This is a genomic window from Luteimonas sp. FCS-9 (assembly GCF_001014645.1).
Lineage (GTDB): Bacteria > Pseudomonadota > Gammaproteobacteria > Xanthomonadales > Xanthomonadaceae > Luteimonas.
In genome coordinates this window covers 1-226674 of the sequence record NZ_LASZ01000005.1, presented here as the reverse complement: position 1 = coordinate 226674, position 226674 = coordinate 1, and the positions used below count along the sequence as shown (strand labels likewise).

General features: G+C 70.8%; 203 protein-coding genes, 12 tRNA genes, 1 other RNA gene and 1 pseudogene (1 of these 217 only partly in view). 139 read left to right on the top strand and 78 right to left on the bottom strand.

The window, feature by feature from the left end; all coding sequences use genetic code 11:
* From rnr to WQ56_RS06835, 5 genes are all read left to right on the top strand, one after another.
* Window positions 1-2073, top strand: partial view of a ribonuclease R gene (rnr, locus tag WQ56_RS06855; RefSeq protein WP_343123203.1) — the 3' portion only. It extends 282 nt beyond the left edge of the window; 2073 of the gene's 2355 nt are visible here — the last part of the coding sequence; its start codon lies beyond the left edge, outside the window; its stop codon occupies window positions 2071-2073.
* An 84-nt stretch (window positions 2074-2157) separates the two neighbouring features.
* The gene (rlmB, locus tag WQ56_RS06850) at window positions 2158-2922 is read left to right on the top strand and encodes a 23S rRNA (guanosine(2251)-2'-O)-methyltransferase RlmB (RefSeq protein ID WP_047136328.1); all 765 of its coding nucleotides are present in this window, start codon (window positions 2158-2160) and stop codon (window positions 2920-2922) included.
* A 66-nt stretch (window positions 2923-2988) separates the two neighbouring features.
* Window positions 2989-3255, top strand: coding sequence for a hypothetical protein (locus WQ56_RS06845; protein ID WP_047136327.1), 267 nt, complete (start codon window positions 2989-2991; stop codon window positions 3253-3255).
* A gap of 154 nt (window positions 3256-3409) precedes the next feature.
* Window positions 3410-3724, top strand: coding sequence for a quaternary ammonium compound efflux SMR transporter SugE (gene sugE, locus WQ56_RS06840; protein ID WP_047136326.1), 315 nt, complete (start codon window positions 3410-3412; stop codon window positions 3722-3724).
* Window positions 3725-4568: 844 nt separating this feature from the next.
* Window positions 4569-5699 carry a metallophosphoesterase gene (locus tag WQ56_RS06835; protein ID WP_047136325.1) on the top strand — a complete coding sequence of 377 codons (1131 nt, stop codon included), beginning with the start codon at window positions 4569-4571 and terminating at the stop codon, window positions 5697-5699.
* Here the strand turns inward: WQ56_RS06835 and rnt are convergent.
* The 7 genes from rnt to pstS (WQ56_RS06800) all read right to left on the bottom strand — a co-directional run bounded on the left by rnt (window position 5674) and on the right by pstS (WQ56_RS06800) (window position 12611).
* On the bottom strand, window positions 5674-6369 hold the full coding sequence (gene rnt, locus WQ56_RS06830) for a ribonuclease T (protein ID WP_047136324.1): 696 nt from the start codon (window positions 6367-6369) through the stop codon (window positions 5674-5676). The genes WQ56_RS06835 and rnt overlap by 26 nt on opposite strands.
* A 71-nt stretch (window positions 6370-6440) precedes the next feature.
* Complete coding sequence (gene phoU / locus WQ56_RS06825) at window positions 6441-7145, bottom strand: phosphate signaling complex protein PhoU (protein ID WP_047136323.1); 705 nt, start codon at window positions 7143-7145, stop codon at window positions 6441-6443.
* Between the two features lie 125 nt (window positions 7146-7270).
* Window positions 7271-8098 carry a phosphate ABC transporter ATP-binding protein PstB gene (gene pstB / locus WQ56_RS06820; protein WP_047136322.1) on the bottom strand — a complete coding sequence of 276 codons (828 nt, stop codon included), beginning with the start codon at window positions 8096-8098 and terminating at the stop codon, window positions 7271-7273.
* A 51-nt stretch (window positions 8099-8149) separates the two neighbouring features.
* Entirely contained in the window at window positions 8150-9043 is an 894-nt protein-coding gene (pstA, locus tag WQ56_RS06815) for a phosphate ABC transporter permease PstA (protein ID WP_047136321.1), read from the bottom strand.
* Complete coding sequence (pstC, locus tag WQ56_RS06810; protein WP_047136320.1) at window positions 9043-10017, bottom strand: phosphate ABC transporter permease subunit PstC; 975 nt, start codon at window positions 10015-10017, stop codon at window positions 9043-9045. Before pstC ends, pstA begins: the two co-directional genes overlap by 1 nt.
* 69 nt (window positions 10018-10086) lie before the next feature.
* Window positions 10087-11178, bottom strand: a complete 1092-nt coding sequence (gene pstS / locus WQ56_RS06805; RefSeq protein ID WP_047136319.1) for a phosphate ABC transporter substrate-binding protein PstS — start codon at window positions 11176-11178, stop codon at window positions 10087-10089.
* Window positions 11179-11576: 398 nt separating this feature from the next.
* The gene (gene pstS, locus WQ56_RS06800; RefSeq protein WP_047136318.1) at window positions 11577-12611 is read right to left on the bottom strand and encodes a phosphate ABC transporter substrate-binding protein PstS; all 1035 of its coding nucleotides are present in this window, start codon (window positions 12609-12611) and stop codon (window positions 11577-11579) included.
* Between the two features lie 293 nt (window positions 12612-12904).
* Here pstS (WQ56_RS06800) and WQ56_RS06795 point away from each other — a divergent pair, with 293 nt between their 5' ends.
* Window positions 12905-14206, top strand: a complete 1302-nt coding sequence (locus tag WQ56_RS06795) for a porin (protein WP_052772888.1) — start codon at window positions 12905-12907, stop codon at window positions 14204-14206.
* Window positions 14207-14475: 269 nt separating this feature from the next.
* Entirely contained in the window at window positions 14476-16074 is a 1599-nt protein-coding gene (locus WQ56_RS06790; protein WP_047136317.1) for a M20/M25/M40 family metallo-hydrolase, read from the top strand.
* A gap of 64 nt (window positions 16075-16138) precedes the next feature.
* On the opposite strand, the gene nth is transcribed toward WQ56_RS06790, so the two are convergent.
* Genes nth through WQ56_RS06775 form a run of 3 tightly spaced genes read right to left on the bottom strand, consistent with a single transcriptional unit; the run spans window position 16139 to window position 17993 of the window.
* Window positions 16139-16831, bottom strand: a complete 693-nt coding sequence (gene nth / locus WQ56_RS06785) for an endonuclease III (RefSeq protein ID WP_047136316.1) — start codon at window positions 16829-16831, stop codon at window positions 16139-16141.
* Window positions 16828-17211: a hypothetical protein gene (locus WQ56_RS06780; protein ID WP_047136315.1), complete on the bottom strand. Its 384-nt coding sequence runs from the start codon at window positions 17209-17211 to the stop codon at window positions 16828-16830. The genes nth and WQ56_RS06780 overlap by 4 nt, the downstream gene beginning before the upstream one ends.
* A complete protein-coding gene (locus tag WQ56_RS06775; protein ID WP_047136314.1) occupies window positions 17211-17993 on the bottom strand; it encodes an enoyl-CoA hydratase-related protein in 783 nt (260 codons plus the stop codon). The genes WQ56_RS06780 and WQ56_RS06775 overlap by 1 nt, the downstream gene beginning before the upstream one ends.
* Window positions 17994-18171: 178 nt before the next feature.
* Between WQ56_RS06775 and WQ56_RS06770 the strand changes: the two genes are divergently transcribed.
* The 3 genes and pseudogenes from WQ56_RS06770 (at window position 18172) to WQ56_RS06760 (ending at window position 20652) form a co-directional block, all read left to right on the top strand.
* Window positions 18172-18867, top strand: coding sequence for an FKBP-type peptidyl-prolyl cis-trans isomerase N-terminal domain-containing protein (locus WQ56_RS06770; protein WP_047136313.1), 696 nt, complete (start codon window positions 18172-18174; stop codon window positions 18865-18867).
* 116 nt (window positions 18868-18983) lie between these two features.
* A pseudogene (locus WQ56_RS06765) lies at window positions 18984-19792 on the top strand (DUF1289 domain-containing protein).
* Window positions 19789-20652, top strand: a complete 864-nt coding sequence (locus WQ56_RS06760) for a sulfurtransferase (protein ID WP_047136312.1) — start codon at window positions 19789-19791, stop codon at window positions 20650-20652. The pseudogene WQ56_RS06765 and the gene WQ56_RS06760 overlap by 4 nt, the downstream one beginning before the upstream one ends.
* A gap of 35 nt (window positions 20653-20687) precedes the next feature.
* Here the strand turns inward: WQ56_RS06760 and WQ56_RS06755 are convergent, their stop codons facing one another.
* From WQ56_RS06755 to uvrA, 3 genes are read right to left on the bottom strand one after another with little or no spacing between them, the layout of a single operon-like run.
* Window positions 20688-21443, bottom strand: coding sequence for an enoyl-CoA hydratase/isomerase family protein (locus tag WQ56_RS06755; RefSeq protein ID WP_047136311.1), 756 nt, complete (start codon window positions 21441-21443; stop codon window positions 20688-20690).
* A gap of 43 nt (window positions 21444-21486) precedes the next feature.
* Window positions 21487-21891, bottom strand: a complete 405-nt coding sequence (locus WQ56_RS06750; RefSeq protein ID WP_047136310.1) for a thioesterase family protein — start codon at window positions 21889-21891, stop codon at window positions 21487-21489.
* Window positions 21888-24938: an excinuclease ABC subunit UvrA gene (gene uvrA / locus WQ56_RS06745; protein WP_047136309.1), complete on the bottom strand. Its 3051-nt coding sequence runs from the start codon at window positions 24936-24938 to the stop codon at window positions 21888-21890. The genes WQ56_RS06750 and uvrA overlap by 4 nt, the downstream gene beginning before the upstream one ends.
* Before the next feature lie 419 nt (window positions 24939-25357).
* On the opposite strand from uvrA, the gene rplU reads away from it, so the two are divergent.
* The 3 genes from rplU to cgtA all read left to right on the top strand — a co-directional run bounded on the left by rplU (window position 25358) and on the right by cgtA (window position 27185).
* A complete protein-coding gene (gene rplU / locus WQ56_RS06740; RefSeq protein ID WP_047136308.1) occupies window positions 25358-25678 on the top strand; it encodes a 50S ribosomal protein L21 in 321 nt (106 codons plus the stop codon).
* Between the two features lie 12 nt (window positions 25679-25690).
* The gene (gene rpmA / locus WQ56_RS06735) at window positions 25691-25951 is read left to right on the top strand and encodes a 50S ribosomal protein L27 (protein WP_047136307.1); all 261 of its coding nucleotides are present in this window, start codon (window positions 25691-25693) and stop codon (window positions 25949-25951) included.
* A 193-nt stretch (window positions 25952-26144) separates the two neighbouring features.
* The gene (gene cgtA, locus WQ56_RS06730) at window positions 26145-27185 is read left to right on the top strand and encodes an Obg family GTPase CgtA (protein WP_047136306.1); all 1041 of its coding nucleotides are present in this window, start codon (window positions 26145-26147) and stop codon (window positions 27183-27185) included.
* Window positions 27186-27511: 326 nt separating this feature from the next.
* Here cgtA and rpsT read toward each other — a convergent pair whose 3' ends face one another.
* Window positions 27512-27784, bottom strand: coding sequence for a 30S ribosomal protein S20 (gene rpsT / locus WQ56_RS06725; RefSeq protein WP_047136305.1), 273 nt, complete (start codon window positions 27782-27784; stop codon window positions 27512-27514).
* 178 nt (window positions 27785-27962) lie between these two features.
* Between rpsT and murJ the strand changes: the two genes are divergently transcribed.
* From murJ to WQ56_RS06695, 6 genes are all read left to right on the top strand, one after another.
* Window positions 27963-29507 carry a murein biosynthesis integral membrane protein MurJ gene (murJ, locus tag WQ56_RS06720; protein ID WP_082132244.1) on the top strand — a complete coding sequence of 515 codons (1545 nt, stop codon included), beginning with the start codon at window positions 27963-27965 and terminating at the stop codon, window positions 29505-29507.
* Between the two features lie 113 nt (window positions 29508-29620).
* Window positions 29621-30616 (top strand): bifunctional riboflavin kinase/FAD synthetase, encoded by a 996-nt coding sequence (locus tag WQ56_RS06715; protein WP_047136304.1) that lies wholly within the window; start codon window positions 29621-29623, stop codon window positions 30614-30616.
* A 68-nt stretch (window positions 30617-30684) separates the two neighbouring features.
* Window positions 30685-33501 carry an isoleucine--tRNA ligase gene (gene ileS, locus WQ56_RS06710; protein ID WP_047136358.1) on the top strand — a complete coding sequence of 939 codons (2817 nt, stop codon included), beginning with the start codon at window positions 30685-30687 and terminating at the stop codon, window positions 33499-33501.
* Window positions 33501-33989 carry a signal peptidase II gene (gene lspA / locus WQ56_RS06705; protein WP_047136303.1) on the top strand — a complete coding sequence of 163 codons (489 nt, stop codon included), beginning with the start codon at window positions 33501-33503 and terminating at the stop codon, window positions 33987-33989. Before ileS ends, lspA begins: the two co-directional genes overlap by 1 nt.
* A 213-nt stretch (window positions 33990-34202) precedes the next feature.
* A complete protein-coding gene (ispH, locus tag WQ56_RS06700) occupies window positions 34203-35153 on the top strand; it encodes a 4-hydroxy-3-methylbut-2-enyl diphosphate reductase (protein ID WP_047136302.1) in 951 nt (316 codons plus the stop codon).
* 36 nt (window positions 35154-35189) lie between these two features.
* Window positions 35190-35265: transfer RNA gene (locus tag WQ56_RS06695), tRNA-Thr, on the top strand.
* Window positions 35266-35466: 201 nt separating this feature from the next.
* Here the strand turns inward: WQ56_RS06695 and WQ56_RS18025 are convergent.
* The 3 genes from WQ56_RS18025 to WQ56_RS19415 all read right to left on the bottom strand — a co-directional run bounded on the left by WQ56_RS18025 (window position 35467) and on the right by WQ56_RS19415 (window position 36920).
* Window positions 35467-36423, bottom strand: a complete 957-nt coding sequence (locus WQ56_RS18025) for a reverse transcriptase family protein (protein WP_197076446.1) — start codon at window positions 36421-36423, stop codon at window positions 35467-35469.
* On the bottom strand, window positions 36392-36703 hold the full coding sequence (locus WQ56_RS18020; RefSeq protein ID WP_047136301.1) for a helix-turn-helix transcriptional regulator: 312 nt from the start codon (window positions 36701-36703) through the stop codon (window positions 36392-36394). Before WQ56_RS18020 ends, WQ56_RS18025 begins: the two co-directional genes overlap by 32 nt.
* An 82-nt stretch (window positions 36704-36785) precedes the next feature.
* Window positions 36786-36920 carry a hypothetical protein gene (locus WQ56_RS19415; RefSeq protein ID WP_255350607.1) on the bottom strand — a complete coding sequence of 45 codons (135 nt, stop codon included), beginning with the start codon at window positions 36918-36920 and terminating at the stop codon, window positions 36786-36788.
* A 454-nt stretch (window positions 36921-37374) separates the two neighbouring features.
* Between WQ56_RS19415 and WQ56_RS06685 the strand changes: the two genes are divergently transcribed.
* Both WQ56_RS06685 and WQ56_RS06680 read left to right on the top strand, forming a co-directional pair.
* The gene (locus WQ56_RS06685) at window positions 37375-37761 is read left to right on the top strand and encodes a hypothetical protein (RefSeq protein ID WP_156170411.1); all 387 of its coding nucleotides are present in this window, start codon (window positions 37375-37377) and stop codon (window positions 37759-37761) included.
* Between the two features lie 878 nt (window positions 37762-38639).
* Window positions 38640-39194: a nucleoside 2-deoxyribosyltransferase gene (locus WQ56_RS06680; RefSeq protein WP_047136300.1), complete on the top strand. Its 555-nt coding sequence runs from the start codon at window positions 38640-38642 to the stop codon at window positions 39192-39194.
* Between the two features lie 16 nt (window positions 39195-39210).
* Here WQ56_RS06680 and WQ56_RS06675 read toward each other — a convergent pair whose 3' ends face one another.
* Entirely contained in the window at window positions 39211-40266 is a 1056-nt protein-coding gene (locus WQ56_RS06675; RefSeq protein WP_047136299.1) for a diguanylate cyclase, read from the bottom strand.
* 131 nt (window positions 40267-40397) lie between these two features.
* Here WQ56_RS06675 and radA point away from each other — a divergent pair, with 131 nt between their 5' ends.
* From radA to WQ56_RS17670, 3 genes are all read left to right on the top strand, one after another.
* Entirely contained in the window at window positions 40398-41786 is a 1389-nt protein-coding gene (radA, locus tag WQ56_RS06670; protein WP_047136298.1) for a DNA repair protein RadA, read from the top strand.
* A 27-nt stretch (window positions 41787-41813) separates the two neighbouring features.
* Entirely contained in the window at window positions 41814-42575 is a 762-nt protein-coding gene (locus tag WQ56_RS17675; RefSeq protein ID WP_052772886.1) for a 2OG-Fe(II) oxygenase family protein, read from the top strand.
* A gap of 73 nt (window positions 42576-42648) precedes the next feature.
* Entirely contained in the window at window positions 42649-43227 is a 579-nt protein-coding gene (locus WQ56_RS17670) for a hypothetical protein (protein WP_156170408.1), read from the top strand.
* Between the two features lie 153 nt (window positions 43228-43380).
* Here WQ56_RS17670 and WQ56_RS06655 read toward each other — a convergent pair whose 3' ends face one another.
* The 6 genes from WQ56_RS06655 to ccsA form a co-directional block, all read right to left on the bottom strand.
* On the bottom strand, window positions 43381-44955 hold the full coding sequence (locus tag WQ56_RS06655; protein ID WP_047136297.1) for a DHA2 family efflux MFS transporter permease subunit: 1575 nt from the start codon (window positions 44953-44955) through the stop codon (window positions 43381-43383).
* Window positions 44956-44979: 24 nt separating this feature from the next.
* Window positions 44980-46167 (bottom strand): efflux RND transporter periplasmic adaptor subunit, encoded by a 1188-nt coding sequence (locus WQ56_RS06650; protein WP_047136296.1) that lies wholly within the window; start codon window positions 46165-46167, stop codon window positions 44980-44982.
* Entirely contained in the window at window positions 46164-47654 is a 1491-nt protein-coding gene (locus tag WQ56_RS06645; RefSeq protein WP_047136295.1) for an efflux transporter outer membrane subunit, read from the bottom strand. Before WQ56_RS06645 ends, WQ56_RS06650 begins: the two co-directional genes overlap by 4 nt.
* A 2-nt stretch (window positions 47655-47656) precedes the next feature.
* Window positions 47657-48118 carry a MarR family transcriptional regulator gene (locus tag WQ56_RS06640; protein ID WP_047136294.1) on the bottom strand — a complete coding sequence of 154 codons (462 nt, stop codon included), beginning with the start codon at window positions 48116-48118 and terminating at the stop codon, window positions 47657-47659.
* 107 nt (window positions 48119-48225) lie between these two features.
* The gene (locus tag WQ56_RS06635) at window positions 48226-48930 is read right to left on the bottom strand and encodes a hypothetical protein (protein WP_047136293.1); all 705 of its coding nucleotides are present in this window, start codon (window positions 48928-48930) and stop codon (window positions 48226-48228) included.
* Window positions 48931-48958: 28 nt separating this feature from the next.
* Complete coding sequence (gene ccsA, locus WQ56_RS06630) at window positions 48959-49747, bottom strand: cytochrome c biogenesis protein CcsA (protein WP_047136292.1); 789 nt, start codon at window positions 49745-49747, stop codon at window positions 48959-48961.
* 116 nt (window positions 49748-49863) lie between these two features.
* Here ccsA and ffh point away from each other — a divergent pair, with 116 nt between their 5' ends.
* From ffh to rplS, 7 genes are all read left to right on the top strand, one after another.
* Window positions 49864-51234 carry a signal recognition particle protein gene (gene ffh / locus WQ56_RS06625; protein WP_047136291.1) on the top strand — a complete coding sequence of 457 codons (1371 nt, stop codon included), beginning with the start codon at window positions 49864-49866 and terminating at the stop codon, window positions 51232-51234.
* Window positions 51231-52310 carry a nitronate monooxygenase gene (locus tag WQ56_RS06620; RefSeq protein ID WP_047136290.1) on the top strand — a complete coding sequence of 360 codons (1080 nt, stop codon included), beginning with the start codon at window positions 51231-51233 and terminating at the stop codon, window positions 52308-52310. The genes ffh and WQ56_RS06620 overlap by 4 nt, the downstream gene beginning before the upstream one ends.
* Window positions 52307-53137, top strand: coding sequence for an aminotransferase class IV (locus tag WQ56_RS06615; protein WP_052772884.1), 831 nt, complete (start codon window positions 52307-52309; stop codon window positions 53135-53137). Before WQ56_RS06620 ends, WQ56_RS06615 begins: the two co-directional genes overlap by 4 nt.
* A gap of 193 nt (window positions 53138-53330) precedes the next feature.
* On the top strand, window positions 53331-53591 hold the full coding sequence (rpsP, locus tag WQ56_RS06610; RefSeq protein WP_047136289.1) for a 30S ribosomal protein S16: 261 nt from the start codon (window positions 53331-53333) through the stop codon (window positions 53589-53591).
* A gap of 36 nt (window positions 53592-53627) precedes the next feature.
* A complete protein-coding gene (rimM, locus tag WQ56_RS06605; protein ID WP_047136288.1) occupies window positions 53628-54155 on the top strand; it encodes a ribosome maturation factor RimM in 528 nt (175 codons plus the stop codon).
* A 100-nt stretch (window positions 54156-54255) separates the two neighbouring features.
* On the top strand, window positions 54256-55011 hold the full coding sequence (trmD, locus tag WQ56_RS06600) for a tRNA (guanosine(37)-N1)-methyltransferase TrmD (protein WP_047136353.1): 756 nt from the start codon (window positions 54256-54258) through the stop codon (window positions 55009-55011).
* Window positions 55012-55157: 146 nt separating this feature from the next.
* Complete coding sequence (gene rplS, locus WQ56_RS06595) at window positions 55158-55598, top strand: 50S ribosomal protein L19 (protein WP_047136287.1); 441 nt, start codon at window positions 55158-55160, stop codon at window positions 55596-55598.
* A 355-nt stretch (window positions 55599-55953) separates the two neighbouring features.
* On the opposite strand, the gene WQ56_RS17665 is transcribed toward rplS, so the two are convergent.
* Window positions 55954-56280 (bottom strand): hypothetical protein, encoded by a 327-nt coding sequence (locus tag WQ56_RS17665; RefSeq protein ID WP_052772883.1) that lies wholly within the window; start codon window positions 56278-56280, stop codon window positions 55954-55956.
* A gap of 128 nt (window positions 56281-56408) precedes the next feature.
* On the opposite strand from WQ56_RS17665, the gene WQ56_RS06585 reads away from it, so the two are divergent.
* The 4 genes from WQ56_RS06585 to WQ56_RS06570 are packed head-to-tail and all read left to right on the top strand — an operon-like array spanning window position 56409 to window position 59129.
* Window positions 56409-56720, top strand: coding sequence for a PepSY domain-containing protein (locus WQ56_RS06585; protein WP_047136286.1), 312 nt, complete (start codon window positions 56409-56411; stop codon window positions 56718-56720).
* A complete protein-coding gene (locus tag WQ56_RS06580; RefSeq protein WP_047136285.1) occupies window positions 56720-57382 on the top strand; it encodes a response regulator transcription factor in 663 nt (220 codons plus the stop codon). Before WQ56_RS06585 ends, WQ56_RS06580 begins: the two co-directional genes overlap by 1 nt.
* Complete coding sequence (locus WQ56_RS06575; protein ID WP_047136284.1) at window positions 57379-58719, top strand: sensor histidine kinase; 1341 nt, start codon at window positions 57379-57381, stop codon at window positions 58717-58719. Before WQ56_RS06580 ends, WQ56_RS06575 begins: the two co-directional genes overlap by 4 nt.
* On the top strand, window positions 58716-59129 hold the full coding sequence (locus WQ56_RS06570; RefSeq protein ID WP_047136283.1) for an RNA-binding S4 domain-containing protein: 414 nt from the start codon (window positions 58716-58718) through the stop codon (window positions 59127-59129). Before WQ56_RS06575 ends, WQ56_RS06570 begins: the two co-directional genes overlap by 4 nt.
* 139 nt (window positions 59130-59268) lie before the next feature.
* Here the strand turns inward: WQ56_RS06570 and katG are convergent, their stop codons facing one another.
* From katG to WQ56_RS06550, 4 genes are all read right to left on the bottom strand, one after another.
* Window positions 59269-61524, bottom strand: coding sequence for a catalase/peroxidase HPI (katG, locus tag WQ56_RS06565; protein WP_047136282.1), 2256 nt, complete (start codon window positions 61522-61524; stop codon window positions 59269-59271).
* A gap of 793 nt (window positions 61525-62317) precedes the next feature.
* A complete protein-coding gene (gene mutS, locus WQ56_RS06560) occupies window positions 62318-64915 on the bottom strand; it encodes a DNA mismatch repair protein MutS (RefSeq protein WP_231583366.1) in 2598 nt (865 codons plus the stop codon).
* A gap of 65 nt (window positions 64916-64980) precedes the next feature.
* Window positions 64981-66093, bottom strand: coding sequence for a cytochrome c peroxidase (locus WQ56_RS06555; protein ID WP_082132235.1), 1113 nt, complete (start codon window positions 66091-66093; stop codon window positions 64981-64983).
* Window positions 66094-66164: 71 nt separating this feature from the next.
* Window positions 66165-68759 carry a TonB-dependent receptor gene (locus WQ56_RS06550; protein WP_047136280.1) on the bottom strand — a complete coding sequence of 865 codons (2595 nt, stop codon included), beginning with the start codon at window positions 68757-68759 and terminating at the stop codon, window positions 66165-66167.
* A 219-nt stretch (window positions 68760-68978) separates the two neighbouring features.
* Between WQ56_RS06550 and WQ56_RS06545 the strand changes: the two genes are divergently transcribed.
* Complete coding sequence (locus WQ56_RS06545; RefSeq protein WP_047136350.1) at window positions 68979-69449, top strand: CinA family protein; 471 nt, start codon at window positions 68979-68981, stop codon at window positions 69447-69449.
* Window positions 69449-71128 carry an AarF/UbiB family protein gene (locus WQ56_RS06540; RefSeq protein ID WP_047136279.1) on the top strand — a complete coding sequence of 560 codons (1680 nt, stop codon included), beginning with the start codon at window positions 69449-69451 and terminating at the stop codon, window positions 71126-71128. The genes WQ56_RS06545 and WQ56_RS06540 overlap by 1 nt, the downstream gene beginning before the upstream one ends.
* Window positions 71129-71321: 193 nt before the next feature.
* Here the strand turns inward: WQ56_RS06540 and metG are convergent, their stop codons facing one another.
* From metG to WQ56_RS06525, 3 genes are all read right to left on the bottom strand, one after another.
* Window positions 71322-73388: a methionine--tRNA ligase gene (metG, locus tag WQ56_RS06535; RefSeq protein ID WP_047136278.1), complete on the bottom strand. Its 2067-nt coding sequence runs from the start codon at window positions 73386-73388 to the stop codon at window positions 71322-71324.
* Between the two features lie 115 nt (window positions 73389-73503).
* Window positions 73504-76509, bottom strand: a complete 3006-nt coding sequence (locus WQ56_RS06530; RefSeq protein WP_047136277.1) for a TonB-dependent receptor — start codon at window positions 76507-76509, stop codon at window positions 73504-73506.
* A gap of 279 nt (window positions 76510-76788) precedes the next feature.
* Entirely contained in the window at window positions 76789-77232 is a 444-nt protein-coding gene (locus WQ56_RS06525) for a DUF2147 domain-containing protein (protein WP_047136276.1), read from the bottom strand.
* A 192-nt stretch (window positions 77233-77424) separates the two neighbouring features.
* On the opposite strand from WQ56_RS06525, the gene apbC reads away from it, so the two are divergent.
* Entirely contained in the window at window positions 77425-78279 is an 855-nt protein-coding gene (gene apbC / locus WQ56_RS06520; protein WP_047136275.1) for an iron-sulfur cluster carrier protein ApbC, read from the top strand.
* Window positions 78280-78390: 111 nt separating this feature from the next.
* Here apbC and WQ56_RS06515 read toward each other — a convergent pair whose 3' ends face one another.
* Window positions 78391-81222, bottom strand: a complete 2832-nt coding sequence (locus tag WQ56_RS06515; protein WP_047136274.1) for a TonB-dependent receptor — start codon at window positions 81220-81222, stop codon at window positions 78391-78393.
* A 323-nt stretch (window positions 81223-81545) separates the two neighbouring features.
* Here WQ56_RS06515 and dcd point away from each other — a divergent pair, with 323 nt between their 5' ends.
* Window positions 81546-82121 carry a dCTP deaminase gene (gene dcd, locus WQ56_RS06510; RefSeq protein WP_047136273.1) on the top strand — a complete coding sequence of 192 codons (576 nt, stop codon included), beginning with the start codon at window positions 81546-81548 and terminating at the stop codon, window positions 82119-82121.
* A 32-nt stretch (window positions 82122-82153) separates the two neighbouring features.
* Window positions 82154-82663, top strand: a complete 510-nt coding sequence (locus WQ56_RS06505; RefSeq protein WP_047136272.1) for an RDD family protein — start codon at window positions 82154-82156, stop codon at window positions 82661-82663.
* Window positions 82664-82670: 7 nt separating this feature from the next.
* Here the strand turns inward: WQ56_RS06505 and WQ56_RS06500 are convergent, their stop codons facing one another.
* Window positions 82671-83096 carry an HIT family protein gene (locus tag WQ56_RS06500; RefSeq protein ID WP_047136271.1) on the bottom strand — a complete coding sequence of 142 codons (426 nt, stop codon included), beginning with the start codon at window positions 83094-83096 and terminating at the stop codon, window positions 82671-82673.
* 13 nt (window positions 83097-83109) lie between these two features.
* Window positions 83110-83784: a dienelactone hydrolase family protein gene (locus tag WQ56_RS06495; protein WP_047136270.1), complete on the bottom strand. Its 675-nt coding sequence runs from the start codon at window positions 83782-83784 to the stop codon at window positions 83110-83112.
* A gap of 176 nt (window positions 83785-83960) precedes the next feature.
* Here WQ56_RS06495 and rimO point away from each other — a divergent pair, with 176 nt between their 5' ends.
* Window positions 83961-85313 carry a 30S ribosomal protein S12 methylthiotransferase RimO gene (rimO, locus tag WQ56_RS06490; RefSeq protein ID WP_047136269.1) on the top strand — a complete coding sequence of 451 codons (1353 nt, stop codon included), beginning with the start codon at window positions 83961-83963 and terminating at the stop codon, window positions 85311-85313.
* The gene (locus WQ56_RS06485; protein ID WP_156170404.1) at window positions 85310-85708 is read left to right on the top strand and encodes a hypothetical protein; all 399 of its coding nucleotides are present in this window, start codon (window positions 85310-85312) and stop codon (window positions 85706-85708) included. The genes rimO and WQ56_RS06485 overlap by 4 nt, the downstream gene beginning before the upstream one ends.
* Window positions 85709-85738: 30 nt before the next feature.
* Here the strand turns inward: WQ56_RS06485 and WQ56_RS06480 are convergent, their stop codons facing one another.
* Genes WQ56_RS06480 through WQ56_RS06470 form a run of 3 tightly spaced genes read right to left on the bottom strand, consistent with a single transcriptional unit; the run spans window position 85739 to window position 88340 of the window.
* Complete coding sequence (locus tag WQ56_RS06480; RefSeq protein WP_047136267.1) at window positions 85739-86320, bottom strand: hypothetical protein; 582 nt, start codon at window positions 86318-86320, stop codon at window positions 85739-85741.
* A 29-nt stretch (window positions 86321-86349) separates the two neighbouring features.
* A complete protein-coding gene (gene greB / locus WQ56_RS06475) occupies window positions 86350-86856 on the bottom strand; it encodes a transcription elongation factor GreB (protein ID WP_047136266.1) in 507 nt (168 codons plus the stop codon).
* On the bottom strand, window positions 86853-88340 hold the full coding sequence (locus tag WQ56_RS06470) for a helicase HerA-like domain-containing protein (RefSeq protein WP_047136265.1): 1488 nt from the start codon (window positions 88338-88340) through the stop codon (window positions 86853-86855). The genes greB and WQ56_RS06470 overlap by 4 nt, the downstream gene beginning before the upstream one ends.
* 146 nt (window positions 88341-88486) lie before the next feature.
* Here WQ56_RS06470 and WQ56_RS06465 point away from each other — a divergent pair, with 146 nt between their 5' ends.
* Both WQ56_RS06465 and WQ56_RS06460 read left to right on the top strand, forming a co-directional pair.
* Complete coding sequence (locus WQ56_RS06465; protein WP_156170402.1) at window positions 88487-89800, top strand: hypothetical protein; 1314 nt, start codon at window positions 88487-88489, stop codon at window positions 89798-89800.
* A gap of 79 nt (window positions 89801-89879) precedes the next feature.
* Window positions 89880-91427, top strand: a complete 1548-nt coding sequence (locus WQ56_RS06460) for a transglycosylase SLT domain-containing protein (protein ID WP_047136263.1) — start codon at window positions 89880-89882, stop codon at window positions 91425-91427.
* An 88-nt stretch (window positions 91428-91515) separates the two neighbouring features.
* On the opposite strand, the gene asd is transcribed toward WQ56_RS06460, so the two are convergent.
* Together asd and WQ56_RS06450 are read right to left on the bottom strand one after the other, a co-directional pair.
* Window positions 91516-92358: an archaetidylserine decarboxylase gene (asd, locus tag WQ56_RS06455; protein WP_047136262.1), complete on the bottom strand. Its 843-nt coding sequence runs from the start codon at window positions 92356-92358 to the stop codon at window positions 91516-91518.
* On the bottom strand, window positions 92355-93020 hold the full coding sequence (locus WQ56_RS06450) for an SCO family protein (protein ID WP_047136261.1): 666 nt from the start codon (window positions 93018-93020) through the stop codon (window positions 92355-92357). Before WQ56_RS06450 ends, asd begins: the two co-directional genes overlap by 4 nt.
* A gap of 145 nt (window positions 93021-93165) precedes the next feature.
* Here WQ56_RS06450 and prmB point away from each other — a divergent pair, with 145 nt between their 5' ends.
* The 7 genes from prmB to WQ56_RS06415 all read left to right on the top strand — a co-directional run bounded on the left by prmB (window position 93166) and on the right by WQ56_RS06415 (window position 100924).
* Window positions 93166-94137, top strand: coding sequence for a 50S ribosomal protein L3 N(5)-glutamine methyltransferase (prmB, locus tag WQ56_RS06445; RefSeq protein WP_047136260.1), 972 nt, complete (start codon window positions 93166-93168; stop codon window positions 94135-94137).
* A 79-nt stretch (window positions 94138-94216) separates the two neighbouring features.
* A complete protein-coding gene (aroC, locus tag WQ56_RS06440) occupies window positions 94217-95335 on the top strand; it encodes a chorismate synthase (protein ID WP_047136259.1) in 1119 nt (372 codons plus the stop codon).
* Window positions 95328-96344, top strand: a complete 1017-nt coding sequence (locus WQ56_RS06435) for a D-glycerate dehydrogenase (protein WP_047136258.1) — start codon at window positions 95328-95330, stop codon at window positions 96342-96344. Before aroC ends, WQ56_RS06435 begins: the two co-directional genes overlap by 8 nt.
* Before the next feature lie 82 nt (window positions 96345-96426).
* Complete coding sequence (locus WQ56_RS06430; protein WP_047136257.1) at window positions 96427-97458, top strand: aspartate-semialdehyde dehydrogenase; 1032 nt, start codon at window positions 96427-96429, stop codon at window positions 97456-97458.
* Window positions 97459-97717: 259 nt separating this feature from the next.
* Window positions 97718-99502, top strand: a complete 1785-nt coding sequence (locus WQ56_RS06425; protein WP_343123202.1) for a FimV/HubP family polar landmark protein — start codon at window positions 97718-97720, stop codon at window positions 99500-99502.
* Between the two features lie 10 nt (window positions 99503-99512).
* On the top strand, window positions 99513-100301 hold the full coding sequence (truA, locus tag WQ56_RS06420; RefSeq protein ID WP_047136256.1) for a tRNA pseudouridine(38-40) synthase TruA: 789 nt from the start codon (window positions 99513-99515) through the stop codon (window positions 100299-100301).
* Window positions 100298-100924 carry a phosphoribosylanthranilate isomerase gene (locus WQ56_RS06415; protein ID WP_047136255.1) on the top strand — a complete coding sequence of 209 codons (627 nt, stop codon included), beginning with the start codon at window positions 100298-100300 and terminating at the stop codon, window positions 100922-100924. Before truA ends, WQ56_RS06415 begins: the two co-directional genes overlap by 4 nt.
* Window positions 100925-101245: 321 nt before the next feature.
* On the opposite strand, the gene WQ56_RS06410 is transcribed toward WQ56_RS06415, so the two are convergent.
* A complete protein-coding gene (locus tag WQ56_RS06410) occupies window positions 101246-102130 on the bottom strand; it encodes a LysR family transcriptional regulator (RefSeq protein WP_047136254.1) in 885 nt (294 codons plus the stop codon).
* Window positions 102131-102225: 95 nt separating this feature from the next.
* Here WQ56_RS06410 and trpB point away from each other — a divergent pair, with 95 nt between their 5' ends.
* The 5 genes from trpB (at window position 102226) to WQ56_RS06385 (ending at window position 107528) form a co-directional block, all read left to right on the top strand.
* Entirely contained in the window at window positions 102226-103443 is a 1218-nt protein-coding gene (gene trpB / locus WQ56_RS06405; protein WP_047136253.1) for a tryptophan synthase subunit beta, read from the top strand.
* The gene (trpA, locus tag WQ56_RS06400) at window positions 103440-104246 is read left to right on the top strand and encodes a tryptophan synthase subunit alpha (protein ID WP_047136252.1); all 807 of its coding nucleotides are present in this window, start codon (window positions 103440-103442) and stop codon (window positions 104244-104246) included. Before trpB ends, trpA begins: the two co-directional genes overlap by 4 nt.
* An 80-nt stretch (window positions 104247-104326) precedes the next feature.
* Window positions 104327-105211: an acetyl-CoA carboxylase, carboxyltransferase subunit beta gene (gene accD, locus WQ56_RS06395; RefSeq protein WP_047136251.1), complete on the top strand. Its 885-nt coding sequence runs from the start codon at window positions 104327-104329 to the stop codon at window positions 105209-105211.
* Window positions 105208-106557 carry a phosphoglucosamine mutase gene (gene glmM / locus WQ56_RS06390; protein ID WP_047136250.1) on the top strand — a complete coding sequence of 450 codons (1350 nt, stop codon included), beginning with the start codon at window positions 105208-105210 and terminating at the stop codon, window positions 106555-106557. Before accD ends, glmM begins: the two co-directional genes overlap by 4 nt.
* A gap of 17 nt (window positions 106558-106574) precedes the next feature.
* Window positions 106575-107528: a 2-oxoglutarate and iron-dependent oxygenase domain-containing protein gene (locus WQ56_RS06385; RefSeq protein WP_047136249.1), complete on the top strand. Its 954-nt coding sequence runs from the start codon at window positions 106575-106577 to the stop codon at window positions 107526-107528.
* 517 nt (window positions 107529-108045) lie between these two features.
* Here WQ56_RS06385 and WQ56_RS06380 read toward each other — a convergent pair.
* Window positions 108046-108759, bottom strand: a complete 714-nt coding sequence (locus WQ56_RS06380; protein ID WP_047136248.1) for a DUF481 domain-containing protein — start codon at window positions 108757-108759, stop codon at window positions 108046-108048.
* A 169-nt stretch (window positions 108760-108928) separates the two neighbouring features.
* On the opposite strand from WQ56_RS06380, the gene tpiA reads away from it, so the two are divergent.
* From tpiA to pnp, 29 genes are all read left to right on the top strand, one after another.
* Window positions 108929-109678 (top strand): triose-phosphate isomerase, encoded by a 750-nt coding sequence (gene tpiA / locus WQ56_RS06375; protein WP_047136247.1) that lies wholly within the window; start codon window positions 108929-108931, stop codon window positions 109676-109678.
* 40 nt (window positions 109679-109718) lie between these two features.
* Window positions 109719-110156 carry a preprotein translocase subunit SecG gene (gene secG, locus WQ56_RS06370; RefSeq protein ID WP_047136246.1) on the top strand — a complete coding sequence of 146 codons (438 nt, stop codon included), beginning with the start codon at window positions 109719-109721 and terminating at the stop codon, window positions 110154-110156.
* Window positions 110157-110219: 63 nt separating this feature from the next.
* Window positions 110220-110304, top strand: a tRNA-Leu gene (locus WQ56_RS06365).
* 343 nt (window positions 110305-110647) lie between these two features.
* Complete coding sequence (locus WQ56_RS06360; protein ID WP_047136245.1) at window positions 110648-111004, top strand: NADH-quinone oxidoreductase subunit A; 357 nt, start codon at window positions 110648-110650, stop codon at window positions 111002-111004.
* The gene (locus WQ56_RS06355; protein ID WP_047136244.1) at window positions 110995-111573 is read left to right on the top strand and encodes an NADH-quinone oxidoreductase subunit B; all 579 of its coding nucleotides are present in this window, start codon (window positions 110995-110997) and stop codon (window positions 111571-111573) included. The genes WQ56_RS06360 and WQ56_RS06355 overlap by 10 nt, the downstream gene beginning before the upstream one ends.
* Before the next feature lie 7 nt (window positions 111574-111580).
* A complete protein-coding gene (locus WQ56_RS06350) occupies window positions 111581-112339 on the top strand; it encodes an NADH-quinone oxidoreductase subunit C (RefSeq protein ID WP_047136243.1) in 759 nt (252 codons plus the stop codon).
* Between the two features lie 20 nt (window positions 112340-112359).
* Entirely contained in the window at window positions 112360-113652 is a 1293-nt protein-coding gene (locus WQ56_RS06345; protein ID WP_231583367.1) for an NADH-quinone oxidoreductase subunit D, read from the top strand.
* Window positions 113649-114176: an NADH-quinone oxidoreductase subunit NuoE gene (gene nuoE, locus WQ56_RS06340; protein ID WP_047136241.1), complete on the top strand. Its 528-nt coding sequence runs from the start codon at window positions 113649-113651 to the stop codon at window positions 114174-114176. The genes WQ56_RS06345 and nuoE overlap by 4 nt, the downstream gene beginning before the upstream one ends.
* A 14-nt stretch (window positions 114177-114190) precedes the next feature.
* Window positions 114191-115558 carry an NADH-quinone oxidoreductase subunit NuoF gene (gene nuoF / locus WQ56_RS06335; RefSeq protein WP_047136240.1) on the top strand — a complete coding sequence of 456 codons (1368 nt, stop codon included), beginning with the start codon at window positions 114191-114193 and terminating at the stop codon, window positions 115556-115558.
* 103 nt (window positions 115559-115661) lie between these two features.
* Window positions 115662-117893: an NADH-quinone oxidoreductase subunit NuoG gene (gene nuoG / locus WQ56_RS06330; protein WP_047136239.1), complete on the top strand. Its 2232-nt coding sequence runs from the start codon at window positions 115662-115664 to the stop codon at window positions 117891-117893.
* A gap of 2 nt (window positions 117894-117895) precedes the next feature.
* Complete coding sequence (nuoH, locus tag WQ56_RS06325) at window positions 117896-119020, top strand: NADH-quinone oxidoreductase subunit NuoH (RefSeq protein WP_047136238.1); 1125 nt, start codon at window positions 117896-117898, stop codon at window positions 119018-119020.
* Window positions 119020-119508 carry an NADH-quinone oxidoreductase subunit NuoI gene (nuoI, locus tag WQ56_RS06320; RefSeq protein ID WP_047136237.1) on the top strand — a complete coding sequence of 163 codons (489 nt, stop codon included), beginning with the start codon at window positions 119020-119022 and terminating at the stop codon, window positions 119506-119508. The genes nuoH and nuoI overlap by 1 nt, the downstream gene beginning before the upstream one ends.
* Window positions 119509-119511: 3 nt before the next feature.
* Window positions 119512-120171, top strand: coding sequence for an NADH-quinone oxidoreductase subunit J (locus tag WQ56_RS06315; protein WP_047136236.1), 660 nt, complete (start codon window positions 119512-119514; stop codon window positions 120169-120171).
* Window positions 120168-120494 (top strand): NADH-quinone oxidoreductase subunit NuoK, encoded by a 327-nt coding sequence (gene nuoK / locus WQ56_RS06310; RefSeq protein WP_047136235.1) that lies wholly within the window; start codon window positions 120168-120170, stop codon window positions 120492-120494. Before WQ56_RS06315 ends, nuoK begins: the two co-directional genes overlap by 4 nt.
* Before the next feature lie 7 nt (window positions 120495-120501).
* The gene (gene nuoL / locus WQ56_RS06305) at window positions 120502-122637 is read left to right on the top strand and encodes an NADH-quinone oxidoreductase subunit L (protein ID WP_047136234.1); all 2136 of its coding nucleotides are present in this window, start codon (window positions 120502-120504) and stop codon (window positions 122635-122637) included.
* 13 nt (window positions 122638-122650) lie between these two features.
* A complete protein-coding gene (locus tag WQ56_RS06300) occupies window positions 122651-124162 on the top strand; it encodes an NADH-quinone oxidoreductase subunit M (RefSeq protein ID WP_047136233.1) in 1512 nt (503 codons plus the stop codon).
* 28 nt (window positions 124163-124190) lie between these two features.
* Window positions 124191-125654, top strand: coding sequence for an NADH-quinone oxidoreductase subunit NuoN (gene nuoN, locus WQ56_RS06295; protein ID WP_156170400.1), 1464 nt, complete (start codon window positions 124191-124193; stop codon window positions 125652-125654).
* Between the two features lie 308 nt (window positions 125655-125962).
* Window positions 125963-126142: a hypothetical protein gene (locus WQ56_RS06290; RefSeq protein ID WP_047136232.1), complete on the top strand. Its 180-nt coding sequence runs from the start codon at window positions 125963-125965 to the stop codon at window positions 126140-126142.
* Between the two features lie 66 nt (window positions 126143-126208).
* The gene (locus tag WQ56_RS19035) at window positions 126209-127399 is read left to right on the top strand and encodes a hypothetical protein (RefSeq protein WP_197076444.1); all 1191 of its coding nucleotides are present in this window, start codon (window positions 126209-126211) and stop codon (window positions 127397-127399) included.
* Window positions 127400-127403: 4 nt separating this feature from the next.
* Complete coding sequence (locus WQ56_RS06280; protein ID WP_197076443.1) at window positions 127404-129857, top strand: DUF4135 domain-containing protein; 2454 nt, start codon at window positions 127404-127406, stop codon at window positions 129855-129857.
* Entirely contained in the window at window positions 129854-131116 is a 1263-nt protein-coding gene (locus WQ56_RS06275; RefSeq protein WP_052772880.1) for a cupin domain-containing protein, read from the top strand. Before WQ56_RS06280 ends, WQ56_RS06275 begins: the two co-directional genes overlap by 4 nt.
* A 159-nt stretch (window positions 131117-131275) precedes the next feature.
* Window positions 131276-131352, top strand: a tRNA-Met gene (locus tag WQ56_RS06270).
* 221 nt (window positions 131353-131573) lie between these two features.
* Complete coding sequence (rimP, locus tag WQ56_RS06265; protein WP_047136230.1) at window positions 131574-132200, top strand: ribosome maturation factor RimP; 627 nt, start codon at window positions 131574-131576, stop codon at window positions 132198-132200.
* Between the two features lie 8 nt (window positions 132201-132208).
* Complete coding sequence (gene nusA, locus WQ56_RS06260; RefSeq protein WP_047136229.1) at window positions 132209-133720, top strand: transcription termination factor NusA; 1512 nt, start codon at window positions 132209-132211, stop codon at window positions 133718-133720.
* Window positions 133721-133946: 226 nt separating this feature from the next.
* Complete coding sequence (infB, locus tag WQ56_RS06255; protein ID WP_047136228.1) at window positions 133947-136547, top strand: translation initiation factor IF-2; 2601 nt, start codon at window positions 133947-133949, stop codon at window positions 136545-136547.
* 102 nt (window positions 136548-136649) lie between these two features.
* Window positions 136650-137009: a 30S ribosome-binding factor RbfA gene (gene rbfA / locus WQ56_RS06250; RefSeq protein ID WP_047136227.1), complete on the top strand. Its 360-nt coding sequence runs from the start codon at window positions 136650-136652 to the stop codon at window positions 137007-137009.
* A gap of 205 nt (window positions 137010-137214) precedes the next feature.
* Window positions 137215-138186, top strand: coding sequence for a tRNA pseudouridine(55) synthase TruB (gene truB, locus WQ56_RS06245; protein ID WP_047136226.1), 972 nt, complete (start codon window positions 137215-137217; stop codon window positions 138184-138186).
* 151 nt (window positions 138187-138337) lie between these two features.
* Window positions 138338-138601, top strand: coding sequence for a 30S ribosomal protein S15 (gene rpsO / locus WQ56_RS06240; protein WP_047136225.1), 264 nt, complete (start codon window positions 138338-138340; stop codon window positions 138599-138601).
* 123 nt (window positions 138602-138724) lie between these two features.
* Window positions 138725-140833, top strand: a complete 2109-nt coding sequence (gene pnp / locus WQ56_RS06235) for a polyribonucleotide nucleotidyltransferase (RefSeq protein WP_047136224.1) — start codon at window positions 138725-138727, stop codon at window positions 140831-140833.
* 145 nt (window positions 140834-140978) lie between these two features.
* Here the strand turns inward: pnp and WQ56_RS06230 are convergent, their stop codons facing one another.
* Both WQ56_RS06230 and WQ56_RS06225 read right to left on the bottom strand, forming a co-directional pair.
* The gene (locus WQ56_RS06230) at window positions 140979-142229 is read right to left on the bottom strand and encodes an endonuclease/exonuclease/phosphatase family protein (protein WP_231583365.1); all 1251 of its coding nucleotides are present in this window, start codon (window positions 142227-142229) and stop codon (window positions 140979-140981) included.
* Window positions 142226-142978, bottom strand: coding sequence for an arginyltransferase (locus WQ56_RS06225; RefSeq protein ID WP_047136223.1), 753 nt, complete (start codon window positions 142976-142978; stop codon window positions 142226-142228). The genes WQ56_RS06230 and WQ56_RS06225 overlap by 4 nt, the downstream gene beginning before the upstream one ends.
* Window positions 142979-143129: 151 nt before the next feature.
* Here WQ56_RS06225 and WQ56_RS17660 point away from each other — a divergent pair, with 151 nt between their 5' ends.
* Entirely contained in the window at window positions 143130-143795 is a 666-nt protein-coding gene (locus WQ56_RS17660; protein WP_052772879.1) for an EF-hand domain-containing protein, read from the top strand.
* Between the two features lie 354 nt (window positions 143796-144149).
* Here the strand turns inward: WQ56_RS17660 and WQ56_RS06215 are convergent, their stop codons facing one another.
* The 4 genes from WQ56_RS06215 to WQ56_RS06200 all read right to left on the bottom strand — a co-directional run bounded on the left by WQ56_RS06215 (window position 144150) and on the right by WQ56_RS06200 (window position 147817).
* The gene (locus tag WQ56_RS06215; protein ID WP_047136222.1) at window positions 144150-145331 is read right to left on the bottom strand and encodes a sigma-70 family RNA polymerase sigma factor; all 1182 of its coding nucleotides are present in this window, start codon (window positions 145329-145331) and stop codon (window positions 144150-144152) included.
* A gap of 108 nt (window positions 145332-145439) precedes the next feature.
* Complete coding sequence (locus tag WQ56_RS17655; protein ID WP_052772878.1) at window positions 145440-146270, bottom strand: hypothetical protein; 831 nt, start codon at window positions 146268-146270, stop codon at window positions 145440-145442.
* A gap of 1 nt (window position 146271) precedes the next feature.
* A complete protein-coding gene (gene tesB, locus WQ56_RS06205; RefSeq protein ID WP_047136221.1) occupies window positions 146272-147159 on the bottom strand; it encodes an acyl-CoA thioesterase II in 888 nt (295 codons plus the stop codon).
* A gap of 85 nt (window positions 147160-147244) precedes the next feature.
* Window positions 147245-147817 carry an N-acetylmuramoyl-L-alanine amidase gene (locus WQ56_RS06200; protein WP_047136220.1) on the bottom strand — a complete coding sequence of 191 codons (573 nt, stop codon included), beginning with the start codon at window positions 147815-147817 and terminating at the stop codon, window positions 147245-147247.
* Between the two features lie 121 nt (window positions 147818-147938).
* Between WQ56_RS06200 and WQ56_RS06195 the strand changes: the two genes are divergently transcribed.
* The 4 genes from WQ56_RS06195 to WQ56_RS06180 all read left to right on the top strand — a co-directional run bounded on the left by WQ56_RS06195 (window position 147939) and on the right by WQ56_RS06180 (window position 152343).
* Window positions 147939-148439 (top strand): MOSC domain-containing protein, encoded by a 501-nt coding sequence (locus tag WQ56_RS06195; RefSeq protein WP_047136219.1) that lies wholly within the window; start codon window positions 147939-147941, stop codon window positions 148437-148439.
* Window positions 148440-148456: 17 nt separating this feature from the next.
* Window positions 148457-148981 carry a YqiA/YcfP family alpha/beta fold hydrolase gene (locus tag WQ56_RS06190; protein WP_047136342.1) on the top strand — a complete coding sequence of 175 codons (525 nt, stop codon included), beginning with the start codon at window positions 148457-148459 and terminating at the stop codon, window positions 148979-148981.
* Window positions 148982-148985: 4 nt separating this feature from the next.
* A complete protein-coding gene (rlmKL, locus tag WQ56_RS06185; RefSeq protein WP_047136218.1) occupies window positions 148986-151190 on the top strand; it encodes a bifunctional 23S rRNA (guanine(2069)-N(7))-methyltransferase RlmK/23S rRNA (guanine(2445)-N(2))-methyltransferase RlmL in 2205 nt (734 codons plus the stop codon).
* Window positions 151191-151491: 301 nt separating this feature from the next.
* Window positions 151492-152343: a pirin family protein gene (locus tag WQ56_RS06180; protein ID WP_047136217.1), complete on the top strand. Its 852-nt coding sequence runs from the start codon at window positions 151492-151494 to the stop codon at window positions 152341-152343.
* 12 nt (window positions 152344-152355) lie between these two features.
* Here WQ56_RS06180 and WQ56_RS17650 read toward each other — a convergent pair whose 3' ends face one another.
* Together WQ56_RS17650 and WQ56_RS06170 are read right to left on the bottom strand one after the other, a co-directional pair.
* Window positions 152356-152808 carry a hypothetical protein gene (locus WQ56_RS17650; protein WP_052772877.1) on the bottom strand — a complete coding sequence of 151 codons (453 nt, stop codon included), beginning with the start codon at window positions 152806-152808 and terminating at the stop codon, window positions 152356-152358.
* A 145-nt stretch (window positions 152809-152953) separates the two neighbouring features.
* Window positions 152954-153472 (bottom strand): DNA-deoxyinosine glycosylase, encoded by a 519-nt coding sequence (locus WQ56_RS06170; RefSeq protein ID WP_047136216.1) that lies wholly within the window; start codon window positions 153470-153472, stop codon window positions 152954-152956.
* A 151-nt stretch (window positions 153473-153623) separates the two neighbouring features.
* Here WQ56_RS06170 and WQ56_RS17645 point away from each other — a divergent pair, with 151 nt between their 5' ends.
* The 7 genes from WQ56_RS17645 (at window position 153624) to lpxK (ending at window position 162784) form a co-directional block, all read left to right on the top strand.
* Entirely contained in the window at window positions 153624-155225 is a 1602-nt protein-coding gene (locus tag WQ56_RS17645) for a TIGR02594 family protein (protein WP_052772876.1), read from the top strand.
* 112 nt (window positions 155226-155337) lie between these two features.
* Entirely contained in the window at window positions 155338-156210 is an 873-nt protein-coding gene (locus tag WQ56_RS06155; RefSeq protein ID WP_156170394.1) for a DUF4431 domain-containing protein, read from the top strand.
* Window positions 156211-156500: 290 nt separating this feature from the next.
* A complete protein-coding gene (locus WQ56_RS06150) occupies window positions 156501-158843 on the top strand; it encodes a DNA internalization-related competence protein ComEC/Rec2 (RefSeq protein WP_047136214.1) in 2343 nt (780 codons plus the stop codon).
* Between the two features lie 59 nt (window positions 158844-158902).
* Entirely contained in the window at window positions 158903-159541 is a 639-nt protein-coding gene (locus WQ56_RS18575) for a MotA/TolQ/ExbB proton channel family protein (protein ID WP_047136213.1), read from the top strand.
* Window positions 159542-159544: 3 nt separating this feature from the next.
* Entirely contained in the window at window positions 159545-159997 is a 453-nt protein-coding gene (locus WQ56_RS18570; RefSeq protein ID WP_047136212.1) for a biopolymer transporter ExbD, read from the top strand.
* A 4-nt stretch (window positions 159998-160001) separates the two neighbouring features.
* Complete coding sequence (msbA, locus tag WQ56_RS06135; protein WP_047136211.1) at window positions 160002-161792, top strand: lipid A export permease/ATP-binding protein MsbA; 1791 nt, start codon at window positions 160002-160004, stop codon at window positions 161790-161792.
* Window positions 161789-162784, top strand: coding sequence for a tetraacyldisaccharide 4'-kinase (gene lpxK, locus WQ56_RS06130; protein WP_047136210.1), 996 nt, complete (start codon window positions 161789-161791; stop codon window positions 162782-162784). The genes msbA and lpxK overlap by 4 nt, the downstream gene beginning before the upstream one ends.
* A 28-nt stretch (window positions 162785-162812) precedes the next feature.
* On the opposite strand, the gene WQ56_RS06125 is transcribed toward lpxK, so the two are convergent.
* The gene (locus tag WQ56_RS06125) at window positions 162813-164444 is read right to left on the bottom strand and encodes an FMN-binding glutamate synthase family protein (RefSeq protein ID WP_047136209.1); all 1632 of its coding nucleotides are present in this window, start codon (window positions 164442-164444) and stop codon (window positions 162813-162815) included.
* Window positions 164445-164622: 178 nt separating this feature from the next.
* On the opposite strand from WQ56_RS06125, the gene WQ56_RS06120 reads away from it, so the two are divergent.
* The 11 genes from WQ56_RS06120 (at window position 164623) to WQ56_RS06070 (ending at window position 172051) form a co-directional block, all read left to right on the top strand.
* Window positions 164623-164958 (top strand): hypothetical protein, encoded by a 336-nt coding sequence (locus WQ56_RS06120; protein WP_047136208.1) that lies wholly within the window; start codon window positions 164623-164625, stop codon window positions 164956-164958.
* Window positions 164958-165320 (top strand): hypothetical protein, encoded by a 363-nt coding sequence (locus tag WQ56_RS06115; RefSeq protein WP_047136207.1) that lies wholly within the window; start codon window positions 164958-164960, stop codon window positions 165318-165320. The genes WQ56_RS06120 and WQ56_RS06115 overlap by 1 nt, the downstream gene beginning before the upstream one ends.
* 207 nt (window positions 165321-165527) lie before the next feature.
* On the top strand, window positions 165528-166307 hold the full coding sequence (kdsB, locus tag WQ56_RS06110; RefSeq protein ID WP_047136206.1) for a 3-deoxy-manno-octulosonate cytidylyltransferase: 780 nt from the start codon (window positions 165528-165530) through the stop codon (window positions 166305-166307).
* Window positions 166308-166435: 128 nt separating this feature from the next.
* Window positions 166436-167863, top strand: a complete 1428-nt coding sequence (locus WQ56_RS06105) for a nhl repeat protein (protein ID WP_047136205.1) — start codon at window positions 166436-166438, stop codon at window positions 167861-167863.
* Complete coding sequence (uvrC, locus tag WQ56_RS06100; RefSeq protein ID WP_047136204.1) at window positions 167860-169728, top strand: excinuclease ABC subunit UvrC; 1869 nt, start codon at window positions 167860-167862, stop codon at window positions 169726-169728. The genes WQ56_RS06105 and uvrC overlap by 4 nt, the downstream gene beginning before the upstream one ends.
* A gap of 18 nt (window positions 169729-169746) precedes the next feature.
* The gene (pgsA, locus tag WQ56_RS06095) at window positions 169747-170346 is read left to right on the top strand and encodes a CDP-diacylglycerol--glycerol-3-phosphate 3-phosphatidyltransferase (RefSeq protein WP_047136203.1); all 600 of its coding nucleotides are present in this window, start codon (window positions 169747-169749) and stop codon (window positions 170344-170346) included.
* Between the two features lie 37 nt (window positions 170347-170383).
* Window positions 170384-170459 (top strand) — tRNA-Gly (locus tag WQ56_RS06090).
* 80 nt (window positions 170460-170539) lie between these two features.
* A tRNA-Cys gene (locus WQ56_RS06085) sits at window positions 170540-170613 on the top strand.
* A gap of 46 nt (window positions 170614-170659) precedes the next feature.
* Window positions 170660-170735, top strand: a tRNA-Gly gene (locus WQ56_RS06080).
* Window positions 170736-170835: 100 nt separating this feature from the next.
* Window positions 170836-170922, top strand: a tRNA-Leu gene (locus WQ56_RS06075).
* A 145-nt stretch (window positions 170923-171067) separates the two neighbouring features.
* Window positions 171068-172051 carry a GGDEF domain-containing protein gene (locus WQ56_RS06070; protein WP_047136202.1) on the top strand — a complete coding sequence of 328 codons (984 nt, stop codon included), beginning with the start codon at window positions 171068-171070 and terminating at the stop codon, window positions 172049-172051.
* 39 nt (window positions 172052-172090) lie between these two features.
* Here the strand turns inward: WQ56_RS06070 and arsC are convergent, their stop codons facing one another.
* The 5 genes from arsC to WQ56_RS06045 all read right to left on the bottom strand — a co-directional run bounded on the left by arsC (window position 172091) and on the right by WQ56_RS06045 (window position 176948).
* Window positions 172091-172447 (bottom strand): arsenate reductase (glutaredoxin), encoded by a 357-nt coding sequence (gene arsC / locus WQ56_RS06065; RefSeq protein WP_047136201.1) that lies wholly within the window; start codon window positions 172445-172447, stop codon window positions 172091-172093.
* A gap of 16 nt (window positions 172448-172463) precedes the next feature.
* Window positions 172464-173750 (bottom strand): cation:dicarboxylase symporter family transporter, encoded by a 1287-nt coding sequence (locus WQ56_RS06060; protein ID WP_231583364.1) that lies wholly within the window; start codon window positions 173748-173750, stop codon window positions 172464-172466.
* Window positions 173751-173817: 67 nt separating this feature from the next.
* The gene (locus tag WQ56_RS06055) at window positions 173818-174279 is read right to left on the bottom strand and encodes a GNAT family N-acetyltransferase (RefSeq protein ID WP_047136200.1); all 462 of its coding nucleotides are present in this window, start codon (window positions 174277-174279) and stop codon (window positions 173818-173820) included.
* Between the two features lie 115 nt (window positions 174280-174394).
* On the bottom strand, window positions 174395-175492 hold the full coding sequence (locus WQ56_RS06050) for a dipeptide epimerase (RefSeq protein WP_047136199.1): 1098 nt from the start codon (window positions 175490-175492) through the stop codon (window positions 174395-174397).
* A 22-nt stretch (window positions 175493-175514) separates the two neighbouring features.
* Window positions 175515-176948: an SH3 domain-containing protein gene (locus WQ56_RS06045; protein WP_082132228.1), complete on the bottom strand. Its 1434-nt coding sequence runs from the start codon at window positions 176946-176948 to the stop codon at window positions 175515-175517.
* 237 nt (window positions 176949-177185) lie between these two features.
* Here WQ56_RS06045 and WQ56_RS06040 point away from each other — a divergent pair, with 237 nt between their 5' ends.
* A complete protein-coding gene (locus WQ56_RS06040) occupies window positions 177186-179969 on the top strand; it encodes a TonB-dependent receptor (RefSeq protein ID WP_052772875.1) in 2784 nt (927 codons plus the stop codon).
* Between the two features lie 5 nt (window positions 179970-179974).
* Window positions 179975-181552 (top strand): serine hydrolase domain-containing protein, encoded by a 1578-nt coding sequence (locus tag WQ56_RS06035; RefSeq protein WP_047136198.1) that lies wholly within the window; start codon window positions 179975-179977, stop codon window positions 181550-181552.
* Between the two features lie 113 nt (window positions 181553-181665).
* Here WQ56_RS06035 and WQ56_RS06030 read toward each other — a convergent pair.
* The 4 genes from WQ56_RS06030 to WQ56_RS06015 form a co-directional block, all read right to left on the bottom strand.
* Window positions 181666-181742, bottom strand: a tRNA-Asp gene (locus WQ56_RS06030).
* Between the two features lie 570 nt (window positions 181743-182312).
* Window positions 182313-182389 (bottom strand) — tRNA-Asp (locus tag WQ56_RS06025).
* A gap of 19 nt (window positions 182390-182408) precedes the next feature.
* A tRNA-Val gene (locus tag WQ56_RS06020) sits at window positions 182409-182483 on the bottom strand.
* Between the two features lie 20 nt (window positions 182484-182503).
* Window positions 182504-182782, bottom strand: a complete 279-nt coding sequence (locus WQ56_RS06015) for an HU family DNA-binding protein (protein ID WP_047136197.1) — start codon at window positions 182780-182782, stop codon at window positions 182504-182506.
* Window positions 182783-183031: 249 nt separating this feature from the next.
* On the opposite strand from WQ56_RS06015, the gene WQ56_RS06010 reads away from it, so the two are divergent.
* Complete coding sequence (locus WQ56_RS06010) at window positions 183032-185011, top strand: peptidyl-prolyl cis-trans isomerase (RefSeq protein WP_047136196.1); 1980 nt, start codon at window positions 183032-183034, stop codon at window positions 185009-185011.
* Window positions 185012-185221: 210 nt separating this feature from the next.
* On the opposite strand, the gene WQ56_RS06005 is transcribed toward WQ56_RS06010, so the two are convergent.
* The gene (locus WQ56_RS06005) at window positions 185222-186427 is read right to left on the bottom strand and encodes a lytic transglycosylase domain-containing protein (protein ID WP_047136195.1); all 1206 of its coding nucleotides are present in this window, start codon (window positions 186425-186427) and stop codon (window positions 185222-185224) included.
* Complete coding sequence (gene gloB / locus WQ56_RS06000) at window positions 186424-187191, bottom strand: hydroxyacylglutathione hydrolase (protein WP_047136194.1); 768 nt, start codon at window positions 187189-187191, stop codon at window positions 186424-186426. Before gloB ends, WQ56_RS06005 begins: the two co-directional genes overlap by 4 nt.
* A gap of 46 nt (window positions 187192-187237) precedes the next feature.
* Between gloB and WQ56_RS05995 the strand changes: the two genes are divergently transcribed.
* The 3 genes from WQ56_RS05995 to dnaQ are packed head-to-tail and all read left to right on the top strand — an operon-like array spanning window position 187238 to window position 189099.
* A complete protein-coding gene (locus WQ56_RS05995) occupies window positions 187238-187891 on the top strand; it encodes a methyltransferase domain-containing protein (RefSeq protein WP_047136335.1) in 654 nt (217 codons plus the stop codon).
* A 22-nt stretch (window positions 187892-187913) separates the two neighbouring features.
* Window positions 187914-188360, top strand: coding sequence for a ribonuclease HI (rnhA, locus tag WQ56_RS05990; RefSeq protein WP_047136193.1), 447 nt, complete (start codon window positions 187914-187916; stop codon window positions 188358-188360).
* A 25-nt stretch (window positions 188361-188385) separates the two neighbouring features.
* Complete coding sequence (gene dnaQ, locus WQ56_RS05985) at window positions 188386-189099, top strand: DNA polymerase III subunit epsilon (protein WP_047136192.1); 714 nt, start codon at window positions 188386-188388, stop codon at window positions 189097-189099.
* 28 nt (window positions 189100-189127) lie between these two features.
* Here the strand turns inward: dnaQ and WQ56_RS05980 are convergent, their stop codons facing one another.
* Window positions 189128-189832, bottom strand: a complete 705-nt coding sequence (locus WQ56_RS05980; RefSeq protein ID WP_047136191.1) for a protein phosphatase 2C domain-containing protein — start codon at window positions 189830-189832, stop codon at window positions 189128-189130.
* A 206-nt stretch (window positions 189833-190038) separates the two neighbouring features.
* On the opposite strand from WQ56_RS05980, the gene WQ56_RS17640 reads away from it, so the two are divergent.
* Window positions 190039-192402, top strand: coding sequence for a PAS domain S-box protein (locus WQ56_RS17640; RefSeq protein ID WP_082132227.1), 2364 nt, complete (start codon window positions 190039-190041; stop codon window positions 192400-192402).
* Complete coding sequence (locus tag WQ56_RS05970) at window positions 192399-192743, top strand: response regulator (protein WP_047136190.1); 345 nt, start codon at window positions 192399-192401, stop codon at window positions 192741-192743. The genes WQ56_RS17640 and WQ56_RS05970 overlap by 4 nt, the downstream gene beginning before the upstream one ends.
* An 18-nt stretch (window positions 192744-192761) precedes the next feature.
* Here WQ56_RS05970 and WQ56_RS05965 read toward each other — a convergent pair whose 3' ends face one another.
* On the bottom strand, window positions 192762-192974 hold the full coding sequence (locus tag WQ56_RS05965) for a hypothetical protein (protein WP_047136189.1): 213 nt from the start codon (window positions 192972-192974) through the stop codon (window positions 192762-192764).
* Window positions 192971-194266 carry a sigma 54-interacting transcriptional regulator gene (locus tag WQ56_RS05960; RefSeq protein ID WP_052772872.1) on the bottom strand — a complete coding sequence of 432 codons (1296 nt, stop codon included), beginning with the start codon at window positions 194264-194266 and terminating at the stop codon, window positions 192971-192973. The genes WQ56_RS05965 and WQ56_RS05960 overlap by 4 nt, the downstream gene beginning before the upstream one ends.
* A 285-nt stretch (window positions 194267-194551) precedes the next feature.
* Here WQ56_RS05960 and WQ56_RS05955 point away from each other — a divergent pair.
* Window positions 194552-194642, top strand: a tRNA-Ser gene (locus WQ56_RS05955).
* Between the two features lie 388 nt (window positions 194643-195030).
* Window positions 195031-195441, top strand: a complete 411-nt coding sequence (locus tag WQ56_RS05950) for a DUF6165 family protein (RefSeq protein WP_047136188.1) — start codon at window positions 195031-195033, stop codon at window positions 195439-195441.
* Between the two features lie 27 nt (window positions 195442-195468).
* On the opposite strand, the gene WQ56_RS05945 is transcribed toward WQ56_RS05950, so the two are convergent.
* Complete coding sequence (locus tag WQ56_RS05945; protein WP_231583363.1) at window positions 195469-196581, bottom strand: glycosyltransferase family 9 protein; 1113 nt, start codon at window positions 196579-196581, stop codon at window positions 195469-195471.
* A gap of 19 nt (window positions 196582-196600) precedes the next feature.
* Between WQ56_RS05945 and WQ56_RS05940 the strand changes: the two genes are divergently transcribed.
* The 8 genes from WQ56_RS05940 to ffs all read left to right on the top strand — a co-directional run bounded on the left by WQ56_RS05940 (window position 196601) and on the right by ffs (window position 201165).
* The gene (locus WQ56_RS05940) at window positions 196601-197359 is read left to right on the top strand and encodes a 3-deoxy-D-manno-octulosonic acid kinase (RefSeq protein ID WP_047136186.1); all 759 of its coding nucleotides are present in this window, start codon (window positions 196601-196603) and stop codon (window positions 197357-197359) included.
* Window positions 197359-198117, top strand: coding sequence for an MBL fold metallo-hydrolase (locus tag WQ56_RS05935; RefSeq protein WP_047136185.1), 759 nt, complete (start codon window positions 197359-197361; stop codon window positions 198115-198117). Before WQ56_RS05940 ends, WQ56_RS05935 begins: the two co-directional genes overlap by 1 nt.
* A complete protein-coding gene (moaA, locus tag WQ56_RS05930; RefSeq protein ID WP_047136184.1) occupies window positions 198114-199136 on the top strand; it encodes a GTP 3',8-cyclase MoaA in 1023 nt (340 codons plus the stop codon). Before WQ56_RS05935 ends, moaA begins: the two co-directional genes overlap by 4 nt.
* A 75-nt stretch (window positions 199137-199211) precedes the next feature.
* Window positions 199212-199730 (top strand): cyclic pyranopterin monophosphate synthase MoaC, encoded by a 519-nt coding sequence (gene moaC, locus WQ56_RS05925; RefSeq protein ID WP_047136183.1) that lies wholly within the window; start codon window positions 199212-199214, stop codon window positions 199728-199730.
* Entirely contained in the window at window positions 199727-199969 is a 243-nt protein-coding gene (locus WQ56_RS05920) for a MoaD/ThiS family protein (protein ID WP_047136182.1), read from the top strand. The genes moaC and WQ56_RS05920 overlap by 4 nt, the downstream gene beginning before the upstream one ends.
* Window position 199970: 1 nt before the next feature.
* The gene (locus WQ56_RS05915) at window positions 199971-200417 is read left to right on the top strand and encodes a molybdenum cofactor biosynthesis protein MoaE (RefSeq protein ID WP_047136181.1); all 447 of its coding nucleotides are present in this window, start codon (window positions 199971-199973) and stop codon (window positions 200415-200417) included.
* Complete coding sequence (locus WQ56_RS05910) at window positions 200414-200971, top strand: hypothetical protein (protein ID WP_047136180.1); 558 nt, start codon at window positions 200414-200416, stop codon at window positions 200969-200971. Before WQ56_RS05915 ends, WQ56_RS05910 begins: the two co-directional genes overlap by 4 nt.
* A 97-nt stretch (window positions 200972-201068) precedes the next feature.
* An RNA gene (ffs, locus tag WQ56_RS18015) (signal recognition particle sRNA small type) lies at window positions 201069-201165 on the top strand.
* A 58-nt stretch (window positions 201166-201223) separates the two neighbouring features.
* Here ffs and WQ56_RS05905 read toward each other — a convergent pair.
* Window positions 201224-202393: a zinc-dependent alcohol dehydrogenase gene (locus tag WQ56_RS05905; RefSeq protein WP_047136179.1), complete on the bottom strand. Its 1170-nt coding sequence runs from the start codon at window positions 202391-202393 to the stop codon at window positions 201224-201226.
* 250 nt (window positions 202394-202643) lie between these two features.
* Here WQ56_RS05905 and WQ56_RS19030 point away from each other — a divergent pair, with 250 nt between their 5' ends.
* Together WQ56_RS19030 and WQ56_RS05900 are read left to right on the top strand one after the other, a co-directional pair.
* A complete protein-coding gene (locus WQ56_RS19030; RefSeq protein ID WP_197076442.1) occupies window positions 202644-202811 on the top strand; it encodes a hypothetical protein in 168 nt (55 codons plus the stop codon).
* Window positions 202812-203125: 314 nt separating this feature from the next.
* The gene (locus WQ56_RS05900) at window positions 203126-203359 is read left to right on the top strand and encodes a hypothetical protein (protein ID WP_156170392.1); all 234 of its coding nucleotides are present in this window, start codon (window positions 203126-203128) and stop codon (window positions 203357-203359) included.
* A gap of 167 nt (window positions 203360-203526) precedes the next feature.
* Here WQ56_RS05900 and WQ56_RS18010 read toward each other — a convergent pair whose 3' ends face one another.
* The 5 genes from WQ56_RS18010 to WQ56_RS05880 all read right to left on the bottom strand — a co-directional run bounded on the left by WQ56_RS18010 (window position 203527) and on the right by WQ56_RS05880 (window position 207607).
* A complete protein-coding gene (locus WQ56_RS18010) occupies window positions 203527-204177 on the bottom strand; it encodes a DUF2931 family protein (RefSeq protein ID WP_082132240.1) in 651 nt (216 codons plus the stop codon).
* 8 nt (window positions 204178-204185) lie between these two features.
* Entirely contained in the window at window positions 204186-206018 is a 1833-nt protein-coding gene (locus WQ56_RS05895) for a PAAR domain-containing protein (RefSeq protein ID WP_082132225.1), read from the bottom strand.
* Between the two features lie 214 nt (window positions 206019-206232).
* Window positions 206233-206484: a hypothetical protein gene (locus tag WQ56_RS05890; RefSeq protein ID WP_047136177.1), complete on the bottom strand. Its 252-nt coding sequence runs from the start codon at window positions 206482-206484 to the stop codon at window positions 206233-206235.
* A 1-nt stretch (window position 206485) separates the two neighbouring features.
* The gene (locus WQ56_RS05885; RefSeq protein ID WP_082132224.1) at window positions 206486-206815 is read right to left on the bottom strand and encodes a SymE family type I addiction module toxin; all 330 of its coding nucleotides are present in this window, start codon (window positions 206813-206815) and stop codon (window positions 206486-206488) included.
* A 114-nt stretch (window positions 206816-206929) separates the two neighbouring features.
* A complete protein-coding gene (locus tag WQ56_RS05880) occupies window positions 206930-207607 on the bottom strand; it encodes a hypothetical protein (protein WP_047136176.1) in 678 nt (225 codons plus the stop codon).
* A 594-nt stretch (window positions 207608-208201) separates the two neighbouring features.
* Here WQ56_RS05880 and WQ56_RS05875 point away from each other — a divergent pair.
* Together WQ56_RS05875 and WQ56_RS05870 are read left to right on the top strand one after the other, a co-directional pair.
* On the top strand, window positions 208202-209299 hold the full coding sequence (locus tag WQ56_RS05875; protein WP_047136175.1) for a DUF4236 domain-containing protein: 1098 nt from the start codon (window positions 208202-208204) through the stop codon (window positions 209297-209299).
* A gap of 409 nt (window positions 209300-209708) precedes the next feature.
* Entirely contained in the window at window positions 209709-210575 is an 867-nt protein-coding gene (locus WQ56_RS05870) for an exonuclease domain-containing protein (protein ID WP_047136174.1), read from the top strand.
* A gap of 14 nt (window positions 210576-210589) precedes the next feature.
* Here the strand turns inward: WQ56_RS05870 and WQ56_RS18565 are convergent, their stop codons facing one another.
* Entirely contained in the window at window positions 210590-210856 is a 267-nt protein-coding gene (locus tag WQ56_RS18565) for a hypothetical protein (RefSeq protein WP_156170390.1), read from the bottom strand.
* Between the two features lie 448 nt (window positions 210857-211304).
* Between WQ56_RS18565 and WQ56_RS05865 the strand changes: the two genes are divergently transcribed.
* The 3 genes from WQ56_RS05865 to WQ56_RS19260 are packed head-to-tail and all read left to right on the top strand — an operon-like array spanning window position 211305 to window position 214732.
* Window positions 211305-211982 (top strand): VWA domain-containing protein, encoded by a 678-nt coding sequence (locus WQ56_RS05865; protein WP_047136173.1) that lies wholly within the window; start codon window positions 211305-211307, stop codon window positions 211980-211982.
* Window positions 211967-212791 carry a PP2C family serine/threonine-protein phosphatase gene (locus WQ56_RS05860; protein ID WP_047136172.1) on the top strand — a complete coding sequence of 275 codons (825 nt, stop codon included), beginning with the start codon at window positions 211967-211969 and terminating at the stop codon, window positions 212789-212791. Before WQ56_RS05865 ends, WQ56_RS05860 begins: the two co-directional genes overlap by 16 nt.
* Window positions 212792-214732, top strand: a complete 1941-nt coding sequence (locus WQ56_RS19260; RefSeq protein WP_047136171.1) for a hypothetical protein — start codon at window positions 212792-212794, stop codon at window positions 214730-214732. It begins immediately after the preceding gene.
* Window positions 214733-215345: 613 nt separating this feature from the next.
* Here WQ56_RS19260 and WQ56_RS05850 read toward each other — a convergent pair.
* A tRNA-Ser gene (locus WQ56_RS05850) sits at window positions 215346-215438 on the bottom strand.
* Window positions 215439-215561: 123 nt separating this feature from the next.
* Between WQ56_RS05850 and dnaX the strand changes: the two genes are divergently transcribed.
* From dnaX to WQ56_RS05830, 4 genes are all read left to right on the top strand, one after another.
* The gene (gene dnaX, locus WQ56_RS05845) at window positions 215562-217403 is read left to right on the top strand and encodes a DNA polymerase III subunit gamma/tau (RefSeq protein ID WP_047136170.1); all 1842 of its coding nucleotides are present in this window, start codon (window positions 215562-215564) and stop codon (window positions 217401-217403) included.
* Between the two features lie 2 nt (window positions 217404-217405).
* A complete protein-coding gene (locus WQ56_RS05840; RefSeq protein WP_047136330.1) occupies window positions 217406-217726 on the top strand; it encodes a YbaB/EbfC family nucleoid-associated protein in 321 nt (106 codons plus the stop codon).
* 100 nt (window positions 217727-217826) lie between these two features.
* Window positions 217827-218417 (top strand): recombination mediator RecR, encoded by a 591-nt coding sequence (gene recR, locus WQ56_RS05835; protein WP_047136169.1) that lies wholly within the window; start codon window positions 217827-217829, stop codon window positions 218415-218417.
* 96 nt (window positions 218418-218513) lie between these two features.
* On the top strand, window positions 218514-218858 hold the full coding sequence (locus WQ56_RS05830) for a histidine triad nucleotide-binding protein (RefSeq protein ID WP_047136168.1): 345 nt from the start codon (window positions 218514-218516) through the stop codon (window positions 218856-218858).
* 72 nt (window positions 218859-218930) lie between these two features.
* Here the strand turns inward: WQ56_RS05830 and WQ56_RS05825 are convergent, their stop codons facing one another.
* From WQ56_RS05825 to WQ56_RS05810, 4 genes are read right to left on the bottom strand one after another with little or no spacing between them, the layout of a single operon-like run.
* Complete coding sequence (locus WQ56_RS05825; RefSeq protein ID WP_047136167.1) at window positions 218931-219422, bottom strand: Slp family lipoprotein; 492 nt, start codon at window positions 219420-219422, stop codon at window positions 218931-218933.
* Window positions 219419-221374 carry a DUF3488 and transglutaminase-like domain-containing protein gene (locus WQ56_RS05820; protein WP_047136166.1) on the bottom strand — a complete coding sequence of 652 codons (1956 nt, stop codon included), beginning with the start codon at window positions 221372-221374 and terminating at the stop codon, window positions 219419-219421. The genes WQ56_RS05825 and WQ56_RS05820 overlap by 4 nt, the downstream gene beginning before the upstream one ends.
* Entirely contained in the window at window positions 221371-222321 is a 951-nt protein-coding gene (locus WQ56_RS19025; protein WP_047136165.1) for a DUF58 domain-containing protein, read from the bottom strand. Before WQ56_RS19025 ends, WQ56_RS05820 begins: the two co-directional genes overlap by 4 nt.
* Before the next feature lie 4 nt (window positions 222322-222325).
* Window positions 222326-223276: an AAA family ATPase gene (locus tag WQ56_RS05810; RefSeq protein WP_047136164.1), complete on the bottom strand. Its 951-nt coding sequence runs from the start codon at window positions 223274-223276 to the stop codon at window positions 222326-222328.
* Window positions 223277-223335: 59 nt separating this feature from the next.
* On the opposite strand from WQ56_RS05810, the gene WQ56_RS05805 reads away from it, so the two are divergent.
* Together WQ56_RS05805 and WQ56_RS05800 are read left to right on the top strand one after the other, a co-directional pair.
* Complete coding sequence (locus tag WQ56_RS05805; RefSeq protein WP_231583362.1) at window positions 223336-225177, top strand: glycosyltransferase family 39 protein; 1842 nt, start codon at window positions 223336-223338, stop codon at window positions 225175-225177.
* Window positions 225178-225257: 80 nt separating this feature from the next.
* The gene (locus WQ56_RS05800; protein ID WP_047136162.1) at window positions 225258-226061 is read left to right on the top strand and encodes an amidohydrolase; all 804 of its coding nucleotides are present in this window, start codon (window positions 225258-225260) and stop codon (window positions 226059-226061) included.
* Window positions 226062-226674: the final 613 nt, after the last annotated feature.

Sequence of the window (226674 nt, the reverse complement as noted above, 5' to 3'; positions counted from 1 at the left end):
CGGCTCGCGGCCATGTTGCGCGAGGGCCAGCTGCTGCAGAACCGCCGCGGCGGCCTGGTGCCGGCCAAGCGCCTGGACCTGATCCCCGGCACGGTGATCGCCAACCCCGAGGGCTTCGGGTTCCTGCGGCCCGACAGCGGCAGCGGCGACGACCTGTTCCTGCCGCCGGCCGAGATGCGCAAGGTCATGCATGGCGACCGCGCGATGGCCAGCCTGACGAACGTTGATGCCCGCGGCCGCCGCGCCGGCGTCATCGTCGAGGTGCTCGAACGCCGTACGACCCGCCTGATCGGCCGGTTCTCGGTGGAGTCGGGCATCAGCTTCGTCGTGCCCGACGACCGCCGGATCCAGCGCAACGTGCAGATCCCGCAGGACGCGCGCCTCGACGCGCAGGACGGCCAGCTGGTGGTCTGCGAGATCGTCGCCCCGGGCGACGCGCGCCGACCGCCGATCGGCAAGGTGCTCGCGGTACTGGGCGATGCGCTGACGCCGTCGCTGGTCGTCGAGGCCGCGATCCACGGCCATCACCTGCCGCACGAGTTCCCGCAGCCGGTGCTCGACGAGGCCGCGGCGGTGCCGCTGACCGTCGAGGAACGCATGCTCGGCGACCGCGTCGACCTGCGCGCGCTGCCGCTGGTGACGATCGACGGCGAGGACGCCAAGGATTTCGACGACGCGGTGTACTGCGAGCCCAACCGCGACGGCTTCCGCCTCGTGGTGGCGATCGCCGACGTCTCGAACTACGTCAGGCCGGGCACGCCGCTCGACGATGAAGCCCAGCTGCGCGCGACCAGCGTGTACTTCCCGGGATTCGTCGTGCCGATGCTGCCCGAGACGCTGTCCAACGGCATCTGCTCGCTGATGCCGCGGGTCGATCGGATGTGCTTCGTCTGCGACATGCAGGTCGGGCGCGACGGCGAGGTGACCGGCGCGAAGTTCTACGAGGCGGTGATGAACTCGCACGCCCGGCTGACCTACACCCAGGTGTGGAAGGCGGTGGGCGAGCAGGACGAGGACGCGCGCGCGTCGATCGGCGCGCTGCTGCTGCCGCAGATCGAACACCTGCATCAACTGTTCCGCGTGCTGGCCAAGGCGCGGGCCAAGCGTGGCGCGATCGAGTTCGAGAGCTCGGAGGTGCGCTTCGTGCTCGACAACCGCGGCGAGGTCACCCAGGCCGGCATGCTGGTGCGCAACGACGCGCACAAGCTGATCGAGGAATGCATGATCGCCGCGAACGTGGAGGCCGCGCGCTTCCTGCTCGAGGCGGGCATCCCGGCGCCGTATCGCGTGCACGACAAGCCGCCGGAGTCCAAGTACACCGACCTGCTGGAGTTCCTCAAGGAGTTCGCGCTGCGCATGCCGCCCTGGGCGAAGGTGCAGCCCAAGGACTTCACCAACCTGCTCAAGAAGATCCGCGATCGCAGCGATGCGACGTTGCTCGAGTCGGTGCTGCTGCGCAGCCAGAGCCAGGCCGTCTATTCGACCGAGAACCTGGGCCACTTCGGGCTGGCGCTGGCCGCCTATGCGCACTTCACCTCGCCGATCCGTCGCTATCCCGACCTGCTGGTGCATCGCGCGATCAAGCACGTGCTCTCGGGCAAGCCGCTGGCGAAGTTCGACTACACCCCGCGAATGATGGAGAGCCTGGCGCTGCAGTGCTCCGAGCGCGAGCGCCGCGCCGACGAGGCCGAGCGCGAGGTCGACGAGCGCTACCGCGCAGCGTGGATGGAGCAGCATGTCGGCGGCCAGTTCGACGGCGTGATCAGCGGCGTGACCAGCTTCGGGCTGTTCGTCGAGCTCGACCAGTCGAAGGTCAACGGCCTGGTGCACGTGACCCAGCTGCCGAACGACTTCTATCGCTTCGATCCGGTGCGCCGGATGCTGACCGGCGAGCGTGCCGGCCGCGAGTTCCGACTCGGCGATCGGGTGCGCATCCTCGTGCTCAAGGCCAGCCTGGAGGATCGCAAGATCGACTTCCGTCTGGTGGAGGCGGGCGCGCCGCAGCCTGGTGAGCCGAAACCGCCGCCGCCGCGCGGCAAGCCGGCGAAGCGCGAGAAGGCGCCCTACCGGTAGAATGGACGTCCCTTCGGGGCCGGGGCCCGCGTCCCGGCCCCGAAACGTTTGAGCCCCGGTTTCCTCCAGCCCGAATCCCGACGCATGAGCAGCAAACAGAATCAGTGGATCGTCGGCATCAACGCCGTCGCCGCGGCCGTCGAGCACGACGCGGAGAACGTACGCGAGGTGCTGCTCGAGGCCGGGGCGAAGAATCCGCGGATCGCCGAGATCGAGACCGCGGCGCGCCGGCGCGACGTCGACGTGCGCCGGGTCGCGCAGCAGGCGCTCGACGGCGTTGCCGGCGGCCTGCGCCACCAGGGCGCGGCGGCCCGCTATGCGGCGGCCCGGACCTGGGACGAGAACGAGCTCGCCGGCCTGGTCGAGGCCGCCGAGGGGCGCGCGCTGCTGCTGGTGCTCGACGGCGTGCAGGACCCGCACAATCTCGGCGCCTGTCTGCGCAGCGCGGCCGCGGCCGGGGTCACGGCGGTGCTGATCCCCAAGGACAAGGCGGTGCAGGTCAATGCGACCGTGCGCAAGACCTCGGCCGGCGCCGCCGACCACGTGCCGGTGGTCCGCGTGACCAACCTCTCGCGCAGCCTGCGCGACCTGCAGAAGCTGGGCGTGTGGATCTACGGCCTGGCCGGCGAGGCGAGCGCCTCGCTGTACGGCCTGGACCTGCGCGGCAACGTGGCGCTGGTGCTGGGCGGCGAGGCGGACGGCCTGCGCCGGCTCACGCGCGAGCACTGCGACCAGCTGGTGACGATCCCGATGCCGGGCGCCGACGCGGCCGGCGGCGTGGAGAGCCTCAACGTGTCGGTGGCCTCCGGCGTGGTGCTGTTCGAGGCCGTGCGCCAGCGGCTGGGCTGAGCGCCGCGGCTTGCCCGTCCGCAGCGGTGGGCGGATGATGCGGTCGGTTTCGTAGAGGAGAACGGCATGGACCTGCTCTGGCACCAGTGGTGCGGCATCGTCGGGGCGACGCTGATCGTGCTGGCGTACTTCCTGCTGCAGGTCACGCGCCTGTCGGGGGCCGGCCTGCCGTACCTGCTGCTGAACCTGTTCGGCGCGATCGGCGTGGTGCTCTCGCTCTACGGCGGCTTCGACGCGACCGTGCTGGCGATGCAGCTGGCGTGGATCGCGATCAGCCTGTTCGGCATCGCGCGGACGCTGAGCGCGCGCGGCCGGGCGGCGGGCCCGCACTGACGGCGACGGGCATCGGCCACGACCGCGGCGGGTCATGCCGCGGTCATCCGTCGCGGCGTGGCGTCGGCCACAATGCCGCCCAGGAAGCGGGGACGACCCCGCCGCTCCATCCACATCCGGGGACGGCCCCATCGCGACGATGGAGGTTCTCTGCATGTCCTGGATCATTCTCGTGCTCGCCGGCCTGTTCGAGATCGGCTGGGCGATCGGCCTGAAATACACCGACGGGTTCACCCGGTTCTGGCCGACGGTCGGCACGGTGGCGTCGATGGCGATCAGCGTCGGCCTGCTCGGCATCGCGATGCGCGATCTGCCGGTCGGCACCGCCTACGCGGTCTGGGTCGGTATCGGCGCGGTCGGCACCGTGATCCTGGGCATCGTGCTGATGGGCGACGCGGCAAGCCCGGGACGCCTGGTCAGCCTGGCGCTGATCGTGGCCGGCATCGTCGGGCTCAAGCTCGCCAGCTGACCTGCGCGGGGCGCGTCGAAGTGATGGCGCTGCTCTCTAGTGCGGGAGAGGGCGTTCCACTTCGAATGGGCAGCCGCCTGCCGGCCGGAAGCCGCTCTTCCCTCGGCAAAGCCGCTTCGCGGTCCGGCCACGCGAAGCACGCGTGGCGTTCGCATGGATGCGCGGCAGTGCCGCGCATGCCATCCATGCTCACCCTGCCTTGACTCGGGCGCGCGCCCGCTCCGCTTTGCGGATCGGTCCGGCCCGGCGCAGCGCGCCGGGCGTTCGCCCGCTCGCGCGGCATGCCGCGCAGGCAGAGCGGGCTCACCCATGGCGCGCTCGACGCGGCCACCGGCCGCCAGTCCGCCGCCATGGATGATTGCAACCCGACTTCGGGTAGACGCGGGAAGCCGTCTGGTTGAAGAAGTCGAGCGCCTTCGGACTCAGGGCGTCGTGCCGGTCGGGGATTGCGATAGCGGGCCATGGATGGTCCGCGGCGGCGAGTCAGCCATGGGTGAGTGCTGGCTGCTCGCGCGGCATGCCGCGTAGCCCGCACGAACGCCCGGCGTGCTGCGCCGGGCCGGACCGCGGAGCGGGCTGACCGAGCCGGGGAGCAGTCCCCGGCCGGCACGACGCGCGCTTCGGAGAAGAACGCCCTGATTGGGCGAGCAGAAGCAGTACTCCCCTGACTTCGGCGAAGAACGAAAAACCGAGAAACAGTGCGGGCCGCGATCCGGCGTCCGTTACCGGGCCATCGTCGCTCGCCGCCGCGCCCCTGGCACCGGCGGTCCGCATCGAAGACCATAGCCGGCCCCCACGTCGGCACGTCGCGCACGCGCCGGCCCGCCGCCGTCCGGAATCCGCCGTGCTCAGTCTCGTTGCCATCGTGCTCGCGTCCTATCTCGTCCTGCGCCTCGTGCTGCCGCTGCGGCTTGCATGGCCCGTGCGTGTCGCGCTGGCGGTGCTGGTCTACGGGCTGGCGCTGCACCATCGCATCGTCGCGCGCTTCGCCGGCAGCATGGCCTCGCCCGAGCTGCCGAAGCTGGTCATCGCCGCGCTCGGCACCGGCTTCGTGGCGCTGTTGCTGACCGCGCTGCTGGTGGCGCTGCTCGACGTCGCGACGCTCGCGGCGTGGGCGCTGCGTGGCCGCACGGCGCTGCCGGGGCTGCGCGCGCCGTGGCTGCGTCCGGACGCGGCCGCGCTGGCGCTGGGGCTGTCGATGTACGGCACCTGGCAGGCGATGGCGGTGCCGAAGGTGCGGCAGGTCGAGATCGCGATCGCCGACCTGCCACCGGCGTTCGACGGCTACCGCGTGCTGCAGCTGACTGACATCCACGCCAGCCGGCTGCTGACCGGCGACTGGGTGGCCGAGGTCGTCGCGCGCGCCAACGCGCAGCGTCCGGACCTGATCGTCATCACCGGCGACCTGGTCGACGGCAGCGTGGATGCGCGCGCCGACGACGTGCGTCCGCTCGCGGCGCTGCAGGCGCCCGACGGCGTGATCGCGATCACCGGCAACCACGAGTACTACGGCCAGTACCGCGAATGGATGGATGCGTTCGCCGCGATGGGCATGCAGGTGCTGGAGAACGCGCACCTGCGCATCGCGCGCGGCGACGCGGCGCTGACCGTCGCCGGCGTCACCGATCCGGTCGCCGCGCGCTACGGCCTGCCGGTGCCCGATGCCGGTGCCGCACTGGCCGGCGCCGACCCGGACGCGCCGGTCCTGCTGCTCGACCACCGCCCGGGCGAGGCGCACGCGCATGCCGCGCGCGGCGTCGCCCTGCAGCTCTCGGGGCACACGCACGGCGGCCACATCGTCGGCATGGACCGCCTGGTCGCGCGCGCGAACGGCGGTTTCGTGTCCGGGCTCTACCCGGTGGACGGTATGCAGCTGTACGTCGGCAACGGCGCCGGGCTGTGGCCCGGTTTCGCGACCCGGATCGGCGTGCCGTCGGAGATCGCGCTGATCACGCTGCGTCGGGCGGCGGACTGACCGCGGCCGGCGCGTCGGCTTCCGCAGGCGCGGCCATCGCCGGCCAGGCGTTGGCGATGCGGCAGAACAGCTGCGCGGTCAGCGTCGTGTCGTACAGCGCCGAGTGCGCCTGCGCCTGGTCCCATTCGAGGCCGGCGGCCTGCACCGCGCGGGCGAGCACGGTCTGGCCGTAGGCGACGCCGGCCAGCGTCACGGTGTCGAACACGCTGAAGGGATGGAACGGATTGCGCTTGTGGCCGCTGCGCGCGACGGCGGCGTTGACGAAGCCCAGGTCGAAGTGCGCGTTGTGGCCGACGAGGATCGCGCGCTGGCACTGGTGCCGGCGGACGGCTGCGCGCACGTGCGCGAACACGTGCTCGGGCGCGTCGCGCTCGGGCTTGGCGAAGCGGAACGGGTGGTGGATGTCGATGCCGGTCACTTCGAGCGACTGCGGATCGATGGCCATGCCCGGCGCCGGCTCGACGTGCGCGTGGACCGGGTCGCCGGGGACCAGGCGACCGTCGGCATCGAGGTCGAGCGGGATCGCGGCGATCTCCAGCAGCGCGTGCTTGCGGGCTTCGAAGCCGCCGGTCTCCACGTCGACCACGACGGGCAGGAAGCCGCGGAAGCGGCGGGCCATCGGCGGGAGAGCGGGACGTGCGGCCGCGGCCGGTGCTTCGATATCGTGCATGCGCGCAAGCCTAGCAGAGCCGCGCCCGCGGTTCGGGCGCCGCGCCGCCGGCGGACGGCGCGCGGCCGCGCTCAGGCGACCGTGTTGGTGCCGTCGCGCTTCTCGCGCGGCGGCAGGTCGTCGTCGCCGTGCTCGAGGAACCAGATGTTTTCGGCGATGTTGGTCGCGTGGTCGCCGATGCGCTCGATGTTCTTGGCCATGAACAGCAGGTGCGTGCTGGGCGTGATCGCGCGCGGGTCCTCCATCATGTAGGTCAGCAGCTCGCGGAACAGGCTGGTGTAGACGGTGTCGATCTCCACGTCCTGGGCGCGCACGCGCTGCGCCCGGTCGACGTCGTTGTCGCGGAACGCGACCAGCACTTCGCGGACCTGGCGCACGGCCAGCTCGCCGAGCATCGCCAGCCCGCGGGTGTGCGGCAGCGGCGGGGCGAGGTTGAGCGCGGTCGAGCGCTTGGCCACGTTCGCCGCGTAGTCGCCGATGCGCTCGATGTCGGCGGCGATGCGCAGCGCGGCGAGGATCTCGCGCAGGTCGCGCGCCATCGGCCCGCGCAGTGCGAGCTTCATGACGTCCTGGCTGATCTCGCGCTCGAGGCTGTCGATCGCGTCGTCGTTGGCGACGATCCGGTCGGCTGCACGGTCGTCGCGGCGCTCGACGACGTCGAGCGCCGATTCGAGTTGCGCGGCCGCCATCTCGCCCATGCGCAGGATCTCGCCGGTCAGCCGGCTGCGTTCTTCGTCGTAGCTCTTGACGATGTGGTCGTGCGGTTGGGTAGGCATGGTCGGAGCCGGGATTGGGGAGTCGGGATTGGGGATTCGAAAGAGCGGGGGGATTCTTGATCGGAGAGAATTCGCTGTTCCGAATCCCCAATCCCGATTCCCGAATCCCGCACCTGCGGTTTCGGCTAGCCGAAACGGCCGGTGATGTAGTCCTCGGTCTGCCGCTTCGAGGGATTGGAGAAGATGGTCTCGGTGGTGTCGTGCTCGATCAGGTCGCCCAGGTACATGAAGGCGGTGTAGTCGGACACGCGGGCGGCCTGCTGCATGTTGTGGGTGACGATGACGATCGTGTAGTCGACCTTCAGTTCCTCGACCAGCTGCTCGATGCGGCTGGTGGAGATCGGGTCGAGCGCCGAGGTCGGCTCGTCGAGCAGCAGCACGTCCGGACGCAGCGCGACGGCGCGGGCGATGCACAGGCGCTGCTGCTGGCCGCCCGACAGGCCCAGCGCGTTCTGGCCGAGCTTGTCCTTGACCTCGGTCCACAGCGCGGCCTGGGTCAGCGCCTGCTCGACGCGCTCGGCGAGCTGGCCCTTGGAGAGCTTCTCGTGATGGCGGATCGCGTAGGCGACGTTCTCGAAGATCGTCATCGGGAACGGCACCGGCTTCTGGAACACCATGCCGACCTTCGAGCGCAGCCGGTTCATCGGGTAGCGCGGCGAGAGGATGTTCTCGCCGTCGAGCAGCACCTCGCCGCTGGCCACGAGCTTGGGATACAGCGCGTAGATGCGGTTGAAGATGCGCAGCAGCGTCGACTTGCCGCAGCCCGAGGGCCCGATCAGCGCGGTCACGCGCTTTTCCGGGATCTCCAGGTCGATGCCCTTGAGCGCGTGGAAGTCGCCGTAGTGGAAGTCCAGGCCGCGCGCGGCGATCTTCACCGGCCGCGGGGCCAGCGCTTCGCGTGCGTGGGTCGCCAGCTGGATGCGCTGCGACGGCGCGGTGTGCAGGTCGTTCATGGCCGGATCCGGTCGAAAGGGGAGGTGGCGTCGGGGAGGCGGGCGGTGGCGTCAGTCATGCGCCACCCGGTTGCGCAGCAGGATCGCGCGGGCGCCGAGGCTGACCAGCAGCACGAAGCAGGTCAGCACCAGCGCGCCGGCCCAGGCCAGCTGCTGCCAGGATTCGTAGGGGCTGCCGGCGTACTGGTACATCACCACCGGCACGCTCGCCATCGGGCGCAGCACGTCGCTGTTCCAGTATTGGTTGCCGAACGCGGTGAACAGCAGCGGCGCGGTCTCGCCGCTGATGCGCGCCAGCGCCAGCAGCACGCCGGTGACGATGCCGGCCGAGGCGCTGCGGTAGAGCACCTGCACCACGACCTTCCAGTGCGGCACGCCCAGCGACAGCGCGGCCTCGCGCATCTGCGTGGGCACCAGCTGCAGCATCTCGTCGGTGGTGCGCACGACGACCGGCAGTACGATGAAGGCCAGCGCGATCGCGCCGGCCAGCGCCGAGAACCGGCCGCCGGTCTGCATCACGAACAACGTGTAGACGAACAGGCCGAGCACGATCGACGGCGCCGAGAGCAGGATGTCGTTGATGAAGCGCACGACCACGCCGGCCTTGCGCGCCCGGCCGTACTCCGACAGCCACGTGCCGGCGGCCACGCCCAGCGGCGTGCCGATCGCGATCGCCAGCGCGCACATCACCGCACTGCCGAAGAACGCGTTGAGCAGGCCGCCTTCCTGCATCGGCGGCGGGGTCATCTGCGTGAACAGCTGCAGATCGATGCCGCCGGCGGCCTTGCTGACCAGCGTCCACAGGATCCAGCCCAGGAAGAACAGGCCGAACGCGGCGGTCAGGCAGCCCAGCGCGATCGCCACGCCGTTGCGCACGCGGCGGCGCGCGTACAGGCGGTCGGCGACCTGGCGTTCGCGTTCGGTCACGGTGGCGACGGCGTTCATCACTTGCCCTCCCGGCGCGCGAGTTGCATCAGCATCAGGCGGGCGATCGCGAGCACCACGAAGGTAACGATGAACAGCACGAAGCCCAGCAGCAGCAGCGCCGACCGGTAGGTCTCGGTGGCCTCGCCGAAGTCGTTGGCGATCAGCGCGGCGATCGTCGTGCCCGGCTCGAGCAGCGACGGGGTCAGCCGCACCGAATTGCCGATGACGAAGGCGACCGCCATCGTCTCGCCGAGCGCGCGGCCCAGGCCCAGGAAGATGCCGCCGATGACCGCCGAGCGGGTGTAGGGCAGCACGATGTCCCAGCTGACCTCCCATTTGGTCGCGCCCAGCGCGTAGGCCGATTCCTTGAGCCGCGTGGGCACGGTCAGGAACACCTCGCGCATCACCGCCGAGATGAACGGGATCACCATGATCGCGAGCACGAAGCCGGCGGTCAGCGTGCCGATGCCCAGCGGCGGACCCTGGAACAGCAGGCCGATGCCGGGGATCGTGCCCAGATGGTCGTTGAGCCAGGGCGTGACCCAGGTCGTCATCACCGGCACCAGCACGAACAGGCCCCACATGCCGTAGATGATCGACGGGATGCCGGCCAGCAGCTCGATCGCCGTGCCGACCGGACCGCGCAGCCAGCGCGGCGCGACTTCGGTCAGGAAGAATGCGATGCCGAAGCTGACCGGCACGGCGATGATCATCGCGATCAGCGCGGTGACGATGGTGCCGGCGATCGGCGCGAGCGCGCCGTAGCGGTTCTCGACCGGGTTCCAGTCGGCGCTGGTGAAGAACGACAGGCCCTGCGAGGCGAGCGCGTCGCGTCCGCCCCAGAGCATCGACAGGGCGGCGCCGGCGAGCGCGAGCATCACCAGCACGACCGTCGCGGTCAGCGCCAGGCGGAACAGGCGGTCGGCGCGGGCGTCGCGGAGGTCGCGCTTGCTCGGCGCGGGCGGGGCGACGGGAAGGGTGGCGGCGTTCATGGGGAGTCCGGAAGGAGGAGAGCCGCGATCCGTGGTCCGCGCCCGCGAGATGCGGGCGCGGACGGACCGTCACTTGAACTCGGCCGCCCAGTAGGCCTCGATCTGCTGCACCAGCTCCGGCGGCAGCGGCACGTAGTGCAGTTCGCTGGCCTGCGCCTGGCCCGACTCGAACGCCCACTTGAAGAAGTCCCGCGTCGCCTGGCTGCGCGCCGCGTCCTTGGGCTGCTTGTGCATCAGCATGAAGTTGGTCGCGGTGATCGGCCACGCGTCGGCGCCCGGTGCGTTGGTGATCACCAGGTTGAAGTCCTGCGCGCCGGCCCAGTCGGCGGTCGCGGCAGCCGCGGCGAAGCTCTGCTCGCTGGGCTGCACCCAGTTGCCGGCGGCGTTCTGCAGCGAGGCGTAGGGCATGCCGTTCTGCAGCGCGTAGGCCAGTTCGACGTAGCCGATCGAGCCCTTGATCTGCTGCACGTACGAAGCGACACCCTCGTTGCCCTTGCCGCCCACGCCGGTCGGCCACTGCACCGACGTGCCTTCGCCCACCTTCGACTTCCAGTCCGGGCTGACCTTGGACAGGTAGTTGGAGAAGTTGAACGTGGTGCCCGAGCCGTCGGAGCGGTGGACGATGCTGATCTTGCCGGCCGGCAGCGTCACGCCGGGGTTGAGCGCGGCGATCGCCGGATCGTTCCAGGTCGCGACCTTGCCCAGGAAGATGTCGGCGAGCAGCGCGCCGGTGAGCTTGAGCTGGCCGGGCTCGAGACCCTCGACGTTGAGCACGGGGACCACGCCGCCGATCGCCGAGGGGAACTGGCCGAGGCCCGCGGCCTGCAGTTCGGCGCTGTCGAGCGGCTTGTCGGACGAGCCGAAGTCGACGGTGCCAGCCTTGATCTGGGCGATGCCGCCGCCCGAGCCGATCGACTGGTAGTTGACCTTGTTGCCGGTGGCGGCGTTGTAGTCGGCCGACCACTTGGAGACCAGCGGGTAGATGAACGATGCGCCGGCGCCGGAGATCTCGGCGGCGACGCGGTCGCCTGCGCCCTGTTGCGCGGCGGGCGCGCCGTCGGCGGCCTGGCCGGCCGGAGCGTCGTTGCCGCCGCCGCAGGCGGCGAGGAAGATCAGGGAGGACAGCGCGAGTGCGCCGATGCGGACCGGATGACGGGACATGCGGGGCTCCATGTAAGGGACGACGCGGGGCGCCGCCGGGGTGCGCTCATGAAATGATGTTTTTGTTACAGGCGTATGACGCCGGGGCCGGCCGCTGATTGACGCTCGGGTGTGTCGCGTCGGATAGCGGTCGAAGCGGCGCCGCGGACGGGCTCGCCCCCACCCGGCGCCGTTGGCGCCGACCTCCCCCGCAGGCGGGGGAGGTAACCGTTGGGTAGCGGCCCCGGAAGCCCTCCCCCGCGTGCGGGGGAGGGTTGGGTGGGGGCGTACGTCGGAACGAAAAAAAACGGGCCCGAAGGCCCGTCGAGGAAGAAAAGACGCATCGCGGGGAAGCGGGACCGGCCGGGAGAGGGCGACCGGACCCGCGGGTGGCGCGTCCGCGATGCGCCGGGAGGCGGTCAGTACTTCGCGTTCTGCGTCCAGTAGCGCTCGACCTGCTGCACCAGCGAGGCCGGCAGCGGCACGTAGCCGAGCTGGCGCGCCTGCGGGCCGCCGTTGGCGTAGACCCAGCGGAAGAACTCCTGCGCGTTCTTCGCACCGGCGCGGTTCTTCGGGTTGCGGTGCATCAGGATGAAGTTGGTCGCGGTGATCGGCCAGGCGTTCTCGCCCGGGGCGTTGGTCATGACCAGGTGGAAGTCGCGGGTCGCGGCCCAGTCGGCGCTGGCGGCGGCGGCCGAGAAGGTCTCCTCGCTCGGGTTGACGAAGTTGCCCGCGGCATTCTTCAGGCGCGAATAGGCCAGGCGGTTCTGCAGCGCGTACGACAGCTCCACGTAGCCGATGCCGCCCTTGATCTGCTTGACGTACGCGGCCACGCCCTCGTTGCCCTTGCCGCCGATGCCCACCGGCCACTTGACCGTCGTGCCTTCGCCGACGCCGCTCTTCCACTCCGGGCTGACCTTGGACAGGTAGTTGACGAAGTTGAAGGTGGTGCCCGAGCCGTCGGAGCGGTGCACGACCGTGATGCGTGCGTCGGGCAGCGCCAGGCCCCCGTTGAGCGCGACGATCGCCGGGTCGTTCCATCGGGTGATCTTGCCCAGGAAGATGTTGGCCAGCGTCGTGCCGTCGAGCTTCATCGCGCCGGCCGCGATGCCCTCGACGTTGACGATCGGCACCACGCCGCCGATCACCGACGGGAACTGCACCAGACCGGACTTCGCCAGGTCCTCGGGCGGCAGCGGGGCATCGGACGAGCCGAAGTCGACGGTGCCGGCCTTGATCTGGGCGATGCCGCCGCCCGAGCCGATCGACTGGTAGTTGACCTGCTTGCCGGTCGCGGCGCGGTAGTCGGCCGACCACTTGGTCATCGCCGGGTAGACGAACGAGGCGCCGGCGCCGGTGACGTCGTTGGCCAGTGCGGGCGCGGCGAACGTGGTCGCCAGCAGCGTGGTCGACAGCGCGACGGCCGCGACCCGGTTCTTGAGCAGTGCGTACATGAGGTTCCCTGGAGTGATGGACGGCCCACAGCGCCGTGCGGCGTATTCCACGCATTCGCCATGACAGCCCGGCGTCAATCCCGTGACCACGCGATGACGGTGGCCGCGGGCAGGCGTGGCGGCCGGCCAATGCGCCTGTCATCTGGCCGTCATGCAACTGCCATCGGGTTGTCAGCGAGGCCGCGCAGTCTGCGCAGCGTCGCTAACGGGCGCTTAACGCCAGGACGGATCACGCGGGGCGTGACGCACGGATGGCGCTTCGACTCCTCTCACTCTCTCCACGGGAATCCACCATGCGTCATTCCATCCTGGCCGCGTCCGTCGCACTCGCCGTCGCGTCCGTTTCCTTCGCAGCTGCCGCCCAGTCCCCGCGCGATGCCGAAGTCGCGGCGCTGCGCGCGCAGCTGGCCGAACTGCAGGCCAAGGTCGACGCGCTGGAGGTGCGGACCGACGCGCAGTCCGACATCAACATCGGCACCCAGGAAAGCCTGGACAAGATCGCGACCACCGCGCCGACGATCGATACCAAGGGCGGCCTGAAGGTCACCTCGGCCGACAAGCAGTTCGAGTTCTCGGCCGGCGGCCGCATCCACTTCGACGCCTACGCCTTCGACCGCGACGAGGTCTCGACCACCGGCACCAGCGAGTTCCGCCGCGCGCGCATCACGCTGCAGGGCAAGGCCTACGGCTGGGAGTACAAGTTCGAACAGGACTTCGCGGCCGGCAACGGCCTGGAGGGCTTCCGCGACGTCTACATCGCCAAGTCGGCGCTGGGCGGCAAGTTCACCATCGGCCACTTCAAGCCCTACCGCTCGATGGAGGAACTGACCAGCTCCAACGAGATCCTGATGATGGAGCGCCCGTTCGCCTCGGCCACCGGCCTGTTCAACGGCCGCCAGTTCCAGCAGGGCGTGGGCTACCTGCGCGCCGACGGCAACTACACCGCCGGCCTGTCGGTGTTCAACCTGCGCAGCGCCTCGGGCAGCCGCAACGAAGGCGTCGGCGCGGCCGGTCGCGTGACCTTCGCGCCGATCAACACCGCCGACAGCACGCTGCACTTCGGCGGCTGGGCCAGCCAGGAGAATCTCAACCAGGGCTCGGCGGACTTCTCGGCCTCGGCCAACTACGCCGGCCGCCGCGGCCCGGCGCAGACCGTCGCCACGACCACCGGCGCCAGCCGCAACCAGGTGACCGCGGTCGGTGTCGAGGCCGCAGGTTCGTTCGGCCCGCTGTTCTTCCAGGGCGAGTACGCCAACGCCACGTTCGGCCAGCCGGCCGGTCCCGACCAGGACGTCGCGACCTGGTACGTGCAGGGCAGCTGGCTGCTCAACGGCGGGCACAAGGCCTACAAGCCGGGCAACGGCATCTTCGCCTCGCCCAAGGTCGCCGACCGCGGCCTGTGGGAGCTGACCGCGCGCTACGACACGATCGAGAACAAGGACGTGCGCGACATGGACGTCAGCAGCTGGATCGTCGGCATGAACTACTACGTCAACCCGAACCTGCGCTTCATGTTCAACTACACCAAGGGCGACAACACCTTCACCGGCGACGAGACCGGGCAGTACGCGCTGCGCACGCAGTTCGCGTTCTGACCACGCGGTCGGCGCCACGCACGGGGCCCGCGGTGCATGCCGCGGGCTTCGTGCGTTTCGGCGGCCCGATCGGGGCGGACATGCGCGTGCGGCATGCCGGCAGGGCGGATCGGACGCGGTCGGGGCGCGTGCCGGCGCCCGGCTGCGGTTAGCATGGCGGACCGGCGCCGCGGGAGAGACGGCGCCGTCGCCGGCCCGCTTCCGCGGGCCCTCGTTCCGCAGTCCCGGGGAGTACCGTGAGCAAGCCGCAATCCCACCGTTCCCGCCTGTTGCAGGCGGCACTGGCCGTCGTCGCCCTGTTGCCCGCGCTGGCCTCCGCCCAGGCCGTCGAGCCGGTCGACCTCGACGTCGTCGCCAGGATCCGCCACGAGGCCTTCCACCGCTCGCAGGCCGCCGCCAACCTCAAGGAACTCACCGAGACGATCGGTCCGCGGCTGACCAACTCGCCGGCCCATGCGCGTTCGGCGCAATGGGCGCGCGGGAAGCTGGCGGGCTGGGGCCTGGCGAACGTGCACGACGAGGTCTACGACCCGGCGTTCGGTCGCGGCTGGGAGTTCCGCGCCTCGCGCGTCGAACTGATCGCGCCGCGCGAGCTGCCGATCCACGCGCTGCCCAAGGCCTGGACGCCTGGCACCGACGGCCCGGTCGAGGGCGAGGTGGTGCTGGCCACGTTCAAGACGCTCGAGGACATCGACAAGCAGCGCGGCAAGCTCGCCGGCAAGGTCGTGCTGCTCGACGAGGCGCGCGCCTACAAGCCGGCCGACAAGCCCGACTTCCGCCGCTACACCGAGGAGGATCTGGGCGAGCTGCAGACCTTCCCGGTGCCGCAGGACCCGGCCGGCGACGCGCAGGACAAGCGCCTGGAGGAGTACCGCAAGCGGCAGGCGCTCAACCGCGCGCTCAATGCGTTCTTCGCCGAGGAAGGCGTGCTGGCGACGCTGTCGATCAGCTCCTGGGACAACGGCATCGTCCGGGTGATGGGCGGCGGCGCGCGCAAGGCCGGCGAGCCGGTCGGCGTGCCGGACCTCGTCGTGGCCGCCGAGCATTACAACCAGCTCGTGCGCGCGGTCGAGCGCGGGCAGGCGCCGCGGCTGCGCCTCGACGTGGATGCGCGCTTCACCAGCGACGGCGACCTGTCGGCGACCAACACGTTCGCCGAGCTGCCGGGCACGTCGAAGGCCGACGAGCTGGTGGTCATCGGCGCGCACCTCGACTCCTGGCACACCGGCACCGGCGCGGCCGACAACGGTGCCGGCGTGGTCGTGATGATGGAGGCGATGCGCATCCTCAAGGCGATCGACGCGCGTCCGAAGCGCACGATCCGCATTGCGCTGTGGGGCGGCGAGGAGCAGGGCCTGCACGGCTCGGCCGGCTACGTGTCGCGGCACCTGGCGGCCTATCCCGAGCCGACCGATCCCGAGCAGCGGGCGCTGCCGCAGTCGTTCCAGCGCGGCACCGGCCCGTTGCAGCGCCGGCGCGGCTACGACCGGTTCTCCACGTATTTCAACTTCGACAACGGCACCGGCCGCATCCGCGGCATCTATGCGCAGGAGAACCACGCCGCGGTGCCGGTGTTCCAGGCGTGGCTGGCGCCGTTCGCCGACCTGGGCGCGAGCATCGTCACCACGCGCAACACCGGCAGCACCGACCACATCGCCTTCGACCGCGTCGGCCTGCCGGGCTTCCAGTTCGTGCAGGACCCGGCCGACTACTTCAGCCACGTCCACCACACGCATCTGGACACCTACGACCATGTGGTGCCCGAGGACCTGAAGCAGGCCGCGGCGATCATCGCCTCGTTCGCCTATCACGCGGCGATGCGCGACGAACGCCTGCCGCGCAAGCCGTTCGTCGAACGCGACGAGTGATGCGGCAGGGTACGGCGGCGCATGTGTCGCCGTGCCCGCCCGGTCGATCGCAAGGCGCCGTTGCTCAGTCCACCGTCCCGGGGGTCTTGTCCTTGAACCGGCACAGGTCCCGGATCACGCATTTCGGACAATCGGGCCTGCGCGCCTTGCAGGTGTAGCGGCCGTGCAGGATCAGCCAGTGGTGCGCGCCGAGCAGGAATTCCTCCGGCACCACGCGCAGCAGCCGGTCCTCGACGGCGCGCACGTCCTTGCCCGGCGCCAGGCCGGTGCGGTTGGACACCCGGAAGATGTGCGTGTCGACCGCGATCGCCGGCTCGCCGAACACCGTATTGAGCACGACGTTGGCGGTCTTGCGGCCGACGCCGGGCAGCGCCTCGAGCGCGGCGCGGTCGCGCGGCACCTCGCCGCCGTGCTGCTCGACCAGGATGCGGCAGGTCGCGATGACGTTCCTGGCCTTGGCGTTGAACAGCCCGATCGTCGCGATGTGGCGCTTGAGCCCGTCCTCGCCGAGGTCGAGGATCGCCTGCGGTGTGTTGGCGACCGGATACAGCCGCCGGGTCGCCTTGTTGACCCCGACGTCGGTGGCCTGCGCCGAGAGGATCACCGCGACCAGCAGCTCGAACGGGGTGGTGTACTCCAGTTCGGTCGTCGGCTCGGGATCGAGCGCGCGCAACCGCGAGAACAGGTCGTGGATCTCGGCGCGGGTCAGCGTCGGGCCGCGGCGCCGGGGCGCGGCGGGCAGGACGCCGACGCTCATGCGCCACCCCCGGCGCGCGCCTTGGCGCGGGCCAGGATCGCCGCGGCGCTCGCCGGCAGCGCGGGTCGTGGCGGTGCTGCACCGGCGGCCGGGCCGGGCGGCGCTGCGGGCGCCGGCGCGCGTGCGGCCTCACGCGCGGCCGCGCGCCGTGCGAGCCGGGCCTCGCGTATGCGGTAGCGCGCGCGCGCGTCCCAGGCCGCCTGCAGCCGGGCGCGCGCGTCGAGCAGCAGCCTGCGCGCGTCGTCGTCGAGCGCGGCGGCCCATGCCTCCGGCCAGGCGGCCATCAGGCCGGCGTCGATCGCGCCGTCGACGTCGTCGGCGCGCAACAGCGCGACCAGTCGATCCAGGGCGGGCGGGCTGGCGGTGGGCTGGCCGGGCATCAACGGTTCCGGAACTCGGGCTTGCGTCGTTCCAGGAACGCGCGCGTGCCTTCGCGCATGTCCTGGGTCGAGAACGCCAGCCCGAACTGCGCGGCCTCGTATTCCAGGCCCTCGCCGAGCGCGGCCTCGCCGCCGACGTGCACGCAATCGAGGATGCCGCGCAGCGCCAGCGGCGCGGCGCGCGCGAGCTGCGCGGCCAGCGCCATCGTCTCGGCCTCCAGCTTCGCGGCCGGCACCACGCGGTTGACGATGCCCAGCGCCTGCGCGCGCACCGCGTCGATCGGCGCGCCGGTCAGGCACAGTTCGAGGGTCGCCGCGCGGCCGGCCAGCCGCAGCAGGCGCTGGCTGCCACCGAAGCCCGGGATCAGGCCGAGGTTGATCTCGGGCTGCCCGAGCCTGGCGGTGTCGGCGGCCACGCGCAGGTGGCAGGCCATCGCCAGCTCCAGCCCGCCGCCGAGCGCGAAGCCGTTGACCATCGCGATCACCGGCTTGGGCATCGTCTCAATGCGGCGCATCGTGCGCTGCCCGCGCAATGCGAAGTCGCGGCCCTCGACCGGTTGCAGTCCGGCCATCTCGGCGATGTCGGCGCCGGCGACGAACGCCTTCGGGCCGGCACCGGTGAGCACGACCACGCGGACGTCGGGCGCCTCGGCGGCGGCTTCGAATGCGGCGAACAGCGCGTCGAGCGTCGCCGAGTTCAACGCATTCATCTTGTCGGGGCGGTGGACGGTGACGGTGCGGATGCCGTCGCGGTCGGCGGTCAGCAGCGGGGAGTCGGACATGCGGGCTCCAGGCACGGGATGCGGCGCCGGGAACTCGCCGGAGCGCGTGCGGTCGGAAGGGGAGGTCGTCAGTGGCGGTTAAGCCCTGCGACCGCTATCCTAGCGCGTCAAGAGGGGCGGTTCGACCGCCCTTTCTCGTACAGGCGATACCGAATCTGACCTAGCGGAGAACCAGGGAATGAAGTTGCGTTTTATTGCGGCCGCCGTGGCGGCCATCACGTTCAGCGGTTCCGCGCTCGCCCAGCAGCAGGCCGCCGCTCCCGCGGCATCGGCGACCGACAGGACCACGCTGAGCTATGCGCTGGGGTTCGATCTGGGCAACCGCCTGGCCGAGACCGGTGAGCCGGTCGACGTCAACACGATCATCAAGGGCCTGCAGGACGGTCACGGCAAGAAGCAGCCGACCTACACCCCCGAGCAGATGGGCACCGCCTACAACGGCTTCCAGCAGCGCATGCAGCAGAAGATCGTCGCCGAGCGTCGTGCCGCGCTGACCGAGAACGAGGGCAAGGCCTCCGCGTTCCTGACCGAGTACAAGGCGCGCGAAGGTGTGGTGTCGCTGCCCAGCGGCGTGATGTACCGCGTCGTCGAGGCCGGTTCGGGCGCCAAGCCGACCGCCGCCAGCCAGGTCGAGATCGCCTACCAGGCGCTGATCGTGCCAGTCGGCATCGGCGTCAGCGCCGAGGACAAGACCGCGCCGTTCCGCGTGTCCGAAGCCCAGATCACCGGCCTGCGCGAAGTGCTGCCGCTGATGCCGCTCAACGCGGTCTACGAGATCGTGCTGCCGCCGGGCAAGTTCGTCACCGGCGAGAACGCGCAGGAGATCGCCAAGCAGCCGGTGGGCGTGATGGTGAAGCTGCTCAGCGTGCGCTGATCGACGTTTCGCAAGCGTGTCAGACGACGCCGACGTGCCCTGCACGTCGGCGTCGTCGTTTCCGGGCCCCTAGCCGCCGGGCGTACGCGTCCGCGACGCGCCGGTAGAATGACCGGATGGATGCCCCATTCCGCGCCGTCCCCACGCCCTGCACCGGCGTGTGTACGCTCGACGACCGCGGCCGTTGCCACGGCTGCCTGCGCAGCGCCGACGAGATCGCGCGCTGGCTGCAGATGGACGACGCGCAGCGCCGCCACCTGATGGACGTGGTGCTGCCGGCCCGCGAGGGTGCGCGCGCATGAGCCCGCCGGTCCTGGCCGCACGCCTGCGCCGCGTGCTACATCCGCTCGACGGCGCGCCGACCGCGCGCGGCTGGAACGTCGACGAACTCGATGGTCTGCTGGCGCCCGACGCCGCGCTGCGCGAGGCCGCGGTGCTGGTCGGGCTGGTCGAGCGCGCGGGCGGCCTGCAGGCGCTGCTGACGCGGCGGACCGACACGCTGCGCCACCACGCCGGCCAGGTCAGCTTTCCCGGCGGCCGGCTCGAGCCGGAGGACGGCGGTCCGCTGCAGGCCGCGCTGCGCGAGGCGGGCGAGGAGATCGGCCTGGCCCCCGCGCAGGCCGCCCCACTGGGCTTCCTCGATCCTCTGGCCACGGTCACCGGCTACCGGGTGGTGCCGGTGGTCGCGATGCTCGATCCCGACTTCGCGCCGGTGCCCGACCCGGGCGAGGTGGCCGAGGTGTTCGAGGTGCCACTGGATTTCCTGATGTCGCCGGCGAAGCTGCGCCGGGTCGACATCGAGTTCGCCGGGCGCACCCGCCACGTGCTCGAGTACGAGACCCTGGCCGATGCGCCGACGCATCGCATCTGGGGCGCGACCGCGTCGATCCTGCTGAATCTGCGCCGCCACCTGGAGCGGGCATGAGCGCGGACTGGAGCACGCTGGTTTCGGCCGAGGCGTTGGCTGCCGCGCTCGGGCGGGACGATCTGGTCATCGTCGACTGCCGGTTCTCGCTCGCGGCCGCGGCCGGTGCGGTCGACGCCGGCGAGCGCGCCTGGCGCACCGCGCACGTGCCCGGTGCGGTGTACGCGCATCTCGACCGCGACCTGTCGGGGCCGCACGCCCCGGGGCGTGGGCGCCATCCCTGGCCGACGGCCGCGGCCTTCGCGCAGGCCCTGGGCCGCTGGGGGATCGGCGAGGGCGTCCAGGTCGTGGCCTACGACGACGGCGACGGCGCGTTCGCCGCACGTCTGTGGTGGCTGCTGCACAGCTTCGGCCATCGCCGGGTCGCGGTGCTCGACGGCGGCTGGGCGCGCTGGACCGCGTTGGGACTGCCGGTGGATGCGAGCGTCACCGCACGTTCGCCGCGCGACGCCGCCGGTGCCTTTGCGGCCGACGCGCTGCTGCACGCGGCCGACGACATCCGGCGCCATGTCGCGGCGGGCGGCCTGCTCGTCGACGCCCGCGCCGCGCCACGGTTCCGCGGCGAGGTCGAACCGATCGATCCGCGCGCCGGCCACGTGCCGGGCGCGGTCAACCGGCCGTATGCCGACAACCTGGCCGACGGCCGCTTCAAGCCTGCCGATGCGCTCGCGCGCGAGTTCGGCGTGCTGCTCGACGGCCGCCCGCCGTCGGCGCTGGTCGCGATGTGCGGTTCGGGCGTCACCGCCTGCCACCACCTGCTGGCGATGGCGCATGCCGGGCTCGACGGTGCACGGCTGTTTCCCGGCTCGTGGAGCGGCTGGATAGAGGACCCCGCGCGTCCGGTCGCGACCGGACCGTAAGGCGCGCGAGCCGCGCAGTGCTTGGGCGACGTGCGTCAGCGCCCCAGTCGCGCCACCAGTGCGCGCAGGCCGGCCTGCGTGTCGGGCGCGTGCCAGGCGGCGAGCTGGCGATCGAGATCGAGGCGGTCGGGCTGCAGCGCCTCGACGAGATCGGCGCGCGCGATCCGGCGCGTCTCGCGCATCGGCGCCTGCGGCAGCGCGAGCAGCGAACGCACCCAGTCGCAGGCGTCGGCGACCGTCGCCTCTGCGTCCGCGAGCGCGTCGACCAGGCCGAGCCGCAACGCCTCGTCCGGATCGACCTGCAGGCCGCCGACCAGCAGGCGCTCGGCCTGGCGCTGGCCGACGGTGCGCCGCATCAGTTGCTGGATGCCGATCGGCGCGACCAGCCCGACCTGGGTCTCGTTGAGGCCGATGCCGAAGGCGCCGCGCGCCATCACCCGGTAGTCGCAGGCCAGCGCCAGCACGCAGCCACCGGCGGGTGCGTGCCCGGTGATCGCCGCGGCGACCGGCACCGGCGAGACCGCGACCGCGCGCACCGCGTCGAAGAAGCCCTCCCAGGCCCCGCGCAGCGCAGCCGCGTCGAGCGTCAGCAGGTCGGGGACGTCGAGTCCGGCCGAGAAGAACCGCGGCTGGCCCGACAGCACCAGCCCGGCTGCGCCGTCGCCGGGCGCGGCCTCGACGGCCGTGCGCAGTGCCTCGCACAGCGTCGGGTCGAGCGCATTAACCGGTGGGCGGGCGAGCCGCAGCTCGCGGATCGGGCCATGGTCGAGGATCTCGATCGGGGACGGCATCGCGGGGCTTCCGGGTAGCGGGACCCGCGATGGTAGCGGCAACTCAGGCCAGCGCCTTGGTCCGCACAGATTCGGGCAGCGCGGTGGGCCGCCCGGTCGCGCGGTCGATCCAGACCACGACCACGTGGCCGTCGGCGTGCAGCGTTTCGCCGTCCTCGGACACGATGCGGTGGCCGACGGTGACGCTGGTCGTACCCACGCGCTGCGCCGACAGTTCGACGACGATGCGCGAGGGGTAGGGGATCGGCAGCCGATAGTTCATCTGCACCGCGGCCAGCAGCGGCGCGGTGGCGTCGGTGACCCAGGGCTCGCCGACCGAGTCGAACCAGCGGATGCGCGCCTCCTCCAGATAGGTCATGAAGGTCGCGTTGTTGACGTGGTCGAACGCGTCGAGATCGCGCCAGCGCAACTCGATCGGCACGCGGATCAGCAGCTTCGCATCGTTCATGCCTTGGCTCCCTTCGCCGTGGACTTCTTCGCGGCCCGCTTGGCCGCCGGCTTTGCCTTGGCCTTGGTGTCGGTCTTGCGCAGTTCCGCACGGACTGCGGCGTCGGCCTCGGCGGCCTTGGTCGAGGCGCCCTTGCGCGGCAGCGGTTTGGGCAGGTGCGCGGTCGACTTGCGTGCCAGCTTGCGTGCCGCCCGCGGCTCGGCGGCCTCGGCGGGCACGGTCTGCAACAGGCGCGCGAGGAACTGGCCGGTGTGCGACTGCGGCATCGCGGCGACCTGCTCGGGCGTGCCCTCGGCGATGATCTGCCCGCCGCGGTGCCCGCCCTCCGGACCGAGGTCGATCACCCAGTCGGCGGTCTTGATGACGTCGAGGTTGTGCTCGATCACCACCACTGTGTTGCCGTCGTCGCGCAGCTTGTGCAGCACGCTGAGCAGGTGCTCGATGTCGTGGAAGTGCAGGCCGGTCGTGGGTTCATCGAGGATGTAGAGCGTGCGCCCGGTGTCGCGGCGCGAGAGTTCCTTCGACAGCTTGACGCGCTGCGCCTCGCCGCCCGACAGCGTGGTCGCGCTCTGTCCGAGCTTGACGTAGCTCAGGCCGACGTCGACGAGCGTCTCGAGCTTGCGCGCGATCGGCGGCAGGTGCTCGAACAGGCCCAGCGCGTCCTCGACCGTCATCTCCAGCACGTCGTGGATGCTGTGGCCCTTGTAGAGGATCTCCAGCGTCTCGCGGTTGTAGCGCTTGCCCTGGCAGACGTCGCACGGCACGTAGACGTCGGGCAGGAAGTGCATCTCGACCTTCAGCAGGCCGTCGCCCTGGCAGGCCTCGCAGCGGCCGCCGCGCACGTTGAAGCTGAAGCGGCCCGGCGAGTAGCCGCGCGCGCGCGCCTCGGGCACCTGCGCGAACAGCTCGCGCAGCGGCGTGAACAGACCGGTGTAGGTCGCCGGGTTGGAGCGCGGGGTGCGCCCGATCGGCGACTGGTCGATGTCGACGACCTTGTCGAACAGGTCCAGGCCCTCGATCTCGCGGTACGGCGCGGCCTTGTGCGAGGCGCCATTGATCTCGTTGGCGGCCAGCGAATGCAATGTATCGTTGATCAGCGTCGACTTGCCCGAACCCGAGACGCCGGTGATCGCGGTGAACAGCCCCGAATGGATCGTCAGGTCGACGTCCTTGAGATTGTTGCCCGACGCGCCGAGCAGCCGCAGCCGCATCTTCGGATTGGGCGTGTGGCGCTTGGCCGGGATCTCGATCCGGCGCTTGCCCGACAGGTACTGGCCGGTCAGCGAGCGCGGGGCCTTGAGCACGTCGTCGTAGCTGCCCTGCGCGACGACCTCGCCGCCGTGCACGCCGGCGCCCGGGCCGATGTCGACGATGTGGTCGGCCAGGCGGATCGCGTCCTCGTCGTGCTCGACGACGATCACCGTGTTGCCCAGGTCGCGTAGGCGGGTCAGCGTGCCGAGCAGGCGCTCGTTGTCGCGCTGGTGCAGGCCGATCGACGGCTCGTCGAGCACGTACATCACGCCGACCAGGCCGGCGCCGATCTGCGAGGCCAGCCGGATGCGCTGCGCCTCGCCGCCCGACAGCGTGTCGGCCTTGCGTTCGAGCGTCAGGTAGTCGAGGCCGACGTCGACGAGGAAGCTCAGCCGCTCGCCGATCTCCTTGACGATCTTGGCCGCGATCTCGCCGCGCCAGCCAGGCAGCTCCAGGCCCTCGAAGAACGCCAGCGCCTCGTCGATCGGCAGCACGACCAGCGACTGCAGTGGCCGGTCGGCGACGAAGACGTTGCGCGCCGAGCGGTTGAGCCGCGCGCCGCCGCAGTCGGGACACGGCCGCTCGCTGATGAACTTCGCCAGTTCCTCGCGCACCGCGGCCGACTCGGTCTCGCGATAGCGCCGCTCCAGGTTCGGCACGATGCCCTCGAACCGGTGCTTGCGCTGGGTGCGCGCGCCCGAGTCGGTGATGTAGGTGAAGGTGATCGTCTCCTCGCCGCTGCCCATCAGCACCGCGTCGCGCGAGGCCTGCGGCAGGTCCTGCCACGGCGCATCGACGTCGAACCTGTAATGGCGGGCCAGCGACTGGATCAGCTGGAAGTAGTACGCGTTGCGGCGGTCCCAGCCGCGCACCGCGCCGGCGGCCAGCGACAGCTCGGGGTGCACGACGACGCGCTCGGGATCGAAGAACTCGCTCATGCCCAGCCCGTCGCAGGTCTGGCAGGCGCCCATCGGCGCGTTGAACGAGAACAGCCGCGGCTCGAGCTCGGGCAGCGCGTAGTCGCAGACCGGGCAGCTGTACTTGGACGAGAACAGCTGCGGCGGGATCGACGCATCGTCGATCGCCTGCACCGAGGCCATGCCCTCGCCGAGCTTGAGCGCGGTCTCGAACGACTCGGCCAGCCGCTGCTTCATGTCCTCGCGGACCTTGAAGCGGTCGATGACCGCCTCGATCGTGTGCTTCTGGCGCAGCGCCAGCGTCGGCAACGCATCGATCTCGTACAGCTCGCCGTCCACGCGCACGCGCACGTAGCCCTGGGCGCGCAACTGCTCGAAGACCTGCGCGTGCTCGCCCTTGCGGTCGCGCACGACCGGCGCGAGCAGCATCCAGCGCTGTTCGGGGTCGAGGGCCAGCACCTGGTCGACCATCTGGCTGACGGTCTGCGCCTCGAGCGGGTAGCCGTGGTCGGGGCAGCGCGGGCTGCCGACGCGCGCGTAGAGCAGGCGCAGGTAGTCGTAGATCTCGGTGATCGTGCCGACGGTCGAGCGTGGGTTGTGCGAGGTCGACTTCTGCTCGATCGAGATCGCCGGGCTCAGGCCCTCGATGTGGTCGAGGTCGGGCTTCTCCATCACGCTGAGGAACTGCCGCGCGTAGGACGACAGTGACTCGACGTAGCGGCGCTGGCCTTCGGCGTAGATCGTGTCGAACGCCAGCGACGACTTGCCCGAGCCCGACAGGCCGGTGATGACGATCAACTGGTCGCGCGGCAGGTCGAGATCGATGTTCTTGAGATTGTGGGTACGGGCACCGCGAATGCGGATGGTGTCCATCGCCATCGACGTCAGGTCCGGTTGGAGGGCGGGGGAGGCACGGCACGCGCCCAGGGCGCGGGAACGGGCAATCGGTCAGACTACCGAGCCGCTCATTTGGGGGCAAATCGGCGCAACGCCAGTGTGAGTGCGGCCGGTCTCAGCTGGTGAGACGGCGCCGTTCAGCGAAGGGGCCGTTCCGTAGGAGCGCGCTCGCGCGCGAAGGGCTGTCTCTCAGCAGGATCCCCGGGAATGCTTCATCGCGCGCAAGCGCGCTCCTACGGGGCAATCCGTGGCGCAGCCCGGGTCCCGGCGCGCACGCCGGCCCCAGGATGAAGCCCGGTCCTGGGGCGACTTGACCGCAACCCACTGATCCCATTAAAGTCCCGCTCCTGTCCGCCCTCGATGGCGGCAGCGACCACAATAACTACAGAGGAAGTCTGGTCATGAGTTATGCAGTCCTGGTGACGGGCGGCAAGCAGTACCGCGTGATGGCGGGCGAGACGCTGCGCGTCGAGAAGCTCGACGGCGACGTCGGCAGCGAGATCAAGTTCGACAACGTGCTGCTGCTCGGCGACGCCGACGGCGTGAAGCTCGGCGACGCGATCGCCGGTGCCAGCGTCAGCGCGACGATCAAGTCGCACGGCCGCGCCGACAAGATCCGCATCATCAAGTTCCGCCGCCGCAAGCACCACATGAAGCGGCAGGGTCACCGTCAGCACTACACCGAAATCGAGATCACCGGCATCGCCGGTGGCAGCAAGTAAGGAGCAGCAGGCATGGCACACAAGAAGGGCGTAGGTTCCTCGCGCAACGGCCGCGACTCCAACCCGAAGTACCTCGGCGTCAAGATCTACGGCGGCCAGGCCATCGAGGCCGGCAACATCATCGTGCGTCAGCGCGGCACCCAGTTCCATCCGGGCAGCGGCGTCGGCCTGGGCCGCGACCACACGCTGTACGCGCTGGTCGACGGCAAGGTCGAGTTCACGACCAAGGGTCCGAAGAACCGTCGCACCGTCAACGTCGTCGCCGCGCAGTAATCCGCGCGACGCCGTCCGACACGAAGCCCCGCTCCGGCGGGGTTTTTCATTCCGGCGGGCCGTGGGCCTGTCGGACGGGATTCGGGATGGGGGATTCGGGATTCGAGCGCGCTGCGCTTGCGAGTCCCGGGTCGGTTCATCGCGCTGACCGCTTGTTCCAATCCCGAATCCCCCATTCCGAATCCCGGCTCTTATGAAACTCGTCGACGAAGTCGAAATCACCGTCACCGCTGGCAACGGCGGCAATGGCTGCGTCGGATTCCGGCGCGAGAAGTTCATCCCGCTCGGCGGCCCGGACGGCGGTGACGGCGGCGATGGCGGCAGCGTCTGGCTGGTCGCCGACGAGAACCTCAACACGCTGGTCGATTTCCGGCATCAGACGATGTACCGCGCGCAGCGCGGCGAGAACGGCATGGGCCGGCAGATGTACGGCAAGGGCGGCGACGACCTGACGATCGTCGTGCCGGTCGGCACCGTCGTGCACAACGTCACGACCGACGAGGTCATCGGCGACCTCACCGCCCACGGGCAGCGGCTGCTGGTGGCGCGCGGCGGCAAGGGCGGCCTGGGCAACATGCATTTCAAGAGCTCGACCAACCGTTCGCCGCGCCAGTCGACGCCGGGCGAGGGCGGCGAGGAACGCACGTTGCGGCTCGAGCTCAAGCTGCTGGCAGACGTCGGTCTTCTGGGCTTTCCCAATGCCGGCAAGAGCACGTTGATCCGTGCGGTCTCGGCGGCGACACCGAAGGTCGCCGACTATCCGTTCACCACGCTGTACCCGAACCTGGGCGTGGTCAGCGTCGAGCCGGCGCGCAGCTTCGTGATCGCCGACATTCCGGGCCTGATCGAGGGCGCGGCCGATGGTGCGGGCCTGGGCGCGCTGTTCCTGCGCCACATCCAGCGCACCCGGCTGCTGCTGCACCTGGTGGAGATCGCGCCGCTCGACGGCAGCGATGCGGTCGATCAGGTGCGGGCGATCGAGCGCGAGCTCGGGAAGTTCGATGCGGCGCTGCTCGACAAGCCGCGCTGGCTGCTGATCAACAAGGCCGACACCTTGCTGCCCGAAGAGGCGCAGGCCGAGGCCGCGCGGATCGTCGAGGCGCTGGGCTGGGCCGGCCCGTGGTTCCTGGTCTCGGGCCTGGCCCACGAGGGCACGCGCGAGGTCATGCTCAAGGTGCAGGCCGCGCTCGACGACCTCGACCGCGCCGCGCGCGAGGCCGCCGACGCGGTCTGACGGCGCGGGCCGACGTGCGCGTCACCGGAACCCGGCCGCAGGCCGGGTTTCGCGTTCTTGGGGCTTGCCGCGGTCTCCCGTAGGAGCGCGCTCGCGCGCGATGGGGTGTTCCCGGTAATGCCCATCGCGCGCGAGCGCGCTCCTACAAGGGGAGGCGTTAGGCAGCCGGCACGGTTGCTCGGCCGCGATGCGTGCACCAACAAAGCCGGCCTTTCGCGCATCGCGCTCAGGCAGCTGCGCGGGCATGGTCGCAATACCGCGCCACAAAAAAACCCGGCCGGAGCCGGGTTCTTCTCGCATCGACCGCCGGGGCGGCCGGGCAGGGCTCAGGCAGCGGCCTTGAGCGCCTTGATGCGGGCCGACAGGCGGCTCTTGTGGCGGGCGGCCTTGTTCTTGTGGATCAGGCCGCGCGAGCTGAAACGGTCGAGGATCGGCTGGGCGACGTTGAACGCCTCCTGCGCGCCGGCGGCGTCGTTGGCGTCGAGCGCCTTGAGCACCTTCTTGACGGCGGTGCGGAGCTGCGAGCGCTGGGCGGAGTTGCGCGCGTTGCGCACGACGGTCTGCTTGGCGCGCTTCTTGGCGGACTTGATGTTTGCCACGATGGATTCCTGGAAGCTGGACGTGTGAAAATCCGGCTTGGCCGGACCAATGGAAATTTGAGCAGGAAATTATGGTGCTTTCATATACTTGCGTCAACAGGCCCGGCCTGAACGGGATGCGACGGTGACGGCCTCCGATCCGGCCGCCGCGGCGCCCGAGGCCCGGGCACGCGGCGGGCTGCTGCGCTCGAGCGCGGTGTTCAGCGCGATGACCCTGCTGTCGCGCATCGCCGGCTTCGCCCGCGACATGCTGCAGGCGACGCTGTTCGGTACCGGTGGCGCGATGAGCGCCTTCATTGTCGCCTATCGCATCCCCAATTTCCTGCGTCGGGTGTTCGCCGAGGGCTCGATGGCGATGGCCTTCGTGCCCGTGCTCAACGAGATCAAGGAGCGGGGCGACCGCGCTGCGCTGAAGTCCTTCGTCGACCACATGGCCGGTGCGCTGTGCGCGGTGGTGCTGGTCGTCTGCGCGGCCGGCATGCTGCTGGCGCCGCTGGTCGCGCGGCTGTTCGCGCCGGGCTGGGCCGATCAGCCAGAACTGCTGGCGCAGACCGCGCAGATGCTGCGGATCACGTTCCCGTATCTGCTGTTCATCTCGCTGATGTCGCTGGCCGCGTCGATCCTCAACAGCCACGGCCGCTTCGGGCTGCCGGCGTTCACGCCGGTGCTGCACAACCTGACGATGATCGCCGCGATGCTGTGGCTGGCGCCGCGGTTCGACCTGCCGCCGCAGGGCCTGGCCTGGGGCGTGCTGGTCGCCGGCTTCCTGCAGCTCGCGCTGCTGTGGCCGGCCCTGGGGCGGCTGGGGCTGCGGCCGCGGCTGCGGCCGGGCTTCGGCCACGCCGAGGTGCGCAAGGTCGGGCGGCTGATGCTGCCGACGCTGTTCTCCTCCTCGGTAGCCCAGGTCAACCTGATCGTGGGCACCGCGTTCGCGTCGCTGCTGGCCAGCGGCAGCGTCGACTGGCTGTACTACTCGGACCGGCTGATCGAGTTCCCGCTGGGCCTGTTCGGCGTCGCGCTGGGCACGGTGATCCTGCCGCACCTCTCGCGCCGGCACGCGGCCCAGGACGCGCAGGGCTACAGCCAGTCGCTGGACTGGGGCCTGCGCATGGCGCTGCTGGCCGGCGTGCCGGCTGGCCTCGGCCTGCTGCTGCTGGCAGAGCCGATCACCGCGACCGTCTACAACTACGGCGCATTTGGCGCCCACGACACGCGGATGGCGGCCGTCAGCCTGACCGCGATGAGCCTGGGCGTGCCGGCCTTCATGCTCAGCAAGGTGCTGGCCCCGGCGTTCTACGCCCGCCAGGACACGAAGACGCCGATGCGCGCGGCGATCTGGACGGTCGCGGCCAACGTCGCGCTGACCATCGCGCTGACCACGCCGCTGTGGCTGTACGACGTCCCGGGTGCGCACGGGGGCATCGCGCTGGCGACGGCGCTGGCGGGCGTGGTCAACGCGACGCTGCTGTGGCGCTACCTGCGCCGGCGCGCGATCTTCGTGCCCGAGCCGGGCTGGGCACGCTACCTGCTGCGGCTGGCCGGCGCTTGCGTGGCGATGGCGGCGGTGGTGCTGGCGCTGCGCGGCTGGATCGGCGACTGGACCGCGATCGACGGCTGGCAGCACCGGATCGCCTGGCTGGCGCTGGCGATCGGCGCCGGGGCGGCCGCCTACGGGGTCGCGATGCTGGCCCTGGGGCTGCGGCCGCGTCACCTGCGGCACTGAGCATCGCGGACGCCGGGGCAGGGCGGGCCGCGGCGCGGGGGCTGCGCCCGCTATAATCTCCGGTCACCTTCCGGAGCGCGGCGTCCGACGCCGTCTCCGCCCGACGAGACGCCATGAGCAGGCTGTTCCGCGACATCGCCGGCGGGTCCGAGTGTGCCGACGGCAGCGTGGTCTGCATCGGGGCGTTCGACGGCCTGCACCTCGGGCACCAGGCGCTGGTGCGCCACGCGGTCGCGCGCGCGCATGCGCTGGGCGTGGCCGCCGCCGCGCTGAGCTTCGAGCCGCTGCCGCGCGAGTTCTTCGCCGCCGCGACGCCGCCGCCGCGGTTGGGGCCAGTGCGGGCGAAGATCGAGGGCCTGCGCGCGCTCGGCGCCCACGTCGTCGGGCTGCTGCGCTTCGATGCGCGGATGGCGGCGATGTCGCCCGAGGCCTTCGTCGAGCAGGTGCTGCTGGCACGGCTGCGCGCGCGCGAGGTCTGGGTCGGGCCGGGCTTCCGGTTCGGGCACCGGCGCGCCGGCGAACTGGCGACGCTGCAGGCGCTGGGCCGCGAGGCCGGCTTCGTCGCCGGCGAGATCGAGCCGCTGGTGGTCGACGGCGAGCGGGTGTCGAGCACGCATATCCGCGCCGCGCTCGTGGCCGGCGACTTCGTCCACGCCGCCCGTCTGCTGGGCCGGCCGTACGCGGTGTCCGGCCGCGTGGTGCGCGGCCAGCAGCTCGGCCGCACGCTCGGCTACCCGACCGCCAACCTGCGCTTCGGCGGCAAGGTACCGGCGCTGCGCGGCGTCTACGCCACGCGCGTGCACGGCATCGGCAGCGATGCCGATCGAAGCCGGCCGTGGCCGTCGGTGTCGAGCTTCGGCACCCGGCCCACCGTTGGCGGCGTGGAGCCGCTGCTCGAGGCCCATCTGTTCGACTTCGACGGCGACCTGTACGGGCGCAGGATCGAGGTCGAGTTCGTCGCCCGGCTGCGCGACGAGGAGAAGTTCGACGACCTGCCCGCCCTGGTCGCGCAGATGGACCTGGACGCGGCCCGCGCCCGGGCCCTGCTCGCCGAGGCGGCCGCCGGCGCCCCACCACGACAAGAACCGCAACGACAGGACTACGCGTGAGCGCCCAGGCCGACAATTCCCCCAACCCCTACAAGTCGACGATCCACCTGCCGGCGACCGACTTCCCGATGCGCGGCGACCTGCCCAAGCGCGAGCCGGCGATGCTGGCGCGCTGGGAGGACGAGGGCCTGTACGCGCAGTTGCGCGCGCATGCGCACGGCCGTCCGCTGTTCGTGCTGCACGACGGCCCGCCGTACGCGAACGGCACGATCCACCTCGGCCATGCAGTCAACAAGATCCTCAAGGACATCATCGTCAAGTCCAAGGGCCTGGCCGGCTTCGACGCGCCCTACGTCCCGGGCTGGGACTGCCACGGTCTGCCGATCGAGATCGCGATCGAGAAGAAGTGGGGCAAGGTCGGGGTCAAGCTCGACGCGGTCGAGTTCCGGCAGAAGTGCCGCGAGTACGCGAACGCGCAGATCGACCTGCAGCGGCGCGACTTCAAGCGCCTGGGCGTGCTGGGCGACTGGGACAACCCGTACCGCACGCTGGACTTCCGCTTCGAGGCCGACGAGATCCGCGCGCTGGCCAAGGTCGTCGACAACGGCCACCTGACCCGCGGCGTCAAGCCGGTGCACTGGTGCTTCGACTGCGGCTCGGCGCTGGCCGAGGCCGAGATCGAGTACGCCGACAAGGTCTCGCCGGCGATCGACGTGGCCTACGTCGCGCGCGATGCCGCCGCGTTCGCGCACGCCTTCGGCGCGACGCTGCCGGCCGGCGTCGAGGTCGCGCTGCCGATCTGGACGACGACGCCGTGGACGCTGCCCGCGTCGCTGGCGGTGTCGCTGGGCGCCGAGCTCGAATACGCGCTGGTCGAGGGGCCGGTCGCGCAGGATGGTCGCCGTCGCTGGCTGGTGCTGGCCGATGCGCTGGCCGAAGGTGCGCTGCGCCGTTACGGCGTCGAGGGCGACGTCGTCGTGCACGGCCGCGTCGCCGGCAGTGCGCTCGAACACCTGCTGCTCGGCCATCCGTTCTATGCCGAGCGCGACATCCCGGTGATCCTCGGCGAGCACGTGTCGGCCGAGGACGGCACCGGCGCGGTGCACACCGCGCCCGGCCACGGCCAGGAGGACTACGTCGTCGGCAAGGCCTACGGCCTGCTCGAGCGCTACAGTGCCGCGCAGCTCAATCCGGTCGACGGCCGCGGCGTCTACCTGCCGTCGACGCCGCCGATCGGCGACACCGCGCTCGCCGGCCTGCACATCTGGAAGGCCAACGACGTCATCGTCGACGCGCTGCGCGCGCAGGGCAGCCTGCTGGCGTTCGCGAAGCTCGAACACAGCTATCCGCACTGCTGGCGCCACAAGACGCCGATCGCGTTCCGCGCCACGCCGCAGTGGTTCATCTCGATGGAGCAGGGCGGGTTGCGCACCGATGCACTCGCGGCGATCGAGGGCGTGACCTGGTACCCGGCCTGGGGGCAGGCGCGCATCGCCGGCATGGTGGCCGACCGCCCGGACTGGACGATCTCGCGCCAGCGCACCTGGGGCGTGCCGATCGCGCTGTTCGTGCACCGCGAGACCGGCGAACCGCATCCGCGCACGGTCGAGCTGATGCGCGCCGTCGCCGACCGCGTCGAGCAGCACGGCGTCGACGTCTGGTACACGCTCGACGCGGCCGAACTGCTCGGCAGTGATGCGGCCGACTACGACAGGATCACCGACATCCTCGACGTGTGGTTCGACTCGGGCGTCACCCACGAGGGCGTGCTGCGCGCGCGCGGGTATCCCAAGCCGGCCGACCTCTACCTCGAGGGCTCCGACCAGCATCGCGGCTGGTTCCAGTCCTCGCTGCTGACCGGCGTCGCCATCGACAAGGCGGCGCCGTACCGGCAGTGCCTGACGCACGGCTTCACCGTCGACGAGCACGGCCGCAAGATGTCCAAGTCGCTGGGCAACGGCATCGAGCCGCAGGACATCATGAAGACGCTGGGCGCCGACATCCTGCGCCTGTGGATCGCATCGGCCGACTACAGCAACGAGATGTCGCTGTCGCAGGAGATCCTCAAGCGCACCGCCGACGCCTACCGCCGGATCCGCAACACTGCGCGCTTCCTGCTCGGCAACCTGGCCGGCTTCGCGCCTGCGACGGATCTGGTCGCGCCGCAGGACATGGTCGCGCTCGACCGCTGGATCGTGCATCGCGCCGCTTTGCTGCAGGCGCGCATCGAGGCCGCCTACGCGCGCTACGACTTCGCCGAGATCGTCCAGGCGCTGTCAAACTTCTGCAGCGTCGACCTCGGGTCGCTGTACCTCGACGTCACCAAGGACCGCCTGTACACGATGCCCGAGCACTCGGTCGGGCGGCGCAGCGCGCAGACCGCGATGTACCACATCGCCGAGGCCTTCGTGCGCTGGATCGCGCCGGTGCTCAGCTTTACCGCCGACGAGATGTGGGGCTACCTGCCTGCGCCGGCGCAGGGCGCGCGCGAGGCCAACGTGCAGTTCGCGACCTGGTACCCGGACCTGGCGCAGCTCGACGGCGACGCCGACTGGGGGCCGCAGGACTTCGAGCGCGTGCTGGAACTGCGCGAGCGCGTGGCCAAGGTGCTCGAGCCGATGCGCGCCAGCGGCGAGATCGGCGCCGCGCTCGATGCCGAGATCGAGCTGCGCTGCGGCGTGGCCGATGCGAACTGGCTCTCGCCGGTCGTCGACGAACTGCGTTTCCTGCTGATCAGCGGCGACGTCACGCTCGTCGACGACGAAGGCGCGGCCGCGATCGGCGTGTCGGCGCGCGCGACCGACAAGCCCAAGTGCGTGCGCTGCTGGCAGCGCCGCGCCGACGTCGGTACGCACCCCGAGCATCCGGGGCTGTGCGGCCGCTGCGTGGACAACATCTCGACCGACGGCCGCGATGGCGGCGGCGAGATCCGGAGGTGGTTCTGATGGCCCGCATCGCCCCCAACGCGCTGCCGTGGCTGGCGCTCTCGGCAGTGGTGATCGCGCTCGACCAGCTGACCAAGTGGTGGGTGCTGACCTCGCTGCCCGAGTACACCGCGATCCCGGTCATCGAAGGATTCTGGAACTGGTACCGCACCTACAACACCGGCGCGGCGTTCAGCTTCCTGGCGACCGCCGGCGGCTGGCAGAAGTGGTTCTTCACGATCCTGGCGCTCGTCATCAGCGGCGTCCTGGGCGGGTGGCTGGCCAGGACCCCGCGGCGCGATTGGCGCACCGCGCTGCCGTTCGCGCTGGTGATCGGAGGGGCGCTGGGCAACGTCATCGACCGCCAGATCCACGGCCACGTCGTCGACTTCATCCAGTGGCACTGGCGCGACTACTACTGGCCGGCGTTCAACATCGCCGACGCGGCGATCGTCGGCGGCGCGATCGGCATCGCGCTGTTCGGGTTCTTTCCCGCGAAGAAGCCGTAACCGGCACGTCGCACCGATACCCGATCCGCCCCCCGTAGGAGCGCGCTCGCGCGCGATAGGGCTTTCCAGGCAAGGCCTATCGCGCGTCCCCGAAAAGGGGATGCAAGCACGAGCGCCGCGCCTACGGGCCAGTCGCGGGGTTGTCTGGCAGGAAACGCTGCATCGCGCCCGTTGCGGCCTCGTTCCCGCGTGCTCCGGTAGACTTGCGCTCCTATGGATATCGTCCTCGCCAACCCCCGCGGCTTCTGCGCCGGCGTCGACCGCGCGATCGAGATCGTCAAGCGCGCGATCGAGACGCTCGGCGCGCCGATCTACGTGCGCCACGAGGTCGTGCACAACCGGTTCGTGGTCGAGGACCTCAAGCGCCGCGGCGCGATCTTCGTAGAGGAACTCGACGAGGTGCCCGACGGCGTGACCGTGATCTTCAGCGCGCACGGCGTCTCGCAGGCCGTGCGCGAAGAGGCCGCCCGGCGCGGGCTCAAGGTCTTCGACGCGACCTGTCCGCTGGTGACCAAGGTCCACTTTGAGGTCGCGCGCCATTGCCGCGCCGGCCGCGACGTCGTGCTGATCGGCCACCACGGCCATCCCGAGGTCGAGGGCACGATGGGCCAGTGGCGCGCCGAGGCCGGCGCCGGCAGCATCTACCTGGTCGAGGACGAGGCCGACGTGGCCGCGCTCGACGTCGGCCAGCCAGAAAACCTGGCCTACACGACCCAGACCACGCTGTCGGTCGACGATACCCGCGGCGTCATCGCCGCGCTGCGCGAGAAGTTCCCCGCGATCCAGGGCCCGAAGAACGACGACATCTGCTATGCCACGCAGAACCGCCAGGACGCCGTGCGCGATCTGGCGAAGGAATGCGACCTGGTGCTCGTCGTCGGCTCGCCCAACAGCTCCAACTCCAACCGCCTGCGCGAGCTCGCCGAGCGCGACGGCGTCGAGGCCTACCTGATCGACGGCGCCGACGAGATCGACCCGCGCTGGGTCGCCGGCCGCCACCACATCGGCGTCACCGCCGGCGCGTCGGCCCCGGACGTGCTGGTCCAGGGCGTGCTCGACCGCCTGCGCGACCTTGGCGCCGGCGGCGTCCGCGAGCTCTCCGGCGAGCCGGAGAGCATGGTCTTCGCCCTGCCCAAGGAACTGCGGCTGCGCCTGGTCGATTGACGGCCGGCCCGGCGCTCCCTAGAATTCGCGTCCCAGGCCGGAATAGCTCAGTTGGTAGAGCGGCGCATTCGTAATGCGTAGGTCGTAGGTTCGATTCCTATTTCCGGCACCAAATCGATAAACCCCTTGTTTTCAAGGGGTTTTTCGTTTCTAGAGGGGCGTCGGTGCCCCGGTTGGGGGTGTCGGTTTGGCGCTCCGTCCTGTCGCTCTGGGCTCTTCTCCGCTGGCGGATCGCCGCGCTGAAGGACGAGACAGTCTCGGCACGCGTAGTGGGAGCGGCGCAAGCAGGCGAACACTCCACTTCGGGTTCGGCCTACCTAGGGGACTCAAGTGCTTTCAGGCCGACGCGGAGCTCGCGAGCCTTCTTGCGAAGTTGCGGACCTCGCACGTCATCCAGCATCGCGATGTGTTGCACGCGACCAATGGCCGTTCTGTAGTGCCCGGGCTCTCGTGGCGCTCGCTGCAGAACTAGCAGCGCCTCTCTCATCAGCTTGTGCTGAGCATTAGGTGCGCGCTTGATGCCATTACGCCAAGCAACTCCGGTGACCAGCTTTGGCTGGTCGGCGTGGAAAAGTCGTGTCTTCTTGGCCTTGATTCTGAGCCCGTGCCGGATAAGCAGTTCTCCTGCCGCCGCCGCATCACTGCGGTTCACACCTCTGCCAGTGAATGCGAGATCATCCATGTACAGCGAGAAGGCAATCCCGCGCTTCGTCGCGCGCTTGGCGAGCTCGTCGAAAATGCTTCGGTTTGCCATGAAGGCCACAATGGCACTCGCTGGACTGCCGGTAGCAAGGTGACCACGACATGAGAGAAGTCGCGCAAGTATCCAAGCAACGTCTATCGAGCATCGGAAGTCCTTCCGGAACAACTGCTGCAATCGCTCGGTAGACACGCTCGGATAGTAGTCGCTGATATCAGCTGTTAGGGTCGCGCCTTCTGCCTGCGTGTGTGTGCCGGCGTGCGTCAGATAGGATCGCCCACGGATACCCGAGTGGAGGTACGGAGGGGCGTGGATGCGCTGCAAGAGAGCATTCAGGCGTCTCTGGAGACGTTTCAAGCCTGCCTTCGGCGCCTCAATGTGACGCTTCTTCAACGTCTTGGGGTCGACTTGATCGTACTCGTCGAAGTGATCGTCGCGCTTGCTGAAAGCCTTTAGCTGGCTGGGATTTCCGCGCCAACGCAGCAGGGCGGCAAGGTCTTTGGTTCGGCCAAGCCGATAGAGAGGCGAGAGCTCCAGCTCATATCGACTGCTTTGGTCCAATGCGATCACTGGGCTTGTCCAGAGTCCATTCAAGAACACTCAACAAGCGTTGTGCGTTCTTCCTGCGCTTTTCAGACTCCCCTTCCAGCGCTTCTGCGAAGCTGAGGAAAGTGGAGGGCGGAACATCAAAAATGCTTGCGTATCGAGCTAAGAGTTGGACCGAGACGTTCTTCTTTCTGCCTGACTCGATTTCAGACAGGTGTGACTGTGATATGTCCAGCGCAGTCGCAAGGTCGCCTTGCGGCATCTGATGGACTTCCCTAATTGTCTTTAGCGCTTTGTGCAGCATTTCACTCCTATGCAACTAGTGACCGTTGATTAGAAGGAGGGTGCTTCGTTCGTACCGTGCTTACCTGCCGCCTCTTGGGGACTCACTCGCTGAAGTGGTCGTAGATCTTCCAGACCAGCATCAGCAGGCGAAACGCCCAAGGATTACGAAAGGCACGCTTGAACTTCGAACTCAGCTTCCGGCGCCCATCATCGCTATACCCTGCTTTGTTGCTCATATGCAGTTCTCCGCAACGCCTCCCAGGAATTGGGGGCTCTCACGCTGCTACGGAGATGGGGTAGGACGTCGGCTTTAGCCCTCCTCTGACCACTTGGCTGCGGCCTCACGACGCAGCCACCTGACCCCCTCGCTGGATCGCCCGGGCATGACGGGACGATGGCTTCGGGAATGTGTCGGGACTTGCGTCCCACGAGTGGTTGCCCACTCACGTCGTTGCGAGAGATGTCCCCGCGCGATGACAGGGACACCATACATCGCCAAATCTTTTTTCGCTGACAGCGAAAAGATGTCGTTCATGTTTTGTTTATTTAGCGGGGCGACGCCACTTTTACGCTCGGCGCGATCCAAGCGGCAGCGGCTCTCGAGGACTTCGCCGTCGCTCCCGTGTAGATGGTGCAGCCTCCATCAAATCTCTACGATTGCGGCTCAGTCGTAAGACAATGGAGGGCGACATGTGGGACTGGATTGCAACCAACACTGCGCAGCTAAGCGTTGTGGTCACGGTTCTCCCGATTGCATTCGCGGTGATTCAATTCATTCTCGCAAAGCGATCTGAGGCAAAGCGCCTACGCTTTGAGACCTATCACAGCTTGATCAAGCAGCTGGTGGAACGGGAGAACCCAGACCAGCCGATGCGCCTTGATCGACAGGTTGCCGTCGTCTTCGAGCTCCGCAATTTCCCGCACTACTACCCGGTCACTTTAAGACTGCTTCAGGGTCTGAGAGTTAGCTGGTCTGACTACGGCCCAGAGGACAAGCGGGAGCGCCTGCTTACCGAGATTGACCTAGCGATCGAGCACATCTCGGCAAAGCGCCGTTGGTCAATCTGGCCCCAATGAGCTCAAAAATCCGAGGCGGGTTGAATAGATCAATCGATGCCGGTTTCCCCCGTAGGGCGGCAGCGTGTAGCTCGACGTTTCGGCGCGCCGTTAGGGCAGTCGCTGCAGCAGATTTCGCACGCTCGACCGATGCCAGCTACCGCCGCGTGGGGTGGTGAACCCCCCTGCATTCAATGCGTCAGCGATGGCGCCTAGGGTGGTGGCGCCTTGCTGCTGAAGCTCTAAGATCACCGGAGCTAGATCGGTAGCCTTTGCGTCTGCACCAGCGCACCGCTTCAATTCTGATCGCTACCGTCGAAGCCCTCAGGAAAGCCCGTAGCGCCATGTCGGCGAAGGCTGGGCGGGTGATCCCCTTCGAAGTCGTCGCCCGGGAAGCTGAAGGCCTCCTCATCGGGACCCCCCGGTTGAAACCGAATCGAGGAAAGATCCTGGACGCCGCTAGGCGACGTCATCCGAATGAAGGGATGGGTTTCTCTGGAGATACCGTCGAGTGACGTGATCCACGCCACGCAACCTCGACGCCGACGTTCAGTTAGCTCTCGAAGAACAGCGAGGTGCGCATCGCAGGAGTGTAACGGGAGCTTGGTGCGCTGGTGTCCGAGCGGTGTTGGACCGATCGGCGCTACCTGGCATGGCGTGCGGCCTGCTCCTTGTTCTGCTGTTTAACGCCATCGGGTAGGGGATCGTGGCGGCGGTGGTGCAGTGCTGGAAGCGGCCACCGCGCAGGCGGGCCTGCGGATCGTGTTGGATCATCTGCGCCGATACCGCTTTGTCGCGCGTACCGGACAGCGTTCCCTGCACGCCAGCGGCGTCCGGTCGCATTTCCCGCGTTCGCCGCGGCCGCGACAATGCGGTCTTTCCCGTGACGTGCCCCCACGATGATCCGCTCCCTGTACCTCGCCGGGCCCGATGTGTTCCGGCCCGATGCCCGCGCGCGCGGGGCCGAGCTCAAGGCGTTGTGTGCGCGGTTCGGGATCGAGGGGCTGTATCCGCTCGACCAGGACGTGCCCGCGGCGATCGTCGATCCAGGCGAGCAGGCGCGGTGGATCTACCGGGCCAACATCGGCCTGATCGAGCGAGCCGACGCGGTGCTCGCCAATCTCGACTTCTTCCGCGGGCCCGAGCCCGATAGCGGGACCTGCTTCGAGGTCGGTTACGCGGTCGCGCGCGGCAAGCCGGTCCATGGCTACATCCCCGAAGACGGCACGTTCGCCCAGCGCATCCGCCAGCGGCATCCGCAGGCGATCGGCGCGGACGGGGTGCTGGACCTGCACGGCTGGAACATCGAGGAGTTCGGGCTGCCGCTGAACCTGATGCTGTCGGTGCCGGCGCCGCTCGTGGTCGGCGACGCCGCGACGGCGCTGATGCAACTCGCGCGTCGCGGGGCGCTGCCCGGCGGACCGGGGCGCGCATCGGCAACGTCCGCCGCGTAGCGGCGCGACAGGCGGTTCAGGCCACGACGACCCGGTTGCGTCCCGCCGCCTTGGCGCGATAGAGCGCGCCGTCGGCATCGTGCAGCCAGTCGGCCGGCGTGCCGAACTCCGCGCGCGTCGTCGAGACACCGATGCTGGCGGTGCAGCTCAACGCGGGGTGGTCGTCGAAGGACAGCGCGGCGATGCCGGCGCGCACGTACTCGGCGACCGCGGCTGCGCGCGCCGGTCCGGCGGGGGCGAGCAGGATCACGAACTCGTCGCCGCCGATCCGCGCCGGGGTGTCGGTGGCCCCGGCCGCGGTGCGCAGCACGTCGGCCACCCGCCGCAGCACGAGGTCGCCGACGCCGTGGCCATGGCGGTCGTTGATGGACTTGAAGGCGTCGATGTCGATCATCAGCAGCGTGGCCGGATCGCCGTGGCGCTCGAAGCGCGCGAACGCGTCGTGGGTGCGGATGTCGAAGTGCCGCCGGTTGGGCAGGTCGCTGCCGGAATCGGTGCGGTTGGTGCGCTCGAGGTCGCGGTTCTGCCGGGCAATGGTCCTGCCCAGCCGGTAGGTCACCAGGCTCAGTGCGATGTGGTAACCGAACATCAGCGGCAGGCAGGCGAGCAGCGTCCGCGTCGACGTCTCCGGCGCGAACGGAAAACCGGCGACCGCCCAGCCGGTCACGAAGGCGAGCACGAACACGAAGGCGGCCCGACGGAACAGGCGCCAGCCGCCGGCGGCGAGCCGGTCGGCGCTGAGCACCGTCGCCATGACCGCGGTCGGCAGCAGGCTCACCGCCATCGCCACGATCCACAGTCCGCCGGCCGCGGCGTCGGCGAGCAGGTTGCGGTACTCGGCGGCGATCGGGTCGCGCGCACGGCGGGACAGCTGCCAGGCGAGTTGCGGCCATGCCAGCGCGTTGATCGCCAGCGCGGCCCACAGCCAGCCCGGTGCGCCGCGCTCGGCCAGCACCGAGGCGATCGGCAGCGCGCACAGCACCGTGCCCAGCATCCGCATGCGGTGGATGCGCGATGCGAACAGCAGAGCCGACGCTCGCGTCCGGTCGTGGAGGTCGTCGCGGTAGGGCATCGGGCGGCCCCCCGGGCCGGTCTGTCCGTCGCGATTGTAGCGGGCTTCGGCGCGTGCCCGGGGGCGTGCGCGTCTCCTGCGCTGCGACCGCGCTCGGCTATCCTGCCGGTCCCGCAATGGACCGATTTCCGATGGCCAAGCCCGCCGCCAAAGCCCGAACCGCCTTCGTCTGCAACGAGTGCGGCGCCGACTACAGCAAGTGGCAGGGCCAGTGCAGCGCCTGCGGGGCCTGGGACACGATCGCCGAGATCGTGCTCGAGAGCGCGGCGGCCGCGAAATCGCCCGCCGCGCGCCGCGCTGGCTGGGCCGGCAAGGTCGACGCACCGAAGGTCATGGCGCTCAAGGACGTGCAGCAGGGCGAGGACGTGCGCGTGTCGACCGGCATCGGCGAGTTCGACCGGGTGCTCGGCGGCGGCCTCGTCGAGGGCGCGGTGGTGCTGATCGGCGGCGATCCGGGCATCGGCAAGTCGACGTTGCTGCTGCAGGCGCTGGCGCGCATGGCCCACACGCTGCCGGGGCTGTACGTCACCGGCGAGGAATCGCTGGCGCAGGTCGCCGGGCGCGCGGTGCGCCTGGGGCTGTCGCTCGACGGCCTGCACGCGCTGGCCGAGACCGGCATCGAGCGCATCCTCGAGCACGCGTCCAGGCTCAAGCCCGGACTGATCATCGCCGACTCGATCCAGACGCTGTGGACCGAGTCGCTGACCGCGGCCCCCGGCTCGGTGAGCCAGGTCCGCGAATCCGCCGCGCGCCTGGTGCGCTATGCCAAGGAGACCGGCACCGCGGTGTTCCTGGTCGGGCACGTGACCAAGGAGGGCGGCATCGCCGGCCCGCGCGTGCTCGAGCACATGGTCGACGCGGTGCTGTACTTCGAGGGCGACAGCGGCAGCCGCTTCCGGGTGATGCGCGCATTCAAGAACCGGTTCGGCGCGGTCAACGAACTGGGCGTGTTCGCGATGGGCGAGAAGGGCCTCAAGGAGGTCGCCAACCCGTCGGCGATCTTCCTGTCGGGCGCCGGCGCACAGCAGCCAGGCAGCTGCATCATGGTCACGCGCGAGGGCACCCGGCCGCTGCTGGTCGAGGTGCAGGCCCTGGTCGACGCCTCGCCGCTGTCGAACCCGCGCCGCGTCGCGGTCGGTCTGGAGGGCAACCGGCTGGCGATGCTGCTCGCGGTGCTGCACCGGCACGGCGGGATCATGACCGGCGACCAGGACGTGTTCGTCAACGTCGTCGGCGGCATCCGCGTGCAGGAGACCGCGGCCGACCTGCCGGTGCTGCTGTCGGTGCTGTCGTCGCTGCGCGACATACCGCTGCCGGAGAAGACCATCGCCTTCGGCGAGGTCGGCCTGGCCGGCGAGATCCGGCCGGTGCCCAACGGCGAGGAACGCCTGAAGGAGGCCGCCACGCACGGCTTCGTGCGGGCGATCGTGCCGCGCGCCAACGCGCCCAAGGCCGGCACCTACAAGGGCATGGAGGTCATCGCGGTCGAGCGGCTGGCCGAGGCGCTCGAGCATGTATGAGCGCCGGGCCCGGCGGGCGTCGCGCCGATGAGCGGGGCCGGCCCGGCGGATACGGTGCAGGCCGGGGCACCCGTCGACGGCATGCCGCCCGGGCCCCGGCACGATCTCGACCGGTTGCGGAGCGACTTCGCACGCGACGGCCACGTCGTCGTGCCCCAGGTACTGGCCGACGACTTCGCGCGGGCGCTGCGCGCCTGTCTCCTGGACCGGACCCGCTGGGCGCTGGTGACGCGGATCGACGGGCGGCATCGCGATTTCGATGCCGCCGCAATCGCACAGATGGAGGCCGCCGCATTGCGGCCGTTGCAGGCGCTGGTCTTCGAGGAGACGCGCCGCGGCATGCAGTATCTCTACGAACGGTTTCCGGTCCACGACGTCGACTACGACCCCGGCCCGCTGCCGCCGGCGCTGGACCGGTTCCGCGCGCTGCTGGGCGGCGGTCCGCTGCGCGACCTGGTGCGTGCGGTCACCGGCGTCGACGACATCGACTTCGGCGACGCGCAGGCGACGCGCTACCGCGCAGGGCATTTTCTGACCCGGCATGACGACGACCATCCCGGCAAGCAGCGACGGCTGGCTTACGTGCTGGGCCTCTCGCCGGGCTGGCGCGCAGACGACGGCGGCCAGTTGCAGTTCCTGGACGCGGACGACCGCGTGACGCACGCCCTCGTGCCAGGGTTCAACACACTCGCGCTGTTCCGGGTGCCGCGTCCGCACCTGGTGACGGCGGTCTCGCCGTTCGTCGAGTCGGCCCGGCTGTCGATCACCGGCTGGTGGCGCGCGTCGTGATCGCATGGACGGCGACGCGTCGTGCGCCGATGCGCGTGCCTACGCGATGCGCGGCCACGGTCCAGGGCATGCGATGAGCGGTCCCGCCTCGCCGCGGGCGGTCGCCCGCATCGTCTCGATCGTCCTGCACCCGTTCGCGGTGTTCGCGGCGCTCGCGCTGCTGGCGGCGTGGCGTGTCGCGCCGGCGTCGCTGGGGCGCACGGCGCTGGGCATCCTCGCTGCGGTCGGAATCGTGTCCGCCTTCATCTGGCAGCGCCGGCGGGGCGGGCACTGGGAAACGGTCGATGCGTCGCGTCGGCAGGAGCGGCCGCTGCTCTACGGGCTGGCGCTGGTCGTCGCCGGTGGCTACTGGCTGTGGATGGGCGGTCGCGGCTCGGCGACCTCGAATGGCGTGCTCGCCGCCGCCTCGATGCTGGGCGCGGCCGGTCTGGCGAACCGCTGGATCAAGCTGTCGCTGCACATGGCGAGCCTGGCGTTCGCCGGCGTGGCGGCCTGGCCGTTGTCGCCGGTCGCGGCGGTCGCCGCCCTGGCCGCGCTGCCGCTGCTGGGCTGGGCGCGGCTGCGGATGGGGCGACACACGCTGCCTGAGGTGATCGCTGGGCTGGGGCTGGGCCTGATCGCCGGGCTGGCGCTGCTGGCGTCGCCTGCGTAGGCGCGCGCTCGCGCGCGAGGGCATTTACCGGAACGCTTCATCGCGCGCGAGCGCGCTCCTACAGGGGCATGAGGCACGCTGCCATCGAATGCCTATCGCGCGCGCAGGAAAGTGCGCCTGTGGTCGGAACGTCGTTCGCGCGGGCGCGCCGGCTCAGTGCCCGCCGGAGGCCGCGCCGCCCACCTTCGCCGCGAACGGCGGCCGCGCCATCCAGACAAACGCGATCACCAGCAGGAACAGGATGCCCAGCAGGTGGAAGATCTCGTTGAAACCGATCTGCGTGGCCTGTTGGGCGATCATCTGATCGAGCATCATCGCGCCGCGCTGCACGTCGCCCTGGCCGAGCGCGGCGACGGTCTGCTGGATCGCCGGATCGTGCGCGGGGATGTGCTCGGTCAGCTGCGCGTGGTGGATGGTGCTGCGCTGGTTCCAGGCCCAGGTGGTCAGCGACGCCGCGAAGCTGCCGCCGAGCGTGCGCACGAACGTCGCCAGGCCCGAGCCGGCGGCGATCTCGTGCGGTTCGAGGTCCGACAGCAGGATCGTCAGCACCGGCATGAAGAACAGCGCCACGCCCAGGCCCTGCCACAATTGCACCGTCGCCACGTGCTGGAAGTCGACCTCCAGGTTGAAGCCCGAGCGGATGAAGCTGGTGAACGCCATCACCATGAACGCGAACGTGGCCAGGATGCGCAGGTCGAAGCGGGTCGCGTACTTGCCCACCAGCGGCGTGAGCAGCACGGGCAGGATGCCGATCGGCGCGGTCGCGAAGCCCGCCCAGATCGGCGTGTAGCCGAGGTTGCGCTGCAGCCACAGCGGCACCAGCAGGCCCACGGCGAAGAACGCCGAGTAGCCGAGCACCATCGCGAGCGTGCCGAAGGCGAAGTTGCGGTGCCGGAACAGCCGCAGGTTGACGATCGGGTCCTTCTCGGTGAGCTCCCAGATCAGGAACACCGCCAGGCCCAGCACCGAGGCGATCGCCAACCACACGATTTTCGTCGACGCGAACCAGTCCTCCTCGTTGCCCAGGTCGAGCAGCGTCTGCAGCGCGCCGACGCCGACGATCAGCGTGATCAGGCCGACGTAGTCCATCTTCGGCTTCTCTAGCTTCTCCGGGCGCCCGCGCAACTGGCTGGCGACCACGAGGCTGGCGAAGATGCCGATCGGCACGTTGATGAAGAAGATCCATTCCCAGCTGTAGTTGTCGGTGATCCAGCCGCCGAGGATCGGGCCGCAGATCGGCGCGACCACGGTGACCATCGCCAGCAGCGCGATCGCCTGGCCGCGCTTGGCCGGGGGATAGATCGAGATCAGCAGCGCCTGGGTCACCGGGTACATCGGGCCGGCGACGAAGCCCTGCAGCGCGCGCGCGGCGACCAGGAAGCCCATGCTCGACGCCAGTCCGCACAGCAGCGAGGCGATCACGAACGCGAACGTCGCCCACACGAACAGCTTGCGCTCGCCGAAGCGGCGGGTCATGAAGCCGGTCAGCGGCAATGCGATCGCGTTGCTGACCGCGAACGAGGTGATCACCCACGTCGCCTGGTTGGAGCTCGCGCCGAGGTTGCCGGCGATCGTCGGCAGCGAGACGTTGGCGATCGTGATGTCGAGCACCTGCATGAACGACGCCAGCGCAAGGCCGATCGTCGTCAGCGCCAGGTTCGGCGGACGGAAGGCGGATGAGGCGGCCGGGGCGGGGGCGCCCGGCGCGTCGGCAGTGGTCGTGGACATGGCGGGCTCGATGCCGGGGGCGGCTCAGCGGCGGGCGGCGAGCTGGGGCAGGTTGGCCTCGATCGTGCGCGTGATCAGCGCATCGGCCTGCGCCAGCTGCTCTGCATAGGCGTCGGTCGACAGCAGCGGCGCGGCGCGCGGCGCCTGCGCCGTGGCCAGCACCGGGCCGTCCTGGTCGCGCACGGCGACATCGACGTGCATGCTCAGGCCAAGACGCAGCGGATGCTCGGCCAGTTGCGCGGGGTCGAGTTCGATGCGCACGGGCACGCGCTGGACGATCTTGATCCAGTTGCCGCTGGCGTTCTGCGCCGGCAGCAGCGAGAACGCGCTGCCGGTGCCCATGCCGAGGCTGGCGACCTTGCCGGTGTAGCGCACGTCGCCGCCGTAGAGGTCGGCGCGCACCTCGACCGGCTGGCCGATGCGCATGCCGGTGAGCTGGGTCTCCTTGAAGTTGGCCTCCACCCACACCTGTTCCAGCGGCACGATCGTCATCAGCGTGTTGCCCGGCTGCACACGCTGGCCCAACTGCACCTCGCGCCGGGCGACGTGGCCCGACACCGGCGCGACGATGGCCATGCGCTGCAGGTCCAGCCAGGCCTGACGCAGCTGCGCGGCAGCGGCCTGGACCTGCGGCTGGCTGGCGACCTCGGTCGCGTCGACCAGCGCGCGGCTGCGCGAGAGCTGGCCCTGCGAGGCCGACAGCGCGGCCTCCGCGCCGGCCAGCACGTCGCGGGCGTGGGCGAGTTCCTCGCGCGAGACCGCGCCGCTGGCGACCAGGCCCTCGCGGCGCCTGACGTCCTCGCGCGCCTGGCGAACGGCGACCTGACGCGCGGCCAGTTCGGCCTGGCCGGATTCGACGCTGCTGTAGAGGCCGCGCACCTGGCGGACCGTGCCGGCGAGGTTCGCGACCGCCTGGTCGTAGGCGACCTGCGCGTCGTTGGAATCGAGGTGCACCAGCGCTTGGCCGGCCTCGACGCGCATGCCCTCGTCGGCGTCGATCGAGACGACCGTGCCCATCGTCTGCGGCACGATGCTGACGACGTTGCCCTGCACGTAGGCGTCGTCGGTGTCCTGGTGCCAGCGCGCGACCAGCAGATACCACGCGGCCCAGCCGGCGCCGGCGACGATGGCGACGGTGGCGAGGATCGTGAGGGCGCGGCGGCGCTTGCCGTTCTTCTGCGGCGGGGTGGCGGTGTTGGGTTCGGAAGTCATGGCGTGGTCGCCCCGGCTTGGTTCTGCGTGGAAGGGGAGGGCGCGGCGGGCGTCAGGCCGCCGCCGAGCGCGCGGTCGAGGTCGACCGCGGCGCCGAGCCGCTGCGCACGCAGCGTGGCGAGCTGCTGCTCGAGCTGGAACAGCGGACGCTGCGCGGCGAGGACGTCGAGCTGGTTGCCGATGCCGGCGCGATAGCGGGTGTCGGCGAGCGAGAAGGCCTGGCGGGCGGCCTCGGTCGCGTCGGCGACGGTACCGATCTGCGCATCGAGTGCGCGCGCGGCCTGCAGCGCGTCGGCCACCTCGCGCAGCGCGGCGACCAGCGTCTGATCGTAGGCCGCGACCGCGGCATCGTAGTCGGCGTCGCGCTGCGCCAGGCCCGCACGCAGCCGGCCGCCATCGAAGATCGGCAGGCTGAGCGCGGGGCCGCCGAAGCCGAGCACCGCGTCGCTGCCGAACAGGTCCGACAGGCTGCCCGCCGCGAGGCCGACCAGCGCGCTGAGGTTGACGCTCGGCCTGAACGCGGCCTGGGCGGCGTCCACGCCGCGGGCGGCGGCCTCGACGCGCCAGCGCGCGGCGACGACGTCGGCGCGATGGCCCAGCAGCTCGCTCGGCAACACGGCCGGCACCGACGGGGCCGAGGCCTGCAGCAGGCGGGGGCGGGCGACGTCCAGGCCGCGGTCCGGGCCCTTGCCCAGCAGCGCGGCCAGCGCGTTGCGCAGCGCGTCGATCTGCTGCTGCGCGGCCTGCGCCTGCTGGCGTGCGATGCCGATCGCGGTGTCGGCGTTGCGCAGCTGCAACTGGTTGTCGAGGCCGGCCTCCACGCGCTGGCGCGCAAGATCGCGCAGACGGGTGGCGCGGTCGATCTCGCGCTGCGCCACGTCCTGCGCATCGAAGGCCTGTGCCAGCGCGACGTAGGTGCGGGCGACGTTCGACGACAGCGTCAGGCGCGCGGCCTGCGCATCGACCTCGGCCGCGCGCGCCTGGCCGGCGGCGGCCTCGAATGCCGCGCGCTGGCCGCCCCACAGGTCGGGCGCCCATGCGAAGTCGAGCATCAGCACGCCGCTGGCCTTGAAGTCGCCGCCGACCGGGTCGGGCGCGATCGTCTCGGGCAGCCGCACGCCGCTGACGCGCGCGCTGGCGCCGAGCGTCGGCCGGCGCTGCGCATCGGCGAGCCCGGCCTGCGCCTGAGCGCTGCGGGCGCGGGCATCGGCGGCGGCCAGCGTCGGGCTGTCGCGCAGCGCCTCGATGATCAATGCGTCGAGCTGCGGATCGCCGAACGCGGTCCACCAGTCGCCGCGCGGGAAGCCGGCGGCGCTGAGCGGCGTGCCCGCCAGGCTGCGGCCGGCGACGAGCGTATCGGCATCGGTGGGCGTGAGCTGCGGCGCCAGGCCCCGGCTGCTGACGCAGCCTGCGAGCAGCAGCGCGGCGACGATCGGCAACGCCGCGGCCGGCGCCCGTCGCCGGGCGCGTGTCGTGGAAGGAGGCATGGTCACTGTCCGGGGAAGGAGAGGTTGTCGCGGACCTGTTCGAGCAGCCGGATGAACTGCTGCCGCTGGGCGTCGTCCATGCCCGACATCGCGCGTTCGCGCACGCGGTTGCCGCACTGGTCGATGTCGCGCCAGATGGCATCGCCCTGTGCGCTGAGGCGGATGCGCACCACGCGGCGGTCGTCCGGATTGGCATGGCGTTCGACCAGGCCGCGGTCGATCAGCTTGTCGATCAGCCGGGTCATCGCGCCGGGGTTGAGCTCGGCCGCGCGCGCCAGGTCGGTCGCGTTGCTGGTGCCCAGCGCCAGCTTCTTCAGCGTGATGTACTGGCTGAAGCTCAACTCGTGGCCGGCCCGGGCGAGCTCGTCGGCCATGCGCGCCCACATGGCGTCGCGGACCTGCCGGAACAGCAGGCCCAGCGACGAGCCGCTGGCAGAGGCACACGGGCGGGGAGGCGACGACATGGCGGCGGATATTCCTCGCCTCTGCAATTGTTGTCAATGCAAGTATTGCCCCGACAAACGCTGTTCAGGCACGCGGCTGGCATCGGTTCAGGCGCTGGCGCTGTCGTTCAGGGAGCGCGTCGGATGTCGTAAGGCTGACGGAATTGGCGCAGCGGCTTCGCCGGGTCAGGCCCGATGCGGTAGAGCCGGGCGGCTGCCTGGCCTGCGGTCCGCAACCGCGTCGCGGCCAGCCCTTCGGCGACTTCAGTCTGGACGTCCACCACTCGGCCGTCCGGTCCGAAACCCAGAACCCAGACGAACCGGCCCACATAGTCGGCCGGCGCGAGGTCGTCTGGATAATTGGTCCGTCCGTGGACGTACATACGGTCGCCTTGTGCGAACGCAGCCGAGGCCAGGGACTCGGCGACCTCAATTGTGGTCTGCGCCGCCATCTGCCCGTCGAAACGCAGGACGATACGGCGCAGGCCGGGTGCCACGCCCAGCGCGGCGAGGTCGATCGTGGCGCAGCGGACGAACTTCGATTCCGTTCCAGCTTCGGTGCCTGACCACAGCGTGTGGCGGCCTGCGCTGTCGTCGATCTCCAGCCGAACATCGACCGCGCGTTGTGGAAAGCCCTGCGTCTTCCAGCAGGCCAGATGGGGTGTCTCCGGATGACGCAACAGGCCCTGGGCGACGGGGCGAGCGCCGGCTCCTGCAACCGGTGCGTTCCAGAGAAACTCGATGTGGCCGAAGATCGGCGAACGCGCCTCGTCGTCCGCGGTGGCGGTCGACATCGAAGCGGCGAGTACGAAGGCGGCCATCCATGCGCGCATGCGAATCTTCCAGATCGGTGGGCTAAGCTCAGCCGGGGCGCCGTAACACCAGCTCCAGCACGAACTTGCTGCCGAAGAACGCCAGCACCAGCAGCGCCATCGCCACCAGCGTCCAGCCGACCGCGCGGGTGCCGCGCCAGCCGTGGCGCCAGCGGCCGAGCAGCAACGCCCCGAAGGCCAGCCACGACAGCACGCTCAGCACGGTCTTGTGGATCAGGTGCTGGGCGAAGAAGTCGTCGACGAACAGCACGCCGGTGACCAGCGTCGCGGTCAGCAGCGCGAAGCCGACCCAGATCGTGCGGAACAGCAGCGACTCGAGTTCGGTCAGCGGCGGCAGTGCGCGGAGCCAGCGGTGGAATTCGCGCCGGCGCAGCGCGCGCTCCTGCGCCCACAGCAGCAGCGCGAGCAGCGCGGCGACCGCGAGCGTGGCGTAGGACAACAGGGCGAACCAGGCGTGCAGCTGCAGCCGCCAGTCCGGGACGCTGGAGGCGACGTGCGCGCCCTGGCCGTAGGCGACCAGCGCCGCGGCGGCGATCGGGAACACGATCACGCCCAGCGCGGCCATGCGCCCGCGGATGTCGTAGAGCATCGTCAGCACCGCCATGCCCAGGCCGACCAGCGACAGTGCCGCGTAGAAATGCAGCTCGGTGCCCACGTCGCGCCAGACCAGCACGTGCGCGCCGGCATGCAGCGCGACCGCCGCGCCGGCCGGCACCGCCCACCAGGCGTTACCGGGCGCGGGGTCGCGCCCGACGCCGCGCACGAGCGCCGCGGCAGCGGCCAGATAGAACAGGGCTGCGATGAGAACCATTGTCATCGCGGAAGTGTCGCACAGGAACGCCCCGAACGCGCCTGCCGCGCATCGTCGCGGGCCGGGCCGCCGGGGCGCGCGGGCTATAATCGCCGCCCGTTTTCCGCCAGCCCGAGTCCCGCATGTTCGAGTCCCTGACCCAGCGCCTGTCCGGCACCATCGAGCGCCTGCGCGGGCGTGGCCGCCTGACCGAGGAGAACATCCGCGAGGCGACCCGCGAGGTGCGTATCGCGTTGCTGGAGGCCGACGTCGCGCTGCCGGTGGTGCAGGCGCTGATCGAACGGATCAAGGTCCGCGCGGTCGGCCAGGAAGTGCTCAAGTCGCTGACCCCGGGCCAGGCGCTGATCAAGGTGGTGCGCGACGAGCTGACCGCGGTCATGGGCGCCCAGGCGACCGAGCTCAACCTCGCCGTGCCGGCGCCGGCCGTCGTGCTGATGGCCGGCCTGCAGGGCGCGGGCAAGACGACCACCGTCGGCAAGCTGGCCAAGCTGCTGAAGGAAAAGCGCAAGAAGAAGGTCATGGTCGTCAGCGCCGACGTCTACCGCCCGGCCGCGATCGAGCAGTTGCGCACGCTGGCCGAGCAGGTCGACGTGCGTTTCTTCCCGTCCGAATCCTCGCAGCAGCCGGTGGACATCGTGCGCGCGGCGATCGCCGATGCGCGCAAGTCGTTCATCGACGTGCTGCTGGTCGACACCGCCGGTCGCCTGGCGATCGACGAGGCGATGATGGCCGAGATCAAGGCGCTGCACGCCGCGGTCAATCCGGTCGAGACGCTGTTCGTCGTCGACTCGATGACCGGCCAGGACGCGGCCAACACCGCCAAGGCCTTCGGCGAGGCGCTGCCGCTGACCGGCGTGGTGCTGACCAAGACCGACGGCGATGCCCGCGGCGGCGCGGCGCTGTCGGTGCGCTACATCACCGGCAAGCCGATCAAGTTCGTCGGCACCGGCGAAAAGGTCGACGGGCTCGACGTCTTCCACCCCGAACGCGTGGCCAGCCGCATCCTCGACATGGGCGACGTGCTGTCGCTGGTCGAGCAGGTCGAGCACCAGGTCGACAAGGACAAGGCGGCCAAGCTCGCGCAGAAGGTCGCCAAGGGCAAGAAGTTCGACCTCAACGACATGAAGGACCAGCTCGAGCAGATGCAGAACATGGGCGGCATCGGCAGCCTGATGGAGAAGCTGCCGGGCCTGGGCCAGGTGCCCGAGCACCTCAAGCAGCAGGTCCAGCAGAACAAGGAAGTGCCGCGGATGATCGCGATCATCGACTCGATGACCAAGAAGGAGCGGCGCAACCCGACCCTGCTCAACGGCTCGCGCCGCGCGCGCATCGCCGCCGGCTCGGGCACGACGCCGGCCGACGTCAACAAGCTGATGAAGCAGTACATGCAGATGGAAAAGATGATGGGCAAGATGGCTCGCGGCGGCATGAAGGGCATGATGCGCGGCCTGCAGGGCATGATGGGCGGCATGGGCCGCATGCCGTTCCGGTGAGCACGGGCGCCCACCCGGCGCGCCAGCGGGCCGCCGCATTCTGTGCGCGCTTCGGCCTGCGGGTGCCGGTCCTGATGGGGCCGATGGCCGGCGCCTGCCCGCCGGCGCTGGCCGCGGCCGTCGCCGAGGCTGGCGGCATGGGCGCGATGGGCGCGGTGCTGTCGCAGCCGGCCGAGATCGACACGTGGATGCGCGCGTTCCGCGACCGCACCGCTGGCCCGGCGCAGGTCAACCTGTGGATCCCCGACCCGCCGCCGGTGCGCGACGCGGCCGGCGAGGCGGCGACCCGCGCGTTCCTCGAACGCTGGGGGCCGGTGGTGCCGGCATCGGCAGGCGATGCCGCGCCGGCCGACTTCGACGCCCAGTTCGAGGCGCTGATGGCTGCGCGGCCAGCGGTCGCCTCGAGCATCATGGGGGTGTTCGCGCCGGCGCAGGTCGAACGCCTGAAGGCGGCCGGGATCGCCTGGTTCGCGACCGTCACCACGCTTGACGAGGCGCGCGCGGCGCAGGCCGCGGGCGCCGATGCGGTGGTCGCCCAGGGCGCCGAGGCAGGTGGGCATCGCGGCGCGTTCGAGGCCGACGATGCCGAGCGCCGCCTCGTCGGGCTGTTCTCGCTGCTGCCGCGGCTGGCCGATGCGCTCGAGGTGCCGGTGATCGCGGCCGGCGGCATCGCCGACGGGCGCGGGATCGCCGCGGCGCTGGTGCTCGGCGCAAGCGCGGTGCAGGTCGGTACTGCGCTGCTGCGGACGCCCGAGGCCGACATCGCGTCCGCCTGGGCCGATGCGCTGGCCTCGGCCGAGCCGGAAGCCTGCTGGCCGACGCGCGCGTTCAGTGGCCGGCTCGGCCGCGCGCTGGCGACCGGCTACGTGCGCGCGGCCGCCGGCGGCGACGCGCCGCCGGCGCGGCCGTACCCGGTGCAGCGTGGACTCACCGCGCCGATGCGCGCGGCCGCGGTCCGCGAGGGCCGGCTCGATGCGATGCAGGCCTGGGCGGGCCAGTCGGCCTGGCAGGCGCAGGCGCGGCCGGCGGGTGAACTCGTGCAGGCCTGGTGGCGCGACGCCCGGGCGCTGCTGTGACGCGCGCGGCCGACGAGTCCAGCCACTGGATCGACGGCCGGCCGGCCGGGGCAGGGGATCTGGCCGCCGCGCTGGTCAACTACGGACATCTCTCGACGCTGCAGGTGCGCGGGCGCGCGGTGCAGGGCCTGGACCTGCATCTGGCGCGCCTGCAGGCCGCGAACCTCGAACTGTTCGGCAGCCCCCTTGCACCCGCACGCATCCAGGACGCGATGGCCTCGGCGCTCGCCGCGGCCGGCGTCGACGACGCGACGCTGCGCATCTCCGCGTTCGCGCGCGACGTCGCGGCCGTGGAGCGCGGCGACGTGGTGCCGGTCGCCCTGCTGGTCGCGCTGTCGCCACCGCGCGAGCCGCCGGCTGCGCCGCTGCGGCTGGCCTCGCACGTCCACGTCCGCGCGCTGGCCCATCTCAAGCACGCCGCGACGCTGCCGTCGCTGCACGCGCGCCGGCAGGCCGCGCTGGCCGGCTTCGACGACGCGCTGCTGGTCGCGGCCGACGGCACGATCGGCGAGGGCGCGCTGTGGAACGTCGGCTTCGTGGGGGCCGACGGGGGCGTGGTCTGGCCGCGCGCACCGGCGCTGCGCGGGACCGCCGAGGCGTTGCTGCGCGCGGCGCTCGACGCGGCCGGCATCGCCCAGCGCGAGGCCGTGCTGCGGCTGCCCGACTGCGGCCGGTTCCAGGCCGCGTTCGCGTGCAACAGCGCCGGCCTGCGTGCGATCGCGGCGATCGACGGGCTGCGCTTCGATGCCGATGCTCCGGCGCTCGCGCGGCTGCGCGCGCTGCTCGCGTCGCAGCCGTGGACGCCGGTCGGGACAGCCGTGCGGTAGCGAGGCGTGGGCTGCGTGCGCGATCGCCCAGTTGCGGCGCCGGCTGTAGGAGCGCCCTCGGGGCGCGGAGCGTCACCGGACCACTCTCGGATGCGCAGGCCGGAAGACCGCTTGCGACAAGCGCCCAGAGCTCGGCTATAATCGCCGGCTTACCTCGCCACCGTGGCGACTGGGCAACACAGGAAGCAAAGCAATGGTCAAGATCCGTCTGACGCGCGGCGGCGCCAAGAAGCGTCCGTTCTACCACATCATCGTGACCGACTCGCGCAGCGCGCGCGACGGCCGCAACATCGAGCGCGTGGGCTACTACAACCCGGTCGCGACCGGCGGCGAGCAGCGCGTCGTCCTCGACACCGAGCGCGTCGACCACTGGGTCAAGAACGGTGCCCAGATGAGCGACAAGGTCCGCGCCCTGTACAAGGAAGCGGGCAAGGCTGCGGTCGCCGCCGCCTGACCCGTGGGCCGCGCCTGCGGGCGCGGCCATGCCGACATGAACGACCCGACGCGCCAGCCTTCCCAGCGGATGATCCAGCTGGGCAAGGTCCATGGCGCGTTCGGCGTGCGTGGCGAGGTGAAGCTCGAGTCGTTCACCGAACCGCGCAGCGCGATCTTCCGCTACCAGCCCTGGGTGCTGCGCGACGGCCGCGGCGGCGAGCGCACGCTGTCGGGCGCGCGCGGTCGCGAGACGCCCAAGGGCGTGGTCGCCACGCTGCCCGACATCGCCGACCGCGATGCCGCCGAGGCCACGCGCGGGCTCGAGGTCTGGGTGCCGCGCGACGCGCTGCCGCCGCCCGCGCCGGGCGAGTACTACTGGGTCGACCTCGAGGGCCTGCACGTGCGCAACCTCGATGGCGCGGACCTGGGCACCGTCTCGCACCTGTTCTCGACCGGCGCCAACGACGTGCTGGTCGCCCACGGCGAGCGCGAGCGCATGATTCCGTTCGTGATCCCCGACTACGTCGTCTCGGTCGACTTCGACGCCGGCGTGGTGACGGTCGACTGGGATGCGGAGTTCTGAAAGGCCGGGATTCGGGAACGGGGACCCGGGATTGGGAGGAGCCGTCATGACGTCCGAAGCTGCACCGGTTCCCGACGCCCGGATCACGAAGTCCGGCGCCATCCGCATCGACGTCGTCAGTCTGTTTCCCGAGTTCATCGACCAGGCGGCCGCGGTCGGCGTGGTCGGGCGGGCGCGCGAACGGGGACTGGTCGCGCTGCAGGGCTGGAATCCACGCGACTACGCCCAGGGCAACTACCGCCGGGTCGACGACCGCCCGTTCGGCGGTGGGCCCGGCATGGTGATGCTGATCGAGCCGCTGCGCGCCGCGCTCGCCGCCGCGCGCGCCGCCGATCCGGCGCCGGCGCGGACGATCTACATGAGTCCGCAGGGCCGGCCGCTGACCCAGGCGAAAGTGCGCGAACTCGCCGCGCTGCCGCGACTGATCCTGCTGTGCGGCCGCTACGAGGGCGTCGACGAACGCTTGCTCCAGGCCGAGGTGGACGAGGAACTGTCGATCGGCGATTACGTGCTCTCGGGCGGGGAGCTGGCCGCGGCGGTCGTCGTCGACGCAGTGGCACGGCTGCAGGACGGCGCGCTGAACGATGCCGATTCGGCCGCACAGGACAGCTTCGAGGGCGACGGCCTGCTCGACTGTCCGCACTACACCCGGCCCGTCGAGCACGCCCTGGGGCGCGTGCCCGACGTGCTGCTGTCGGGCAACCACGCGCAGATCGCCGCCTGGCGCCGGCAGCAGTCGCTGGCGCGCACCGCCGTGCGGCGCCCGGACCTGCTCGACGAGTCCGCGCTCGGCAAGGCCGACCGGCGGCTGCTCGCGGCCTGGCGGGCGGAGCGCGACGCCGATCCGGAGGCCTGACCGGGTGCCCCCGCGCGGCGGTGGCATTCGCCGTGCAGCTGCGCCTATAATGCGCGGCTAACCGAAACAACGGGCCGTCGAGCCCGCCATGCCAGAGCGTGCGTCCACGTGCACCACGCCTACAACGACTCCAACAGGCCAAGACCATGACCACCAAGCCCTCCCTGAACACCCTGCTGCAGGAATTCGAAAGCGCCCAGACCGCGCGCGAGCTTCCCGACTTCGGCCCCGGCGACACCGTCGTCGTCAACGTCAAGGTCAAGGAAGGCAACCGCGAGCGCGTGCAGGCCTACGAAGGCGTGGTCATCGGCAAGAAGAACGCCGGCCTGAACTCCGCGTTCACCGTGCGCAAGATCTCGCACGGCTACGGCGTCGAGCGCGTCTTCCAGAGCCACAGCGCGCAGATCGAGTCGGTCGAAGTCAAGCGCCGCGGCAAGGTCCGCGCCGGCAAGCTGTACTACCTGCGCGGCCTGGAAGGCAAGAAGGCCCGCATCAAGGAAGATCTGTCGGCTTCGGCGAAGGCCAAGAACGAGAAGGCGCGCGCCGACAAGGCCGCTGCCGCCGCACCGGCGCCGGCCGCCGAGTAATCGGGCCCGCTTCGATGTCGCACGACGGCCGCCGCAAGGCGGCCGTCTGCGTTTGCGGGCTTGGAAATGCCTCGCTCGATGCGCTCCTGCCGTCCCGCCTGTTCGTCCGACCCAATGTCCGGCGTTGATGCGCGCGTCGTGCTGACGGTCACGCCGCGTTCCGATCCGCGATCGCATCCGTGTCCAGCGCCTGCCGGGTGCCGTGACCACAAAGCGGATATCGGGCCGCGACTGGGCGCGGTACCCGGCAGGCGCCCACGATGAACCTCGGACAGGTCCGGCAATTCGAGACGCGCGAAAAGGGCGCCGGATCCGCATCCGGCGCCCTCAGGTCGTGCGCGATGGCGTGCCGCGCTCAGTCGTAGTCGGTCTCGAGCAGGCGGCCGGTGCGCGCCGAATACTCGAGTTCGACGATGCGCCCGTCGTTCTGGCGGATGTCGACGTCGTACTCGCCGTCTCCATAGGACACATCGATCACGCGGCCAGGATGACGGCGCTGCGCATCGGCGAGGATGCGGTCGAGCGAGGCCGCGTTGGCGCGCGCCCGCGGGTCGGCCTGCGCCGCGGCGGCCGCGTGCTGGCGATCGCCGCGGTCGTCACGGTCCTGTGCCAACGCGACGGGCAGTGCAATGGCGACGCCGATGGCGGCGATCAGGCTGGCGATGGCGATACGGTGCTTCATGGCATGGTCCTCGTGTCGATGGCGGGTCCGGTCGGCGACCGGTCGAGGCGCAGTCTCCCGATCGCGCCTAACCGCGTTCTGATCGAGCCGTTCATCGAATCGTTAATCCGCCCGCCCACACTGGCGCCATGCGACGTCTCCTGCTCCCGCTCTCGCTGTTCCTCGCCGGCCTGCTGGCCGCGCCGCTGCACGCCGACGCGCCCGATGGTCGCCGTGGCGCCGACTACGCCCGCGAGAGCGTGCGCAGCGGCGAGTTCGTCCGCCTGGAACGGCTGCTCGCCGATGCCGAGCGCCGCTTTCCCGGCCGCGTGCTCGAGGTCGAGCTCGACGAGGACGACGACGAGTACGAGATCGAGATCCTGATGGAGGACGGCCGCGTCGCCGAGCTCAAGTACGATGCGCGGACCGGGCGCCTGCTCGAGGTCGAGATCGACGACTGATGCGCATCCTGCTGGCCGAGGACGACGCCGAACTCGCGGCGCGGGTGGCCGCCGCGCTCGCCGCGGCCGGATTCGCCGTCGATCGCGTCGACGACGGCACGGATGCCGAGTTCCGCGGCCAGACCGAGGCCTACGATGCCGCCGTGCTCGACCTCGGCCTGCCGGGCCTGGACGGCGTCTCGGTCCTGCACCGCTGGCGCGAGGCCGGACTGGCGCTGCCGGTGCTGGTGCTGACCGCGCGCAGTCGCTGGCACGACAAGCTCGCCGGCTTCAACGCCGGCGCCGACGACTACCTGACCAAGCCGTTCCAGATCGAGGAACTGGTGCTGCGCCTGCAGGCGCTGATCCGCCGCAGCGCCGGCCACGCCTCGCCGCGGCTGCGTTGCGGCGGGCTCGAGCTCGATGCGCACGCCGGCCGCTTCGCGCTCGACGGCGATCCGCTGGCGCTGACCGCGCAGGAGTACCGCATCCTCGCCTACCTGATGCACCACGCCGGACGCGTCGTCAGCCGCGCCGAACTCGGCGAGCACGTCTACGACAACGGCTACGACCCCGATTCGAACGTGCTCGACGTGCTGGTCGGACGCATCCGCCGCAAGCTCGGCGTCGCGCTGCTGCACACCGTGCGCGGGCAGGGGTTCCGGCTGTCGGCGTCGCCGTGACCGGTGCGCGGGCGCTGTCGCTGCGCTGGCGCCTGTGGCTGGCCGGCGCGCTGGGCGTGGCGATCTCGGCCGCGATCGCCGGCGGCCTGCTGGGCGCGATGTTCGAGCGCTCGGGCGAGCGCGCGCTCGACCGCCGCCTCGACGACGATTTCGCGACGCTGGCCGGGCTGATCGAGGCGCGCCCGGACGGCGGCTGGCAGTTGCGCCGCACGCCCGCCGACGAGCGCTGGACCCGGGTGTTCTCCGGCTGGTACTGGCGGATCGGCGATGGCGGCGAGGCGATCGGCTCGCGGTCGTTGTGGGACGACGAATTGCCGTCCACGCCCGTCGCGCGCGGCCCGGCCGCGCGGTTCGATGCCGAGGGCCCGCGCGGGCAACACCTGCGCGTGCGCGCCCAGCAACTGCGCCTGCCCGACGTCGCCGCGTCGATCCCGGTCTACGTGGCGGCCGACCGCGGCGACGTGATCGCCGAGACGCGCGAGTTCCGCCGGATGGCGATGCTCGCATTCGCCGGTGCGGCCGCTGTCCTGCTCGCACTGTTGGCCTGGCAGGTGGAGTGGGGGCTGCGCCCGCTGCATCGCATGCGCGGCATCCTGCAGCGGGTCCGCAATGGCGACGACGTACGCTTCGGCGGCGAACGCTGGCCGGCCGAGGCGGCGCCGCTGGCCGAGCAGATCGACGAACTGCTCGACGAGCATGCGCGTCGGGTCTCGCGCGCGCGGCACGCGGCCGAGGATCTCGCGCATGCGCTCAAGACGCCACTGGCCGTGCTGTCGGCCGAGGCGCAGGCGCCGGGCGAGGACATCGCCGGCCTGGTCGCCGCGCAGGTGCAGCGCATGCGCGGCGAGGTCGAGCGCCGGCTCGCCGGCGGCTTCGCATTCGACGCGCGCCGGCGCACACCGGTGGCGCCAGTGGTCGAGGCGCTGCGCGCGCTGTTCGCGCGCACGGCCGGAGACCGCGTGGCGTTCGCCGGCGACATCGCGCCGGACCTGGTGTTCGCCGGTGCGCGCGAGGACCTGGAAGAGATGCTCGGCAACCTGCTCGACAACGCGGTGAAGTGGGCACGCACGGCGGTGCGCATCCACGCCGGGCGCGAAGGCGACCGACTGCGCATCGCCGTCGACGACGATGGCCCGGGCATGCGCCCTGAGGCGATGGCGCAGGCCCTGCAGCGCGGCGTGCGCCTCGACAGCCGGGTGCCCGGCCACGGCCTGGGTCTGTCGATCGTCGACGGCATCGCGGCCGGCTACGACGGACGCCTGGTCCTCGACAACCGCCCCGGCGGCTTCCGCGCCGCGCTTGATTTGCCGGCCGGCGCACCGATATCGGGCGCATGAGCGAAGCCCGGGTTCCCAACATCGCCGACAGCGTCCGCCTCGACCTCTGGCTGTGGGCCGCGCGGTTCTTCAAGACCCGCGCACTGGCCAAGCAGGCGATCGAGACCGGCAAGGTCGACGTCGGCGGCCAGCGCGCCAAACCCGCGCGTGCGGTCCGTGTCGGCGACGCGTTGCGCGTCGCCCGCGGCGATGAGGTGTTCGAGGTCGCCGTGGCCGGCCTGTCGGACACGCGGGGCCCGGCCAGCGTGGCACAGGGCCTGTACACCGAATCCGAGGCGTCGCGTGCCGCACGGCTGGCGCGCGTGGCCGAACAGCGCGCGCAGCGCGCCGGCTACCAGGCGCCCGAACACAAGCCCGACAAGCGCGCCCGCCGCCTGATCCGGGCCTTGGGCGACATCGACGCGCTGTAGCGTCGGCGCGCCCGGTCGCCGAGCTCGTTCGCGTCGTCGGGCAGGCGTCCATCGCGCAACAACCAGTCGAGCAGCCGGCGATACGCCGCCTTCCGGGGAGGAAGGCGGCAGGCCGCGGGCATGCCGGCGGCGAAGGCGGTCACCGCAGGTCGAACCGGTCCAGATGCATGACCTTCGCCCAGGCCGCGACGAAGTCGTCGACGAACCTGTCCTGCGCGTCCGCGCTCGCGTAGACCTCGGCCAGCGCCCGCAGCACGGCGTTGGCACCGAACACCAGGTCGACGCGGGTACCGGTCCACTTGCGCGCGCCGGTCCGGCGGTCGCGGCCCTCGAACACGTCGCGGGCCTGGGAGACGGGCGACCATGCGGTGTCCATGTCGAGCAGGTTGACGAAGAAGTCGTTGCTCAGCACGCCCGGCCGGTCGGTGAACACGCCGTGCTTCGTGTCGTCGACGCCGATGTCGAGCGCGCGCAGGCCGCCGACGAGCACCGTCAGTTCGGGGGCGGTCAACGTCAGCAGCTGCGCCCGGTCGATCAGCAGCGCCTCGGCGGGGATCGCTGACGGTCCGGCCAGATAGTTGCGGAAGCCGTCGGCGACCGGTTCGAGCACCGAGAACGAGGCGACGTCCGTCTGCGCCTGGCTGGCATCGGTGCGGCCGGGCGAGAACGGCACGGTGATCTCGCGTCCGGCCGCCTTCGCCGCCTGCTCGATCCCCGCGTTGCCCGCGAGCACGATCAGGTCCGCCAGCGAGACCTGCCTGCCGCCCGCGGCGTCGAGGTTGAATTCGAGCTGGATGCGCTGCAGGGTCTTGAGCACCCGGGCCAGCTGGTCGGGGCGGTTGACCGGCCAGTCCTTCTGCGGCGCCAGGCGGATGCGCGCGCCGTTGGCGCCGCCGCGCTTGTCGCTGCCGCGGAACGTCGACGCCGAGGCCCACGCAGTGCCCACCAGTTCCGACACCGTCAGGCCCGACGCCAGCACGCGCGCCTTGAGCGCGGCCACGTCCGCCTCGTTGATCGGGGGATGGTCCGCCGCGGGCACCGGGTCCTGCCAGATCAATGCCTCCTTCGGCACCTCGGGGCCGAGGTAGCGTGCGCGCGGGCCCATGTCGCGGTGGGTCAGCTTGAACCAGGCGCGGGCGAAGGCTTCGGCGAAGGCCTGCGGGTTCTCGAGGAACCGGCGCGAGATCTTCCCGTACGCGGGATCGAAGCGCAGCGCCAGGTCGGTAGTCAGCATCCGGGGGCGGTGCTTTTTCGCCGGATCGTGGGCATCGGGGACGATGTCGCCGGCATCCCGGGCGACCCACTGGTGCGCGCCGGCCGGGGACTTCTCCAGTTCCCACTCGAAGCCGAACAGGTTCTCGAAGAAGTTGTTGCTCCACAACGCCGGTGTCGTGGTCCAGGTCACTTCCAGGCCACTGGTGATCGTGTCGCCCGCCTTGCCAGAGCCGAAGCTGCTGCGCCAGCCCAGGCCCTGTTCCTCGAGATCGGCGGCCTCGGTCTCGGCGCCGACGTGCTCGGCGGGGCCTGCACCATGGGTCTTGCCGAAGGTGTGGCCGCCGGCGATCAATGCCACGGTCTCCTCGTCGTCCATCGCCATGCGGCCGAAGGTGTCGCGGATGTCGTGCGCGGCGAGCAGCGGGTCGGGATTGCCGTCCGGGCCTTCGGGATTCACGTAGATCAGGCCCATCTGCACCGCGGCCAGCGGACGCTCGAGCCGGCGCGTGTGGACGTCGCCATCGGCATCGTCGTCGGACACGAGCACGGCCGCGTCGCCGGGCTTCTCGACGCCTTCCGAGCCGTGCGCATAGCGCACGTCGCCGCCGAGCCAGGTCGTCTCGCGGCCCCAGTACACGTCCTGGTCGGGTTCCCAGGTGTCCTCGCGTCCGGCCGCAAAACCGAACGTGCGAAAGCCCATCGTCTCGAGCGCGACGTTGCCGGTGAGGATCAGCAGGTCCGCCCAGGAGATCCGCTGGCCGTACTTGCGCTTGATCGGCCACAGCAGCCGGCGGGCCTTGTCGAGGTTGACGTTGTCGGGCCAGCTGTTGAGCGGGGCGAAGCGCTGCTGGCCCCGGCCGCCGCCGCCGCGGCCGTCGCCGGTGCGGTAGGTGCCGGCCGCGTGCCAGGCCATGCGGATGAACAGCGGGCCGTAGTGGCCGAAGTCGGCCGGCCACCAGTCCTGGGAGTCGGTCATCAGTGCGCGCAGGTCGCGCTTGAGGCCGTGGTAGTCGAGCTGTTCGAACTGCGCGCGGTAGTCGAACCGTGGGCCGAGCGGATCGGACTTCTCGGAATGCTGGCTCAGCAGGTCGACGCGCAGCTGGTTCGGCCACCAGTCGCGGTTGCTGGTGCCCTGGATGGCGGCGTCGTGGTGGAAGGGGCATTTCGCTTCGGTGGACATGGTGGTCTGCCTCGTGGGTCGGGCCTGTGCGAGTGTGTTCGCAGGACGGTGTGCGGGAAGGGGTAAGCAGCGCGCAGCGCACGGCAGACGCGCCTGCGGGACGCCGGGGCGGGTACGTGGGAGTCAGCCGGTGCGCCGGCGGTGCGCAGGCGACGCGGCGAGATCGGGGCGAAGGAGGGACACGGAGAGCTGGCGCATGGCGGGCGACCGATGTCTGCGAGTGAGCCTGCAGATTAGGTGCGTCGATCAGGAAGTTGAAATCGATTGTTTTCCTGAATCCGATAGGTTCCTGCTATCGAACAGGTGTTCCCGGTGACGCGCATCGGGCCTGTTGCGATCGAGGCGCGTAGGAGACGGTATACGCCTGCTGGGAGAGCGTGGTCAGCGTGTGCGCCTGCCGGGTACCGCGCCCAGTCGCGGCCCGATATCCGCTTGGTGGTCACGGCACCCGGCAGGCGCTGGAGGCGGATGCGACGGCGGATCGGCGAGCGGCATGCAGCGGTGGTGTTGAATCTCCGACTGCACGGCATGAGCCCGAGGAATCTCGTGCTTGAGAGTGCTCAGGGGCGTGGCAGTCGCGTCTGCTGGGGACCGCGTGTGCGCCTGCCGGGTACCGCACCCAGTCGCGGCCCGATATCCGCTTTGTGGTCACGGTACCAGGCAGGCGCTGGACTCGGATGCGCGCGCGGATGGGCGAGCAGCGTGGCGGATGCGAGGGCGGACCGGGACGCGGTATGGACGGGGGGGAGGGGGCGGCGCGCGCGGGTTGTTGGCGCGCGCTGCGGGGCGCTGGCTACAGCAACGTCTTGAGCCGGTACAGCGCCTCGAGTGCCTCGCGTGGCGTCAATGCGTCGGGATCGATGCCCGCCAGCGCCTCGATCGCGGCCGATGGTGGTGCGAACAGCCCGATCTGTTGCGGGGTGCCGAGGGTGTCGGCCGACATCGGTGCCACGGGGGCGTCGTTGCGCCGCTGTTCGAGTTCGGCCAGCCGCGCGCGCGCGTCGCGCACGACCTGCCGGGGCAGGCCGGCCAGCGCGGCGACCTGCAGGCCGAAACTGCGGTCGGCCGGGCCGTCCTTGACGGCGTGCATGAACACCAGCGTCTCGTTGCCCTGCTGGTCGCGATGCTCGACCGCGTCCAGGTGGACGTTGGCAATGCCGCTGCCGGGTTGCGCGAGCGCCGTGAGCTCGAAGTAGTGGGTTGCGAACAGCGTGTAGCTGCGGTTGCGTCCCGCGAGGTGCCGCGCGCAGGCGTCGGCCAGCGCGAGCCCGTCGTAGGTCGACGTGCCGCGCCCGATCTCGTCCATCAGCACCAGCGATTCGTCGGTGGCGTGGTGGAGGATGTAGCTGGTCTCGGCCATCTCGACCATGAAGGTCGACTGGCCCTTGGCGAGGTCGTCGCCGGCGCCGATGCGGGTGAGGATGCGGTCGATCGGGCCGATCGTCGCGCGGCTCGCCGGCACGAAGCTGCCGATGTGCGCGAGCAGCACGATCAGCGCGTTCTGGCGCATGTAGGTGCTCTTGCCGCCCATGTTCGGACCGGTGATGACCAGCATGCGGCGGTCGCCGAAGTCGGCGCCGTCGCCGAGCACCAGGTCGTTGGGCTCGAACGGCTCGCGTCGCACGGCCTCGACCACTGGGTGGCGGCCGCGCTCGATGCGCACGCCGGGGTTCGGGTCGAGCTGCGGGCGCGACCAGTCCAGCGCCTGCGCGCGCTCGGCGAAGCAGGCGAGGACGTCGAGCTCGCTGAGCGCGCCGGCGCACTGCTTGAGCGAATCCAGGCTGGCGTTGAGCGCGTCGAGCAATTGCTCGTAGAGCAGGCGCTCGCGGGCCAAGGCGCGTTCGCGCGCCGAGAGCACCTTGTCCTCGAACTGCTTGAGTTCCTCGGTGATGTAGCGCTCGGCGTTGGTCAGCGTCTGCCGTCGCGTGTAGTGCGCTGGCGCCTTGGCCGAGTGCGCCTTGCCGATCTCGATGTAGTAGCCGTGCACGCGGTTGTAGCCGACCTTGAGCGCGGCGATGCCGCTGGCCTCGCGCTCGCGCGCTTCCAGGTCGACGAGGAACTGGTCGGCGTTGGTGCTCAGCCGGCGCAGCTCGGCCAACTCGGCATCGTAGTCGTCGGCGAACACGCCGCCATCGCGCGCGAGCACCGGCGGCTGCTCGACCAGCGCCGTGGCCAGCAGATGGGCCTGCTCGCCGTGTTCGCCGAGGCCGTCGTGCAGCGCGCGCAGGCGCGGCGAGTCGATCGCCTGCAGCGTCGCGCGCACGTCGGGCAGCAGCGCCAGGCCGTCGCGCAGCGTCGACAGGTCGCGCGGCCGCGCCGAGCGCAGCGCGATGCGCGTGGGCACGCGCTCCAGGTCGCCGAGCGCGCGGAAGCGCTCGCGCAGTGCGACATCGGCGCCGACGTCGATCAACGACTCGACCGCATGCAGGCGCTCGCCCAGCACAGAGCGATCGCGCAGCGGGCGGTGCAGCCAGCGGCGCAGCAGGCGCCCGCCCATCGGCGTGACCGTGCTGTCGAGCACGCCGAGCAGGGTGTTGCGGGTGTCGCCGTCGACGCGCGTGTCGAGCTCGAGGTGCCGGCGCGTGGCGGCGTTCATCGCGATTGCGCCGTCGCCGCTCTCCACCGCGATCGAGGTCAGGTGCGGCAGCCGCTGCTTCTGGGTCTCCTCGACGTAGCCCAGCAACGCGCCGGCCGCGGCGATCGCCAGCGGGCGGTCGTCGATGCCGAACCCGGTGAGGTCGTGCAGGCCGAAGAACTGCAGCAGCTGGCGCCGGCCCGAGTCGGCATCGAACAGCCACGGCGGCCGCCGACGCATGCCGCTGCGCTCGCCCAGGAACGCCGGCCAGCCGTCCTCGTCGGGCACCAGCAGCTCGGCCGGGTCGAGGCGCGCGAGCTCGGCCTCCAGCGTGTCCTCGTTGGCGCACTCGCAGACCAGGAAGCGCCCGCCGGCCAGGTCGGCCCAGGCCAGGCCGTAATGGCCCGCGCGGTTGCGCGCGACCGCCATCAGCAGCGTGTCGCGGCGCTCCTGCAGCAGCGCCTCGTCGGTCACCGTGCCGGGGGTCACGATGCGCACCACCTTGCGCTCGACCAGGCCCTTGCTCGCGGCCGGATCGCCGATCTGCTCGCAGATCGCCACCGATTCGCCGAGCGCGACCAGTCGCGCCAGGTAGCCCTCGGCCGCGTGGTGCGGCACCCCGGCCATCGGGATCGGCGCGCCGGCCGAATTGCCGCGCTGGGTCAGCGTGATGTCGAGCAGCCGCGCCGCCTTGCGGGCGTCGTCGTAGAACAGCTCGTAGAAGTCGCCCATGCGGAAGAACAGCAGCACGTCCGGGTGCTCGGCCTTGGCGGCGAAGAACTGCTGCATGAGGGGGGTGTGCTGGGGGGCGCTCATCGCGTCTCGGGGAACCGGCCGGCCGGCCATTTTGCCTCAAACGCCCCGGCTCCCGCCGCCGGCGGCTAGACCTGTTCGAGGAAATCGACGATCGCCTCGATCTCCTCGCGCTGCAGGTCGAGCGGCCTTAGCAACGGATCGGGACGCGGGAACGTCGGGTCGTCGCGCTGCGCGGGCGTCGGGCGCGGCGCGGGCATGCCGGCGTCGTAGGCGCGCACCACGCCGAGCAGATGCGGGAACAGTCCGTTGTGCATGTAGGGCGCGGTGCGGGCGACGCCGCGCAGCGACGGGGTGCGGAACTTCCCGGCGTCGGCCGGATCGCCGGTGACCTCGTAGCGGCCCAGGTCGTGACGCCGACGTCCGTGGAAATGCAGGCCGAGGTTGTGGAAGCCGTGGTCGGTCATCTCGGCGCCGCTGTGGCAGTTCATGCAGCGCGCCTTCGTACGGAACAGGTGCAGGCCCCAGAGTTGGCGGTCGTCGAGCTGGTCCGCGTGGCCGGCGAGGAACCGGTCGAGCCGCCCGGTGCGTGGCGCGAGGCTGCGCTGGAATGTCGCCAGGGAGCGGGCGATCAGCTGGGCGTCGATGCGGTCGCTGCCGTAGGCGGTCGCGAACGCGGCGCGATACGCCGGATCGCGCCGCACGCGCCGGACCGCACGTGCCAGCGAGCGGTTCGCCATCTCGCGCCCGTCGACCAGCGGGTGCAATGCCTGGTCTTCGAGCGACGCTGCGCGCCCGTCCCAGAACAGCGTGCGCATCCACGCGCTGGTCGCCACCGAGATCGCATTGCGGCGCCCGGTCTGGCGGTCGTGTCCGAACGAGACGCTGCGTCCGTCGGCCCAGCCCAGCTGCGGATCGTGGCAGTTCGCGCAGGCGATCTGGCCCGAGCGCGACAGCCGCGGATCCTCGAACAGGCGTCGTCCCAGCGCGATGCGCTCGGGCGTGGACGGATTGTCGGTCGGCGTCGGGGGCGTGCGCGGCAGCGGTGCCAGCTCCTGCCAAGCCACGCCCGGATCGACGTGCGGCGCCGGCCAGCGTTCGCTGGGTTGCGCGTAGGCGCGGCGCAGGCAGGCGAAGTCGACAAGGGGACCGTCGATGCGCTGGCGGTCGGCGCAGGCGTCTCCTCCAGGCGGCTGCGCGGCCTCGGCTGCCGCCACCGGCGCCCACGCACCGAGCAACACGACAAGCGCGCAGCAGGACGCCTGCGCGGTCGTCCGACGGCGCGGGCGTGCTGGTGCGTGCGTCTTCGCGCTCAGAACCGGTACCCGACCTCGAGCCAGTAGCTGCGGCCTGGTTCATAGTAGGTGCCGGTGGCCGTAGTGCCGACAATCCGATTCATGCGGTTGAGGACATTGGTCGCCTCCACTCTGACATACGCATCGATGTGAGGGATCGGCAGGTCATATTCGATCGTGGAATCCCAGGTCCAGCTGCGCGGGTAATCGACATCGTCGTAGACATCGAGATAGGCACCCTCGACCTCGGTCTCGCCGACGACTCCGATGTCGCGATATCCCGCCCGATAGCGCAGGAAGTTGCTCCAAGACAGGCCAAGTGCCTCGAAACGGGTCTGCGTGGACAGGCGCGCGGTCCAGGGGCGATTGAAGTTCGTCGCCGGGATGTCGTACTTGGAGATCACGTCACCCTTGTAGACGATCAGTTCGTCGAATGTGTCCTCGTTCCAGGTCGTGTCGTAGTCGTTGTAGTTCCGGCGGACATCGCTATGGTCGAGCGCAAGCGTGAAACCCGTACTCGAACCGAAAGCGTTAAGGCGTGCGGTTGGCGTGACCGTCAGCGAATAGATGCCGCTGGCACTGCGTCCGTTGTTGTTGTACTCGTAGACGTTGGTGTCGTAGTAGCCCGTCGGATCATTGCTGCGCACGCTCTGGCGCAGCACCTGCTTGCGGCTGTCTCGATCCACATACTTGAGATTGAGGTCGAAGCCGGAGAACTGTTGGCGAATACCGATCGTCCACTCGTCGGTGTAGGGGATGTCCAGATCGGAAATTCGATTGTCGGTGGTCTGGACAGTTCCGGCAACGTCATCCCACAACTGGGACGCGCTGGTCCGGGTCTTTTCCGTGGCGAGCTTGCGACGTGCTTCGCGCATTAGATACGTGAAGAAGTTTCTGCCGTAATAGCGATTCGCGCCGCCGGTCAGTACCGTCCTGCCATCACCCCGGACATCCCACGATGCGGACAGTCTCGGTGCGACGGACGGGTGGCTCCAGATGCTGTCGTCATCGAATCGTAGGCCGGGGCGGATGCTCCAGTTGCCGATCCGGATGTCGTCCTGGACCCAGACGTTCCACTCGTCGCCTTCGACCTCAACGCTACCGGCGCTGTAGATGATCGCACGTTTAAGGTACTGGCCCTGGCCGTTGACGACCTGTGCGCGCGTGCCGATCACGGGAGACGTCGAACAGGTGTCGGTGTCGATCGTGCCGTCGGACAACGTGCAACTGGTCGTAGCCGTGGGCGTGTTGTAGTAGCTATGCTTGTTTGGACGCTCGTAGAACGCCTTGCGCCTCTGGTATCCGAACCCGCCACTGAGCGTGTGCTCGGTGGTACCGAGCATGAAGCTGTCGCGCGTTGCCTTGAAGCTGTAGGCGATCTTCCGGTCGTGCTGATTAATGTTGCCGCCGCTGCCTTCGTTGTTGCTATTGGCCGAATTCCAGTTCATGTCCTCCGAGCGGGCCCAGGATTTCCAGTAGTTCACGGGGGTTGCACGAGAACTTTCGACGTCGCTGTAGCTCAATGTGTTGCCGAAGTGCCAGGCGCCACGTTCGAAGTCGGCACGGAACGACATCACCGGGCCGCCCGACTTTAGGTCCATCCAGGAGTCCTTCTGGTTGACGATAAAGTAGCGATCATCCGAGGGGGCGTGCTGCAACGAGGCGCCCAGGAAAACCCCATCGTCGTTGGCCCAGTCCACATTGAGCGATACTGAGGTGTTCTTGCGCGTTTGGTCCTTGACGTTCAGATCCGTCGTGCTATCGGTTGTGTTGTAGGCCTTCAGCGGAATCGTCGATCGGGTCTGAGTGATCGTTCCGATGATGCCCAGTCCGTTCTCCGTACGGCCCTCAAGTCGTAGGCCGAACTTCTCCTTGGCGTAGTTCGGCTGCCGGATGTAGGTCGTGGATTCGGCGAATGCGGCTTCATTTCCCTCGGCGACCAGGATTTCGTCCCAGGCGGAGCGGGCCATGCGGACCCAGGCCTTGCCCGAGAACGCATCGCGCGCGCGGCGTGTGCGCGCGTCTACAACGCCGCCGGTGAACCCGCCGAAGTTGGCTGGTACGTTGCTGTCGTAGACGGACAGTTCCTCGAGCAGTTCGGTGTCGAGCGCAATGCCCTGTCCCGTGCTGGGAACGTCGAAAAAGCTGTTCACCACTACGCTGCTTGCCGAGTAGATACTGCTCGCGGGATCGATGTCGTTGTTGAAGCCGGCACCGTCGACGAGAAACAGATTCTGGTAGTAGGGCGCGCCGTTGACACTGATGTCGGCAGGGCGGATCTCACCGCCATTTCGCGAAGTGCGCGCGGTATCGGCGAACTGCACGGCAGGATTGATCCGCAGCAGCGTTGCCAGGTCGCCATCGGCGGTGTTCGTGTTCCGAATGTAGTCCTCGTCCAGCCTCATCCCCTCTTGGTAACGGAACACACGCTGGCCGGGCACGCGCAGCGGGCCGAAGCGCAGGGACGTGGCCGGGAGGACGTCGTCGCCGGTCTGGGCCGGCGCGGCGTCGGGACGATCGGGCGAAGCGGGGAGGGCGTCGTTGGACTGTCCGGCGGCGTGCGCGGACATGGCGAGAAGGCCGATCGAGACGGCCAGGGCGAGGCGGTGCATGCGAGGTTCCTGTCAGCGGGTAGACGGGCGAAGCGCCCATGTGCTGGCGAGGAAACCTGGAACGGCCCTGATGCTGGCGGCGCGGCATGATCGCGCGATGGCGGCGGCCGGTCAAACCCGCGTCGCGCGCGACGTGCGCGCACGGATGCGGTAAAACAGGCACCTCCGCAGGCAGGGCCGACGATGAGCGAGATTCCCGACGACGCGACACTGCAGGCGATGGCCGCCCGGCTGGGTGGCTTGCTGCACGACCGCCACCATCGCCTGGTCACCGCCGAAAGCTGTACCGGCGGCTGGATCGCCAAGGCGATGACCGACATCGCCGGCTGCTCGGACTGGTTCGACTGCGGGCTGGCGGCCTACAGCTACGAAGCCAAGCAGGCGCTGCTGGGCGTCAGCCTGAAGACGCTGGAAACCCATGGCGCCGTCAGCCGGGAGACCGCGATCGAGATGGTCTCCGGCGCACTGGTCAATTCCGGTGCCAGCGTCGCGGTCGCGGTGACCGGCATCGCCGGCCCCGGCGGTGGCAGCGACGACAAGCCGGTCGGGACGGTGTGGATCGCATGGAAACGCCGCGGCGGCTATGCACGTGCGCAGGTCCATCACTTCGATGGCGATCGCGAGGCGGTGCGGCGGCAGACGGTCTCAGCCGCGCTGCGCGGGCTCGAGACCATGCTGAACGCGGCCTGATGTGGGAGACGCTGGCCACTGTCCGTGACCTCGGCCGGATCCAGGAGATCGCCTCGGTCCTGGTGCGCTACGGCTTCGGCGACGTCGTGCAGCGCATCGGCATGGCCGGGGCGTTGGAACGCGCCGGCCGGCTGCTGCACCTGCACGCCGCCGACACCGCGCGCATGACCCAGCCCGAGCGCGTACGCCACGCGCTGCAGGACCTGGGGCCGACCTTCGTCAAGCTCGGGCAGATCCTGGCCACGCGCGTCGACCTGCTACCGCCGGACTGGATCGAGGAACTGGGGCGGCTGCAGAGCCGTGTGCCGCCGGTTCCGTACGAAGCGATCCGGGCGCAACTGGTCGAGGACCTGGGCGAGGCGCCGGACACCGCGTTCGCGCGTTTCGAGGCCGAGCCGATCGCCGCCGCTTCGCTCGCGCAGGCGCACCTGGCCTGGCTGCACGACGGCACGCCGGTCGTGCTGAAGGTGCGGCGGCCCGGGATCCGCGAGATCGTCGAGGCCGACCTGCGGCTGCTCGCGCGGCTGGCCGAGATCGTCGAATCGCAGGCGCCCGACCTGCGCCGCTACCGGCCCGTGGAGGTCGTGCGCCAGTTCGATGCCTCGCTGCGGCGCGAGCTCGACTTCGCGGCCGAGTGCCGCAACGCCGAGCGCATCGCGGCGAACTTCGCCGACGATCCCGCCGTGCTCGTGCCGCGGGTGCACTGGCAATGGACCTGCGAGCGGCTCAACGTGCAGGACCGGGTGGTCGGCATTCCCGGCGGCGACCTGGCCGGCATCGAGGCCGCGGGCCTCGACCGCCACGCGCTCGCGCTCGCGGGCAGCGCGATCGTCATGAAGATGGTGTTCGAGGACGGCCTGTTCCACGCCGACCCGCACCCGGGCAACCTGTTCTTCCTGCCCGATGGCCGTATCGCGCTGATCGATTTCGGCATGGTCGGCCGCGTCCCGCCGGAGCTGCGCTACCAGGTCGCGCGGTTGCTGCACGGCTTGGTCTCGCAACAGCCGCAGAGCGTGTGCGACGTGCTGCTGGACTGGACGACGAGCGATGTCGAGGTCGACGAGGGCCGGCTGCAGGGCGAGATCGACGGCTTCGTCGACCAGTATCGCGGCCTGCCGCTGCGCGACCTGCGGATGGGCGCGATGCTCGCCGACATCACCGGCCTGCTGCGCCGGCACGGCCTGATGCTGCCGCCGGACCTCGCGCTGCTGATCAAGGCGTTCCTGACGCTGGAGGGGCTGGGCCGTCAGCTCGATCCGGGGTTCGACATGACCAGCACCGCCCAGCCGTGGCTGGGGCGGGTGATGCTGCAGCGCTACTCGCCGCGTGCGCTGGCGCGTCGCGGGCAGCGCACGCTGTCGAGCGCGATCGACCTGCTGGCCGACCTGCCGCGCGACCTGCGCCGGTTGCTGCAGACCGCACGCCGCGGCCGCCTGCGCGCGCAGATCGAGGTGACCTCGCTCAAGTCGTTCGGAGACCAGGTCAACGCCGCCGCGAACCGGCTCACGGTGGGCGTCGTCACCGCCGCGCTGATCATCGGCTCGTCGATCGTCATGAACAGCGTCAGCGGCGGTGCGACGCACCGCTGGTTGATGGCGCTGGGCGTGCTCGGCTTCGTCGGTGCGGGCCTGAGCGGCGTGTGGATCCTGCTGTCGATCTGGCGCAGCGGCCGCAAGTAACGGCCGCTCGATGCACTCCGTACCCGCAGGCGCGATCCTGCATCCGTAGGAGCGCGCTTGCGCGCGAGGGCTTCACCGGCATGACTTCCGCCGTAGGAGCGCGCTCGCGCGCGATGATCCTCGGTATCGCATCGCGCGCGGGCGCGCTCCTACAGGAGAGTCTGGTCGACCAGCAGGTAGCGCGGGCGCGCGATCAGCGGACCGGCATGCCCGGCTGCGCGCCGTCGTCGGCGGCCAGCAGCGCGAGTGCGCTACCGTCGAAGCCGGCCGACAGGATCATGCCCTCGCTCAGGCCGAAGCGCATCTTGCGCGGCGCGAGGTTGGCGATGAACACCACATTGCGGCCCACCAGTGCCTCGGGTTCGCCGTAGCTGGCGCGGATGCCGGAGAAGATCTGGCGCTTGCCCAGTTCGCCGGCGTCGAGTTCGAAACGCAGCAGCTTGTCCGAGCCCTCGACGGCCTCGCAGACCAGGACCTTGCCGATGCGCAGGTCGAGCCTGGCGAAGTCGTCGATGCCGATGAAGGCGGTATCGGCGGTCGCGGGCGAAGCGGGCGTGGCAGGCACGGGCGTCTTCGTTTCGGTCTTCGGGCCGGCGGGCGGGGCGGCGGCGAGTGTGTCCTTGGAGGCGTCGGTCATGGCGTCGATCAGTTTGGGGTCGATACGGGTGAACAGCGGGGCGTAGGCCTGGATCGCATGGTCGGTGAGCGGCGTGTCCAGGTCGTGCCAGTGCGCGACGGGCGCGGCCAGGAATGCCGCCGCCTGCGCGGAGGTGCGCGGCAGGATCGGCAGCAGCGCGCCGGCGAGTACGCGGAACAGGTTCAGGCCCTGGGTGCAGACGGCCTGCAACTCGGCGTCGGCGCCGTCCTGCTTGGCGATCACCCATGGTTTGCGGTCGTCGATGTAGCGGTTGGCCTCGTCGGCGAGCGCCATGATCTGGCGGATCGCGCTGGCCGGCTCGTTGCGCGCGTAGGCCTCGCGGATACCCGCAAGCGCGGCGACGAAGCGCGCGTACTGCGCGGGGTCGGGCAGCGCGTCGGCCAGCCGACCGTCGAAGCGCTTGCCGATGAAGCCTGCGCAGCGGCTGGCCAGGTTGACGAACTTGCCGACCAGGTCGGCATTGACGCGCGCGACGAAGTCGCCGAGGTTCAGGTCGAGATCGTCGACGCCGCCCGAGGACTTCGCCGCGAAGTAGTAGCGCAGCGCCTCGGGATCCAGGCCCTGGTCGAGGTAGGTGCGCGCCATCACGAAGGTGCCGCGCGACTTCGACATCTTCGCGCCGTCGACGGTCAGGTAGCCATTGACATGCAGCCGCGTCGGCGCGCGCAGGCCCGCGCCGTGCAGCATTGCCGGCCAGAACAGGCCGTGGAAGTTCACGATGTCCTTGCCGATGAAGTGGTGCAGTTCGGCGCCGCCGTCGGGCGACAGCCAGGCGTCGAAGTCGATGCCATCGCGCGCGCACAGCGCCTTGAAGCTGCTCAGGTAGCCGATCGGCGCATCGAGCCAGACGTAGAAGAACTTGCCCGGGTGGCCGGGGATCTCGAAACCGAAGTACGGCGCGTCGCGCGAGATGTCCCAGGCGCGCAGGCCGCCTTCGCCGTCGAGCCATTCCGCGAGCTTGGCCTTGACGCCGGGCACCGCGACGTCGCCGGCCAGCCAGTCGCGCAGGAAGGCCTCGAAGTGCCCGAGTTCGAAGAAGAAGTGCTCGGACTCGCGCACCTCCGGCGTCGCCCCGCTGACCACCGACTTCGGGTCGATCAGGTCGCTCGGCGCGTACGTCGCGCCGCAGTGCTCGCAGTTGTCGCCGTACTGGTCGGGCGTGCCGCATTTCGGGCACGTGCCCTTGACGTAGCGGTCGGGCAGGAACATCCCGCGCACCGGGTCGTACAGCTGCGCGACCGCGCGACGCGCGATGTGGCCGCCGGCCTCGAGTCGCGCGTAGATCGCCTCGACGGTCTCGCGATTGGTCGGCGAGTTGGTGGAATCGTAGTGGTCGAACGCCACGCCGAACGCGGCGAAGTCGCGCTCGTGCCCGGCCTGGATGCCGGCGATGAAGGCCTCGGGCGTGGTGCCGGCCTTCTCGGCCGCGAGCATGATCGGCGTGCCGTGGGTATCGTCGGCACAGACGAAGTGCGCGACGTCGCCGGCCATGCGCCTGGCCCGCACCCAGATGTCGGCCTGGATGTACCCGACCAGGTGGCCCAGGTGCAGCGGACCGTTGGCGTAGGGCAGGGCGGTGGTGACGAGCAGCTTGCGGGGCATGGCGGGAAGGGGGCAGCAGTCGATCCGGCGATTATCGCACTGCCGCAGCCCCAAGCGGCCCACAAAGAGATAGCCCGGCATATGCCGGGCTATCTCAGGATCGAACAGGTTCAGATCAGAACTTGTAGGTGGCGCCCAGATACATGAAGCGGCCTACACTGTCATAGAACGACTGGTTGACGTCGGCGCCGAAGTAGTTGAGCGGCGGATCCTTGTCGAACACGTTGTCGATGCCAAGGTAGACCTTGATGTCCGAATCCGGGAAGGTGTATCCGATCTGCGCATTGTGATAGGTGTACGAACCATTGCGGATCGGACTGCTCTGGCCGGGATTGCTCTGGTAGGACGCCGGTTCGACGCGCAGCACATGATGCATGTAGCGCATCGTCCAGGACAGGTTCCACTCGTCGCGATCATAGGAGGCTTCGAAGTTGGCGCGATAGCGCGGGTCCCAGACCGACGTCACCCACTCCTTGTACTCGTTCGGGAAGTCCTGGAACTCCCATTCACGAGATTGCAGCAGACGGGTTCCCACCAGCCGCGTGACTGCGTTGCCACCCAGCAGATCGAATCGGTAGTCGATCTCGAAGTCGACGCCGACGCGACGCTTCTTGGCGAGGTTCTCGTTCAGCGCGCTCCAGCTGTAGATGCTGTGAGACGGGAAGTCGCGACCCTGCGGATCGACGAATCCACCCGATGGTGCGCGGAGAATCTGATCGCAGAAGATATTGTTGGTCACGCCGCCGGGAGAGTCCACGCAGCGTGTTGCGTTGGTCTGGCCGCTCACGGCTCCGATTGCATCGTCCAGCGTGATGCGCCAGTAGTCGATCGACACGCCGAGGCCCTTGACGAACTCCGGCTGCCAGACAAAACCAAACGAAACCGTTTCGGCCTCTTCGGCTCTGAGATTCGGATTGCCGCCGCTCACGCCGGGACGGCTCGCCGTGAATGTGTCCTCCCAGTTGGCTGGAATACCGAGTGCCGCACAGTTGGCTTGCCGAACTGCTACGTCCGGTGCGGTCGAGGGGCGATTCGGATTCGTGACGCGGGTGTTGCATGGATCATCGATGAAGGCGAAGTTCTGCGATTGCGGGTTGAACAGTTCGCCGATGCCTGGGGCACGTACGGCGCGCGCCGTGGTGCCACGGAATCGAAGCGACGAGAGGATTTCCCAGTCGATGCCGATGTTCCAGGTCTTCGTCGAACCGATCGTGTCGTAATCGGAGTAACGACCCGCGAGGTCGATCGAGAGACGCTCAACGCCAGGCAAGTCCGCAAGCACCGGAATCGAAGTCTCGGCGAAGATCTCACTGACGTCGTATGCGCCGCCGCGGCTTGAAATCGCATTGAGGAACGTCAATCCCAGAGCGGACAGCGGATCAGTATTCTCCTGGCTTTCCTCCTTGCGATGCTCAACACCTGCCGCGAAGCCGACGTCGCCTGCGGGCAGAGAGAACAACGCGTTGTTCGAGACCGATGCGCTGTAGACGGTCTGCTTGAGCTTGGAAGTGTTCAGAGAGTTCGTATTGAACCATGCCGCAGCAGCGGGATTCGCGGCGACGGCCCCGTTTCCGAAGATCGAGAACGGCACGCAGCCATTGACGAGCGCCAAGTTGTAGGGGTTGCCGGTGTGAATATTGATTGCGGTAGGGTCGACCGTCACCCGGCATGCAATATTTCCATTGGCGTCGAGAACAGTATCCAGACCCGCCTGCCACCGCTCGTTGATGCGATTGTTCAGGTTGACGCGAGAAATCGAGGATTCACCGTAGTTGACCGATGCCTCATACGCCCAGTTTTCGCTCAAGAAGCCTTCGAGGCCCACGACCAAGCGCTTGGTATCGCGGTCGACCTGTTCGCCACGGCGGCCGGCATCGACGTTCATGCGGTTCACCGCGAGGAACTGATACGGCGTGTCTCCAATTGTAGTGGTGCTCAGAGCCGCGGGATTGGCGGCCAAGAATGCTTGAAGTTCTGGTGTGATGTAGGCGTTGTCGGCACGAATTCGGATTGGCTGGTCAAATGCCGATTGGCCGTAGAAATGCGATTCAGTCTTGCTGTACTTGGCTTCCGCGAATACGCGGTGATCGTCGTTCAGGTCAAAGGTGAAGATCGCGTTGACGCTGGTGCGATCGAACTTCGGCTCAAGATCGGCAAGTGCGTTGAGATCGGTGAAATCGCAATCGATACACGAATTCGCATTCTGCCAACCGTCATATCGCTTTTGCACAAAACTTCCGTCTGGAAGAAATTGATAGCGCGTTGTGGGGTTTGCAGGGTTGAATGTGCCTACGTTGAACGTGCCGCCGTACGAAATCGCGTGATTGCCACCCGGGCCATCAAAAATGGTCTGGGGATTGCTTTCGCTGGAGGGTTGAGTGGGATCGTAGTTCGGGTTTGGACGGGAGACTTGGTAGCGGCGTCCGATTTCCCGCCCTGTGCGGCTGAAACGGTCTTGCTGGCTGTGCTCGATCGAGATGGCGGCACTACCACGGCCGTCGGCGAAGTCGCTGCCGCCCGACACGCTGACAAAGGAGCGGCCAAAATTGCCCTCCCCGGAGCCGCCGGTCTGGGCGCGCATCTCGATGCCGTCGAAAGACTTCTTGGTGATGAAGTTCACGACACCAGCCACTGCATCCGCACCATAAACCGCGGAAGCTCCGCCAGTGATGACCTCGACGCGCTCGATCCATTCGACCGGGATCGTATTGACATCCACCGCCGTCGAGCCGGGACTGGCGCCGACATGGCGCCGGCCGTTGACGAGCACGAGCGTGCGCGATGTTCCCATGCCACGTAGATCGACCAAGCCCAAGCCTGCTGTTCCGATGAAACGGGTCGAGTTTCCAAGCGTGTAGGTTGGGCTAAGCGCCGGCATCTTGGTCATCAAGTCACCAATGGTGACTGCGCCTGTGGCGCGAATCTCTTCAGCCGTGATCCCTGTCACCGGAGAAGGCGTCACAAAGCCTTCTCGCGCAATACGTGATCCAGTCACATTGACTCGATCTAACGTTTGGGTCGAGTCCGAGGCGGGCGATTCCTGGGCGGCTGCAGTGGTCGCAGATGCGAGCAGCGTAGCAGCAATGGCTGTGCTCAGCCTGGAAAATTTGTTCAAGTTCATTTCGATTTCGATCCCCTAGGTTTTGAACTCGACCACCCCTCTCCTGGGCTGGTCGGCAAGCCCATGTTAACGCGGGCTTAACCTTTTTGCCACACTCGGCAAACTATTGCAATCGCACTGAGCTGGCGAGTCCGGCTGATGACATAGTTGCAAGCTCGCACTATCAACACTGACCGTCTTTGGCAACCTGGCGATCTATGTCAGCGTCAGACTCGAGCGTGTTGGCCCAGACGTCCAGGTCGTTACTTCGTTGTTTCCTGAATAGACCGCTGTCCAGCTTTACTCCCGCTGCCAGACCTGCTCGCGGCAGATGAAGGCGATGCAGCCCGACACGCCCAGCCGGTTGGCATCGATCAGCTTGGCCTTCGACTTGTAGGTCTTGCCGTTGGCCGGATCGAGAATCGTGCCGCCCGACCACTCGTCGCCGTTGGGCTTGAGATCCCACAGGATCGTCATGCCGGCGATCGGCTGGTTGCGGCGCTCGCCGGTGCATTTGTCGCAGGTGGGGTTCGGCCCGCGATCGGAATGCAGCACCTGGACGACTTTTCCGCTCAGCATGCCGTTGGCGGCCTGGCTGATCTCGACGATCGACTTCACCCGGCCGGTCTCGTCGTCGATGGTCTTCCAGCGACCGGCCGGCGACTGTGCCGATGCCGCGAACGACGCGACGACGAGCGGCCATGCCGCGAGCGCCAGCAGGCCGGCCTTCTTGTTCATCTTCATTGCGCTCCCTCCCTCGATGCTGCGTGTCCGGCACGGTGCCGCCGCAGATGGCGACGTTATAGCCGATCCGCGGGCCGCCCGCGTGACGCGTCCGGCGCGCCGGTGGTGCGGCGCCGGGTGCGACATCCTGGCCGTCGGGGATCGTTGCGAGACATGGGACAATGACGGCTTCCGACCGAGCATTCGTCAGCCATGCAATCTCCGAAGGCAGCACGCGCCGTCCAGGGCGCCCTCCATCCCCACCCCCGCATCCGCAATATCGTCGCCGTCGGGTCCGGCAAGGGCGGGGTGGGCAAGTCGACGACGTCGGTCAACCTGGCGCTCGCGCTGGCTGCGGACGGCGCGCGGGTCGGCGTACTGGACGCGGACGTCTACGGGCCGAGCATCCCGACGATGCTCGGGCTGTCGGGCAAGCCGGAGAGCCCGGACGGCAAGTCGATCCTGCCGCTGCAGGCGCACGGTATCGAGGCGATGTCGATCGGGCTGCTGGTCGACCAGGACACGCCGATGATCTGGCGCGGACCGATGGCGACCTCGGCGCTGCAGCAGTTGCTCAACGACACGCGCTGGGGCGGCGAGGACGGGCTGGACTACCTGCTCGTCGACCTGCCGCCGGGCACGGGCGACATCCAGCTGACACTGGCGCAGAAGATCCCGGTGGCCGGCGCGGTGATCGTGACCACGCCGCAGGAGGTGGCGACGCTCGACGCGCGCAAGGCGCTGAAGATGTTCGAGAAGGTCGAGGTCGCGGTGCTCGGGCTGGTCGAGAACATGGCCCAGCACGTGTGCTCGAATTGCGGGCACGTCGAGCATCTGTTTGGTTCGGGCGGCGGCGAGCGCATGGCAGAGCGCTACGGCGTGCCGCTGCTGGGGTCGCTGCCGCTGGAGATCGGAATCCGTGAGCAGGGCGATGCCGGCGCGCCGATCGTCGCCTCCGCGCCGGCCTCGGCGGCGGCCGAGGCCTACCGGGCGGTTGCACGGGCCATGGTCGCCGAGCTCGAGAAGCGCCCGCGCGCGCCGATGTCCATCTCCGCGTCGCTGGTGTAGAGGAGGCGGACCATCGCCGGGTCGCAGGCCGGCGCGTTCATGGGGTCATCCTTCTGCCGCAGAAACGAAAAAACCCCGCCGAGGCGGGGTTTTTCGTGAAGCAGACCTGGTTTACTGGCCGAACTGGTACTTCGCCTCCAGGTAGAACGCGCGACCGTACGGGTTGTACAGGTAGTTGTTGTACGGCGTGCTGCTGGTGCCCGGATAGTTGTTGGCCTGGTACTCGGGGGTCTTGTCGAACAGGTTGTTGACCAGGACCGAGAACGTCAGGTTCTCCTGCGCGCGCCAGTTCACGCTCAGGTTGTAGGTCGTGTAGCTGCCCCACTTCCCGGCGCGGGCGCCCGACGAGTGCACGTAGTCGTAGGAACCGCCCAGGTACGCCAGGTAGTTCGGCGTCGAACCGATGCGGTTGCCGTAGAGCGTGGTCGTCCAGTCGCCCTTGCTCCAGGCCACCGTCGCGTCCGTACGGGTCTTGGCGTACGAATCGTAGTCCCACATCGGGATCGGGTCGCGCAGCAGGTCGAGCTCGGGCTGGCCGGGCTGGGTGACCAGGGTGTGCTCGAGGTTGTTGGTGTAGTTGACCGCGACCGCGAAGTTGCCCGCTGCGCCGACGTCGAAGCTGTAGTTCGCCGCGGTCGTCAGGGCGCGGAGCCGCTGCGAGGCGATGTTGACCTTGGGCGTGAAGATCGAGGTCAGCTGGCCGTTGGCGCTGCGGCTGACCCAGTCGAGCACGTTGTCGCAGGAGGTGACGGTCGAGCCCGAAGCGCCGGTGCGGCAGTAGTATTCGCTGAGCAGCAGCTGGTCGCCGGTCAGACTCTTGACCTCGTTGCTGATGTCCCAGCTGTAGTAGTCGACCGCGATCGACAGGTTCTGGATCGGGGCCCACACGATGCCCGCATTCCAGACGTCGGCGGTGATCGGCTCCAGGTCGGTGTTGCCCGACTGCTGGCCGAAGTACTGCTCGGCGTCGTAGGCGCACTCGTCGGTAGCGCCGGGCAGGTAGCCTTCGCCCGCGCAACGGAAGTAGTCAGTGTCGCTGCTGTAGAAGCCGCTCACGCCCTGGAACACGTCGGCGAGGGTCGGGGCACGGAAGGCCGTGCCGTACTTGCCGCGCACGAGCAGGCTCTCCACCGGGCGGTATTCGAGGCCGATGCTGTAGGTGGGCTTGTCGACCGTGTCGCCGGCGATGTCGAACGCGTCGTAGCGGCCCGACAGCGTGACCGTCAGCGGCTCGAGCAGCGGCATGCGCAGTTCGCTGGTGACCGCGTAGCGGCTGCGACGGCCGTTGCCGCTGACCGCCGTCGTGCCCCAGACCTGCGACTCGAGCGTGTCGGGGTCCTGCACCAGGCGCGCGTCGGGCGTGTAGTCCCAGCCTTCGTTGCCCACCTCGCCGACCACGGCGAAGCCCGCGTCGCCGCCAGGCAGCGAGAACAGCGAGCCGTTGGTGAACTGGAAGTGCGCCAGATTGTTCCAGGTCCGCGACTGGTTGGTCGTGTAGCCGGTGAAGGTCGCCAGGTCGTTCGGCGAGATCGGGCGATGGAACGCGTCGTAGTCGGGCCGGAAGATCGGATAGGCGCCGTAGAACGGATCGAGACCGTCGAGCTGCGGGCCCAGCACGTTCTCCTGGAACCAGGCTTCGATCGGATCGGCGAAACGGGCCCAGCGGCGTTCGGTCAGCTTGTACTCGGCGCGCATGACGTACGCGTCATAGTCCCAGGCGCCCAGGGCGCCGTTGGCGCCGAGCGTGACGGTGTAGGCCTTGTTGCGGTCGGTGTTCATGATGTCGCGGAAGCCGCGGCCACCGATGTCCTCGGGCGAGAACGCGCGCTGCAGGTTCACCAGCGTGTCGAGGTCGGGGTCGTAGATGGCGCCGTAGCGCGCGCTCGTGCCCCACCAGGTGTAGTTCGAGCCGGTGACGTAGTCGCTCTCGTCGTAGTTGCCGAGCACCTCGGCGTAGAGCTGGGTGCTGTCGGTGACGTCGAACGTGGTGTAGGAGTAGAGCTGGGTGCTCTGCTTGCCGTTGCGGATCGTGCGGTAGCCGGGCGTGGCGAAGCTGCCGCAGTACTCACCGAAGCCCGGACGGTTCTGCTTGCCGGTGGTGCCGCCGAACTGGCCGGTCACGTTGGCGCAGTTGTTGGGGTCGGTGAAGACGTACTCGCCAGCGAGCTCGTCGATGACCACGAAGTCGCGGCTCGCGACGGGATCGGTGTAGCCCTGGGTATTGATTTGCCTGGTCAGGTCGCGCTGGTGGCCCCAGATCGGGTCGCGCTCCTCGAACTGCAGCCCGAGCAGCGAGCGGACGCGGCCGTCCGCCGAGCCGAATGCGTCGGCGTAGGTGAAGCGCGTACTGGCGCCGCCGCCGTCGCCGAACCAGCCGCCGCGCACGGTGAACTCGCCCCCGTCGACGTCCTTCTTCAGGATCACGTTGACGACGCCGGCGATCGCGTCCGAGCCGTACAGCGAGGACTGGCCGCCGGGAAGGATCTCGATGCGCTCGACCAGCGCGACCGGAATGCCGCTGATGTTGTTGAAGGTGTCCGAGCCGTTGTACAGCGCCGGGTAGTTCGACATCGGGCGGCCGTTGATCAGGTACTTGGTGTAGCCCGGATCGAGGCTGAACATGCCCGACGCTTCCGCGCCCTGGGTGAACGAGGCCGAGGTCTGGCCGCCCTGAAGGCCGCCGGTGGTGAAGGTGGACTGCTGCAGGATGTCGGCCACGCTCTGGAAGCCGCGCAGCTGGATGTCCTCGGCGGTCACCACGGTCACGGGCGTGAACGTCTCGATCTGGCTCTGCGGAATCAGCGAGCCGGTCACGGTGACCTTGTCGAGCGTGGTCGCGGTGCCCGTGTCCTGGGCCAGGGCGGCACCGGTGGCGGGAACGAGGAGGGCGGCGAACAGTGCGGCGCTGAGGCGGTGCCGCGACGGCGAGGTACGGAGGGTCATTCGAAAATCCTATGCGGGAACGTCCGGCACGCGCCGGACAAATGGTGCGGAACGCCGCGATGCGTCGGCGTTAACGGTTGTTTAATGAAGTTGTCATGCACACGTCAACACATCGGCGCGCATCGGGATGCAGTGAGCCGATTCGGCAAACCGGTGCGACAGGCGAGACACAGAAGGCGCGGCGATCGGGGCAGGCGGTCGAGGACGCGCCGTCGGCCCCTTCTCGCGGCGTTGGGCGATGCTGCGCGAGACGAGCAAGTGCGCCGAAACCGCGCTCGGCCTACAATTCCCCGTTCAGGCCCAGGGGCCGAAGGGAACACCGCATGAGCATCAAGAGCGACCGCTGGATCCGCCGCATGTCCGAGCAGCCGGAGGGCATGATCGAGCCGTTCGAGGCCGGCCAGGTCAAGCATGCCGACGGCCAGCGCATCGTCAGCTACGGCACCTCGAGCTACGGCTACGACGTGCGCTGCCCGCGCGAGTTCAAGGTGTTCACCAACATCAACTCGACGATCGTCGATCCCAAGCACTTCGATCCCAAGAGCTTCGTCGACGTGGTCGGCGACGAGTGCATCATCCCGCCCAACTCCTTCGCACTGGCGCGCACGGTCGAGTACTTCCGGATTCCGCGCGACGTGCTGGTGGTCTGCCTGGGCAAGAGCACCTACGCGCGCTGCGGGATCATCGTCAACGTCACCCCGCTCGAGCCGGAGTGGGAAGGCCACGTGACGCTGGAATTCAGCAACACCACGCCGCTGCCGGCGCGCATCTACGCCAACGAGGGCGTTGCGCAGATGCTGTTCTTCCAGTCCGACGCCGACGACGTCTGCGAGACGTCTTACCGCGATCGCGGCGGCAAGTACCAGGGGCAGACGGGCGTCACCCTGCCGCGCACCTGACGGTATTCCCTTTCCACGAACAAGGATGTGCGATGCAGGATTCCAATCCCTATCAGGCCCCTGCGGCCGAGGTGCGGCTCGATCAGGGCGAGGTGCTGGCCGAGCGCGGCACGCGGCTGGGTGCGGCGCTGATCGACGGCCTGATCGGCCTGGCGGTCATGACGCCGGTGATGTGGCTCGGCGGCTACTGGACGGCGGTGGTCGAGGCGACGCAGCGCGGCGAGCAGGTCGGGCTGGGCCTGCAGGCGATCTGGATGGTGATCGGCCTGCTGGTGTTCGCAGCGATCCACGCGTGGCCACTGCATGTCGGTGGCCAGACGTGGGGCAAGCGCTTGCTGGGCATCCGCATCGTGACCCTCGACGGCCGGCCGGTGACCGCCGCCCGCGCGCTTCTTGCGCGCTACCTGCCGTTGCAGGCGATCGGTGGCATCCCGTGCATCGGTGCGTTGGCTGTGCTGGGCAGTCTGTGCATGATCTTCCGCCAGGACCGGCGCTGCGGCCACGACTTCGTCGCCGGCACGCGGGTGGTCCGCGCGCGTTGACGACCGGTCAGGCGGGGAGCGTGGCCTGCAGGCGCGTGATGCGCTCGACCAGCTGCTCGGGCGAGTAGGGCCGGGCTGCGACGCGGCCCCAGACCGGGGCGGGCCATGCCGGGTCGCCCTGGTCGCGGCCGATCACGTGCACGTGCAGCTGTGGCACCTGGTTGCCCAGCGCGGCGATGTTGAGCTTGAACGGACGGAACGCGTCGCGCACGGCGCGCGCGACGATGTCGATCTCCTCGGTCAGCAGATTGCGCTGCGCGCTGTCGAGGTCGATCAGTTCGCGGGCATCGGGCAGGCGCGGCACCAGGATCAGCCAGGGGTAGTTGGCGTCGTCCATCAACCGGACCTCGCTCAGCGCGAGCGTGGCGACGGGGTGGGTGTCCTCGGCCAGTTGCGGATGCAGTGCATAGCGGGCGGGGGCGGTGTGCGGCATGGCCGGGCTCCGGTCAGCGCAGCGCTGCGGCGAGGAACTTCATCGTCTGCCGGCGGGCCTCGGCGGCGCTGTCGGGGTGGTAGTGGGTGGGGTCGACGTCGCGGTTGAAGGCGTGGCCGCCCGCGTGGACGTGCACCTCCGCGTCCGGCTGCCGCGTGCGGTGGGCGGCGATGTCGGTCTCCGGGATGCTGGCGTCGTCGGCGCCGAAGTGGAACAGCATCGGGGCCTGCAGCGGCTCGTCGAGGAACGGCACGGTGCGCGCACCGTAGTAGCTGACCGCGGGTAGACCTAAGCGGGTGTTGGCGAGGAACGCGAGGCTGCCGCCCCAGCAGAAGCCGACCACGCCGATCTGGCGATGGCCTTCGCCGTGCAGCAGGTCGCGCGTGGCGCGGACGATGCCGACGGCGCGGTCGAAGCCCAGCTCTGCGGCGAGCGCGCGACCGCGTTCGAAGTCGGCGGCCTCGTAGGTCAGCTCGACATTGCGTGCGACCGGGTCGAACAGCGCCGGCGCGATCGCGACGTAGCCCGCGGCGGCGTAGCCGTCCGCGACGCTGCGGATGTGGGCATTGACGCCGAAGATCTCCTGCAGCACGACGATCGCGCCCTGGGCGGCAGCGCCGTGCGGCGGGTCGGCGCGCCAGGCGTTGACCGGTCCGGACGGCGTTGCGACGACGATGTCCCGGCCCATGGCGGCTCCCCGTTCACGTGATCGGCCGGAGTCTAACCCAGGCGCCGTGGACGCAGGACCCGCCCGGCGGCCGCGGCTATACTGCGCGGCCCCGCGTGTCCTTCCCGGCGGGCCGGCTCCGCGCCGGCCGCCCGGCGGTGCGCGGGCTCCTCCCTCCCGCACCCGCCACGGTCCCCATGTCCGCAGCCAGTCCCAAGGTCGGTTTCGTCAGCCTCGGCTGTCCGAAGGCTCTCGTCGATTCCGAACGCATCCTCACCCAGTTGCGGGTGGAGGGCTACGACATCGTGCAGACCTACGACGACGCCGACGTCGTCGTCGTCAACACCTGCGGATTCATCGACTCGGCGGTCGCCGAATCGCTGGACGCCATCGGCGAGGCAATGGCCGAGAACGGCAAGGTGATCGTCACCGGCTGCCTGGGCAAGCGCGAGGAGATGATCCGCGGCGCGCACCCGGGCGTGCTGTCGATCAGCGGTCCGCAGGACTACGGCTCGGTCATGGGCGCGGTGCACGCGGCGCTGCCGCCGCGGCACGACCCGTTCGTCGACCTGGTGCCCGATACCGGTGTCAAGCTGACCCCGCGGCACTACGCGTACCTGAAGATCTCCGAAGGCTGCAACCACCGTTGCAGCTTCTGCATCATCCCGTCGATGCGCGGCGACCTGGTGTCGCGCCCGGTCGACGACGTGCTGCGCGAGGCCGAGCGGCTGGTACGCGGCGGCGTGCGCGAACTGCTGGTGATCTCCCAGGACACCTCGGCCTACGGCGTGGACGTGCGCTATGCCGAGCGGACCTGGCGCGACCGCGCGTACCAGACGCGGATGAAGGCGTTGTGCGAGGGGCTGTCGGAACTGGGTGTGTGGACGCGGCTGCACTACGTCTACCCGTATCCGCACGTCGACGACATCATCCCGCTGATGACCGAGCGGCATGCCGACGGCAGCCGCAAGCTGCTGCCGTATCTCGACGTGCCGCTGCAGCATGCCAGCCCGCGGATTCTGAAGCTGATGAAGCGGCCCGGCGCGATCGACCGCACCCGCGAGCGCATCGCGCGCTGGCGCGAGATCTGCCCGGACCTGACGATCCGCAGCACGTTCATCGTCGGCTTCCCCGGCGAGACCGAGGACGACTTCCAGCAACTGCTGGACTTCCTCGACGAGGCGCAGCTCGATCGCGTCGGCGCGTTCGCCTATTCGCCGGTCGAAGGCGCGAGCGCGAACCTGTTGCCCGACGCGGTGCCGGACGCGGTGAAGCAGGAACGCCTGGCGCGTTTCATGGACAAGCAGGCGGAGATTTCCGCAGCCCGGCTCGAGGCCAAGGTCGGCACGGTGCAGTCCTGCTTGGTCGACGTCGTCGACGGGGACCTGGCGATCGCGCGGTCCATGGGCGATGCGCCCGAGATCGACGGCGTGGTGCAGATCCAGGACGGGCGCGAGGCCGGCCTGCGACCCGGCGATGTCGTCGAGGTGGCGATCATGGGCAGCGACGAGCATGATCTCTACGGGGAAGTCGCGGAGATCGATGCATGACCCGATGGACGATGGCGGTTGCGATGGTGCTGGCACTCGCGCCCGGCGGGGCGGGCGCCGCCGACGGACTGAGCGGCACCTACCGCCCGGTCGGCGGCGACCCCCGCACGATGCCGGCCGACGCGCAGCTCACGCTGCGGGCCGAAGGGCGCGGCTGGCTGGCGATGTTCCGTGGCGAGGGCCTGGCGCTGCTGCCGCTCAGCGGCCTCGAGCAGGCCGGCCTGTTCCCGGGCGTCCCACCCGAAGCCGGTCTGCAGTGCGCGTCGTCGCGCGCGTTCCTGATGTGCCGCGTGGCCCCGGGGACCGAATTCCCGGACAAGGGCTTCACGTCGACGACCGGGTACTTCACGGCGTTCTCGGATACCCAGATCCACGAGTTGCAGCGCATCGACTGATCCCGCCAGCCGGGCAGCGTACCCGCCGCGCTACGGCGCGGGCGCGGCGTGGGCGGCGGTCTCGACGTAGGCCCAGGCTGCCGCCTCGATCGCATCGATCGCGGCGATCGCGCCGGGCAGCCGCTGCCGGCCGCCTTCGCCACCGTCGTCGCGCATCCGGCCCGACGCGTTGTAGTCGACCAGCGCCTGCCAGGCCGGCAGGCGCGCGTCGACGGTCGCGATCAACCGCCGAAGCGCCATGTCCGCACGGGCGTCCGCCGCGCCGGCACCGGCCGACGCCAGCGCGGCCTGCGCCCGGGCGCGGAACGCGGCGTCGAAGTGGTGGGTGTCGGTCCGTACCTTCCAGAATGCGCCGAGCCGGAAGCGCTCGTCGTCGGCGGCCCGTGCGCTGCGCCCGCGACCGGCCACGACGCGTTCGATCAGGAACGGCCGCAGCCGCGCGGCGAGTGCGGCATGGGCGCTGGCCTTCGCGTCTGCGTCGGGGTGCGGCGCCGGCACGGGCGTCGCGGGCGCCGCAGGTGCGGGGTCGGGCGCGCAGGCGGTGAGGGCGGCCGCGAGCAGCGCCGCGCCGGCCGTGCGCCAGGCGCCGGGGCCGCCCCCGCCGCGGGCCACCCGTCGGCCGGATGGTCGATCCCGGCCCACTAGCCTGCGGCGTAGTCGATCGAGACGATCGCGAACGTGCGCGACCCGCCCGGCAGTTCGACCGTGACCTCGTCGTCGACGCGCTTTTTGAGCAGCGCGCGCGCCAGCGGCGAATCGATGCTGATCCAACCTTCGCGCGCGTCGGTCTCGTCCGGGCCGACGATGCGGTAGCGGTTGCACTGCCCGCTGTCGTCGTCCTCCAGTTCGATCCACGCACCGAAGAACACGGCCTGCGGATCGGTCGGCACCGTGTCGACCACGCGCAGCGCCTCGAGCCGCTTGCCGAGGTAGCGCACGCGCCGATCGATCTCGCCGAGCTGTTTCTTGCGGTAGGTGTACTCGGCATTCTCCGAGCGGTCGCCCTCGGCCGCGGCCGCCGACAGCGCCCGCACCACCTCGGGCCGGCGCACGCGCCACAGGTCGTCGAGTTCGGCCTTGAGCCGCGCGTGGCCGTCGGGCGTGATCAGCGCGGTGCTCGTTTCGGCGGGCGGGCGCCAGCGGCTCATCGGATCCGGATCCCGCCGAGGATGTTGCGCACGATCCGGTTGGTGACCGTGCGCACCGCCTGCTTGCCGGCGGCCTGGACCGCGCCCTGGCGGCGCTTGGTGCCGAACAGGAACGCCTCGATCTTCTGCCCCAGGCCACCCTCGTTTTCGTCGGCGCCGCGCGATTTCGCCGGGCGTGCCGCTTCGGTCGCGGTCGCGTCCTGGGCGCGTCGCGCCAGCAGTTCGGCGGCCGATTCGCGGTTGACCGGTGTGTCGTACTTCGCGCCGACCGGGCTGCCGGCGCGGATGCGCGCGCGCTCGGCCTCGGTGATCGCGCCCATCCGGCAGCGCGGCGGGGCGATCAACGTGCGCTCGACCGGCGCAGGCGCGCCGCCGGCCTGCAGCATCGAGACCAGCGCCTCGCCGGTCTGGAGCGTGGCGATCGTCGCGGCGACGTCGAGCGCCGGATTCGGTACGAAGGTCTGCGCCGCGGTGCGCACGGCCTTCTGGTCGCGCGGCGTGTAGGCGCGCAGCGCGTGCTGCACGCGGTTGCCGAGCTGGCCGAGCACGGCCGGCGGCACGTCGTCGGGGAACTGCGAGCAGAAGTAGATGCCCACGCCCTTGGAGCGCACCAGCCGCACCACCTGCTCGATGCGCTGCTGCAGCGAGGCCGGCGCGTCGCCGAACAGCAGGTGCGCCTCGTCGAACACGAACACCAGGCGCGGCTTGTCGAGATCGCCGACCTCGGGCAGCGTCTCGAACAGCTGCGACAGCAGCCACAGCAGGAAGGTCGCGTACAGCCGCGGCTTGAGGATCAGCCGGTCGGCGGCGAGGATGCCGATCACGCCGCGGCCATCGGTGCGCGTGCGCATCAGGTCGGCCAGTTCCAGCGCCGGCTCGCCGAAGAACGGCGCGCCACCGTCCTGTTCCAGCCGCAGCACCGCGCGCTGGATCGCCGCGATCGACGGCGCGGAGACCAGGCCGTACTCGGACGAGACCGTCTTGCGCTCCTCGGCGACCAGCGCCAGCAGCGCGCGCAGGTCGTCGAGGTCGAGCAGCAGGCCGCGGTCGTCGGCGAGCTTGAACACGATGTCGAGCACGCCGGCCTGGGTGTCGTTGAGCTCGAGGATGCGCGCCAGCAGCGTCGGCCCCATTTCGCTGACCGTCGTGCGCACCGGATGACCGGACACGCCGAACAGGTCCCAGAACACCACCGGGCTGGCCTCGCCGGCGTAGTCGGGCACGCCGATGCCGGCCGCGCGTTCGCGCAGCGCCTCGCCGATCTCGCCCGGCATCGCAAGGCCGGCGACATCGCCCTTCACGTCGGCCATGAACACCGGCACGCCGATGCGCGAGAAGCCTTCGGCGAGCGTGGTCAGCGTGACGGTCTTGCCGGTGCCGGTCGCGCCGGCGACGAGCCCATGGCGGTTGCCCAGCGCGGGCAGCAGGTGGACGGGGCTGCCGTCGGGGGTGGTGACGGCCTTGCCGACGAGGATCGGATCCATGGGGGGCGGGGAACAAACGAGGGAACCGCGATTCTAGGACGCGCGCGTCGCCGTGCGGCGGTCGCGGCACGGGCGCCGGCGTGCCGCGTCGCGGACGCGCGCGCCGCTCGCGCACAATGGGCCCTTGTTTTCCTGGAGCGCCCCCGATGTCCCGTCGACTGTCCCCGCGTGTGGCCGCCCTGGTCGTGGCCGCGCTGCCCGGCCTGGCCTGGGCCTGCGCGCTGCCCGTGCCCGACGGCCCGTACCCCGTGGGCCACCAGCGCTTCGAACTGGCCGACCCGTCCCGTCGCGGCGTGTCGGGCGAGGCGCCCGATGCGGTGCGCACGCTGCCGGCGATCGCCTGGTATCCGGCCGCCCGCGCTGGCGCGCCGCGGCCGTACCTGGCGCCCGAGGACGCGCGGGTGCAGTTGCCGGCGCTCGCACGCAACCTGCGCTACGCGGTCGACGACACGCTCGCGATCGGCGCGTGCACGGCGGCGGGCGCGGGGACCGGCGTCGCGTCGCGGCCGGCGCGCGGCTTCCCGCTGGTGGTGTTCAGCCATGGCTTCTTCTCGTATCCGGCGCAGAACACCGCGCTGGCCGAGTCGCTCGCCAGCCACGGCTACGTGGTCGTGGCGCTGGGCCATCCGGGCGACGCAGCGGACGTCGCCTTGGCCGACGGGCGGGTCGTGCCCACGTACATGGCGCCCGAGTCGCCGGCGCTGCTCGACTGGCGCCAGCGTTTCCATGCGGCCGACGACCACGACACGCGCGCCGCGCTGATCGACGGCTACGCGCAGGCGCTGGCCGGCAGCCGCCTGGGCGCCAGCCAGGCGACCTGGCGCGACGACGTGCTGTTCGCGGTCCGCGCGCTGCAGGCCGGCGAGGTGCCGGCGGCGTTCGCGCCGGTGCTCGCCGCTGCCGATCCGCGCCGGCTGGCGATCGCCGGCATGTCGTTCGGCGGCTCGACCGCTGCGACCGCCTGCCACCGCCTGCCCACGTGCCGCGCGGCGGTCAGCCTGGACGGGCTGAATTTCGATCCCGCGCTCTACGATGCCGACCTCGCGCGGCCGCTGCTGGCGCTGACCAGCGACTGGGTGCGCTTCCCGCTGTACGACGGCACGCCGTCCGACCCCGGGTTCCACCACAACGACTACGCCTACGAGCGCTGGACCCGGGCGGGACTGGCGCCGGACGTGATCCGGGTCCGCGTGCCCGGCACGCGGCACATGGCGTTCAGCGACCTGCCGCTGCTGATGGGCGGGACGGCGCGCGAGGCGAACTTCGGTGATGCGGACTTCGCGGCGACCGCGCGCGGGATCGCGGCGGTGACACGCGCGTTTCTCGACCGTCATCTCGACGATGCGCCGGCGGCCGGCGTGGATGCCGCGATCGAGGCGGCCGGCTTCGCGCGCCACGATCCGGCGCAGACGCGCGACTGGGCCCGGTCGCGGAACCGGGCCGTGCAGCCCGGCGGCTGAGTCCGGCGACCGTCGGTCGCCTTGCCCCGGCGCGACGGCCGGGGCTACCCTGCCGGCCCCTTCCGAGGCGACGCCCCGCATGCCCGACTCCGTGTTCCCGTTCGCGCGCCTGGGCGCCCTGGCCCTGGCCCTGGCGTTGTCGTGCCACGCCGCCGACGCCCACGCGCAGTCGCGCCGCGACCGCGAGGCCGCCGAAGCCCTGAGCCAGCGCATGCTCGACGCCGAGGGCCGCTACCGCCAGGCGCTGGTACGCATCGCCAACGACGACCCGGCGGGCGTGGAGGCGAGCAACGCCGCGCTCGAGGACATGGAGGACGTGATGCTGGCCTGCGAGAAGCAGCGCGGCTGCAGCGTCCCGCAGCTGCTGACCAGCTACAAGCGCCTGCTCAAGGCCGACGCCGACGCGCAGGCCGGGCAGGACGCGGACGAGGCGGCCGGGCTCGACGCGCTCGAGGGCGCGCTGCCGACCGCCGACGTGCCGGCCGCGGCCAGCGCCTCGGCGCTGCTGGCCGAAGACGAGCGCTTCAAGCGCATGGTCCAGCCCAACCCCGCCGTGCAGGCGGGCATCCGCCGCTGGCTGACCGACATGCGCGTGTCGTTGATCACCAGCCACGAGAACTACCAGTACATGCAGCACCTGATGTCGCCGGCGTTCAAGCGCAGCGGTCTGCCCGAGGCGCTGCTGTTCGGCATCCTGGCCAAGGAGTCCAACGGCCGGGTGCACGCGCGCTCGCGCGCCGGGGCCGCCGGGCCGCTGCAGTTCATGCCCGCGACCGGTCGCCGCTTCGGCCTCGGGCCCGACGGCAGCGGCTTCGACACCCGCTACGACCCCCGCCAGGCCGCCGATGCCGCCGCGGTCTACCTCAACGAGCGCTTCGCCCAGCACGGCAACGAGATCGAGTACTGGCTGGCTGCCTACAACGGCGGCGAGGGGAGGGCGCTGCGCGTCTACCGCGAGGCCGCCGGCCGGCGCTTCTGGGATCCGGACATCTACAACCAGTTCCCCCCGGAGACGCGCGACTACGTGCCGATGGTCATCGCCGCGGCCTGGCTGTACCTGCACCCGCAGGAGTACGGGCTGACGTTCCCGAAGGTCGACGCGCGGCCGGCGACGTTCCGCCTCGAGCGGCCGGCGTCGATCTACGAGCTGACGATCTGCCTGGGCAACGGCAACACCCGCGACGGCTACATGCGCGCGCTGCGCAACCTCAACCCCAGCTACGAGGCCGAGAGCCTGCTGCCGGCCGGGACCGTGCTCAACGGCACCGTGCGCATGGCCGGGCTGTACCGCCAGTGGTGCGTGCGCGGTGCGCGCGCGGACCTGGCGGCCGAGCTGGTGAACAGCGACCCGCGCGCAGCGATCGTGCGTACCGGCGCGATCGAGGTGCTGCCCGATGCCGGCAGCGCCCCGGCCGCCGTGCCGGCCGCGCCGGCTGCGCCGCGCCCGCCGCAGGCCGCGCCCGCGCCGGCGCGCACCCACCGCGTCGCGCGCGGCGACACCCTGGGCAAGATCGCCCAGCGCTACGGCTGCAGCGTGCCGACGCTTGCGCGTGCCAACGGCCTGCGCGCGCCGGCGTATGCGCTCAAGCCCGGGCAGAGCATCAAGCTCGAAGGCTGCGGCCGCTGAGCCGCGCCCCACGCATGTAGGCGCGCGCTCGCGCGCGATGGGGCATGACCGATAGTGCCCATCACGCGCGCTCGCGCGCGCCTACGGATCAACGGCGGGTGGCCAGCCGCTGGCCCAGCCGCACCGGCGACTCGGCGTGCAGCGCCGGCTCGAGTTCGGCGGCGCCCGGCGGCAGGAGCACGATCACCGTCGAGCCGTAGTTGAAGCGCGCCATCTCGGCGAAGCGCTCGAGCACGATGCCGCGCCCGCGGTAGTCCTTGCGCTGGATGCGGTCGCCGTAGGCGGGGATCTCCTCGCCGCCCCAGACCGTCTCCACCCCCGAAACCAGCAGCGCGCCGACCATCACCTGGACCATCGGCCCGAAATCGGTGTCGAAATGGCACACCAGCCGCTCGTTGCGCGCGAACAGCCGCGGCACGCGCGCGACCGCGTCGGTGCCCACGCTGAACAGCCGGCCGGGCACGTGCACGGTCTCGCGCAGCGTCCCGGTCCAGGCCATGTGCACACGGTGGTAGTCGCGCGGCGACAGGTAGACGGTCGCGTAGCGGCCGTCGAGATAGGGCGCGGCATCGGCCGCGTCGCCGAGCAGTTCGGCGACCGTGAACGACTGGCCCTTCGCCTGGAAGATCCGGTCGCCGGCGATCGCGCCGCACTGGCTGATGTGGCCGTCGGCCGGCATCAGCAATGCGCGCGGGTCCGGGTCGGCGGTGCGGACGCCTTCGCGCAGCGGACGGGTGAAGAACGCATTGAAGCTGGCGTACGACGCCGGGTCGGGGTTCGCGGCCTCCGACAGGTCGACGCCGAAGCGGCGCACGACGGTGTCGATCAGCCACCGCCGCGTGCCGGGATGGGTGGAGTAGGCCAGCCGGCGTGCCAGCGACGACAGCAGGCGGTGCGGCAGCGCGTAGGTCAGCGTGGTCACCAGGCTCACGGGCGGTCTCCGGCGGTCAGGCGCAGCAGGTCGTCGGCGATGGCGTCGGGCCGGGGCGCATCGCCGTTGAGCACGCTGCCCGACACCACGCCGGCCATGCGCCCCTGGGGATCGAGCACCGCCAGCGAGGCGCTGTGGTCGATCGTGTAGGCCCCGTTCGGGGCGTCGCCGCGCAGCGGCACCTTGGCGAACACCATCGACAGCGCGCGCGTGAAGCGCTCGAGCGTCGGCACGTCGGCGGTCGCGGCGAGCGTGTCGCGATGGAAGGCGTGCGCGTAGTCGCCCAGGCGATCGGGCGTGTCGCGCTCGGGATCGACCGACACGAACAGCACGCGCGGCCGGGTCGCCTCGGGCAGCGCCTCCCAGCGCCGCTGGGCCTGCGCCAGCTGGGTCAGCGTCATCGGGCACACGTCCGGGCACTGGGTGAAGCCGATGAACACCAGCGTCCAGTGCCCGGCCAGTTCGCCGGGCAGCAACTGGGTGCCGTCGGCCTGCTGCAGCGCGAAGTCCGGCAGCGCGCGCGGCTGGGGATACAGCTGCACGACCTGCAACTGCGGCCCGGCCGCGTCGCCGCCGGCGGCGAAATAGCGCTGCGCGGCGAGCAGGCCGAGCCCGCCGGCGACCGCGATGCACAGGATCACGAGGGTGGTGCGGTTGAACATCCGTCGAGGGCCGCCGAGTCGATGGGCCGGGCATCATAGCCCGCGGCGGCAGCCGGCTCCGTCGCGGGCGCCCCAGCCGCGGGACGCCGGGGCGGCTGACCTATAATCGCCGGCCATCAAGCCGTCTCCCGAGCCCGCGCGCGCCATGACCGAAGAACTGCAGACGATCGTCGACCTGATCCGCTACGGCGCCAGCCGCTTCAACGCCGCCGGGCTGACCTTCGGCCACAGCTACGACAACGCGATCGACGAGGCCACCCAGCTCACGCTGCACGCGCTGCACCTGCCGCACGACCTGAGCCCGGTCTACGGGCAGTCGCGGGTCACGTTGGCGGAGAAGGAGGACGTGCTGGGCCTGTTCCTGCGCCGCATCGAGGAGCGGATCCCGGCCGCCTACCTGACCGGCGAGGCCTGGTTCGCCGGGCTGAGCTTCAAGTCCGACCGCCGCGCGCTGGTGCCGCGCTCGCCGATCGCCGAGCTGATCCTGTCCGGCTTCGAGCCGTGGCTGGGCGGCCGCGAGGTCCGTCGCGCGCTCGACCTGTGCACCGGCTCGGGCTGCATCGCGATCGCGATGGCGCACCACAATCCCGAGTGGCACGTCGACGGCGTCGACCTCAGCGACGAGGCGCTGTCGCTGGCGGCCGAGAACGAGGCCCGGCTCGAGGTGCGCAACACGCGCTTCGTCAAGTCCGACCTGTTCGCCGGCCTGCAGGGCGAGCACTATGACCTGATCGTGACCAATCCGCCGTACGTGACCGACGACGAGACCGACGCGCTGCCGCGCGAGTACGGCTACGAGCCCGAGATGGGCCTGCGCGCCGGCGGCGACGGCCTGGACCTGGTGCTCAAGATCCTGCGAGACGCGCCGCTGCACCTGACCGACGAGGGGCTGCTGATCTGCGAGGTCGGCGAGTCCGAGCAGCACCTGGTCAAGCTGCTGCCCGAGCTGCCGCTGGCCTGGGTCGAGTTCCAGGTCGGGCAGATGGGCGTGTTCGTCGTCGAGCGCCAAGACTTGGTCGCGCACAACGCGCGCATCGCCGAGCTGGCCGCCGCGCGCGCGCCGGCGACGGCGGCATCGAGCGCTGCGACCGGCAGCGCCGCCGCCGGGTTGTTCTGACGGACCTGCGTCCACGCATCCCGCCGGCGCGTTAAGCTTGCCGGCCCCCGTCTCGACGGCGCCCCGGCGCCGCGGTGCCATGTCCAGCAACCGTTTCGGCCAACTGTTCAGCGTCACGACCTTCGGCGAGAGCCACGGGCCGGCGATCGGCTGCGTGGTCGACGGGTGCCCGCCGGGCATCGCGCTCGATCCGCAGGACTTCGCGCACGATCTCGCGCGCCGGGCGACCGGCAAGAGCCGCCACACCTCGGCGCGCCGCGAGGCCGATGCGGTGGAGATCCTCAGCGGCGTGTACGAAGGGATCACCACCGGCACGCCGATCGCGCTGCTGATCCGCAACACCGACCAGCGCAGCAAGGACTACGCGAACATCGCCGCGCAGTTCCGCCCCGGACACGCCGACTACGCGTACTGGCAGAAGTACGGCATCCGCGACCCGCGCGGCGGCGGGCGCTCGTCGGCGCGCGAGACGACGATGCGCGTGGCCGCAGGCACGATCGCCAAGAAGTGGCTCGCGCAGCGCCACGGGGTTCACGTGCACGGCTGGCTGTCGCAGCTGGGCGAACTCGTGCCGGCGGTGTCCGATCCGCAGGCGATCGACTGGGCCACGGTCGAATCCAACCCGTTCTTCTGGCCGGACGCGGCGCAGGTGCCCGCGCTCGAGGCCTACATGGACGCGCTGCGCAAGTCCGGCGACTCGGTCGGCGCGCGCGTGACCGTGGTCGCCGACGGCGTGCCGCCGGGCTGGGGCGCGCCGATCTACGGCAAGCTCGACGGCGACCTGGCGGCCGCGATGATGTCGATCAACGCGGTCAAGGGCGTGGAGGTCGGCGACGGCTTCGCGTCGGTCGCCCAGCGCGGCAGCGCGCACCGCGACCTGATGACGCCGGCCGGCTTCGCGTCCAACCACGCCGGCGGCGTGCTGGGCGGCATCAGCACCGGCCAGCGGATCGTGGTCTCGACCGCGTTCAAGCCCACGTCGAGCCTGCGCCTGCCGGCCGATGGCGTCGACGTCGACGGCAACGTCGTCGAGGTCGTGACCACCGGCCGCCACGACCCGTGCGTGGGCATCCGCGCCACGCCGATCTGCGAGGCGATGCTGGCGCTGGTGCTGATGGACCAGGCCCTGCGCCACCGCGCGCAGTGCGGCGACGTCGGCGAGGTGGGCCCGCGCATCCCGGGGCGCATCGATGGCTGAGCCGCGTCCGCGCGTCTGGGTCGCGCAACCGCTGTTCGACGACATCGTCGCGCGGCTGCACGCGCACTTCGACGTCGTCCAGGTGCCGGCGGTCGTCGAGCACGACGCGGCCGCGGTCGCCGACGCGCTGCGCGAGGCGGACGGCGCGCTGGTGACGCTCAACGAACGCGTCGGCGAGGCGGAGATCGCCGGCGCGCCGCGCCTGCGCGCGGTCGCCAACCTCGGCGTGGGCTACAACAATCTCGACGTCGCCGCGCTGCATGCGCGCGGCATCGTGGCGACCAACACCCCCGACGTGCTCACCGAGACCACGGCCGATTTCGGCTTCGCGCTGATGATGGCCGCCGCGCGGCGGGTCACCGAGGCCGAACGCCACCTGCGCGCGGGCCGCTGGCAGGGCTGGAACTTCAAGGGCCTGCTCGGCGCCGACCTGCACGGCAGCACGCTCGGCATCCTGGGCATGGGGCGGATCGGGCAGGGCATCGCCCGGCGCGCCGCCGGTTTCGACATGCGCGTGCTCTACCACAACCGCAGCCGGCTGCCCGCCGACGTCGAGCGTGCCTGCAACGCGCGCTACGTCGACTTCGACGCGTTGTTCGCGCAGGCCGACCACCTGGTCCTCGTGCTCCCGTATTCGGCCGCCAGCCACCACATCGTCGACGCTGCCGCGCTGGCGCGGATGCAGCCGACCGCGACGCTGACCAACATCGCGCGCGGCGGGATCGTCGACGAGGCCGCGCTGGCCGACGCGCTGGCGCACGGCCGACTGGCATCGGCCGCGCTCGACGTGTTCGAGGGCGAGCCGGCCGTCGACCCGCGGCTGCTCGCGCTCGACAACGTGGTGCTGACCCCGCACATCGCCAGCGGCAGCCTGGCCACGCGCCGGGCGATGGTCGCGCTGGCCGTCGACAACCTGATCGCAGCGCTGGGCGCCGGCCCGGACGCCGGCCGCCCGCCCACCCCGATCGCACCGGCCGGCCGGGACGCGAAACGACCGGGAACCGCCTGAGTTCCGGGCTGGCGGTTCCCCGAGCCCCGATGCAGTGCCCGCGCGATAAGCGCGTCCCACGTCCCCACTTCGAGAGTTCTCCATGTCCCAGTCCCCCTCCCGCGCCTTCCGCGTCGCCGTCGTCGGTGCCACCGGCGCCGTCGGCGAGACCATGCTGTCGATCCTCGCCGAGCGCGCTTTCCCGGTGTCCGAGCTCGTCGCGCTGGCGAGCGAGCGTTCGGCCGGCACCACCGTCAAGTTCGGCGACGACGACGTCGTCGTGCAGGACCTGGCCACGTTCGATCCGGCCGGCATCGACATCGCGCTGTTCTCGGCCGGCGGCGACACGAGCAAGGCGTACGCGCCGAAGTTCGCCGCGGCCGGCGCGGTCGTCATCGACAACAGCTCGGCGTTCCGCTACGACGACGACGTGCCGCTTGTGGTCAGCGAGGTCAACCCGGAGGCGGCGCGCGCGCGTCCGCGCGGCATCATCGCCAATCCCAACTGCTCGACGATGCAGATGCTCGTCGCATTGGCGCCGCTGCATCGCGCGGCGGGCATCGTGCGGATCAACGTGGCGACCTACCAGTCGGTCTCGGGCGCGGGCCGCTCGGCGATGGAGGAGCTCGGTCGCCAGACCGGCGACCTGCTGAACTTCCGCGAGCTCGACCCGCAGAAGTTCCCGGTGCAGATCGCCTTCAACCTGATCCCGCACATCGACGACTTCCTGGACAACGGCTTCACCAAGGAGGAGATGAAGCTGGTGTGGGAGACGCGCAAGATCCTCGGCGACGACGGCATCTTGGTGAACCCGACGGCGGTCCGCGTGCCGGTGTTCTACGGGCACTCGGAGGCCGTCGCGGTGGAGACGCGCGACAAGCTCACGGTCGAGGCGGCACGCGCGCTGCTGGCGCAGGCGCCGGGCGTGGAGGTCGTCGACGAACGGCGCGCCGGCGGCTATCCGACTCCGGTCACCCACGCCTCCGGGCGCGATGCGGTGTTCGTGGGCCGCATCCGCGAGGATCTCTCGCATCCCAACGGCCTGAACCTGTGGATCGTCTCGGACAACATCCGCAAGGGCGCCGCGCTCAACGCGGTGCAGGTGGCCGAGCTGGTCGCGGCGGAGTTGTCGTAGGCGCGCGCTTGCGCGCGATGAAGCGTTCCCGGGAACGCCTTTTCGCGCGCGAGCGCGCTCCGACACGTACGGACGGCGTTTCGAGGTCCCGATCGTGTTCCCCAGGCAGGCGACGGCCCGTTTTCCCTGCTTCCTGCCTCCCCGTGCCCGTCCGCACCCATTGCCGCCCGTGCGGCCGCGCCGCTACAGTCGCCGGATGAATCCGGATCGTCGTCGGCGGGCCCGCCCAGGGCCGGCCCGCAAGAAACAGGGGACGTTCGTGCCGCGCATCGTGTCGCGTCTGTTGCTGACCGCCGGCCTGTTGGCGCTCGCCGGGCCGGCGATGGCGCTGGGGCTGGGGCGGATCGAGGTCCGCTCGCAGCAGGGCGAGCCGTTGCTGGCCGAGATCCCGGTGGTGTCCAGCGACCCGGCCGAGCTGCGCCAGCTGCAGGCGCGGCTGGCCTCGCCCGAGACCTTCGCCCGGATCGGCCTGGCGCCTCCGCGCGGCGTGGTCTCCGACCTGCGTTTCAGCGTCGCGCTCGACGGGCGCGGGCGGCCGGTGATCCGCGTCACCAGCGCCGCGCCGGTGCAGCAGGAATCGCTCGCGTTCCTGGTCGAGGTCGACTGGGGGCAGGGGCGGCTGGTGCGCGAGTACTCGGCGCTGCTGGCGGTGCCCGACACCGTCGCGGCGAGCGCGCAGCAGGCGATCCAGGCACCCGTCGCCGCGCCGGCGGACGCGATCGTGCGGCCGCCGGTCGCCCCAGCGCCCGAGGCTCCGGTCGCGCAGGCCGCACCTGCACCCGCATCGGCACCCGCGGTGTCGGCCGAGCCCGCGCGCGCCGCGCCCGGGCTGGACGCCGTGTCGCCCGCGCCGCCGGTCCGGACCGCAGTCGCCGCCACCCCGCCGGTCGCCGATGGCGCGCAGACGTTGCCGGCCGTGCGCCCGGGCCAGGCGCTGTCGACGATCGCCGCGCCGCTGGCGCGCGATGCCGGCATCAGCGTCAACCAGGCGATGGTGCTGCTGCTGCGGCACAACCCCGAGGCCTTCATCGGCGGCAATCTCAACCTGATCCGCCAGGGCGCCGTGCTGCGGGTGCCGCCGCGCGACGACTGGGCGGCCGCCGGGACCGCCGAGGCCGATGCGCTGGTCCGCGAGCAGGTGGGGCAGTGGCGCGGCATGCAGCGACCGGCGCAGCCGGTCGAGACCGCGCCGCCTGCGCCGGCGGCCGCGCAGGCCGCGACGCCGTCGCCGGCGGCACCCGTGTCCGCATCTGCGGCGGCACCCGTTGCGGCGCCCTCCGCCCGACTCGAGATCACCCCGCCCGCCGGCGACGCCGCGCCGGCGGCGACACAGTCGGGCATCGCCGCCGGCGCTGGAGGAGACATGCTGCGTCAGGACCCGCACCAGGCCGAGGAGGCCGCTGCGTCCCGCAATGCGGAGATCGCCGAACTGCGATCCCGGCTCGACGACCTGGAGCAGTTGCAGCGGCAGCAGCAACGGCTGATCGAGATGAAGGACGCCGACCTGGCGGCCGCGCAGCAGCGCCTGGAGGCCGCGGGCGCGGCGACGCCCTGGTCCTGGCTGTGGCTGGTGCCGGCGCTGCTGCTGGTCGGGGCGCTCGCGTTCCTGATCGGCCGCCGCGGGCGCGGTTCTGCGCCTGCCCGGGCCGGCGTCGCCGCCGCGGCGTCGCCGTCCGCCGGTGCCGGGACGTCCGACGACGTGCCGGCGTTCGCGCGTGCCGCGCCGCCGGCCCCGGCGCCTGTGGCCGCACCGGTCGCGCCGACCGCGGGCGGGCCGACCTGGCACCTCGGCGATGCGTCCCCGACGCCCGACACGGCGCCTGCCTCGCCAGCCCCCGCCGACGTGCCTGCGCCGGCGCCCGTCGAGCTCGACCGCGGCGATGCGGTCGAGCCGCCACCCGGCATCGAGCGCCTGGAACTCGCGCGCGCCTACGTCGACCTCGGCGATGGCGAGACCGCGCGCGGCCTGCTGCAGGAAGTCGCCGACGGCGACGACCCGACCGCCGCGGCCGAGGCCGCGCGGCTGCTGCGCTCGCTCGGCTGACGGGTCGGCGATGCGGTTCGCGCTGGGCGTCGAGTACGACGGCAACGGCTTTCTCGGCTGGCAACGGCTGAGCAAGGCCGGTGAGGGCGGGCAGGAGTCGGTGCAGGCCGCGCTGGAGACGGCGCTGTCGAGGATCGCTGCGCATCCGGTGGCGACGGTCTGCGCCGGGCGCACCGACGCCGGCGTCCATGCGCAGTGCCAGGTCGTGCATTTCGACACCGAGGCCGTGCGCGCGCCGCGTGCCTGGATGCTCGGCGCGACCACGCTGATGCCGCCGCAGGTCAGCGTGCGCTGGTGCCGGCCGGTGCCCGAGACCTTCAACGCGCGCTTCTCGGCGCGCGCGCGGCACTACCGCTACCGCATCCTCAACCGGCAGGTGCGCCCGGCGCTTCACCGGCAGTACCTGTCGTGGGAACTGCGCCCGCTCGACGCCGGCGCGATGCACCGCGCCGCGCAGGCGCTGGTCGGCGAGCAGGATTTCTCCGCGTTCCGCACCGTGCACTGCCAGGCGCCGCACGCGCGCCGCGACCTGCAGCGCATCGCGGTCCGGCGCGACGGCGACGAGGTGGTCGTCGAGGTGCAGGCCAATGCGTTCCTGCACCACATGGTCCGCAACATCGTCGGCTCGCTGCTCGAGGTCGGCGCCGGCGCGCAGTCCGAGGCCTGGATCGCCGAGCTGCTGGCCGGCCGCGACCGCAGCCTCGCCGGCCCGACCGCGCCCGCCGCGGGCCTGGTCTTCCTCGGCCCGCTGTATCCGCCGGAGTGGGGCCTCCCGCCGGAGGTCACGCTGCCGGCATGAGCGCGGTACGGATCAAGTTCTGCGGGCTGACCCGGCGCGAGGACGTCGAGGCCGCGGTCGCGCTCGGCGTCGACCACGTCGGCTTCGTGTTCGCGGCGCGCAGTCCCCGCCGGCTCGACCTCGACGCCGCCCGCGCGCTGCGCGCGAAGGTGCCGGCCCACGTACAGGTCGTCGCGCTGGCGATGGACAACCCGGCCGCCGAGGTCGCGGCGATCGTCGAGGCGCTGGCCCCGGACGTGCTGCAGTTCCATGGCGCCGAGCACGACGCGTTCTGCCGTCGATTCGGCACGCCGTACTGGAAGGCGGTCGCGATGGGCGGTGATCCGGCCGCCGCGCTGCGCACGCTCGGCGACTGGCCGGGCGCCGCGGCGTTCCTGTTCGACGGCCATGCCGCCGGCGAGCCGGGCGGCGCCGGCGCACGTTTCGACTGGCGGGCGCTGCCCGCCGCGCTCGACCGGCCGTTCTGGCTGGCCGGCGGGCTCGATGCCGGCAACGTCGCCGAGGCGATCGCGACCGCGCGGCCGGCTGGTGTCGACGTGTCGAGCGGCATCGAATCGGCGCCCGGCCACAAGGACATCGCGCGCATGCAAGCGTTCGTCACGGCGGCACGCAAGGGCGGCTGATTCCGCTCGTCCTGGCGGCGCGCGGAGGCCGCGTTCGGCGACGCGTACAGGGCGGCTGTCCCGTAGGAGCGCGCTCGCGCGCGATGACGCTCCACCGGCAAAACGCCATCGCGCGCAAGCGCGCTCCTACGGGCAGACGGAGTTCCGCGGCAGCCCGGTCGACCAGCCCATCCGTCGCGTCGACCCGAGCCTCGGTAGGAGCGCGCTTGCGCGCGAACAGGCTCTCCGGTCAAGCCGTCATCGCGCGCGAGCGCGCTCCTACAGGACGCACGCGGCCTTGCGCGCGCACGGCGCCCAGGACGGCGGATCGTGCGCGAGGCCCTACAGCAGTTCGCGCGACAACCAGTGGGCCAGCGCGTCGGCACGCGTATCGTCGCCGTCTCGTGGCGTCGCCAGCACCCAGTGCGCGCCGGTCGTGGCGAACCCCCACGGCGCGAGCAGCCGGCCGGCGGCGAGGTCGTCGGCGACCAGTTCCTGTGGCGCGATCGCGACGCCGAGCCCGGCGACCGCGGCCTCGAGCAGGAAGTACAGGTGCTCGAAGCCGGTGCCCAGCACCTGCGGCGGCGCCGCACCCGACGCGGCGGCCCAGGCCGGCCAGGCCTGCGGCCGCGAGGCGGTGTGCAGCAGCGGTTCGCGCAGCAACGCGTCGGGCGCCAGCGCCTGCAGCCGCGCAGCCTCGGCGTGCCGCGGGCTGAGCACCGGCCCGATGCGCTCGATCGCCAGCCGGCGCACGCGCCAGGCGGCCGGCCACGGCGGTTCGCCGATCAGCAGCGCGGCATCGAAGCCCGCGAGCGACGGCGGGAACGCGCCCTCATGTGGCGAGAGGTGCAGGCGCAGGGCCGGCAGCGATTCGGTCAGTCGCGGCAGGCGTGGGATCACCCAGCGCGCGAGCAGGCTGCCGGGGCAGCCGAGCACCAGCGCTTCGTCGCCTTGCGTGCGCCGGATCGTCGCGACCGCGCCGCGCAGGCGCGCGAACGCATCCCCTGCGGCATCGCGCAGGCGCTCCCCGGCCGGCGTCAGCCGCAGGCCGCGCCCGGCGCGCACGAACAGCGGGGTGCCGAGTGCGTCCTCGAGCAGCCGCACCTGGCGGCTGACCGCCCCATGGGTCACGTGCAGCGCCTCGGCCGCGCGGCTCAGGCTGCCCAGCCGCGCAGCGGCCTCGAAGGCGCGTACCGCGTTGAGCGGCGGCAGGTCGGCATCGGTCATGCGTGAGATTTCCTGACAGGTCAGTCAGATCTTATCGATTCCGGCGCGCGGACGTGTGCGCTAGAGTGAAAGTCACCTTCCCCCGTGCCCGCCCGATGTCCGACGCCCCGATCGCCGATTTCCACGCCTACCCCGACGCCGCAGGCCATTTCGGACGCTATGGCGGGCGCTTCGTCGCCGAGACCCTGATGGGGCCGATCGCCGAGCTCGCGGCCGCGTACGACGCCGCGAAGGCCGACCCGGCGTTCCAGCAGGCCTTCGACGCGGACCTCGCGCACTACGTCGGTCGCCCGAGCCCGATCTACCACGCGCAGCGGCTCAGCGACGCGGTCGGCGGCGCGCGCATCCTGCTCAAGCGCGAGGACCTCAACCATACCGGCGCGCACAAGATCAACAACACCATCGGCCAGGCGCTGCTCGCCAGCCGCATGGGCAAGACCCGGATCATCGCCGAGACCGGCGCCGGCCAGCACGGCGTGGCGAGCGCCACTGTCGCCGCGCGCCTCGGGCTCGAGTGCGTGGTCTACATGGGCGCGACCGACATCGAACGGCAGAAGATCAACGTCTACCGCATGCGCCTGCTGGGCGCGCAGGTGGTGCCGGTGACGTCGGGCTCGGCGACGCTGAAGGACGCGCTCAACGAGGCGATGCGCGACTGGGTCACCCACATCGCCGACACCTTCTACATCATCGGCACCGTCGCCGGCCCCGACCCGTATCCGCGCATGGTCCGTGACTTCAACGCGATCGTCGGCCGCGAGGCGCGTGCGCAGATGCTCGCCGAGTACGGCCGGCTGCCCGACGCGATCACCGCGTGCGTGGGCGGCGGCAGCAACGCGATCGGCCTGTTCCATGCATTCCTCAACGACCCGGGGGTGCGCATCGTCGGCGCCGAGGCGGCCGGCTTTGGGCTCGCGACCGGCCGCCACGCCGCGTCGATCGCGGCCGGCCGCCCGGGCGTGCTGCACGGCAACCGCACCTACGTGATCTGCGACGACGACGGCCAGATCACCGAGACCCACTCGGTCTCGGCCGGCCTCGACTATCCGGGCGTCGGTCCCGAGCATGCGTTCCTGGCCGATGCCGGCCGTGCACAGTACGTCGGCGTCACCGACGACGAGGCGCTGGCCGCGTTCCACCAGCTCGCCAGGACCGAGGGCATCCTCGCCGCGCTCGAGTCCAGCCACGCGATCGCCCAGGCGATCAAGCTCGCGCGCGACCTGCCGAAGGACGCGATCGTGCTCGCGAACCTGTCGGGCCGCGGCGACAAGGATGTGCACACGATCGCCGGCCGCGAGGGCATCGTGCTGTGAGCCGCCTCGACACCCGTTTCGCCGACCTCCGCGCCGCCGGCCGCAAGGCGCTGATCCCGTTCGTCACCGCCGGCGATCCGTCGCTGGAGGCGACGGTGCCGGTGATGCACGCGCTGGTCGCGGCCGGCGCCGACGTGATCGAGCTCGGCGTGCCGTTCTCCGATCCCATGGCCGACGGGCCGACGATCCAGCGCAGTTCCGAACGTGCGCTTGCGCGTGGGGCGGGCATGGGCTGGGTGCTCGATGCGGTGCGCGCGTTCCGACAGGCCGATGCCGCGACCCCGGTCGTGCTGATGGGCTATCTGAATCCGGTCGACATCCGCGGTCCCGCGACCTTCGCCGCGCAGGCGCGGGCGGCCGGGGTCGATGGCGTGCTGCTGGTCGACCTGCCGCCGGAGGAGGGGGCCGAGTATCGCGCCGCGTTCGACGCGCAGGACCTGGCACTGGTGCTGCTGGCCTCGCCGACCACCGACGCCGCGCGCGTCGAGGCGCTGTGCGCGCAGGCGCAGGGCTACCTGTACTACGTCAGCTTCGCCGGCGTCACCGGCGCCTCGAACCGGCTCGATCCGGTCCAGGCCTCGGCCCGGCTGCGTGCCATCCGCCGGGCCAGCCGCGCGCCCGTCGTCGCCGGCTTCGGGATCCGCGACGCCGCCGGGGCCGCGGCGATGGCCGCCGATGCCGACGGCGTGGTCGTGGGCAGCGCGCTGGTCGCCGCGCTCGAGGGCGCGGCCGACCCGGCCGAGGCCGCGCGCCGGGCCGGGGACTTCCTCGCCCCGCTGCGGGCCGCGCTCGACGCCGCCTGAACCACGCGGTCCCGTCCCGGCCGTCGGTTACACTTCCGCGCTTCACGGCCCCGTACGGGCCGGCGGGAGTACACGAGCCCATGTCCTGGTTGCAGAAGATCATGCCGCCGCGCATCCGTACCGATGCCGCCGCGGTCCGCAAGCGCAGCGTCCCCGAGGGCCTGTGGGAGAAGTGCGAGCGCTGCAGCGCCGTGCTCTACGGCCCCGAGCTCGAGGAGAACCTCGAAGTCTGCCCCAAGTGCGGCTTCCACCGGCCGATCCGCGCCCGCGCGCGCCTGAAGGCGTTCCTGGACCCGGGCAGCGTGCAGGAGATCGCGGCCGACCTCGGCCCGACCGACATCCTGAAGTTCAAGGACCAGAAGAAGTATTCGGACCGCATCAAGGCCGCGCAGCGCTCGACCGGCGAGCGCGACACCCTCGTCGCGATGCAGGGCACGTTGATGCAGCGCCCGATCGTCGCCAGTGCGATGGACTTCGCCTACATGGGCGGTTCGATGGGCTCGGTCGGCGGCGAGAAGTTCGCGCGCGCCGCCGAGCAGGCGCTGGCCGCCGGCGCCCCGTTCGTCAGCTTCGCCGCCAGTGGCGGCATGCGCATGCAGGAGAGCATGTTCTCGCTGATGCAGATGGCCAAGACCTCGGCTGCGCTCGGCCGCCTGCGCGAGGCCGGCCTGCCGTACATCTCGGTGCTGACCAACCCGACCTTTGGCGGCGCCTCGGCCTCGTTCGCGATGCTCGGCGACATCAACATGGCCGAGCCCGAGGCGCTGATCGGCTTCGCCGGCCCGCGCGTGATCGAGCAGACCGTGCGCGAGACCCTGCCTGAGGGCTTCCAGCGCAGCGAGTTCCTGCTCGAGCACGGCGCGATCGACCAGATCTGCGACCGCCGCGAACTGCGGTCGCGCATCGCGCGGCTGCTGGCGATGATGCTGCGCCAGCCGGCGCCGGCGGCCGAGGCGGCCGCGTGAGCCGGCGGTACTTCGGTACCGACGGCATCCGTGGCCGAGTCGGCGAGGGCTCGATCTCGGCCGACTTCGTGCTGCGCCTGGGCAACGCCTACGGCCACTCGCTGCGCGCGCGCGGCGGCGACTGGCGGCGTCCGCAGGTGGTGATCGGCAAGGACACGCGGATCTCCAACTACATGTTCGAGGCCGCGCTCGAGGCCGGCCTGGTCGCCGCCGGGGTCGACGTGCAGCTGATGGGGCCGATGCCGACGCCGGCCGTCGCGCATCTCACCCATTCGCTCGGCGCAGACGGCGGCATCGTCATCTCCGCCTCGCACAACCCGCACCACGACAACGGCATCAAGTTCTTCAGCGCGCAGGGCGAGAAGCTCGACGACGCCACCGAACTGGCGATCGAGGCCGCGCTCGACCAGCCGTTCCGCACCGTGCCCTCCGAGCGGCTGGGCAAGGCGGTGCGCACGCGCGACGCGGTCGGCCGCTACGTCGAGGCGTGCAAGGCCTCGGTGCCGCGCGGGTTCGACCTCGACGGCATGCGCATCGTCGTCGACTGCGCGAATGGCGCGACCTACCAGGTCGGCCCGATCGTGCTGCGCGAACTCGGCGCCCAGGTCGAGGTGATCGGCGCCGAGCCCAACGGCGTCAACATCAACGACGGCGTCGGCTCGACCCATCCCGAAGGCCTGGCCGCGCGCGTGAGCCACAGCGGCGCGAACCTGGGCATCGCCTTCGACGGCGACGGCGACCGCGTGCTGTTCGTCGACAGCGACGGCACGGTGCGCGACGGCGACGACCTGCTGTACGTGCTGGCCCGCGACTGGCAGCAGCAGGGCCGCCTGCGCGGGCCGGTCGTCGGCACGCTGATGAGCAACTACGGCCTGGAACGCGCGTTCGGCGAGGCCGGCATCGGTTTCCTGCGCGCCAAGGTCGGCGACCGCTACGTGCACCAGGCGCTGATCGAGCACGACGGCGTGCTCGGGGGCGAGACCTCGGGCCACCTGCTGTGCCTGGACCGGGCCAGCACCGGCGACGGCATCATCAGCGCGCTGCAGGTGCTCGAGGTACTGCGCCGCCGCGGCGTGTCGCTGCAGCAGGCGCTGCACGGCCTGGCGAAGGCGCCTCAGCGCACCGTCAACGTCCGCTACGAAGGCGACGCGAAGCCGGCCCAGGCGCCGTCGGTGCAGGCCGCGCTGGCGCAGGCGCAGGCCGCGGTCGAGGGCCGCGGGCGCGCGTTCCTGCGGCCGTCGGGCACCGAACCGGTGGTGCGCGTGACCGTCGAGGCCGACGATGCCGCGCTGATGCAATCCACGCTCGATCGACTGGCCGACGCCGTGCGCGCGGCCGCCGCCTGATTCCCGAGGACACCGCCATGACCGCCCGCATCCCGACACTCGACATCCGACGCTTCACCGACCCCGTCGACGGCCGCGACCGCGACGCCTTCGTCGCCGAGCTGGGCGCCGCGTACCGGCAGTGGGGCTTCGCGGGCATCAAGGGCCACGGCATCGCGCAGGCGCAGATCGATGCCGCCTACGACGTCTTCAAGGCGTTCTTCGCGCTGCCCGAGGCGACCAAGCTGCAGTACCACGTGCCCGGCGGCGGCGGGGCACGCGGCTACACCGCGTTCGGGGTCGAGACCGCCAAGGGCGCCCAGCACTTCGACCTCAAGGAGTTCTGGCACATCGGCCGCGAGATCCCCGACGACTCGACCTATCGCGACGTGATGCCGCCGAACCTGTGGCCGTCCGAGGTGCCGGGCTTCCGCGAGCACGGCTACGGCCTGTACCAGGCGCTCGACGCGCTGGGCGCGCGCGTGCTCTCGGCACTGGCCCTGCACATCGGCCTGCCCGAGGACTGGTTCGCCGACAAGACCGACAGCGGCAACTCGATCCTGCGCCCTATCCACTATCCGCCGATCACCGCCGACGACGTCCCGAACGTACGTGCCGGCGCGCACGAGGACATCAACCTGATCACGCTGCTGGTCGGCGCCAGCGCCGCGGGCCTCGAGGTCCGTTCGCGCGAAGGCGAGTGGGTGCCGTTCACGTCCGACGCCGACACCATCGTCGTCAACATCGGCGACATGCTGCAGCGCCTGACCAACCACGTGTATCCGTCGACGACCCACCGGGTGACCAATCCGCCGGGCGAGGCCGCCCGCCAGCCGCGCTACTCGGTCCCGTTCTTCCTGCACCCCAACCCCGACTTCCTGATCGACGTATTGCCCTCGACGGTCACCGCCGACAACCCCAGCCGCTACCCCGAGCCGATCACCGCGCAGGGGTATCTCGAGGAACGGCTGCGCGAGATCAAGCTCAAGTAACGAGATTCGCGATGCGTTATAGCTGATTTGAAACGGCGTCTTTGGGCGCCGTTTCTTTTGGTGCTTCTCTCAACTGCGGATGAGAGTCCACTTCGGATGGGCACCGGCCTGTCAGCCGGAAGCCGCTCTTCCCTCGGTCAAGGCATCCTGCCTTGACTCGGGCGCGCGCCCTCCATGGCGCGCTCGACGCGGCCACCGGCTGTCAGTCCGCTGCCATAGACGTTTGCAACCCGACTTCGGGTGGATGTGGAGTCGCCCGCTGGAAGAAGTCGCGCACTGTCGGCCTCAGTGCGTCGTGCTGGTCGGGGATTGCGATAGCGGGCCATGGATGGCCCGCGGCGGCGAGTCAGCCACGGATGGCTGACCGAGCCGGGAGCAGTCCCCGGCCGGCGCGACGCGCGCTCCGGAGATGACCCCATGATCGAGCGAGCAGAAGTAGGATCACTTGATATCGGCGGAGAGCCGTCTTTGGGCGTTGCTGCCCCTTCGGATCGCCCCTGAACCCATCACAAGCTTCTCAGAACCCGTACACCACGTTCACGGTCGTCAGCCGGTCGGTACGCTGGCGGTCGTCGGTGACCTCGGTGTTGTGGCGGATCTCGAAGCCGGCCTTGAGGGCGAGGGCGTCGGTCATCTTCACCTGCACGCCGAAGTCGTTGCGCACGAAAGTGTTGTCGCTGCCCGATTCGACCAGCAGGATGTCGTACAGCCGGGTGCTGTCGTTGAGCTGGTGGCTGAAGTCCATGAAGCCGCGCACGATGCCTTCGTTGTTGTGCACGCGCACGTCCTGGTCCTTGGCCCAGCGGTAGCCGGGGCCGATCTCGAACACCAGCTTGGTGCGCTCGTCCATGAACGCCTCGAAGCCGTAGCCGCCGGCGACCGTGGTCTGGTACTCGTTGGTGCTGAAGTGGTCGCGCTCGTTGCGGGCCGAGCCGAACAGGTAGTGCCGCGCACCGAGCCGGTAGCCGGTGGAGCCGAACAGCTCGTAGCGGCGTGCGTTCTCGACCTCGTCGGCGGTGCCGTACAGGAACGCTGCGGTCAGCGCGTGCTTCCAGGTCGCGTCCTCGCGGGCCAGGGCCAGCTTGCCCACGACGGTCTCGCTGTCGGTGTTGCCCTTGGAGATCGCCACGCCGAGCTCGCCGGTTCCGGTCCAGCCCTCGTCGGCCTGCGCGAGGGCGGGTGTGGCGGCGAGGCAGCAGGCGAGGGCGGTGAGGGTGGGCAGTGCGCGCATATGGGGACTCCGGTGATCGAAAGGCGTGTCGCGGAACGAAAAAGCCGGCATTCGCCGGCTGCGCCTATTCTGCAATGTGAAGGCCACGCTTTGAAGCTCGCCGGCGCGCGGCTATCCCGCGCCGGACGCAACGCCTAGAATCCGCGTTCCGCATTCACGAGGACCGTCCATGCGCGCACGCATCGTCGCTGGCAACTGGAAGCTGCACGGCAGCCGCGAATTCGCCACCGAGCTGGTGTCGCGGATCGCCGCGGCGCCATCGCCCGGCGTGGAGGTCGTGATCCTGCCGCCGCTGCCGTACCTGGGCGACCTGGTCGAGGACTTCGAGGCCGGCGCGGTCGCGTTCGGCGCCCAGGACGTTAGCAGCAACCAGGAGGGGGCCTACACCGGCGAAGTGTCGGCCAGGATGCTCGTCGACGTCGGCGCGCGCTTCGGCCTGGTCGGCCATTCCGAGCGCCGGCAGTACCACCACGAGAGCAGCGAGCACGTGGCGCGCAAGTTCCTGGCCGCGGTCAATGCCGGGCTGCGGCCGATCCTGTGCGTGGGCGAGTCGCTCCAGCACCGCGACGCCGGGCTCACCGAGGACGCGATCGCCGCCCAACTGCGGCCGGTGCTCGACCTGGTCACCGCGGCGGCGTTCGCCGACGCGGTCGTGGCCTACGAGCCGGTCTGGGCGATCGGCACCGGCCGGACCGCGACGCCGGACCAGGCCCAGGCGGTACACGCCTTCATCCGTAGCGAGATCGCGGCACGGGATGCTAAGATCGCCGATTCGTTGCCGATCCTCTATGGCGGCAGCGTCAAGCCCGACAATGCGGCCGAGCTGTTCGCGCAGCCCGACGTCGACGGCGGGCTGATCGGCGGAGCGTCGCTGTCGGCCGCCGATTTCCTGGCCATCGTCGCCGCAGCCGCGCGCTGAGCGACCCCGTCGTCCCACACGTTTTCCGAGCGCCCACGCAATGCTGCTGTTCGTCTTCAACATCCTGTTCGTCATCGTCGCGATCGCGATGATCGCATTGGTCCTGATGCAGCGCGGCGCCGGCGCGTCGGCCGGTTCCGGCTTCGGCGGCGGGGCCTCGGCCACCGTCTTCGGCGCCCGCGGCTCGTCGAACTTCCTGTCCAAGGCCACCAAGTGGCTGGCGATCGCGTTCTTCGCCATCACGCTGTTCATGGCCTGGTACGCGATGCATCGCGCCAACCCGAACGCGCTGGACATGGACCTGGGCGTCATGGGCGCCCAGCAGGTGCCGGCGGCCCCGGCCGCCGCGCCCGGCGATGCGTCGGTCCCGGCCGCACCGGCGGCCTCCGGCGCGGTTCCGCAGGCGCCTGCCGACGCGGCGGCGGTGCCGGCCGCGCCGGCGCAGGAACCTGTGCCGCAGGCTCCCCAGACCGAATAATTCGCGCTACAATGCGCGGCTCCCGAGCGCTGCGGCAAAGGCGTCGGGCCGAGTTTCAGGATTGCCCAGGTGGCGGAATTGGTAGACGCACTACCTTGAGGTGGTAGCGGCTTAGGTCGTGGGGGTTCGAGTCCCCCCTTGGGCACCAGGATACGGACACCGGCGCATGCCGGCGCGCCGGCGAAGATCCCCCGCGAAAGCGGGGGTTTTTCGTTTAGGAGGTGTGGGTCCGTGCAACTGGGACGCGTTCTCGCGCAGCTGTTTCACGTCGCGAGCGCCGGGTGGGGCGCAGGCTGCGCAATACGCTCGCCGAACCCGGGTAATCGTTTACTCACCAGTTCTGAAAACGGTACAATTACGGGGATCGGGAGAGACGTCGCGATGGCGACGGTTCCCGACATGCGTGAAGCGCCCAGGCGCTTCGAAAGTGCGACGTCCACGACGTCGAGCCAAGGCCGCGATCGTGCGGCTGTAGCCGAGAGAACATCCCAGTGCTGGCCGAATATCTGCCGACCCTGCTGTTCCTGATCGTTGCCACGGGGATCGGCATCGCGCTGCTGGTCATTGGCAACCTGCTCGGGCCCAAGCGCCCGTCGCTGGAGAAGCTGTCGCCCTACGAGTGCGGATTCGAGGCATTCGAGGACGCGCGCATGCAGTTCGACGTGCGCTACTACCTGATCGCGATCCAGTTCATCGTCTTCGACCTGGAAATCATCTTCATCGTGCCTTGGGCGACCGTGTTCCGCGAACTCGGCGTGCTGGGCCTGATCGAGATGGGCATCTTCGCCGGCATGCTGCTGCTCGGCTTCATCTACGTGTGGAAGAAGGGAGCGCTGGAATGGGAGTGAGCCAGACCGTCGCGCGCCTGATGAACAACCCGCTGCCGGAAGGCCGGGTCGACGACATCCTGCGCCCCGAAGGCGAGAACCCGCTCCTCGAGCGCGGTTTCGTCACGACCAGTTCCGACGTGCTGCTCAACTGGGCGCGCACCGGCTCGATGTGGCCGATGACCTTCGGCCTGGCCTGCTGCGCGGTCGAGATGATGCATGCCGGTGCGGCGCGCCTGGACCTGGACCGCTACGGCGTGGTGTTCCGCCCGTCGCCGCGCCAGTCCGACGTGATGATCGTCGCCGGCACGCTGGTCAACAAGATGGCGCCGGCGCTGCGCAAGGTCTACGACCAGATGCCCGACCCCAAGTGGGTCATCTCGATGGGCAGCTGCGCCAACGGCGGCGGCTACTACCACTATTCGTACTCGGTGGTGCGCGGCTGCGACCGCATCGTGCCCGTCGACGTCTACGTGCCGGGGTGTCCGCCGACGGCCGAGGCGCTGGTCTACGGCATCCTGCAGTTGCAGAAGAAGATCCGCCGCGCCACCAACTTCGGCGACGAGAAGACGGGGCTGCGCGATGCGTGACCATCCTGTGCGGGAATCGGCGAGCGCGTTCGCCGCGCGCCTGCGCGACCGGTTCGCCGACGCCGAGGTCGGCGTGGCGCTGCCGCGGGGCGAGGTGACGATCACCACGGCCGGCGACTGGCTGGAGACCTGCCGCGCGTTGCGCGACGAGTTCGGCTTCGAGTCGCTGATCGACCTGTGCGGCGTCGACTATCTGGGCCACGGCAGCGACGAGTGGGACACTGAGGTCTCCTCCGAGGGCTTCAGCCGCGGCGTCGAAGGCCGCGGCCCGGGGCGCTTCCGCTTCGGCGAGGCGCCCAGCCGCCAGGTCGGCCAGCCCGACGCGACCGCCGAGATCCCGGTGCCGCAGCGCCGCTTCGTCGCGGTCGCGCAGCTGCTGTCGATCCGCCACAACCGCCGGCTGACGGTGCGCTGCTTCGCGCCGAGCGACGACCTGCCGGTCGTCTCGTCGCTGACCGGGCTGTGGCCGGTCGCCAACTGGTTCGAGCGCGAGGCGTTCGACCTGTTCGGCGTGATCTTCGAGGGTCACCCCGACCTGCGCCGCATCCTGACCGACTACGGTTTCGTCGGCCATCCGTTCCGCAAGGATTTCCCGTTGATCGGCAACGTCGAGGTGCGCTACGACGCCGAACGCAAGCGCGTGGTCTACGAGCCGGTGACCTCGGTCGAGCCCCGCGTCGGCGTGCCGCGCGTGATCCGCGACGATGCCCGCTACGCGACCGCCAGCGGCGAGCAGATGGCGCGTCGCGCGGAGGATGCCAAATGAGTGCCGTGCCGACCCCCTCCCTGCACCAGGCGAACACCACGCCGAGCGCGGACGTCCTCAAGCAGGAGATCCGCAACTACACGTTCAACTTCGGCCCGCAGCATCCTGCGGCGCACGGCGTGCTGCGCCTGATCCTGGAAATGGACGGCGAGACGGTCATGCGCGCCGACCCGCACATCGGCCTGCTGCACCGCGGCACCGAGAAGCTGGCCGAGTCCAAGCCGTTCAACCAGTCGATCGGCTACATGGACCGCCTCGACTACGTGTCGATGATGTGCAACGAGCACGCCTACGTGCGCGCCATCGAGACGCTGATGGGTGTCGAGGCGCCCGAGCGCGCGCAGTGGATCCGCACGCTGTTCGACGAGGTCACGCGGATCCTCAACCACCTGATGTGGATCGGCTCCAACGCGCTCGACCTGGGCGCGATGGCGGTGATGCTCTACGCGTTCCGCGAGCGCGAGGAGCTGATGGACGTCTACGAGGCGGTCTCGGGCGCGCGCATGCACGCCGCCTACTACCGGCCCGGCGGCGTCTACCGCGACCTGCCCGAGCGCATGCCGCAGTACAAGGAGTCGCGCTGGCGCAAGGGCGAGAAGCTCAAGCGCTTCAACGCCTGGCGCGAGGGCTCGATGCTCGATTACCTGGAGGCCTTCGCCAAGAACTTCCCCAGCCGCGTCGACGAGTACGAGACCCTGCTCACCGACAACCGCATCTGGAAGCAGCGTACGGTCGGCATCGGCGTCATCCCGCCCGAGCAGGCGATGGCCTGGGGCATGACCGGTCCGATGCTGCGCGGTTCGGGCGTCGAATGGGACCTGCGCAAGACCCAGCCGTACGCGCGCTACGCCGACGTCGACTTCGACATCGCGGTCGGCGTCAACGGCGACTGCTACGACCGCTACCTGGTCCGCGTCGTCGAGATGCGCCAGTCGGCGCGGATCATCGCCCAGTGCGTGGCGTGGCTGAAGGCCAACCCCGGCCCGGTCATGCTCGACAACTACAAGGTGTCGCCCCCCTCTCGCGCGGAGATGAAGGACGACATGGAAGCGCTGATCCATCACTTCAAGCTGTTCACCGAGGGCTATTGCGTGCCCGCGGGCGAGACCTACAGCGCGGTCGAGGCGCCCAAGGGCGAGTTCGGCTGCTACCTGGTCTCCGACGGCGCGAACAAGCCGTTCCGCGTGCACCTGCGCGCGCCCGGCTTCGCGCATCTCTCGTCGATGGACGCGATCACCAAGGGCCACATGCTCTCGGACGTCGTCGCGATGATCGGCACCTACGACATCGTGTTCGGAGAAGTCGACCGATGAAGGCGACCGGCAATTTCGAGAACGCCCGCAACGTCGACCCGATGGTCGTGCTCAGCGAGGACACCCGCGCGCACATCGACCACTGGTTGACCAAGTTCCCGCCCGACCGCAAGCGTTCGGCGGTGCTGCAGGGCCTGCACGCGGCGCAGGAGCAGAACGGCGGCTGGCTGAGCGACGAGCTCATCGCCGGCGTGGCCAAGTACCTGGACCTGCCGCCGGTGTGGGCCTACGAGGTCGCGACGTTCTACTCGATGTTCGAGACCGAGAAGGTCGGCCGCAACAACGTCGCCTTCTGCACCAACATCAGCTGCTGGCTCAACGGCGCCGAGGATCTGGTCGCGCACGCCGAGAAGAAGCTCGGCTGCAAGCTGGGCGAGTCCACCGCCGACGGCCGCGTCTTCCTCAAGCGCGAGGAAGAATGCGTCGCCGCGTGCTGCGGCGCGCCGGTCGTGGTCATCAACGGTCACTACCACGAGAAGCTCTCGCCCGAGAAGGTCGACGAGCTGCTCGATGGTCTGAAGTAGGGCAACGCGCGGACATGGCACATCACCATCCCAAGTCTTCCGAAGGCTACGGGCCCGTCGGGCCTGCGCCCAAGGAACACCAGGCGGTCTACACCACGCTGCATTTCGACAAGCCGTGGAGCTACGAGAACTACCTCAAGACGGGTGGTTACAGTGCGCTGCGCAAGATCCTCGAGGAGAAGATCGCGCCGGCCGACGTCATCGAGATGGTCAAGCAGTCGGGCCTGCGCGGCCGCGGCGGCGCAGGCTTCCCGACCGGCCTGAAGTGGAGCTTCATGCCCAAGGGCGAGATGCAGAAGTACATCCTCTGCAACTCCGACGAATCGGAGCCGGGCACCGCCAAGGATCGCGACATCCTGCGCTACAACCCGCACGCGGTCATCGAGGGCATGGCGATCGCCTGCTACGCGACCGGCTCCAGCGTGGCCTACAACTACCTGCGCGGCGAGTTCCATCACGAGCCGTTCGAGCATCTCGAGGAAGCCACCGCCGAGGCCTACGCCAACGGCTGGCTGGGCAAGAACGTGCTCGGCTCGGGCATCGACATCGACATCTACAACGCGCTGGGCGCGGGCGCCTACATCTGCGGCGAGGAAACCGCGCTGATGGAATCGCTCGAGGGCAAGAAGGGCCAGCCGCGCTTCAAGCCGCCGTTCCCGGCGAACTTCGGCCTGTACGGCAAGCCGACCACCATCAACAACACCGAGACCTACGCCTCGGTGCCGGCGATCGTGCGCAACGGCCCGGAGTGGTTCCTGAATCTGGGCAAGCCCAACAACGGCGGCTGCAAGATCTTCTCGGTCTCCGGCCACGTCGCGCGTCCGGGCAACCACGAGATCCGCCTGGGCACGCCGTTCTCCGAGCTGCTCGACCTGTGCGGCGGCATGCGCAACGGGCACCGCATCAAGGCGGTGATCCCGGGCGGTTCGTCGATGCCGGTGCTGCCGGGCGAGACGATGATGGGCCTGACGATGGACTACGACGCGATCCAGAAGGCCGGGTCGGGCCTCGGCTCGGGCGCGGTCATCGTGATGGACGAGACCACCTGCATGGTGCGCGCGTGCCAGCGCATCGCCCGTTTCTACTTCAAGGAGTCCTGCGGCCAGTGCACGCCCTGCCGCGAGGGCACCGGCTGGATGTACCGCATGCTCACCCGCATCGCCGAACACAAGGCGACCGTCGACGACCTGCAGATGCTGCGGGCCGCTGCCGGCCAGATTGAGGGACACACCATCTGCGCGTTCGGCGAGGCCGCCGCCTGGCCGGTGCAGGGCTTCCTGCGCCACTTCTGGGACGAGTTCGAGTACGCGATCGTGAACAAGCGCTTCCTCGTCGACGACCAGCGCAACGGCACCGTGGTGCCCAAGGCGGTGGCCGCATGAGCGCAGCACGTCTCCAGCTCCCCGGACGCATTCGCGCCTTGCGCGAACGCGTCCAGCCCCTCGACTCGAGGGGCGTCGTTGCCATGTTGAAGGGTGTCGCCGCATGAGCGCGCAACCTGTAAATCCGAACCTGCCGCCCGACCACGTCACCGTCTTCATCGACGGCGTCGAGCTGGCCGCGCCGAAGGGCTCGATGATCATCCAGGCCGCCGACAAGGCCGGCATCGCGATTCCGCGCTTCTGCTACCACGACAAGCTGGCGATCGCGGCGAACTGCCGCATGTGCCTGGTCGAGGTCGAGAAGATGCCCAAGCCGGCGCCGGCCTGCGCCACGCCGGTGATGGACGGCATGAAGGTCGTCACGCGCAGCGAGAAGGCGCTCAAGTCGCAGCGCAACGTGATGGAGTTCCTGCTGATCAACCATCCGCTCGACTGCCCGATCTGCGACCAGGGCGGCGAGTGCGAGCTGCAGGATCTCTCGCTGGGCTACGGCCGCTCGGTCAGCCGCTTTGCCGAGCGCAAGCGCGTTGTGCCCGACGAGGACCTCGGTCCGCTGGTCGCCACCGAGATGACGCGCTGCATCCAGTGCACGCGCTGCATCCGCTTCACCGCCGAGATCGCCGGGACCTACGAGCTGGGCGGCATGCAGCGCGGCGAGAACCTGCAGATCGGCACCTACGACGGCAAACCGCTGACGACCGAACTGTCGGGCAACGTCATCGACGTGTGCCCGGTCGGCGCGCTGACCAACAAGGTCTTCCGCTTCCGCGCCCGCCCGTGGGAGCTGATCGCGCGTGAGTCGCTCGGCGGCCACGACGCGCTGGGCAGCAACCTGTTCCTGCACCTGCGCCGCGGCGAGGTGATGCGCGCGGTGCCGCGCGACAACGAGGCGGTCAACGAGTGCTGGCTGTCGGACCGTGACCGCTATTCGCACCAGGGCCTGACGGCCGGGGACCGCGCGCTGCGTCCGCAGATCAAGGACGGCGGCCAATGGCGCGACGCGACCTGGGACGAGGCGCTCGTGCGCGCGGCCCGGATCCTGCGCGACAACCCGGCCGACGAGTTGGGCGTGCTGGTGCACCCGGCCACCTCGAACGAGGAGGGCGCGCTGCTCGCACGGCTGGCCGACGCGCTGGGCTCGGGCAACCTCGACCACCGTATCGCCCAGCGCGACCTGTCCGACGGCGCCGTCGCGCAGACGTTCGCGATGCCGGTCGCCGAGCTCGACAAGGCCGACGCGGTGCTGATCGTGGGCTCCAACCTGCGCCACGAAGTGCCGCTGCTGCACCACCGCGTGCGTCAGGCCTGGAAGCGCGGCGCGAAGGTCTACGTCGTCAATCCGGTCGACTTCGAGTTCACCTTCGACATCGCCGACAAGGCCATCGTGCCGCCGTCGCGCATCGCCGACACGTTGCAGGTCGCCGAGCTCGCCGACGCGCTGCGCGGCGCCGCGCATGCCGCGATCATCGTCGGCGCGCAGGCTGAAGGCAGCGCGCATGCGGCCGACATCCGCAAGGCCGCCGCCGCGCTGGCGCAGTCCACCGGCGCCGCGCTGTGCCGCATCCCGCAGGGCGCGAACGCCGTGGGCCTGACGCGCGCCGGCGTGCTGCCGACGTCGCGCGACGCCAACGCGATGCTCGCCGAGCGTCGCGGCGCCTACGTGATCTACGGCATCGAGCCGGGCCTGGACTTCGCAGACCCGACGCAGGCGATGCAGGCGCTGGGTCCCGCGCAGGTCGTGGCCTTCAGCCAGTTCGCGTGCGAGTCGACGCGCGCGGTCGCCGACGTGATCCTGCCGATCGGTGCGCTCGCCGAGGTCGATGCCACGCTGACCAACCTCGACGGACACGCGCAGCGCGCGACCGCGGCCGGCAAGCTGCCGGGCGAGGCCCGTGCGGGCTGGCGCGTGCTGCGCGCGCTCGGCGGCGAGCTGGCGGTGCCCGGCTTCGAGTTCACCGACCTGGCCGGCCTGCGCGCCGACCTGCAGCCCCGGACCGTGGAGGTCGCGGCCTCCGCGGCGCCGACCGTCGACGGCGACGGACTCGAACTGGCGGTGACGCAGGCGATCTACCGTGTCGATGCGCTGACCCGCCGCGCCGCGGCGCTGCAGGCCCATCCGTTGACCCTCGGCCCGCGCATCGCGCTGCATCCCGACGACGCCTCGGCGCACGGCGTGGCCGACGGCGGCATGGCCAAGGTCACCAACGCGGTGGGCACCGGTGCGCTGCAGGTCGTCGTCGACGACCGCGTCGCGCGCGGCGCGGCATGGGTCGAATCGGGCTACGGCGCCACTGCGGCGCTGGTGGCCGGCAAGGTCAAGGTGGTGGCGGCATGAGCATGCCTACAACGGGCTTTTCGCAGGCCGGTGTCACGAACACCGCAACGCTGCTCGGCGATCTCACCGCGCCGCTGCACGAAGCACTGCTGTCGCTGGGCGGCCTCGGCGTGGTGCTGTGGATCGTGCTCAAGATCCTCGTGATCGCGGTGCCGGTGATCATCGCCGTGGCGTTCTACGTGGTCTGGGAGCGCAAGCTGATCGGCTGGATGCACGTGCGCCACGGGCCGATGTACGTCGGCATGGGCGTCTTCCAGGCCTTCGCGGACGTCTTCAAACTGCTGTTCAAGGAAGTCATCAGGCCGACCAATGCGCAGCGCGTGCTGTACGTGCTGGCGCCGCTGATCACGCTCGCGCCGGCGTTCGCGGCGTGGGCCGTGGTGCCGTTCGACACGCAGCTGGTGCTGTCGAACGCGAACGCGGGTCTGCTGTACCTGCTGGCGATGACCAGCCTGGGCATCTACGGGATCATCCTCGCCGGCTGGGCGTCGAACTCGAAGTACGCGTTCCTGGGCGCGATGCGCGCCTCGGCGCAGATGATCAGCTACGAGATCGCGATGGGCTTCGCGCTGGTCGGCGTGATGGTCGGCGCCGGCAGCCTGAACCTGAGCGAGATCGTCATGGCGCAGGCCGGCGGCAAGGGCCTGTTCGACTGGTTCTGGCTGCCGATGCTGCCGCTGTTCGTGATCTATTTCGTCTCCGGCGTGGCCGAGACCAACCGCTCGCCGTTCGACGTGGTCGAGGGCGAGTCGGAGATCGTCGCCGGTCACATGGTCGAGTACTCGGGGTCGGCGTTCGCGCTGTTCTTCCTCGCCGAGTACGCGAACATGATCCTGGTCAGCTTCCTGACCTCGACGTTCTTCCTCGGCGGCTGGCTGTCGCCGTTCCAGGGCTGGTTCGAGGGCGTGCCGGTGCTGGAGTGGCTCGCGGTCGACGGCTGGTGGTGGCTGTTCGCGAAGGTGTTCTTCTTCGCCAGCACCTTCGTCTGGTTCCGCGCATCGTTCCCGCGCTACCGCTACGACCAGATCATGCGGCTGGGCTGGAAGGTGTTCATTCCGATCAGCATCGGCTGGATCGTGATCACCGCGTTGATGGCGTACTTCGGCGTATTCGAGGCAGGGCAGTGATGGGCAAGTTCGTTGCATGGTTCAGGAGCCTGCTGCTGCTCGAATTGCTCGGCGGCATGGCACTGACGTTCCGGTATCTGTTCCGGGACAAGTACACGCTGATGTATCCGATGGAGAAGACGCCGCAGTCGCCGCGCTTCCGCGGGTTGCATGCGCTGCGCCGCTATCCCAACGGCGAGGAACGCTGCATCGCGTGCAAGCTGTGCGAGGCGGTGTGCCCGGCGCTGGCGATCACGATCGATTCGGAGCAGCGCGCCGACGGCACGCGCCGCACCACGCGCTACGACATCGACCTGTTCAAGTGCATCTATTGCGGGTTCTGCGAGGAATCGTGCCCGGTGGACTCGATCGTCGAGACGCACATCCACGAGTACCACTTCGAGAACCGCGGCGAGAACATCGTCACCAAGCCGCAGCTGCTGGCCATCGGCGACCGCCTCGAATCCGAGATCGCCGAACGCCGCGCCGCCGACTCCGCGTACAGGTAAGCCATGGACCTCGCCCTGATCTTCTTCCTCGTCTTCGCCGCGACGACCGTGATGTCCGCGGTCGCGGTGATCAGTGCCCGCAACCCGGTGCACGCGGCGCTGTTCCTGGTGCTGACGTTCTTCTCGACCGCCTGCACCTGGCTGCTGGTCGGCGCCGAGTTCCTCGGCATCGCCCTGGTGCTGGTCTACGTCGGCGCGGTGATGGTGCTGTTCCTGTTCGTGGTGATGATGCTCGACATCGATGTCGCGCCGCTGCGCGAGGGCTACGTGCGCTACCTGCCGGTCGGTCTGATCGTCGCGGTGGTGATGCTGCTCGAGATCCTCGCGCTGATCGGCGTGCGCAGCCGCATGGCGCCGTTCGCGGTCGATGCCGTCGACGCGGCCGGGGTCTCGAACACGGTGTGGATCGCCCGCCGGCTGTTCACCGACTTCCTGCTGCCGTTCGAGGTGGCTGCGGTGATCCTGACCGTCGCGGTGATCGCCGCGGTGATGCTGACGCTGCGTCGCCGTCCCGGCGCCAAGCACCAGAATCCGGGCGAGCAGGCGCGGGTGCGTGCGCGCGACCGCGTGCGCGTGGTCAAGATGGACGCGGTGCGTCCGGTGACCGAAGAGGCGCCGCCGGCCGATGCCGGCGACCTGCCGGCCCAGGGAGAAGCGAAATGACCGAGCTGTTCGGAACCGGCCTGTCGCTGGGCCACTACCTGTCGCTGGGCGCGGTGCTGTTCTGCATCAGCGTCGCGGGCATCTTCCTCAACCGGAAGAACGTGATCATCCTGCTGATGTCGATCGAGCTGATGCTGCTCGCGGTCAACGTCAACTTCGTCGCGTTCTCGCGCGAGTTCGGCGACGCCGCCGGCCAGATCTTCGTCTTCTTCATCCTGACCGTGGCCGCGGCCGAGGCCGCGATCGGCCTGGCGATCCTGGTCACGCTGTTCCGCAACCGGCGCACGATCAACGTCGCCGAACTCGACACGCTGAAGGGCTGAGCCGGGCATGGAGTACACGATTTCAAAGGGCATCCTGGTCGCGATCGTCCTGGCCCCGCTGCTGGGCTCGATCATCGCGGGCCTGTTCGGTCGCCAGGTCGGGCGCGCGGGCGCGCACGTGGCGACGATCGCCGGCGTGGCGGTCAGCTGCGCGCTGTCGGTCTACACGCTGTGGCAGCTGCTGCAGGGCGCCGCGCCGTTCAACGAGAACGTCTACACGTTCTTCGAGGTCGGCAGCTACTCGGCGCACGTCGGCTTCCTGGTCGACAACCTGACCGCGATGATGATGGTCGTGGTGACCTTCGTGTCGCTGCTCGTGCACCTGTACACGATCGGCTACATGGCCGAGGACCCGGGCTACCAGCGCTTCTTCAGCTACATCTCGCTGTTCACGTTCTCGATGCTGATGCTCGTCATGGGCAACAACTTCCTCCAGCTGTTCTTCGGCTGGGAGGCGGTGGGCCTGGTGTCGTACCTGCTGATCGGCTTCTGGTTCAAGAAGCCCAGCGCGGTGTTCGCCAACATGAAGGCGTTCCTGGTCAACCGCGTCGGCGACTTCGGCTTCCTGCTCGGCATCGCCGGCGTGCTGTACTGGTTCGGCAGCCTCGACTACGCGACCGTGTTCGCAGCGGCCGACGCCACGATCGGCGGCGGGCAGACGGTCGAGGTGATCAGCGGTTTCGAATGGTCGGTCGCGACGCTGGTGTGCATCTGCCTGTTCATCGGCGCGATGGGCAAGTCGGCCCAGGTGCCGCTGCATGTGTGGCTGCCCGACTCGATGGAAGGCCCGACCCCGATCTCGGCGCTGATCCACGCCGCGACGATGGTCACCGCCGGCATTTTCATGGTCGCGCGCATGTCGCCGCTGTTCGAGCTGTCGGAGACGGCGCTGCAGTTCATCCTGTTCATCGGCGCGACCACCGCGTTCTTCACCGGCCTGATCGGCATCGTGCAGAACGACATCAAGCGCGTCGTCGCGTACTCCACGCTGTCGCAGCTGGGCTACATGACCGTGGCGCTAGGCGTGTCGGCGTACTCGGCCGCGGTGTTCCACCTGATGACCCACGCCTTCTTCAAGGCGCTGCTGTTCCTGGCGGCCGGCTCGGTGATCATCGGCATGCACCACGAGCAGGACATGCGCAAGATGGGCGGCCTGCGCAAGTACATGCCGATCACGTTCTGGACCAGCGTCATCGGCACGCTGGCGCTGGTGGGCACGCCGTTCTTCAGCGGCTTCTACTCCAAGGACACCATCATCGAGGCGGCCAAGCACGCCGGTGACGGCGGCTGGGTCTACCAGTACGCGTACTGGTCGGTGCTGCTGGGCGCGTTCGTGACCTCGTTCTACAGCTTCCGCCTGCTGTACCTGACGTACTTCGGCAAGGAGCGCTTCCGCGATGCGCACGCCTCCGACGCGCACGCCGTGCACGATGCGCACGGCCAGGAGACCCGCCACGAGCCGCTGCACGACGACGGCCACGGCCATGTCGCCGCCGGTCGTGCGGCGCACGACGATCACGGCCACGGCGCGCACGAGCCGCACGAGTCGCCGTGGGTGGTCACGCTGCCGCTAATCCTGCTGGCGATCCCGTCGATCCTGATCGGCTACTTCACCGCCGGGCCGATGCTGTTCGGCACCGACTGGACCGGCCACCACGCCGGCGGCGGTTTCTTCGACGGCGTGATCCACGTGCTGGCGTCCAACGACGTGCTGGCGACGCTGAAGGAAGAGCTGTGGCACGGCCCGGTGGCGTTCGCACTGCACGGCTTCGTCGCGCCGGCGTTCTGGCTGGTCGTGGCCGGATTCGTGCTCGCCACGGTGATGTACTGGTGGAAGCCGGAACTGCCGGCCAAGGCCGCGCGGGTGTTCGCGCTGCCGATCCGCGTGCTCGAGCGCAAGTACTTCGCCGACGACCTGTGGATCGGCGGGTTCGCCGGCGGCGGCGTCGCGCTGGGCAAGCTGTCGCGCGTGTTCGATACCAAGGTCATCGACGGCCTGTTCGTGAACGGCTCGGCGCGCGTCGTCGACCTGGTCTCGGGCCTCGTCCGCCGGCTGCAGTCCGGCGCTCTCTACCACTACGCATTCGCGATGATCGTCGGCCTGATCGTGCTCCTGGCCGTCCTCATCAAGTACTGGCGCTGACGGAAATACCCACGTGTCGAACTGGCCTCTTCTCAGTCTATTGATCTGGCTGCCGATCCTCGGCGGCGCCTGCGTGCTCGCATTGGGCGATCGCCGCGCCGATGCCGTGCGCTGGGTGTCGCTCGCGATCGCCATCGTGGTGTTCGCGCTCAGCATCCCGCTGTTCACCGGCTTCGACTACGCGAACGCGGGGATGCAGTTCCTCGAGCGCCGCGAGTGGATCCCGTCGCTGGGCATCGAATACCACCTGGGCGCCGACGGCATCTCGGTGGCGCTGATCATCCTGACCACGCTGACGACCGCGCTGGTGCTGATCGGCGCCTGGACGTCGGTGAGCAAGCGCGTGCACCAGTACTACGCGGCCATGCTGATCCTCGAGGGCATGATGATCGGCGTGTTCTGCGCCGTGGACGCGATGCTGTTCTACGTGTTCTTCGAGGCGATGCTGATCCCGATGTTCGTCATCATCGGCGTCTGGGGCGGCCCGCGGCGCGTCTACGCCTCGGTCAAGTTCTTCCTCTACACGTTCCTCGGCTCGGTGTTCATGCTGGTCGGGCTGATCTATCTGTACCTGCAGGCCGGCAGTTGGCAGCTGCCCGACCTGTACGCGGTGCGCTTGTCGGCGACCGAACAGACCTGGCTGTTCTTCGCGTTCCTCGCCGCGTTCGCGGTCAAGGTGCCGATGTTCCCGGTGCACACCTGGCTGCCGGACGCGCACGTCGAGGCGCCGACCGGCGGCTCGGTGATCCTGGCGGCGATCATGCTCAAGATCGGCGGCTACGGCTTCCTGCGCTTCAACCTGCCGATCACGCCGGACGCCGGCCACGAGTGGGCCTGGCTGGTGATCGCGCTGTCGCTGATCGCGGTGGTGTACGTCGGCCTGGTGGCGCTGGTCCAGCAGGACATGAAGAAGCTGGTGGCCTATTCGTCGGTCTCGCACATGGGCTTCGTGACCCTGGGTGTGTTCATCGCCTTCGCGCTGGTGCGCGACGTCGACGCGGGGGATGCCGCCCGGCTGGGCTTGCAGGGCGCGATGGTGCAGATGGTCTCCCACGGCTTCGTGTCGGGCGCGATGTTCTCGTGCATCGGCATCCTGTACGACCGCATGCATACCCGCATGATCAAGGACTACGGCGGCGTCGCCAACGTGATGCCCTGGTTCGCGGCGTTCTACGTGCTGTTCGCGATGGCCAACTCCGGCCTGCCGGGCACGTCGGGCTTCGTCGGCGAGTTCATGGTGATCCTGGCGGCGTTCCAGAGTCATCCGGTGATCGGCTTCTTCGCGGCGCTGACGCTGATCATCGGCGCGGCCTACACGCTGTGGCTGGTCAAGCGGGTGCTGTACGGCGAGGTCGCCAATGCGCACGTCGCCGCGCTCAAGGACATCAACGGTCGCGAGGCGCTGGTGCTGGGCGTGTTCGCCGCGGGCACGCTGCTGATCGGCGTCTACCCCAAGCCGCTGACCGACCTGATGGAGCCGTCCATCGCGCAACTGGCGAACGTGATCGCCGCCAGCAAGCTGTGAGTCCATATTCAATGAGAGCCGTGCCGCGATGATTTCCGCTCCGATGACGCCCCCCGTCCGCACGCTGGCCGAGCTCGGCCCGATCGTGCCCGAGCTCGTCGTGATCCTGGGCGCGTTCGCGCTGCTGATGCTCGACCTGTTCCTCGACCCGCGCCGCCGCATCGTCACCCATGCGCTGGCGGTCGCCACGCTGCTGGGCACAGCCGTGCTGATCGCCGCCGGCGTCGGCGGCCACGGCACGATCCTGGCCGACATGTTCGTGCGCGACGCCGGGGCCGACGTGCTGAAGGTCGCCGGCCTGATCGTCGGCGCGATCGCGCTGGGCTACGCGTGGCCCTACCTGCGCGAGCGCGGCCTGTACCACGGCGAGATCCCGGTGCTGTTCCTGTTCACCAGCGCCGGCATGATGCTGCTGGTCTCGGCGAACAACATGACCATGGTCTACGTCGGCCTGGAACTGCTGGCGCTGTGCTCGTACGCACTGGTCGCCTGCGACCGCGACAACCCGCTGTCGTCGGAAGCGGCGATGAAGTACTTCGTCCTCGGCGCGCTGGCCTCGGGCATGCTGCTGTTCGGCATGTCGCTGATCTACGGCGCGACCGGCACGCTGTCGCTGCCGGGCATCGACCAGGCGATCGGCGGGCTGGTGGGCGAGGGGCGCGTGCTGCTGCTGACCGGCATGGTGTTCGTGCTGGTGGGCATCGCGTTCAAGTTCGGCGCCGCGCCGTTCCACATGTGGCTGCCCGACACCTACCACGGTGCGCCGACCCCGATCGTCGCGTTCATCAGCTCGGTGCCCAAGCTCGCCGCGTTCGGCATGGCCTGGCGCCTGCTCGACACCGCGCTGGGCCAGGTGCACGACCAGTCGCAGCTGCTGCTGGCGCTGCTCGCGGCGCTGTCGCTGGCGGTCGGCAACCTGTTCGCGATCGCGCAGACCAACCTCAAGCGCATGCTCGCCTACTCGACGATCTCGCACGTCGGCTTCCTGTTCCTCGGCCTGGCCGGTGGCGGCGAGACCGGACACGCGGCGGCGATGTTCTACGCGATCAGCTACGCGATCATGTCGGTGGCGTCGTTCGGCGCGATCGTGATGCTCTCGCGCGCCGGCTTCGAGGCCGAGCGCATCGACGACTACAAGGGCCTGAACCAGCGCAGCCCGTGGATGGCCGGCCTGGTGCTGTGCATCATGGCCTCGCTGGCCGGCGTGCCGCCGTTCCTCGGCTTCTGGGCCAAGCTGGTCGTGCTGCAGGGCGCGCTGGAAGGCGATCTGCTGTGGCTGGCGATCGTCGGCATCGTGTTCGCGGTCATCGGCGCGTTCTACTACCTGCGCGTGATCAAGGTCATGTACTTCGACGCGCCCAACGCCGTGCCGGTCGAGCAGCGCCAGGGCCCGCTGCTGCGCATCGTGTTCGCGGTCAACGCGCTCGCGCTGCTGGGGCTGGGGCTGTTCTGGAGCCCGCTGATGGCCTGGTGCCAGCAGGCGTTCGCCTGACCCGAGGCGCCGCGCGCGACGCGCGGACAGCATGCGCATCCACCGCCGGCCGGGTCCTCGACCCGGCCGGCGTTGTTTTGCGCCCTTGCGCCCGGCGCAGCGGCGCGGTGCCGCCGCGTCCGGCGATGTGACCCGCGTCATGGCCCGGGCATGCCGGCGGCGCATTCACTTGCATGGCTCCGGACGGGCGTGATACCCCGGGATCGCCCGTCGACGACGGCGGGCCGGTGCGGCGTGCGGCTCGCCGGATCCTCCGGCCTGTCGCCAGGCCGCGCCGGACGTCACCCAACCCAGCAAAGGAGACGATCATGGACAAGGTCAAGGCAAGCAAGGATCAGGGGACCCGTCGCAACCCGGCCGCCGATGCGAGGTCCGACCTCGATCGGCTGATCGGGCAGATGCAGAAGCAGACGCCGAAGGGCACGGCCCTGGACACCGCCGGCATCGCGCCGCAGGTGACCTGCTCGCGCACGATCTACTGCGTCTGAGCGAACGTCCGCACCCGGCCGGCGATGCCGGGCGGGTGCGGTCTTCGTGACAGGATGGCATCGGCCATGGATACGGCATCGGCATCGGCGCCTGCCGCCGCCTTCGACTGGGATCGCCTGGCGGCCTGTCATCGCCAGGGCCGGCCCGTGTGCCTGCCCGTGACACCGCTGTGGCCCGTCGCCTCGGCACATCGGCTGGCCATCGCCATCGCCCGCCCGTCGCGCGCCGGAATCCGTTTCTTCGCGGTGCCGGCGGTGCGCTTCTTTGCCGGGAACGCGGAAATCCGGGCGCCGGGCGCGCGCTTGCCCGACGAGCGCGACGACTCGCCGCAGGCCTATCTGCGCCGCCTTCGGCACGACTGCCCCGACGTGCCCGCGTGGCTGGAGATCGAATCGCCGCTGGTCGCCGATGCGGCGGCCTGGGGACACGTGCGCGATTTCCTGTGGGGGTGGTGCGAGCGGCTGGGCTGTCCGACCCGGCCGGTGACCGCGTACCTGCTGCTGGGACGCTACCGCCGCGACGTGGCGACGCACGGCGTCGCGACGCTGATCGTGCCGTTGCTCGGTCGGGTGATGGTGAGGCCGGCCGCCGGCGGCGATGCGCAGCTCGCCGGTCCCGGCCAGGTGCTGTACCGCCCGCCCGGCGAGGGCATGGAGGCGGCGGACGCGGCCGGCTGCGTGGCGCTGCGCCTGGAGATTCCCGTGCAGCGGACCGCGTCCGCGCGCGAACTGGTCGAGCTGTTCGCCTCCCTGGTGCAGCCCGAGGTCCATCCCGAGGGTGGCGTGCCGGCGCTGCCGTCCGTGCCCGCGGTCGCGGCCGATGGCGCGGTCGCGTTGCCCGACGCGCTTGCGCGCGGCGTCGAGGCGCTCGGCGGCTTCGTGGCCGGACCGACCGCCGAGCTCGCCCATCGCGTGCAGTGGCTCGCACGGGCGAGTGCATGTGCACTGGAGCCGGCGCCGGGCTGCGCCAAGGCGCCGGTGCTGTCGCCGGCCGACAGCATCCGCGCGGTGCCCGGTGCCCGCATCCTCGAAACCGCGGCCGGGGAGGGGACGTGGCTGTGGGCGGTCAACGGCCACACGCTGGCCGTCGACGCCACGCCCGCCAGCGGCGCGCTCCGCGGGGCGCTCGCGCGCGGTGGCGCCTCGACCGTGGCGGCGCTCTGCGGGTCCGATCCCGCGTTGCGGGCAGCCCTGGCGCAGCTGTGCGCCGCGCGGGGCGTCGTGCGCGAGGCCGCCGACGTCGCCGGGGGGCATTGAGCCCTTGGCGCGTCGCGTCCGGCCCGATGTGCACGGGCGCCGCGATCCGGCCCGGGGACGGCTGCCGGCCGACGCGGTGTTCGCGCTGCCGGTCGCGGGACCGCCGGTCCGCCTGCCGCCCGAGACCCGGGCGTTCGTCCGCGCGGTTGCCCGTGGCGGTGCCGGTGCACTGCTGCCGCCACGCGCGCGACGTCGCCGGGACGGGCTGATCGAGACGCTCGGTCCGCTGCGCGGGCCGGACGACGCGCGCCGGCTCGCGGCGGCGCTGGCCCGGCCGGCGTTCGCCCCGTTCGTCGGCATGCTCGAGGCTATCGGGCCCTGGTGCAGGGCGCTGGCCGACGACAACGCGGACCTCTTCGCCCGCCGGGTACTCGGGTTCGGCAACACCGCGCTGTTCGCGCCGCTGGTCGGCGAAGCCTTCGTCCGTTGCGCCCTCCGTGGGCCGGGCCAGGCGGAGGCGCTCGCGGGCAGCTGCGCGCGCTTCCAGCGATTCCTCGCACGCTTCGTGCGCCGTCTGCGCCGCGACCTGGATGCCGGCGTCTTCGGCGATGCCGTGCGCGGGCCGGTGATGGGGCTGTGGGCCAGCCCTTCGGAGACCCACAACGGCGGTCAGCGCGTGTTGTGCCTGCGACTGCGCGGCGGCATGTGCATCGCCTACAAGCCCCGACCGGTCGACGGCGAGCGCTTGTTCCTCGCAGCCGGCGCGGACGACGGCGATGCCTCGCTGTTCGCCTGGCTCAACGCCCTGGACCCGGTGTCCGGTCCGCTGGTCCTGCCCACGCTGCGGGTCTGGCGCGGCGCCGGGCCAGACCGCTGGACCTACAGCTGGCAGGACTGGATCGCGCCGCCGCGCGGGTGGGGCGTGCTGGACCCGGCCCAGCCATCGATCGCGGGCGCACGGTTGCCGCCGCGCGCGGCCACGGCGTACTGGCGCTCGGCCGGTGCGCTGGGCGTGGCCTGCCACGCGATCGGCGCCACCGACCTGGGCGAGGGCAACGTGCTGTGCGGCATCCGCCCCGGCGCGCCGGCGCCGATGCCCTACGTCGTCGACATGGAAGTGTTCGGCTGCGGCATGCAGCGCCTGACCGGCACCGGGCTGGTGGCGCCCGATGCCTGCGGCAGCCATCCCGGGCTCGCGTCGCGGCTGCGGCCCGACGCGGTCGAAGGGCCGGCCGCGGCCTTCTTCGCAGCGCCGGGCGGCGCCCTGCGTCTGCGCCCGGTGGCGGCGCCCTGGGCGCGCGATGCGTCGCGCGCGGCGGTCGCCGACGAGGCGGGCAATCTCGGACCCGCACGCTACCTGCCGGCGATGCTGCGCGGCATGTTCGATGCGTGGACCTGCCTGCTGCGGCATCGGCGCGCGTTCGACGCGCGGTTGCGGCGGGCGATGCGCGGCGGGCGGGTGCGGGTGCTGGTGCGGTTGACGGCGACCTATGCGCGTGCGCTCGCCGCGCAGGCCGGCGACGGGGCCCGCGACGAGCGGACGCCGTTCGGCGACGACGAGCGCGCGCAACTGGCGCGCGGCGACGTGCCGTACTTCTTCGCCGCGCTCGACGGCGGCCCGCTGCAGTGCCTCGATGCCCCGTCGTTCCTGCGCGCGCGCACGGCGGGGCCGGTGACGCCCGAAGTGCCGGCGCTGGTGCCGGACCTGCGCGGACTGCTGGCGCGTCGCGTCGACGTCGTCGACCTGGCGACGCTGCTCCAGGATGCGGTCGCGCATGCGTACCCGGCGCTCGCGCGCGACGCGCCCGAGGCCTGGCGCGCCGGCGGCGGCTGGCGGCTGCGCGACCCGGCGCTGGGCGTCGATCTGCGCATCCGCAACGCGCAGGCCGGGCAGGTCCGGTTCGACTGGCCGGCCGCAGGCTGCCGCGTGCTCTACGTCTGGAACCGGCGCCGGATCGAGGTGCGGACGCGGCCGTTGCCGGCGCCCGCGCCGTGCCTGCCGGCGGTGGGCCGGCGGCTGCGGGCGATCCAGCGCATCGACGGTGCGCTGCGCCGGCAGTGGGCGGCCGGCGGCTTCCGGGATCGCGCGCTGGCGGCGCGTCTTCGAGGGCTCACGCGTGCCGCGCTGACATGGCTCGAGACGGTGCTCGACGCGCACGGCTGGCCGACCGTCGCGCGCGTTGGCGGGCCGGCCTGCGATGCCGCCGCCGCGCTCGCGCAGCATGCCGGCCGCGAGGCCGCGGCGTTCCAGCGGCGTTGCCTGGCGCTGGTGGAGGCCGCCGCCGCCGGGGGCGAGGTGCCGCTGCGTCACCTGGCGTATCTCACCGACGCGGTCTGCGTGCGCGACGGGCGCCGGCAGCGTTACGGCACCAAGTTCAGACGGCGTCGCGGGCGGCTGGTCCCGTATCCGCTCGAGCAGCCGGCGGCGGTCGATGCGCGGCGACGGCGGATGGGGCTGTCGCCGCTCGCCGAGTACCGCGACCTGCTGCAGCGCACCTACGGTGGAGATGTGGAATGAGCGACATGCCCTGCATCGAAGAGCTTGGCCCCGTGGACTGGGCGCGTTTCGTCGCGACCTGCTGGGACGTGCGGCCCGTCGTCTACCGCCAGGCGGGCGGGGCGCCGTACCCCACCGACGCGGCGCTGCACGCCGCGGCCGCCGCGGCGCGCGAGGCGGCCGCGGGCGAGACCGCGTGCCGGTTCGTGCTCGACGACCGCCAACTGCGGCAGCCCGGCGACTGGTTGCCGCGCGGCGAGGACGGCAGCTTCGACGCCTACGCGCGGCGGGTCCTGCGCGCAGCCGGCGACGACGCGGCCTACGCGCTGATCGTCAACGAGTTCCACCGGCACGACGCGCGGATCTTCGAGGCCGGACGGCGGTTCTTCCGCGGGTTGTGGGCGCACGTCGGGCTGCCGGCGACCGGGGCGATCACCACGCTGTTCCACGGCAACTACGAGCGCACGCCGGTGGGCGTGCACAAGGACCGCTTTTCGACGTTCGTGTTCGTGCTGCAGGGACGCAAGCGCATGCGGTTCTGGCCCACGCGCCCCTGGCGCGACGCGGTGGCGACGCGGGTCGACTACGCGCAGCACCTGGCCGACTCGTTCGCCATCGAGGTCGGTCCCGGCGACGTGCTGTATTGGCCGTCGGCCTACTACCACGTCGGCGAGACGATCGGGACGGACGTGGCGACCAGCGTGAACGTCGGCGTGCCGCGCGACGGCCATGCCCTGCGCTACGAGTTCGATGCGATCGTCCGGCAGGCGGATGCGGAGGATGCGGAGGATGCGGCGCCCCTGGACGGCGCCGCGTCCGGGGGCGATCCCGACCGGCCGCCCGGGATCGCGTCGGCGCTGGAGCGGGCACGACGGCTCGCGTCGCCGCAGGCGCTGCGCAGCGCGGCGGCCGCCGGCTATCTGTCGTTGCTGACCGGCGGCGGCTTCGCGCCACCGCCGCCGGCGATGCCGCCCGGGCGCTTCGACGCGGGCGCGCGGGTGCGGCTCGCCGATCCCGCGTGCCCGGTCGCCTGGATGCACGACGACGGCGGCGCGTTGTGCGGCGCGGCCGGCCATGTGCGCCGCGTCGCGCGCTTCGACGATGCGGCCGCGGCGTTGCTGCGCCGTCTCGACGGCGGCGAGGCGATCGACGTCGCCGCGCTGCTCGCGCCGTTCGGCGACGCGCCGGCGCATGCGGCGGCGATGCGTCGGAACGAAGCCCATGCGCTGCTCGCATGGCTGGTGTCGACGCGCGCGCTCGCGTGCACGTCAGCGCCGTAGCGCACTGCCCGTAGCGGGCGTGGCGGCGCTTGCGTTATGATGCATGCGCGGTCGGTCGTGACCTGGGTTCGCCCACACGATCGAGCGATGCGAAACGGGAACCGCCACGATGTTCTGGCTTGCAATCCCGCACCGCTCGCTTCATAATCGCACTCCTGATGCGGGGTGGAGCAGTCTGGCAGCTCGTCGGGCTCATAACCCGAAGGTCGCAGGTTCAAATCCTGCCCCCGCTACCAAATTTTTCGCGTGATCGACGGGGGCCGCAAGGCGCCCGGAAGCGAAAAGTCTGGGCTTGCCGAAGCTCCTGCTTCGCTTCGGCGCCGACATCCAGTGGTATCGGACAAGGGGCCCGTCGGGCCCCTTGTCGTTTTCCACGACCGGAGAAACCGATGCGCGCCGTCGGCAAGTCGTCGAAGCGCAGGCGATCGGACGCGGTACCGGACAACGCGAGGGACGAGTGGCGGACAAGGCGACACAACTCAAGACGATGCTGGCGGCGACGGTCGAGTCCCTCGGCCTGGAGCTGCTGGGCATCGAGTACCTGCCGGCGCCCGGCGGCGCGCTGGTGCGGCTCTACATCGACGTGCCGGCTGCCGATACGGACGCCGCCGACGGCGATCCGGCCGACGGCGAGGGCGGGCAGGGCGTGACCATCGAGCACTGCGAGGCGGTCAGCCGCGAGGTGTCCGCCCAGCTCGACGTCGAGGACCCGATCAGCGGCAACTACACGCTCGAGGTGTCCTCGCCCGGCGTCGACCGCCCGCTGTTCGAGCTCGCGCACTTCGCGCGCTTCGCCGGGCAGACCGCGAAGGTCGGCCTGAAGCTGCCGCAGGACGGGCGCCGTCGCCTGACCGGCCGCATCGCGTCGGTCGACGGCGAGACCGTGACGTTCGACGTCGACGGCACGCCGCTGACCGTGCAGGTGGAGAACATCGACAAGGCGCGGCTGGTTCCCGACTGGGCCGCGCTGGGCCTGGCGCCGTCGAAGGACAAGAAGGGCCGCGCCGCCGGCGGGGCCCGCAACGCAGACAACACACCACGTGACAACAAGCGGCCCGGGCGCAAGCCGGCCGGTGCGGAGTGAATGAAAAGATGAGCAAGGAACTGTTGCTGGTCGTCGATGCGGTCGCCAGCGAGAAGGGCGTCCCCGAGACCGTCATCCTGGAGGCCATCGAGGCCGCGCTGGCCACCGCGGCCAAGAAGCGCTACATCGACCAGGACGTGCTGACCCGCGTGGCGATCGACCCCAAGGACGGCAGCTACGAGACCTTCCGCCGCTGGGAGGTCGTCGCCGACGACGTGGTGATGGAATCGCCGGATCGCCAGATCCGTCTGATGGACGCGGTCGACGAGGCCGATGGCGTCGAGGTCGGCGACTACATCGAGGAGCAGATCGAGAACGTCGACTTCGGCCGCATCGCCGCCCAGGCCGCCAAGCAGGTGATCGTGCAGCGCGTGCGCGAGGCCGAGCGCCAGCAGGTCGTCGATGCGTGGAAGGACCGCGTCGGCGAGCTCGTGACCGGCGTGGTCAAGCGCGTGGAGCGCGGCAACGTCTACGTCGACCTGGGCGGCAACGCCGAGGCGCTGATCCAGAAGGACAAGGCGATCCCGCGCGACGTCGTGCGCGCCGGCGACCGCGTGCGCGGTTATCTGTACGACGTGCGCAGCGAGCCCCGCGGCCCGCAGCTGTTCATCAGCCGCGCCGCGCCCGAATTCATGATGGAGCTGTTCAAACTCGAGGTGCCGGAAGTCGGCCAGGGCCTGGTCGAGATCAAGGCCTGCGCCCGCGATCCGGGCGACCGCGCCAAGATCGCCGTCGTCGCCTACGACACCCGCACCGATCCCATCGGCGCGTGCATCGGCATGCGCGGCTCGCGCGTGCAGGCGGTGTCCAACGAGCTCAACGGCGAGCGCGTGGACATCGTGCTGTGGTCCGACAACCCGGCGCAGTTCGTCATCAACGCGATGGCGCCGGCCGAGGTGCAGTCGATCGTCGTCGACGAGGACAAGCACGCGATGGACCTGGCGGTCGCCGAGGACAAGCTGGCCCAGGCGATCGGCAAGGGCGGCCAGAACGTGCGCCTGGCCAGCCGCCTGGCGGGCTGGCAGCTCAACGTGATGACCCAGGACCAGGTCACCGCGAAGTCGGAGGCCGAGCAGGCCGCCGCGCGCGGGCTGTTCCAGGACAAGCTCGAGGTCGACGAGGAGATCGCCGGCATCCTGGTCGCCGAGGGTTTCAGCACGGTCGAGGAAATCGCCTACGTGCCGGTCGGCGAACTGCTCGCCGTCGAGGGCTTCGACGAGGACATCGTCGAGGAACTGCGCTCGCGCGCCCGCGACGCGCTGCTCAACGACGCGCTCGCGGTCGAGGAGGAAGCCGACGAGAACGCGCCGGCCCAGGACCTGCTGGCGCTCGAGGGCATGGACGAGGACACCGCGTTCGCGCTCGCCGCGCACGGCGTGCGCACCAGCGAGGACCTGTCCGACCTGGGCGCCGACGAGGTGCTGGAGTTCGGCATCGACGGGCTCGACGAGTCGCGCGCGGCGGCGCTGATCCTGGCCGCACGCGCCGAGGAGATCGCGCGCCTGGAACGGGAGGGGTGATCTGCCGCCCGGCCGCTGGCGGCCGGGCAGGACGGCCCGACGTCGTAGTCGGACCGCCGGGAAGGCCGCAGTGAATGCGCGGGACGCGCGCCCTCCGGGCGCGAGGGGTCTCGCAGATGCTCGGTCGTCGCAGGCGGTCGCGTTCGGAAAGCACCCCATGCAGCGTTAGAATGACAAATCCACTGCGCCGCCCCCTTCGGCGGCGCGCAAGGAACCGGAATCACGAATGTCGCAACAAACCACCATCCGCAAGCTGGCCGCACTGGTGAATACGCCGGTCGAGAAACTGCTCGAGCAGCTGTCCGAGGCGGGCATGCAGTTCAGCAATCCCGACCAGGTCGTGACCAGTGCCGAGAAGCTCAAGCTGCTCGGCTTCCTCAAGCGCGCGCACGGCAAGGGCGATGCCCCGGCCGAGGAGACCGCCGCGCCGAAGAAGATCACGCTTAGCCGCAGCCGCAAGCAGGAGCTGACGGTCGGCGGCGGCAAGAACCGCCAGACGGTCGACGTGGTCGTGCGCAAGAAGGTCACGCTCAGCCGGCCTGCCGATGGCGGGGCACCGGTCGATCCCGACAGCGAGCGCGCCGAGATCCTGCGCAAGCTCGAGGAGTCGCGCCAGCGCAACCTCTCCGAGCAGCAGCGCCTGGCCGATGAGGACAAGCGCCGCGCCGAGGAGGCCGAGCAGCGCAAGCGCGAGGCCGAGGCCGAAGCCGAGCGTCTGCGCCAGGCGGCCGCGGCGGCGGCCGCCGTTCCCGAAGTCGCCGAGACGACGGTCCGCAAGCCGGCCGGCGGCCATGCGCACGCGCACAAGGCGCCGCCGGCGCCGCGCAGCGACGATCGCAACGCCAGCGCCAAGAAGGGCAACCGCGGCTCGCACGCGATGGTCTCGGGCGTCGAGGACGACGACAGCACCGCGCGCTTCGCCGGGCAGCTGCACCTGAGCGCGTCCGACCGGGCGCGCCGCAGCACCAGCACGCGCGGTCGCCCGACCCGCGGCCCGCAGCGCCGTGGCGCCGCGCCCGCGCGCAGCGGCGCCGGCCCGCACGGTTTCGAGCGCCCGACCGCGCCGGTCGTGCGCGAAGTCGCGATCGGCGACGCGATCACCGTGGCCGACCTCGCCCAGAAGCTGGCGATGAAGGGCGGCGACGTGGTCAAGGCGCTGTTCAAGATGGGCGTCATGGCGACGATCACCCAGTCCATCGACCACGACACCGCGGTGCTCGTCGTCGAGGAACTGGGCCACACCGCGGTGCGCGCCGATGCCGACGATGCCGAGAGCGAGCTGATCGCCCACGTCGGCGAGGTGCAGGGCGAGCAGACCGTCCGCCCGCCGGTGGTCACGATCATGGGCCATGTCGACCACGGCAAGACCTCGCTGCTGGACTACATCCGGCGTACCAAGGTCGCCTCGGGCGAAGCCGGCGGCATCACCCAGCACATCGGCGCCTACCACGTCGAGACCGACAAGGGCGTCATCAGCTTCCTCGACACCCCGGGCCACGCGGCGTTCACGTCGATGCGCGCCCGCGGCGCCAAGCTCACCGACCTGGTGGTGCTGGTGGTCGCGGCCGACGACGGCGTCATGCCGCAGACGGTCGAGGCGATCCAGCACGCGAAGGCGGCGAAGGTGCCGCTGATCGTGGCGATCAACAAGATCGACAAGTCCGACGCCGACCCGAGCCGGGTCAAGAACGAACTGCTCGAGCACGAGATCGTGGCCGAGGACTTCGGCGGCGACACGCAGACGGTCGAGCTGTCGGCCAAGACCGGCGACGGCGTCGACGATCTGCTCGACGCGATCTCGCTGCAGGCCGAAGTGCTGGAGCTGCGTGCGGTCGCCGAAGGCCGCGCCACCGGCACGGTCATCGAGTCCTCGCTCGACAAGGGCCGCGGCCCGGTCGCGACCGTGCTGGTCCAGCAGGGTCTGCTGGCGCGCGGCGACTACCTGGTCTGCGGCGTCCAGTACGGCCGCGTGCGCGCGCTGTTCGACGAGACCGGCAACCAGGTGCAGACGGCGGGGCCGTCGATCCCGGTGCAGGTGCTCGGCCTGTCGGGCGTGCCGGACGCGGGCGACGACTTCGTCGTCGTCGCCGACGAGCGGCTGGCCAAGGACGTCGCCCAGCAGCGCGAGGCCAAGCGTCGCGAGACGCGCCTGGTGCAGGCCGCGGGCAACCGCATGGAAGACATCATGGCGCAGATGGGCCAGGCCGAGCAGCAGCTGTCGCTCAACCTGGTCGTCAAGGCCGACGTGCAGGGTTCGGTCGAGGCGCTCAGGCAGGCCCTGACCGCGCTGTCGAACGAGCAGATCCGCGTCAACATCATCGTCTCGGGCGTGGGCGGCATCACCGAGTCCGACGCCAACTCGGCGGCGGCGGCGAAGGCGACGATCATCGGCTTCAACGTCCGTGCCGACGCGTCGGCGCGCAAGGTCGTCGAGAGCAACGGTCTGGACCTGCGCTACTTCTCGGTGATCTACGACGTGATCGACCAGGTCAAGCAGGTCGCGTCGGGCATCCTGGGCACGGAGATCCGCGAGGAGATCATCGGCATCGCCGAGGTCCGCGACGTCTTCCGCAGCTCGAAGTTCGGTGCCGTGGCCGGCTGCATGATCGTCGAGGGCGTGGTCAAGCGCTCCAAGCCGATCCGCGTGCTGCGTGACAACACCGTGGTCTTCGAGGGCGAACTCGAGTCGCTGCGCCGCTTCAAGGAGAACGTCGACGAGGTGCGCAACGGCACCGAGTGCGGCATCGGCGTGAAGGCCTACAACGACGTCAAGGCCGGCGACCAGATCGAATGCTTCGAGCGCATCGAGGTGCAGCGGACGCTGTAAGGCCGGGAATCGGGAATGGGGAATCGGGAATCGGAACGCCGGTTCCCCGTTCGCCCCGTTTCCCGGCTCTTCCCATTCCCTATTGCCGATTCCCCATTCCCGATGACGAAGTCATTCAACCGCACCGACCGCGTTTCCGCCCAGTTGCGCCGCGAGCTCGGCACCCTGGTCCGTGAGGCCGTGTCCGAGCATGGCCTGCCGTCGGTCAGCGTGTCCGATGTCGAGGTCACGCGCGACATGGCGCACGCCAAGGTGTTCGTGACCGCATTGCAGTCCGAGCGGGCGGCCGAAGCGCTGAAGGGACTCAAGGCGGTCGCGCCGGAGATCCGCTTCCGTCTCGCGCGCGCGGTCAAGCTGCGGCACGTGCCCGAGTTGCATTTCCACTACGACGATTCCGTCGACCGCGGCGAGCGCATCGACCACCTGCTGCGCGATCTCGACGACGGCGGCGAGCGCGCGTAGCCGCCGTCTTTCCCGCGAAAAGCGGGTCCGGGAATAACCGAGAGACCCCGGCATTCTCCTCGACCTGTGTGTAGGCGCGCGCTTGCGCGCGATGAGACTTTCCCGGTAAAGCCCGTTCGCGCGCAAGCGCGCGCCTACGCATGAGCGCGCGATGCCGGCGCGCGAGGTGTTCCCGGATACCCTGCAAAAGCCCAGTATTGCTTCGATGAGCCGTTCCCCATCCCGCCCGCGCACCAGGTTCCGCAAGCTCGACGGCATCCTGCTGCTCGACAAGCCGGGCGGCCTGAGCTCGAACCAGGCGCTGCAGCGCGTGCGCCACCTGTTCCGCGCCGAGAAGGGCGGCCACACCGGCAGCCTCGATCCGCTGGCGACCGGCCTGTTGCCCGTGTGCTTCGGCGAGGCGACCAAGATCGCGGGCGGCCTGCTGGGCGCGCGCAAGGCCTATGCGACCGTCGCCCGGCTCGGCCAGGTCACCGACACCGACGACGCGGCGGGGCAACTGCTGCGCGAACGCCCGGTGCCGCCGCTCGATCTGGCGACGATCGACGCCGCGCTGCGGCGCCTGACCGGCCGCATCGACCAGCGCCCGCCGATCTACTCGGCGCTCAAGCGCGGTGGCGAGCCGCTGTACGCCAAGGCGCGCCGCGGCGAGACGGTCGAGGTCGAATCGCGGCCGGTGGACGTGCACGCCTTCGAGCTGCAATCGGCGGCCGACCTGCTCGACGGCGTGCTCGATCCGGGCGGGGCGCCGCAGCTGCGGCTGCACGTCGAGTGCGGCTCGGGCACGTACGTGCGCAGCCTGGTCCGGGACCTGGGCGAACTGCTGGGCTGCGGCGCGCACGTCGCGCAACTGCGCCGGCTGTGGGTCGACCCGTTCCGCGATCCGAGGATGTGGACGCTCGACGAACTCCTGGCGCTCGCCGCGCGCGGCGAGCACCAGCTCGAGGCCTGCCTGCTCGAGCTGGAGGCGGGGATGCTGGCCTGGCCGGCCGTCCACGTCGATCCGCGGCAGGTGGCGCGGCTGCAGAACGGGCAATCGCTGCCCGGCCCGTTCGCGGCGCCCGGCGAGGTCGCCGTCTTCGGTCCCGGCGGCCGCGCCGAGGGCCTGGCGCAGGTGCAGGACGACGGCAGCCTGTGGCCGCGGCGGATGTTCAGGCGCGCACCGTCCCAGGACTGAATGCGTCGCCTTGTCCGGCCGGACCGCAGGCGATACAATCTCGGCCGCCTTTTTCCAGGCGAAACGCAACCTCCATCCACAGGCGGTCCGGGCGGTACGCGGCGGTCGATCCGTCGCTGTCTCTGCGGGACGCGCGTCACGAGCGAAACACATGACCACGATCGACAACGGCAAGATCATCGAAGAACACAAGCGCGGCGAGAACGACACCGGTTCGCCGGAGGTCCAGGTCGCCCTGCTGACCGCACGCATCGTGCACCTGACCGAGCACTTCAAGACGCACAAGAAGGACCACCACAGCCGCCGCGGCCTGCTGATGATGGTCAACCGCCGTCGCAGTCTGCTCGACTATCTGCACCGCAAGGATGCAGACCGCTACAAGGCGCTGATCGAGAAGCTCGGCCTGCGTCGCTAAACCCGTCTCCCACCGCGGCGCAGAAATGCGCCGCGGTTGTTTTTTCTGGACGCGTGCGGCGTCCGCCCGTCCGGGGCAAGGGTTCCGGCCGGTCCATCGCAAGAGTCATCAAGGGAATTCAACGTGGCAAAAGTGACAAAGAGCTTCCAGTTCGGTAACCAGACGGTGACGCTCGAAACCGGCGAGATCGCCCGCCAGGCCGGCGGTGCGGTCATGGTCTCGTGCGACGGCACGCAGGTGCTGGTCACCGCGGTCGCCAACAAGACCGCGCGCGAAGGGCAGGACTTCTTCCCGCTGACCGTCGATTACCAGGAGAAGTTCTATGCGGGCGGCCGCATCCCGGGCGGCTTCTTCAAGCGCGAGGGCCGCGCGACCGAGAAGGAGACGCTGACCGCGCGCCTGATCGACCGTCCGATCCGTCCGCTGTTCCCGGAAGGATTCCGCAACGAGGTCCAGATCATCGCCACGGTGATGTCGCTCAACCCCGAGGTCGACGGCGACATCCTCGCCCTGATCGGCGCCTCGGCCGCGCTGTCGCTGTCGGGCGCGCCGTTCGACGGCCCGATCGGTGCGGCCAAGGTCGGCTACAAGAACGGCCAGTACCTGCTCAACCCCACGACCAGCGAGCTGGCCGATTCCGACCTCGAGCTCGTCGTCGCCGGTACCGCCAAGGCGGTGCTGATGGTCGAGTCCGAGGCCAAGGAGCTGTCGGAAGACGTGATGCTCGGCGCGGTGGTGTTCGGCCACCAGCAGCAGCAGGTCGCGATCGCCGCGATCAACGAGCTCGTCGCCGAGGCCGGCAAGCCGAAGTGGGAGTGGCAGGCTCCGGCCGCCGATGAAAGCCTGATCTCGACCCTGCGCACCGCCATCGGCGAGCAGCTCGCGGGCGCGTTCCAGGTGCGTGACAAGCTCGAGCGCAAGGACGCCATCTCCAAGCTCAAGAAGGCGATCCTCGAAACGATCGCGCCGCACGCCGAGGCCAATGCCTGGTCGCAGGGCGACCTGTCGAAGGAGTTCGGCGAGCAGGAATACCAGACCATGCGCAACTCGGTCCTCAAGACCAAGAAGCGCATCGACGGCCGCGGCTTGGCGGACGTGCGTCCGATCAGCTCGAAGGTCGGCGTGCTGCCGCGCGTCCACGGCTCGGCGCTGTTCACCCGCGGCGAGACCCAGGCGATCGTCGCCGTCACGCTGGGTACCGCCCGCGACGGCCAGATCATCGACTCGGTCGCCGGCGAGTACAAGGAACACTTCCTGTTCCACTACAACTTCCCCCCGTACTCGGTGGGTGAGGCCGGCCGCATGATGGGCCCGAAGCGTCGGGAGATCGGCCACGGCCGCCTCGCCAAGCGCGGCGTGCTCGCGGTGATGCCGACGATGGAGGCGTTCCCGTACACGATCCGCGTCGTGTCGGAGATCACCGAGTCGAACGGTTCGTCGTCGATGGCCTCGGTCTGCGGTTCGTCGCTGGCGCTGATGGACGCCGGCGTGCCGGTCAAGGCGCCGGTCGCGGGCATCGCGATGGGCCTGATCAAGGAAGGCGACGAGTTCGTCGTGCTGTCGGACATCCTGGGCGACGAGGATCACCTCGGCGACATGGACTTCAAGGTCGCCGGCACCACGAACGGCATCTCGGCGCTGCAGATGGACATCAAGATCCAGGGCATCACCGAGGAGATCATGAGGGTCGCGCTGGCACAGGCGAAGGAAGGCCGCCTGCACATCCTCAACGAGATGAGCAATGCGCTGACCACGCCGCGTGCCGAGCTCAGCGAGTTCGCGCCGCGCCTGATCACGATGAAGATCCACCCCGACAAGATCCGCGAGGTCATCGGCAAGGGCGGTTCGGTCATCCAGGCGATCACCAAGGAGACCGGCACGCAGATCGACATCCAGGACGACGGCACGATCACGATCGCCTCGGTCAACGGCGCCGCCGGCCAGGCCGCGAAGTCGCGCATCGAGCAGATCACCTCCGACGTCGAGCCGGGCCGCATCTACGAGGGCAAGGTCGTCAAGCTGATGGACTTCGGCGCATTCGTGACGATCTCCCCCGGCAAGGACGGCCTGGTCCACGTGTCGCAGATCTCCAACGAGCGCGTCGAGAAGGTCGGCGACGTGCTCAAGGAAGGCGACGTGGTCAAGGTCAAGGTGCTGGAAGTCGACAAGCAGGGCCGCATCCGCCTGTCGATGAAGGCCGTCGCCGAAGGCGAGGGCACGCCGGCCGAGTAAGGCCCGGCCGGTATCGCGAGACCAGGAAAAACGGGCCGAAAGGCCCGTTTTTTCGTTGGCCCCGTCGGTAGGAGCGCGCTTGCGCGCGAGCCCTGGCCGGGAGCGCCTCGCGCGCGAGCGCGCGCCTACGGGGCCGGAGATGGGATCAGTCGCGCGCCAGGTCGCCGACCGCGACGTCCACCCACACCAGCCGATGGTCGGTGCCGTCGACGATGTCGGCGTGCGGTGCGTCGCTGCGCGGCCAGAACACGCCGCTGCCGACCGGCACGTGGCCGACCGACGGCAGCACGTAGTCGAGCCGCAGGTTGCCCACGCGCGGGCCGAAGCTGCCGGTGTCGTGCGCGGCCGCGCCGCGGTGGGCGAGGTTCGCGCCGCCGTCGCGCGTGGCCGCCTCGACCGCGCCTTCGCTGCGCGGCGTGACCATGCGCAGCACGCGCGGGTGCTCCATCAGCCCGATGATCGCGTCGTGCGCGCCGGCGCCGTCGGTCGGGTCGTTGTTGAGATCGCCCAGGATCACGAAGCGGGCGTCGTCGGCCAGGCCGCCGCAACGGCCCGCGTCGTCGCACAGCCAGGCGTGTGGACCGGGCGAGAGGTATTCGCTCCAGAAACGGATCTCGTCGCGATTGCGCGCGACGTTGCGCTTCTCCGGCCCGTCGAACGCCGGCGGCGTGGGGTGGGAAGCCAGCACGTGCAGCACGCCCGATGGCGTGCGGACCGGCACGTCCCAGTGCGACTTGGACGACAGCCGCAGCTGCGCCCACACCGCGTCGGGATGGAACGGCGCGCCGGTTGCGGGGTCGTGCGGGCGCTGCGCGCCGGGCATCGCGCGCCACTTCAGCGACTGGAACGTGCGCACCGCGGCGGCGTCGATCGGGTGGCGCGACAGCAGCAGCATGCCGTACTGGCCCGGGTGCAGTCCGTAGCCCCAGGCGTCGTTGCCGCGGTCGCGACCTTCGCCGCCGACGGTGCCGTTGCCGTCGAGGTCGAGACCGCTCTGCACCCCGGTGTTGACCGGCGCGAGGTAGCGGTAGGGGTAGTGCAGCGGCGCGCCACCGCCCGGCTGCGCGCGCTCGAGCCAGCGGGTCTGGAACAGCGCCGCCGCGCTGCCGTCGGCGACGTAGTCGAACTCGTTGAGCAGCACGATGTCCGGGCGCACCCGCTGCAGCACCGCGGCGACCTTGCGCGCGCCCTCGTCGTCGTCCTGCAGGCGCTGCAGCAACCCGCCGGGGACGTCGCTGTTGAGCGAGGTGTTGTAGGTGGCGATACGCAGCGCCCCGACCGCCGGAGCGGGCGGCGAGGACGCCGCCGGGCGGTCGCCATGGACGTTGACGCGGACGCAGGCCACAAGCGCCAGCGCGGCGGCGGCCGCCACCAGCCAGACCATGCCGTGCCTCATCGCACCCACTCCGTCATCGGTCGCCACTGCCGCCCGTCGAAGCCCTCGAGCGGCTGGAAATTGCGTTTGTAATCCATCTTGCGGTGCCCTTCGATCCAGTAGCCAAGATACAGGTGCGCGCGGCCCTCGCGTCGGGCCCAGGCGATCTGCTGCAGGATCGCCAGCGTACCCAGCCCGCGTGTCGATTCGTCGGGATCGAAGAACGTGTACACCGCCGACAGTGCGTCGTCGGCCAAGTCGGTAACCGCGACCGCGACCAGCCGGCCCTGGAGCCGCAGCTCCAGCAACCGGCCCTCGTTCCAGCGCCCGATCAGGAACTGGTCGAACTCCGGTGCGCCGTGGTCGTCCATGCCGCCGCCGGCGTGGCGCGAGCGCAGGTAGCGCCGGTACAGCGCCAGGCGCTCGTCGTTGCGTTCGACCGGGAGCACGCGCGCCTCGATGTCCGCGTTGCGCGCCAGCGTCCGGCGCTGGCTGCGGTTGGGCGCGAACGCCGCGACCGGGATACGCACCGCGACGCAGGCCCGGCACCCCGCGCACTGCGGCCGGTAGACCAGATCGCCGGACCGTCGGAAGCCCCAGCGCAGGGCCTGCGGATAGGCGAGCGCGAGGCGGCTGTCGTACGGATCGAGCACGAGATCGCGGGCGATGCGCTCGGGCCAGTAGCCGCAGGCGTGCGCGCCGCTGTGGAACAGGCGCAGCTCGGTCACGACCGCAGGGTCCGGCGTGCTGGAACGGGGCGGGTGCGGCATGCCGGCAGGATAGCGCCGCGCGTCGCATCGGATGCGACCGGCCCGCCGTCCGCAGGCTGAACCGCGCCGCCGCGGCGTCAACGCAGCGCGAGGCCTGCGCGTTGATCGATGCACAGGGCGGCGTCGTGCCGTCCGCAACGGGAAGCCCCTCATGCACAAGACCCTGCTCTCCGCCGCGCTGCTCGCCGCGCTGACCCTCGCCGCCGCCGGCACCGCGTCGGCCCGCTCGCCCGCCGTCGCCGACGGCGCCACACCGATCGCGACCGACGGCGCCCCGCACCGCGGCCACGGCCGCCATGGCCCGCCCGGCGATCCGGTCGACGCGCTGGCGCGCCTGGACACCGACGGCGACGGGCGCATCAGCCACGCCGAGGCCGAGGCCGCGCGCCAGGCCGGGCAGGCCCGCCGCGAGGCACGACAGGCAGCGCGCCAGGCCCGCGACGGCGAGGCCGCACGTCCGTCGGACCCGGGCGCACGCAAGCCGCATGGCGGCCCCGGCGGTCCGCACGCGCGCGGCGGCCGCGGCATCGATCTGGTTGCCGATTTCGCGGCGATCGACCGCGACGGCGACGGTTTCCTGACCCGAAGCGAACTGCGGCGCTGGCACGACGCAAAGCGTGCCGAACGGCGCGCCGAGGGCGAGCGACGGTTCGACGCGATGTTCCGCGAGGCAGACCTCAACGGCGACGGCCGCCTGAGCCGCGTCGAGGTCGACGAGAAACTGCCGCGGCTGGCCGCGCGCTTCGCCTGGCTCGACGAGAACCGCGACGGCACGCTGAGCCGCGAGGAGCTGCAGGCCGGCCGTCCGCAGCGCTGAGCCACCGCTGGCCGGATGGCCCCCACCCAACCCTCCCCCGCATGGCGGGGGAGGGCTTCAGCATCGCGGGCAGCGGAGTTGTGGGGGCGGAAGCGCCGGGCAACGCTTCTCCGTATTGCCGCTTTCCATACCGATCGCCGTGACGTATCCAGCGTCCGCCGGGTGTCGTGGCGACCAAGCGGATATCGGGCCGCGACTGGGCGCGATGCCCGGCGGGCGCACACGCGAGGCATCGTGCTTTTCAGAGCAACGAGGTCGCCAAAGAGGGCGCTCTCTGCGTCATCGCCATGGTCCCGCCCAACGCTGCCTGCACGATGGGGGAGGTCGTCAGGCTGCTTCAAGCCTCATGTCGCCTCAGACCGACTTCAGCCAGACGATCAGCAGCAAGCCGAACACCCCCACGTTGGTGATGATCAGGCCGCTGGGACCGAACATCAGCCGGTAGCCGAGTGCCCGCCGTGCCGCGCCGACGGGATCGCGCGCCGCGTCGCGCGCGAGCAGCGGATTCATCAGCCGCGGCAGGCTGACCAGCACCGGATAGTTGTAGAGCGCCGTCACCAAGAGCGCCGAGATGGTGATCCACAGCGGCGACGCGCGCCCTGCACCGGCCGCGAACCCCACCGCGAACATCACGACCACGCCGACGCCGGTGCCCCACAGGAACCACCGGTCGTACAGCCGCAGGATCGCCATCCGCTCGGCCTCGGTATCGGCGTAGCGCGCGATCATCTTCCTGCACAGCCACATCGTCAGCCCGCCGAAGACCAGCGAGGCGCCCGCGACGCCGATCGCTCCCGCACCGCCCAGCGCAGCCTTGCCGGCGACGCCGCCGCCCAGCGCGGTGCCCGCCGCGGCGCCCGCGAGCGTGCCGGCCGTGACCGGCTTGGCGAAGGCGGCCACGCCCGCGACGACGAGCACGGTGAACGCGCTGCCCGGCGCCGATCCCTGCGCGAATTCGCGGAAGCGCTCGGCCAGGTCCTCGCGCAGGCTGCGCCGGGCGCGCGACAGGCGCTTGCGCACCGCCGCGTCCGACAGCCCGAGCAAGGCGGCGACCTGCCGGGAGTTGCCGCCCTCGCGGTAGTAGAGCAGCAGTACCTCGCGGCTGTCGTCGGGCAGTTCCGAGATCAGGTCGGCGGCCACGCGCCCGCTCTCGTCGTCGATGATCCGCTGCATCGGACAGCCGTCGGGATCGGCCGCCTGCGCGATCGCCAGCTCCGCCGCCTCGCCGGCGACCAGCCGGTCGCGGCGCGCGCGCAGGTGGTCGCGTGCGAGGTTGCGGGTGATCTGGCGCAGCCACGGCAGGAAGCTGGTCGGGTTCTGCAGGCGCCCGAGCTGCTGCCAGGCCTTGAGGTAGGCCTCCTGCGCGATGTCCTGGCTGGCCTGCACGTCGCGGGTGATCACCAGCGCGATCGCGGTCGTGGCGTTCTGGCTCAGCCGCACGATGCGGCCGTAGGCGGCCTGGTCGCCCCCGCGCGCGGCGGGCAGCTCCTGGTGGATCCGGTCTTCGAGGCTCGGGTCGAGGGCGATCGCGGACATCGCATGCTTCCTGCTGGGGTCACGACAGGGACGCTTCCTGGCGGCCGGATGTGACCGGCCGGTCGATGATGCCGTAACGCGCGAAGCGGCGCCGGACGGGCGGCGCCGCTAACCCGCCGGCGCGAAGCGCCAGTCGCGGCCCTGCCGCCGGACCTCGAGCGTGTGCGTGATCAGGCCCTGGGTGGCGTCGGTCCCGCCGCTCGACAGCTCGACCGTGCCGCGGCCCGAGCCGTCGGTCCGATAGTTGCGGATCTCCAGCCAGGCGGCCTGGCCGTCGCCGCCCGAACAGGCCGAGGCCGGCAGCACCTGCGGATGCACGGCCTCGAGCTCGGCCAGCACCGGCGCGGTCGGCGCGTGGCCGTCGACGGCCACGCAGACCGGGCCGGACCGCGCGCCCAGCGCGTCGGCCAGCACCGTCGCGGCCAGCGCCTGCGGGACCGGGATGCGATGGACGCCGGCCTCGACCGTCTGCGGCAGCATGTCCAGCGCGGGTCCCTGGTCGGCGACCGGCGCGGTGGGGGCGGGCGCCGGCGCCTCGGGCGAGGGCCGCGACCACCACGACAGGGCGATCACCAGCACCGCGCCGCCGAGCAGCCCGTAGCGGATCTTCGCCGCGCGGGTCAGGCCCCGCCGCGGGGGGGGCGCGGTGTCGGCCGCGAACGTCAGCTCGCCCTGCGCCAGGTAGCTGCGCGTCGAGGGCTGGGTCTGCAGCAGGCCGGTGTCGCGCAGCAGCGCGCGGGCGCGCGGCTGGTCCTCCGAGCGCGTCACCCAGACCGCTGGACGCGGCCCGCCGGCCTGGTCGCGGTAGCTGAAGGTGCCGCGGCGGTTGCCCTTGTAGGAGCGGCCGTTGCTGATCTGGACCTCGATGCCCTCGGCCCGGAGCAGGTCGGCGACGCGCTCGACGTTTTCCAGCCGCGCGCTGGAGAAGACCTGGCGCACGTCAGCCGACCATCGGGGGCGGCGCGTCGGCAGGGCGCACGCGGATCATGCCCTCCTGCGCACTGCTGGCGACCAGGCGGCCGCCGCGGTCGAAGATCTGCCCGCGCGCCAGCCCCCGCGCATCCTGCGCGCTGGGGCTGTCGAGCGAATACAGCAGCCAGTCGTCGACCCGGAACGGGCGGTGGAACCACAGCGCGTGATCGAGCGAGGCCATCTGCACGTTCGGCTGGTAGTAGCTGATGCCATGCGGGAAGGTCGCGGTGCCCAGCAGGTGGAAGTCCGAGGCGTAGGCCAGCAGCGCGCGGTGCAGCGACGGTGCGTCGCCGACGCGTTCCGACAGCCGGAACCAGACCTGGTGGAACGGCGGGCGCTTGGGCGGCTGCAGCTCGTCGCGCGGATAGACGTGGCGGAACTCGAACGGCCCGCTGCGGTCGAGCCAGCGCTGCACCTTGACCGGCAGCCTGGCCAGCACCGCTGCCGGCAGCGGATCCTGCGGCGCGATGTCCTCGGGCGCCGGCACCTCCGGCATCGTCAGCTGGTGCGTGGCCCCGTCCTCGGCCTCCTGGAACGACGCCGCGCAGAAGAAAATCACCTTGCCGTGCTGGATCGCGGTGACGCGGCGCACCGAGAAGCTGCCGCCGTCGCGGGTGCGGTCGACGTCGTAGACGATCGGCGCCTCGACGTCGCCGGCGCGCAGGAAGTAGGCGTGCAGCGAATGCGCCGGGCGCGGCGCGGTCATCGTCGCCTGCGCAGCCGACAGCGCCTGGCCGAGCACCTGGCCGCCGAACACGTACTTGGTGCCGATGTCGCGGCTCTGGCCGCGGAACAGGTTGTCCTCCAGGCGCTCGAGCGAGAGCAGGTCGATCAGTTCCGAAACGGGCGGGGTCATCGCGGCGGGGTCATGGGAGGGCGGTGCCGGCACCGGCCGGACGGACGATTATAGGGGCCGGCGCCAGCCGGCCCGGGCGAACCGTTCAGCCGGCGATGCGCCGCAGCGGGACCTGCGAAAGCACCGCGTCCCATGGAAAGCGCGGTCCGGGGTCGCGCTTGCGCGGCACGCGCGCCTGCGGATCGTCGCTGGCCGGGACCCGTTCGACGTCGAGGTCCTCGTGGCCGGCGATCGTGCGCAGCGACGGCAGCGTCCCGCACAGCTGCCGCAGCAGCGCGACCAGGGCGTCGATCTGTGCCTCGGGGTAGGGCTCGTCCATCGCCTGGTGGCGCGAGTCGAGCCAGTGCGGGAAGCGCCCGCGGTTGACCAGCTCGATGCCGACCGATTCCGCGTTGCGACCGCGCACATGGTGGGCGACGCGTTCGGCGGGCACGTATTCGACGATCGCGCCGTCGCGGTCGACGTACCAGTGGCCGCTGTTGCCGGTGCCGGCCGCGTACAGCACCCGCTCGCCGTACGCGCGCGCGGTCGCGAGGTCGGGCAGCTCGGTGCAATGGATCACGACCAGTTCGACGTCCGCGAGCGCGCGCTGCGGCAGCCGGTCCACGTAGGGCAGCGGTTGCTGCACGATGGTCGGAACGGGCGCGGCGGCGGACATGGCGCGGATGGTAGCCCGGATCGTGCAGCGGCCGCAGTGCGCAACAGGGCGCCGCCGCGCCGGGCACTTGCGCATGCCGCGCGGCGGTGCCGGCGCGGCGATCCGGGCTACCATTGACCGGATGAGAAATCCCCCGCCAGATTCCGCGCTGCATGCCCTGATGACGCAGTTTCCCCGCACCGGCCGGCTCGACTGGATCGGCCTGCGCCCGGCGCGCGACGTGCCGATGGCGGTCGTCGACGACGCGCTCGCGCAGGCGGATGCCGGGCTGGCAGGCGACCGTTACGCGGGCGGCAGCGGCAAGCGCGGCGCGACCCTGATCCAGGCCGAACACCTGCCGGCGATCGCCGCGCTCAGCGGCCGGGACGCGGTCGCGCCGTCGACGCTGCGCCGCAACCTGGTCGTCTCGGGCATCCCGCTGATCGCGTTCAAGGGCCGGCGTTTCCGCATCGGCGAGGTGCTGTTCGAAGGCACCGATCCCTGCGATCCGTGCTCGCGCATGGAGACCGCGCTGGGCGCCGGCGGCTACAACGCGATGCGCGGCATGGGCGGGCTGTGTGCGCGGATCCTGCAGGGCGGCACGCTGCGCGTCGGCGATCCCGTGCGCTGGGAGGCCGCGTGAGCGCGCCGCGCGTCCCCGTGCGGGGCCACTGCATCCTCTCGCACGGCTTCGAGAGCGGGCCGGACGCGACCAAGGTGACCGCGCTGGCGCAGGCTGCCGAACGGCTGGGCTGGACCCACGAACGCCCGGACTACACCGACCTCGACGCGCGGCGCGACGTGAGTCCGCTGGGCGACGTCGCCGCGCGCATCGAGCGCTTGCTGCGGACGGCGACGGCGGCGGCTGCGCGCGGTCCGCTGGTGCTGGCGGGCTCGAGCCTGGGCGCCTGGGTCGCCGGGCACGTCTCGCAGCGGGTGCCGGTCGCCGCGCTGTTCCTGATGGCGCCGCCGGTCCGGCTCGATGCCGCGCATCCGCTGCAGGCCGCCGAGGTGCCGCTGTCGGTGATCCACGGCTGGCACGACGACCTGATCCCGGCCGCCGACGTCGTAGGCTGGACCTGCGCGCGGCGCGGCCGGCTGCTGCTCGTCGACGACGACCACCGCCTGGGCGCGCACGTCGAGGCCTCGGCCGAGGCCTTCGCCGCGCTGCTGCGCCCGCTCTGATCCCATGACCTTCTTCGCCAGTTGCCCCAAGGGGCTCGAATACCTGCTCGCCGACGAACTGGTCGCGCTGGGCTGCGCGCGCGCGACCGCGGCGATCGCCGGCGTCAACGTCGCCGGCACGCTGCACGATGCGCAGCGCGCGGTGCTGTGGTCGCGGCTGGCGAGCCGGGTGCTGTGGCCGGTCGCCGAGTACGCCTGCGAGCACGAGGACGCGCTGTACGCCGGCGCGCGCGCGATCGACTGGGCGGCGCATCTCGATCCGTCGATGACGCTGGCGATCGATGCCCACGTCTCCGGCAGCGCGATCACGCACGCGCGCTATGCCGCGCAGCGGGTCAAGGACGCGATCGTCGACAGCCTGCGCGAGGCCACCGGCGCGCGCCCGGACGTCGACGTCGCGTCTCCGGACCTGCGCCTGAGCCTGGTGGTGCGCAAGGGGCGCGCGATCCTCTCGGTCGACCTGGGCGGCGGGCCGCTGCACCGCCGCGGCTGGCGCCGCGCCCAGGGCGAGGCGCCGCTGAAGGAGAATCTCGCTGCGGCGGTGCTGATGCGCGGCGGCTGGCCGGCGCTGTACGCCGAAGGCGGCGCGCTGCTCGATCCGATGTGCGGCAGCGGCACGCTGCTGATCGAGGGCGCGCTGATGGCGGCCGACGTCGCGCCGGGCCTGGCGCGCGACGGCGGCGCGGCGACCGCCGGCCGCGCCCCGAGCCGGTGGCACGGCTTCGACGCCGAGTATTGGCGGACCCTGTGCGACGAGGCCTTGGCGCGCGAGCGCAGCGGCCGAGAGCGTCTGCGCAACGCGTTCTTCGGCCGCGACCTCGACGCGCACGCGGTCCATGCCGCACGCGAGAACGCCACCGCGGCCGGGCTGCGCGACGCGATCGACTGGCAGATCGGCGACGTCGTCGCCCTGCAGGCGCCGTCGTCCGTGCCTGCCGACGACGCTGCAACCGACGCCGCCGCGCCGCGTGGCCTGGTCGTCTGCAATCCGCCCTACGACGCCCGCCTGGCCGCCGATGCCGCGCTCTACCGCAGCCTCGGCGACGCGCTGGCGCGCGCGGTGCCGGACTGGCGCGCAAGCCTGCTGTGCGGCGATGCCGAACTCGCGCACGCGACCGGCCTGCGCGCAAAGAAGAAGTACCAGGTCTTCAACGGCGCGCTCGAGTGCAGCCTGATCGTCTGCGACCCGGTGCGCCCGCCCCGGCGCGAGGTCGACGACGCGCCGCAGGCGCTGGGCGAGGGCGCGACGATGGTCGCCAACCGCCTGCGCAAGAACCTGCGCAGGTTCAAGGCCTGGCGCGAGCGCGAAGGCGTGACCTGCTACCGCGTCTACGACGCCGACCTGCCCGAGTACGCGGCCGCGATCGACGTCTACGTCCAGTCCGCATCCGATCCCGCCGCCGACGGCACGCCGCTGTGGCTGCACGTGCAGGAGTACGCGGCGCCGGCCGAGATTCCCGAGGCCACGACCCGCCGCCGCTTCGGCGACGTGCTGGGCGCGGCCCGCGACGTGTTCCGCATCCCGCGCGAGCGCATCGCGGTCAAGACCCGCGCGCGCGGCAAGGGCGGCAGCAAGTACGGCCGTTTCGACGCGCGCCACGCGTTCATGCTGGTCGACGAGGGGCAGGTGCGCCTGCGCGTGAACCTGTTCGACTACCTCGACACCGGCCTGTTCCTCGACCATCGCCCGATGCGCCTGCGCATCGCCGACGAGGCGGCCGATACGCGCTTCCTGAACCTGTTCGGCTACACCGGGGCGGCCACCGTGCATGCCGCGGCCGGCGGCGCGCGCCAGACCACGACGGTCGACCTGTCGGCGACCTACCTGCAGTGGTGCGCCGACAATCTCGCCGCCAACGGTATCGGCGGCGCCCGGCACCGGCTGGTGCAGGCCGACGCGCTGCAGTGGCTGGAGGCCGAGACCGCGCAGTACGACCTGATCTTCTGCGACCCGCCGACGTTCTCGAACTCGGCGCGGGCCAAGGACTTCGACATCCAGCGCGAGCACGTGCGGTTGCTGCGCGCGGCCGTCGCCAGGCTGGCGCCCGGCGGCGCGCTGTACTTCTCCAACAACTTCCGCCGCTTCCGGCTCGACGCCGAGGCCGTGGCCGCGTTCGCGCAGTGCGAGGACATCACCCCGGCGACCATTGCGCCGGATTTCGAACGCAACCCGCGCATCCACCGCGCCTGGCGGCTGACCGCGCGCTGAGGGAGGCGATACAGGCCGCGCGTGCGTGCGAGGACGCGTGTTTCCGCGGCTGTCGGCCGGCAGGCTGGCCGCGCGGACGGGCGAAGCCGTCCCGTAGGAGCGCGCTCGCGCGCGAAGAGGCATCGTCGGCACAGCCCGTTCGCGCGCGAGCGCGCTCCTACCCGGAAGGTTGTGTCCTTCTGGCACCTCCGCACGCGCGTCCCTCGCCGCGCGCCGAAGGAACCTTCCGTTCCACCCACGCGCGTGGAATCGGCGGCCCGCGCCCGCATCGTGTCGCTTCACACCCGACAGGAGCCCGCCGATGACCGCTTCCCAGACCGCCCGCGTGGTGCGTACCGTCCGCGGCATGCCCGCCAGCGACGGTGCCGGCGTGAAGCTCACCCGCGTCATCGGCACCCCGCAACTGCCCGACCTCGACCCGTTCCTGATGCTCGACGAGTTCGGCACCGAACGCGCCGAGGACTACCTGGCCGGTTTCCCAGACCACCCGCACCGCGGCTTCGAGACCGTGACCTACATGCTCGACGGGCGCATGCGCCATCGCGACAACCACGGCAACGAGGGCCTGCTGGTCCCAGGCGCGGTGCAGTGGATGACCGCCGGGCGCGGCCTGGTGCATTCGGAGATGCCCGAGCAGCAGGCCGGGCGGATGCGCGGTTTCCAGCTGTGGGTGAATCTGCCTGCGCGCGAGAAGATGACCGCGCCGCGCTACCAGGAGTTCGCGCCCGGGCGGCTGCCGGTGGTCGCGCCCGCCCCGGGCGTGTCGGTCAAGCTCATCGCCGGCGCCGTGGACGGCACCGCGGGCCCGATCGCGCAGCCCGCGACCGAGCCGCTGTACCTCGACATCGCGCTGGCGCCGGACAGCGCCTGGGCGTTCGACCTGCCCGAGGGCCACAACGTGTTCGCCTACGTCTACGAAGGCGAGGCGACGGTGGGCGAGGGCGACGAGGCCCGCGCGCTGGCGGCCCAGGAGCTGGGCGTGCTCGGCGGCGGCGCGCGGCTGCAGCTGCGCGGCGGCGAAGCGGGCGCACGGCTGATCGTCGTTGGCGGCCGGCCGCTGCGCGAGCCGGTGGCGCGCCACGGCCCGTTCGTGATGAACACCCGCGAGGAGCTGATGCAGGCGTTCGTGGACTTCCAGGAGGGCCGCTTCTGAGTCCTGTGGCGGCTATCGACCGCCCAGGCGGACGTCGGCGAATTCCAGTTGCTCGACCTGGCGCAGCGAGCGCGCCAGCTGCGTCGGATCGTCGGCCCGCACGATGATGTGGGCGTAGTCGCCCGATGCCAGCTCGAGCAGCGTTTCGCGCACGATCGCGCTGGTCAGGTCGTTGCGCGGGGCGTGCCACCACGTCGGATGGCCGTCGATCCGGACCTGGCCGCCGATCCGGTCGCCGCGGCGCGGCTTGAACGTCGCCGCGCGGCCGATCGCGACCGCGAACGCCTGGCGCTGGGTGTCGAACTCGATCGCACGGCAGAACACGAAGTCGCGGCCTTCCTGCACCGTCCACTGCACGTTGGCGATGACCGGCAGCTGCGGGCACGCGGTGGCGGACTGCGCCTGCGCGGCGCCCGCCGCGCAGCACGATGCGGCGAGCAGCGCCAGCGTTCGGATGCGATGCATCGTCGACTCCCTCGGATGACCCGGGCAGACCATACCGCAGCGCCCGACGCGACGGGGCCGGCCATTGTCGGAATCCGGGAAGGCGGGCCTCGGACTGGTGCGCATCGTGGCGTCGGCGGTGTGCGCGAAACGACGCGACCGCCTCTCAGCCTCGCTCTTGAAGCCCGCACAGCCCGGCGCGCCAGGCCGCGAGCTTGTCCTCCAGGCGCATCGCCGCATGTGCCGGGCTCGTCGACGGCAGCCGCGCCAGGTCCGGAACCGTCGCCAGCGTCGGCAGCACGTGCCGGCGGAACAGCGCCTGCGCGGCGCTGCCGTTGAAGCGGATGCGGTCGATGCCCGGGTGCGCGGCGAGCAGGCCGGCGATGTCGTTGGCGACGACGCTGCCGGCCTCGATCCGCGCATCGAGGCTGCCGGGCCGGACGCACTGCGAGGCGACGTCCCACAGCGCGACGCCCGCCGCCTGCAGCCGCGCCAGGCGCCGCGCGTAGTCGACGTCGGGCCCGGCGTCGAACAGCGCGCCCATGATCGGCCAGAACAGGTTGCGCGGATGCGCGTAGTAGCGGCCCGCGTCCAGCGATGCGACCCCCGGCATGCTGCCGAGGACCAGCACGCGCGCGCCGGGGGCGACGACGGGGGCGAAGCTGTGCAGCACCGGGTCGGACATTCGCGTCGGGTCACGGGAACGGGCCCGCATCCTGCCATGCCGGCGACCGCGCCCGGTGGACCTGGGGTCGACCCGGGCTGGGGTCGGCCCCGGATTGTCCGGCCCCACCGCCTGGCCGAGGGTAGCGGCATCCCGTCGCGAGCCGCCCGCCATGGTCGATGCCGTCTCAGCGCTTCCCAGCTACGCTGCACGCAGCACCGGGGGCGACGCGGTCGTCCGCCCGGGCGACACCCTGTCGGCGATCGCCCAGCGGCACGGCGTCAGCCTCGAGGCGCTGCTCGCCGCCAATCCCCAGGTCCGCGACCCCGACCGGATCGCCGGTGGCCAGGCGCTGTCGATTCCCGAGCCCGTCGCCGGCACGGCGCCGCCGGCGGCGCACGCCAGCTCCGAGCCGCTGTCGAGCGTGCATCCGAGCATCCGTGCCCAGCTGCCGGCGGCCAACGACGGCGCCCCCGACTGGATGACCATCGCCGAGCGCGAACTGGGCCAGGCCGAGGTGTCGGGCACACGCGCGAATCCGCGGATCATGGCGTACCACGCCGCGTCCGGTTTCTGGGGCAGGGACGACAGCGGCCGCGACAACGCCTGGTGCGGCTCGTTCGTGTCGTTCGTGATGAAGGCGGCCGGCCATCCCATCGCCAGCGAGGCCTATCGCGCGCGCGAGTGGGCGAACTGGGGCGAGGCGGTCCCGCGCGACGGGATCCAGCGCGGCGACGTCGTCGTGTTCCCGAACCACGTCGGCTTCGTCGACCGGGTCGAGGGCGACACCGTGCACCTGCTCGGCGGCAACCAGAGCAACACGGTGAACGTGGCGCCCTACGACCTGGGCAACGCGATCGCGATCCGCCGGCCCGACGGCACGCCGGCGGCGCCGTCGCCGGCCACGCCCGACGCGACCGGGCCCCGGTCCGATGCGTCGCCGGCGCCGCGCAGCGGACAGGTCACGGTCGTCGAGGGCGACACCCTGTCGGGGATCGCCCGTCGCCACGACGTCGGGCTGGATGCCCTGCTGGCGGCCAACCCGCGCTTCGCCCCCGATCCCGACCGCATCCATCCCGGCGATACGGTCGCGCTGCCGGCCGGCGCGGGCACCACGGTCACCGTGCGCGACGGCGACACGCTGTCGGGCATCGCCGGCCGGCACGGCGTGGGTCTGCCGGCGCTGCTGCAGGCCAATCCGCACCTGGCCGCGAACCCGGATCTCATCCATCCCGGGCAGTTCGTGCGCGTGCCCGGCGGTGCCGCGCCCGTTCCGTCCACGCCGGCGGCGGACGGTCCGGGCCCGGCGGCCGCAGCGGGCGAGGGCGGCGCGAGCGCCCGTGCGCAGGGCCGCGACACCGTCATCACCCACGCCGACGGCTCGGTCGAGACGCGCACCGGCGGTACGCTGGCCTGGCGCAACCACAATCCCGGGAACATCCGCGCCGGCGACTTCGCCGATGCCCATGGCGCCCTCGGTACCGGGCCCGGCGGCTTCGCGGTGTTTCCCGACCGCGCCACCGGCGAACGCGCCATCGGCGCGCTGCTGCAGGGGGCGAGCTATCGCAACCTGAGCATCGACGACGCCATCTATCGCTATGCGCCGCCGGTCGAGAACGACACCCAGGACTACCAGCGCACCATCGAACGCCTGACGGGACTCGATGGCGGCCGCAGCATCGCCAGCCTGTCGGCGGCCGAGCTGTCGCGCGTGGTCGGTGCGATCCAGGTGGTGGAGGGCTGGCAGGAAGGCCATGTGACCCGCACGCCATGACGATGCGGCACGTGCTGCCGGCAGCAACCCTGCCGATGCACGCGGCGCGGGATCTGGCGCCGCAGCGGGCCGGGCTCTAGGCTGGGCCATCGCCCCGTTCGGAGCCCGCCGTATGGCCGTTCGCGAGTGCAGATTTGTCTGGGTGCTGGGCCTGGCCGGGCTTGTGGCCTGCGGGCAGCCGCCGGCAACGCCGACGCAGGCACCGCCTGCGCCGCCCGGGGCCGAAGGCGGGGCTGAGTCCGCCGCGGATGTCGCGCCAGCGCCCGCACCTGCCGATCCCGCGCGCTATCGCCTCGAGCCCGCGGTCTCCGTCGTCACCGGCCGGGTGGCGATGCGCGAGGAACGCGGACCGCCGGGATTTGGCGAATCCCCGGACGATCCCGTGGTGCGGGTGCCGGTGCTGCAGTTGGACGTTCCGATCGACGTCGAGGTCGGCGCCGCGACGCGGCGGGTGGACGCGCTGCAACTCGCCGGCAGCGGTGCCCGTGCGGTCGCACCGGGCTGCCGGCGCGTGCGCGGCACGCTGTTCCCCGCCGAGACCGGGCACCACTACACCGAATTGCTGATCCAGGTCGCAGACAGCGCGCCGTCGGACGCCTGCGCAGGCGACGACGGTGCTGCACGATGCCTGTCGGGCGGCTTCGACGCCGCCTGGCCGGCGTTCCGCGATGCGCTGGCGCGTCGCGACTGCGCGGCGCTGGCCGACCACGCACGGCTGCCGCTGCGGGCACCGGGCGTGCTGGACGACGATCCGGTCCAGGTCCTCGACCGTACCGCGCTGCTCGCCGCCTGTCCGGCCTGGCTCGACGACGACGCGGGCCTGCCGCGGCCATCGCGCCCGCTGGCCGTCTACGCCGCTTCACCCGACGCAGCGGCGCCGACCTGGCGGCTCGCGCCCGGCGTCGACGACCAGGCACGCGTCGGCGCGCTCGCGTTCGTGCGCGAGGCGGGCTGCTGGCGCTGGGCGGAGTATTACCGGCCCTAGCGTCCCGTCGGGTGGGCGCGGCCGCTCCCGGAGATCCTGCGATCGTGCCGCTTGGGCGCGTTGGTCGCCTGCGCGCTCGCGACGCGGCGATTTCCGACGCATCGGCGCACGGTCGCCGGACTGCACGCGGACGGGGCGCGCCGCAGGCTGTCGACAACGCAGCGCAGGGAGCGCGGGATGAGGCGGGGCGACGAAGGGATCGTCGGGCGGCGCGGGCGCACCGCCCACGGCGGTGGACGGCCGGGAGGCCATGCGCATCGGCCTGCTCCGGCCGGCGGGGCACGGGCGCGATGAGCGGTCCGGTCCCCGTGTTCGGCGCCGCGACCGCCGCCGCGCTGGTGCTCGGCGCGTCGGCCTGCCTCGCGCTGCCGGCGCTGCCGCCGGCCTGGGCGCTGGTCGTGTCGCTCGCGACCGGCGCGGCCGCGTGGGGACGGGGACGCGCCGGTCTGCGCCTGGCCGGCGCGTGCCTGTTCGGCGTCGCGCTGTGCGGCCTGCACGCCACGCACGCGCTGTCGCTGCGGTTGCCGCCGGATCTGGCGCGCAGCGACGTCGTCGTCGCCGGGCGGGTCGTCGGCCTGCCCACGCACGAGGCGCAGCGCACCCGGTTCGAGTTCCGGGTCGACGACGACGCGGCGCCCCCGGCGTTGCGCGGCCGGCTGCTGCGGCTGTCGTGGTTCGACGATCACGGCGCCGACCCCGACGCCCGGCGGCTGGCGCTCGAGCCCGGCGATCGCTGGCGCTTCACCGCGCGCGTCCGCGCGCCGCGCGGCCTGCGCAATCCGGGATGGATCGACAGCGAGAAGCACGCGATGGCCCGGCGCGTGACCGCGGTCGGCTACCTGCGCACGCAGGCGCCGATGACGCGACTGGATGCGACCGGCGGCGTCGACCGCTGGCGGCACCGGACCGCCGGCCGGATCGATCGGGTGGTCGGGCACGAGACCTCGCGTTTCGTGCGCGCGCTGGCGGTCGGCGACACGCGCGGCCTCGACGAGCTGGACTGGGAGGCGCTGCGCGCGACCGGCCTGACCCACCTCGTCGCGATCTCCGGCTTCCACGTCGGCATGGTCGGTGGCGCGTTCGCGCTGCTGGCCGGCGGGCTCTGGTGGTGCCTGCCGCGGCTGGGGCGCCTCGTGCCGCGGCCCCAGGCTGCGGCCGTCGCCGCGCTGGCGGCGGCGAGCGTGTACGCCGCCGCGGCCGGCTGGGAACTGCCGACCATGCGCACGGTGCTGATGATCGCGGTCGTGGTCGTCGCCCGGCTCGTGCGGCGCCGGCTGCAGGTCGCCGACGCGCTCGCCTACGCCGCGATCGCGGTGATGCTGGCCGACCCGATGGCGGTGCTGTCGGCCGGCTTCTGGCTCAGCTTCGCCGGCGTCGCCTGGCTGGTGTGGTGCCTGCCCGACGCGCGTGCGCTGTCGCCGGTACGCGGCCTGGTCGCCGCGCAGTGGGTGGCGACGCTCGGCCTGCTGCCGCTCACCGCGACGCTGTTCGGGCAGGCCTCGCTGGCCGGGCCGCTGGCCAATCTGGTCGCGATCCCGTGGTGGAGCCTGGTCGTGGTGCCGCTGGCGGTGCTGGGCACGGGCCTGGAGGCGCTGCATGCCGGCGCCGGGGACTGGGCCTGGCGTCTGGCCGCGTGGGCGTTCGCGCCGAGCTGGCGGCTGTTCGACCGGCTGGCGGCCGCCCCGTTCGCGTTGTGGTGGCTGCCGGCGCCGCACCGGCTCGCGCTGCCGCTGGCGCTGCTGGCCGCGTTCTGGCTGCTGCTGCCGCGCGGGGTGCCGGGCAAGGGGCTCGCGGCGGTGCTGTGGTTGCCGTTGCTGTGGCCGGACCGCGACCTGCCGCGCGCCGGCGAGGCCGAGCTGGTCGTGCTTGACGTCGGGCAGGGCCTGGCGGTGCTGGTGCGCACCGCGCGCCATGCGCTGCTCTACGACACCGGGCCGGCGATGCCCGATGGCTACGATGCCGGCGAGCGCGTCGTGGTGCCGGCGTTGCACGCGCTGGGCGTGCGGCGGCTCGACGCGATCGTCGTCAGCCACGGAGACGCCGACCACGCCGGCGGGTTCGGCGCGGTGCAGCGGCGCTTCGCCGCGCCAGTGGTGTTCGCGCCGCAGTGGGACCGGGTGCCCGGCGCATCGCCGTGCCTGCAGGGATCGGCGTGGCAGGCCGACGGCGTGGCGTTCCGGTTCCTGCACCCCGACGTGCATTTCCCGCCGTTCCGCAATCCCTCGAGCTGCGTGCTGCGCGTGGAGACCGCGTACGGGGCCGCGCTGCTGCCCGGCGACGTCGACGCGGTGGTCGAGCGCCTGCTGGTGCATCGCGACGCCGGCGCGCTCGCGGCCGAAGTCGTGGTCGCCGCGCACCACGGCAGCGGCGGCTCGTCGGACCCGGCGTTCGTCGCCGCGACCGGTGCCGGGCATGCGCTGATGTCGGCCGGGCACGGCAACCGCTTCGGCCATCCGCACGCCGCGGCGCTCGCGCGCTGGTCGCATCGCGGTGCCGCCACGCCGGGCACGGCCGAGGGCGGCGCGTTGCGCGTGCGCCTGGGCCGCGACGGCGTGCGCGTGACTGCCGGGCGCGAACGCGTGCGCCGGCTCTGGGACGCCGCCCGGCGGCCGGATCCCGCCGCCGGGGGCTGACCCGCGCTACGTTATCCTAGGCGCCCGAGTGGACCGGCCCCGGGGCCGAAGGGGTTTGCGTGCTCGAACTGGTGAAGGCCGGCGGCTGGCCGATGATGCCGCTGCTGCTGCTGTCGGCGCTCGCGCTGGCGATCATCGTCGAGCGCTCCTGGACCCTGCGCCGCCGCGCGGTGCTGCCGCCCGGTCTGGGCGAGGAGGTCCGCGCCTGGGCCGCGCGCGGCGCGCTCGACCCCGCGCACATCGCCTCGCTGCGCGCGACCGCGCCGCTGGGCGCGTTGCTGGCGGCCGCGCTCGACGTCCGCGACCGGCCCCGCGACGAGATCCGCGAGCGCGTCGAGGACGTCGGCCGGCACGTCGCCTTCGCGATGGAACGCCATCTCAACGCGCTGGGCACGATCGCCGCCGCCGGTCCGCTGCTCGGGCTGTTCGGCACGGTGGTGGGCATGATCCAGATGTTCCTGGGCGTGATGGACCACGGCGTGGGCGACGTGAACCAGCTCGCCGGCGGCATCGGCAAGGCGCTCGTGTGCGCGGCGACGGGCATGATCGTCGCGGTGCCGGCGCTGATGTTCCACCGTCATTTCCGGGCGCGCATCGATGGCTACGTCGTCGCGCTCGAGCACGAGGCGATCGCGCTGATGGACGCGATCGACCCGCGCACGCGCCGGCCCCCGGTCGCCGCCGCAGGGCGGGGCTGAAGCGTGCGCATCCGCGACCGCCGCGCGCGCGACGAGCCCGAGATCAACCTCGTGCCGCTGATCGACGTGATCCTGGTGCTGATCATCTTCTTCGTAATCACCACCACCTTCGATGCGCGCTCGGTGCTCAAGCTCGAACTGCCGCAGGCGACCGGCGAACGCAACGACGCCCGGTCCGGCACGCTGAGCCTGTTGATCAACGCCGACGGCCGCTACTTCGTCGAGGACCGCGAGGCGCTGCGCACCGACGTCGACGCGCTCAAGCGCACGATCGCCGAGGTGGCCGGCGACGACCGCGAGCGCACCGTGCTGCTGCGTGCGGATGCGCGCACGCCGTGGCAGTCGGTGGTCACCGCCTACGACGCGCTCGGCCAACTGGGCTTCACCCGCATCGCCAACGCGACCGCGCCGCAGGCGTCCGGTCGCGATTCGCAGACCGCTTCACAGGATCGTTGACGTCATGGCTTCTCCCCCCAACGGCGCGGCGCGCGCCGATCGCGCCTGGCCGGTCTATCGCCGGCTGCTGACCTTCGCCAGCGGCTATCGCAGCCTGCTCTCGGTCGCGCTGGTCGGCATGCTGATCGAGGCCGCCGCGGGCGGCGCCTTCACCAAGATGATGGAACCGATCATCGACGAGACCTTCGTGTCCGCGAACGCGGGCGTGAACCTCTGGCTGCCGGCCGCGATCATCGCGCTGTTCGTGGTCCGCGGCCTGGCCGGCTACCTGGCCGACTACAACATGGCCAAGGCCGGCCGCGGCATCGCGCGCGATCTGCGCGTGCGCGTGCTGGCCAAGTACCTCGGGCTGCCGGGCATGCGCTTCGACGCCGAGCCTGTGCCGTCGATGCTGGTCCGCCTCGGTTCGGACAGCGACCAGGTCTCGCAGGCCGCGGTCGACGCGGCCAAGGTGATGCTGCAGCAGTCGCTGCAGATCGTCGCGTCGCTGATCGTGATGCTGATGACCAGCTGGCAGGTCACGCTGACCATCCTGGTCATCGCGCCGCCGCTGTCGTGGATCATGGGCAAGGTCGCGCGCCGCTACCGCCGGGTCAGCCACAGCATCCAGGACAGCGCCGCGCTGCTGCTGCAGACCGCCGACCAGTCGCTGAGCAACCAGCAGGAAGTGAAGATCTACGGCGCCCAGGCGGCGGAGAACGCGCGCTACGCCCAGGTCGCCGAGCAGCACATGCGCCTGAACCTCAAGGTCGAGGCGACCCGCGCGATCTCTTCGGGCGTGGTCCAGCTGATGGGGTCGATCGGCCTGGCGCTGCTGCTGCTGATCGCCGGCTACGAGGCCTCGCAGGGGCGGCTGACGGCCGGCGGCTTCGTCGCGCTGATGATCGCGATGATGGCGATCATCCCGGCGCTCAAGCAGCTGACCAACGTGCAGAACATGCTCCAGCGCGGCGTCGCCTCGGCAGAGCGCCTGTTCGAGATCCTCGACGCCCCCGACGAGCACGACCCGGGCGAGCGCCCGCTGGCGCGCGCGCGCGGCGAGATCGAGTTCCGCCACGTCGGCGCGCGCTATCCGGGCCAGGCCGAACCGGCGCTGCAGGACGTGAGCTTCGTCGCGCGGCCGGGCACGGTGACCGCGATCGTCGGCCGTTCGGGCAGCGGCAAGTCGACGCTGATCAAGCTGCTGCCGCGCTTCTACGAACACGAGACCGGGCAGATCCTGCTCGACGGACATCCGCTCGAGGACTACCGGCTGGCCGACGTGCGTCGGCAGATCGCGCTGGTCGGCCAGCAGGTGATGCTGTTCGACGACACCGTCGCGGCGAACGTGGCCTACGGCGAGATGGCCGGCGCACCGCCCGCCGCGCTGGAAGGCGCGATCCGCGGCGCCAATGCGATGGAGTTCGTCGAGAAGCTGCCCGGCAGGCTCGACAGCGGCATCGGCAGCCGCGGCGGGCGCCTGTCGGGCGGCCAGCGACAGCGGCTGGCGATCGCGCGCGCGATGCTCAAGGACGCGCCGATCCTGATCCTCGACGAGGCCACGGCCGCGCTCGACGCCGAATCCGAGCGCCTGGTCCAGGACGCGCTCGAGCACCTGATGCCCGACCGCACGACGCTGGTCATCGCCCACCGCCTGGCGACGATCGAGCATGCCGACCAGGTGCTGGTGCTCGACCAGGGGCGGCTCGTCGAGCACGGCACGCACCGCGAGCTGCTCGCGCGCGGCGGCCTGTACGCGCACCTGCACCGCATGCAGTTCCGCGAGGCCGAGCCGGCGGCGGAGCAGGGCACGTGAAGGCGCCCGGCTACTGGTTCGACGGCAGCCGCCCGCCGCTGCACGCGCGGCTGCTCGCGCGCGTCTACGCACGCGCGAGCGCGTGGCGGCTGAAGCTGCTGCGCAGCCGCAAGGTCGCGCGCCCGGTGCTGGTCATCGGCAACCTGATCGCCGGCGGCAGCGGCAAGACGCCGCTGACGATCGCCGTCGTCGAGCGCCTGCAGGCGGCCGGCTGGACGCCCGGCATCGCCAGCCGCGGCTACGGCCGCGACGAGGCGCGCACGCCGCGCTGGGTCGAGCCGGTCAGCGATCCGCGGCTGTCGGGCGACGAGCCGGTGCTGATCGCCGCCCGCACCGGGGCCCGGGTGCGGGTCGACGCCGACCGGGTCGCGGCCGCGAACGCGCTGATCGCGGCCGGCTGCGACATCGTCGTCTGCGACGACGGCCTGCAGCATTACCGGCTGCAGCGCGACGTCGAGATCGAGGTCGTCGACGGCCGGCGGCGCTACGGCAACGGCGCGCTGATCCCCGCCGGGCCGCTGCGCGAGCCGGTCGAGCGCGGCGCGCGCTGCGACTTCCGCGTGCTCAACGCCGGCATGGACGACGCCCTCGAACCCGGGTTTGGCGAGTGGCCGATGCGTCTGGAGACCGCGCACGCGCTGCCGCTGGCCGGCGGCCGGCCGCGGCCGCTGTCGGCGTTCGCGGGCCAGCGCGTGCACGCGGTCGCGGGCATCGGCGATCCCGAGCGGTTCTTCGACACCCTCCGCCGCCAGCGCATCGCCGTGGTGCCGCACGCCTACCCCGACCACCACCGCTACCAGCCCGAGGACCTGCGCTTCGGCAGCGACCTGCCGGTGCTGATGACCGAAAAGGACGCGGTGAAGTGCATGCGCTTCGCCGGCGAGCGGCACTACAGCGTGCCGATCGGCGCGCACCTGCCCGAGGCGTTCTGGATCGCGCTGCTCGACCGCCTGGACGCGGTCCGCGCCCGCGCGGCGGCGCCGAAGGCCTGACGGGCGCGCCGTCGGCGCGACCCGGCGATCAGGACGCGCGCTTGACCGCGGACATCGCGCGCGCCCGCTCGGGCGGCGCGAAGCTGTCCGCGCGCGCGACCGGCCAGAACGTCCGGAACACCGCGTGCTCGGGCACGCCGGTCAGCAGTTCGCCGGGCTCCAGGAACCGGTAGAGCGCCGCCAGCGAGCGCACCTCGGTCGGCGAGACGCGGCGCAGGATGTGCTCGGGCCCGATCTGCATCGGATGCTCGAGGCCGGCCGCGCCCAGCATGTCGCGCAGGCCGCGCAGCGTGTTCTGATGGAAATGGAACACGCGCTCGGCCTTGTCCGGCACGTCGAGCAGCCGCCAGCGGCGCGGATCCTGGGTCGCCACGCCGGTGGGGCACAGGTCGTTGTGGCAGCTGCGCGACTGGATGCAGCCCAGCGCGAACATGAAGCCGCGCCCGGCGTTGCACCAGTCCGCGCCCATCGCGAGCTGGCGGGCGATGTCGAAGCCGCTGGTGATCTTGCCGGCCGCAGCCACGCGCACGCGTTCGCGCAGGCCGATGCCCACCAGCGTGTTGTGCACCAGCATCAGCGCTTCCTGCAGCGGCAGGCCGACGTGGTTGATGAATTCCGACGGCGCCGCGCCGGTGCCGCCCTCGGCGCCGTCGACGACGATGAAGTCGGGCAGGATGCCGGTCTCGAGCATGGCCTTGGCGATGCCGAACCACTCCCAGGGATGCCCGATCGCGAGCTTGAAGCCCACCGGCTTGTCGTCGGCCAGGGTCCGCAGCCGCGCGACGAACGCCAGCAGGCCGGCCGGCGTGGAGAACGTCGCGTGCGCGGCGGGCGATTCGCAGTCGATGCCGACCGGGATCCCGCGCGTGAGCGCGATCTCAGGCGTGACCTTCGCGCCCGGCAGCAGGCCCCCATGCCCCGGCTTGGCGCCCTGCGAGAGCTTGATCTCGATCATCTTCACCTGCGCGTCGGCGGCGTTGCGGGCGAAGCGCGCCTCGTCGAAGCGGCCGTCGGCGTCGCGGCAGCCGAAGTAGCCCGAGCCGATCTCCCAGACCAGGTCGCCACGGTGCTCCCGGTGGTAGGGCGAGATCGCGCCTTCGCCGGTGTCGTGATAGAAGCCGCCGCGCTGCGCGCCCAGGTTCAGCGCCCGGATCGCGTTGGCCGACAGCGAGCCGAAACTCATCGCCGAGATATTGAACACGCTGGCCGCATACGGGCGGGCGCGTTCCTCTCCGACCGGGATGCGGAAATCGTGCGAGGCCGCGTGCGCGGGCACCAGCGAATGGTTGATCCATTCGTACTGCGAGCCGTACATCGGCAGTTCGCTGCCGAACGGCACGACGTCGCTGACGTTCTTCGCGCGCTGGTAGACGAGCGCGCGCTGCTGGCGCGAGAACGGCACCTCGTCCTGGTCGTCCTCGATGAAATACTGGCGGATCTCGGGCCGGAACGATTCCAGCCCGTAGCGGAAGTGCGCGGTCAGCGGATAGAGCCGGCGCAACGTCGCCCGGCGCTGCAGCAGGTCCACCGTGCCCAGGATCGCGAGCGCGACGAACACCGCCGCCGCGACCGCCCAGCCGCCCGAGCGCAGCGCGAGCGCGCAGCCCAGCGACACCAGCGCCATGACGACGACCACGCAATACGCCAGGTAACGAACCATCCGACTCCTTCGTGCGGCCCGGCCCGCGCCGGTCCCGATGCGGACGGCCATGGTAGGGGAGGCCGCCGCCGCGGGGCCACCCGTCGCTGAACGCTCGCCGCGCGGCCCGCGGGTTTCACGGCGGATTGGCGGCGCGCTGCCTAGGCTGGATCGCAAGTCTCCCCAACGCCTTCCGGACATGCATCGCGCCGCGCCCGCTCCCGCCGCCCAGCACCACGTGATCCTTGCCGAACTGGCGCGTGCGACGCGGGCCGGGCACCCGGATGCGGACTGGCACGAGGTCGAGCCGCTGATGCGCGAGGTCTGGGAGTCCGCGACCCGCGGCGCGAACTGGGAACAGGTCCGTCCGCAGGCCGCCACGCACTGGCGCTCGGGCAACCAGTACGCATGCCCGGCCGTGGTGCTGTCGCCTTCGGCGCACGCGCCCAGGGTCGTCGCTGCGCGTGGCGACGATCGGCGCGCAGCGGTCCCCACGCCGGGGCGGACATCGCCCGGCCACGAGGAGATGCCGTGATGCCGGCCCGGGCCGTCTGGCGCATTCTGGTGCTGCCGTCCTACGTGTTGATCGCGGGCGCCGTGTTCGCATTCGCGCTTGCGCGCACCCAGGGCTCGATCATCGGCGGGTTGGCGGCGCTCGCGCCCTGGGCGCTGGTGCTGTCGGTCGGGCTGGCGGCCTTGCTGGCGGTGGCCGGCGTGCTGCGCTGGCGCCGGCGTCTGCATGCGATGCGCCGCGCGGCGCGCCAGGCGCGCGTCCGCGCGGCGGATGGCCGTCGCACGTCGGCCGGTCGCGCGCTGTGGGCGCAGATGCGCGCGGACGCCAGCGCCGTCGCGAACGGCGACGAGCGCGAGTTTCCGGCCACCGGCGCGCATTCCTGACGCTCCGGGCGGCGGCACGGCGTCGTGTCCGGTCTTCCCAGTTTCCACTCGACTTCCGGCTGGAGGCGGCCGGAGGCCTGGCGCGGCTTCGCTCGGTTGTGCGCAGTCGCCGCGCGACGATCGCGTCGGGCGGCTGAAGCCGCGTCGCGGCGGCGACATCGCCCCTGCGAAGGCCCTGGCGACGACCGCGCATGCCAGAATCCCGCCATGGACGTTCCCGCCGATTTCGTCGTCGCCATTCCGGCGCGCCATGCTTCCACCCGCCTGCCGGGCAAGCCGCTGCAGCCGTTGGGCGACCGCCCGCTGGTGCTGCACGTGGCGCAACGCGCGCTGGAGGCCGGGGCCGCCGAGGTCTGGGTCGCGACCGACGATGCCCGGGTGCGCGACGCGCTGGCCGGGTTCCCGGTCCGGGTCGCGATGACGTCGCCCGACCACCCCTCGGGCACCGACCGGCTCGCCGAATGCGCCGCGCTCGCCGGCTGGGACGACGACCGCGTGGTCGTGAACCTGCAGGGCGACGAGCCGTTCGCGCCGGCCTCGGGCATCCGCGCGGTCGCCGGACTCGCCGCGCAGCCGGGCGTCGCGTTGGCGACGCTGGCCGCGCCGATCGACGACGTCGGGACGCTGCTGGACCCGAACGCGGTCAAGGTCGTGCGCGGGGCGGACGGCGATGCGCTGTACTTCAGCCGCGCGCCGGTGCCCTGGCCGCGCGATGCGTTCGCGCGCGACCGCACGACGATGCCGGCCGGACGCTGGTGGCGGCATATCGGGATCTACGGCTACCGGGTGGGCTTCCTGCGCCGCTTCGCCGCGATGGCGCCGGGCGAACTGGAGCAGGTCGAGATGCTCGAGCAGCTGCGCGTGCTCGAGGCCGGCTGCCGGGTCGCGGTCGGGATCGCACCGGATGCGTTCCCGCCGGGTGTCGACACGCCGGAGGACCTGGCCCGGGCGCAGGCGCGGCTGGCGGCCGCGGACACCGGGAACTGAGCGGACGACGACACTGCAACCGGCCGGCCCGGCCGCGTCGTCGGCAGCCCGGGCGCCGGTCATCCGCGGCCCGGACGGAGTGCCCGGTCTCGACATGGCGCGGGTGGGCGATCCCGCATAATCGCGCCATGAACGACGCCGTCGCAGCGCCCGAATTCCCGGCCGGCCTGGCGTGGCTGAACCTGCGCGACCCGCTGCGCATGGCGCAGCTGCGCGGCCGCGTCTGCGCGCTGGCGTTCGTCAACCTGGGCTCGGCGTGGTGCCAGCAGCGGCTCGCGGATCTCGGCCACCTGCGCGCACGCCATCGCGAACGGCTGCAGGTGGCGGCGGTGCACGTCCCGCGCTTCGATGCCGAACGCGACGCGCGCCGCAGTGCGCAGCGCGTGCTGCTCCAGCAATACGAGTTCCCGGTCGCGCACGACGGCGACTGGACGGCCTGGCAGCACTTCGGGCTCGACGCCTGGCCCACGGTGCTGCTGATCGACGGCGAGGGCCGGGTGCGCGAGCGCATCGTCGGCGAGGGCGGCATCCGCGAGCTCGATGCGCGCATCGGCGCGCTGCTCGGCGAGCTCACCCCGCACCCCTCGAGCGCCGAACCGATCCGGCTGCGCCGCGAGGTCGAGCCCGCGCTGCCGCTGCGGTTTCCCGCGGGTCTGGCGGTATCCGGCGAGCTGCTCTACATCGCCGACTGCGGCCACCATCGGGTCCTGGAATGCGATGCGGGCGGGCGCATCCTCAGGCAGTTCGGCAGCGGCAGTGCGGGTTTCATCGACGGTCCCATGGAACTGGCCGCGCTGACCCGTCCCCATGGCCTGTTCGTCGCGCGCGACGCGCTCTACGTCGCCGATACCGGCAACCATGCAGTGCGCCGGATCGCGCTGCGCAGCGGCGACGTGTCCACGGTGTGCGGCGCCGGCCGGCCCGGCAGGACGGCCGCCGGGTCGCTGGCCGACCCGCGCGCGGTCGCGCTCGACCAGCCGCGCGGCATCGTGCTGTCGGGCGACCGGCTGTACGTGGCGACCGCCGGCGACAACCGCATCTGGCAGCTCGACCTGGGCGGTGCGCGGATCGCGCCGCTGTGCGGCAGCGGCGTGCTCGGCACCGGCGACGGCGTCGGCGAGGCGGCCACGTTCGCCGAACCCGTGGCCCTGGCCTGCGTGCAGCAGACGCTCTACGTCTGCGACGCCGCGGGTTCGGCGATCCGCAGCGTCCACCTGCCGACCGGCCGGGTCGCAACGCTCGTCGGCGCGGGGCCCTGGCAGTTCGGAGACGTCGACGGTGCGCGCGACGACGCGCGGCTGCAGGCGCCGCAGGCGCTGGCGCTCGCACCCGACGCCCCGGTGCTGTGGATCGCCGACAGCGGCAACGACACGCTGCGCAGCTTGCGGCTGGGCGGCGGCGAGCTGGCGACCGTCGCGCTGCCGCAGCGCCTGCATGGCCCGACCGCGCTGGCCGCGGCCGCCGGCGCGGTGTGGATCGCCGACACCGACGCCCATGCCGTGCTGCGGCTGGATCCGGCCACCGGCGCGCTGCGCCACGTTGCGATCGGCGAATGACCGGGACGGCGAAAGCGCGCGGCGCGAGGACGGCGTTCGATGGCAAGGCGTTCGTCGGCGGCCTGAGCACCGCGCCGGGCGTCTACCGCATGATCGCGGCCGACGACGCGGTGCTGTACGTCGGCAAGGCGGCGGACCTGCGCAAGCGCGTGGCGAGCTACTTCAACGCCACGCCCAAGGCGACGCGGACGATGGCGATGATCGCGCAGATCGCGCGCATGGAAGTCACCGTCACCCGCACCGAGGCCGAGGCGCTGCTGCTGGAGAACCAACTGATCAAGTCGCTCAAGCCGCGCTACAACGTCTCGCTGCGCGACGACAAGAGCTATCCCTACGTGCTGGTGACGCGCGACGCCTGGCCGCGGATCGCCGTCCACCGCGGGCCGCGCAACGTGCCCGGCCGCTACTTCGGCCCGTACCCGGGCGTGACCGCGGTGCGCGAGACGCTGAACCTGATGCAGAAGCTGTTCAAGCTGCGCAATTGCGAGGACAGCGTCTTCCGCAACCGCTCCCGTCCTTGCCTGCAGCACCAGATCGGCCGCTGCACGGCGCCGTGCGTCGGGCTGGTGTCGGAGCGCGACTACGCCGACGCCGTGCGCCGCGCGTCGATGTTCCTGGAAGGCCGCAGCGACGCGCTGACCGACGAGGTCACGCGCGACATGGAGGCGGCCGCCGGGCGCCTGGATTTCGAGGAGGCCGCGCGGCTGCGCGACCTGCTGGGCAACATGCGCGGCATGCAGGCGCGCCAGTACGTGGACGGCAAGGTCGCCGAACTCGACGTGCTCGCCTGCGCGATGCGCGGCAGCCAGGCCTGCGTGCTGCTGCTGTCGTTCCGCGACGGCCGCAACCTGGGCACGCGCGCGTTCCACCCGCGCACCAATGGCAGCGACGACCCGGCCGAGGTGCTCGCCGCATTCGTGTCGCAGCACTACGCCGAACAGGTGCCGCCGCGCGAGATCGTGCTCGACCGGTCGATCGAGGACGTCGCGCTGCTCGAACAGGCGTTCAGCGAGGCCGCCGGGCGCCGCGTGCAGCTCAAGTGCAACGTGCGCGGCGACCGCGCGCGCTACGTCGATCTGGCGCGGCGCAACGCCGAGATCGCGCTGGCCAGCGAACTCGGCAGCCAGGCCGCGCAGCAGGCGCGCGCCGACTCCCTGCGCGAGATGCTGGGCCTGGCCGAGCCGGCGCAGCGCATCGAGTGCTTCGACATCAGCCACACGATGGGCGAGGCCACGGTTGCCTCCTGCGTGGTGTTCGACGCCCAGGGCCCCGTCCGCGGCCAGTACCGGCGCTACAACATCGCCGGCATCGAGCCGGGCGACGACTACGCGGCGATGCACCAGGCGCTCACGCGCCGGTTCCGCAAGGCGGTCGAGGACGATGGCGTGCTGCCGGACGTGCTGCTGATCGACGGCGGCGCCGGCCAGGTCGCGCAGGCGCGCGCGGTGCTCGACGGCTACGGCATCACGGGCGTCTGCCTGGTCGGCGTGGCCAAGGGCGAGGCGCGCAAGCCGGGCGACGAGACGCTGCTGCTGCCCGACGGGCGCGAGCTCAAGCCGGGCGCCGCCTCGCCCGGGCTGCAACTGGTGCAGCAGGTGCGCGACGAGGCGCACCGCTTCGCGATCACCGGCCATCGCGGCCGGCGTCAGAAGGCGCGCAACACCAGCCGGCTGGAGGACATCCCCGGCATCGGGCCGCGCCGCCGCGCGAGCCTGCTCAAGCATTTCGGCGGCCTGGGCGGCCTGAAGGCCGCGGGCACCGAGGAGATCGCGCAGGTCGAGGGCGTCAACGCGGCACTCGCGCAGCGCATCTATGCGACCCTACACGGGCTCGACGCCGGTGCGCCCGGCGCCGGCCAGGACTGATTCCCCCACAGGCTTGCGATGAAACTGACGATTCCCACCTGGCTCACGCTGCTGCGGATCCTGATGATCCCGGTGCTGGTGCTGGTGTTCTACCTGCCGTTCAAGTGGACCAACTTCGCCGCCGCGTTCGTGTTCGGGCTCGCCGCGGTCACCGACTGGCTCGACGGCTGGATCGCACGCCGCTACGGCCTGTCCTCGGCATTCGGCGCGTTCCTCGATCCGGTCGCCGACAAGCTGATGGTCGCCGTCGCGCTGTTCCTGATCGTGCAGGGGCATCCCTCGCCGTGGATGGCGATCTGGGCCGCGGTGATCGTGGGCCGCGAGATCGCGGTCTCCGCGCTGCGCGAGTGGATGGCCGAGCTAGGGCAGCGCGCCACGGTCAAGGTCGCGGCGATCGGCAAGGTCAAGACCATCGCGCAGATGGTCGCCTTGCTGTGCCTGCTGTACTCGGTTACGCCCGAGCAGCCGCCGAGGCCGCTGCCGTGGCTGGGCCGCGAGATCTTCGTCGTCGGCGACTGGCTGCTCGCGCTCGCCGCGCTGCTCACGCTGTGGTCGGGACTGGCGTACCTGCGCGCGGCCTGGCCGATCATGCGTGCCGCGGAGCGAAACAAGTATTGACACCCTGCCGGCGAACGGTAGAATTTCGCCTCCCCGAGCGGGAATAGCTCAGTTGGTAGAGCACGACCTTGCCAAGGTCGGGGTCGCGAGTTCGAGTCTCGTTTCCCGCTCCAGTTTCGAACGCGAAACCCCGGGTTGCATGCGGGGTTTCGTTTTGTCGGCCGATCCATCGCGGATCCGCCGGCGGGTCACCGGCCTGGTGGCAGAGTGGTTATGCAGCGGATTGCAAATCCGTGTACGCCGGTTCGATTCCGACCCAGGCCTCCAGCCGGCGCACCACGAAGGTCGCAGGCAGGGTATAATTCGGTTCCATGCGGGAATAGCTCAGTTGGTAGAGCACGACCTTGCCAAGGTCGGGGTCGCGAGTTCGAGTCTCGTTTCCCGCTCCAGTTCAAGAACGACCCCGCGCAAGCGGGGTTTTTCGTTTGCGCCCGCCGCACCGGCCGGTTTCAATTCGCCCGGCGCTCAGGCACCCTTGGCGCCGCGCGTGCCCGGATGGCGAAACTGGTAGACGCACCGGACTTAAAATCCGTTGGCCGCAAGGCCGTGCCGGTTCGATTCCGGCTCCGGGCACCACTCCACGCCGTACGCCCCGCACCACCGCCTGCCTGCGGCCCGACGCCACGGGTCATTCGCCCTTCACCGGTCCGGCCCTAGATTGGGGGATTGACGCTGGCAAGGGGAGACAGGCGCATCGCCGCGTGCGAATGCGGTGGACGGTATGGGCGCCTCGAGACTCCGCGACGATTTCCAGCTCGCGATCGTGTCCCTGCTGGGGCTGACGACGCTGCTGACCCTGGCCGGCTTCCTGGTCTGGCGGCTGACGCGTGGTGAGTGGTGGCTGGCCGCGTTCGATGCGACGGTCGTCCTGGCGATCGGCAGCGTCGTGCGGCTGGCGTGGCGGCCGGGCCGCACCGAGACCGCCGGCACGCTGATGGCGTTGTTCAACACCGGATTCTGCGCCGCCGCCTGCGTGCTGATCGGCGAGGCGGCCAGCGGCTGGGTCTACGTGGCGCTGATGACCAACTTCTACATCGCCCGCATGCGGATCGCCGCCTGCTGCGGCGCGTTGCTGATCGCGGCCGCGTCGGCGGTGCTGGTGCTGCCCGAGGACGGCATCGAGCGCCCGGCGACGGTGGTCACCTGGCTGCTCGTGTATGCGTTCTCGTTCGTGTTCTCGCGCCGGATCCGCGTCTACAACGATTCGCTCGAACGCCGCGCCACGCTCGATCCGCTGACCCGGCTGCCCAACCGCGGCGCGATGGAAGCGCACCTGCGCAACCTGATGGCGGACCGCCGGCAGACCGCCGCCGGATTGCTGGTGCTCGACATCGACCGCTTCAAGGCGGTCAACGACACCTTCGGCCACGCGGTCGGCGATGCGGTGCTGGTCGAACTGGCCGCGATCCTGCGCGACGAACTGCGCGAGGACGACGCCGCGTACCGCTTCGGCGGCGAGGAGTTCGTGCTGGTGCTGCCGGTCGACGACGCGGCCGCGCTGGCGGCCGCGGCCGAGCGCCTGCGCGGCGCGGTCGAGCAGCGGCTGCGCAGTCCCGGCGGGCCGGTCACGGTGTCGATCGGCGGCGCGATGCTCGCCGCCGAGCACGACTGGCAGGACTGGTTCGGCCGCGCGGACACGTCGCTGTACCTGGCCAAGCGCGCCGGCCGCAACCGGAGCCATATCGCGCAGGTGCTGGCGACCTGAGCGGCGTGCTTTCGATCGCGCACCCGCGGGCGGCGGACTTCAGGGCAGCAGGTCGAGCAGTCGTTCGGTCGGCCGGCCGACGACCGCGCGCTCGCCCCGGACCAGGATCGGGCGCTCGATCAACCGCGGATGGGCGGCCATGGCCGCGACGATCGCCGCGTCATCGAGCGCCGGATCGTCGAGGCCGAGGTCGCGATACTCGGCCTCGCCGGTGCGCAGCAACGCGCGGGGTGCGATGCCGAGCCGGCGCAGCAAGTCGCGCAGGGTGTCGGCATCGGGCGGCGCGTCGAGATAGCGCACCACGCGCGGCGTGATGCCGCGGGCCTGCAGCAGGTCCAGGGCGGCACGCGACTTGGAACAGCGGGGGTTGTGGTAGAGCGTGAAATCGTCGGTCATGGCGGAAAGGGGTGGGTCAGGTCGGGTCGGGATCGGGCGGCGCGCCGCTGCGGCGCGCGACCACGCCGGTCGCGGTGACGTCGGCGGTGGTGTTGGCGACGGTCGCGAACGCGTCGGGCAGGGTGTCGACCGCGAGCAGCACGCCCAGCGGTTCGACCGGCAGGCCCAGGGCCTGGGTGACGGGCAGGTTGTTGGTCATGAAGCTGACCTGCCCGGGCAGGCCGACCGAGCCCATGCTGATCACGATGGAGAGCGCGACGGCGATCGCCAGCTGCGCGGCGCCCAGCTCGATCCCGTAGATCCAGGCGATGAAGCTCACCACGCTCAGGTACTGCACGGGGCTGGCGATGCGGAACAGCGACACCGCCATCGGCAGCACCAGCGAGGTCACCGCCAGCGGGTAGCCCAGGCGGGTGCGCGCGCTGTCGACCATGACCGGCAGCGCGGCGAGCGAGGACTGCGTGCTCGCCGCGATCGCCTGGACCGGCAGCAGCGCGGCGGCGAAGCGCGCGGGCCGCTCGCGGGCGACCAGCCCGGCGACCGCGTACATCAGCAGCGTGACCGCTACGTACAGCGCGCACTGCAACGCGATGTAGGTGCCCAGTGCAGCGAGCACGCCCAGGCCGACGTGCGCGCACACCGACAGCACCAGCGCGAACACGCCCAAGGGCGCCGCGACCAGCACCCAGCGCACGACGACGATCATCGCATCGGCGATCGTGCGCACCAGTTCGAGCATCCGCGCGCGGCGCTCGGCCTCCAGGCGCGTCAGCGCAAAGCCGAAGAACATCGAGAACACCACCAGCGGCAGCATCGCGCTGGCGGCCGCGGCGGCGATCGCGTTGCTCGGGATGAGGCTGGTGATCCACAGCCCGAACGCCGGCGCCTGCGGCAGCACGTCGGGCGCGCCGATCGCCGCGCGGAACAGCGCGGCCTGGGTCTCGTCGCGCGGCACCAGCGACAGCAGCCCCGGGGCCGCGATCGCGGCGAACGTCGCCGACAGCGCGAGCATGACGAGGAACGTGCCCATCGCCAGGCGCGCGGTGCGCCCGGACGCGGCCGCGTCCGACGCGGCGTTGACGCCGACGACCACCAGCGCGGCGACCAGCGGCACGACCGTCATCTGCAGCGCGTGCAGCCACAGTGTGCCGATCGGCTGGGCGATGTCGGCCGCGCGCACCGCGACGTCCGGGTCCCAGGCCGCCAGGCCCAGGCCGATGACGGCGCCGGCCGCCAGCGCGATCAGCACGCGTGCGGGCATCGACAGGCGGAAGCGTGAAGGCGCAGGCGAGCTGGACGTCATCGGGCGGGCGGGCAAAGGTGGGCCGGGCGAGCATGCCACGCGCGTGCCCGCTGGAGGCGCGCGATCGTCACGACGCGTCCAGCGTCAGCGTCAGCATGTCGCGGTGGCCGTCGACGAAGCCCGCGCGCAGGTACAGCGCCTTGGCGCGCGGATTGTGGTGGTGGACCTCCAGCCGCAGCGTCGCGACGCCCCAGGCCCGGGCCTGCGCGGCGGCCAGCGCCAGCGCCTGCGCGCCCAGCCCGCGGCCGCGCGCATGCGGCGCGACGAAGAGCTCGTCGAGCAGCGCGAACGCCCCGCGCTGTTCGAGGCTGAAGCCGCGGGTGAGCGCGAGGTAGCCATCGTCGGCGTTCGCGCCGAGCAGCAGCACCGCGCCGTGGCGCGGCTCGGCCAGCAGCGCGTCGAGCGCGGCGCCGGTCGCGGCGGGATCGAAGACCAGCCGGTCCTCGGCGTAGAACGCGCGCATCATCGCCAGCACGCGGTCGCGATCGTCCGGCGTGGCGGCGCGCGCAGGCAACGGTGCCGCGGTCATCGCGCGATGGCCTTCTCGATGCGGGAGCGACGGATGCGCATGTCGCGATCGGGGCGTGGTGGAACGACGGGGCAGGGCATCGGGATCTCCAGGCGATGGGGGCGCGACAGGCGGCTCAGGCCGGGATCGGCTCGACGTCGCGGATCGACACGATGCCCAGGCCGGGCGCATCGCCGATCGTGATCGTCGGGCCGTCGAAGCGCGCGCCGCCCTCGACCGGGTCGTAGGCGCACAGCGACGGCCCGTCGAGGTCGATCCTGGTGATCGCGTCGGACCGGGCGGCGGCCAGGTGCACCGCCGCCGCGACGCTGATGCTGCTTTCGAGCATGCAGCCGATCATGCAGTCCATGCCGTGCACGGCGGCGATGTCGGCCAGCCGGATCGCGTTCGACAGGCCGCCGGTCTTCATCAGTTTGATGTTGACGATGTCGGCGGCGCGCAGGCGGATCAGCTCGATCAGCTCGACCGGGCCGAACACGCTCTCGTCGGCCATCACCGGCGCGGCGATCCGGTCGGTGACGAACTTCAGCCCGTGCAGGTCATGTGCCGGCACCGGCTGCTCGAGCAGTTCGGGATGGATGCCGGCGTTCTCGAGCCGGCGCATGGCCTGCACCGCCTGCTTGGGCGTCCAGCCCTGGTTGGCGTCGAGCCGCAGCGACGCGCGGCCGTCGACCGCGGCGTGGATCGCGCGGACGCGGTCGAAGTCGAGCGCGATGTCCTGGCCGACCTTGATCTTCAGCGCGCCGAAACCGCGCTCGAGCGCCGAGCGCGCGTCGGCGACCATCGCGTCGACGTCGCCGACGCTGATCGTGATGTCGGTGGTCAGTACCGGCGTGCCGCCGCCGAGGATGCGGTACAGCGGCGCGCCGTGTAGCTGCGCGAACAGGTCGTAGAGCGCGATCTCGACCGCGGCCTTGGCGCTGGTGTTGCGCACCAGCGCGGTCTGCACCAGGCGCACGAGCCGGTTGAGGTCGCCGACCTCCTGGCCGACCAGCCGCGGCGCGATGACCTGCGCGATCGCCGCGACGATCGCGCCGTGCGTGTCGCCGGTGATCACCGCGGTCGCGGCGGCCTCGCCGTGGCCGACGTGGCCGGTGTCGGTGTGGATCGCGACGACGACGTCCTCGACCCGTTCGACCGTGCGCAGCGCGGTCTTGAACGGGGTCCGGAGCGGCACGCGCAGCATGCCGAGGCGGATATCGGTGATCTTCATCGTGCGGTCCCTGGACGGCGCGTCAGCGCACGCGCTGGATGCTGGTGATGCGGTCGATCGTCGCCTCGCCGTCGCCGCCCAGCAGCGGCAGCAGCGGCGTGACCACGACGCCGTTGAGCGGCGACCGCGCGATCGCGCCGTCGGCGCCGCGCACGAAGGTGCCGGCGGTGTCGTGGATCACCCACGGGTCGCCGTCGACATGGCCGATCACCATCATCACGTGGCCCGGGATGTAGACCAGGTCGCCGACGTCGGTGTCGCGCAGCAGCCGCAGGCGCGCGTCATGCGACATCGTCGGCGCGAAGGCGACCCGGTCCAGCGCCGGGCTCGTCGCCTGCGCGCCGGTGTTGCGCGGCAGCAGGATGCCGACGCTGCGGTAGATCTCCGAGACGAAGCCGCTGCAGTCGCGCGCGTTGTACGCGTGCCCCCAGCCGTAGCGTTCGCCGAGGAACTTGAATGCCTGTCGGATCAGCTGGGCGCGGGTGTGCGCGAGCGCGTCGTCGGCGACGTCGGCCGCCTGCGGCAGCATCGCAGGCGCGAACGCGAGCCCGCCATCGGCGGTGCGCACCGGCAGTTCCACGACGCGGCCGTACCACGGGATCTGGCCGTTGAGCACGCGGTCGCCCGGCCAGTCGAGCGCGGGCACGCGCACGCCCATCTCGAGTTGCACGTCGGACACCTCGGGCGCCTGCGGCGTGAACACCGTGCGTGCGGTCGCGCCGGTGACGATCGGGCCACGCGCCGCGCGTGCGGCATAGTCGGCGACCGCCGCGCGCGTGCCCAGCGCGACGTCGGTCGCGGCGATCCATGCGGCGTAGCGCTCGCTGACGACGAAGTACCAGGCGCCGTCGCGGCTGGCGTGCACGACCGCCACCGGCGCGCCGGGAAACAGCGCGTCCTCCTGGAAGCGATCGATGTCGGCGTCGTCCGGCCGGCTGAACACCCGCGCCCGGGTCGGGAACGCGCGCAGGTCCGCGCGGCGCACGACGAGGCCGAAGCGCGGCACGGGCGAGGCGGGCAGTGCGGCCAGGTCGACGTCGGCGACGAGCCGGTCGAGCGCCGCTGCATCCAGCAGGCGGCCGTCGACGTCGTAGCGCGCCTGCGTCGGGCGCGCCGACACACCGCCGATCCAGCGGGCGACGGTCGCGCGGTCGAGCGTGTCGGGCAGCGCGAGCACGTCGTGGATCGAGGGATCGTCGCGGCGCATCGCGGCGTTCTGCTTCGCGATCCCGGCGCGGTCGAGGATCGGGGCGTCGGGCGCGTCGAGCCGGGCGATCCAGTACCCGGGATCGAGCTGCGCGCGGGTCATGCCCGGGATTGGGGGCGTCGTCGCCGATGCGGTCGCGAGCACCGCCGAAGCCAGCATGCACCAGCCGGCCAGCAGCGCGCGGCGGCGGACGCGTCGCGGCGCGAGACCGGCGCTGGACGCGGACGCCGGCGGCGATGTCGTCTGCATCGTGGAGCTCCTGATGGCAGGCTCGGCCGGCCTGGTGGACGAGGCCCGAGCATAGGCGTTTTCACCCATCGGACAAGCCGGCCTTTTCAATTGACAAGGTTTCCGGGCCGGTGTAATCACGATGTCATCTTGCGCCGCACGGGGAGCGGTCGCGCACAGGCAACGCTGCGACCGGCGCACGCACTGCATGCCGCGAGCGGCCGCGCCGCTTCACGCCACCGCCAGGGGGAACGCCGCATGCCCGTACCGCCCAGACACTTCCGTTCCGGCCGCTGTCCGCTCGCGGTCGCGCTGCTCGCGGCGATCGCGATGCCGGCCGCAGCGCAGACGACCGATGCGCGCGTCAACACGCTCGACCAGGTCCAGGTCACCGGCTCGCGCATCGCGCGCACGCAGGTGGAAGGCCCGGCGCCGGTCACCGTGATCACCGCCGAGGAGATCCAGAAGCAGGGCTTCAGCACGGTGTGGGAATCGCTGGGCACGCTGACCCAGTTCACCGGCAACACGCTCAACGAGTCGGACCAGACCGGCAACGCGCCCAACGGGCAGTTCATGAACCTGCGCGGCCTGGGCCCGGGCTACCAGCTGATCCTGCTCAACGGGCAGCGGCTGGCCGACTATCCGCAGCCCTACGGCTCCAACGGCACCGCGGTGAGCCTGGGCAGCATCCCGGCCGCGGCGATCGAGCGCATCGAGGTCATGAGCGGCGGCGCGTCGGCGATCTACGGTTCGGATGCGGTCGCCGGCGTGGTCAACATCATCACCCGCGAGAACTTCAGCGGCGACACCGTGCGCCTGCGCGGCGGCACCACGTCCGGGGGCGGCGGCGACACCGGGCAACTGCAGTGGAGCGGTGGGCGCAGCGGCGATCGCTGGAGCCTGACCTACGCGTTCGAGCGGCTCGACCGCGAGGAGATCGTCGCCGCGCAGCGCGACCTGACCTATCTCGCGCACCCGCAGTACCGCACCGAGCCCGAGCGTCCGACCGCGTCGATCTCGGGCGTGTACTTCCTCGCCGGGTCCAACTACCTGTGGCGCGGCGACGACGGCGTGCTGTTGCCCGGCTACGACGCGATGCTGCAGGCGTGCGCGGCGACCAACCCGGACTTCGTACCGTTCCACTCGGCGACCAGCGCGCCGGTGCCCAACCGCTGCGGCGCGCTCGACTACTACAACGCGCGCTCGATCCAGAACGCCTACGGCAAGACCTCGGCCTACCTGTCGGGCAGCTTCGATTTCAGCGAATCGGTGACCGGCTACGCCCAGGTGCTCGGCAGCCGCTCGCAGGACAAGAGCTCCAGCCAGACCCACTACTACATCGGCGAAGGACCGTTCACGGTGCAGGACCCGACGCTGGGCCTGGTGACCGCGCAGCGGATCTTCCTGCCCGACGAGGTCGGCGGCGTAAAGCGGATCGAGTACGACGAGCGCGCCTGGAACCTCAACGCCGGCGTGCGCGGCACGGCGTTCGGCGGCCGCTTCGACTGGGACGTGGGCGTCACCTCGTCGCGCTTCGAGATCGAGACCACGCGGCCGCGCTTCCTGACCCGGGCGGTGCGCGACCACTACATGGGCCCGATCCAGGGCTACACGGCCAACGGCACCGAGATCCGCGAGTTCCTCGTCGACCGGCTGTTCGCGCCCGGCACACCCGAGCTCTACGACCAACTGACCACGACCGTCGTCAGTTCGGGCACGTCGAAGTCCGACCAGGCGCAGTTCGTGTTCAGCGGCCCGCTGTTCGACCTGCCGGCCGGCCCGGTGCAGATGGCCGCCGTCGTCGAGGCCGCGCAGCAGGAATACGAGCTGACGCCCGATCCGCGCACGACCGTCGACTACACCGGTCCGGACCGCGTCTACAACCTCACCAGCACGCCCGGCGGCGGTCCGCGCGACCGCTATGCCGCCGGCCTCGAACTGCGCGTGCCGGTGCACGCGCGCCTGGAGGCCACGCTCGCCGCGCGCTACGACAAGTACGACGACATCACGTCCGTCGACGACGCGGTGACCTGGCAGGCCGGCCTGGAATGGCGGCCGCTGCGCAACCTGCTGGTACGCGGCGCGCACGCGACCAGCTTCCGCGCGCCCGACCTGCTGTGGATCCACGCCGGCACCACCGGGTCGAACCCCTTCGTCGACGACGAGTACCTGTGCCGCGCCAACGGCATCGCCGCCGAGACGCCCGCGTGCACGTCGGCCTACAACTACCAGACCTACATGACCCAGTCCTCGAACCCGCTGCTCGAGGAGGAGGAGGGCAAGTCGACGACGCTCGGCGTGGTGTGGGACGCGCTGCCGAACCTTTCGATCGGGGTCGACTGGTACCGGATCGAGCTCGAAGGCCGGGTGCAGACGCTGTCCAGCAGCTACTACCTCGAGCAGGAGGCGAACTGCCGGCTCGGCGTCGATCGCGCGGGCAATCCCGTCGATGCGGGGTCGCAGGCCTGCGAGTTCTACGCCGGCGCGGTCGAGCGCACGGTGTCCGACCTCAACCCGGAGGGTCGTATCACGCGGTTCGCGACCTATCCGATCAATGCCTCCTTGATGCGCACCGAAGGCCTCGACGCGACGCTGCGCTGGGGCCAGGACCTCGGCCGTTGGGGCGACCTGGGCGTGCAACTGGGCTACACGCATGTGCTGGAATTCGAGGTCGCGCAGTTCGACGACGAGGCGCCGCGCGACGTGCGCAGCACGGTCGAGTACAACGCGTTCCGCAGCCGCGCCAACTGGCGCGCGAACTGGGCCGTCGGCGACTGGACGACCAGCCTCTACGGCTATCGCTGGGGCGGGCGGCCGAACTACAACGGCACGTTGCTGCCCGGTCGGACCCCGGCCTACGTGATCTGGAACGCCGACGTGTCGCGGCGCATCACCGACCACGTCACGCTGGGGCTGAGCGTGCTCAACCTGCTCGACGAGATGCCGCCGCGCGACGATTCGCACACCGCATGGCCGTACTTCGCCAGTTCCTACAGCGCGATCGGCCGTCAGGTGTTCGCGAACGTCACGTTCGACTTCTGAGCGCGATGCGCGGGTATCGCGTCGCGTGGGCGCTGGTCGGCTGGCTGGTCGCGGCGCCGCTGGCGGCCGCGGCTCCCTCGGTCGAACCGGCACGGCTGGCCGCGCTGGTCGACGACGCCGTGCAGCGCTACGCGTTGCCCGGCATCGCGGTGGGCGTGGTCGTCGACGGCGAGGTGGTGCTGCGCCACGCGCGCGGCGAACTGCGCGCAGGCGAGGGCGAGGCGGTCGATGCGGCGACGCTGTTCAAGATCGCATCCAACAGCAAGGCGATGACCGCCGCCGTGCTCGCGCGGCTGGTCGACGCCGGCCGGCTGCGCTGGGACGATCCGGTCGTGCGGCACCTGCCGGAGTTCCGCATGTACGAGGACTGGGTCACGCGCGAGATCCAGGTACGCGACCTGCTGATCCACAACAGCGGGCTGGGGCCGGGGGCGGGCGACCTGATGCTGTGGCCGTCGCCGAACGCGTTCACGCGCGCGCAGGTGATCGCGGGGCTGCGCCACCTGCGGCCACGCTGGAGCTTCCGTGCGCGCTACGCCTACGACAACACGCTCTACATCGTCGCCGGCGAGGTCGCGGCGGCGGCCGGCGGCGCGCCGTACGACGCGCTGGTGCGCCGCGAGGTCTTCGCGCCGCTCGGCATGACGCGCTGCCAGGCCGGCGCGTGGCAGCGCGATGCGGTCGGCAATGTCGCCCAGCCGCATGCGCGCATCGGCGGGCGCAATGTGGTCGTGCGCGGGGACGAGGCGTCGATCCCCGACGAACCGATGATGGCGGCCGGTGGCCTGCGCTGCAGTCTCGACGACATGCTGCGCTGGGCGCAGGCCTGGCTCGATCCCGGGGCCGTCGATGCGGCGGAAGGTCCATGGCTGTCGGCGGTACAGCGCGAAGCGGCATGGACGGCGCACATGCCGATGCCGCTGACGGCGCGCATGCGCGCATGGGACCGCAGCCACTTCTCGGCCTACGGCTACGGGTGGCGGCTGACCGATGTCGACGGCACGGCGAAGGTGTCGCACACGGGCACGCTGTCGGGCATGGTCTCCTCGCTCGTGCTGCTGCCCGAGCGCGGTGTCGGCATCGTGGTGCTGATCAACGGCGATGCCGACGAGGCGCGCACCGTGCTGACCCAGGCACTGGTCAAGCAGTTCGTCGCGACCGACGGCGGGGCGCACGACGTGGGGTATTACGCCGCGCTGCTGGACGCGGCGCGTCGGGCGGACACGGGCGATGCCGTGCCGCCGGAGGCCGACACCGCGGTGCCGGTGTCGACGGCGGTCGCGGCGTCGCTCGCCGGTCGCTACCGGGATCCGTGGTTCGGCGAGGTCGCGCTGTGTCCGCGCGATGGCGCGTTGCGCTGGATTGCGGCTCGATCGCCGAAACTGGACGGCAATGTGGTCGCGGTCGGGGGCGGGCTGCGGGTGCGCTGGCGCGCGTCGGATGTCGACGTGGATGCGTGGCTGCGTCCGACGTCTGTGCGCGGGCGCGTGCAGGCGCTGCAGATGGCGAAGGTCGATCCGGACGCGGACTTCAGCTACGACTTCGAGGACCTGGCACTGGTGCGCGTCGGCGATTGCGACTGAGCGGTGCCGTTGCACCTGCGCCGTTGGGCGCGCGATGCAGCGCGGTCGCGATCTTCGGATCGTGCGGCAGAAACGAAAAACCCCTGCATCGCTGCAGGGGTTCTTCGCAACACTGGCGGAGCGGACGGGACTCGAACCCGCGACCTCCGGCGTGACAGGCCAGCATTCTAACCAGCTGAACTACCGCTCCGAGGCGCGAGATTCTACGCGAATCCTTGCGCTTGGGAAGGGGGTGTCGCGGCTTTTTTTTCTTCTCCCTTGAATCGGGGTTCGTGGCGTGCGGTGGTATGTCGATACGCGTGCGCCTGCCGCGTACCGGGCCCAGTCGCGGCCCGATGTCCGCTTGGTGGTCACGGCACCGACAGACGCTGGATAGAGGGGCGATGGCGGATCGGAGAGCGCATGGCTGCGTTGGCCGGTCATACGGCTTCGGAATGGTGGCGACGTCGCCGAAATCTGGCGCGGCGATGTTCGCGCATGCGCCTGCCGGGTGCCGCGCCCAGTCGCGGCCCGATATCCGCTTGGTGGTCACGGCACCCGACAGGCGCTGGATAGAGGGGCGATGGCGGATCGAAGTGCATATGCAGGGGGCCGCGTTCCTGGCTGTGCTCGCGCTTCCTTCGCCACGTAGGAGCGCGCTCGCGCGCGATGGGCTTTACAGGTCTGTCCTATCGCGCGCGCGCGCGCCTGCGATACCGGCGGCGGATGGCGAATGCGCAACAAAAAAACCCCGCCGAAGCGGGGTTTTCTCTTCAACCAGTGGCGGAGCGGACGGGACTCGAACCCGCGACCTCCGGCGTGACAGGCCAGCATTCTAACCAGCTGAACTACCGCTCCGCATTGGAAACCTGTTGCGTGGTGGGTGCTGAGGGTGTCGAACCCCCGACCCTCTCCTTGTAAGGGAGACGCTCTACCGCTGAGCTAAGCACCCATGCGGAACAGCCGAGCCGCTTACTTTACCGCATCCTTGAGCGCCTTGCCAGCCTTGAATGCCGGGACGGTCGAGGCGGGGATCTGGATCGTTTCCTTGGTCTGCGGGTTCAGGCCGGTGCGCGCGGCGCGCGGACGGGCGACGAACGAACCGAAGCCGACGAAGTTCACCGCGTCGCCGTTCTTCAGCGCTTCGGTGATGGTGTCGAGCAGCGCGTCGACCGCACGGCCGGCGTCGGCGCGCGACAGGCCTGCCTTCTCGGCGACGGAAGCCAGGACATCGTTCTTGCTAAGGGCCATCAGTGAATTCCTCTTTTAATTATTTCGACGTTGAGCGTCGTCTGGACGCTGAGCCGGCATGCGCGGCGCCGCCGGCCGGGCGGCGCCGGTCGGACGCGCATGGTACGCGATCCCCCGGGCGAATACGACCTTGCGGGTATGGGCCTGAATGGCTCCCCGACGGCGCTGCGACAGGGCTTGCGCGGCGCGTCCTGCGCAGGTCCGTGCTTGCGGGTAAACTGCCCGGCTCGCCCATCCCGTGCCCGACTCATGCTGCAAGCGCTTCGAGAAAAGACCAGTGGTTGGATCGCCATCGCCATCGTCGCGCTGCTGGCGGTGCCGTTCGCGTTCTTCGGGATGGAGCACTACCTGTTCCAGAACAACGCCGACTATGCGGCCAAGGTCGAGGCCCCGCCGAAGTGGTGGCGTTCGGCGCCGGACGTGTGGCTGGTGCGCAAGCTGGCGTGGACCTCGACCGAGGTCGGTCCCGAGGAATTCCGCCAGGCGTTCGACGCGGCGCGCGAACAGCGACGCCGCGACGAGGGCGAGAATTTCGACGCGCGCGCGTTCGAGACGATGGAAAGCAAGCGCGAGGTCCTCGAGCAGCTGATCGACCGCGCGGTGCTGGGGCTGGCCGCCGAGCGCGCGAACATCGTCGTCGGCGATGCGCAGGTGCGCGAGGTCATCTCGTCGATCCCGGCGTTCCAGGTCGACGGCCGCTTCGATGCGCAGCGTTACCAGATGACGCTGCAGTCGGCGCAGCCGCCGCGCACGCCCGCCGAGTTCCAGGCGTCGATCCGCCTCGACCTGCAGCGCGCGCTCGTGCCGCAGGCGATCGCCGAGTCGGCATTCGTCACGACCGCCGAGAGCGAGCGCCTGATGCGCCTGCTGGGCGAGCGTCGCGACGTGAGCTTCGTCGTCGTGCCGCCGCCGGCGGCCGACGAGACGCCGGTGCCGGATGCGGACCTGCAGGCGTGGTTCGAGAAGAACGCCAGCCGCTACCGCGCGCCGGAAACGGTCGCGCTGGAGTACATCGAAGTGGTCGCGCAGCCGCAGGCCGAGGGCGGCGACGTCGACGAGGCCGAGGCGCGTGCGCACTTCGAGCAGGTCAAGTCGCGCTTCGTGGCGAGCGAGCGCCGGCTTGCCTCGCACATCCTGATCGAGGTGCCGGCGGGCGCCGACGCGGCCGCGCAGCAGGCGGCGCAGAAGGAAGCCGCCGACCTCGCCGCGAAGGCGGCGCAGCCGGGCGCGGACTTCGCCGCGCTGGCGCGTGCGCATTCCGACGATCCGGGCTCGCGCGACGGTGGCGGCGACCTGGGCTGGGTCGAGAAGGGCATGATGACCGGTCCGTTCGAGGACGCGCTGTTCGGCATGCAGGCCGGCACGGTCAGCCAGCCGGTGAAGACCGACTTCGGCTGGCACGTGCTGCAGCTGCGCGAGGTCGATGCCGGCAAGCCGGTCGCGTTCGAGGACGTCCGCGACGAGATGGTGCGCGAGGTCCGCGAGGGCGAGGGCGCGCGCGCCTACAACGACCAGGTCGGCCGCATCGTCGACGAGATCAACCGCCACCCGATGTCGCTCGAGCAGGCTGCGGCCGCCGGGCAGGTCGAGGTGCGCACGCTCGCGCCGTTCGCGCGCGGCGCCGGCACCGGCATCGCCGCGAACCGCGCGGTCGAGCAGGCCGCGTTCTCCGAGGCGCTGACCCAGGACGGCACGGTCAGCGATCCGATCGAGATCGCGCCCAACCACACCGTCTTCATCCGCGTCACCGCGCACACGCCCGAGCGCGCGCAGCCGCTGGACGAGGTCCGCGGGCGGGTGACCGCCGAGGTGCGGGCCGATCGCGCGCGCCGCCAGGCCGAGCAGACCGCCGATGCGATGGTCGCCGAACTGGCGGCCGGCAAGACCGTGCAGGCGCTGGCGCAGGCGCGCTCGCTCGAGGCGCAGTCGATCCCGGGCCTGCCGCGCGGTGCGCCCGTGCCGGATGCGGCGACGAGCCAGGCCTACTTCCGCGCGCTGGCGCCCGAGGCAGGCAAGTCGACGCCGGGCCGCGCGATGCTGCCCGACGGCAGCGCCGTGGTGTTCACCGTCGATCGCGTGATCCCCGGCGATCCGGCGGAAGCGCAGCCGCAGGAGCAGGCCATGCTGCGCCAGCAGCTCGGCGCGCTGCTCGGCAACGAAGATGCGGAGGTCCTGCAGCGCGAACTGCGCCGGCAGATGAAGATCACCGTCAACGAGGAGCGCCTCTAGGCCGGCCTCGCGCCACGCGCCCGCCGACCAGCGGGCCGGGGCAGGATACGAGAACGCCCGGCCATGCCGGGCGTTCTGCTTTGTGGAGGGGGCGGTCCGGCGGATACCGCCGATGCCGTGCGGGTCACAAGCCGTCGGGGCTCCATGCCGACCGCGCATCGTCGCGTCGCCGTGCGTTCGCCCGCACCGCGATGCCGCGACGCGACGGCGTCAGTGCGCGCCGTCGTCGATGCGCAGTTCCATGCCCGGTCGCAGGATCGCGCGCGGGTCCAGTCCGTTGCGGCGGAGCAGCTCCTGGCTGCTGAGGCCGTAGCGACGCGCGATCGACCAGATCGACTCGCCATTGGCGACGGTGTGCATGCGCTGCGCGGCGGCGTGCAGCGCCGCGGCGGCGAGGCCGGCGCCGCCAGCCGGCGGCAGCGGTTCGAACTCCGGCGGCGCCTCGGCGAGGAACACCGGCGGCGCGGCCGCGGCCGGCGGCACCAGCACCTGCGTCGGCTGGCCGATGCGCGCGATGCGGCCGTCGGCGTGCGCGGGATTGAGCCGCTTGAGCTGGGCGGCGTCGGTCTCGTGCCGCGAGGCGAGTCCGTCGAGATCGCCGATGCCCTCGGGCACCGGGATCGCCTGCAGCACCGGCACCTCGCGGTCGAGCGCGGCCATCCAGCCCTCGCGCGTTTCCGCCTCCTTGATCAGGCACGACAGCGCGTGCAGCTTGCGCACGTAGGCGTGGGTGAGCTCGGGCATCGGCAGCGCCTGCGGGTCGGCGTCGGCCGGGACCTGGCCGGCGCGCTTGAGCGCGCCGAACACGCGGTACTCGCCGGCGTTGTAGGCCATGACCGCCAGCCGCCAGTCGCCGGCGAACATGCCGTGCAGCGTCTTGAGGTAGCGCACCGCCGCGCGCGTGGAGTCGGCGGGCGAGAGCCGGCCGTCGTAGCCGGCGCGGATCGGGATCTGGTGGTTGCGCGCGGTCACGGCGATGAACTGCCACAGCCCGGCCGGCCCCGAGGCGCTGCGGGCGCCGGGCCGGTAGCCGCTCTCGATGAACGGGATCAGCGCGTACTCGGTCGGCAGGTGCGCCTCGCGCACCGCGTCGACCACGTAGCCGAACAGCGGCAGCACATCGTTGCTGCGCGAGGTGAGCTGGCGCGGGACGTGCGAGAAATGCGAGCGCCAGCGCTCGCTGGCATCGTCGCTGCAGTCCTGCTCGGCCAGGCCGTCGCGGAAACGCTGGTAGATCTCCTGTCCGCTGCGGGTCGGGCCCGGCGGACGCGTGGCGCCCGCGGCCTGCATGCCAGCGGCGGCCGCGCCGGGCCCGGTGGGGAGCGGCGCGCCGGACGGACCGCCCGCGTGGCAGAGCACCGGCAGTGCGGCGGCCAGCAGGCCCGCCGCGAGCCGGGTACGACGGCCCGCCCTCATGCGCGGAAGCCGTCCTTCCAGCGCCGCAACGCGGCGAACACGTCGGCACGGGCGGCCCCGGGGGCCAGGCCGTCGTGCGCGGCGACCGCGGCCCGGACGGCCGGGGCGTCGATACGCAGGAACGGATTGCAGGTCAGTTCGTCCTGCAGGGGGACGGGAAGCGTGGGCCTGTCGGCGCTGCGCATCGAGACGATCTCCTGTTCGCGCCGCCGCAGCGCCGCGTTGTCCGGATCAACAACGCGCGCGAACGCCGCGTTGGACCGGGTGTATTCATGGCCGCAGCAGACCAGCGTATCGGCGGGCAGGGCCGCCAGACGGTCGAGCGAGGCCAGCATCTGGGCCGGGGTACCTTCGAACATGCGTCCACACCCGAGGCTGAACAGCGTGTCGCCGCAGAACAGGTGGCCCTGCCCGACGAAGGCGACGTGGCTGCGGGTGTGGCCCGGTACCGACAGCACGTCGAAGGTCCACGGACCGGCCTCGACCCGCGCGCCGTCGCCGACCCGGCGGGTCGCCAGCGGGATGCGCGGCTCCTCGGGTGCGACGATCGCCAGCGCGGGCCAGCGTGCGTGCAGGGCCGCCACACCACCGATGTGGTCGTCGTGGTGGTGGGTCAGCAGCACCGCCTCGGGGCGCAGCCCGGCATCGGCGGCCGACAGCACGGGGGCGGCGTCGCCCGGGTCCACGACCAGCGCACGACCATCGTCCGCCACGAGCGTCCAGATGTAGTTGTCCTCGAACGCACGCAGCGCCTGCAGTCGCATCGGTCGGGAAGGTCGGGTGGCGGCCGGAGGCCTTACAATGCGGACCATGCCCGCGATTTCTCCATCCGGTCAACCCGGCAGCGCCTGCGACTGGTTCGAAACGCCGGCCGGGCGCGCGGTGCTCGACAGCGAACACGCCCTCGTGGCGGAGGCGCTGGGCGGGCATCCGGGCCTGCCGTGGCTGTGGCTGACGCCGGCCGCGCCGCAGCTGGGGATCGAGGGCCGCGGCCTGTGCCTGGTGCGCCGTGGGCGCGGCCTGGACGGCCCGGTACGGTGCGGCTGGCCGCTCCCGCTGCCGAGCGAGGCTTTCGGCGCGGTGCTGCTGCAGCATGTCGTCGGCCCGCACGGCGACGACCTCGGCCTGCTGGAAGAGGCCGCGCGCGTGCTCGCGCCCGGCGGCCACCTGTGGCTGCTGCTGCTCAACCCGCTGACGCCGTACCGCTGGCGCTGGCGGGGCAGCGGCATCGCCAGCGCCGAACCGCTGGCCTGGCGCCGGCGCCTGCGCGAGGCCGGGCTCGCGCCCGACGCCGTCTCGCGCGGTGTCGGTCCCAGCTGGCGTCCGGTGCCGTCGCCGGCCTCCCAGAACGGGCCGGGCATCCGCGCCGCGTACGCGATGCGCTGCCAGAAGCGGCACCTGCCGCTGACCCCGGTTCGCCAGGCCCGCACGCTGGCGCTGCCGGCCGTCGCGCCGGCCGCTTGATCCACCCCGCAACAGGACATCGATGAAGTCGATCGAGATCTATACCGACGGCGCCTGCCTCGGCAATCCCGGCCCCGGCGGCTGGGGCGCGCTGCTGCGCTACCGCAGCACCGAGCGCGAGCTCAGCGGCGGCGAGCCGCAGACGACCAACAACCGCATGGAGCTGATGGCGGCGATCGCCGCGCTCGAGGCGCTGACCGAGCCGTGCCGGGTCGACCTGCACACCGATTCGCAGTACGTTCGCCAGGGCATCACCGAGTGGCTGCGCAACTGGGTACGACGCGGCTGGAAGACGGCCAGCGGCGGTGCGGTCAAGAACCAGGACCTGTGGCAGCGGCTGCAGCTGGCCTGCCAGCGCCACGAGATCGAATGGCACTGGGTCAAGGGCCATGCCGGGCATCCGGAGAACGAGCGCGCGGACGCGCTCGCCACCGCCGCGGCCCGCGCCCAGCGCGCGGCGTTCGCCTGACCCGCGCCCGAAGGAGCACGACCCGATGCGACAGATCGTCCTCGATACCGAGACCACCGGCCTGGAGTGGAAGAAGGGCAACCGGGTGGTCGAGATCGGCTGCGTGGAGCTCGTCGAGCGCCGGCCGACCGGCCGCACCTTCCACCAGTACATCAAGCCCGACGTCGACTTCGAGCAGGGCGCGGCCGAGGTGACCGGCCTGAGCCTGGAGTTCCTCGCCGACAAGCCGCCGTTCGAGGCGATCGCCGACGACTTCCTGGCCTTCATCGACGGCGCGGAGCTGGTCATCCACAACGCAGCGTTCGACGTCGGCTTCCTCGACTACGAGCTCTCGCGCCTCGGGCCGCACTACGGCGACATCCGCAGCCGGGTCACGGTCGAGGACTCGCTGCTGCTCGCGCGCCAGCGCTACCCGGGCCAGCGCAACTCGCTCGACGCGCTGTGCAAGCGCCTGGGCGTGGACAACGCGCACCGCCAGCTCCACGGCGCGCTGCTCGATGCGCAGCTGCTGGCCGAGGTCTACCTCGCGCTGACCGCCGGCCAGCACGAGATCGGCTTCGCCGCGCCGGTCGAGGCACCGTCGACGGTGCGCGTGGTCGCCGTGCAGCCCACCGGCGTACGGCCGGCGCTCGTGGTGCCGGAGGCGGACCTCGCGCTGCACGCCGCGCGCGTCGAGGCGATCCGCCGCAAGGCGGGCAGCTGCCTGTGGGACGCGCCCGCGGTGGCCGAGGCGGTCTGACCGGCCGCGCGGCGCGCCGGTGCTCGGGTCAGTGGCGCCGGATCAGGATCGCGGTGACGTTGTCCGAGCCGCCGCCGTCGAGCGCCGCGGCCACCAGGCCGTCGACGCATTCCTGTGCGCTGCATTCCGAGTGCGCCAGCACCTGGGCGATCGCGCGGTCGTCGACCTCCTCGGTCAGCCCGTCGCTGCACAGCAGCAGCTGGTTGCCCGGTGCGAGCTCGCCGGCCAGCGTCTCGACGTTGAGCGCCTGCGGATCGGTGACGCCCAGCGCCTGGGTCACGACGTTGCGCTGCGGATGGCTGCGCGCCTGGTCCACGTTCAGCGCGCCCTGCGCGATCAGCGCCTGCACGTAGCTGTGGTCCTGAGACAGCTGCGCGAGCTGGCCGTCCCGCCACAGGTAGACGCGGCTGTCGCCGACCCAGGCCACCTCGAAGCGGTTGCCCGAGATCCGCGCGGCGACGACCGTGGTGCCCATCGGCAGGCTGTCGTTGCGGCGGCGCGAGGCGCGGATGATCTCCTCGTCGGCCAGCCGGATCGCCTGCGGCAGCGAGCGCCCCTGGCGGATCTCGCGCACGATCGCCTCGCGCGCGAGCGCGCTGGCGACCTCGCCGTACTCGTGGCCGCCCATGCCGTCGGCGACCAGCCACAGCCCCAGCTCGCTGTCGCCGTAGTAGGTGTCCTCGTTGAGCTCGCGGCGCAGGCCGACGTGGGTCAGGTGGCCGAACTCGATCATGCGCGGCCTCCGGGACGGATGGCCGTGGACGGACCGGGGCGGGGCAGGAGGCGGGCGGTGGGGCTCGGGGGTGGGACGCGCATGGGGCATTGTGGCGCCGGGGGGCTGCGCAGCATAGGCCATGGCCGGCGCGGGCGCCGTGGAGGCGGGGTTGCGGCCCGGGCCGGCTGCCGTATCGTGAGGGCCCGGCCCGCCTGCGACCCCCGATGCAAGCACCCGATGTCCCGTGGTCCTGGAACGATGGCGAGATGGCCGGACGCATCCGCGCGTTCGACTGGCGGGCGACGCCGCTCGGCCCCATCGACCGGTGGCCGCCGGCGCTGCGCCACGCGGTTGCGACGATGCTCGACTCGCCGGCGCCGATGACGCTCGCCTGGGGGCCCCGCGGGCTGTTCCTCTACAACGATGCCCAGCGCGACCTGCTGGGCAGCCGCCACCCGCGCCAGCTCGGCCTGCCGCTGATCGAGGCCTGGCCCGAGGCGGAGGCGTTCGTCGACCACGTGCTGGCCGAGGCCCTGGCCGGGCGCCCGCTGCAGTTGCGCGGGCGTCCGTTCGACCTGATGCGCAACGGCGTCGTCGAGCGCGTGCTGTTCGACGTCGACTACTCGCCGCTGCGCGACGACCGCGGCGCCCCCGCCGGCATGCTGGCGATCGTCCGCGAGCTGACCCGCGAATCGATGCTGGCCGCCGCGCGCGAGACGGGCAGACATGAGGCGTTCCTGCTGGCGCTGAGCGATGCGCTGCGGACGCTGACGGCGCCGGCGCGGATCCTGGGCGTGGCCTCGCGGATGCTGGGCGAGCATCTCGGGCTCGACCGGGTGGGACTGGCGGTCTCCGATCCGGCCGGCGGCCTGCGCGTGCGCGAGGGCTGGAACCGCGACGATGCCGCGGCCGCGCTGCGCCTGCCCGACTGGCCGGCCGGGCAGGGCGACCTGGTGAGTGACGACGTCGAGCGCGACATCGCGCTGCCGGCCGCCATGCGCGGCGCGCTGCTGGCGCAGGACATCGCAGCGCTCGCGGTGGCGGTGCGCGCCCGGCGCGGACACGGGATGTCGGCGTTCGTCGCGGCTGCGCGCGCCCCACGCCGCTGGAGCGCGGCCGAACTGAACCTCTTGCGGGAGGTCGGGGAGCGCGCGGGCGCAGCCTCCGAGCGCGCCGCGGCCGAGATCGCGCTGACCGCCAGCGAGCAGCGCTACCGCGCGGTCGCCGAGCAGGCCGGGGTCGGCGTGGCGATCGCCGATCGCGACAGCCGGCTGGTCTACGTCAACGACCAGCACTGCCGCGCGCTGGGCACCGTGCGCGAGGCGCTGGAGGGCCGGCGGATCGACGAGCTCACGCATCCCGACGACCGTGCCGAGAGTGCGGACGTGCTGCGCCGCGTGCTCGCCGAGGGCGCCTCGAACACCATCGAGAAACGCGTCGTCGTTGCCGGCGAGGCGCGCTGGCTCCGGTTGTCGGTGGTGCCCTGGCGCGATCCCGCCGGCGCGATCGTCGGCAGCCTGGCGGTCAGCATGGACCTGACCGGCCATCGCCAGGCCGAACTGGCGTTGCGCGAGAGCGAGGCGCGGTTCCGCCAGTTCGGCGAGGCCTCCTCGGACGTGCTGTGGATCCGCGATGCGGAGACGCTGGCGCTCGAGTACCTGAGCCCGGCGTTCGAGACGATCTACGGCGGCACGCGCGAGGCCGCGATGCGCGATCCGGGGCTGTGGATGTCGACCGTGCATCCCGACGACCTGGCGGACGTGCGCGCGAGCATGCGCAAGGTGCGCCGCGGCGGGCGCGCGGCGTTCGAGTTCCGCGTGCTGCGGCCGTCCGACGGGCGCACGATCTGGGTGCGCAACACCGCCTTTCCGCTGTTCGACGAGGCCGGCCGGGTGCAGCGGATCGCCGGGATCGGCCGCGACATCACCGCCGAGCGCGAGCACGGGGCGCTGCTGGAGACGCTCGTCGCCGAACTCCAGCACCGCACCCGCAACCTGATCGCGGTCGTCCAGTCGCTGGCGCGGCGCACGCTGCAGTGCAGTCCGGATCTCGCGTCGTTCGGCGCCCGTTTCAGCGCGCGGCTCGACGCGCTGGGCCGGGTGCAGGGCCTGCTGTCGCAGGGCGCCGCGTCGGGCCGGATCACGTTCGACGCGATCCTGCGCCAGGAGCTCGAGGCGCACGGCGTGGGCGAGGACGATGCGCGCGTGACGCTCGACGGACCGGCCGGCGTGCCGCTGCGCTCGCGCGTGGTGCAGACGCTCGCGCTCGCGCTGCACGAGCTCATGACCAACGCACTCAAGCACGGCGCGCTGTCGGACGCCGGCGGGCGGCTCGACATCCGCTGGGAGATCGTGCCCGGCGATGCGCAGCGGCCTCGCGAGCTGCGCCTGACCTGGCGCGAGACGGGCGTCGCGGGGATGGCACCGGCGACCGCCGTCGCCGGCTATGGCCGTGAGCTGATCGAGCATGCCTTGCCCTACCAACTGGGGGCCCGGACTCACCATGCGCTGCATGCGGACGGTATCCTGTGCCGGATCGACGTGCCGCTCGGCGGCGCACCGGGCACGCAGCGGGGAAGGATGGCATGAGGCGGCCGCGGGTCCTCGTTGCCGAGGACGAATACATGCTGGCGATGCACCTGCACGACGGCCTGTGCGCGCGCGGCTTCGCCGTCGTCGGCCCGGTCGCCACGCTGGACGCCGCGCTCGCGCTGGTCGAACGCGAGCCCGACCTCGACGCCGCCATCCTCGACGTCAACCTCGACGGCGAGAAGAGCTACCCGCTCGCGCGCCGGTTGCGGCAGACGGGTGTCCCGTTCGTGTTCGCGTCCGGTTACGACCGCGACCTGCTGCCGGGGGAGTTCGCGGACGCCGCGCACTGCCTGAAGCCGATCGACCTCGCGCAGGCACTGGCGCTCCTGGGACTGTAGCGCCGGCGGCGTGCGCGCTCAGCCGCGGCTCGCGGGTGGCGTCAGCAACGTGCGCATGCGCCCGCACGCGGCGTCGGCCTCGTCGAGAAACCGGGCCGCGCGTGCTTGGTCGCCGGCCTCGAGCGCACTGCGCACCGCAGCGGCGGCAATCGCGGCCGCATTGGCCGCGTTGCGCATCGCGTGCAGCCAGTCGGGGTCCGCGCCGCCGGGCTGCGGGCCGGGCGGGCTCACGGCGCGGCCTTGCGGCCGGCGTCCTGCCCGGCCAGACGTGCGAGCTGGTTGTGGACGGTGCGCACGCTGATGCCCAGTGCCCGCGCGGTGGCGGTCTTGTCGTTGTTGAAGTGCGCCAGGGTCTTGAGCAGCGCGCGACGCTCGAGTTCGGCCAGCGTCGTGCCGACCGAGAACATGATCGAGGTCTCCGACTCCTTGAGCACCGTCTCGCTCGGCAGGCTCGGCCGCACGTACAGCTCGTCGCCTTCCTGCAGCAGGTAGGCACGCTGGACCGCGCTGCGCAGCTCGCGCACGTTGCCGGGCCAGTCGTGGCGCAGCAGCCCGGACTCGCTGCCGGCGGCCAGCCGCTTGCTGCGGCCGTAGTGCGCGTTGAGCTTGTCGACGAACAGGTGCGCGAGCACCGCCACGTCCTCGTCGCGGTCGCGCAGCGCCGGCAGCGGCAGTGCCGCCAGCAGATGGTAGAGATCGTCGCGCAGCGTGCCCTCGCGCATCGCCTCGTGCGGGTCGCGGTGCGTGGCCGCGACCAGCCGTGCGCTCGGGCCGGACCGGTCGGTGCCGTCCTCGAGCGCGCGCAGCAGCCGGGCCTGCAACGGCATCGGCATCGCCGTGAGGTCGGCGAGGAACAACGTCCCGTCCGCGGCGCGGCGGAAGGCGTCGCCGAGGCCGTCGCCGTCGTCGAACAGGTCGGCGGCGAGTCGCTCGGGCGTGGTCGCGCTGCAGTCCACGGTGACCAGCGGCCCCTTGCGCCCGCTGGCGGTGTGCAGCGCCCGTGCGACGAGCGTCTTGCCGGTGCCGTGCTCGCCCGACACCAGCACCGGCGCGTCGGTGGCGCCGATGCGCAGGACCTGGTCGACGACGCGGCGGATCTGCGGCGAGTTGCCGGCGATGTCGCCGATCGCGGCCGGCACGTCGGGCGAGCGCGGTGGGCGGTAGCGCGCGACCGCTCGCTCCATCAGCCGGCGCAGCTGGGTGGGGTCGAGCGGCTTGACCAGGTATTCGATCACCGGCGAGGCGACCGCGCGCGCGGCCGATTCGACCGTGGGCCGCCCGGTGACGACCGCGATCTGGCCATGTTCGGCCAGGTCGATGTCGTCGAGCAGGTCGAGGCCGGACCCGTCGGGCAGTTGCAGGTCGGGCAGCATCAGGTCGGCACGGGCGCGCGACAGGAAATCGCGGGCCTCGGCGAGCGTTTCGGCGAGTTGGACGCGCAACCCGGCCGCGAAGGCAAGCTGTCCGGCGGCGCGGGAGAACGTGCCGTCGTCGTCGAGGATCAGCACGGTGGGTTGTGGCATGACGTTCGTCCGTACTGGAGGCCAATGACCCTAGTCAGCTGGCGGTTAATGGGACGTGGAGGGTGCAGGGCGGCCAGGCGGCATGGCGTGAATGCGCCGGCCATGCGGACGGGGCGCGGGCGGCGGGCTGCCGAACGCCGTGCGTCGCGCGTGGGGTTCGCGTCGAGGCCTCGACGCGCCTGTTGAAATCGAGCGGCCTCCGCGTCCGGCGTCGCCCGCTTGTCGGCCAAGCACGGCCCCCGTATGATTGCGCCCCCGGGATCTGCACGCAGGCCCGGGACCACCGGAGAGGTGGCAGAGTGGTTGAATGTACCTGACTCGAAATCAGGCAGGCGTTTATAGCGCCTCGGGGGTTCGAATCCCCCCCTCTCCGCCAGAATCGACAAGGGGCTGCGTCCTGGACGCAGCCCTTTTTTGTGGGTTTTCGCGTACGTCCGGCCCGGCCGCACGAGGCGCGAGAGGGAAGCCTTCCCCCGCGTGCGGGGAGGTCACTCGCGCGCCGTGCTGCGTTTTGGTGCCTTCCCCCGCTTGCGGGGCATTGCGCCTTTCAAGGGTTGGGTGGGGATGCTTCTTCGCGCAAAGCCCGTGTTCGCGCAAAGCCCGTGCCCCCACCCGGCGCCTGTTGGCGCCGACCTCCCCCGCAGGCGGGGGAGGTGAGATACGCGTCGTGCTCTTCGATCGTGGCCGAATCCACGCGGCATCGCCCACCGCGGCCCCTCCGCGGCAGCGGTACACTGGCCGGCCCGTCCGTTCCGGCAGCCCCCATGTCCGAGATTTCCGTGCCCGTGTCCTTCGGCGAGCTGCTCGACAAGATCTCGATCCTGCAGATCAAGTCCGAGCGCATGACCGATGCCGCCAAGCTCGCCAACGTGCGCCGGGAGCTGACCGCGCTGGAGCAGACCTGGATGGCGCATCCGGGCGCCGGGCACGACATCGTGCGGCTGCGCGCCGACCTGAAGGCCGTCAACGAGCGGCTGTGGGACATCGAGGACGAGATCCGGCTCAAGGAGAAGGCCCAGGCCTTCGACGAGGCGTTCGTGCAGTTGGCGCGCAGCGTCTACATCGAGAACGACGAGCGCGCGCGCATCAAGAAGGCGATCAACCTCGCGCTGGGCTCGGCCTATGTCGAGGAAAAGTCCTACGCCGACTATCGCACGGGCGACGCCGCGCCCTGACTGCGCCCGCGGGGCAGCACCCGCCGCTCAAGCCTGCCCGAGGTCGGCGCGCCGGCGCTCGAACGCTTGGATCGTGTCGTCGAGGGTGACCAGCGCCATGACGTCGTCGAACTCGATCTTGGTGCCCCATTTGAGATCCGCCGCCGGCTTGCCGAGGAACCGGCGCGCGGCGTCGTCGTAGCGGTCCACGCAGAACCGGCGGTCCGAGTACGGGCCACTGCGCGCCGGGTTGCTGGCCGCGTGCAGGCCCAGCACCTTGGTGCCCATCGCGTTGGCGATGTGCATCGGCCCCGAATCGGGCGTGACCAGCAGCTGCGCGCGCGCCAGCAGTGCCGGCAACTGCTTGAGCGTGTCCTTGCCGACCAGGTCGAGCGCCTCGTGCCGCATCGCCGCCAGGATCGCGTCGGCCGTACGGCGCTCCAGTTCGCTGCGGCCGCCGCACAGCACCACCCGCCAGCCGGCGTCCGCGGCGTGGTCGGCGAGCGCGGCGTGGCGGTCGGGATACCAGTTGCGGCGCACGTGGCTCGAGCACGGCGAGATCATCAGCACCGGCCGGCCGTCGTCGTCCCACTGCGCCCGCGCCCAGGCGTGCGCGTCGTCGGGCACCGGCATCGCCCAGGTCACCGCGTCCTGGCGCAGGCCCAGCGGCTCGCAGAAGCTGCCGATCGCGTCGAGCACGTGGATGCCGGGCCGGTCGGGAATGCGCTCGTTGACGAACAGGCCGTGCAGGTCCTTGGACCGGGCGCGGTCGTAGCCCACGCGCCGGCGCGCGGGCACGAAGCCCGAGAGCAGGTTCGCGCGCGCGGCGACCTGCATCTGCAGCAGCGCGTCGAACCGGCGCGCCGTGCCCAGGCGCGCGCGCAGTTCGCGCCGCATCGCACGCATGCCGGCCAGCCCCGTTTTCTTGTCGTAGACGACGAAGTCCACGCCCGGCAGGCCTTCGAGCAGGCGATGCTCACCCTTGCCGATGACCCAGCTCAGCGCGACGTCGGGCCAGGCGCGGCGCAGCGTCTCGATCAACGGCAGCACGTGGGTCACGTCGCCGAGCGCCGACAGGCGCAGCAGGCACACGGAACGGGGCCTGAAAGCAGGCGCCGGTCCGGCGGAAACGGGGGGCGCGACGGGCGGGGCAGGGGCCAAGGCTTGGTAAACTCGCTGGATGAACAGATTCGACCCCAGCGAAAGCCTGACGCCGATTCCGGCGGACGGTCGCGCGGGCGAGTACGGCGCCATTCTGTTCGACGGCACGCAGCTGCGGCAAGCCGATCCGCGCTGGTTCGATCCGGCGCTGTGGGGCGAGCGCGCGCAGCGGGTCTCGGGCAGCGGGCGCGGCGGCGCGTGGTTCATCGACGCCTCGCACGGGCCGTGCGTGCTGCGGCAGTACCTGCGCGGCGGCATGGTCGGCCGCGTCAACCGCGACCTGCACCTGTGGCGCGGCGGGCCGCGCGTGCGCAGCTTCGTCGAGTTCCGGCTGCTGCGCGAACTGCTGCAGCGCGACCTGCCGGTGCCCCAGCCCATCGCCGCGAGCTACCTGCGCCGCGGGCTCACCTACCGGGCCTGGATCCTGATCGAGCGGCTGGTCGACGTGCGCTCGCTGGCCGATCTGGTCGCGCAGGCGCCTGAAGACGCGCCTTGGGAGCAGACCGGCCGCCTGATCGCGCGCTTCCATCGCGCCGGGCTGGACCATGCCGACCTCAACGCCCACAACATCCTGTTCGACGGCCTGGGCAAGGGCTGGCTGATCGATCTCGACCGCGGCCGCCTGCGCATTCCCGAGACCCGCTGGCGCGCGCGCAACCTTGCGCGGCTGGAGCGCTCGCTGCAGAAGCTGCGCGGGGCGCGCAGCGAGGACGCGGTGGCGGCGGATTTCGCGCGCCTGCGCCGCTCCTACGACGTGCTCTGGAGCCGGGGCATCTGATGGACTGGGCACTGCGGTTCCTGGGGGTCGGCAACGCGTCGGCGGTCGCATTGGGCTCGCCGATGGCGACGATCGAGCGCGACGGCGCGCCGTGGCTGACGATCGACTGCGGCAACGAAGGCCTGACCGCGCATCTCGATCGCTACGGCGAGGCGCCGCGCGCGCTGTTCGTCACCCATGTGCACCTCGACCACGTCGGCGGCTTCGAGCGGCTGTTCGTCGACCGCTACTTCGATCCCGCGCGTCGCGGCGCGATGCCGCTGTATGTGCCGGCCCCGGTGGTGCCGCTGCTGCACCGGCGCGTGGGCGACTATCCCAACGTGCTCGCCGAAGGCGGCGCGAACTTCTGGGACGCGTTCCGGCTGATCCCGGTCGGCGAGGCCTTCTGGCACGACGGCGTGCGCCTGGAGGTGTTCCCGGTGCGCCACCACTGGCCGGAGACGGCCTATGGGCTGCGGCTGCCCGGCAGCCTGGTGTGGAGCGGCGACACGCGGCCCGTTCCGGAGATGCTCGCGCGCTATGCCGACCGCGACGAGCTGGTCGCCCACGACTGCGGCCTGCACGGCAATCCGTCGCACAGCGGCATCGACGATCTCGAACGCGACTATCCGCCCGCGCTGCTCGCCCGCTGCGTGCTCTACCACTACGCATCGGACGCCGACGGCGAGGCGATGCGCGCGCGCGGCCATCGCGTGGCGCGCCCGGGCGATCGGTTCGCGCTGCGTGCACCGGCGCACGCGCAGGATGTGCGCGCATGAGCGCCCTGCCGCAACTGCCCCAGGCCCCGCTGGACCGCCTCGGCCGCCCGCTGCACGACCTGCGGCTGTCGGTGATCGAGGCCTGCAACTTCCGCTGCGGCTACTGCATGCCCGCCGATCGCGTGCCCGACGACTACGGTTTCGACCAGGCCGGGCGGCTGTCGTTCGACGAGATCGAGACGCTGGTGCGCGGCTTCGCGCGGCTGGGCATGCGCAAGCTGCGCATCACCGGCGGCGAGCCGCTGCTGCGCAAGCACCTGCCGTCGCTGATCGAACGTTTGGCCAAGGTCCCCGGCATCGAGGACCTGGCGATGACGACCAATGGCTCGCTGCTCGCGCGCCAGGCCCAGGCGCTGCGCGACGCCGGCCTGCGGCGCCTGACGATCAGCCTCGATGCGCTCGATCCGGCGCTGTTCCACCAGTTGTCGGGCGGGCGCGGCGACATCGACGCGGTGCTGGCAGGCGTGGACGCGGCCGAACGCGCCGGGTTCTCGTCGATCAAGTTCAACTGCGTGGTGCAGCGCGGCGTCAACGACCACGAGGTCGAGCGCATGGCGGCGCATTTCCGCGGCACCGGCCACGTCGTGCGCTTCATCGAGTACATGGACGTGGGCACCTGCAACGGCTGGGACCGCGCGCTGGTGGTGCCCTCGCGCGAACTGCACGCGCGCATCCAGGCGCGCTGGCCGCTGCGCGCGCTCGATGCCGACTACCGCGGCGAGGTCGCCCAGCGGCACGCCTATGCGGACGGCGCCGGCGAGATCGGCTTCATCAGCTCGGTGACCGCGCCGTTCTGCGGCGACTGCCATCGCGCCCGCGTCTCGGCCGACGGCAGCCTCTACACCTGCCTGTTCGCCGGCCAGGGGCAGCCGCTGCGCGGCTGGCTGGCCGAGGGCGAGGCCGCGTTCGCGTCCCGGCTCACCGACCTGTGGTCGCGCCGTGCCGACCGCTACAGCGAACTGCGCGGCAGCACCCGCGCCCCGCGCCGGCACGTCGAAATGTTCCTGGTCGGCGGCTGAGCGGAGCACCCCGTGAGGGGACGCCGGACACCGGGGCCGGTACCATCCGGGTTCCGCAGTCACGACGCAGGCGAAATGGCCCGCAGCAGAACCCCGGCGTCCCCGACGCTGACCCACATCGATCCCGACGGCCGGCCGACCATGGTCGACGTCTCGGCCAAAACCGTCACCGCCCGCGCCGCGAGTGCCGAATGCCGCATCCGGTTCCCGGCGCCGGTCGCCGCGCAACTGCGCGCCAGCGGCCTGCGCAGCGCCAAGGGCGGGATCGTCGACACCGCGATCGTCGCCGGCACGATGGCGGTCAAGCGCACCTTTGAGCTGATCCCGTTCTGCCACCCGCTGCCGATCGACGGCGTGCGGATCGCGATCGACTGGTGCGGCGAGCGCGAGCTGCGCATCGACTGCACCGTCAAGACCACCCACCGCACCGGCGTGGAGATGGAAGCGCTGACCGGCGCGACCGTCGCCGCGCTGACCGTCTACGACATGTGCAAGGCGCTCTCGCACGCCATCGTGCTCGGACCGGCGAAGCTGGTCGGCAAGCGCGGCGGCAAGCGCGACGTCGGCACGATCGAGGGAGGTGCCGCACCATGACCGACGTTCGACTGTTGTACTTCGCCAGCCTGCGCGATGCCGCCGGCCGCAGCGAGGAGACCTGGCAGACCACCGCGCCCGACCTGCGCGCGCTCTACGCCGAGGTACGCGCACAGCACGGCTTCGCGCTGCCGGCCGAGCGCCTGCGCGTTGCCGTCGACGGCGCGTTCGCGCGCTGGGACGATGCGGTCCGCGGCGACAGCGAGATCGCCTTCATTCCCCCGGTCAGCGGAGGCTGAAATGACCGATCGCGACTTCTGGCTGGCCGACGCGCCGGTCGACCTGGTCCCGTTGCGCGCGCGGCTGCAGCACGATCGCGCCGGCGCCTTCGCCAGCTTCGAAGGCTGGGTGCGCGACCACAACGACGGCCGCCCGGTGCTCGGGCTGCGCTACGAATCCTATGTCGAGTTGGCGCAGGCCGAGGGCGCGAAGGTGCTCGCCGAGGCCCGCGCGCGCTTCGCGCTGTGCGAGGCCGTGTGCGTGCATCGCATCGGCGACCTGGCGATCGGCGACATGGCGGTGTGGGTCGGCGTGTCCGCCCCGCACCGCGGCGCGGCGTTCGATGCCTGCCGCTACATCATCGACGAGATCAAGGACCGCGTGCCGATCTGGAAGCACGAGCGCTACGCGGACGGCGATGCCACCTGGCTGCATCCCGAACCGGCAGGGGACGGGGCGCCGCAGTGACACGGACGGCGGCGCCTGGCGTCTTCGCCCTGCTGCTGGCCGGCTGCGCGAGCGTACCGGTGCCGCCGGAACCGCCGCCGGCGCCGCCCGCGCGCGGCGAGGTCGGTGCCGCGTTGCTGGCGCCCGAGGGCGATACCCACCGGATGGCCCTCGGGCGCCACCAGCGCTTCGTCTATCCCACGCTCGAACAACCCGCCGCGTTGCCGGCCTATCCCGCCGAGTTGCTGCCGCTGCGCCTGCCGCCGGTCGAGGTCTGCGTGGATGTCGTCGTCGGCACCCAGGGCCAGGTGACGGCCGCCGCCGAGCGAGCGGATGCGCGTTGCACGATGCCCGGCGACGTGCCCGATCGCGCCGCGTTCGTGGCGCCGACGCTGGCCGCCGTGCGCGCCTGGACCTACTGGCCCGCCGCGCTGTGCACCGCGCCGGACGGGTTCGACGGCAGCGATCCCTGCAGCGCTGCGGACGCGACCGAGACGCCGACGCCCGTGCGGCTGTCCTACGCGATCCGCTTCCGTCAGCACGACGGCGTGCCGGTGGTGGAGCGGGGCGAATGAGGCGGCAACGGATAGGCGCAGGCGCGCCGGCCCTGCTAGAATCCCCCTCCCGCTGACGCGGGGCCGGGCCTGCCCGGCGTACGTCTCCATGGTGGCCCCGTCGGCCCCTCGCGACGCTAGATCGAAAATCCCGCCAGGGCCGGAAGGCAGCAACGGTATCGGTCGATGCGGGCGCCGAGGTCAGTCGGCGGGGCCATCGCCATGTGGGGGCCGTGCAGGCGCGACGCCGGCATGGCCGGCGCCGCGACACCGTCAGGGCGTCAGCACCACCTTGCGGCAAGCATCGTCCTCATCCTTGCCGTCGAAGATCTCGTAGCCGCGCGCCGCGTCTTCGAGCTTCATCCGGTGCGAGATGATGACGTCCGGCTGCAGGTCGCCATCGCCGATGCGCGTCAGCAGTTCGGGCATGTAGCGCTGCACGTCGGTCTGTCCCATCTTGAAGGTCAGGCCCTTGTCGAACGCATCGCCGAGCATGAACGCGTGGATGAAGCCTGCATACACGCCCGGGATGCTGACCGTGCCCGCGCGCCGCGTCGCCGCGATGCACTGCCGCACTGCCGCGCCGCTGCTGGTCTCGAGCTTGAGGCCGGTCAGCAACGTGTCGGCCTTGCTGCCCTTGGCCTCGAAGCCGACTGCGTCGATCGACGCGTCCACGCCGCGCCCGTCGGTCTGCGAGACGATCACGTCGGCCGGATCGTCGATCTCCTCGAAGTTCAGCGGGATCACGCCGTAGGTGGCCTGCGCGAAGTCGAGCCGGTACTGGTAACGGTCGACCATGAAGATGCGCTCCGCGCCCAGCATCCGGCTGCACGCCGCCGCCATCAGCCCGACCGGACCGGCGCCGAAGATCGCGACCGTCGAGCCCTTCGTGACATTCGCGTCGAGGACCGCCTGATAGCCGGTCGGCAGGATGTCCGACAGGAACAGCACCTGCTCGTCGCTCAACACCTCCGGCACGACCAGCGGGCCGACGTTGGCCTTGGGCACGCGCACGAATTCCGCCTGGCCGCCGGAGATGCCGCCGTACAGATGGCTGTAGCCGAACAGCGCCGCCGGCGGCCGCATGCCCTTGCGGTTGAGCGACGCGCCCTGTCCGGTGTTCGTCGTCTCGCACGCGGAGAACTCCGAGAGCCGGCAATGGAAGCAGTCGCCACAGGCGATCACGAACGGAATCACGACCCGGTCGCCCTTGCGCACCGACGTGACGTCGGGCCCGACGTCCTCGACCACGCCCATGAACTCGTGGCCCAGGATGTCGCCGTCGTGCAGCTCCGGAATCTTGCCGCGGTACAGATGCAGGTCCGAGCCGCAGATTGCGGTGGCGGTCACGCGCAGCAGGATGTCGTCGCGTTCGCGCAGGACGGGATCGGGCACCGTCTCGACCCGGACGTCCCGCGTGCCATGATAGGTCAGGGCTTTCATCGCATCTCCTTAGGGGCAAAGCCCGGATGCAACCAGCCGCGGCGGCAATGCGGCGTGATCGGCGATGACTTTGGCGTTGTCCGCGCGCGCAAGATTGCGTTGCGCCTGATGGGCGCTTGGTCGCCCCGCGTGGCGGATTCACGAATCCGGAAGATTCCGCCGACCCTGAATGCAGCATCCTCGCGCCCAACTAACGTCGGCCGGCGCAGCGTCGTCAACGTGGCGAATGTCCGCCGCATGGAGACGACGCATGAGTCCGAACAACCAGAACCAGCGCGAAGGCCAGAACCAGAATCCGCAGCAGGGCGGCCAGCAGGGAGGCGGCCAGCAGGGTGGTGGTCAGCAGGGCGGCCGTGACCAGCGCCAGGGCGAAAACGAGCGCAACCAGAATCGTCCTGGTCAGGAAGAGGAGGAATAAGCGCCAGGCTCGACCGAGCGTCCAAGGACGGACGCTTGGCGGCGCGGCATCGTGCCCATGGATTGGTCACTGTAAAGGCGGTGAGGCTAGATGTCTGATGCGCTTCAATATGCAGCGATCACGACAGACGCTTCGAAGTGGCGATGCCTCTGTCAATCAGACGATGCATGCACGTAGGACTATTCTTACTCTCAACCAAGTAGTTCTCTGATTCTCTTGCTTTGGTTGACCTACGAGATTGTCTCGCGGCGTATCCGCGCGCTGAGACAATCAGATCGCCTACGCCACATCACGTCAACTCATGGAGAATGCAGATGAAGGCCTTGACGAAAGCGGTAGGCACCCTGGCAATCGGGCTGTCGCTCACGATCGGAACAGCATCGTCTCAGGCGCTTGAGACGCCACCTGCGAGCGAGTGCACGGCCAATGGAGTGATCGGATCCGTTGACCTGTTGAACGGTCAGCGCGTCTTTATGTGTCAGAACGGCGAGTGGCGCTTCCTGTACGAGTGCACCTTCGACACAAGCGGCTACTGCGTCATCCATTGATTGATGGATTCGCCTACCAAGCGGTCTGCGAACCGCCCGCGTATCTCGCGCGGGCGGTTCCGCTTCGCCTCGTCGCATGCTCGTGGCGCAGGAGCTGATTCAGCCGCTATGCCGTGAGCAAACCGAACGCCACGTCGGCTTCAACGCACGCCGGAGCCCAGCGCCGATTACGCGTTCTCTGGGCATTTCCAGGAATCGTAGGGCACGGGATTTTGGTCGATGTAGGCTTTTACTTTCGGTGGCAGGGTGACGTAACGACCTCCGTGTGCGCCCTGGTCCGGTCCTTTGGGTTCAACTTCAGCTTTCTGGCAAAGCGCTTCGATCCGCTCGCTTCCAGGGCTCTTCACCCAGACCTTGACCCAGCCGCCAGGTGCCAGCCCGACGACGACAGCATTGCGATATTCCTGCCTTCCTGGCACCGCGATCGAATTGGCTTTCTCCAGCATCAACGCACGCATCTCGTCGGGGATGTCCAATGTGATCCGATAGGTCTGCGGCTCCACCAGCGACTGCCAGCGGACATGGATGCGCCGCGGCAAGTCGGCGCCGACGACATACCGCCCCTTACCCATGCTCTGGGTGACGGGCCAACCGGCAGCGTCGCCGGAATGCGCCACGGCCACGGTGCCGCTTCGATAGCCCGAGAACACACGGCCGCGGACATCTTCGATCGCTGCATCCTCGGTCCATACTTCCATGTAGTGCGGTGCGAGAAATCCAAGCCGCCATGCCTCGTAAGGCAGTCGCGCATTCGCGGCCCCCGAGGCGCAGGCAGCCAACAACAGCGCGAGTAGCGCACCAATTCCAATTCGCTTCATAGCCTGTCTCATCGATTCGGCAGAATGTTTCGTTGACCGCTTGGATCGGGACGACTGGCGTACACCAGTTCAAGCGACACGGGATTGCGCCCAAGTGCATAATTCCAGTGGGACGACTGATGTAGGTACTTCCTTCTCAATAGGGCTTCTTCTTGTTTGATCAAAGCTTGGCCGTTGATCAGCTTGTCAGCCAAGGGAAGGAGCTCGTCCGTCAGGCTCATATCGGGCACATCGTCTGGCGATTGCCTCCAAGGTACGCCACCTTCGCTCGCCTTCCGATGCATCAATCTCAGCGGAATCAGCTGGTAGCGCCAATCCACTGCGCGCTCCAGGCTGACTGCGGCATAGATTCGCAGCGCTCGATCGGGCTGCACGCTGTGGCTGCCTGCGCGACGCCGCGACTGCCATTGGTGCCACACCTCCACCCGCACCGTCTCTGCGTCGGCGTCGAGTTGCTCGCGCCAACGCGCGCACTCCGTTGCCGCTCGGCGAAACGCCCGACTGCGCTCGAGTTGGCCGCGATCTGGCGCTTGCCCGGGCGCAAGCCCTTCGGCAGGCTCGTCGAAGCCGACAGGCTTTGTCAGCAGCAACGGCCCCTCGCGGTCGCGGTGATAGCCGCCACCGATATCGGAATGCACGCCAGGCAGCACAATATCCCCATGGGGCGGGTCCGCACTGGTCAGCATGAAGTTGGCTCGCCGCTCGTCTCGGGCCACGAGATGGACGACTTGGCGCGCGCATCCTGCCGGCAAGGCCATCTGGACGCCTCCCGTCCGGCCGTCGCGCACGTTCAAACCATCGGCCAGGCTGCCGATCGCCGAGACTGAATCGAATAGCCCGACGAACTCCACACTTACGCTTTCGACGAACTCGAAGTCAGGTGTGTAGCGCACGCCGCTGCCCAGTAGCGCACCTGCCAAGGGGCCATGCCCCTTGCGATTGACCTCATGCACGAAATGTCGTGCTGCGGCCGCGCCCCGCGAGAAACCAAAGACATCAAACTCGATCGCCTCCACCTCTGCGCCGGATGCGTTCGCGACGAAGGCTGCCAGTTGCTCTGGAATACTTCGAGACATCGTCTCCGAGACCCGCGCCAACACGCCGCTCCGTCCGGTTCCCAGCCCCTGGGACAGCAAGTCGTCCGCTTCTCCGGCGAGTGTGCCGATACCGTCCACGTAGATCGGAATACAGTAGCTGGTGTCGCTTTCGCTCCATGACTCGCTCGAACTGTCCTCATACAGTTCGTACAGCCGCGCCACGTTGGTAATGCCATTGTCGTAGCTGCTGCCCGGCTTCAGCATGTAAGGGCGGCAGTGCTCGGCGATCGCGGCGCGGTCCTCGGCGTCCTGGCCGAGCGCGTCGGCCGATGAGGCCCGGCACTGCGCGCCGAGCGCAATGTTGGACGCGTTGTTGTTGGTGCCGTCGAAAAACACGCCGATGCGCAATGTCACCGCCGTGGTCGGTTCCTCCGCCGGTGCGGACGAGGCCTGCAGTGGTGTCTCCAAGGGCGCTGGCGCGGGGGAGGCGGCGAACAGGCCGCCGACCCCGGCTGCCGCACGGCCGACATTGCCGCCCGAATCGATGAACACGCGATACTGCTTGTTGGACAGCACGCTGCAACCGCAAGCCAGCCGATCACCATCGCGCGCGACGGGCTGGCCATCGATGACGAGCGTCAGGTCGCCGGTCACGATGGGGAAGGTGCCCTTGTGTTTGGGGCACGTGGCGTGGTCGTTGATGCGCGAGACCGGCTTGCCTTCGATGTCGGTGAACGGCGAACCGCTGACGACCACGCCGCCGCCACTGGTCGGATCGCCGACCACGATCAGGTGTCTTGCCACGACACCGCCTCCTCACGTCCTGTGATGGCCGGACTTTACCGCAGCCGGCAGGGGCCCGCAGCGGGCTGCGCGACGAAGGCGTTGATCTGCAATGGCGCCATCGGCGCCGTCCAAGAGCCGTCCAGTTCGCTCCAGCCGATTGGCGGTGCGACCTGCTCTCAACCTCGCCGTACCGACGCGCAGTGCGGGTTTGATTCAACGCGCGATGCCTTGGTCAACCTGGCTTTGTCCCCGCTGTCGCATCCGCGTCCTGCAGCGCCTGCTCGCCCACCTGCTCCATGAGCGTACGCAGCGCCACGCCTGCTTCGTAGATCGCATCGCCGAGCGCGGGCACGCTGTCGGCTTCCAGTTGCCGCGGGTCGACCGACGAAAGCACGTCGCCCTGTGCGACGATGAGGCGGATGAGGCTGTCGAAGCGGTCCACCTGATCCAGGCTGATGCCGAACGAGGGGAGATGGCGGCCCATGTCAGCGCTCCGCGCTGTCGAGCGTCAGCGTCAAGACGCCGGCGTCGGCCTGGATGCGCAAACGCGCGCCGACGGTGAATCCCATCGCTTCCAGCCACAGGCCGCGCAAGCGCAGATAGGGCACTTCGTCGTCGTTCTCGTAGGGTTCGCGTGCGGGGTAGTGCTGGGAGCCGACCGTGCAGCGCCGTGGCTGGCGCGCACGGCGGGGCGGAGTGGGGCGGTCGTGATCCAGCGCGGTTGGCATAAGCAGTTCGGAGCGCGACGTCGGCGCCGTCGTGGGGACATCGGCCCGGCGCGCGGCGGCGCGGGCGGTCTGGGGCGGGTGAGGCATGGCAATCCTCCGTGACGGACAGGCGCGCGCATGCGCGCGCGAACGCGGTCGAGAACGGAGCCGGGCGCGCCGTTCGGCAACGGCCGCCGAAGGCGAGCCCGGCTCCGGGGCCGATCAGTGCAGCGAGGCGTGCGTGGCCGGCTGCGGCATGGCGCCGTACACCGGACGGTCTTCACGCACGCCGCCCTGCGCCTTCGCGGCGCGCGGGATCCGCTGGTCCTGCACGCGGTCCAGGATGTCCCGCACGGCGTCCGCGCCTTCCGAGATCGCCAGCCCCAGCACCGGCACCGTGGCATCGGCCAGATCGTCCTCATGCCCGGATGCGAGGACATCGCCATGCGCCATCAGCGTCTGCACCAGCCGGTCGAGCGCGTCGGCCTGGTCGATGGTGACGCCGAAGACGTAGGCCTCCGGCACGTCGGCCGTATTCGCCGGCGGAACCGACGCCGCATCCTGCGTCGCGTACGGTCGCGCTTCCAGTTCGCCGGCGGATTCGGCGGGGGCTTCGGTCTCGGGCACGGCTGCACGCGTGTCGGGTTGCTTGCCTTGCGACGGCCGCCACGCCATCGCCTCCAGCACCAGTTCCGCCTGTTCGGCCAGCATGGCCAGGCACGTGGCCAGTTCGCCGTGGCTGACTTCGGGCGGATCGTCCTGCTCCTCGTCGTACGTGCGCGGCTCCGCCAAGCGCGACAGGAATTCCATGTGGTCGCGCAGTTTCGCCAGCCGCGTCCTGTCGTCTTCCGGCAGGAAGTAGCCAGCCCGTTGGCTCTCGTTCGATTCGCGGTTCGACATGATGTTGCCTCCTTCATTCCATCGAAGTGGCCCGCCCACCGGATGGCGGACGGGAAGTCGGGAGGTTAGAAACCGCAGACAGACGGCGGGCGTATTTCCCCGAAGGGTGTTGTATTAGCCGCCCTCCCGACGCAGGCATCGCGTCGGTTGTGCCCGCAAAGCGCCGGGCACAAAAAACCCACCAGGTTGTCGGAGGTGGGTACCGCTGTCTGAGGAGTTTCTACGCTCCGTAGTCGAGCTTGCTAGCGAATTGTGCGGTTGTCAAGTAGTACTGAGCGCCTCCGAAGAAGTTCCGTGAGCCGAAATTCCTCTTCTTGAGCCGGGGGGACGGAAGTGGGGAAGCTGGGCAAGCTCTTCGGGATTGGACTCCAGAGCTCCTTGCTGCTCAATTGCGGGGGGCGTCGGTAGTTCCCGGCATTCTCCAAGGCTTCGCTACGAGGCGTGCGGCTTGAATACTAGGGCTAGCTACGAAAACATCTGTCACCATCGGCGCGAAGGTCCAGAGTTGGGGCGCCGCTGCGTTGCAAAGCGTTTGCCCCGGGAGTTGCTGGTGGGTACGTGTGAGCGTATCGAGGGTCAAAAGGAACTTGATTGATGGGAATCTATCTGCGTAAAAGCGTGTGGGTGGGGCCGTTCAGATTCAACCTCTCCAAGGGTGGAGTCGGTGTGTCTGTCGGCGTCAAGGGTCTTCGCGTTGGGACCGGCCCAAGAGGCAACTACGTCCACATGGGGCGGGGCGGTATCCATTACCGCGCGACGCTTCCAGCGATTTCGGGTTCACAAAGCACGCCTAGGGTGCCCATGCCGCCGCCCGCTTCGCTCGATTGGAGCGATGTGCCCTCAGGCACGCATGGTCCTATGGTCGACATCGATTCGGCGCTCGCAACAACAATCGTTGATTCGTCATCGGCGGAACTGCTGGATGAACTGAGCGACAAGCAGCGGCGTGTCCGCTTTTGGCCATGGGCTCTCACGGCGCTACTCACCGCCTTGCTGATCCTGTTTATGCGAGGCGCTCCGGTCTGGGCAATTTGGGTCGCCCTCCTTGTCGGTGGGATCGGCGTTGCATGGGCTTACTACGCCGATCTCCTGCGCAAATCTGTCGTGCTCCTTTACGAGCTCGACAAGGATATTGAGCAGGCACTCGAAGCATTCCACAGGGCAGCCGATGGAATTGCGGGAGCGTCTCGCGTGTGGCACATTTCGGCGCGCGCACATGTGCATAATGCGAAGTATCATGCGGGTGCCAGTGGCCTTGTAAAACGTAGGAAAACGCGCGTCTCTCGCGCTGCACCGCCTTTCGTGAAGACGAATGTAGAAACGATTGCAGTGGAGGTCGGTGCTCAGACGCTCCACTTCTTTCCAGATCGCGTCTTGATCTACGACAGCTCTGGTGTGGGTGGCGCGTCATTCGGAACCCTGCGCCTTGAAGCGGGCCCTACAAGCTTTATTGAGGATGAGGGCGTGCCTTCTGACGCGACGATTACGGGCTACACCTGGCGGTTCGTAAACAAGCGCGGCGGGCCGGACAAGCGATTTAAGAATAATCATCAGATTCCGATCTGCGCCTACGATCGCCTCGGAATCACCAGTGCGACAGGGATCGACGAGCTGCTGCACGTCTCCAAGGGGGGCGCCGCTGTCGCATTCGCGACGCAGCTGCAGGCCCTCTCTCGAGTTGTGAAATCCTAGGTGGTAGTTTGAGTTGCAAAATGCCGACATCGGCGATAAAAGGCAACTTGGAGTCGTCGCCTTGGGGTCCGTGGCAGGATCGGGAGTCGAATTGCCGGGCTCGAACGGCACTTACGAAAATTGCGTTAGGCGGCACCGCGAGGAATTGCTCTTCACCAATCGAAAAGGAGGCTCTTCATGGCAATCAAACCGGGTCCAAAGCCAATCGCTCCATCGACAGGCGAGCCTGATAAGAGGAGGCGAGATAACAAGGAAACGCCTGGAAATACGCCTTCGCTCAAGCCGCACAAGCACAAGCCAAACAAGTAGTCCGCCTAAAGCGTAAGCGCAGGATGCGGTGTCGCCTAACGACCATGCCGCGTTGCCAGCTCATCAGGGCGTGATCGCGTGATATGTCCATCGGAGCAAAATGGAATTTGCAGCCCTTGATGTTGAAACGGCCAACGCTGATCTTGGCAGCATTTGCCAGGTTGGCGTTGCGTTTTTTCGAGACGGGCGACATGTCGATTCGTATTCGGCGCTCGTCGATCCGGAGGGTGAATTCGATGCCTTCAACGTCGACATCCATGGGATCACCGAAGCAGATGTCCGCGGCGCGCCCACATGGCCGCAGATTGCCGAAGCACTCAGGCAGCGCCTGGACGCGAGTGTCGTTGCCTGTCATACCCCGTTCGATCAGGGAGCGGTTCGCCGTGCTTGTGAACGCTATGGCCTGAGCGTGCCCGTCTGGCAGTGGCTCGACACCGCACGCGTTGTCCGGCGGGCATGGCCGGATCGCTTTGGCGCGCGTGGATATGGCCTGCGTCCGGTGTCCGCGTTTCTTGGTATTCGCTTCGAGCACCACGATGCGCTCGAAGACGCGCGCGCAGCCGGGGAGGTGCTCTGCCGCGCGAGCGGGGCGCCAGGGCTGACGCTCGCCGACTGGCAGGGGCGCGTGCGGCGTCCGATCGATCTGAGCACTGAGGGGCACGTAACGCGCCTCGGGGACTGTGAGGGGCCGCTCTTTGGGCAGATCGCGGTGTTCACAGGGTCGTTGGAGATCCCGCGGCGTCATGCCGCTGATCTGGCGGCGAAGGCAGGCTGCGACGTCGCTGCTAGCGTCAGCAAAAAGACGACGCTTTTGATCGTTGGAGATCAGGACGCGCGTAAGCTCGCTGGGAAGACCAAGAGCGCCAAACATTTGAAAGCGGAAGCGCTTATTGCGAAGGGATACGCAATCCGTGTACTGCGCGAGTCCGACTTCAAGCAGATCGTGGAAACCCAAGCGATTTGCTGAGCCCAGCGGAGCCCCTAGCGAAGGATCAGCTGATCGCCTAGTGCCAGATGCGCGAGCGTGCCCGCGCCGCCCATCAGGTTTACGCCATGAGGCTCTGCAAGCTCGATCGCTGCCAAGCGCGAAGCAGATCTGCCGCTTCTGTCGTAGGCGATCGCGACAAGCCCTGACTCGATAAATACAAGCACAGACGCACCAATCGGCACGCACCGTTCGCCTTTGCGCTCAACACCTGCGTCCACAAGGACGAGCTGGTAACCGGCTCGATGCAGGTCAGCGCTCACGTGCCAGCCCGCTTTTAGGGCTGCAGCTGCGGCAGGCGAGGGCAGATGGGGTTGTGAGCGGGGGCAGCCGCTTGCGGACGCTAACGGGCCTTTTGGCGAAGGAAGGGCATTCGTTCCGACAAGCCGGATGGAGCCCCGGTTGCCACTTCGCACGCTCGGGGGCACTGCTCGAAGCGCGGGCACCTCGGCCGGAGCCACGGCGACTTCCTGCGAGATCGGCGCGGAGGAGGGTTGCTCAGGATATGATCGATCACCAAGCGCAAGAGTGAGCAAAAACCCTGTAAGCACCGCGCCCGACGCGACGAGTGGCGCCCAATCGGCGGCGCCGCGGGGCGTCCAAGAAGCGGTGGCGGTGGGAAGCGCGTTCAGCATGCTCGGATGCTAAGCCCGCCTCGCTCAGGTGCCAAGGTTTTCGACTAGAATTCTGCACAGGACAGGGAGATCCGATATGACAAGCGAATTTGAGCAGATGCCCTTTGGTTCACACACCTTCGCGGAGAACCCGGAAAACCGGTGCGCGTGCCTCTTGCTCCTCGACACCTCGATGTCGATGAACGGCCCGGCAATTCAGCAGCTCAACGAAGGGCTGATGCAGTTTCGCGAAGAGCTTACCGCCGATTCTCTTGCCGCCAAGCGCGTTGAGGTAGGGATCGTAACTTTCGGCCCCGTACAGACGATGACGGAGTTCGTAACCGCCGACAGCTTCTATCCGCCAACGCTTGCGTGCACTGGAGATACGCCGATGGGCGCTGCGATCGAGCAGGGGCTCGAGATGCTTCGCCAGCGCAAAGAGATCTACAAGGCCAACGGCGTGTCTTACTACCGCCCGTGGATCTTTCTGATTACCGACGGCGCGCCGACCGATAACTGGAAGCGCGCAGCCGAGCTCGTGCGTGAGGGCGAGGCCACTAAGAATTTTCAGTTCTTCGCCGTGGGCGTGCAGGGCGCAGACATGGGGACGCTGCGTCAGATTTCCGTGCGCGCGCCGCTGAGCCTGCGGGGACTGCAGTTCCGCGAGCTCTTTAGCTGGCTATCCAACTCCATGAGCGCCGTCTCGCGCTCCACGCCTGGCGACGCTGTTCCATTGCAGAATCCGGCCGTTCCCGAAGGATGGGCGACGGTTTAATGGATCTCCAGGCGTGGCGGCTGGCAGCCGCATCTGCGCTCGGAGCTTCGCACTCGAAGACAGGTGCGCCCTGTCAGGACGCGCATGCCTGGGCGCTCTTAGGTGAGGACCCTGTCTTGGTGCTGGTGGCCGCGGATGGCGCCGGTAGCGCTTCTCGGTCTGACAGCGGCGCGCAGCTTGCAACCGCAGAGCTTCTCGACTCGGTGCGCGGTTTTTTTAACGATGGCAATGAGCTACGTGCGCTCACGCGCGAAACCGCACAGGCATGGATTCGCAATGTCGTGGCCAGGATCAGCCATCGCGCGGAGCAGGATGGGATGGCGGTTCGCGAGTACGCCTGCACGCTGCTTGCGGCGATCGTATCCCCGGATCATGCATGCTTTTTGCAGATTGGCGATGGCGCGATGGTCGTGCGTCCGCGTGGAGATGATTGGGCCTACATCTTCTGGCCACAGCATGGCGAGTTCATCAATCAGACGGTGTTCGTAACCGACCCGGCCGCGATTGACAACGTCGAATTTTCATCGCAAGTCGGCCCAATCGATGAAGTTGCCGCATTTACCGACGGTATCGAGGCGCTTGTGTTGCACTATGCATCCCAGACGGTTCACGGCCCGTTCTTCGACCAGATGTTTCAGGCTGTGCGGGCCTTGCCGATGGGCGGCATTGACCAAGAGTTGTCTGAGAAGCTCAATGAATATCTGTCGTCGCCTGTCGTATGCGAGCGGACCGATGACGACAAGACGCTCATCTTGGCAAGCCGCTTGCCGCCGTATCAGCCGATTGCACTGTCTGCCGAGGCGCCCTGAGTGAGCGCGCCCGACGTCCGCGGCAGCGCGGGCCGGGTGGTCCTCGGCACGCTCCTCGGGAAGGGTGGCGAGGGCTCAGTCTACGAAGTGAGTGGGCGGCCCGAGCTCGCAGCCAAGATCTACCTCGCGCCTGCGAACGAGGAGCGGAGCGCAAAGCTCGCAGTAATGCCGAGCCTGCGCACATCTGTGATCAGTCAGCTCACTGCGTGGCCCATCGATGTGCTCCGCCAGCCAGACGGGAAGGTGCGCGGGTTTTTGATGGAGAACCTGCGCGGCTCCAAGGACATCCACAGGCTCTACAGCCCCAAGAGTCGCCTCGCGGATTTCCCAAATGCCGACTGGCGCATGGTGGTGCGTGCCGCGCTCAACACGGCGCGTGCCTTTGCGGCGCTTCATCAGGCCGGGCACCTCGTTGGAGACGTCAATCATGGCGGCGTTCGCGTCGCATCAGATGCGACTGTGCGACTGATCGACACCGACAGCTTTCAGGTGTCGCATCAGGGGCGCGTGTTTCGCTGCGAAGTCGGTGTCCAGGACTTCACCCCTCCAGAGCTCCACGGGAAGGCCTTCGCATCGATCACGCGTACTGTTAATCATGACAACTTCGGTCTAGCGGTCCTGATTTTTCAAATGTTGCTCAACGGCCGCCACCCATTTGCAGGGCGCTACAGCGGCCCAGGGGACATGCCGATCGAGAGGGCGATCCCGGAATTTCGATACGCGTATACCGCAAACGGCGCTGCGCTGCGCATGCAGCCGCCTCCATTTAGCGCGCCAGCATCGGCGGCGTCTGCGCCGGTGGCGCAGCTTTGGGAGCGTGCGTTTGGGCAAGCGGGCACGGCTCCGGGCGCGCGTCCGTCCGCGCAGGAGTGGATCAAAGCGCTTGAGGTGGTCGAGAGAAAGTTCGCTCGGTGCTCCGCCCACCCCGCGCATTACTACTACGGCGCGCTCAGCGCGTGCCCATGGTGCCCAATCGAGCGGGCCGGCATTGCGCTCTTTGGAATGCCCCTTGGATCGGCGCCGCCAGTGCAAAGCGGCCCCACGAATGCTGACGCGATCTGGCGCGACATCCTGTCAATCGCGCTCCCTGCTTGGCCCGCGCCGCCACAGGTGCCGGCGGTCCTAGCCTCTCCTGCGATCGCGGCCTTGGGGCAACGCAAAGGCGTATGGCAGACGGTGGCATGGGCGGTCGCGCTCAGCGTTATTCTGCTCGGCGTGCTGGTCAGCGTTGATCTGATCCTTCTGTGGGGACTTTTGGGCGCAGGTCTCGGTGTTTGGATCAACAGCCGTGGACGCAGCGACATAGCACCGATCGAGAGTCGATTTCGCCAGGCAAAGGATCATTTCGAGGGTCTTTGCGTGCGATGGCGCGAAGATCGTGCGGATGCCCAGTTCCGCGCCAAGCGTCAAGGCTTGGACGCGCTGAAAACTGAGCTGGGCCAACTGCAGCAAAAGCGCGATGCGCGCTACAGCCGGCTTGTCCAGGATCGCCAGACGCACGCGCTGCGCGTCTACTTGGATCAGTTCGAGATTGAACGAGCCTCGATCCCTGGGATCGGCGCCGCGAAGAAGGCAATGCTTGAGTCTTTCGGCATCGAGACGGCGGCTGATGTCGACAAGCGCGCCGTCATGAATGTGCCTGGATTTGGACCGGCGCTTACGGAGCGGCTATTGAAGTGGCGGCGCGGGCTAGAGGGGAAATTTCGGTTCAATGCGAGCGGCGGCGTTGATCCAAGGCTTGTTGCCGACCTTGACCGCAGCATTGCGGTTCGCCGGGCTGAAATTCTCAAGGAACTTCAGGCCGGCAGGGCAGATTTGCAGCAGATGCGACAGGTAGCCACCGCTCAGCGTCAAGCGCTTGAGGGCGCGATGCGCGATGCGGTTGGGCGATACGCGCAGGCACGTGCCGACGCGCGGGCTATTGGCATTCGCGGCGCCTGATTGTCCTCTGAGCACGTGGGTTCTGGCCTTCCAAGGAGGCGCTCTCTTGCAACAAGATGAACTTGAACTGCGCTTGCGCATTCGAGAGCAATCTTTGTAACCAATGGTGAGGCTGCGGCTGGCCGGACACGTCGGCCGCTTCCGGCAAAATCGGCCATTCTTCGTTATGCTCACCAACGATCCAGCCCGCCTCGACGGCCCCCCCCCCGCAATTGAGTAGCAGTCTGCTTTGGAGTCCAATTCCGAACGAGAAGGAGATTGGACGTGAAGAAGCGTTTCAACGAAGAGCAGATCATCGGCTCTCCTGCGAGAGGCCGAGGTTGGCTGACTTGCCCCCAGTAGCCGTACCACCAGTTACTGGGAGGAGGTCAGTCTTTTAGTAGGATAGTTCCGGAACTGCTTGGCCGAAGCCTCGGTCATCTGCATAACTTGCGACGAGGGGGATTGCTCGGCCCATCCATGGGCCTCGCCCCTCCGGCGCGGGCGCCTGCGGGGCCAGCCCTCTGGGCTGGCCGGATTCGCTCCAGGCGAATCCGTCGAGCCGGGGGCCTTCATCAAGTCCCCGCACACCCCCAGAAACGCAAAACGCCCCTTGCGGGGCGCTTTGCGTTTCTGGCGGAGAGAGGGGGATTCGAACCCCCGAAGCGCGGTTTAGACGCTTACACACTTTCCAGGCGTGCTCCTTCAACCACTCGGACACCTCTCCGGATCTGTCCCGCGCGGGCCGCGGGGCGGCACGCTGCGACGGCTGGACCGCCGCGGGCCGGCCATTCTAGCTGGGCCTGGGCCCGGTCACAAGGAAGGGGGACGGCCATGGCAGAATAGCGGCATGTCCTATCTCGTCCTCGCCCGGAAGTGGCGTCCGAAGCGGTTTGCCGAGCTGGTCGGGCAGGAGCACGTCGTGCGTGCGCTGACCAACGCGCTGGAGACCGGCCGCGTCCATCACGCCTTCCTGTTCACCGGCACGCGCGGCGTCGGCAAGACGACGATCGCGCGCATCTTCGCCAAGAGCCTGAACTGCGAGCGCGGCACCTCGTCCGACCCGTGCGGGGAGTGCGAGACGTGCCTGGCGATCGACGCGGGGCGCTACATCGACCTGCTGGAGATCGACGCGGCCAGCAACACCGGCGTCGACGATGTGCGCGAGCTCATCGACAACGCGCAGTACATGCCCTCGCGCGGCCGGGTGAAGGTGTACCTGATCGACGAGGTGCACATGCTCTCGAAGTCGGCGTTCAACGCGCTGCTCAAGACGCTCGAAGAGCCGCCAGGGCACGTGAAGTTCCTGCTGGCGACGACCGACCCGCAGAAGCTGCCGGTCACCGTGCTCTCGCGCTGCCTGCAGTTCAACCTCAAGCGGCTGGACGAGGACCAGATCCAGGGCCAGATGACGCGGATCCTCGCGGCCGAGGGCATCGCGGCGGATGCGGCCGCGATCCGGCAGCTTTCCAAGGCGGCCGATGGCAGTCTGCGCGACGGGCTGTCGCTGCTCGACCAGGCGATCGCTTACACCGGTGCGGGCGGCGAGGGTGGTGCGCTCGCCGATGCGGCGGTCGCGACGATGCTCGGCAGCGTTGACCGCACGCGCGTCGGCAACCTGTTGTCCGCGTTGGCGCAGGCCGATGGCGCGCGGCTGATGGCCGAGGTCGTGGCGCTGGCGGAGTTCTCGCCGGACTGGTCGGGTGTGCTCGACGCGCTGTCCGAAGCGCTGCACCGGATCCAGGTGCGGCAGCTGGTGCCGGAGGTCGGCATCGAGGCCGAGGGCCTTGATCTCGATGCGCTGGCTGCGTCGGTGCGGCCGGAGGTGGTGCAGCTGTGGTACCAGATGGCGCTCAACGGCCGCCGCGACCTGGGCCTGGCGCCGAGCCCGCGCGCGGGCTTCGAAATGACCGTGCTGCGGATGTTTGCGTTCCGCCCGGCCGAAGGCGGCAACGCCGGCGCGCCTGCGGGCAGCGGTACCGGGCAGGGCCGGGTGTCGGGGCCGGCCGCGGCGCGGGCCGCGCTGGGCGATGCGTCTTCGCCGCCGCCGCGGGCCGCCGCACCGGCACCCGAGGCCGTGACACCCGCGCGTCCGGCAACCCGTGCGCCGGTCGATGCAGTGCCGATGGCGGCTGCCGGCCAGGGCATCGACATGCCGCGCAAGGCGGCTCCAGCCCCGGTATCGGTGCCTGCACCGACGCCCGAGCCCACGCCTGCGCCCCGTGCCGAGCCGCCCGCAGCCCCCGCGCCGCGCGCCGAGCCGGCGCCGTCGGCCGCCCGGACGTCGATGGCACTCGATGCCGACGGCTGGCTGGATCTCGTGGCCGATCTGCCGCTGCGCGGCCCGGTGCGCGAACTGGCCGCCAGCGCGGCGTTCGTCGCGCTCGAGGGCGAGGTGCTGAAACTGGCGCTGCCCGAATCCGACGAGCACCTGAAGGCGCCGATCATGGTCCACCAGCTGGCGTCCGCGTTGGCCGGGCCGCTGGGCGCGACGCCGCAGATCCGCTTCGAAACCGCAGCCGCACGCACGGCGCCGACGCTGCACGAGCGCAATGCGCAGCAGCGCGATGCGCTGCAGGCGGCGGCCGGGCAGAATTTCCTCTCCGATCCGGACGTGCAGCGCCTGATGTCGCAGCAGGGCGCCCGACTCGTACCGGATTCCATTCGCCCCTACGACGAACAAGGACTTTGATGATGCGTGGAAATATCGGCCAGCTGATGCAGCAGGCCCAGAAGATGCAGGAAAACATGCAGCGCGTGCAGGAAGAGCTGGCCAACCTCGAGGTCGAGGGCAGCGCCGGCGGCGGCATGGTCAGTGTCACGTTGACCGGCGCCAAGGCCTGCCGCAAGGTGCGCATCGACCCGTCCGTGCTGTCCGACCCGGAGATGGCCGAGGACCTGATCGCGGCCGCCTTCAACGATGCGTCCAACAAGGTCGACGAGGAATCGAAAGCGCGCATGGCTGGCGCCACCGCCGGCATGCCGTTGCCGCCGGGCATGAAGCTGCCGTTCTGAGGAGCCGGGAATCGGAATTGGGGAATCGGGATTCGGGAAACCGGGTCACGCGGACTGACGCGCTGTCCAATCCCCCCTCACAACGCACCCATCACGGCCCATGTCCCTGCTCGAACAACTGATCGATGCGTTGCGCGTGCTGCCCGGGGTCGGGCAGAAGTCGGCGCAGCGCATGGCCTATCACGTGCTCGGGCGCGGGCGCGAGGGCGGGGCGCGGTTGGCGACGGCGCTGGCCGAGGCGGTCGAGAAGATCGGCCACTGCGCGCGGTGCCGCGATTTCAGCGAGACGCCGGTGTGCCCGACCTGCGCCAGCGCGTCGCGCGATGCGCAGACGCTGTGCGCGGTCGAGACGCCGGCTGACCGGTTGGCGATCGAGCAGGCCACCGGCTACCGCGGGTTCTACTTCGTGCTGCAGGGCCGGCTGAGTCCGCTCGACGGCATCGGCCCGCGCGAACTGGGCCTGGACCTGCTGGCCGCGCGGCTGGCCGAGGGCGAGGTGCGCGAGCTGATCATCGCCACCAACCCCACCGTCGAGGGCGAGGCCACTGCGCACTACCTGGCACAGATCGCGCGCCAGCACGGCGTGCGCCCGAGCCGCCCCGCGCACGGCCTGCCGCTCGGCGGGGAACTGGAGTTCGTCGATCGCGGCACGCTGTCGCACGCGTTCGGTAGCCGCAGCGAAGTCGAGTAGCGGCGCTCGGCGGCGATCGGCGATCCGGGTTGTGGCGATGATCGGTGGCGGCGGTATGCTCTGGGGCCATTGCGCATCGCCAACGGTTCATCGCCCATGACCATCTTCCACAAGATCATCCGCCGCGAGATCCCGGCCGACATCGTCTACGAGGACGAACACCTGATCGCGTTCCGCGACATCGGGCCCCAGGCGCCGGTGCACGTGCTGTTCGTGCCCAAGCAGGACTACGCGACGCTCAACGACGTGCCCGAGGATGCGCCGGAAGTCGTCGGAAGGCTCGCAGTCGCCGCGGCGCGCTACGCGAAGGCGCAGGGCTTCGACCAGGACGGTTACCGCATCGTCATGAACTGCAACGAGCACGGCGGGCAGACGGTGTTCCAGATCCATCTGCACCTGCTCGCGGGCGCGCAGCTGGGGCGGTTTGGGACGCCGGCGTAGGGGCGTTTGCGCGCGGTGGAGCGTATTGGGAAAGCGTCATCGCGCGCGAGCGCGCTCCTACAGGTCAGTGCGTCACCAGTAGCCCCACCACGGCCAAGGCGCGGGGCGGGCCAGCACGTCGACGGTCTCGCGCACCGGCCACAGGTAGACGACGTCGGCGTCGATGCGGGGGAAGCGGTAGTCGTACTCGCCGATCCGGCGGCTGTCGTAGCCGGCGATGCGGCCGGTGAAGGTGACCTCGCGGTTCTTCTCGAACACCGCCGGGTCGTAGAAGCCGGCGCGGCACGCGATGAAGCGGCCGTTGGTGTCGTCGCTGGCCCAGTACGGGCGGCCGGTGACGGTGAGCCGGGTGGCGATCATCTCGAAGCAGGTCGCGTCGGGCCGTGGCTCGACCTGGACGATGCGCCCGCCCCAGCGCACCGCGGTGCCGGTGTAGTCGCCCTGGACGGCGGCGTGCGGCGTGGGCGTCTCGGCGAATCCGCCCTGCAGGGGCTTGGGTTGCGAGGCGCAGGCACCGAGCAGCAGCGCCAGGGCGCTGACGGGCAACAGGCGGGCAGGGCTCATCGGGAGGTCTCCTTCGCGGCGCGGGCGGCGGTGGGGCGATGCGCGCGCAGGTCGCGCGCCAGGGTGGGGTCGGCCGGGTCCGGAGCGTAGCGCGCGGCGACGAAACGGCGGGTGAGGGCGGCCAGCGCCGCCGAATCGCCCGTCGCGGGCCCGATGCGCACGATCCAGGCCGACGCGGGTTCGTGTGGCAGGCGCGCGAGGCCGAGGCGTGCGTAGCGCCGCCCCAGCCGGTGCCAGGCGCGCAGCAGCGGGTCGGTCTCGCGATCGCTGCGCGCGATCAGCCACAGCATGCCACCCAGCGCCAGCAGCGCGGCGACGGCGAGCAGCGCGACCAGGCCGGCGGCGCCCAGCCGCGCCAGGCCCAGTCGCTCGAGCATCGCCTGCTGGCGGTTGGCGTCGAAGCCGAGCACGAAGTCGTTCCAGCCGCGGCGCGCCCAGTCGCCGAGGTCGAAGATCGGCGCGAAGCGTGCACCGCCGGGCCGCCCGGCCGCGAGACGGTCCTCGAGCGTGTCGTAGATGCGTTCGGGTGCGACCGCGGCGGTCGGGTCGACGCGTACCCAGCCGCGGCCTTCGAGCCAGACCTCGCTCCAGGCGTGGGCGTCCATGCGCCGCACCAGCCAGTAGTCGCCGTAGGCGTTGCGGCGGCCACCAACGTAGCCGGTGACCACGCGCGCGGGAATGCCGGCCTCGCGCATCAGCACGGTGAATGCCGAGCTGAAGTGCTCGCAGAAGCCAGCTTGGCGGTCGAACAGGAACTCGTCGACCGCGTGGCGGCCGGGCAGCGGGGTGTCGAGGGTGTAGGCGAAATCGCGCTCGATCCACGCCAGCGCGCGCGCGACCAGCGCCGCGTCGTCCGGGGTTTCCGCGCGCCATTGCCGCGCGAGCGCGCGGGTGCGCGGGTTCAGCGCGGCGGGCACGCGCAGGGCATCGGCGCGGAAGGTGTCGGGCAGGTCGGTTTCGAACCGCAGCGGTGGCGCCGAGCGCAGGCGCCAGCGGCTCACGCTGTCGAGGCGGCGCGGGCTGCGCAGCGTGTAGTCGCGGCCGCCGCGCACGCCGTCTGGCAGCGCGGTGGGCAGGTCCAGCGCGACCAGCAGGTCGCGCCCGGTCGGCTCGATCACGACTTCGTAGTCCCAGGCCGGTGCGGCATGGGCGACCAGGTCGGGCGCGGGCGGCGGCTGCCGGCGGGCCATCGTCCAGGTGCGGCCGTCGTAGTCGGTGAGCGTCGGACCGCGCCAGTACATCTGCGAGACCGCGGGTTCGGGGCCGGCGAACGTCGCGCGCAACGCCGGCGAATCGTCAGCCAGCAGGTCGAGCCATTGGCCGGCGCCCATTTCGTCCGACAGCCCCGGCGTGGCCGACGAGCGCTCGGGCACGCCCCACAGCGGCGTGGACAGGCGCGGGAACAGCCAGAACACCGCCAGCGCGAGCGGCAGGCCGAGTGCGACCAGGCGCAGCGCGGTGCCCAGCTGCCGGCGGGCGCCGCCCGGCGCGAGCCCGGATTCGGCGTCCGACAGCCCGAGCAGCGCGACCACGACCAGCAGCGCGCCGGCCAGGCCCAGTGCCAGCGACAGCGGACCCTGGTCGAGCAGGAACGTGGCGAACGGTGCGAACAGCGCGAAGCCGAGCAGGCTGCGGGCGTCGCGCAGCGTGCGCAGTTCGGACGGCTTGACCGCCAGCATCGCGGCGAGCAGCGCGCAGCCGGTGTCGCGCCCGATCGCGCCGCCCGCCTGCGCGAGTACCCAGGCCAGCAGCGCGAGCGCGGCGCCGCCGCGCAGCCAGCCCGGCAGCATGCGGCGGCCGGAGACCGAAACGACCAGGGCGCCGACCGCCGCGACGACGATCGCCACTGTCGGCGGGAGCTGCAGCAGCAGCGGCAGCAGGCAGACTGCTGCGGCCAGCAGCACGCGCCGCCGGCCGGCGACGTCCAGCGGGTGGCCAGAACGCGCGGTCACGGCGCCTCCGGCAGCAGCGCGAGTGCGCTCAGGCAGGCCTGGCGGTGGTGCGGGCCGCGATCGGGGCCGAGCGGCGGATGGCCGGGCACGCGCAGCAGCGAGCGCACGCCGTCGCGCTCGGCCTCGTCGACCCAGCGGGCGAGCCGGCGGATGCGCGCCTCGTGGCCGAGGCCGCCCAGCGACGCCCAGTCGAGCACGACGTCGGCGCCCTGCGGCCGCTCGAACTCGCGTACGACCAGGGCGTCGCGCCGGGCCGAGACCTTCCAGGCGATCGCGCGCCGCGCATCGCCCTGGCGCCATTCGCGCAGGTGGTGGAGGTCGTCGCCGGCCGGGTGCAGCCGCGCCTGCGCGTCCTCGCCGGCGCCGCGCGGCAGCGCCGGGCCGTGCGCCTCGGGCGCGGGGTGGACCAGCAGTCGGGCGTCAGGCCGTACCCAGGCCCATGCGCGCGCCAGCCCGAGTGGTCGGGTGCTGGAGATGCGGATCCGCGGCGCGGGCATCCAGCCGCGGCGCTGCGTCGGCAGGGCCAGCGTGGTCTCGCCGCCGGTCTCGTCGAGCGACAGCGGCGCGGCGATGGCGTCGTCGCAATCGACCCGCAGGCCGCGGCGTTCGCGGCCCGGCGGCGCGCCGACGTGCACGTGCAGCGGCATCGGCCGGCCGGCGGCGACCGGCTCGCCGCGCACGGCGCGCACCTCCAGCCCGCCGAGCTGCAGTTGCGTCCACAGCAGGCTGGCCAGCGTCGCGCCGCCCAGCAGCAGGCACAGCAGCAGCGCGGGATTGTTGTTGTAGTTCAGCGCGCCGGCCGCCATCGTCGCCAGCAGCGCGATGACGAAGCCGCCGAACGGGGTCGGCAGCACGTAGATCCGGCGGCGGTCGAGGCGGACGGGCAGCGCCTCGGGGCGTCGCGGACGCATCCAGCCCTCAAGGCGGCGCAGGCCAGCGGTAGCCATCGGGTCAGTCGACCGGCACGGCCTGCAGGATGCCGGCTGCCAGCGCGTCGCCGTCGCCGGCATCGTCGGCGACCAGCCGGTGCGAGGCGATCATCGGAAACAGTCGCTGCACGTCGTCGGGCAGCGCATGCGCGCGGCCGTCGAGCAGCGCCAGCGCGCGCGCGGCCCGCAGCAGCGCCAGCCCCGCGCGCGGCGACAGACCGACGCGGACGCCGGGATGGTGGCGGCTGCGCGCGAGCAGCGCCTGCACGTAGTCGACCAGCGCCGGGCTGGCGTGGATCGCGGTGGCCGCGGCACGCATCTCGCGCAGGTCGGACTCGCCCAGCTGCGGCAGCGTGCCGGCGATCAGCGTGCGCCGGTCCTCGCCGGCGAGCAGGGCGCGTTCGGCGTCGCGGTCGGGATAGCCGAGGTTGAGCCGTAGCAGGAACCGGTCGAGCTGCGAGTCGGGCAGCGGATAGGTACCCGACAGGTCGACCGGGTTCTGCGTGGCGATGACGAAGAACGGGTCGGGTAGGGCGTGCGTGGTGCCGTCGACGGTGACTTGGTGCTCGGCCATCGCCTCGAGCAGCGCGCTCTGCGTGCGCGGCGGCGCGCGGTTGATCTCGTCGGCCAGCAGCACGTTGGTGAACACCGGGCCGCCGTGGAACTCGAAGCGTCGCGCGGCGCCGTCGTAGACCGAGACGCCGACCACGTCGGATGGCAGCAGATCGGAGGTGAACTGCACGCGCTGGAACCCCAGCCCCACGGTCGCGGCGATCGCGTGGGCGAGCGTGGTCTTGCCCAGGCCCGGCAGGTCCTCGATCAGCAGGTGGCCGTCGGCGAGCAGCGCGACGAAGGTCATCGTGACCGCGGTCTCCTTGCCGAGCACCAGGCGGTTGACCTGCGCGCGGGCCGACGACAGGGCGTCGCGCTGCGCGTCGGTTAGCATGGCGCGGGTCGTGGACGGATCGGGCATGCGCGGTCTCCCCTGACGACGTGTTCCCGAGTGTAGCGAGGTCGAGTTCAATGCGGCGGATGGAGATGCGCACGGTGTTCGTCGCGCTGTGGGTGCTGGTCGTCGTGCTGAAACTGGGCATCGCGATGCGGCTGCCGCTGTTCGTCGACGAGGCCTTCTACTGGCTCGAGGGGCAGCGCCCGGCGTGGGCGTACTCGGATCTGCCGGGGCTGACCGCGTGGCTGATCCGGCTGGGCACCGAGATGTTCGGCGACGGCTTGCTGGCGGTGCGGCTGCCGTTCGTCGCGATCTCGGCGCTGGTGCCGTGGCTGCTGGTGCGGCTGACCGCGCGCGAGTTCGACGCCGACGCGGCGTGGGTGACCGGCTGCCTGGCGCTGCTGCTGCCGCTGCTGGGCTCGCTCGGCGTGATGGCGCTGCCCGACGCGATGCTGGCGCTGGCGACGGTGCTGTGCCTGGATGCCGGCACGCGGCTGCTGCGCGGCGTGAGCTACGGCGCGGCGCTGCTGCTCGCGCTCGGCCTGGCGCTCGGCGCATTGAGCCACTACCGCTTCATCGCGGTCATCGCGGTGGGGATCGTCGCGCTCGCGTCGCTGCCGTCCGGCCGCACGGCGCTGCGCGATCCGCGGGTGTGGATCGCGATCGCGTTCGGCGCCGCGGCCTGGGGGCCATTGCTGGCCTGGAACCTCGCCAATGCCGAGGCGGGGCTGCGCTTCCAGATGGTCGACCGGCATCCGTGGGCGTTGCATGCCGACGGCTGGCAGTTCCTGGTGATCCAGGCCGGGCTGGTGACGCCACTGCTGTTCGCCGCGCTCGCGCTCGCGGCCTGGCGCATGCGGCGCATGCCCGACGATGCGGCGCGGTTCCTCGCGCTGTGCGGCGCGCTGATCGTCGCCGGCTTCTTCGCGCTGGGCTTCGTGGCCGACACCGAGCGGGTGAGCTTCCACTGGCCGCTGCCCGGCTACCTGGCGCTGCTGCCGCTGGCCGGCTTCGTGCTGCTGGGCTGGCCGCGCTGGCTGCGGCTGCTGACGTTGGCGACGTTGGTCGCCGGCTTCCTGCTGGTCAACGGCTACTACGTCGCGGTGTCGTCGCCGCAGCTGCGCGAGCGCGCGGCGGCGCTCAAGTGGTATCCGTCCAACTTCGCCGGCTGGGACGAACTCGCCGCCGCGGTCGGCGAGGAGCTGGCCGACATGCCGGACGACACGGTGCTCGTCGCCGACAACTTCAAGATCGGCGCGGAGCTCGGGTTCGCGCTGGGCGATCCGGACATCCGCGTGCTCGACCATCCGATCAACCGCCATCATGGCCGCGCGCCGCAGTTGGAGCTGTGGGGCCTGCAGCTCGACGATCGCGCCGGATTGGCGGGCCGTCCGGCGCTGGTCGTGGTCGGCGCGACGGACGTGAAGTTCAGCGCGCTGCTCGAGCGCTACCAGCAGTTGTGCGAACGCCTGGGCAGCCTGCCGGTGTCGCGCGTGGTCAACGTCGACCGGGGCGGGCAGCGTTTCCTGCTGGTGCGCCTCGACCGCGATGCGCCGGTGCCGGATGCGTGCGCCACGCCTGCGCTCGCGCACATCGATGCGCCCGCGTCCGGTGCGCGCGTGGCGGGGCGGGTCGAGGTGAGCGGCTGGGCGGTCAGGGACATCGCGGGCGTCGAGTCGGTCGTCGTGACGCTGGACGGCGTACCCGTCGCCACGGCGCACTACGGACTGCCCAACCACTGGGTCGGCGGCTTCCTGCAGGGACGCTCGCGCGACCCGGCCCAGCCGAATGTCGCGTTTGCCGCGACGCTAGACCTGCGCGACCGTCCGCCCGGCCTCTACTGGCTGGGCCTGGAGATCGTCGGCCGCGACGGCGCGGTCGAGCGCTGGGCCGAGCAGCCGCTGCGGGCGTCGGCGCCCGAGTGAGCCTCCCGGCTTGAGCCGCGCGGCCGGGCCGACGAGAATCGGGAGCCCGGCCGCGTCGCGGTCGTCGACGAGGCGGCTCCATGCACAACCTGCGCGTTTCCATCGTCCAGGGCGCCACGGTCTGGCACGACCCGGAGGCCAACCGCGACTACTACGGCGGCCTCATCGCGCCGCTGCGCGGCATCAGCGACCTGGTGGTGCTGCCCGAGACGTTCACCAGCGGCTTCAGCAACGACGCGATCGAGCGGGCCGAGGGCATGGATGGGCCGACGGTGGCTTGGATCCGCGCGCAGGCGGCCGCGCTCGACGCGGTCGTGACCGGCAGCGTGCAGCTGCGCGACGGCGACGGCGTCTACAACCGCATGCTCTGGGCCTCGCCCGACGGCGGCCTGCAGTGGTACGACAAGCGTCACCTGTTCCGCTACGCCAACGAGCACAGGCGCTACGCGCCGGGACGCGCGCGGCTGACGGTCGAGCTCAAGGGCTGGCGGATCAATCCGCAGGTCTGCTACGACCTGCGCTTCCCGGTGTTCTGCCGCAACCGTTTCGATGTCGAGCGGCCGGGGCAACTGGATTTCGACCTGCAACTGTTCGTCGCCAACTGGCCGGCGGCGCGTGCGTACGCGTGGAAGACGCTGCTGCGCGCGCGCGCGATCGAGAACCTGTGCTACGTGGTCGGGGTCAACCGCGTCGGTCACGACGGCAACGGTCTCGACTATGCCGGCGACAGCGCGGTGCTCGACTTCCTCGGCCACCCGCTGAGCGAATGCACCGACGCCGAGGTCGTCTCGACGACGACGCTGCTGGCATCGGAACTGGCCGCGCATCGCGAGCGGTTCCCCGCGATGCTCGACGCCGACCGCTTCGAGATCCTCGACACCTAGCGAGCCTCCCCCGCACGCGGGGGAGGGCTTCGATCGCGCGCGTAGGAAGACACGCGATGCCGCCTTCGCCTCCCCCGCGTGCGGGGGAGGCCGGCGCGCGGTGCGCGCCGGGTGGGGGCACGGGCTTTCCCGAGAGCGCCCCCACCCAACCCTCCCCCGCGATGCGGGGGAGGGCTTCGATCGCGCGCGTAGTGAAGACGCGCGATGCCGCCTTCGCCTCCCTCGCGTGCGGGGGAGGCCGGCGCGCACCGCGCGCCGGGTGGGGGGTACGGGCTTTCCCGAGAGCGCCCCCACCCAACCCTCCCCCGCAAGCGGAGCAGGGCTTCAATCGCGCGCGTAGTGAAGACGCGCGATGCCGTCTTCGCCTCCCCCGCGTGCGGGGGAGGCCGGCGCGCACCGCGCGCCGGGTGGGGGCGCGGGCTTTCCCGAAAAGCGCCCCCACCCAACCCTCCCCCGCAAGCGGAGGAGGGCTTCGATCGCGTGCGTGGTGAAGACGCGCGATGCCGCCTTCGCCTCCCCCGCGTGCGGGGGAGGCCGGCGCGCACCGCGCGCCGGGTGGGGGCACGGGCTTTCCCGAGAGCGCCCCCCCCCCAACCCTCCCCGCAAGCGGAGG

Bases quoted from the DNA above. Each gene is read 5' to 3' on its own strand.
- WQ56_RS06680 (WP_047136300.1), top strand. From the start codon at position 38,640: ATGATCCGCTCCCTGTACCTCGCCGGGCCCGATGTGTTCCGGCCCGAT.
- WQ56_RS06005 (WP_047136195.1), bottom strand. From the start codon at position 186,427: ATGAGGGCGGGCCGTCGTACCCGGCTCGCGGCGGGCCTGCTGGCCGCC.
- WQ56_RS05970 (WP_047136190.1), top strand. From the start codon at position 192,399: ATGAGGCGGCCGCGGGTCCTCGTTGCCGAGGACGAATACATGCTGGCG.
- WQ56_RS06675 (WP_047136299.1), bottom strand. From the start codon at position 40,266: ATGCCCTACCGCGACGACCTCCACGACCGGACGCGAGCGTCGGCTCTG.
- WQ56_RS06035 (WP_047136198.1), top strand. From the start codon at position 179,975: ATGCGCGGGTATCGCGTCGCGTGGGCGCTGGTCGGCTGGCTGGTCGCG.
- WQ56_RS06105 (WP_047136205.1), top strand. From the start codon at position 166,436: ATGAACGACGCCGTCGCAGCGCCCGAATTCCCGGCCGGCCTGGCGTGG.
- WQ56_RS17665 (WP_052772883.1), bottom strand. From the start codon at position 56,280: ATGAAGCACCGTATCGCCATCGCCAGCCTGATCGCCGCCATCGGCGTC.
- WQ56_RS05810 (WP_047136164.1), bottom strand. From the start codon at position 223,276: ATGCCCGATCCGTCCACGACCCGCGCCATGCTAACCGACGCGCAGCGC.
- WQ56_RS05890 (WP_047136177.1), bottom strand. From the start codon at position 206,484: ATGGGCCGCCATCTCCCCTCGTTCGGCATCAGCCTGGATCAGGTGGAC.
- WQ56_RS06415 (WP_047136255.1), top strand. From the start codon at position 100,298: ATGAGCGCGGTACGGATCAAGTTCTGCGGGCTGACCCGGCGCGAGGAC.
- WQ56_RS06470 (WP_047136265.1), bottom strand. From the start codon at position 88,340: ATGGATCCGATCCTCGTCGGCAAGGCCGTCACCACCCCCGACGGCAGC.
- WQ56_RS06515 (WP_047136274.1), bottom strand. From the start codon at position 81,222: ATGACCCTCCGTACCTCGCCGTCGCGGCACCGCCTCAGCGCCGCACTG.
- rpsP (WP_047136289.1), top strand. From the start codon at position 53,331: ATGGTCAAGATCCGTCTGACGCGCGGCGGCGCCAAGAAGCGTCCGTTC.
- nuoI (WP_047136237.1), top strand. From the start codon at position 119,020: ATGGGCAAGTTCGTTGCATGGTTCAGGAGCCTGCTGCTGCTCGAATTG.
- WQ56_RS18010 (WP_082132240.1), bottom strand. From the start codon at position 204,177: ATGAAGCGAATTGGAATTGGTGCGCTACTCGCGCTGTTGTTGGCTGCC.
- WQ56_RS06495 (WP_047136270.1), bottom strand. From the start codon at position 83,784: ATGGGCCGGGACATCGTCGTCGCAACGCCGTCCGGACCGGTCAACGCC.
- WQ56_RS17675 (WP_052772886.1), top strand. From the start codon at position 41,814: ATGAGCGGGGCCGGCCCGGCGGATACGGTGCAGGCCGGGGCACCCGTC.
- rbfA (WP_047136227.1), top strand. From the start codon at position 136,650: ATGACGAAGTCATTCAACCGCACCGACCGCGTTTCCGCCCAGTTGCGC.
- WQ56_RS17650 (WP_052772877.1), bottom strand. From the start codon at position 152,808: ATGCATCGCATCCGAACGCTGGCGCTGCTCGCCGCATCGTGCTGCGCG.
- WQ56_RS06010 (WP_047136196.1), top strand. From the start codon at position 183,032: ATGCTGCAAGCGCTTCGAGAAAAGACCAGTGGTTGGATCGCCATCGCC.
- WQ56_RS06275 (WP_052772880.1), top strand. From the start codon at position 129,854: ATGAGCGACATGCCCTGCATCGAAGAGCTTGGCCCCGTGGACTGGGCG.
- metG (WP_047136278.1), bottom strand. From the start codon at position 73,388: ATGCCCCGCAAGCTGCTCGTCACCACCGCCCTGCCCTACGCCAACGGT.
- rlmB (WP_047136328.1), top strand. From the start codon at position 2,158: ATGAGCAGCAAACAGAATCAGTGGATCGTCGGCATCAACGCCGTCGCC.
- WQ56_RS05830 (WP_047136168.1), top strand. From the start codon at position 218,514: ATGACCATCTTCCACAAGATCATCCGCCGCGAGATCCCGGCCGACATC.
- WQ56_RS06500 (WP_047136271.1), bottom strand. From the start codon at position 83,096: ATGCCGCACACCGCCCCCGCCCGCTATGCACTGCATCCGCAACTGGCC.
- WQ56_RS17645 (WP_052772876.1), top strand. From the start codon at position 153,624: ATGGTCGATGCCGTCTCAGCGCTTCCCAGCTACGCTGCACGCAGCACC.
- WQ56_RS06640 (WP_047136294.1), bottom strand. From the start codon at position 48,118: ATGTCGTCGCCTCCCCGCCCGTGTGCCTCTGCCAGCGGCTCGTCGCTG.
- WQ56_RS05825 (WP_047136167.1), bottom strand. From the start codon at position 219,422: ATGAGCCCTGCCCGCCTGTTGCCCGTCAGCGCCCTGGCGCTGCTGCTC.
- WQ56_RS06410 (WP_047136254.1), bottom strand. From the start codon at position 102,130: ATGACCGATGCCGACCTGCCGCCGCTCAACGCGGTACGCGCCTTCGAG.
- WQ56_RS06055 (WP_047136200.1), bottom strand. From the start codon at position 174,279: ATGACCGCGGCACCGTTGCCTGCGCGCGCCGCCACGCCGGACGATCGC.
- WQ56_RS06685 (WP_156170411.1), top strand. From the start codon at position 37,375: ATGTGGGACTGGATTGCAACCAACACTGCGCAGCTAAGCGTTGTGGTC.
- pstC (WP_047136320.1), bottom strand. From the start codon at position 10,017: ATGAACGCCGCCACCCTTCCCGTCGCCCCGCCCGCGCCGAGCAAGCGC.
- pstB (WP_047136322.1), bottom strand. From the start codon at position 8,098: ATGAACGACCTGCACACCGCGCCGTCGCAGCGCATCCAGCTGGCGACC.
- WQ56_RS17640 (WP_082132227.1), top strand. From the start codon at position 190,039: ATGCAAGCACCCGATGTCCCGTGGTCCTGGAACGATGGCGAGATGGCC.
- WQ56_RS06635 (WP_047136293.1), bottom strand. From the start codon at position 48,930: ATGCGCGCATGGATGGCCGCCTTCGTACTCGCCGCTTCGATGTCGACC.
- WQ56_RS05875 (WP_047136175.1), top strand. From the start codon at position 208,202: ATGGGAATCTATCTGCGTAAAAGCGTGTGGGTGGGGCCGTTCAGATTC.
- rimO (WP_047136269.1), top strand. From the start codon at position 83,961: ATGTCCGCAGCCAGTCCCAAGGTCGGTTTCGTCAGCCTCGGCTGTCCG.
- phoU (WP_047136323.1), bottom strand. From the start codon at position 7,145: ATGCCTACCCAACCGCACGACCACATCGTCAAGAGCTACGACGAAGAA.
- WQ56_RS06795 (WP_052772888.1), top strand. From the start codon at position 12,905: ATGCGTCATTCCATCCTGGCCGCGTCCGTCGCACTCGCCGTCGCGTCC.
- nuoH (WP_047136238.1), top strand. From the start codon at position 117,896: ATGCCTACAACGGGCTTTTCGCAGGCCGGTGTCACGAACACCGCAACG.
- moaC (WP_047136183.1), top strand. From the start codon at position 199,212: ATGGCCCGCAGCAGAACCCCGGCGTCCCCGACGCTGACCCACATCGAT.
- truA (WP_047136256.1), top strand. From the start codon at position 99,513: ATGCGGTTCGCGCTGGGCGTCGAGTACGACGGCAACGGCTTTCTCGGC.
- WQ56_RS05805 (WP_231583362.1), top strand. From the start codon at position 223,336: ATGGAGATGCGCACGGTGTTCGTCGCGCTGTGGGTGCTGGTCGTCGTG.
- WQ56_RS06465 (WP_156170402.1), top strand. From the start codon at position 88,487: ATGTCCCGTCGACTGTCCCCGCGTGTGGCCGCCCTGGTCGTGGCCGCG.
- WQ56_RS05995 (WP_047136335.1), top strand. From the start codon at position 187,238: ATGCCCGCGATTTCTCCATCCGGTCAACCCGGCAGCGCCTGCGACTGG.
- arsC (WP_047136201.1), bottom strand. From the start codon at position 172,447: ATGACCGACGATTTCACGCTCTACCACAACCCCCGCTGTTCCAAGTCG.
- WQ56_RS06485 (WP_156170404.1), top strand. From the start codon at position 85,310: ATGACCCGATGGACGATGGCGGTTGCGATGGTGCTGGCACTCGCGCCC.
- WQ56_RS06385 (WP_047136249.1), top strand. From the start codon at position 106,575: ATGACCGCCCGCATCCCGACACTCGACATCCGACGCTTCACCGACCCC.
- WQ56_RS06645 (WP_047136295.1), bottom strand. From the start codon at position 47,654: ATGCCTCCTTCCACGACACGCGCCCGGCGACGGGCGCCGGCCGCGGCG.
- radA (WP_047136298.1), top strand. From the start codon at position 40,398: ATGGCCAAGCCCGCCGCCAAAGCCCGAACCGCCTTCGTCTGCAACGAG.
- WQ56_RS06755 (WP_047136311.1), bottom strand. From the start codon at position 21,443: ATGCCGTCCCCGATCGAGATCCTCGACCATGGCCCGATCCGCGAGCTG.
- WQ56_RS06200 (WP_047136220.1), bottom strand. From the start codon at position 147,817: ATGTCCGCCGCCGCGCCCGTTCCGACCATCGTGCAGCAACCGCTGCCC.
- rplS (WP_047136287.1), top strand. From the start codon at position 55,158: ATGACCACCAAGCCCTCCCTGAACACCCTGCTGCAGGAATTCGAAAGC.
- recR (WP_047136169.1), top strand. From the start codon at position 217,827: ATGTCCCTGCTCGAACAACTGATCGATGCGTTGCGCGTGCTGCCCGGG.
- secG (WP_047136246.1), top strand. From the start codon at position 109,719: ATGCTGCTGTTCGTCTTCAACATCCTGTTCGTCATCGTCGCGATCGCG.
- ileS (WP_047136358.1), top strand. From the start codon at position 30,685: ATGCGCGGCGACCTGCCCAAGCGCGAGCCGGCGATGCTGGCGCGCTGG.
- WQ56_RS06060 (WP_231583364.1), bottom strand. From the start codon at position 173,750: ATGACGTCCAGCTCGCCTGCGCCTTCACGCTTCCGCCTGTCGATGCCC.
- WQ56_RS17670 (WP_156170408.1), top strand. From the start codon at position 42,649: ATGAGCGGTCCCGCCTCGCCGCGGGCGGTCGCCCGCATCGTCTCGATC.
- accD (WP_047136251.1), top strand. From the start codon at position 104,327: ATGTCCTGGTTGCAGAAGATCATGCCGCCGCGCATCCGTACCGATGCC.
- WQ56_RS05840 (WP_047136330.1), top strand. From the start codon at position 217,406: ATGCGTGGAAATATCGGCCAGCTGATGCAGCAGGCCCAGAAGATGCAG.
- WQ56_RS06760 (WP_047136312.1), top strand. From the start codon at position 19,789: ATGAGCGCGGACTGGAGCACGCTGGTTTCGGCCGAGGCGTTGGCTGCC.
- WQ56_RS06505 (WP_047136272.1), top strand. From the start codon at position 82,154: ATGCAGGATTCCAATCCCTATCAGGCCCCTGCGGCCGAGGTGCGGCTC.
- rnt (WP_047136324.1), bottom strand. From the start codon at position 6,369: ATGCACGATATCGAAGCACCGGCCGCGGCCGCACGTCCCGCTCTCCCG.
- WQ56_RS05905 (WP_047136179.1), bottom strand. From the start codon at position 202,393: ATGAAAGCCCTGACCTATCATGGCACGCGGGACGTCCGGGTCGAGACG.
- dnaQ (WP_047136192.1), top strand. From the start codon at position 188,386: ATGCGACAGATCGTCCTCGATACCGAGACCACCGGCCTGGAGTGGAAG.
- kdsB (WP_047136206.1), top strand. From the start codon at position 165,528: ATGGACGTTCCCGCCGATTTCGTCGTCGCCATTCCGGCGCGCCATGCT.
- WQ56_RS06050 (WP_047136199.1), bottom strand. From the start codon at position 175,492: ATGAAGATCACCGATATCCGCCTCGGCATGCTGCGCGTGCCGCTCCGG.
- WQ56_RS05920 (WP_047136182.1), top strand. From the start codon at position 199,727: ATGACCGACGTTCGACTGTTGTACTTCGCCAGCCTGCGCGATGCCGCC.
- WQ56_RS06715 (WP_047136304.1), top strand. From the start codon at position 29,621: ATGAGCAGGCTGTTCCGCGACATCGCCGGCGGGTCCGAGTGTGCCGAC.
- WQ56_RS19025 (WP_047136165.1), bottom strand. From the start codon at position 222,321: ATGGCTACCGCTGGCCTGCGCCGCCTTGAGGGCTGGATGCGTCCGCGA.
- WQ56_RS06450 (WP_047136261.1), bottom strand. From the start codon at position 93,020: ATGTTCAACCGCACCACCCTCGTGATCCTGTGCATCGCGGTCGCCGGC.
- WQ56_RS19415 (WP_255350607.1), bottom strand. From the start codon at position 36,920: ATGAGCAACAAAGCAGGGTATAGCGATGATGGGCGCCGGAAGCTGAGT.
- truB (WP_047136226.1), top strand. From the start codon at position 137,215: ATGAGCCGTTCCCCATCCCGCCCGCGCACCAGGTTCCGCAAGCTCGAC.
- WQ56_RS06070 (WP_047136202.1), top strand. From the start codon at position 171,068: ATGGGCGCCTCGAGACTCCGCGACGATTTCCAGCTCGCGATCGTGTCC.
- nusA (WP_047136229.1), top strand. From the start codon at position 132,209: ATGAGCAAGGAACTGTTGCTGGTCGTCGATGCGGTCGCCAGCGAGAAG.
- pstA (WP_047136321.1), bottom strand. From the start codon at position 9,043: ATGAACGCCGTCGCCACCGTGACCGAACGCGAACGCCAGGTCGCCGAC.
- prmB (WP_047136260.1), top strand. From the start codon at position 93,166: ATGACCGAAGAACTGCAGACGATCGTCGACCTGATCCGCTACGGCGCC.
- WQ56_RS06355 (WP_047136244.1), top strand. From the start codon at position 110,995: ATGGGAGTGAGCCAGACCGTCGCGCGCCTGATGAACAACCCGCTGCCG.
- WQ56_RS05915 (WP_047136181.1), top strand. From the start codon at position 199,971: ATGACCGATCGCGACTTCTGGCTGGCCGACGCGCCGGTCGACCTGGTC.
- WQ56_RS06290 (WP_047136232.1), top strand. From the start codon at position 125,963: ATGGACAAGGTCAAGGCAAGCAAGGATCAGGGGACCCGTCGCAACCCG.
- WQ56_RS06155 (WP_156170394.1), top strand. From the start codon at position 155,338: ATGGCCGTTCGCGAGTGCAGATTTGTCTGGGTGCTGGGCCTGGCCGGG.
- nuoN (WP_156170400.1), top strand. From the start codon at position 124,191: ATGATTTCCGCTCCGATGACGCCCCCCGTCCGCACGCTGGCCGAGCTC.
- cgtA (WP_047136306.1), top strand. From the start codon at position 26,145: ATGAAACTCGTCGACGAAGTCGAAATCACCGTCACCGCTGGCAACGGC.
- moaA (WP_047136184.1), top strand. From the start codon at position 198,114: ATGAGCGCCCTGCCGCAACTGCCCCAGGCCCCGCTGGACCGCCTCGGC.
- aroC (WP_047136259.1), top strand. From the start codon at position 94,217: ATGTCCAGCAACCGTTTCGGCCAACTGTTCAGCGTCACGACCTTCGGC.
- WQ56_RS06780 (WP_047136315.1), bottom strand. From the start codon at position 17,211: ATGCCCGGCCAGCCCACCGCCAGCCCGCCCGCCCTGGATCGACTGGTC.
- WQ56_RS06150 (WP_047136214.1), top strand. From the start codon at position 156,501: ATGAGCGGTCCGGTCCCCGTGTTCGGCGCCGCGACCGCCGCCGCGCTG.
- pgsA (WP_047136203.1), top strand. From the start codon at position 169,747: ATGAAACTGACGATTCCCACCTGGCTCACGCTGCTGCGGATCCTGATG.
- msbA (WP_047136211.1), top strand. From the start codon at position 160,002: ATGGCTTCTCCCCCCAACGGCGCGGCGCGCGCCGATCGCGCCTGGCCG.
- WQ56_RS06120 (WP_047136208.1), top strand. From the start codon at position 164,623: ATGCATCGCGCCGCGCCCGCTCCCGCCGCCCAGCACCACGTGATCCTT.
- WQ56_RS06195 (WP_047136219.1), top strand. From the start codon at position 147,939: ATGAGAAATCCCCCGCCAGATTCCGCGCTGCATGCCCTGATGACGCAG.
- WQ56_RS05980 (WP_047136191.1), bottom strand. From the start codon at position 189,832: ATGATCGAGTTCGGCCACCTGACCCACGTCGGCCTGCGCCGCGAGCTC.
- nuoK (WP_047136235.1), top strand. From the start codon at position 120,168: ATGACCGAGCTGTTCGGAACCGGCCTGTCGCTGGGCCACTACCTGTCG.
- sugE (WP_047136326.1), top strand. From the start codon at position 3,410: ATGTCCTGGATCATTCTCGTGCTCGCCGGCCTGTTCGAGATCGGCTGG.
- gloB (WP_047136194.1), bottom strand. From the start codon at position 187,191: ATGCGACTGCAGGCGCTGCGTGCGTTCGAGGACAACTACATCTGGACG.
- WQ56_RS06430 (WP_047136257.1), top strand. From the start codon at position 96,427: ATGTCCCAGTCCCCCTCCCGCGCCTTCCGCGTCGCCGTCGTCGGTGCC.
- dcd (WP_047136273.1), top strand. From the start codon at position 81,546: ATGAGCATCAAGAGCGACCGCTGGATCCGCCGCATGTCCGAGCAGCCG.
- WQ56_RS06230 (WP_231583365.1), bottom strand. From the start codon at position 142,229: ATGAGGCACGGCATGGTCTGGCTGGTGGCGGCCGCCGCCGCGCTGGCG.
- WQ56_RS06215 (WP_047136222.1), bottom strand. From the start codon at position 145,331: ATGTCCGCGATCGCCCTCGACCCGAGCCTCGAAGACCGGATCCACCAG.
- WQ56_RS06655 (WP_047136297.1), bottom strand. From the start codon at position 44,955: ATGTCCACGACCACTGCCGACGCGCCGGGCGCCCCCGCCCCGGCCGCC.
- WQ56_RS06045 (WP_082132228.1), bottom strand. From the start codon at position 176,948: ATGCAGACGACATCGCCGCCGGCGTCCGCGTCCAGCGCCGGTCTCGCG.
- ffh (WP_047136291.1), top strand. From the start codon at position 49,864: ATGTTCGAGTCCCTGACCCAGCGCCTGTCCGGCACCATCGAGCGCCTG.
- WQ56_RS17660 (WP_052772879.1), top strand. From the start codon at position 143,130: ATGCACAAGACCCTGCTCTCCGCCGCGCTGCTCGCCGCGCTGACCCTC.
- nuoL (WP_047136234.1), top strand. From the start codon at position 120,502: ATGGAGTACACGATTTCAAAGGGCATCCTGGTCGCGATCGTCCTGGCC.
- WQ56_RS06225 (WP_047136223.1), bottom strand. From the start codon at position 142,978: ATGCCGCACCCGCCCCGTTCCAGCACGCCGGACCCTGCGGTCGTGACC.
- WQ56_RS06750 (WP_047136310.1), bottom strand. From the start codon at position 21,891: ATGAACGATGCGAAGCTGCTGATCCGCGTGCCGATCGAGTTGCGCTGG.
- WQ56_RS05935 (WP_047136185.1), top strand. From the start codon at position 197,359: ATGGACTGGGCACTGCGGTTCCTGGGGGTCGGCAACGCGTCGGCGGTC.
- WQ56_RS06170 (WP_047136216.1), bottom strand. From the start codon at position 153,472: ATGTCCGACCCGGTGCTGCACAGCTTCGCCCCCGTCGTCGCCCCCGGC.
- rimM (WP_047136288.1), top strand. From the start codon at position 53,628: ATGAACGACCCGACGCGCCAGCCTTCCCAGCGGATGATCCAGCTGGGC.
- WQ56_RS06545 (WP_047136350.1), top strand. From the start codon at position 68,979: ATGGCCGCCCGGCTGGGTGGCTTGCTGCACGACCGCCACCATCGCCTG.
- pstS (WP_047136318.1), bottom strand. From the start codon at position 12,611: ATGTACGCACTGCTCAAGAACCGGGTCGCGGCCGTCGCGCTGTCGACC.
- WQ56_RS18020 (WP_047136301.1), bottom strand. From the start codon at position 36,703: ATGCTGCACAAAGCGCTAAAGACAATTAGGGAAGTCCATCAGATGCCG.
- katG (WP_047136282.1), bottom strand. From the start codon at position 61,524: ATGTCCACCGAAGCGAAATGCCCCTTCCACCACGACGCCGCCATCCAG.
- WQ56_RS06775 (WP_047136314.1), bottom strand. From the start codon at position 17,993: ATGTCCGACTCCCCGCTGCTGACCGCCGACCGCGACGGCATCCGCACC.
- WQ56_RS06040 (WP_052772875.1), top strand. From the start codon at position 177,186: ATGCCCGTACCGCCCAGACACTTCCGTTCCGGCCGCTGTCCGCTCGCG.
- WQ56_RS19035 (WP_197076444.1), top strand. From the start codon at position 126,209: ATGGATACGGCATCGGCATCGGCGCCTGCCGCCGCCTTCGACTGGGAT.
- pstS (WP_047136319.1), bottom strand. From the start codon at position 11,178: ATGTCCCGTCATCCGGTCCGCATCGGCGCACTCGCGCTGTCCTCCCTG.
- WQ56_RS05860 (WP_047136172.1), top strand. From the start codon at position 211,967: ATGGGCGACGGTTTAATGGATCTCCAGGCGTGGCGGCTGGCAGCCGCA.
- WQ56_RS06585 (WP_047136286.1), top strand. From the start codon at position 56,409: ATGCGACGTCTCCTGCTCCCGCTCTCGCTGTTCCTCGCCGGCCTGCTG.
- WQ56_RS06380 (WP_047136248.1), bottom strand. From the start codon at position 108,759: ATGCGCGCACTGCCCACCCTCACCGCCCTCGCCTGCTGCCTCGCCGCC.
- trpB (WP_047136253.1), top strand. From the start codon at position 102,226: ATGTCCGACGCCCCGATCGCCGATTTCCACGCCTACCCCGACGCCGCA.
- WQ56_RS05940 (WP_047136186.1), top strand. From the start codon at position 196,601: ATGAACAGATTCGACCCCAGCGAAAGCCTGACGCCGATTCCGGCGGAC.
- WQ56_RS06540 (WP_047136279.1), top strand. From the start codon at position 69,449: ATGTGGGAGACGCTGGCCACTGTCCGTGACCTCGGCCGGATCCAGGAG.
- WQ56_RS06115 (WP_047136207.1), top strand. From the start codon at position 164,958: ATGCCGGCCCGGGCCGTCTGGCGCATTCTGGTGCTGCCGTCCTACGTG.
- WQ56_RS06845 (WP_047136327.1), top strand. From the start codon at position 2,989: ATGGACCTGCTCTGGCACCAGTGGTGCGGCATCGTCGGGGCGACGCTG.
- WQ56_RS06770 (WP_047136313.1), top strand. From the start codon at position 18,172: ATGAAGTTGCGTTTTATTGCGGCCGCCGTGGCGGCCATCACGTTCAGC.
- WQ56_RS06435 (WP_047136258.1), top strand. From the start codon at position 95,328: ATGGCTGAGCCGCGTCCGCGCGTCTGGGTCGCGCAACCGCTGTTCGAC.
- WQ56_RS05865 (WP_047136173.1), top strand. From the start codon at position 211,305: ATGACAAGCGAATTTGAGCAGATGCCCTTTGGTTCACACACCTTCGCG.
- WQ56_RS19030 (WP_197076442.1), top strand. From the start codon at position 202,644: ATGAGTCCGAACAACCAGAACCAGCGCGAAGGCCAGAACCAGAATCCG.
- WQ56_RS06525 (WP_047136276.1), bottom strand. From the start codon at position 77,232: ATGAAGATGAACAAGAAGGCCGGCCTGCTGGCGCTCGCGGCATGGCCG.
- WQ56_RS06180 (WP_047136217.1), top strand. From the start codon at position 151,492: ATGACCGCTTCCCAGACCGCCCGCGTGGTGCGTACCGTCCGCGGCATG.
- WQ56_RS06570 (WP_047136283.1), top strand. From the start codon at position 58,716: ATGAGCGAAGCCCGGGTTCCCAACATCGCCGACAGCGTCCGCCTCGAC.
- apbC (WP_047136275.1), top strand. From the start codon at position 77,425: ATGCAATCTCCGAAGGCAGCACGCGCCGTCCAGGGCGCCCTCCATCCC.
- WQ56_RS06530 (WP_047136277.1), bottom strand. From the start codon at position 76,509: ATGAACTTGAACAAATTTTCCAGGCTGAGCACAGCCATTGCTGCTACG.
- WQ56_RS06315 (WP_047136236.1), top strand. From the start codon at position 119,512: ATGGACCTCGCCCTGATCTTCTTCCTCGTCTTCGCCGCGACGACCGTG.
- uvrC (WP_047136204.1), top strand. From the start codon at position 167,860: ATGACCGGGACGGCGAAAGCGCGCGGCGCGAGGACGGCGTTCGATGGC.
- nth (WP_047136316.1), bottom strand. From the start codon at position 16,831: ATGAGCGTCGGCGTCCTGCCCGCCGCGCCCCGGCGCCGCGGCCCGACG.
- WQ56_RS05800 (WP_047136162.1), top strand. From the start codon at position 225,258: ATGCACAACCTGCGCGTTTCCATCGTCCAGGGCGCCACGGTCTGGCAC.
- WQ56_RS05885 (WP_082132224.1), bottom strand. From the start codon at position 206,815: ATGCCTCACCCGCCCCAGACCGCCCGCGCCGCCGCGCGCCGGGCCGAT.
- WQ56_RS06580 (WP_047136285.1), top strand. From the start codon at position 56,720: ATGCGCATCCTGCTGGCCGAGGACGACGCCGAACTCGCGGCGCGGGTG.
- rlmKL (WP_047136218.1), top strand. From the start codon at position 148,986: ATGACCTTCTTCGCCAGTTGCCCCAAGGGGCTCGAATACCTGCTCGCC.
- WQ56_RS05880 (WP_047136176.1), bottom strand. From the start codon at position 207,607: ATGTCGAACCGCGAATCGAACGAGAGCCAACGGGCTGGCTACTTCCTG.
- tesB (WP_047136221.1), bottom strand. From the start codon at position 147,159: ATGACCCCGCCCGTTTCGGAACTGATCGACCTGCTCTCGCTCGAGCGC.
- ccsA (WP_047136292.1), bottom strand. From the start codon at position 49,747: ATGACAATGGTTCTCATCGCAGCCCTGTTCTATCTGGCCGCTGCCGCG.
- nuoE (WP_047136241.1), top strand. From the start codon at position 113,649: ATGAAGGCGACCGGCAATTTCGAGAACGCCCGCAACGTCGACCCGATG.
- WQ56_RS06015 (WP_047136197.1), bottom strand. From the start codon at position 182,782: ATGGCCCTTAGCAAGAACGATGTCCTGGCTTCCGTCGCCGAGAAGGCA.
- rpsO (WP_047136225.1), top strand. From the start codon at position 138,338: ATGACCACGATCGACAACGGCAAGATCATCGAAGAACACAAGCGCGGC.
- infB (WP_047136228.1), top strand. From the start codon at position 133,947: ATGTCGCAACAAACCACCATCCGCAAGCTGGCCGCACTGGTGAATACG.
- lspA (WP_047136303.1), top strand. From the start codon at position 33,501: ATGGCCCGCATCGCCCCCAACGCGCTGCCGTGGCTGGCGCTCTCGGCA.
- WQ56_RS06650 (WP_047136296.1), bottom strand. From the start codon at position 46,167: ATGACTTCCGAACCCAACACCGCCACCCCGCCGCAGAAGAACGGCAAG.
- ispH (WP_047136302.1), top strand. From the start codon at position 34,203: ATGGATATCGTCCTCGCCAACCCCCGCGGCTTCTGCGCCGGCGTCGAC.
- WQ56_RS06125 (WP_047136209.1), bottom strand. From the start codon at position 164,444: ATGGTTCGTTACCTGGCGTATTGCGTGGTCGTCGTCATGGCGCTGGTG.
- tpiA (WP_047136247.1), top strand. From the start codon at position 108,929: ATGCGCGCACGCATCGTCGCTGGCAACTGGAAGCTGCACGGCAGCCGC.
- rpmA (WP_047136307.1), top strand. From the start codon at position 25,691: ATGGCACACAAGAAGGGCGTAGGTTCCTCGCGCAACGGCCGCGACTCC.
- rnhA (WP_047136193.1), top strand. From the start codon at position 187,914: ATGAAGTCGATCGAGATCTATACCGACGGCGCCTGCCTCGGCAATCCC.
- nuoF (WP_047136240.1), top strand. From the start codon at position 114,191: ATGGCACATCACCATCCCAAGTCTTCCGAAGGCTACGGGCCCGTCGGG.
- WQ56_RS05960 (WP_052772872.1), bottom strand. From the start codon at position 194,266: ATGCCACAACCCACCGTGCTGATCCTCGACGACGACGGCACGTTCTCC.
- mutS (WP_231583366.1), bottom strand. From the start codon at position 64,915: ATGAGCGCCCCCCAGCACACCCCCCTCATGCAGCAGTTCTTCGCCGCC.
- WQ56_RS06550 (WP_047136280.1), bottom strand. From the start codon at position 68,759: ATGCACCGCCTCGCCCTGGCCGTCTCGATCGGCCTTCTCGCCATGTCC.
- WQ56_RS05950 (WP_047136188.1), top strand. From the start codon at position 195,031: ATGTCCGAGATTTCCGTGCCCGTGTCCTTCGGCGAGCTGCTCGACAAG.
- dnaX (WP_047136170.1), top strand. From the start codon at position 215,562: ATGTCCTATCTCGTCCTCGCCCGGAAGTGGCGTCCGAAGCGGTTTGCC.
- rplU (WP_047136308.1), top strand. From the start codon at position 25,358: ATGAGTTATGCAGTCCTGGTGACGGGCGGCAAGCAGTACCGCGTGATG.
- WQ56_RS05870 (WP_047136174.1), top strand. From the start codon at position 209,709: ATGGAATTTGCAGCCCTTGATGTTGAAACGGCCAACGCTGATCTTGGC.
- nuoG (WP_047136239.1), top strand. From the start codon at position 115,662: ATGAGCGCGCAACCTGTAAATCCGAACCTGCCGCCCGACCACGTCACC.
- WQ56_RS05900 (WP_156170392.1), top strand. From the start codon at position 203,126: ATGAAGGCCTTGACGAAAGCGGTAGGCACCCTGGCAATCGGGCTGTCG.
- WQ56_RS06460 (WP_047136263.1), top strand. From the start codon at position 89,880: ATGCCCGACTCCGTGTTCCCGTTCGCGCGCCTGGGCGCCCTGGCCCTG.
- uvrA (WP_047136309.1), bottom strand. From the start codon at position 24,938: ATGGCGATGGACACCATCCGCATTCGCGGTGCCCGTACCCACAATCTC.
- greB (WP_047136266.1), bottom strand. From the start codon at position 86,856: ATGAGCCGCTGGCGCCCGCCCGCCGAAACGAGCACCGCGCTGATCACG.